This is a genomic window from Pantoea phytobeneficialis, from assembly GCF_009728735.1.
Taxonomy (GTDB): Bacteria; Pseudomonadota; Gammaproteobacteria; order Enterobacterales; family Enterobacteriaceae; genus Pantoea; species Pantoea phytobeneficialis.
This window is the reverse complement of sequence record NZ_CP024636.1, coordinates 639,686-844,847: the sequence shown is the minus strand read 5'-3', so window position 1 is coordinate 844,847 and position 205,162 is coordinate 639,686. Positions and strand designations below refer to the sequence as shown.

170 protein-coding genes, 3 tRNA genes, 2 pseudogenes, 1 riboswitch and 1 other annotated feature are annotated in these 205,162 nt (G+C 54.6%); of the genes and pseudogenes, 80 read left to right on the top strand and 95 right to left on the bottom strand.

Features of this window, described 5'->3' with window-relative positions; genetic code table 11:
- Positions 1-278 (top strand): transposase (locus CTZ24_RS03725; RefSeq protein WP_208723593.1); only part of this gene is annotated, 278 nt, incomplete at its 5' end.
- 33 nt (positions 279-311) lie between these two features.
- Here CTZ24_RS03725 and CTZ24_RS03720 read toward each other — a convergent pair.
- The 3 genes from CTZ24_RS03720 to hpt all read right to left on the bottom strand — a co-directional run bounded on the left by CTZ24_RS03720 (position 312) and on the right by hpt (position 2,740).
- Positions 312-1,082 carry an ABC transporter permease gene (locus CTZ24_RS03720; RefSeq protein WP_021184692.1) on the bottom strand — a complete coding sequence of 257 codons (771 nt, stop codon included), beginning with the start codon at positions 1,080-1,082 and terminating at the stop codon, positions 312-314.
- Positions 1,079-2,005, bottom strand: coding sequence for an ABC transporter ATP-binding protein (locus tag CTZ24_RS03715; RefSeq protein ID WP_013507912.1), 927 nt, complete (start codon positions 2,003-2,005; stop codon positions 1,079-1,081). Before CTZ24_RS03715 ends, CTZ24_RS03720 begins: the two co-directional genes overlap by 4 nt.
- Before the next feature lie 198 nt (positions 2,006-2,203).
- Positions 2,204-2,740 carry a hypoxanthine phosphoribosyltransferase gene (gene hpt, locus CTZ24_RS03710; RefSeq protein ID WP_021184693.1) on the bottom strand — a complete coding sequence of 179 codons (537 nt, stop codon included), beginning with the start codon at positions 2,738-2,740 and terminating at the stop codon, positions 2,204-2,206.
- A gap of 155 nt (positions 2,741-2,895) precedes the next feature.
- Here hpt and CTZ24_RS03705 point away from each other — a divergent pair, with 155 nt between their 5' ends.
- On the top strand, positions 2,896-4,176 hold the full coding sequence (locus tag CTZ24_RS03705) for a cystathionine gamma-synthase family protein (RefSeq protein ID WP_208724809.1): 1,281 nt from the start codon (positions 2,896-2,898) through the stop codon (positions 4,174-4,176).
- On the opposite strand, the gene cueO is transcribed toward CTZ24_RS03705, so the two are convergent.
- Positions 4,173-5,786 (bottom strand): multicopper oxidase CueO, encoded by a 1,614-nt coding sequence (gene cueO / locus CTZ24_RS03700; RefSeq protein ID WP_208724808.1) that lies wholly within the window; start codon positions 5,784-5,786, stop codon positions 4,173-4,175. The genes CTZ24_RS03705 and cueO overlap by 4 nt on opposite strands.
- Positions 5,787-5,961: 175 nt before the next feature.
- Here cueO and CTZ24_RS03695 point away from each other — a divergent pair, with 175 nt between their 5' ends.
- The 4 genes from CTZ24_RS03695 to CTZ24_RS03680 all read left to right on the top strand — a co-directional run bounded on the left by CTZ24_RS03695 (position 5,962) and on the right by CTZ24_RS03680 (position 9,725).
- On the top strand, positions 5,962-6,309 hold the full coding sequence (locus CTZ24_RS03695; protein WP_013507908.1) for a YacC family pilotin-like protein: 348 nt from the start codon (positions 5,962-5,964) through the stop codon (positions 6,307-6,309).
- Between the two features lie 109 nt (positions 6,310-6,418).
- Positions 6,419-7,282: a polyamine aminopropyltransferase gene (speE, locus tag CTZ24_RS03690; protein WP_208724807.1), complete on the top strand. Its 864-nt coding sequence runs from the start codon at positions 6,419-6,421 to the stop codon at positions 7,280-7,282.
- 28 nt (positions 7,283-7,310) lie between these two features.
- Positions 7,311-8,126 carry an adenosylmethionine decarboxylase gene (speD, locus tag CTZ24_RS03685; RefSeq protein WP_021184698.1) on the top strand — a complete coding sequence of 272 codons (816 nt, stop codon included), beginning with the start codon at positions 7,311-7,313 and terminating at the stop codon, positions 8,124-8,126.
- 282 nt (positions 8,127-8,408) lie between these two features.
- Positions 8,409-9,725, top strand: coding sequence for a ferredoxin reductase family protein (locus CTZ24_RS03680; RefSeq protein WP_208724806.1), 1,317 nt, complete (start codon positions 8,409-8,411; stop codon positions 9,723-9,725).
- A gap of 264 nt (positions 9,726-9,989) precedes the next feature.
- Here CTZ24_RS03680 and CTZ24_RS03675 read toward each other — a convergent pair whose 3' ends face one another.
- From CTZ24_RS03675 to dtnK, 3 genes are read right to left on the bottom strand one after another with little or no spacing between them, the layout of a single operon-like run.
- Positions 9,990-10,751 (bottom strand): DeoR/GlpR family DNA-binding transcription regulator, encoded by a 762-nt coding sequence (locus tag CTZ24_RS03675; RefSeq protein WP_021184700.1) that lies wholly within the window; start codon positions 10,749-10,751, stop codon positions 9,990-9,992.
- 6 nt (positions 10,752-10,757) lie between these two features.
- On the bottom strand, positions 10,758-11,738 hold the full coding sequence (locus CTZ24_RS03670) for a D-threonate 4-phosphate dehydrogenase (RefSeq protein WP_021184701.1): 981 nt from the start codon (positions 11,736-11,738) through the stop codon (positions 10,758-10,760).
- Positions 11,731-13,002: a D-threonate kinase gene (gene dtnK / locus CTZ24_RS03665; protein WP_208724805.1), complete on the bottom strand. Its 1,272-nt coding sequence runs from the start codon at positions 13,000-13,002 to the stop codon at positions 11,731-11,733. Before dtnK ends, CTZ24_RS03670 begins: the two co-directional genes overlap by 8 nt.
- A gap of 192 nt (positions 13,003-13,194) precedes the next feature.
- Between dtnK and CTZ24_RS03660 the strand changes: the two genes are divergently transcribed.
- The 7 genes from CTZ24_RS03660 (at position 13,195) to CTZ24_RS03630 (ending at position 21,454) form a co-directional block, all read left to right on the top strand.
- Positions 13,195-14,343, top strand: a complete 1,149-nt coding sequence (locus CTZ24_RS03660) for an iron-containing alcohol dehydrogenase (protein WP_021184703.1) — start codon at positions 13,195-13,197, stop codon at positions 14,341-14,343.
- Positions 14,344-14,360: 17 nt separating this feature from the next.
- Complete coding sequence (locus tag CTZ24_RS03655; protein WP_208724804.1) at positions 14,361-15,245, top strand: dihydrodipicolinate synthase family protein; 885 nt, start codon at positions 14,361-14,363, stop codon at positions 15,243-15,245.
- A 60-nt stretch (positions 15,246-15,305) separates the two neighbouring features.
- Complete coding sequence (locus CTZ24_RS03650) at positions 15,306-16,259, top strand: phosphoglycerate dehydrogenase (RefSeq protein ID WP_208724803.1); 954 nt, start codon at positions 15,306-15,308, stop codon at positions 16,257-16,259.
- 29 nt (positions 16,260-16,288) lie between these two features.
- Positions 16,289-17,608 (top strand): MFS transporter, encoded by a 1,320-nt coding sequence (locus CTZ24_RS03645; protein WP_021184706.1) that lies wholly within the window; start codon positions 16,289-16,291, stop codon positions 17,606-17,608.
- A 73-nt stretch (positions 17,609-17,681) separates the two neighbouring features.
- Positions 17,682-19,013: an MFS transporter gene (locus CTZ24_RS03640; RefSeq protein ID WP_208725489.1), complete on the top strand. Its 1,332-nt coding sequence runs from the start codon at positions 17,682-17,684 to the stop codon at positions 19,011-19,013.
- Positions 19,010-20,053, top strand: coding sequence for a cyclase family protein (locus CTZ24_RS03635; RefSeq protein ID WP_208724802.1), 1,044 nt, complete (start codon positions 19,010-19,012; stop codon positions 20,051-20,053). The genes CTZ24_RS03640 and CTZ24_RS03635 overlap by 4 nt, the downstream gene beginning before the upstream one ends.
- Positions 20,054-20,470: 417 nt before the next feature.
- Positions 20,471-21,454, top strand: a complete 984-nt coding sequence (locus CTZ24_RS03630) for a hypothetical protein (RefSeq protein ID WP_208724801.1) — start codon at positions 20,471-20,473, stop codon at positions 21,452-21,454.
- Positions 21,455-21,554: 100 nt separating this feature from the next.
- On the opposite strand, the gene yacL is transcribed toward CTZ24_RS03630, so the two are convergent.
- The 3 genes from yacL to CTZ24_RS03615 all read right to left on the bottom strand — a co-directional run bounded on the left by yacL (position 21,555) and on the right by CTZ24_RS03615 (position 26,025).
- Positions 21,555-21,917 carry a protein YacL gene (gene yacL, locus CTZ24_RS03625; RefSeq protein ID WP_021184709.1) on the bottom strand — a complete coding sequence of 121 codons (363 nt, stop codon included), beginning with the start codon at positions 21,915-21,917 and terminating at the stop codon, positions 21,555-21,557.
- A gap of 173 nt (positions 21,918-22,090) precedes the next feature.
- Positions 22,091-24,688: a bifunctional aconitate hydratase 2/2-methylisocitrate dehydratase gene (gene acnB, locus CTZ24_RS03620; protein ID WP_208724800.1), complete on the bottom strand. Its 2,598-nt coding sequence runs from the start codon at positions 24,686-24,688 to the stop codon at positions 22,091-22,093.
- A 341-nt stretch (positions 24,689-25,029) separates the two neighbouring features.
- Positions 25,030-26,025: an aldo/keto reductase gene (locus CTZ24_RS03615; RefSeq protein ID WP_208724799.1), complete on the bottom strand. Its 996-nt coding sequence runs from the start codon at positions 26,023-26,025 to the stop codon at positions 25,030-25,032.
- Positions 26,026-26,123: 98 nt separating this feature from the next.
- Between CTZ24_RS03615 and CTZ24_RS03610 the strand changes: the two genes are divergently transcribed.
- Positions 26,124-27,020, top strand: coding sequence for a LysR family transcriptional regulator (locus CTZ24_RS03610; RefSeq protein WP_208724798.1), 897 nt, complete (start codon positions 26,124-26,126; stop codon positions 27,018-27,020).
- Between the two features lie 84 nt (positions 27,021-27,104).
- On the opposite strand, the gene lpdA is transcribed toward CTZ24_RS03610, so the two are convergent.
- The 4 genes from lpdA to pdhR form a co-directional block, all read right to left on the bottom strand.
- Positions 27,105-28,529: a dihydrolipoyl dehydrogenase gene (lpdA, locus tag CTZ24_RS03605; RefSeq protein ID WP_036626678.1), complete on the bottom strand. Its 1,425-nt coding sequence runs from the start codon at positions 28,527-28,529 to the stop codon at positions 27,105-27,107.
- 174 nt (positions 28,530-28,703) lie between these two features.
- On the bottom strand, positions 28,704-30,593 hold the full coding sequence (aceF, locus tag CTZ24_RS03600; RefSeq protein ID WP_208724797.1) for a pyruvate dehydrogenase complex dihydrolipoyllysine-residue acetyltransferase: 1,890 nt from the start codon (positions 30,591-30,593) through the stop codon (positions 28,704-28,706).
- A gap of 14 nt (positions 30,594-30,607) precedes the next feature.
- Entirely contained in the window at positions 30,608-33,274 is a 2,667-nt protein-coding gene (gene aceE / locus CTZ24_RS03595) for a pyruvate dehydrogenase (acetyl-transferring), homodimeric type (RefSeq protein WP_208724796.1), read from the bottom strand.
- Positions 33,275-33,401: 127 nt separating this feature from the next.
- Positions 33,402-34,166, bottom strand: a complete 765-nt coding sequence (pdhR, locus tag CTZ24_RS03590; protein ID WP_021184716.1) for a pyruvate dehydrogenase complex transcriptional repressor PdhR — start codon at positions 34,164-34,166, stop codon at positions 33,402-33,404.
- Positions 34,167-34,670: 504 nt separating this feature from the next.
- Between pdhR and aroP the strand changes: the two genes are divergently transcribed.
- From aroP to CTZ24_RS03575, 3 genes are all read left to right on the top strand, one after another.
- Positions 34,671-36,026 carry an aromatic amino acid transporter AroP gene (gene aroP / locus CTZ24_RS03585; protein ID WP_208724795.1) on the top strand — a complete coding sequence of 452 codons (1,356 nt, stop codon included), beginning with the start codon at positions 34,671-34,673 and terminating at the stop codon, positions 36,024-36,026.
- A 172-nt stretch (positions 36,027-36,198) separates the two neighbouring features.
- Complete coding sequence (locus CTZ24_RS03580; RefSeq protein ID WP_208724794.1) at positions 36,199-37,611, top strand: glycoside-pentoside-hexuronide (GPH):cation symporter; 1,413 nt, start codon at positions 36,199-36,201, stop codon at positions 37,609-37,611.
- On the top strand, positions 37,608-38,567 hold the full coding sequence (locus CTZ24_RS03575) for a glycoside hydrolase family 43 protein (RefSeq protein ID WP_208724793.1): 960 nt from the start codon (positions 37,608-37,610) through the stop codon (positions 38,565-38,567). The genes CTZ24_RS03580 and CTZ24_RS03575 overlap by 4 nt, the downstream gene beginning before the upstream one ends.
- Here the strand turns inward: CTZ24_RS03575 and ampE are convergent.
- Both ampE and ampD read right to left on the bottom strand, forming a co-directional pair.
- On the bottom strand, positions 38,549-39,403 hold the full coding sequence (gene ampE, locus CTZ24_RS03570; RefSeq protein ID WP_021184720.1) for a beta-lactamase regulator AmpE: 855 nt from the start codon (positions 39,401-39,403) through the stop codon (positions 38,549-38,551). The genes CTZ24_RS03575 and ampE overlap by 19 nt on opposite strands.
- 16 nt (positions 39,404-39,419) lie before the next feature.
- Complete coding sequence (gene ampD / locus CTZ24_RS03565) at positions 39,420-39,971, bottom strand: 1,6-anhydro-N-acetylmuramyl-L-alanine amidase AmpD (RefSeq protein WP_208724792.1); 552 nt, start codon at positions 39,969-39,971, stop codon at positions 39,420-39,422.
- A 182-nt stretch (positions 39,972-40,153) separates the two neighbouring features.
- Between ampD and nadC the strand changes: the two genes are divergently transcribed.
- The 4 genes from nadC (at position 40,154) to hofC (ending at position 44,247) form a co-directional block, all read left to right on the top strand.
- Positions 40,154-41,050, top strand: a complete 897-nt coding sequence (nadC, locus tag CTZ24_RS03560) for a carboxylating nicotinate-nucleotide diphosphorylase (protein WP_208724791.1) — start codon at positions 40,154-40,156, stop codon at positions 41,048-41,050.
- 174 nt (positions 41,051-41,224) lie between these two features.
- Positions 41,225-41,680: a prepilin peptidase-dependent pilin gene (gene ppdD, locus CTZ24_RS03555; RefSeq protein ID WP_021184723.1), complete on the top strand. Its 456-nt coding sequence runs from the start codon at positions 41,225-41,227 to the stop codon at positions 41,678-41,680.
- Positions 41,667-43,055, top strand: coding sequence for a type II secretion system protein GspE (gspE, locus tag CTZ24_RS03550; protein WP_208724790.1), 1,389 nt, complete (start codon positions 41,667-41,669; stop codon positions 43,053-43,055). The genes ppdD and gspE overlap by 14 nt, the downstream gene beginning before the upstream one ends.
- Entirely contained in the window at positions 43,048-44,247 is a 1,200-nt protein-coding gene (hofC, locus tag CTZ24_RS03545) for a protein transport protein HofC (protein WP_208724789.1), read from the top strand. Before gspE ends, hofC begins: the two co-directional genes overlap by 8 nt.
- A 98-nt stretch (positions 44,248-44,345) precedes the next feature.
- Here hofC and CTZ24_RS03540 read toward each other — a convergent pair whose 3' ends face one another.
- On the bottom strand, positions 44,346-45,386 hold the full coding sequence (locus tag CTZ24_RS03540) for a GMP reductase (RefSeq protein ID WP_208724788.1): 1,041 nt from the start codon (positions 45,384-45,386) through the stop codon (positions 44,346-44,348).
- Positions 45,387-45,615: 229 nt separating this feature from the next.
- Here CTZ24_RS03540 and coaE point away from each other — a divergent pair, with 229 nt between their 5' ends.
- From coaE to yacG, 3 genes are read left to right on the top strand one after another with little or no spacing between them, the layout of a single operon-like run.
- Complete coding sequence (gene coaE / locus CTZ24_RS03535; RefSeq protein WP_208724787.1) at positions 45,616-46,224, top strand: dephospho-CoA kinase; 609 nt, start codon at positions 45,616-45,618, stop codon at positions 46,222-46,224.
- Between the two features lie 4 nt (positions 46,225-46,228).
- Entirely contained in the window at positions 46,229-46,972 is a 744-nt protein-coding gene (gene zapD, locus CTZ24_RS03530) for a cell division protein ZapD (RefSeq protein ID WP_208724786.1), read from the top strand.
- A gap of 8 nt (positions 46,973-46,980) precedes the next feature.
- Complete coding sequence (gene yacG, locus CTZ24_RS03525; protein ID WP_021184729.1) at positions 46,981-47,178, top strand: DNA gyrase inhibitor YacG; 198 nt, start codon at positions 46,981-46,983, stop codon at positions 47,176-47,178.
- 24 nt (positions 47,179-47,202) lie between these two features.
- On the opposite strand, the gene mutT is transcribed toward yacG, so the two are convergent.
- From mutT to ilvI, 22 genes are all read right to left on the bottom strand, one after another.
- Positions 47,203-47,598, bottom strand: coding sequence for an 8-oxo-dGTP diphosphatase MutT (gene mutT, locus CTZ24_RS03520; RefSeq protein WP_021184730.1), 396 nt, complete (start codon positions 47,596-47,598; stop codon positions 47,203-47,205).
- 97 nt (positions 47,599-47,695) lie between these two features.
- Positions 47,696-50,401, bottom strand: coding sequence for a preprotein translocase subunit SecA (gene secA / locus CTZ24_RS03515; protein WP_208724785.1), 2,706 nt, complete (start codon positions 50,399-50,401; stop codon positions 47,696-47,698).
- 69 nt (positions 50,402-50,470) lie between these two features.
- Positions 50,471-50,977 (bottom strand): secA translation cis-regulator SecM, encoded by a 507-nt coding sequence (gene secM / locus CTZ24_RS03510; RefSeq protein ID WP_208724784.1) that lies wholly within the window; start codon positions 50,975-50,977, stop codon positions 50,471-50,473.
- Positions 50,978-51,244: 267 nt separating this feature from the next.
- On the bottom strand, positions 51,245-52,162 hold the full coding sequence (gene lpxC / locus CTZ24_RS03505) for a UDP-3-O-acyl-N-acetylglucosamine deacetylase (protein WP_021184733.1): 918 nt from the start codon (positions 52,160-52,162) through the stop codon (positions 51,245-51,247).
- A gap of 101 nt (positions 52,163-52,263) precedes the next feature.
- Positions 52,264-53,418 (bottom strand): cell division protein FtsZ, encoded by a 1,155-nt coding sequence (gene ftsZ, locus CTZ24_RS03500; protein ID WP_021184734.1) that lies wholly within the window; start codon positions 53,416-53,418, stop codon positions 52,264-52,266.
- A 71-nt stretch (positions 53,419-53,489) separates the two neighbouring features.
- Positions 53,490-54,746: a cell division protein FtsA gene (ftsA, locus tag CTZ24_RS03495; protein WP_013507861.1), complete on the bottom strand. Its 1,257-nt coding sequence runs from the start codon at positions 54,744-54,746 to the stop codon at positions 53,490-53,492.
- A complete protein-coding gene (ftsQ, locus tag CTZ24_RS03490; RefSeq protein WP_021184735.1) occupies positions 54,743-55,582 on the bottom strand; it encodes a cell division protein FtsQ in 840 nt (279 codons plus the stop codon). The genes ftsA and ftsQ overlap by 4 nt, the downstream gene beginning before the upstream one ends.
- Position 55,583: 1 nt before the next feature.
- Positions 55,584-56,504: a D-alanine--D-alanine ligase gene (locus CTZ24_RS03485; RefSeq protein WP_208724783.1), complete on the bottom strand. Its 921-nt coding sequence runs from the start codon at positions 56,502-56,504 to the stop codon at positions 55,584-55,586.
- Positions 56,497-57,972, bottom strand: coding sequence for a UDP-N-acetylmuramate--L-alanine ligase (murC, locus tag CTZ24_RS03480; RefSeq protein WP_208724782.1), 1,476 nt, complete (start codon positions 57,970-57,972; stop codon positions 56,497-56,499). Before murC ends, CTZ24_RS03485 begins: the two co-directional genes overlap by 8 nt.
- A gap of 70 nt (positions 57,973-58,042) precedes the next feature.
- Complete coding sequence (gene murG / locus CTZ24_RS03475; protein WP_208724781.1) at positions 58,043-59,101, bottom strand: undecaprenyldiphospho-muramoylpentapeptide beta-N-acetylglucosaminyltransferase; 1,059 nt, start codon at positions 59,099-59,101, stop codon at positions 58,043-58,045.
- The gene (gene ftsW, locus CTZ24_RS03470) at positions 59,098-60,312 is read right to left on the bottom strand and encodes a cell division protein FtsW (protein ID WP_021184739.1); all 1,215 of its coding nucleotides are present in this window, start codon (positions 60,310-60,312) and stop codon (positions 59,098-59,100) included. Before ftsW ends, murG begins: the two co-directional genes overlap by 4 nt.
- Positions 60,312-61,628, bottom strand: coding sequence for a UDP-N-acetylmuramoyl-L-alanine--D-glutamate ligase (gene murD / locus CTZ24_RS03465; protein ID WP_208724780.1), 1,317 nt, complete (start codon positions 61,626-61,628; stop codon positions 60,312-60,314). The genes ftsW and murD overlap by 1 nt, the downstream gene beginning before the upstream one ends.
- 2 nt (positions 61,629-61,630) lie before the next feature.
- Entirely contained in the window at positions 61,631-62,713 is a 1,083-nt protein-coding gene (gene mraY / locus CTZ24_RS03460) for a phospho-N-acetylmuramoyl-pentapeptide-transferase (RefSeq protein ID WP_013507854.1), read from the bottom strand.
- The gene (murF, locus tag CTZ24_RS03455) at positions 62,707-64,068 is read right to left on the bottom strand and encodes a UDP-N-acetylmuramoyl-tripeptide--D-alanyl-D-alanine ligase (RefSeq protein WP_208724779.1); all 1,362 of its coding nucleotides are present in this window, start codon (positions 64,066-64,068) and stop codon (positions 62,707-62,709) included. The genes mraY and murF overlap by 7 nt, the downstream gene beginning before the upstream one ends.
- On the bottom strand, positions 64,065-65,552 hold the full coding sequence (gene murE / locus CTZ24_RS03450) for a UDP-N-acetylmuramoyl-L-alanyl-D-glutamate--2,6-diaminopimelate ligase (RefSeq protein WP_021184742.1): 1,488 nt from the start codon (positions 65,550-65,552) through the stop codon (positions 64,065-64,067). The genes murF and murE overlap by 4 nt, the downstream gene beginning before the upstream one ends.
- Positions 65,539-67,305: a peptidoglycan glycosyltransferase FtsI gene (locus tag CTZ24_RS03445; protein WP_208724778.1), complete on the bottom strand. Its 1,767-nt coding sequence runs from the start codon at positions 67,303-67,305 to the stop codon at positions 65,539-65,541. Before CTZ24_RS03445 ends, murE begins: the two co-directional genes overlap by 14 nt.
- Before the next feature lie 16 nt (positions 67,306-67,321).
- Positions 67,322-67,642, bottom strand: a complete 321-nt coding sequence (gene ftsL, locus CTZ24_RS03440) for a cell division protein FtsL (protein WP_021184744.1) — start codon at positions 67,640-67,642, stop codon at positions 67,322-67,324.
- A complete protein-coding gene (gene rsmH / locus CTZ24_RS03435) occupies positions 67,639-68,580 on the bottom strand; it encodes a 16S rRNA (cytosine(1402)-N(4))-methyltransferase RsmH (RefSeq protein WP_208724777.1) in 942 nt (313 codons plus the stop codon). Before rsmH ends, ftsL begins: the two co-directional genes overlap by 4 nt.
- A gap of 2 nt (positions 68,581-68,582) precedes the next feature.
- A complete protein-coding gene (mraZ, locus tag CTZ24_RS03430) occupies positions 68,583-69,041 on the bottom strand; it encodes a division/cell wall cluster transcriptional repressor MraZ (RefSeq protein WP_021184747.1) in 459 nt (152 codons plus the stop codon).
- Between the two features lie 493 nt (positions 69,042-69,534).
- Positions 69,535-70,545, bottom strand: a complete 1,011-nt coding sequence (cra, locus tag CTZ24_RS03425) for a catabolite repressor/activator (RefSeq protein ID WP_021184748.1) — start codon at positions 70,543-70,545, stop codon at positions 69,535-69,537.
- Between the two features lie 196 nt (positions 70,546-70,741).
- On the bottom strand, positions 70,742-71,233 hold the full coding sequence (ilvN, locus tag CTZ24_RS03420) for an acetolactate synthase small subunit (protein ID WP_021184749.1): 492 nt from the start codon (positions 71,231-71,233) through the stop codon (positions 70,742-70,744).
- 2 nt (positions 71,234-71,235) lie between these two features.
- Positions 71,236-72,960: an acetolactate synthase 3 large subunit gene (gene ilvI, locus CTZ24_RS03415; protein WP_021184750.1), complete on the bottom strand. Its 1,725-nt coding sequence runs from the start codon at positions 72,958-72,960 to the stop codon at positions 71,236-71,238.
- 915 nt (positions 72,961-73,875) lie between these two features.
- On the opposite strand from ilvI, the gene leuA reads away from it, so the two are divergent.
- From leuA to leuD, 4 genes are read left to right on the top strand one after another with little or no spacing between them, the layout of a single operon-like run.
- Positions 73,876-75,438, top strand: a complete 1,563-nt coding sequence (gene leuA, locus CTZ24_RS03405; protein WP_021184752.1) for a 2-isopropylmalate synthase — start codon at positions 73,876-73,878, stop codon at positions 75,436-75,438.
- A gap of 2 nt (positions 75,439-75,440) precedes the next feature.
- Positions 75,441-76,532, top strand: coding sequence for a 3-isopropylmalate dehydrogenase (leuB, locus tag CTZ24_RS03400; protein ID WP_021184753.1), 1,092 nt, complete (start codon positions 75,441-75,443; stop codon positions 76,530-76,532).
- 4 nt (positions 76,533-76,536) lie between these two features.
- On the top strand, positions 76,537-77,943 hold the full coding sequence (gene leuC, locus CTZ24_RS03395; RefSeq protein WP_021184754.1) for a 3-isopropylmalate dehydratase large subunit: 1,407 nt from the start codon (positions 76,537-76,539) through the stop codon (positions 77,941-77,943).
- A gap of 3 nt (positions 77,944-77,946) precedes the next feature.
- The gene (gene leuD / locus CTZ24_RS03390; protein WP_021184755.1) at positions 77,947-78,552 is read left to right on the top strand and encodes a 3-isopropylmalate dehydratase small subunit; all 606 of its coding nucleotides are present in this window, start codon (positions 77,947-77,949) and stop codon (positions 78,550-78,552) included.
- Positions 78,553-78,608: 56 nt separating this feature from the next.
- Here leuD and CTZ24_RS03385 read toward each other — a convergent pair whose 3' ends face one another.
- A complete protein-coding gene (locus CTZ24_RS03385; protein WP_208724776.1) occupies positions 78,609-79,787 on the bottom strand; it encodes an MFS transporter in 1,179 nt (392 codons plus the stop codon).
- Positions 79,788-80,041: 254 nt separating this feature from the next.
- Between CTZ24_RS03385 and sgrR the strand changes: the two genes are divergently transcribed.
- The 4 genes from sgrR (at position 80,042) to thiQ (ending at position 85,141) form a co-directional block, all read left to right on the top strand.
- Positions 80,042-81,703 carry an HTH-type transcriptional regulator SgrR gene (gene sgrR, locus CTZ24_RS03380; protein ID WP_208724775.1) on the top strand — a complete coding sequence of 554 codons (1,662 nt, stop codon included), beginning with the start codon at positions 80,042-80,044 and terminating at the stop codon, positions 81,701-81,703.
- Positions 81,704-81,738: 35 nt separating this feature from the next.
- Positions 81,739-81,836: riboswitch (TPP riboswitch) on the top strand.
- A gap of 47 nt (positions 81,837-81,883) precedes the next feature.
- The gene (gene thiB, locus CTZ24_RS03375; RefSeq protein WP_208724774.1) at positions 81,884-82,870 is read left to right on the top strand and encodes a thiamine ABC transporter substrate binding subunit; all 987 of its coding nucleotides are present in this window, start codon (positions 81,884-81,886) and stop codon (positions 82,868-82,870) included.
- Positions 82,846-84,456, top strand: coding sequence for a thiamine/thiamine pyrophosphate ABC transporter permease ThiP (thiP, locus tag CTZ24_RS03370; RefSeq protein ID WP_208724773.1), 1,611 nt, complete (start codon positions 82,846-82,848; stop codon positions 84,454-84,456). The genes thiB and thiP overlap by 25 nt, the downstream gene beginning before the upstream one ends.
- Positions 84,440-85,141, top strand: a complete 702-nt coding sequence (gene thiQ, locus CTZ24_RS03365; RefSeq protein WP_208724772.1) for a thiamine ABC transporter ATP-binding protein ThiQ — start codon at positions 84,440-84,442, stop codon at positions 85,139-85,141. The genes thiP and thiQ overlap by 17 nt, the downstream gene beginning before the upstream one ends.
- Here the strand turns inward: thiQ and CTZ24_RS03360 are convergent.
- Positions 85,138-85,902: a DedA family protein gene (locus CTZ24_RS03360; RefSeq protein WP_021184761.1), complete on the bottom strand. Its 765-nt coding sequence runs from the start codon at positions 85,900-85,902 to the stop codon at positions 85,138-85,140. The genes thiQ and CTZ24_RS03360 overlap by 4 nt on opposite strands.
- Before the next feature lie 167 nt (positions 85,903-86,069).
- Here CTZ24_RS03360 and polB point away from each other — a divergent pair, with 167 nt between their 5' ends.
- The 3 genes from polB (at position 86,070) to rluA (ending at position 92,182) form a co-directional block, all read left to right on the top strand.
- Positions 86,070-88,430 carry a DNA polymerase II gene (gene polB, locus CTZ24_RS03355; protein WP_208724771.1) on the top strand — a complete coding sequence of 787 codons (2,361 nt, stop codon included), beginning with the start codon at positions 86,070-86,072 and terminating at the stop codon, positions 88,428-88,430.
- 154 nt (positions 88,431-88,584) lie between these two features.
- Positions 88,585-91,491: an RNA polymerase-associated protein RapA gene (rapA, locus tag CTZ24_RS03350; protein ID WP_208724770.1), complete on the top strand. Its 2,907-nt coding sequence runs from the start codon at positions 88,585-88,587 to the stop codon at positions 91,489-91,491.
- A 37-nt stretch (positions 91,492-91,528) separates the two neighbouring features.
- Positions 91,529-92,182 carry a bifunctional tRNA pseudouridine(32) synthase/23S rRNA pseudouridine(746) synthase RluA gene (gene rluA, locus CTZ24_RS03345; protein ID WP_021184764.1) on the top strand — a complete coding sequence of 218 codons (654 nt, stop codon included), beginning with the start codon at positions 91,529-91,531 and terminating at the stop codon, positions 92,180-92,182.
- Between the two features lie 91 nt (positions 92,183-92,273).
- On the opposite strand, the gene djlA is transcribed toward rluA, so the two are convergent.
- A complete protein-coding gene (gene djlA / locus CTZ24_RS03340) occupies positions 92,274-93,089 on the bottom strand; it encodes a co-chaperone DjlA (RefSeq protein WP_208724769.1) in 816 nt (271 codons plus the stop codon).
- A 182-nt stretch (positions 93,090-93,271) separates the two neighbouring features.
- On the opposite strand from djlA, the gene lptD reads away from it, so the two are divergent.
- The 6 genes from lptD to apaH are packed head-to-tail and all read left to right on the top strand — an operon-like array spanning position 93,272 to position 100,096.
- Positions 93,272-95,644 (top strand): LPS assembly protein LptD, encoded by a 2,373-nt coding sequence (lptD, locus tag CTZ24_RS03335; RefSeq protein WP_244634019.1) that lies wholly within the window; start codon positions 93,272-93,274, stop codon positions 95,642-95,644.
- Between the two features lie 54 nt (positions 95,645-95,698).
- Positions 95,699-96,994 (top strand): peptidylprolyl isomerase SurA, encoded by a 1,296-nt coding sequence (gene surA, locus CTZ24_RS03330; RefSeq protein ID WP_021184767.1) that lies wholly within the window; start codon positions 95,699-95,701, stop codon positions 96,992-96,994.
- Positions 96,984-97,976, top strand: coding sequence for a 4-hydroxythreonine-4-phosphate dehydrogenase PdxA (gene pdxA, locus CTZ24_RS03325; RefSeq protein WP_208724767.1), 993 nt, complete (start codon positions 96,984-96,986; stop codon positions 97,974-97,976). The genes surA and pdxA overlap by 11 nt, the downstream gene beginning before the upstream one ends.
- Entirely contained in the window at positions 97,969-98,793 is an 825-nt protein-coding gene (gene rsmA, locus CTZ24_RS03320; protein WP_021184769.1) for a 16S rRNA (adenine(1518)-N(6)/adenine(1519)-N(6))-dimethyltransferase RsmA, read from the top strand. Before pdxA ends, rsmA begins: the two co-directional genes overlap by 8 nt.
- A 4-nt stretch (positions 98,794-98,797) precedes the next feature.
- On the top strand, positions 98,798-99,175 hold the full coding sequence (apaG, locus tag CTZ24_RS03315) for a Co2+/Mg2+ efflux facilitator ApaG/CorD (RefSeq protein WP_021184770.1): 378 nt from the start codon (positions 98,798-98,800) through the stop codon (positions 99,173-99,175).
- Between the two features lie 51 nt (positions 99,176-99,226).
- Positions 99,227-100,096, top strand: a complete 870-nt coding sequence (gene apaH / locus CTZ24_RS03310; RefSeq protein WP_021184771.1) for a bis(5'-nucleosyl)-tetraphosphatase (symmetrical) ApaH — start codon at positions 99,227-99,229, stop codon at positions 100,094-100,096.
- Between the two features lie 96 nt (positions 100,097-100,192).
- On the opposite strand, the gene folA is transcribed toward apaH, so the two are convergent.
- From folA to ribF, 10 genes are all read right to left on the bottom strand, one after another.
- Positions 100,193-100,675: a type 3 dihydrofolate reductase gene (gene folA, locus CTZ24_RS03305; protein WP_021184772.1), complete on the bottom strand. Its 483-nt coding sequence runs from the start codon at positions 100,673-100,675 to the stop codon at positions 100,193-100,195.
- A gap of 287 nt (positions 100,676-100,962) precedes the next feature.
- Positions 100,963-102,105 (bottom strand): porin, encoded by a 1,143-nt coding sequence (locus tag CTZ24_RS03300; protein WP_021184773.1) that lies wholly within the window; start codon positions 102,103-102,105, stop codon positions 100,963-100,965.
- A 235-nt stretch (positions 102,106-102,340) separates the two neighbouring features.
- Positions 102,341-105,565: a carbamoyl-phosphate synthase large subunit gene (carB, locus tag CTZ24_RS03295; protein ID WP_021184774.1), complete on the bottom strand. Its 3,225-nt coding sequence runs from the start codon at positions 105,563-105,565 to the stop codon at positions 102,341-102,343.
- Positions 105,566-105,578: 13 nt separating this feature from the next.
- Positions 105,579-106,727, bottom strand: coding sequence for a glutamine-hydrolyzing carbamoyl-phosphate synthase small subunit (carA, locus tag CTZ24_RS03290; RefSeq protein ID WP_036626638.1), 1,149 nt, complete (start codon positions 106,725-106,727; stop codon positions 105,579-105,581).
- 470 nt (positions 106,728-107,197) lie between these two features.
- Positions 107,198-108,013: a 4-hydroxy-tetrahydrodipicolinate reductase gene (dapB, locus tag CTZ24_RS03285; protein WP_021184776.1), complete on the bottom strand. Its 816-nt coding sequence runs from the start codon at positions 108,011-108,013 to the stop codon at positions 107,198-107,200.
- Between the two features lie 246 nt (positions 108,014-108,259).
- Positions 108,260-109,213, bottom strand: a complete 954-nt coding sequence (ispH, locus tag CTZ24_RS03280; RefSeq protein ID WP_013507818.1) for a 4-hydroxy-3-methylbut-2-enyl diphosphate reductase — start codon at positions 109,211-109,213, stop codon at positions 108,260-108,262.
- Complete coding sequence (gene fkpB / locus CTZ24_RS03275; RefSeq protein WP_021184777.1) at positions 109,194-109,664, bottom strand: FKBP-type peptidyl-prolyl cis-trans isomerase; 471 nt, start codon at positions 109,662-109,664, stop codon at positions 109,194-109,196. The genes ispH and fkpB overlap by 20 nt, the downstream gene beginning before the upstream one ends.
- 9 nt (positions 109,665-109,673) lie before the next feature.
- The gene (gene lspA, locus CTZ24_RS03270; RefSeq protein WP_036626641.1) at positions 109,674-110,174 is read right to left on the bottom strand and encodes a signal peptidase II; all 501 of its coding nucleotides are present in this window, start codon (positions 110,172-110,174) and stop codon (positions 109,674-109,676) included.
- A complete protein-coding gene (gene ileS, locus CTZ24_RS03265; protein WP_208724766.1) occupies positions 110,174-112,993 on the bottom strand; it encodes an isoleucine--tRNA ligase in 2,820 nt (939 codons plus the stop codon). Before ileS ends, lspA begins: the two co-directional genes overlap by 1 nt.
- Positions 112,994-113,020: 27 nt before the next feature.
- On the bottom strand, positions 113,021-113,959 hold the full coding sequence (gene ribF, locus CTZ24_RS03260; protein WP_208724765.1) for a bifunctional riboflavin kinase/FAD synthetase: 939 nt from the start codon (positions 113,957-113,959) through the stop codon (positions 113,021-113,023).
- Positions 113,960-114,277: 318 nt separating this feature from the next.
- Between ribF and rpsT the strand changes: the two genes are divergently transcribed.
- Positions 114,278-114,541: a 30S ribosomal protein S20 gene (gene rpsT / locus CTZ24_RS03255; RefSeq protein ID WP_013507813.1), complete on the top strand. Its 264-nt coding sequence runs from the start codon at positions 114,278-114,280 to the stop codon at positions 114,539-114,541.
- Positions 114,542-114,592: 51 nt separating this feature from the next.
- On the opposite strand, the gene nhaR is transcribed toward rpsT, so the two are convergent.
- The 4 genes from nhaR to dnaK all read right to left on the bottom strand — a co-directional run bounded on the left by nhaR (position 114,593) and on the right by dnaK (position 120,020).
- The gene (gene nhaR, locus CTZ24_RS03250; protein ID WP_208724764.1) at positions 114,593-115,495 is read right to left on the bottom strand and encodes a transcriptional activator NhaR; all 903 of its coding nucleotides are present in this window, start codon (positions 115,493-115,495) and stop codon (positions 114,593-114,595) included.
- Between the two features lie 22 nt (positions 115,496-115,517).
- Positions 115,518-116,690, bottom strand: a complete 1,173-nt coding sequence (gene nhaA, locus CTZ24_RS03245) for a Na+/H+ antiporter NhaA (protein WP_208724763.1) — start codon at positions 116,688-116,690, stop codon at positions 115,518-115,520.
- Between the two features lie 176 nt (positions 116,691-116,866).
- Positions 116,867-118,009, bottom strand: coding sequence for a molecular chaperone DnaJ (gene dnaJ / locus CTZ24_RS03240; protein WP_013507810.1), 1,143 nt, complete (start codon positions 118,007-118,009; stop codon positions 116,867-116,869).
- Between the two features lie 100 nt (positions 118,010-118,109).
- Positions 118,110-120,020 carry a molecular chaperone DnaK gene (gene dnaK, locus CTZ24_RS03235; protein WP_013507809.1) on the bottom strand — a complete coding sequence of 637 codons (1,911 nt, stop codon included), beginning with the start codon at positions 120,018-120,020 and terminating at the stop codon, positions 118,110-118,112.
- A 292-nt stretch (positions 120,021-120,312) separates the two neighbouring features.
- Here dnaK and satP point away from each other — a divergent pair, with 292 nt between their 5' ends.
- Complete coding sequence (gene satP, locus CTZ24_RS03230) at positions 120,313-120,879, top strand: acetate uptake transporter (RefSeq protein WP_021184783.1); 567 nt, start codon at positions 120,313-120,315, stop codon at positions 120,877-120,879.
- A 36-nt stretch (positions 120,880-120,915) separates the two neighbouring features.
- On the opposite strand, the gene CTZ24_RS03225 is transcribed toward satP, so the two are convergent.
- The 3 genes from CTZ24_RS03225 to tal form a co-directional block, all read right to left on the bottom strand.
- A complete protein-coding gene (locus CTZ24_RS03225) occupies positions 120,916-122,226 on the bottom strand; it encodes an MFS transporter (protein WP_208724762.1) in 1,311 nt (436 codons plus the stop codon).
- Between the two features lie 111 nt (positions 122,227-122,337).
- Positions 122,338-122,925 (bottom strand): molybdopterin adenylyltransferase, encoded by a 588-nt coding sequence (mog, locus tag CTZ24_RS03220; RefSeq protein WP_036626658.1) that lies wholly within the window; start codon positions 122,923-122,925, stop codon positions 122,338-122,340.
- 108 nt (positions 122,926-123,033) lie between these two features.
- On the bottom strand, positions 123,034-123,987 hold the full coding sequence (gene tal / locus CTZ24_RS03215; RefSeq protein ID WP_013507805.1) for a transaldolase: 954 nt from the start codon (positions 123,985-123,987) through the stop codon (positions 123,034-123,036).
- A gap of 213 nt (positions 123,988-124,200) precedes the next feature.
- Here tal and yaaA point away from each other — a divergent pair, with 213 nt between their 5' ends.
- Positions 124,201-124,977 (top strand): peroxide stress protein YaaA, encoded by a 777-nt coding sequence (gene yaaA, locus CTZ24_RS03210; RefSeq protein WP_208724761.1) that lies wholly within the window; start codon positions 124,201-124,203, stop codon positions 124,975-124,977.
- A gap of 117 nt (positions 124,978-125,094) precedes the next feature.
- Here the strand turns inward: yaaA and thrC are convergent, their stop codons facing one another.
- The 5 genes and pseudogenes from thrC to CTZ24_RS03185 all read right to left on the bottom strand — a co-directional run bounded on the left by thrC (position 125,095) and on the right by CTZ24_RS03185 (position 130,822).
- Positions 125,095-126,378, bottom strand: coding sequence for a threonine synthase (gene thrC / locus CTZ24_RS03205; RefSeq protein WP_208724760.1), 1,284 nt, complete (start codon positions 126,376-126,378; stop codon positions 125,095-125,097).
- A gap of 3 nt (positions 126,379-126,381) precedes the next feature.
- On the bottom strand, positions 126,382-127,311 hold the full coding sequence (gene thrB, locus CTZ24_RS03200) for a homoserine kinase (protein WP_208725488.1): 930 nt from the start codon (positions 127,309-127,311) through the stop codon (positions 126,382-126,384).
- A 2-nt stretch (positions 127,312-127,313) separates the two neighbouring features.
- Complete coding sequence (gene thrA, locus CTZ24_RS03195) at positions 127,314-129,776, bottom strand: bifunctional aspartate kinase/homoserine dehydrogenase I (protein ID WP_021184789.1); 2,463 nt, start codon at positions 129,774-129,776, stop codon at positions 127,314-127,316.
- A 26-nt stretch (positions 129,777-129,802) separates the two neighbouring features.
- Positions 129,803-129,924, bottom strand: a sequence feature (Thr leader region).
- Positions 129,860-129,931: a thr operon leader peptide gene (gene thrL, locus CTZ24_RS03190; protein ID WP_071783593.1), complete on the bottom strand. Its 72-nt coding sequence runs from the start codon at positions 129,929-129,931 to the stop codon at positions 129,860-129,862. It overlaps the preceding feature by 65 nt.
- A gap of 185 nt (positions 129,932-130,116) precedes the next feature.
- Positions 130,117-130,822 (bottom strand): annotated as a pseudogene (locus CTZ24_RS03185) (tRNA/rRNA methyltransferase).
- A gap of 609 nt (positions 130,823-131,431) precedes the next feature.
- On the opposite strand from CTZ24_RS03185, the gene arcA reads away from it, so the two are divergent.
- Complete coding sequence (gene arcA / locus CTZ24_RS03180) at positions 131,432-132,148, top strand: two-component system response regulator ArcA (RefSeq protein ID WP_013507799.1); 717 nt, start codon at positions 131,432-131,434, stop codon at positions 132,146-132,148.
- A 66-nt stretch (positions 132,149-132,214) separates the two neighbouring features.
- Here the strand turns inward: arcA and creA are convergent, their stop codons facing one another.
- Positions 132,215-132,688: a protein CreA gene (creA, locus tag CTZ24_RS03175; protein WP_013507798.1), complete on the bottom strand. Its 474-nt coding sequence runs from the start codon at positions 132,686-132,688 to the stop codon at positions 132,215-132,217.
- Between the two features lie 195 nt (positions 132,689-132,883).
- Between creA and robA the strand changes: the two genes are divergently transcribed.
- On the top strand, positions 132,884-133,765 hold the full coding sequence (gene robA / locus CTZ24_RS03170; RefSeq protein WP_208724758.1) for an MDR efflux pump AcrAB transcriptional activator RobA: 882 nt from the start codon (positions 132,884-132,886) through the stop codon (positions 133,763-133,765).
- 42 nt (positions 133,766-133,807) lie between these two features.
- On the opposite strand, the gene gpmB is transcribed toward robA, so the two are convergent.
- The gene (gene gpmB, locus CTZ24_RS03165; protein WP_208724757.1) at positions 133,808-134,455 is read right to left on the bottom strand and encodes a 2,3-diphosphoglycerate-dependent phosphoglycerate mutase GpmB; all 648 of its coding nucleotides are present in this window, start codon (positions 134,453-134,455) and stop codon (positions 133,808-133,810) included.
- 51 nt (positions 134,456-134,506) lie between these two features.
- Here gpmB and yjjX point away from each other — a divergent pair, with 51 nt between their 5' ends.
- Positions 134,507-135,025 (top strand): inosine/xanthosine triphosphatase, encoded by a 519-nt coding sequence (gene yjjX, locus CTZ24_RS03160; protein WP_021184794.1) that lies wholly within the window; start codon positions 134,507-134,509, stop codon positions 135,023-135,025.
- Here yjjX and trpR read toward each other — a convergent pair whose 3' ends face one another.
- The gene (trpR, locus tag CTZ24_RS03155) at positions 135,026-135,334 is read right to left on the bottom strand and encodes a trp operon repressor (protein WP_013507794.1); all 309 of its coding nucleotides are present in this window, start codon (positions 135,332-135,334) and stop codon (positions 135,026-135,028) included.
- A 44-nt stretch (positions 135,335-135,378) separates the two neighbouring features.
- A complete protein-coding gene (gene sltY / locus CTZ24_RS03150) occupies positions 135,379-137,298 on the bottom strand; it encodes a murein transglycosylase (protein ID WP_208725487.1) in 1,920 nt (639 codons plus the stop codon).
- 259 nt (positions 137,299-137,557) lie between these two features.
- Between sltY and atzF the strand changes: the two genes are divergently transcribed.
- The 9 genes from atzF (at position 137,558) to deoR (ending at position 150,138) form a co-directional block, all read left to right on the top strand.
- Positions 137,558-139,354, top strand: a complete 1,797-nt coding sequence (gene atzF, locus CTZ24_RS03145) for an allophanate hydrolase (RefSeq protein WP_208724756.1) — start codon at positions 137,558-137,560, stop codon at positions 139,352-139,354.
- Positions 139,355-139,356: 2 nt separating this feature from the next.
- A complete protein-coding gene (gene uca, locus CTZ24_RS03140) occupies positions 139,357-142,974 on the top strand; it encodes an urea carboxylase (RefSeq protein ID WP_208724755.1) in 3,618 nt (1,205 codons plus the stop codon).
- 9 nt (positions 142,975-142,983) lie between these two features.
- Positions 142,984-143,685 carry a GntR family transcriptional regulator gene (locus CTZ24_RS03135; RefSeq protein ID WP_021184798.1) on the top strand — a complete coding sequence of 234 codons (702 nt, stop codon included), beginning with the start codon at positions 142,984-142,986 and terminating at the stop codon, positions 143,683-143,685.
- Between the two features lie 30 nt (positions 143,686-143,715).
- Complete coding sequence (urtA, locus tag CTZ24_RS03130; protein WP_021184799.1) at positions 143,716-144,984, top strand: urea ABC transporter substrate-binding protein; 1,269 nt, start codon at positions 143,716-143,718, stop codon at positions 144,982-144,984.
- 213 nt (positions 144,985-145,197) lie between these two features.
- The gene (urtB, locus tag CTZ24_RS03125) at positions 145,198-146,763 is read left to right on the top strand and encodes an urea ABC transporter permease subunit UrtB (RefSeq protein WP_208724754.1); all 1,566 of its coding nucleotides are present in this window, start codon (positions 145,198-145,200) and stop codon (positions 146,761-146,763) included.
- Positions 146,763-147,839 (top strand): urea ABC transporter permease subunit UrtC, encoded by a 1,077-nt coding sequence (gene urtC / locus CTZ24_RS03120; protein ID WP_208724753.1) that lies wholly within the window; start codon positions 146,763-146,765, stop codon positions 147,837-147,839. Before urtB ends, urtC begins: the two co-directional genes overlap by 1 nt.
- Entirely contained in the window at positions 147,832-148,623 is a 792-nt protein-coding gene (gene urtD, locus CTZ24_RS03115) for an urea ABC transporter ATP-binding protein UrtD (RefSeq protein ID WP_021184802.1), read from the top strand. The genes urtC and urtD overlap by 8 nt, the downstream gene beginning before the upstream one ends.
- Before the next feature lies 1 nt (position 148,624).
- Complete coding sequence (gene urtE, locus CTZ24_RS03110) at positions 148,625-149,323, top strand: urea ABC transporter ATP-binding subunit UrtE (protein ID WP_021184803.1); 699 nt, start codon at positions 148,625-148,627, stop codon at positions 149,321-149,323.
- 50 nt (positions 149,324-149,373) lie between these two features.
- Complete coding sequence (deoR, locus tag CTZ24_RS03105; protein ID WP_021184804.1) at positions 149,374-150,138, top strand: DNA-binding transcriptional repressor DeoR; 765 nt, start codon at positions 149,374-149,376, stop codon at positions 150,136-150,138.
- On the opposite strand, the gene CTZ24_RS03100 is transcribed toward deoR, so the two are convergent.
- Positions 150,135-151,082, bottom strand: a complete 948-nt coding sequence (locus CTZ24_RS03100; RefSeq protein ID WP_208724752.1) for a 2-hydroxyacid dehydrogenase — start codon at positions 151,080-151,082, stop codon at positions 150,135-150,137. The two genes, deoR and CTZ24_RS03100, sit on opposite strands and share 4 nt — an antisense overlap.
- A 186-nt stretch (positions 151,083-151,268) precedes the next feature.
- Here CTZ24_RS03100 and ettA point away from each other — a divergent pair, with 186 nt between their 5' ends.
- The 3 genes from ettA to CTZ24_RS03085 all read left to right on the top strand — a co-directional run bounded on the left by ettA (position 151,269) and on the right by CTZ24_RS03085 (position 156,683).
- Positions 151,269-152,936, top strand: a complete 1,668-nt coding sequence (gene ettA / locus CTZ24_RS03095; protein WP_071783592.1) for an energy-dependent translational throttle protein EttA — start codon at positions 151,269-151,271, stop codon at positions 152,934-152,936.
- 1,313 nt (positions 152,937-154,249) lie between these two features.
- Positions 154,250-155,404, top strand: a complete 1,155-nt coding sequence (locus CTZ24_RS03090; protein WP_208724751.1) for a mandelate racemase/muconate lactonizing enzyme family protein — start codon at positions 154,250-154,252, stop codon at positions 155,402-155,404.
- On the top strand, positions 155,397-156,683 hold the full coding sequence (locus tag CTZ24_RS03085; protein WP_021185819.1) for an MFS transporter: 1,287 nt from the start codon (positions 155,397-155,399) through the stop codon (positions 156,681-156,683). Before CTZ24_RS03090 ends, CTZ24_RS03085 begins: the two co-directional genes overlap by 8 nt.
- A gap of 79 nt (positions 156,684-156,762) precedes the next feature.
- On the opposite strand, the gene nadR is transcribed toward CTZ24_RS03085, so the two are convergent.
- From nadR to serB, 3 genes are all read right to left on the bottom strand, one after another.
- The gene (nadR, locus tag CTZ24_RS03080) at positions 156,763-158,001 is read right to left on the bottom strand and encodes a multifunctional transcriptional regulator/nicotinamide-nucleotide adenylyltransferase/ribosylnicotinamide kinase NadR (RefSeq protein WP_021185818.1); all 1,239 of its coding nucleotides are present in this window, start codon (positions 157,999-158,001) and stop codon (positions 156,763-156,765) included.
- Between the two features lie 102 nt (positions 158,002-158,103).
- Complete coding sequence (radA, locus tag CTZ24_RS03075; RefSeq protein ID WP_013507777.1) at positions 158,104-159,486, bottom strand: DNA repair protein RadA; 1,383 nt, start codon at positions 159,484-159,486, stop codon at positions 158,104-158,106.
- Positions 159,487-159,499: 13 nt separating this feature from the next.
- Complete coding sequence (gene serB, locus CTZ24_RS03070; protein WP_021185816.1) at positions 159,500-160,477, bottom strand: phosphoserine phosphatase; 978 nt, start codon at positions 160,475-160,477, stop codon at positions 159,500-159,502.
- Between the two features lie 107 nt (positions 160,478-160,584).
- Here serB and CTZ24_RS03065 point away from each other — a divergent pair, with 107 nt between their 5' ends.
- Positions 160,585-161,238, top strand: a complete 654-nt coding sequence (locus tag CTZ24_RS03065; protein ID WP_208724750.1) for a YtjB family periplasmic protein — start codon at positions 160,585-160,587, stop codon at positions 161,236-161,238.
- Between the two features lie 76 nt (positions 161,239-161,314).
- On the opposite strand, the gene yjjJ is transcribed toward CTZ24_RS03065, so the two are convergent.
- The 4 genes from yjjJ to CTZ24_RS03045 all read right to left on the bottom strand — a co-directional run bounded on the left by yjjJ (position 161,315) and on the right by CTZ24_RS03045 (position 164,275).
- Entirely contained in the window at positions 161,315-162,643 is a 1,329-nt protein-coding gene (gene yjjJ, locus CTZ24_RS03060; RefSeq protein ID WP_208724749.1) for a type II toxin-antitoxin system HipA family toxin YjjJ, read from the bottom strand.
- 105 nt (positions 162,644-162,748) lie between these two features.
- On the bottom strand, positions 162,749-163,432 hold the full coding sequence (yjjG, locus tag CTZ24_RS03055) for a pyrimidine 5'-nucleotidase (RefSeq protein WP_021185813.1): 684 nt from the start codon (positions 163,430-163,432) through the stop codon (positions 162,749-162,751).
- A 20-nt stretch (positions 163,433-163,452) separates the two neighbouring features.
- Positions 163,453-163,893 carry a ribosomal protein S18-alanine N-acetyltransferase gene (gene rimI, locus CTZ24_RS03050; protein ID WP_208724748.1) on the bottom strand — a complete coding sequence of 147 codons (441 nt, stop codon included), beginning with the start codon at positions 163,891-163,893 and terminating at the stop codon, positions 163,453-163,455.
- Positions 163,865-164,275, bottom strand: coding sequence for a DNA polymerase III subunit psi (locus CTZ24_RS03045; RefSeq protein WP_208724747.1), 411 nt, complete (start codon positions 164,273-164,275; stop codon positions 163,865-163,867). The genes rimI and CTZ24_RS03045 overlap by 29 nt, the downstream gene beginning before the upstream one ends.
- Positions 164,276-164,381: 106 nt before the next feature.
- On the opposite strand from CTZ24_RS03045, the gene rsmC reads away from it, so the two are divergent.
- The 4 genes from rsmC to CTZ24_RS03025 all read left to right on the top strand — a co-directional run bounded on the left by rsmC (position 164,382) and on the right by CTZ24_RS03025 (position 165,877).
- Positions 164,382-165,413, top strand: coding sequence for a 16S rRNA (guanine(1207)-N(2))-methyltransferase RsmC (gene rsmC / locus CTZ24_RS03040; RefSeq protein WP_208724746.1), 1,032 nt, complete (start codon positions 164,382-164,384; stop codon positions 165,411-165,413).
- A gap of 142 nt (positions 165,414-165,555) precedes the next feature.
- Positions 165,556-165,642, top strand: a tRNA-Leu gene (locus CTZ24_RS03035).
- A gap of 32 nt (positions 165,643-165,674) precedes the next feature.
- A tRNA-Leu gene (locus CTZ24_RS03030) sits at positions 165,675-165,761 on the top strand.
- Positions 165,762-165,790: 29 nt separating this feature from the next.
- A tRNA-Leu gene (locus CTZ24_RS03025) sits at positions 165,791-165,877 on the top strand.
- 84 nt (positions 165,878-165,961) lie between these two features.
- Here the strand turns inward: CTZ24_RS03025 and CTZ24_RS03020 are convergent.
- The gene (locus tag CTZ24_RS03020) at positions 165,962-166,246 is read right to left on the bottom strand and encodes a DUF1435 domain-containing protein (protein WP_208724745.1); all 285 of its coding nucleotides are present in this window, start codon (positions 166,244-166,246) and stop codon (positions 165,962-165,964) included.
- A gap of 232 nt (positions 166,247-166,478) precedes the next feature.
- Here CTZ24_RS03020 and CTZ24_RS03015 point away from each other — a divergent pair, with 232 nt between their 5' ends.
- The 3 genes from CTZ24_RS03015 (at position 166,479) to CTZ24_RS03005 (ending at position 169,028) form a co-directional block, all read left to right on the top strand.
- Positions 166,479-167,573, top strand: a complete 1,095-nt coding sequence (locus tag CTZ24_RS03015) for a diguanylate cyclase (protein ID WP_021185810.1) — start codon at positions 166,479-166,481, stop codon at positions 167,571-167,573.
- Positions 167,574-167,686: 113 nt separating this feature from the next.
- Positions 167,687-168,490, top strand: a complete 804-nt coding sequence (gene fhuF, locus CTZ24_RS03010; RefSeq protein WP_208724744.1) for a siderophore-iron reductase FhuF — start codon at positions 167,687-167,689, stop codon at positions 168,488-168,490.
- 85 nt (positions 168,491-168,575) lie between these two features.
- Positions 168,576-169,028, top strand: a complete 453-nt coding sequence (locus tag CTZ24_RS03005; protein WP_021185808.1) for a YbaK/EbsC family protein — start codon at positions 168,576-168,578, stop codon at positions 169,026-169,028.
- Here the strand turns inward: CTZ24_RS03005 and CTZ24_RS03000 are convergent.
- The 4 genes from CTZ24_RS03000 to CTZ24_RS02985 form a co-directional block, all read right to left on the bottom strand.
- On the bottom strand, positions 169,025-170,245 hold the full coding sequence (locus CTZ24_RS03000) for an MFS transporter (protein ID WP_021185807.1): 1,221 nt from the start codon (positions 170,243-170,245) through the stop codon (positions 169,025-169,027). The genes CTZ24_RS03005 and CTZ24_RS03000 overlap by 4 nt on opposite strands.
- Before the next feature lie 217 nt (positions 170,246-170,462).
- A complete protein-coding gene (locus CTZ24_RS02995; RefSeq protein ID WP_036627489.1) occupies positions 170,463-171,446 on the bottom strand; it encodes a nucleoside hydrolase in 984 nt (327 codons plus the stop codon).
- An 8-nt stretch (positions 171,447-171,454) separates the two neighbouring features.
- Entirely contained in the window at positions 171,455-172,477 is a 1,023-nt protein-coding gene (locus CTZ24_RS02990) for a LacI family DNA-binding transcriptional regulator (RefSeq protein ID WP_208724743.1), read from the bottom strand.
- A 53-nt stretch (positions 172,478-172,530) separates the two neighbouring features.
- The gene (locus CTZ24_RS02985) at positions 172,531-173,925 is read right to left on the bottom strand and encodes an MFS transporter (protein ID WP_208724742.1); all 1,395 of its coding nucleotides are present in this window, start codon (positions 173,923-173,925) and stop codon (positions 172,531-172,533) included.
- Between the two features lie 584 nt (positions 173,926-174,509).
- Here CTZ24_RS02985 and CTZ24_RS02980 point away from each other — a divergent pair.
- Entirely contained in the window at positions 174,510-175,064 is a 555-nt protein-coding gene (locus tag CTZ24_RS02980) for a histidine phosphatase family protein (RefSeq protein WP_021185803.1), read from the top strand.
- Here the strand turns inward: CTZ24_RS02980 and CTZ24_RS02975 are convergent.
- The gene (locus CTZ24_RS02975) at positions 175,057-176,007 is read right to left on the bottom strand and encodes a beta-propeller fold lactonase family protein (protein WP_208724741.1); all 951 of its coding nucleotides are present in this window, start codon (positions 176,005-176,007) and stop codon (positions 175,057-175,059) included. The genes CTZ24_RS02980 and CTZ24_RS02975 overlap by 8 nt on opposite strands.
- A gap of 401 nt (positions 176,008-176,408) precedes the next feature.
- Here CTZ24_RS02975 and CTZ24_RS02970 point away from each other — a divergent pair, with 401 nt between their 5' ends.
- Positions 176,409-177,428 carry a glycosyltransferase family 32 protein gene (locus CTZ24_RS02970; RefSeq protein ID WP_208724740.1) on the top strand — a complete coding sequence of 340 codons (1,020 nt, stop codon included), beginning with the start codon at positions 176,409-176,411 and terminating at the stop codon, positions 177,426-177,428.
- On the opposite strand, the gene CTZ24_RS02965 is transcribed toward CTZ24_RS02970, so the two are convergent.
- Positions 177,402-178,325 (bottom strand): LysR family transcriptional regulator, encoded by a 924-nt coding sequence (locus CTZ24_RS02965; RefSeq protein ID WP_021185800.1) that lies wholly within the window; start codon positions 178,323-178,325, stop codon positions 177,402-177,404. The genes CTZ24_RS02970 and CTZ24_RS02965 overlap by 27 nt on opposite strands.
- 120 nt (positions 178,326-178,445) lie before the next feature.
- Here CTZ24_RS02965 and CTZ24_RS02960 point away from each other — a divergent pair, with 120 nt between their 5' ends.
- From CTZ24_RS02960 to CTZ24_RS02945, 4 genes are all read left to right on the top strand, one after another.
- On the top strand, positions 178,446-178,835 hold the full coding sequence (locus tag CTZ24_RS02960; protein ID WP_021185799.1) for a tautomerase family protein: 390 nt from the start codon (positions 178,446-178,448) through the stop codon (positions 178,833-178,835).
- Positions 178,836-179,050: 215 nt separating this feature from the next.
- Positions 179,051-181,348 (top strand): phosphatidylglycerol--membrane-oligosaccharide glycerophosphotransferase, encoded by a 2,298-nt coding sequence (gene opgB, locus CTZ24_RS02955; RefSeq protein WP_208724739.1) that lies wholly within the window; start codon positions 179,051-179,053, stop codon positions 181,346-181,348.
- Between the two features lie 292 nt (positions 181,349-181,640).
- Complete coding sequence (locus CTZ24_RS02950; RefSeq protein ID WP_021185797.1) at positions 181,641-183,242, top strand: APC family permease; 1,602 nt, start codon at positions 181,641-181,643, stop codon at positions 183,240-183,242.
- Positions 183,243-183,415: 173 nt separating this feature from the next.
- The gene (locus CTZ24_RS02945; protein ID WP_208724738.1) at positions 183,416-183,886 is read left to right on the top strand and encodes a hypothetical protein; all 471 of its coding nucleotides are present in this window, start codon (positions 183,416-183,418) and stop codon (positions 183,884-183,886) included.
- Here the strand turns inward: CTZ24_RS02945 and CTZ24_RS02940 are convergent.
- Positions 183,883-184,593: a GNAT family N-acetyltransferase gene (locus CTZ24_RS02940; RefSeq protein ID WP_208724737.1), complete on the bottom strand. Its 711-nt coding sequence runs from the start codon at positions 184,591-184,593 to the stop codon at positions 183,883-183,885. The genes CTZ24_RS02945 and CTZ24_RS02940 overlap by 4 nt on opposite strands.
- Positions 184,594-184,696: 103 nt before the next feature.
- Between CTZ24_RS02940 and pdxR the strand changes: the two genes are divergently transcribed.
- Entirely contained in the window at positions 184,697-186,145 is a 1,449-nt protein-coding gene (gene pdxR, locus CTZ24_RS02935) for a MocR-like pyridoxine biosynthesis transcription factor PdxR (protein ID WP_208724736.1), read from the top strand.
- On the opposite strand, the gene CTZ24_RS02930 is transcribed toward pdxR, so the two are convergent.
- The 4 genes from CTZ24_RS02930 to CTZ24_RS02915 form a co-directional block, all read right to left on the bottom strand.
- The gene (locus tag CTZ24_RS02930) at positions 186,142-186,588 is read right to left on the bottom strand and encodes an RcnB family protein (protein WP_036627485.1); all 447 of its coding nucleotides are present in this window, start codon (positions 186,586-186,588) and stop codon (positions 186,142-186,144) included. The genes pdxR and CTZ24_RS02930 overlap by 4 nt on opposite strands.
- 166 nt (positions 186,589-186,754) lie before the next feature.
- A complete protein-coding gene (locus tag CTZ24_RS02925; RefSeq protein ID WP_208724735.1) occupies positions 186,755-187,936 on the bottom strand; it encodes a serine hydrolase domain-containing protein in 1,182 nt (393 codons plus the stop codon).
- A gap of 144 nt (positions 187,937-188,080) precedes the next feature.
- Positions 188,081-188,863 (bottom strand): MetQ/NlpA family ABC transporter substrate-binding protein, encoded by a 783-nt coding sequence (locus CTZ24_RS02920; protein WP_021185790.1) that lies wholly within the window; start codon positions 188,861-188,863, stop codon positions 188,081-188,083.
- Positions 188,864-188,877: 14 nt separating this feature from the next.
- Positions 188,878-189,897 (bottom strand): isopenicillin N synthase family dioxygenase, encoded by a 1,020-nt coding sequence (locus CTZ24_RS02915; protein ID WP_208724734.1) that lies wholly within the window; start codon positions 189,895-189,897, stop codon positions 188,878-188,880.
- A gap of 233 nt (positions 189,898-190,130) precedes the next feature.
- On the opposite strand from CTZ24_RS02915, the gene CTZ24_RS02910 reads away from it, so the two are divergent.
- A complete protein-coding gene (locus CTZ24_RS02910) occupies positions 190,131-190,805 on the top strand; it encodes a YecA/YgfB family protein (RefSeq protein ID WP_208724733.1) in 675 nt (224 codons plus the stop codon).
- 46 nt (positions 190,806-190,851) lie between these two features.
- Here the strand turns inward: CTZ24_RS02910 and CTZ24_RS02905 are convergent, their stop codons facing one another.
- Positions 190,852-191,901: a DUF1176 domain-containing protein gene (locus CTZ24_RS02905; RefSeq protein ID WP_208724732.1), complete on the bottom strand. Its 1,050-nt coding sequence runs from the start codon at positions 191,899-191,901 to the stop codon at positions 190,852-190,854.
- 228 nt (positions 191,902-192,129) lie between these two features.
- Between CTZ24_RS02905 and CTZ24_RS02900 the strand changes: the two genes are divergently transcribed.
- Positions 192,130-195,363: a DEAD/DEAH box helicase gene (locus CTZ24_RS02900; RefSeq protein WP_208724731.1), complete on the top strand. Its 3,234-nt coding sequence runs from the start codon at positions 192,130-192,132 to the stop codon at positions 195,361-195,363.
- On the opposite strand, the gene CTZ24_RS02895 is transcribed toward CTZ24_RS02900, so the two are convergent.
- On the bottom strand, positions 195,347-196,237 hold the full coding sequence (locus tag CTZ24_RS02895) for a LysR family transcriptional regulator (RefSeq protein ID WP_208724730.1): 891 nt from the start codon (positions 196,235-196,237) through the stop codon (positions 195,347-195,349). The genes CTZ24_RS02900 and CTZ24_RS02895 overlap by 17 nt on opposite strands.
- A 90-nt stretch (positions 196,238-196,327) precedes the next feature.
- Here CTZ24_RS02895 and CTZ24_RS02890 point away from each other — a divergent pair, with 90 nt between their 5' ends.
- Positions 196,328-197,107: an NAD(P)H-dependent oxidoreductase gene (locus CTZ24_RS02890; RefSeq protein ID WP_208724729.1), complete on the top strand. Its 780-nt coding sequence runs from the start codon at positions 196,328-196,330 to the stop codon at positions 197,105-197,107.
- Here CTZ24_RS02890 and CTZ24_RS02885 read toward each other — a convergent pair whose 3' ends face one another.
- From CTZ24_RS02885 to CTZ24_RS02865, 5 genes are all read right to left on the bottom strand, one after another.
- Positions 197,108-197,437 carry a DUF1493 family protein gene (locus CTZ24_RS02885; protein WP_208724728.1) on the bottom strand — a complete coding sequence of 110 codons (330 nt, stop codon included), beginning with the start codon at positions 197,435-197,437 and terminating at the stop codon, positions 197,108-197,110.
- A 107-nt stretch (positions 197,438-197,544) separates the two neighbouring features.
- Complete coding sequence (locus CTZ24_RS02880) at positions 197,545-198,414, bottom strand: AraC family transcriptional regulator (RefSeq protein ID WP_208724727.1); 870 nt, start codon at positions 198,412-198,414, stop codon at positions 197,545-197,547.
- Positions 198,415-198,484: 70 nt separating this feature from the next.
- The gene (locus CTZ24_RS02875) at positions 198,485-199,441 is read right to left on the bottom strand and encodes a nickel/cobalt transporter (protein WP_208724726.1); all 957 of its coding nucleotides are present in this window, start codon (positions 199,439-199,441) and stop codon (positions 198,485-198,487) included.
- Positions 199,442-199,809: 368 nt separating this feature from the next.
- A complete protein-coding gene (locus tag CTZ24_RS02870) occupies positions 199,810-200,277 on the bottom strand; it encodes a hypothetical protein (RefSeq protein ID WP_208724725.1) in 468 nt (155 codons plus the stop codon).
- Between the two features lie 2 nt (positions 200,278-200,279).
- Complete coding sequence (locus CTZ24_RS02865; RefSeq protein ID WP_208724724.1) at positions 200,280-201,002, bottom strand: hypothetical protein; 723 nt, start codon at positions 201,000-201,002, stop codon at positions 200,280-200,282.
- Between the two features lie 917 nt (positions 201,003-201,919).
- Here CTZ24_RS02865 and CTZ24_RS02860 point away from each other — a divergent pair.
- The 3 genes and pseudogenes from CTZ24_RS02860 to CTZ24_RS26675 form a co-directional block, all read left to right on the top strand.
- Complete coding sequence (locus CTZ24_RS02860; RefSeq protein WP_244634017.1) at positions 201,920-204,406, top strand: BsuBI/PstI family type II restriction endonuclease; 2,487 nt, start codon at positions 201,920-201,922, stop codon at positions 204,404-204,406.
- A gap of 357 nt (positions 204,407-204,763) precedes the next feature.
- Positions 204,764-204,867, top strand: a pseudogene (locus tag CTZ24_RS02855) (ogr/Delta-like zinc finger family protein); the annotation flags it as partial.
- An 89-nt stretch (positions 204,868-204,956) separates the two neighbouring features.
- The coding region (locus CTZ24_RS26675) for a transposase (protein WP_208723780.1) at positions 204,957-205,162 on the top strand (206 nt) is incomplete at its 3' end.

The window sequence follows — 205,162 nt, the reverse complement described above, 5'->3', positions numbered from 1 at the left end:
GTGTGGTACCGGTGGAAAAAACGTCCGGGAGCTCAGTCAGGGGGCGTGCGCGGATGTCAAAAACAGGCCCGGCAGACGTAAGGGCGAAACTGTATATGGCGGCGATCGTAGCGATCAGGTGGAATGCCCCGGCGAAGGCGCTGTACCAGAGGCTAATCGCGAAGGGCAAAGCCAGCAAGGCCGCGCTTGGAGCGGTGATGCGCAAGCTGGTTCATCAGTGCTTCGGGGTGCTGAAAACGCGGATGAAGTGGGATGAAAATTACGCAGCTACCGCTTGACGTTCAAGACGGTAGCTACGTCACAGTTCTGCCTTAGCTTCGCAGTCCCCGCCCACGCTGAATCAACACATACACCAGCGCGTAAAACACCACGATAAACGCCACCAGCACTGACAGGGTCAGCTCCAGCGGTACATCATGGATGCCAAGGAAACCGTAGCGGAAGCCACTGATCATATACACGATCGGATTCAGCTTAGACACCGCCTGCCAGAATGGCGGCAGCAGCGCCAGCGAATAGAACACCCCACCAAGATAGGTCAACGGCGTCAACACGAAGGTCGGAATCAGGCTGATATCGTCAAAGGTGCGGGCAAATACCGCGTTCAGCAAACCGGCCAGCGAGAACAGAATCGCCGTCAGCAGTAGCGTAACCGCCACCATCGTCCACGAATAGACCTGGAAAGGCACGAAAAACAACGATATCGCTGTCACCAGGATCCCGACACAGACACCACGCGCCACACCACCACCGACATACCCGGCGATGATAATGTGCGTCGGCACCGGTGCCACCAGCAGTTCTTCAATGTTGCGCTGAAACTTGGCGCTGAAAAACGAGGAGGCCACGTTAGCGTAGGCGTTGGTGATTACCGCCATCATGATCAGACCCGGCACGATAAATTGCATGTAACTAAAACCATGCATATCACCGATGCGCGATCCAATCAGGTTGCCGAAGATGATGAAATACAGCGTCATGGTGATCACCGGCGGCACCAGCGTCTGAATCCAGATGCGGGCAAAACGGTTGATCTCTTTGGTCCAGATGCTCTTGAGCGCCACCCAATATAAATGCGTCATGCTTTGGCTCCTGTTTTTCCCTGCACCAGGCTGACAAACAGCTCCTCAAGGCGGTTAGCTTTGTTTCGCATACTCAATACCTGAACACCCTGCGCGCTGAGCTGACTGAAAACGCTGTTCAGCCCCTGCTCACGCATCACCTCAACTTCCAGCGTCGAGGTATCGACGAGACGATACTGGAAACCTTCCAACTTCGGCAGCGGACTGCGCGGCGCTAAATCGAGGATAAAGGTTTCGGATTGCAGCTTAGAGAGCAAACCTTTCATCGAGGTGTTTTCCACCAGCTCACCGCTCTGGATAATGCCGATATTACGGCACAGCATTTCCGCCTCTTCCAGGTAATGGGTGGTCAGAATGATGGTGGTGCCCTGCGCATTCAGCTCCTTCAGGAACACCCACATGGAGCGACGCAGTTCGATATCGACACCCGCAGTTGGCTCATCGAGGATCAGCAGCTTGGGTTCGTGCATCAGCGCGCGGGCAATCATCAGGCGGCGTTTCATCCCGCCAGACAACATACGCGCACGTTCGTTGCGCTTGCCCCACAGATCGAGTTGTTTCAGGTATTTTTCGGCGCGGATATTCGCTTCACGACGTTCCACACCGTAATAACCGGCCTGATTAACCACAATCTGTAATACGGTTTCAAACGGGTTGAAGTTAAATTCCTGCGGCACCAGTCCCAGCTGGCGCTTGGCATTGACCACATCCTTTTCCAGGTCATAGCCGAACACCCGCACGCTGCCGCCAGATTTATTCACCAGCGAGCTGATAATGCCGATGGTAGTGGACTTACCGGCACCGTTCGGCCCCAGTAAGGCATAAAAATCACCTGCTTCCACGCTGAGATCGATCCCTTTCAGCGCCTGTACGCCGCCGGGATAGGTCTTGGTCAGCCCGGAAAGTTCCAGTGCATAAGTCATTGCGAATCCATACCTTGTTGTAATCAGAAATGAGTGACCAGGTGATAAAAGTCGTGAATTTAAAGGAGTTTAGCAGAGATTATGTTACCACTCAGCGCAGCGCGGGGGAAACGCGTGCAGCGCCACCTGTCAGCCACTGGCCGACGGGTGGCGCATCTTATCGCAGGCGGGAAAGGTTAGCCTTGGAAGATTGTGCGGTTACTCGTCGAGCAGCACCACTTTGCCGATGTACGGCAGATGACGATAGCGCTGGGCGTAGTCGATACCAAAACCCACCACAAATTCGTCCGGGATGGCGAAGCCAACATATTCAACGGTGACATCCACTTCACGACGTTCCGGCTTGTCCAGCAGGGTACAAATCGCCAGCGAGTGCGGCTCACGCAGACGCAGGATCTCGCGCACTTTGCTCAGGGTGTTGCCGGAATCGATGATGTCTTCGACGATCAGCACGTCTTTACCGCGAATATCTTCATCGAGATCTTTCAGGATCTTCACATCACGGGTACTGGACATGCCGCTGCCGTAGCTGGAGGCGGTCATAAAGTCGACTTCGTGCGGCACCTCAATGGTGCGGCACAGATCGGCCATAAACATAAAGGAACCGCGTAACAGCCCGACCAGCACCATTTCACGGCCGCTGTTACGGTAATGGTCGCTAATCTGTTTGCCCAGCTCGGCAATACGGGTTGCGATCTCCTGCTCAGAGATCATCACGTCGACGGTGTGTTTCATTGCATTCAGCCCGGTTAGGTGTCTTAAGAAAGCCACGCAGTCTATCATAGTCCAATTAAGCGCTGACGCCGCGCACACAACGCAAACGTTACCGTGGCGAAAAATATTGCTCTGACGTTAACTGTATAAAAAGCACCCAGCCAACCGGAGACGTTATGACCTCTTCATCCAGCAAAAAATCGCCGCCTGATACCTCTTCGCTCCATCCCGAAACACAAATGCTGAATTACGGTTACGATCCACGCCTGTCGGAAGGGGCAGTTAAGCCACCGGTATTCCTCACCTCCACCTTTGTGTTTAACAGCGCCGAAGAAGGGAAGGATTTTTTTGATTTCGTCGCCGGTCGCCGGGAACCGCCCGAGGGCCAAAGCGGCGGACTGGTCTATTCACGCTTTAATCATCCCAATAGCGAAATTGTTGAAGATCGGCTGGCAATTTACGAAGGGGCAGAACGCGCCGCCCTGTTCTCTTCCGGCATGGCGGCGATTGCCACCACCTTGCTAACCTTTGCCCGGCCAGGTGAGGTGATTTTGCATTCACAGCCGCTGTACGGCGGCACCGAAACCCTGCTCAGCAAGACGCTACATAATCTCGAAATTAAAGCCGTTGGTTTCAGCGATGGCACCGATGAAGAGAAAGTCCACGAAGCCGCTAAACTGGCCTGGCAACGTGGACGCGTGGCGTTGATTTTGATTGAAACCCCCGCCAACCCCACCAACAGTCTGGTGGATATTGAATTGATGGTGGAAGTCGCCGAGGTGATTGCTCAGCACCAGGGTTCCCGCCCGATTATTGCCTGTGATAACACCCTGCTCGGCCCGATTTTTCAGCGCCCGCTGGAACAGGGTGCTGACCTGTCGCTCTATTCCCTGACCAAATATGTCGGCGGCCACTCTGACCTGATTGCCGGTGCGGTACTGGGTAGAAAAGCGTTGATTGATCAGGTACGGTCGCTGCGCAGCGCCATTGGTACCCAGCTTGACCCTCACTCCAGTTGGATGATTGGCCGTTCGCTGGAAACATTGTCGTTGCGGATGGAGAAAGCCGCGCACAACGCAGCGTTAGTGGCGGCGTTTCTGCGCGATCAACCGCAGGTGGAGAAGTTGTACTGGCTCCCCTTCCTCGATAAAAACAGCAGCGCCGGGGAAACCTATCGTCGTCAGTGCTTTGGCGCAGGTTCCACCTTCTCTTTTGATATTCGCGGCGGTCAGCCTGCCGCTTTCCGTTTCCTCAACGCCCTGAAGTTGTTCAAACTGGCGGTGAGCCTCGGCGGCACCGAATCACTCGCCAGCCATCCGGCCAGCACCACCCATTCCGGTGTCGCCGCCGAAGTACGTCAGCGTATTGGTATCACTGACGCCACCGTGCGATTATCCATCGGCATCGAACATGCCGATGATTTAATTGAAGATATCCGGCAGGCGTTAGCCAGTTAAGTCACGGTAAAGCCCAGCATCATGCCGGTGTCTTCATGTTCCAGCAGGTGACAGTGCGCCATGTAGGCATGTTCAGCGCTGGCAACATAGTTGAAGCGCACCAACACCTCACTGCGCCAGCCATCGACGCTGACCATATCTTTCCAGCCCTGGCGGTGTGGAGCCGGCGGCTTGCCATTTTCTGACAGAATACGGAACTGGGTGCCGTGGATATGGAACGGGTGCAGCATGCTGTCGCCTTCGCCGGAGATGGTCCATTTCTCCATGCTGCCAAGTTTCGCACCGAACATCGGCTTCGCCATATCAAAGGCAACGCCATTGATTTTGTTCCCATTATGAAAATCGTAACCCGGCGCAGCCTTAGCATGGCCGCTGTGATCCATCGCCATGTTGCCGTGATCCATCTGCATGCCGCCCATGTCCATCTTCATGTCCATCGGCTTTTTGTCGGCTGGCATGGCCATGCCGTGATGATTACCCATCGCTTTTGCCCCGTAGCGATCCATCAACGCCTGCATCCCCTGGCTGTCGAGTTGCGGGTCCATCATCAGTTGCAACCAACGGGTTTGCAGCCCCTCAGTCGCGGGTACTGGCGGCAGATCCACCAGCTTATCTGGCAACGCGCCGCTCGCCATGACACGCAGCGGCAGGATGTTCACCAACGGCAGCGGCTGATCGAACGGGGCCAGCATCATACCCATCTGTGTCACCGGCAGCGTCACCATATCAAAGGCGTTGCCGTCGGAAGTATCGACCATCACTTCAAAACGTTCGCCTGGCAGTAGCGGCAGACTCTCCACCTTCACCGGTTCCGCCAGCAAACCACCGTCGCTGCCAATCACATATAACGGACGTTTATCGCTGGTGGCGATATGCAGTGAACGGGCGTTACATCCATTCAGCAGACGCAGGCGCAACCAGCCGCGAGGCACCGCATGTTGTGGATATTGCGCGCCGTTGGTCAGCATCATATCGCCGAACCAACCCACTGCCGCGCGCATAATATCCAGTTGATATTCGATGCGGCTGCCATCTTTCGTTAGCTGCTTGTCCTGGAAAATCAGGGGGACATCGTCAACGCCCCACTGGATGGGCAGGCGCAATTTGCCGGATGCGTCATCCTGAAGCAGCACCAGTCCAGCCAGCCCCTGAGCGACCTGATGGCCGGTTTTGCCATGCTGATGGGGATGAAACCAGCAGGTCGCTGCGGGTTGATCCGGAGTAAAACTCACCTGCCGGGTTGCTCCGGGCGCGATGACCGCCTGAGGCCCCCCATCCACCGCACCGGGTACTTCCAGCCCGTGCCAGTGGACGGTCGTCGCTTCCGGCAGACGGTTATGGATATTGACGTTCACCGGTTTACCGCGCTGCAAGGCAATGGCGGGGCCGAGCAGGCTACTGTTGTAACCCCAGGTCGGCACCGCTTTGCCGTTCCACTGGCTGGTGCCTGCCTGAGCGATAAGGTTATAGGTGCCGTGCGCATCCGCTTCCAGCAGCGCGGGGATCGGCAATAAAGGGCGCGTGGCGGCCATCAATGAGCGGCTCCACAGGGGCAGGGCACCTGCCGCGCTGAGAGCAGCAGTCAGCTTCAGAAAATGACGACGTTGCATATTCATATCCTTATTGTGCATAAGGCCTCAGCGTAAACCTTGCCCCTGCGGGAGGGTCAAGCCCTGCTGTATAATGCAGCGAAAAAATTGCGAAGTGCGGCACGACGGCAAATTTATCGGAATCCTGCCAGTATCTGTGCTAACGTCAGTTTATTGTCCCTTGTTGAGAATGATTATGACGAAAAGCATCAAGATCCTGCTGCTGGCGGGACTCCTTGGCTTCTCCTCCACCAGCTTTGCCCTGAGCGAATCCGAAGCGGAAGATCTGGCTGATCTCACCGCAGTATTTGTTTATCTGAAGAATGATTGCGGCTATCAGGACTTACCCGATGCGCAGATTCGCAAAGCACTGGTGTTCTTCGCCCAGCAAAACCGCTGGGATCTGAGCAACTACAGTACCTTCAACATGAAAGCGCTCGGCGAAGACAGCTACAAAGATTTGAGCGGCATCGCCATCACCAATGACAAAAAATGTAAGTCACTGGCACGCGACTCGTTAAGCCTGCTCGCCTACGTGAAATAACCCGCCGCCCCGCTCTGCTGCTGAACATTTGACCGTGCAACCACGGTCATAATTCGCTATGATTTGCCGCCCATTTTCATGGCGATGTCATCACAGGAGAGCCTCAATCATGGCCCAAAATGAAATGTGGTATGAAACCCTTCATGCCGGTTTCGGACAGTATTTCACGGTGGATAAGGAACTTTACCGCGAGAAAACTGCGCACCAGGATTTAGTCATCTTTGAAAATGCGGCTTTCGGTCGCGTTATGGCGCTGGACGGCGTGGTACAAACCACCGAGCGCGATGAATTTATCTATCATGAAATGATGACCCATGTGCCGATTCTGGCGCACGGGGCGGCAAAGCGTGTGCTGATTATCGGCGGTGGCGACGGTGCCATGCTGCGCGAAGTATCACGCCATGCCAGCATTGAACAGATCACCATGGTGGAGATCGATGCCGGGGTGGTGAACTTCTGCAAACAGTATCTGCCCAACCACAGCGCGGGTGCCTATGACGATGCGCGTTTGCAGCTGGTGATTGATGATGGCGTCAATTTCGTCAACCAGACGCCGGAGAAATTCGATGTGATCATCTCTGACTGCACCGACCCGATCGGTCCGGGAGAGAGCCTGTTCACCTCAGAATTTTATGCCGGCTGCAAAAACGCCCTCAACCTGGGCGGTATTTTTGTCGCACAGAACGGCGTCTGCTTTTTACAGCAAGACGAGGCGATTAACAGCCATCGCAAACTCAGCCACTACTTTTCCGATGTCAGCTTTTACCAGGCAGCGATTCCGACCTATTACGGTGGCATCATGACCTTTGCCTGGGCTAGCGACAATCCGGCGCTACGTCAACTTGATAGCGCCACCTTGCAGTCGCGTTTTGCGGCCGCTGGCCTGCACTGCCGTTACTACAATCCGGCAATCCACACTGGCAGCTTTGCCCTGCCGCAATATCTGCTGAATGCCCTGTCAGACGTGCGCTGACCGGATATTTATAAGGGGGTGAACGAAATTGCAAAAGCTAAAACTACATGGCTTCAATAACCTGACAAAGAGCCTGAGTTTTTGTATTTACGATATTTGCTATGCAAATACTGAAGCCGAGCGTGATGGTTACATCGCCTATATTGATGAGCAATACAACGCCAACCGTCTGACGGAAATTCTGACGGAGACCTGCTCGATCATCGGTGCCAACGTGCTCAACATCGCACGCCAGGACTATGAACCACAGGGAGCAAGCGTGACCATTCTGGTCAGCGAGGAGCCGATCGATCCGAAAGACATCGATAACTCAGAACATCCCGGCCCGCTGCCCAACTCCGTCGTCGCGCACCTCGATAAAAGCCATATTTGCGTGCATACCTATCCGGAAAGCCATCCGGAAGGCGGATTATGCACCTTCCGCGCCGATATTGAAGTCTCGACCTGCGGCGTGATTTCACCGTTGAAAGCGTTGAATTACCTGATTCACCAGTTGGAATCTGACATCGTCACCATTGACTATCGCGTGCGCGGTTTTACCCGTGATGTGAATGGCGTGAAGCACTTTATCGACCATGCGATCAACTCGATTCAGAACTTTATGTCGGATGATATGAAGTCGATGTATGACATGCTGGATGTGAACGTTTATCAGGAAAATATCTTTCACACCAAAATGTTGCTGAAAGAGTTCGATCTGAAGCATTACCTGTTCAACACCAAACCGGAAGATCTCAGCCCGGAAGAACACCAGCGCATTACCGGCTTGCTGTGGAAAGAGATGCGGGAGATCTACTATGGCCGCAATATTCCGTCTGTGGGCCTGAAACCCGGAGCGTTCTGATACGGTTCACGAAAGTGATCCAGCCAATTCTTTATGGCGGGCAACAACCCGCCACCTCCTGGATGCCGCGAAAATTTATCAATAAATTCATTATTCAGATGCACTTTAATACCACCCATTAATAAACACACGCCCGTGTGGTATCAGTTATTATTTGGTATAAACAGAAATGTTCGTCTACGCTTCGTATGTACAATAGATTGACCATTATTTCACCAACATAAGGCTGATGGCAGAATAAATGATTTATAATCCGTAATAACTCTGCACGGGGTTGTGGACATGAACATTTTCACACGAAATACTCTCTGGGTATTGTTCTATCTATTTTTCACTGCCGGTCCGTTATTTGTTCTTCTGATAGGTCCACTCCCCCCCTCCAGGGATTTTTGGACAGAATTCTCTGCTGCGGCAGGCTATGCTGGCCTGGCCATTTTAGGATTGCAGGTTGGTCTTACCGCCCGCTTTCGTGCGGTGACAAGCCCGTGGGGCGAAGATACTATTTATCATTTCCATAAACAAATGTCTTTTATAGCCCTGGTCCTGATTATTGCCCATCCTGTCATCCTTTTTATTTTGCGACCAGAAAGACTGGCACTACTTAATTTCATTGAAGCACCGTGGCGGGCACGCTTTGCGGCAATATCTACCTATTCTCTTATTGCCTTAATGGTGATGGCAATGTGGCGTGTGAAACTAAAAATTAGCTACGAAGTCTGGCACTATACTCATATTATTTTGGCAGTTTTAGTTATTGGCGCGGGGCTACTTCATACGGTTGCCTGGGGGTTCTATTTAGATGCGCCCTTAAAACGTGCCTTGTGGACAGGATTAGCCATACTCTGGTGCTGCCTGCTGATTTATACACGCATCGTCCGTCCTTTCCTGATGTTGCGAAAACCCTACCAGGTCATTGCAACGCGCCATGAACGAGGAGGCAGTACCACGCTGGTGATGCAACCTGTTGGTCATGCAGGGTTTCCATTTGTCCCCGGTCAATTTGGCTGGCTGAATGTCTGGGGAAGTCCTTTCAAATTGACGTCTCATCCCTTCTCTTTTTCATCCAGCGCGGAAATGGCGAAAGAGACGATTGAAATGACCATACAAGATGCTGGCGATTACACCCGAAAGATCAGAAATGTGACGGCGGGTAAGCGTGTTTATATTGATGGTCCCTATGGCGCATTCACTGTGGGTAATCCGGCGGATATGCATGTGTTAATTGCCGGGGGGATTGGTATTACCCCGATGATGAGTATCATCCGAACTTTTGCCGATCTCGGTGATAAACGTCCGATAATACTAATCTATGGTAATAAAAATTGGGATGGCATTACTTTTAGAGAAGAACTGGAAGCCTTGTCAGACAGAATTAATCTACAGGTCATACATGTTCTTGAACAACCCCCGAAAGACTGGACGGGAGAAACGGGTATCATTAGCAGTGAACTGATACAACGTTATATTCCAGCGCCATATGAACAACATGAATACTTTATCTGTGGCCCAAACAGAATGATGGATGAGATTGAAAAAACGCTGGCAGCTTTACAGGTTCCGTTAGCGAAATATCACTCAGAACGCTATCACTTTGTATAAAGAGGCGAAAATGCGTAAATTATTTGCCGATCTTCTGGTTTTTATCACGGCAGTGATAATACTGGCATTGATAATATTCTTTGCATACAGCAGAGTCTATTTTTGATCCGGTTCCTGAAATAATAACCACTCATCGCCGGTAGAATTAACATCATGCCAAACTGAATTCAGAAAAGAGTACGTGGAATGGCATCATCGTGCTCAAGAGCGAGTCGGCGCATTTGCGCCTGAACTCTTGAGCCACGACAGGGTGAGGATATCGATTTATTCTGTCAGTTGCAGCGCAATTCCACGTTCCCGCAGATTGCGACACACTTCGTCATCCAGGCGCGCATCGGTCACGATATCGGTCAGACTCTCAATGGGTGCGGCACAGAACAGTGACCATGAACCGTATTTGCTGCTGTCGGCCAGCAGAATCCGGCGACGCGCATTCGCCAGCAAATCCATCTTCAGCCCGGCCTTCTCTTCGGTTGGCGTAGTTATGCCGCGTTCGATACTCCACGAGTTACAGCTGACAAAGGCAACATCCGGGTTGATGCTACGCAGCAGGCGGCGACCATGTTCACCGATGCATGACTGGCTGGAATCATCGATCCGCCCGCCAATGATGGTGACTTCAATCTGTTTGAATTCAGACAAAAACAGCGCGATGTGCAGGTCGGCAGTGATCACCCGCAGCGGTAAATGGGTCAGTTGACGCGCCAGCTCCAGCATGGTGGTGCCAGCATCCAGTACCACCGCATCTCCGGACTGTACAAAACCGGCAGCAAAATGAGCGATCGCCTGTTTTTCCGCCAGGTTACGCTGCATCTTTTCCAGAGTGGTTGGCTGGGCGGGGATAAAGCGATTAAGGGTAACGCCGCCGTGACTACGGCTAATCACGCCTTCTTTATCCAGCTTGATCAGATCGCGGCGAATAGTGGCCGGTGAGGCAGAAATAGCGCTCACCAGCTGTTCAACAGTAACCAGATTATGGCTTTTCAGATAGTCCATAATCTGGTCGAGGCGACTTTGTCCCTTCATATTTCCCTATGCAAGTTGCATCGCGAGTTTGATGGAGATCGCCATGCTCGCAGAGTTCGCCTTACCTGTCCAGGCGATATCAAAGGCGGTGCCGTGGTCCGCAGAAGTACGGATAAACGGCAAACCGGCTGTAATATTGACGCCATCATAAAAACCAAGCAATTTCAGCGGGATATGCCCCTGATCGTGGTACATCGCCACCACCATATCATACTGGCCTTGCTGGCATTGCAGGAACACCGTATCCGGTGGGCACGGGCCATAAACATCGATGCCTTTTTCCTTCATCGCTTTGATGGCCGGTGCCACGGTAGTGATCTCTTCATCACCAAACAAACCATTCTCACCGGCATGCGGGTTAACCCCGGCAACCGCAATACGCGGTTTGTCGAATCCGACACGGCGCAGGAAAGTATCTGCCATGCCGATCACCGTCTCAATACGCGGACGATTGAGGGTGTCGAGGAATTTACGCAGCGCGATATGCGTCGTGACGTGAATCACCTTCAGATGATCGGTGTACAGTACCATCGCGTAATCTTTGGTGTTGGTCAGTTGCGCCAGCAGTTCGGTGTGGCCGGGATAGATATGACCCGCCGAATGCAGGGCTTCTTTGTTCAGCGGCGCAGTCGCAATCGCCTGCACTTCCCCAGCCAGAGCCAGTTCGGTGGCACGTTTCACGCAGCGCCATGCCAGATCGCCCGCTTCTTTCTGCACCACACCGGGTTGCAGCGCTTCCGGGTTCGCCAGCGGCTCGTCAATCACGTTGATGATACCCGGCGCAAAATGCGCGTCTTTTACCTGGTCCAGCACGCGCAGCTCAGCCTGCGGCGTAATGTTCAATCCCATCACCCGACGCAGCGTTGCGGCACAGCCCACCACCACCGCCGGAACACCGGCCAGCTCGCCTTCCGCCAGCGCTTTAATGATGATCTCCGGGCTGATGCCCGCCGGATCGCCCATGGTCACCGCAATAATTTTATTCACTCGACATCTCCTCAATAAAACGAATGGCTTCTACCAGGGTGTTTTCGTCGCCAAAGCCACCCGCTTTGGTCATCACCGGCAGGTGTAAATCACTATTAAGCAGAACCCCGTGCGGCACACAGCCCGCCACCAGACCCTGAATTTGAAAACCGCTGGCCCCCAACGCCTGTGCCACGGCAATCGCCACATCCCCACCGGAGAGATACAGCCCGGCAGGCTGGACGTTGCGGCACACTGCTTCGGTCAGTTGGGCCAAAAACTGGCAGATACGCTCGCCCAGTTGCTGGCGGGAAACCTGTTGCTGCTGGCACAGCCTGTCAATCTCATGACGCTGTGCGGCATGTTGGGTGGTGCGCACCACGCAGTGTTCACCCATGCGCAATGCCTGCTCCATCGCCTGCTGCCAGTTGCTGGCCTGCGGCCATGCTGGCTGGGCAAACAACTGACGGATATCAATATCGATAATGCGAATCGCCCGCTGGCTATTGAGACGATCAATCTGCTGTTGGGCAATGGCGCTCATCGAACCCACCACCGCCAGCACCGGCCGCGCCTCTCGGCCTGCCAGATACTCACCCAGCGCGTCACCCAGACCAGATGCCCCGGCCAACAGCGGACGCGTTGACAGCACAGCTGCCGCCTGCATCAAAACGCGTAAATCGGCGTCCTGCTCAATATCAATCACCACCAGCCCCTGCTTCCCTGCCAGCACCTGCGCCAGCTTGCCGCTGCGTAGCGTGTCGATATTGATCACTTCACCTGGCAAATCGCTCTGCATCTGCAAGCGCATCAGCACATTGCTGCTGGTAACGGGCGTTTTCGGGTCGCTGGCAAATTCGGTGTCAGTCAGGCGCTGCTGATTGATCCACACCTCGCCCCCTCGCGTGGTGCGCCCCAGCTTTGGTACCGCAGGCACGACCAGTGCCAGCGCTTTGCCACTGGCCGCCATCGCTGCGGCAATTTCCGCACCGGGGTTGCCACGTAACGTGGAATCCATCTTCTTAAACAACCAGCCATCCCGCGCAATCGCCTGATGCTGCTGTACCGCGCGTTCAGTGCGTTGCGCGGCCTCGGTGGCACTTACTGCCCGGCTGTCGGTGCTAATCACCAGTACATCGGCGGCATTGGCATCATGCGGCGTATCGCTATTAAACAGCACATGCACGCGCGCCCCTGCCCGGGCCAGACCGCTTCCGGCATCGTTAGCGCCGGTAAAATCATCGGCAATCACCAGAACCGGCGTTTTCCAAGGTTGTGAACGCATCCTCTCTCCTGTAACGGGCAGCTTGCCGTGTTGATATTGATTATATTCAATCATGATTGATTATATGTGAGCAAGATCAAATTAATTGAAATCAATATGCCCTATAAATTCAGGCACAGTTAGTGACAGATATCGCAGACTGATGAGCAAAACCAATCAATCAGCGCGATAACATCGGGAAAAGGGTACGAAATGAATATCAACAGCACCGTGATTAGCGGCTATCAGGCACTCAATGACCTCAGCTACCTGCTGAAAGGTCGGCAGAAAGCGCTGCTGGTCACTGATAAGAATATAGAGGGCATCCCGGCAGTCCAGACGTTGATTGCCCAACTGAAGCAGCACATTGCCAGCCTCAGTGTGGTCAACAGCGTGCCGCCAGAACCCAGCCAGCATGATGTGGCGGCGATTGTTGCTGCCCTGCCGACGACCGATGTCGATCTGGTGATTGGTGTAGGCGGCGGTAGCGTACTGGACGTTGCCAAACTGCTCTCTATTCTGTGCGTGAAAGGCGCGCCTACCCTTGAGGCCCTGCTGGCCGGGGAAAAACCGCTAACCCGCACCACTTCGCTGCTGATCCCGACCACAGCAGGCACCGGTTCAGAAGCCACGCCGAACGCCATCCTGGCGATCCCGGAGAAAGAAACCAAAGTCGGCATTATTACCCCGGTGATGCTGCCGGACTATGTCGCGCTGGTGCCGGAGCTGACCACCAGCATGCCGCCACACATCGCCTCTTCTACCGGCATTGATGCACTGTGCCACCTGATTGAGTGCTTCACCGCCACGGTCGCCAACCCGGTGAGTGATAACTACGCGATGATTGGCATGAAAAAGCTGTTTGCCAGCCTGGAAACCGCCGTTGCCGAGCCGGGTAATCTTGAAGCGCGTCTGAATATGCTGTGGGCGTCATATTACGGCGGCGCATCGATTGCCCACGCCGGTACGCATCTGGTGCACGCGATGTCTTATCCGCTGGGCGGCAAATATCACATTCCGCACGGCGTGGCGAACGCCATCCTGTTGGCACCCTGTATGCGTTTCGTACGCCCGGCAGCAGTGAGTAAATTTGCTCAGGCTTATGACCTGCTGCCTGATGCCGACCAGACTCTGGATGAAGAAGCGAAATCGCACGCGCTGGTTGAGTACTTCGCCGCGCTGGTACAGCGCCTGAAACTGCCTGCCAGCCTGGAAGAGCTGGGTATCGGCCCGGATCACCTGCCCTATCTGGTGGAAGCCGCGCTCGACGTGCAACGCCTGATGAAGAATGTACCGATGAAAGTGAGCGCCGATGACGTGCGAAACGTCTACCTGACGCTGTTTCCGGCATTGAATCACTAAGGACTATCGAGGAAATCATGAGCAACAAAATTCAGGGCGTACTGACCGCCATTGTCACCACCTTCGACCGCGACGGTGCCTTTAACCCTGCCACACAACGTGAGCAGGTGAAGCGTCAACTGAGCGCCGGTAACGGTATTTTCTGCGGCGGCACCAACGGTGAATTCTTCGTGCTGAATGAGCAGGAGAAACTGGCGGTCACTGAAACCTGCGTGGATGAAGTGAACGGCAGCGCGCCCGTAGTGGCACATATTGGCGAGATCTCCACCCGTGAAACCATCCGTCTCGGTAAGCAGATTGAGAAACTGGGTGTTGATGCGGTATCGGTGATCACCCCGTACTTCGTGCCGTTGAAGCAGAATGAGTTGATTTACCACTATCAGACGGTGGCGGATGCGCTGAACGTGCCGCTGTTCCTCTACAACATCCCGGCGCGTACCGGCAATACCTTGCAACCGGAAACCGTGCGCACGCTGGCGTCACATCCCAACATCATCGGTATCAAGGACAGCGCGGGCAGCTACGAAAGCCTGAGCGGTTTCCTGCAAGCCGCCAAAGGTATCGATAATTTTGACGTGCTGAATGGCCCGGACTCGCTGATTCATCAGGGTTTTGTTGATGGCTGCTCAGCCTGCATCTCCGGCCTTGCCAACGTGGCACCGAAAGAGATCAACGCCATCTGGGCACGCTTCCACGCCGGCGATATCGAAGGTTCGCGCCTGGCACAGGAAAACGTCACCGGCTTACGCACCGACCTGTACAGCGTCGGCTTCTCACCGGCAGCGGTGAAAAAGGCGGTTTCTCTGCTCGGTTATAACGTCGGTGACAGCCGCTATGCGGTGCGTTTCACTGCCGAAGAAGAGCAGAAGATCCGTCAGATCGTGAACCAGTATTTGCAGTAATGGCCGTCAGGGCAGCGTGTGCTGCCCTTGCCTGTTCCACTTTTTACACCGGGAAGCGTTATGAAAGTCATCTGTACCTCACCATCATTCGCTAAATATGACGCAACGCCAATCACCACGTTGCAACAGCAGGGTTTTGAACTGATCACCCTGCCCGCCGATGCCCCGCTCAGCGCGCTGGAGCCGCATCTGCCCGACACCGTGGCGATGATTGTCGCCTTTACCGACGTCAATGAAGAACTATTGAGCAAAGCGCCACAGCTGAAGATTGTCTGTAAGCACGGCGTTGGCGTCGACAACATCAATCTGGAAGCCACCCGCGCACGCGGTATTTACGTGACCAACGTGCCGGATGCCAACAAGCATGCCGTGGCTGACTTCGCTTTTGCTTTGATCCTCAACAGCGCCCGTCAGGTCACCCAAGCGGCGGTGGAAACCCGTGCCGGCAACTGGCCGCGTATTTTTGCCACCGACGTTTACGGCAAAACGCTTGGCATCGTTGGGCTGGGCAACATTGGTAAGCAGGTCGCACTGCGCGCCAAAGGCTTCAACATGCGCGTGATCGCCTTCGATTTCTACCCGGATGAGAAATTCGCTGCGGAACATGGCATCGAATTCGTCAGCATGGATCAACTGACCGAAGCGAGTGACTTCATCACCCTGCATACCCCGCTGACCAATGAAACGCGCAACCTGTTTGATGCAGCTCGTATCAAACGGATGAAGAAAAGCGCGTTCCTGATCAATGTATCGCGCGGTGGCGTGGTGAATGAACAGGATCTGTTCCAGGCGTTGCAGGACAACGTGATCGCCGGAGCGGCTGCGGATGTCTTTGAGCAGGAACCTCTGGCCGGACATCCGCTGTTCACCCTGAGCAACTTTATTCCGACCTCACATATTGCGGGCTACACCGACGGGGCAATCAGCGCCATTGGCGAACGTTGCGTGACGCAAATTGTGCAGTGCATTAAACAGGGCGAACGCCCGGTTAACGTGATGAACGGGCTGGCCTGAGGGCCGCCCCCCTGAATCGAGTGATTATTATGAATACACCCTCACGCTCGACCCGTATTCGCTGGTGGATAGCTGGCCTGATGTGGCTGGCTGTCGCCATTAACTATATTGACCGTACTGTACTCTCTGCTGCTGCCCCGCATCTGATCAAAGAACTGGAAATCAATCCAGAGATGATGGGCGTAATCATGGCCGCGTTTTTCTGGTCGTACGCACTACTGCAAATTCCGGCTGGCTGGTTTGCTGACCGTTTCGGTCAGAAAAAAGGGCTGGGGATTGCCGTTGGCTGGTGGTCAATCGCCACTATGGCAATGGGCCTGGCAACGGGCTTTAAATCGCTACTGGCGCTGCGTCTGGCGCTGGGTGTCGGTGAAGCGGCGGCCTACCCGAGCAACGCCGGGATCGCAGCCCGCTGGTTCCCGGACCGCGAACGCGCCACCGTCTCTGGCTTGTTTGACAGCGCCTCCAAATTTGGTGGTGCTATCGCCATGCCGCTGATTGTATGGATGATCGCCATGTTTGACTGGCGCATCACCTTCCTCGCCATCGGTGCGGTCGGTCTGTTCTGGGTAATTGCCTGGTACTTTATCTATGCCGAGAACCCGGAAGATCATAAGTCGATCAGCCGCGATGAAGTGCACCTGATCCGTGATGGCCAGGCTAACAAGCACGGTGATAAAAGCGTGCTGCCGATGAAGTGGTACAAGCTGCTGCGCTATCGCAATATCTGGGCAATGTGCATTGGCTTCTTCACCATCAACTACACCTCCTATTTCTTTATCACCTGGCTGCCGACCTACCTGGTGAAAGATAAAGGCATGGACTTCCTGAAAATGGGGATGGTGGCAGCACTGCCGTTGATTTGCGGCATGGTGATTGAAGTGCTGGCTGGTTGGGCATCCGACCGGATGGTGCACAACAAAGTCCTGTCGCTGACCGCGACGCGTAAACTGTTCCTGACCATTGGCCTGGTGATGGCGCTGTGCATCGGTTTTGCACCCTTCACTGACTCGGTATTTATGACAGTGCTGCTGCTGTGCATCGCCAAATCGGGTACGACCGTAGCGGCTTCCCAGGTGTGGGCGTTGCCGGGTGACGTGGCACCGAAAAACAGCGTGTCAATTGTCGCCGGATTGCAGAATACCGTTTCCAATATGGGCGGGGCGGTTGGCCCGATCATTACCGGCGCTATCGTGGGTGCCACCGGCCATTTCACCTGGGCGCTGGTGTTCTCTGCCGTACTGGTGGTGATTGGCATCCTTAATTACCTGTTCCTGATGGGCAAAGTAGAACCTATCGTGGATGAGGAACAGGTTCATCATTCACAAACCCTGACCAGCGGCGCGTAAGCGCCCTGACCCGCCGCATCGTCCTGATGCGGCGTTCCCTACAACTCACTATAAAAAACAATTGGAGGCGATGATGTCGCTGAATTCCAATGGAGCATCTGCTGCTGTTTCGGCAAGAAAAGGGAAATTTCGTTTCATCATTCTGACGGTGCTGTCTGTCGGCATCGCCATCAACTACATCGACCGCGCCGCAATGAGCGTCGCCATCCCGTTTATGAGCCAGGAGTTACACTTCTCGCCCACCGACAGCGGGTTGCTGCTCTCCGCCTTCTTCTGGAGTTATGTCCTGTTCCAGTTACCAGGCGGTTGGCTGGTGGATAAACTCGGCCCACGCATCACTTTCGCCCTCAGTAGCCTCGGCTGGGGACTGGCTACCGCGGCCTGCGGCCTCGCCAGCAGCATCGCTGCGCTGGTGGGTTTCCGTTTTGTCCTCGGTGCGGTCGAAGCCCCCAGCTATCCCGCCAGTTCCTCGACCGTGACACGCTGGTTCCCGCGCCAGGAACGCAGCTTCGCCGCCGCCACCTTTAACAACGGCAGCAAAATTGGCGGCACCCTGGCGATTCCAATCATCTCGTTTTTGATTGCGCTGGTTGGCTGGCGTATGACCTTTGTCATCTCCGGCCTGGTGGCGGTGGTCTGGGCGCTGGCATGGTATCTGTGGTATCGCGATCCGCGCGAACACAAGGCCGTCTCCGCAGAAGAAGTGGCGTTTATTGAGGCCAATCAGGACCCGCAAAACGGCGAACCGATGAGCGTACGTCAGTTGCTGGCGCAGCGCACCGTGCAGGCGATGATGGCGGGTTTCTTCTGCATCAACTTCGTTTCCTATTTCTTCTTCACCTGGTTCCCAACCTATCTGGTGGAAACCTTCCATCTTTCGCTGATGAAGTTCGGCCTGCTGGGGATGCTGCCGGGTATCGCTGCGATTGTCGGTGGCTGGTGTGGCGGTTTGCTGTCGGATTCGTTGGTGCGCCGAGGTTATTCACTCAGCGTGGCGCGCAAAATCCCGCTGGTCGGTGGGATGCTTGGCAGCGCGACTATCGGCCTGGCGGCCTTTTCCCCGACGGTAGGTCTGGCGCTGTCTGCGCTGTGCTTCGCTAACTTTGCCGCAACCTTTGCTTCGGCGGCTTTGTGGGCGCTGCCGTCAGACGTGGCACCCAACCGCGCCAATGTCGCCACCATTGGGGGTATCCAGAATATGGCGGCCAACCTTGCTGGCATCATTTCGCCGATTCTGATCGGTGTGATCATGCAGTTCACCCATTCGTTTGTGATTCCGCTGGAAATCGCTGGCGTCATCGGTGTGGTCGGCGCGCTGGTGTATGCCTTCTGGCTGCCGCGCGTGCAGCCGATGGGTGTGGCCGAGAACGCTGCGCCGGATGGCGCGTTGAGGAGAGAAGTATGAATAGCCGTTGGAAACAACGCCCGCCCCACTCCACCTGGGGTGATTTTGGCCCCGATGACCAGTTAGGTCGCCTCAATCTACTCACGCCACAAAAAGTGCGGGAAGGTGTGGCGGAAGTGCAGACCGGAGAAACCTTTTGCCTGAGTTTGCCGCTCGATTTACCGGGCGGCACGGCGATGAACCCACGTCGTCCACCGCCGCAGCTCAACGCCACACGGCGCGGCGAGCACGCCAATATGACCTATCCGCTGTCGCGTGATAATCCACAGTTGAGTGATGTGATTTGCGACGACACCGTGACGCTGGCGCTGCAATATTCCACCCAGTGGGACAGCCTTGCACACATGGGACAATGGTTTGACGTGAACGCGAACGGCGAGCCAGAAATGGTGTTCTACAACGGCTATAAAGCGAATGTCGATATCGTCGGCGAAACCGACTACCGCGCCGGGTGTGGCTGCCACCACGGTAGCCATCTGGGAGCCAAAGCGCTGGGCATCGAAAATATGGCGCAGCGCGGTATTCAGGGACGGGCGGTGATGATCGATATCAAGCGCCACTTTGGCACCGAGCGTTTTGCCTTTGGCTATACCCATCTGCAACAGATTTTGCAGGCTGACGGTATTGAAGTGCGCCCTGGCGATCTGGTGTGTTTCCGTACCGGCATGGATGAAGCGATTCTTGCCATGCAAGGCGAGCCAGATATGACTTTCCTTAACAGCCACTTTGCCGGGCTGGACGGCAGCGATGCGCAATTGCGGCAGTGGATTGTAGAAAGCGGTGTTGTGGCGCTGATTGCCGACAATCCGGCGGTGGAGATGCTACCGGCACGACCGTTGAACGATGATTTTTATCCGTCGCACCCACTGCATGATCTCTGCTTGTTCCGGCTGGGGGTATATCTCGGCGAGCTGTGGCTATTGAGTCCGCTGGCAGACTGGCTGGCGCATCATCAGCGGCACGCATTTCTGCTGACGGCCCCGCCGCTGCGGCTACCTGGCGCAGTGGGATCGCCAGCTACGCCGGTTGCGACGGTTTAATCCATACGCGAAGCGGTGCAATATATCGCACCGCTCCTGCCGTTATTATGGGGATTCTCCCAAGGTTGATGTCAAACGGGGATAAAAACACTTGATAGCTGCGCTGAAAAAAGAAGGTAGTTTGTGACCGTAATCATAAATTTAAACCCCCCAGCATAAGATAAGAATATCCCCCTTAACATTAGCTCGATATAATTACTTGAATGAGAAATCTCTGGCGAGGATAAAGAAATATCTTCATCCCCTCAACCTCACCTTATACACCCTGATAAAAACAGAACTTATTCGATTTATTTAATCTTTTTTACACGAACAACATTTAAGCTTAAGCATTATCGGTTACCCTAAAATGGATTTGTACCCCAGATGTTTTTAGTTATGCATTATGGAAGAAAAAAATAAACAGGAGTTAGTTAAATGAAGAAATCAAAAATTGCTTTAGCGTTAACCGGCATGTTGCTGATGCCATCTGCCTTTGCGATCACCGCTTTTATTGAAAACCCGGACCATGTAAGGATTCAGATAGCCGATGGAGAATCCAACGGACAGGAAAGCACTTATTACTATAAATCAAAACCGTCAGAGAACCCATCAAAGCTGATTATTGATAACGGAAACATTTATAATGGCACCGTACTAAATGTTGGTTATGATGGTAAAACCGAATGTAACTACGCAATCATTTCCGGCATCAATAAAGGTTTTAAAATGCAAAGCTCTGGTGAGGGTTGCACCAACTCCTTTAGTAATTATAAGCCGATGAACTCCCCAGTGGTTACCATCATCAATAACTCATCGGAAGTTATTCATGGATTATTTACGATTAATGATGGTGTGATATCCACCTCGAAACTACCGGATATGACACCAAACCAGGCTGAACTCTATTCAGGTGATAGTGGTATCTGGAAAGAGCACAACGTTAAGTTTGGTGATAAAGTAAAAATGTCAGCATTTGTTAAATCTCTTAGTTATGAGGTTTCCTGCCCGACAATAGAAAATCTCACAGAAAATAAGGTATTCATCATTGAAGGAGATGGCTGGAAAACCTCCTGTAGACTCGAATCATTTACAAAAGGAATCGTATCGAAAGATAACCAAAGCAAGCTTGAAGCTAATGTAGCAGCAGAAAGAGGTTTCATAGTGAAGTATAAAGTACCGGAAGATGCATCAACCGACAGTTATTACGTCGTGGTACTGGATAAGGCACGGACCAAATATGCATCTTACGTGAAAGTTAAACCGGGTACTGAAGGTGATATTTCAGCTAAGGTTATTCAGTCTTGGTTCCCGAATGGTGGTGATTTCATTATTGGCCTTGCCAAAGAAGCGTCGGCACCAAATTCAGTAGCGTTAATCGGTGATACGATAGAAGTATCAACTTATGCACTAATGGATTAATTCTATCAATTCATAATCTCAGCAATATACGTAACAGCGTGATTTATCGCGCTGTTACGGTTATTGCCCAAAGAAGCGCGATAAATCGCGCCGCTACGAGTCACTTCCCGGCCAGAAACTGCCGATACGCGGTAATCACCGCCAGAAAATCCTCAACACCGCAGAACGCCAGGCTCTCTTCATCGTAGTAGGTCATGCCTTCTTCCAGGCCATCATCCTCTAACGCCAGCTGGTTAGCGCGAATCATCACCTCTTCTTCATCGAGCCACAGCGTATATTCATGCCCGACACGTTGCCACTGATGATGGGTGCCTTTCACCTGCTGCACGGCAGCTTCGACTTCATCCAGCAGGGTAAGATTCTCATCCACCTCTTCGTTGAACCAGTGCCCCACCGCTTCGTGGTCCATCGACATACGCACTTTGACCTTACCGGTCAGATCGCGCAAAAATTCATATTCCATGAGTTTTACCTCTTACTGATAGCGCGCCACGAGGCACTCCCTGAGAGCATTTTGTGCGCAACACGCTGAATAAAGTGGGATCGTGCTCGCATTATGCCAGGCCGCGCCAGAGGAAAAAAGCACACAAAAAAAGGGGGCGATTCTCATCGCCCCCTGATAACACCTTTTCCCAATTACAACGCGGTCTGGAAGATCACGTTGTCGGCTTTATCGGTGTACTGGTGCAGCTGATCAAAGTTGAGGTAGCGGTAAGTATCTGCCGCCGTTTTATCAACCTGAGTCATAAACTGTTGATACTCATCCGGCGTCGGCAGTTTACCCAGGAGCGAAGCGACTGCCGCCAACTCCGCAGAGGCCAGATAAACGTTCGCGCCCGTACCGAGACGGTTCGGGAAGTTACGGGTCGAGGTGGAAACCACCGTCGCACCGTCAGCCACACGCGCCTGGTTACCCATGCACAGCGAGCAACCTGGGATCTCGATACGCGCTCCGCTCTTACCGAACACGCTGTAGTAGCCCTCTTCGGTGAGCTGTGCCGCATCCATCTTGGTTGGCGGAGCCACCCACAGACGGGTCGGCAGCTGACCTTTGTGGCTATCCAGCAGCTTGCCCGCCGCACGGAAGTGGCCAATGTTGGTCATGCAAGAACCGATAAACACTTCATCGATCTTCTCGCCCTGCACGTCAGACAGCAGACGCGCATCATCCGGATCGTTCGGTGCACACAGAATTGGCTCTTTGATTTCCGCCAGATCGATGTCGATCACCGCCGCGTATTCCGCATCCGCATCGCCTTCCAGCAGTTGCGGATCGGCCAGCCATTTTTCCATGCCTTCGACGCGGCGCTCCAGCGTACGACGATCGCCGTAGCCTTCGGAGATCATCCACTTCAGCAGCACGATGTTCGAGTTGAGGTACTCGATAATCGGCTCTTTATCCAGCTTGATGGTACAACCAGCAGCAGAACGTTCAGCGGAGGCATCGGTCAGTTCAAACGCCTGCTCCACTTTCAGTTTTGGCAGACCTTCGATTTCCAGCACGCGGCCAGAGAAGATGTTTTTCTTGCCTTTCTTCTCAACGGTCAACAGACCCTGCTTGATGGCATACAGCGGGATAGCGTGCACCAGATCGCGCAGCGTGATACCCGGCTGCATTTCGCCTTTGAAACGCACCAGTACCGATTCAGGCATATCCAGCGGCATCACACCGGTTGCCGCAGCAAACGCCACCAGACCAGAACCGGCCGGGAACGAAATACCAATCGGGAAACGGGTATGCGAGTCACCACCGGTGCCCACGGTATCCGGCAGCAGCATACGGTTCAGCCAGCTGTGAATAACGCCGTCACCCGGACGCAGAGAAACGCCGCCGCGGTTCATGATGAAGTCCGGCAGGGTGTGGTGCGTGGTCACGTCTACCGGTTTCGGGTAAGCGGCAGTGTGACAGAAGGATTGCATCACCAGGTCAGCAGAGAAGCCGAGACACGCCAGGTCTTTCAGTTCATCACGGGTCATCGGACCGGTGGTGTCCTGAGAACCTACTGAAGTCATCTTCGGCTCGCAGTACGCGCCAGGACGGATACCTTCAACACCACAGGCACGGCCAACCATTTTCTGCGCCAGTGAGAAACCACGGGTGCTGGCAGCAACGTCTTTGGCTTGCAGGAACACATCGCTGTGCGGCAGACCCAGAGATTCACGGGCTTTGGCTGTCAGGCCACGACCGATAATCAGCGGAATACGGCCACCCGCGCGAACTTCATCCAGCAGGACTTCGGTTTTCAGCTCGAATTTTGCCAGCAGTTCGTCGGTGTCGTGATTACGCACTTCACCTTTATACGGGTAGACATCAATCACATCGCCCATATTCAGACGATCAACGTCCACTTCGATCGGCAGCGCGCCGGCATCTTCCATAGTGTTGAAGAAGATCGGCGCAATTTTGCCGCCAAGGCACAAACCGCCACCCTTCTTGTTCGGCACATACGGAATGTCTTCACCCATAAACCACAGCACCGAGTTGGTGGCTGACTTACGGGAAGAACCGGTTCCGACCACGTCGCCAACGTAGGTCAGCGGGAAACCTTTTTTCTGTAATGCTTCGATTTGTTTGATCGGACCAATGTTACCGGCATCATCGGGTTCGATGCCTTCACGGGCGTTCTTCAGCATCGCCAGTGCGTGCAGTGGAATATCCGGGCGAGACCATGCATCCGGTGCCGGAGAGAGGTCATCGGTGTTGGTTTCGCCGGTCACTTTGAACACGGTGGTGGTGATTTTTTCTGCCAGTTTAGGACGCTTCAGGAACCATTCTGCATCGGCCCAGGACTGGATGATTTTTTTCGCGTGTGGGTTACCCGCTTTGGCTTTCTCTTCGACATCGTAGAAGTTATCGAACATCAGCAGCGTGTGAGACAGGGCTTCTGCGGCAATCGTTGCCAGTGCTTCATCATCAAGCGATTCAATCAGCGCATGGATGTTGTAGCCACCTTGCATGGTGCCCAGCAGTTCGACTGCTTTTTCAGGAGTAACCAGAGGAGAGTGGGCTTCGCCCTTCGCGACAGCTGCCAGGAAACCGGCTTTTACATACGCCGCTTCATCAACACCCGGTGGGACACGATTGACCAACAGGTCAGTAAGGAATTCTTCTTCACCCGCTGGCGGGTTTTTCAGCAGTTCAACCAGCGCGGCCATTTGGGAAGCATCTAACGGCTTAGGTACGATTCCCTGGGCAGCACGCTCGGCAACGTGCTTACGGTATTCTTCTAGCACGACGTTCTCCTCGCTCTCATTGTATAGCTTTCCGGTGCACCCTTTAACGCAGTCCAACAGTAGGGTGAGGTGCCCGGTTCCGCGTCGGCCAGCATAGCAGCATTTCGGCTGATTGTTAATCTGTTTACAAAAAAGCAACATCCTTTCGTTAAGCAGCAGATTTCGCTGCACAGAGGACACATCACAAAAAAAGCAGGCAAACGTATTGCTCCGTAGCGGCGCGATTTATCACGCAATAACAGCAGCGATGCCGGGAAAACTCGCGCGGTAAATCGCGCCGCTACGAATGGTGCCTTAGCAGGCAGCAAGTGCCTGTTAAGTTGAGCATTTTTCAGGGCACCTTAACGATCAACCAGCACAAATTCTGTGGCGTTATAACGCTCACCCTGGATATGTTGCGGATCGAACAGCGTATCCAGGGTGCTGATATCGGCGCTGCGCAATGGCAGCGTGGCGGCGGCACAGTTTTGTTCCAGATGCACGATTTTGCTGGCGCCAGGAATCGGGACAATAAACTCCCCTTTTGCCAGCACCCAAGCCAGCGCCAGCTGTGCAGGCGCGGCATCATAACCTGTAGCCATCTCTGTCAACTGATTCACTAACTTCTGGTTATGCGCCTGAGCATCCTGCTGGAAGCGTGGCAGGTTACGCCGGAAATCATCCTCTGCCAGCGCTTCCCCCGCTGGGAATTGTCCTGTCAGGAACCCCCGACCTAATGGGCTGTAAGGCACAAAGCCTATATTCAGCTCGCGGCAGGTGGCGAGGATTTCTTGCTCCGGGTCACGCGTCCATAAGGAGTATTCACTTTGCAACGCCGAGATAGGGTGTACCGCATTGGCGCGCCGCAAGGTGGCGGAGGAGACTTCCGACAAGCCGAGGTATTTGACTTTACCTTCACGCACCAGATCGGCCATCACGCCCACCACGTCTTCAATCGGTACCGCGGGATCAAGACGATGTTGATAGAGAAGATCGATGCTCTCTACACCGAGACGTTGCAGCGAGCCTTCTACCGCACGGCGAATATGCGCCGGGTCGCTGTTCACGCCAGTAACGCGCTCCCAGCCTTCCCCCTGTTCGTTGATACGGAAACCAAATTTGGTGGCAATTTTAATGTCTTTGCGCCCTTGCAACGCTTTTGCCAGCAAGGTTTCATTGGTAAAAGGGCCATAAACCTCGGCGGTATCAAGAAAATTGACACCCAGTTCAAAGGCGCGAGCCAGGGTATTCAACGCTTGCTTCTCATCATTCTGGCCATAGGCAAATGACATGCCCATGCAGCCCAATCCCAATGCTGAAACCTGTAATCCCTGATTGCCTAATTGACGCTGTTGCATTGTTTCATCCTCGTTGCTGTCAGTGTTATTGTTATAACCCTCAACAATTGCAGCAACAATTGAGGCATTCTTGCCGATTTAGTGAGTAAAACTCAGTAATGAACCCTTATCGCGCCACGCTACAGGAACTGGAGATGTTTGCCGCTATCGCGCAGCATCTGAGCTTTCGCAAAGCCGCCAGTGAACGCAATATCACCCCCTCGGCGCTCAGCCATGCGATGCGTAATTTTGAAGAGCGCCTCGGAGTACGATTGTTGAATCGCACTACGCGCAAAGTGGCCCTGACCGAAGCCGGAGATCGTTTTCTCCAGCGTATTCAACCCGCATTGCAGGACCTGGCGCAGGCGGTTGATGAACTAAACGACTGGCGCAGCGACCCGCGCGGTAGCCTGCGTATCAGCATGCCACGTTCAGCAGAAGCGCTGTTTTTCCAGTCCCTGATCCTGCCGTTTATGCAGCGCTATCCAGACATCACTCTGGAGATCGACAGCAACGATACGCTGCTGGATATTGTGGCCGCCGGTTTCGATGCCGGCGTGCGCTATGGTGCGGTGCTGGCACAGGATATGGTGGCGGTCCCCTTCGGCATCCCAATGCGCGCATTGGCCGTTGCCACCCCCGAATTCATTGCACGCTATGGCGTGCCGGGCACCCCCGCTGAACTGCTGAATTTTTCCTGTATCGAACGCCGCTTTCCCAGTGGGCGTCGTTACCGTTGGGAGTTCTGGCAGGACGGACAAAAACAGGAAGTGGCGGTAAACGGTTCGTTAGTACTCGACAATAATGAACGTATTTTGCAAGCGGCACTGGCGGGAGCAGGTATTGCCTTTCTACATCAGGGGACGGTGATGGAGGCGATCCAGCGTGGTGATCTGGTGGAAATTTTATCTGATTTTACTCAGGTGGAAGAAGGGTTCTGGCTTTATTATCCAAGTCGTAAATATCTGTCTACGCCATTGCGTTATTTCATTGACTGGCTTAAGGAAAATCGGTAACGGATTATCAAAAAAGTCGCGCCGTTACGAAATATGCCAAAAAAAACGGCTCACTCAGGGAGCCGCTTTTTTATTTTTCAGCGCTTATTTCTTTTTCGCTTTCGCGTTCGGCAGGTCGGTGATGCTACCTTCGAACACTTCCGCTGCCAGGCCCACAGACTCGTGCAGCGTCGGGTGCGCATGGATGGTCAGCGCGATATCTTCGGCATCACAACCCATCTCAATCGCCAGACCGATTTCACCCAGCAGCTCGCCGCCGTTGGTGCCGACAATGGCGCCACCAATCACACGGTGCGTTTCTTTGTCGAAAATCAGTTTGGTCATACCGTCAGCACAGTCAGAGGCGATAGCTCGGCCTGAAGCAGCCCACGGGAAGGTGGAAACTTCGTAGCTGATGCCTTTCTCTTTCGCTTCTTTCTCGGTCAGACCTACCCATGCCACTTCTGGCTCGGTGTAAGCAATTGACGGAATCACTTTCGGGTCGAAGTAATGCTTCATACCGGCGATAACTTCAGCCGCAACGTGACCTTCGTGCACGCCTTTGTGCGCCAGCATCGGCTGACCAACGATGTCACCAATCGCATAGATGTGTGGCACGTTGGTGCGCATTTGTTTGTCGACGCGGATAAAACCACGATCGTCCACTTCTACGCCCGCTTTACCGGCATCCAGACCTTTACCATTCGGCACACGGCCAATCGCCACCAGCACGGCATCGTAACGCTGTGCTTCAGACGGCGCTTTTTTGCCTTCCATGGAAACGTAAATGCCATCTTCTTTCGCGACAACGGCGGTGACTTTAGTTTCCAGCATCAGGTTGAATTTCTTGCTGATGCGTTTGGTGAACACTTTCACCACGTCTTTATCGGCCGCCGGGATAACCTGGTCAAACATCTCAACCACGTCGATCTCTGAACCCAGCGCATGGTAAACGGTACCCATCTCCAGACCGATGATACCGCCACCCATAACCAGCAGACGCTTCGGTACTTCTTTCAGTTCCAGCGCATCTGTTGAATCCCACACGCGCGGATCTTCGTGCGGAATGAACGGCAGTTCAATCGGACGAGAACCGGCAGCGATGATAGCGTTGTCGAAGTTAATGGTGGTCGCCCCACCTTCACCTTCAACCACCAGGGTGTTAGCACCGGTGAATTTACCCAGACCGTTCACCACTTTGACTTTACGGCCTTTGGCCATACCCGCCAGGCCACCGGTCAGTTGTGTGATGACTTTCTCTTTCCAGGTACGAATTTTGTTGATGTCAGTTGAAGGCTGGCCAAACACGATACCGTGTTCTTCCAGTGCTTTCGCTTCTTCAATGACTTTCGCTACGTGCAGCAGCGCTTTTGACGGGATACAGCCAACGTTCAGACAGACACCACCGAGGGTGCTGTAGCGCTCTACCAGTACGGTTTCCAGACCTAAATCAGCGCAACGGAAGGCTGCAGAGTAACCTGCAGGACCTGCCCCAAGTACCACGACTTGAGTTTTAATCTCTGTACTCATCATGACCTCTTATTAGATTTCCGGCGGTCAGACGCGAACCTGTCCCAGGCTCTGGATGCCCTTATTCCACCGGCACATTTCACCGCAAGAGTTTACAGAATTGTTAATAAACTGCCAACCGCGGTGACTCTGAATGCGTACAACAAGGCCGGCATTCGCCGGCCTTGATTAACTTCACATCACCAGACGGCGAATGTCTGACAACATGTTGTTGATGATGGTGATAAAGCGCGCACCATCAGCACCGTCAATCACGCGGTGGTCGAAGGAAAGAGAGATTGGCATCATCAGACGCGGAGCAAACTCTTTACCATTCCATACCGGCTCCATCGCCGATTTGGAGACACCGAGGATAGCCACTTCCGGCGCGTTCACGATTGGCGCAAAGTGCGTGGTGCCCAGGCCACCCAGGCTGGAGATGGTGAAACATCCACCCTGCATATCGCCCGCAGTCAGCTTACCGTCACGCGCTTTTTTCGAGATCGCCATCAGTTCACGGGACAGCTCGGTGATGCCTTTTTTGTTCACATCTTTGAACACCGGAACCACCAGACCGTTTGGCGTATCCACGGCCACACCGATGTTGATGTATTTCTTCAGCGTCAGTTTCTGACCATCTTCGGACAGTGAGCTGTTGAAACGCGGCATCTGCTCCAGCGCAGCGGCAACGGCTTTCATGATAAACACCACCGGGGTGAATTTCACATCCAGTTTACGTTTCTCTGCTTCGCTGTTCTGCTGCTTACGGAACGCTTCCAGATCGGTGATATCGGTTTTGTCGAAGTGAGTCACATGCGGGATCATGACCCAGTTACGGCTCAGGTTAGCACCGGAGATTTTCTGGATACGACCCAGCTCGACTTCTTCGATTTCACCAAACTTGCTGAAGTCCACTTTCGGCCACGGCAACATGCCAGGCAGACCGCCGCCACTCGCCGCCGCAGCCGGAGCTGCTTCAGCGCGTTTCACCGCGTCTTTCACATACGCCTGAACGTCTTCTTTCAGGATGCGACCTTTACGGCCAGTACCTTTGACTTTCGCCAGGTTGACACCGAACTCGCGCGCCAGGCGACGAATCACCGGGGTAGCATGCACGTAAGCGTCGTTCTCAGCAAAATCACTCTTCGCCTCCGCTTTGGCGGCAGCGGGTGCCGGAGCGGCCTGAGCAGCAGGTGCCGGAGCAGCTTCCTGTTTCGCCGGTGCAGCAGCAGCAGGCGCAGCGCCTTCGACTTCAAACACCATGATCAGCGAACCCGTTTTCACTTTGTCACCGGTGGAAACTTTCAGCTCTTTCACGGTGCCCGCGAACGGCGCCGGGACTTCCATTGAGGCTTTATCGCCTTCAACCACAATCAGTGACTGCTCAGCGGTAACTTTGTCGCCCACTTTGACCAGCACTTCAGTGACTTCAACTTCATCACCACCGATATCCGGTACGTTGACATCTTTCGCGCCAGCAGCAGCGGCCGGTGCCGGGGCCGCAGCAGGTTGTGCCGCCGCCGCAGGGGCTGCCGGAGCAGCAGCGCCTTGCGCTTCGAATACCATGATAAGTGAACCGGTGTTCACTTTATCGCCGGTAGCAATTTTGATCTCTTTCACTACGCCCGCGAACGGTGCCGGGACTTCCATTGAGGCTTTGTCGCCTTCAACGGTGATCAGGGACTGCTCAGCCGCAACGGTGTCGCCCACTTTAACCAGAATCTCGGTGACTTCGACTTCATCACCACCGATATCCGGCACGTTGACGTCTTTGCTGACAGCAGCGGCAGCCGCAGGTGCCGGCGCGGCATCTGCTTTCTTCTCTTCTGCCGCCGGTGCAGCAGCCGCTGCGCCTTCTGCGTCAAAGATCATGATCAGTTTGCCGGTTTCGACTTTGTCGCCGGTGGCAATTTTGATCTCTTTGACTACGCCAGCCTGCGGTGATGGCACTTCCATCGAGGCTTTGTCGCCTTCCACGGTGATCAGTGACTGTTCGGCTTCAACCTTGTCACCTACCTTGACCAGGATCTCGGTGACTTCAACTTCATCTGCCCCGATATCCGGCACTTTAATTTCGATAGCCATTACTCTCTTACCTCTTAAGCCAGACGCGGGTTAACTTTATCGGCATCGATGTTGAATTTGGTGATCGCTTCCGCCACCACTTTCTTATCGATTTCGCCGCGTTTAGCCAGTTCACCCAGTGCTGCAACCACGACATACGATGCATCCACTTCGAAGTGGTGACGCAGGTTTTCACGGCTGTCTGAACGACCGAAGCCATCAGTACCCAGCACACGGTAATCGCTCGCCGGTACGTAGCTACGAACCTGTTCTGCGAACAGTTTCATGTAGTCAGTTGACGCAACGGCCGGCGCGTCATTCATCACCTGAGCGATGTAAGGCACACGCGGGGTTTCAGTCGGATGCAGCATGTTCCAGCGCTCGCAATCCTGACCATCACGCGCCAGTTCAGTGAACGAGGTCACGCTGTAGACGTCAGAACCGATACCGTAGTCTTTCGCCAGGATCTGAGCCGCTTCACGGACGTGACGCAGGATAGAACCAGAGCCAAGCAGCTGCACTTTACCTTTGCTACCTTCAACCGCTTCCAGCTTGTAGATACCCTTACGGATACCCTCTTCCGCACCCTGCGGCATCGCAGGCATGTGGTAGTTTTCGTTCAGCGTGGTGATGTAGTAGTAAATGTTTTCCTGCGCTTCGCCGTACATACGCACCAGACCATCATGCATGATGACAGCCACTTCGTAGGCATACGACGGATCGTAAGAGATACAGTTCGGGATAGTCAGCGACTGAATATGGCTGTGACCATCTTCATGCTGCAAGCCTTCACCGTTCAGGGTGGTACGACCGGAGGTGCCGCCGACGAGGAAGCCGCGCGCCTGTTGGTCGCCTGCCAGCCACATCAGATCACCAATACGCTGGAAGCCGAACATCGAGTAATAGATGTAGAACGGAATCATTGGCAGATTGTTGGTGCTGTAAGAGGTCGCCGCCGCCAGCCAGGATGAACCTGCGCCCAGCTCGTTGATCCCTTCCTGCAAAATCTGGCCTTTTTCATCTTCTTTATAGTAAGCAACCTGCTCACGGTCCTGCGGGGTGTACTGCTGGCCGTTTGGGCTGTAGATACCAATCTGACGGAACAGACCTTCCATACCAAAGGTACGGGCTTCGTCCGCGAGGATCGGCACCAGACGATCTTTGATCGACTTGTTCTTCAGCATCACGTTCAGCGCACGCACGAAAGCGATGGTGGTAGAGATCTCTTTGCTCTGCTCTTCCAGCAGCGCGCTGAACTCTTCCAGTGCCGGCATTTCCAGCTTCTCGGTGAAGTTTGGCTGGCGAGTCGGCAGGTAGCCGCCCAGCTTCTCACGCTGACCGTGCAGGTAGTTGTACTCTTCTGAGCCTTTTTCGAAGGTCACGTACGGCAGTTTTTCGATGTTTTCATCAGCTACCGGCACATTGAAGCGATCGCGGATGTAGCGAACGCCATCCATGTTCATCTTCTTCACCTGGTGAGCGATGTTTTTACCTTCGGCGGTGTCACCCATACCATAACCTTTGATGGTATGTGCCAGAATCAGCGTCGGCTGGCCTTTGGTGTCCTGCGCTTTTTTCAGTGCCGCGTAGATTTTCTTCGGATCGTGACCACCACGGTTCAGGGCGAAGATCTCTTCGTCTGACCAGTCTTTCACCAGCGCAGCAGTCTCCGGGTATTTACCGAAGAAGTGCTCACGCACGTAGGCACCGTCGCGTGATTTGAAGGTCTGATAGTCGCCGTCAACGGTTTCGTTCATCAGCTGGATCAGTTTACCGCTGGTATCTTTCTTCAGCAGCTCATCCCAACGTGCGCCCCAGATCACTTTGATCACGTTCCAGCCAGCACCGGCAAAGATGCCTTCCAGCTCGTTGATGATCTTACCGTTACCGGTGACCGGGCCATCCAGACGTTGCAGGTTACAGTTGATGATGAACACCAGGTTGTCCAGTTTTTCACGGACAGCAATGGTGATCGCACCTTTAGATTCCGGCTCATCCATCTCACCGTCACCCAGGAAGGCGTAAACGGTCTGAGCAGAGGTGTCTTTCAGACCACGATGATCCAGATATTTCAGGAATTTCGCCTGGTAGATCGCATTCAGTGGGCCAAGGCCCATGGATACGGTCGGGAACTGCCAGAATTCCGGCATCAGTTTCGGGTGCGGATAAGAAGAAAGACCGTTGCCATGCACTTCCTGACGGAAGTTGTTCATCTGCTCTTCGGTCAGACGGCCTTCAAGGAACGCACGAGAGTAGATACCCGGAGAGATATGGCCCTGGAAGTAGACCAGATCGCCGCCATCTTTCTCGCTACGCGCACGGAAGAAGTGGTTGAAACACACTTCATAGATAGTCGCGGAAGACTGGAAGGATGAGAGGTGACCACCCAGCTCCAGATCTTTCTTCGACGCACGCAGTACCGACATGATGGCGTTCCAGCGGATTGCGGAACGGATACGACGTTCAAGCGAGGTGTTGCCCGGATAGTCCGGTTCATCTTCAACGGCAATAGAGTTGATGTAGTTGCTCACGGCAGAAGAACCTGCTGCAACTTTTACGCCGCCCTTGCGTGCAGCACTTAATACCTGGTCAATCAGATACTGCGCGCGCTCAACACCTTCTTCACGGATGACCGATTCGATCGCCTGTAGCCAGTCACGAGTTTCGATCGGATCCACGTCATTGTGTAAACGTTCTGACATGGGGTGTATTCCTTATCTGTGTCTAATACGTTGAATTGTCAGGAGCCTGTCTGCTTGTGCTTTGCTTCAGTTCACAGCACAAGAAGACAGGCCCGTCGCTTTTTATCCGCACGTTCGTTGCCGCGCGTTATTCCTTACGTTGCTGTAAACGACGCAGGGAGCGTTCACGACGACTCTGCTCCCGACTTCTATCCAGCAAGATTTCCTCAATGAACGCCAGGTGACGGTGTGATGCCTCGCGTGCTTGTTCTGGCTCACGAGCCACAATCGCCTCAAAAATACTGGCGCGGTGACCGCTCACTTTCGCCAGCATTTCCCGGCGAGCGTAGAGCAATTCAAAATTCTGACGGACGTTTTGTTCCAGCATAGGGCCCATAGAACGCAGCAAATGCAAAAGCACCACATTATGGGCCGCTTCTGTGACAGCGATCTGATACTGCATCACGGCGTCGGCTTCAGCGTCGAGATCGCCGCTGTCCTGGGCCTGCTGGATTTGAACATGGCAGTCGCGAATGCGTTGCAGATCCTCATCCGTACCACGCAACGCCGCGTAATACGCAGCAATGCCTTCCAACGCGTGGCGGGTTTCCAGCAGGTCAAACTGAGATTCCGGATGTTGGGCAAGCAGGCTGACCAGCGGGTCGCTCAGGCTTTGCCAGAGATGCTTTTGAACGAAGGTGCCGCCACCCTGACGGCGCAGCAGCAACCCTTTCGCCTCAAGGCGCTGGATCGCTTCACGAAGAGAAGGACGTGATACATCGAATTGTTTGGCGAGTTCGCGCTCGGGTAGCAGCTTCTCTCCTGGCCGCAGAGTCCCTTCCATAATCAGGGATTCCAGCTGCTGCTCAATGGCATCGGAGAGCTTTGGTTGGCGAATCTTACTGTAAGCCATCGTCCCTTCTTATTGTGACTGACGTCCGGAGTAAATTGGTAATACCAATTGCCAAAAGTTGCCGGTAAAGTAACAAAGTATTCACCTTGTGTCTATATGGCAGCCGTCACACTTCAGGGGATTATCATTGGTTAAATGCGCTAAACGGCTGGGATAAAGACAGAAATAGAGCTGCGGGACGAATTGTTAACAGAATCCGCTTTTACCAAACCTTACACAGGCTTAGCGTATCCCTTCCACACTCACCATAAGGGAAAGCTATTCGTGTTTATTACCAATTCATGTCAGAAATACCGCGTCAGCGCGGCAGTGGATGCTGCTGCTTTTCCAGGCGTCTCTTAGCACAAAAAGCAAAAGCAGGTGCAAAGCGTCGCGCTTATCACTATTCTGGTCGCCAAGGTAGCTCACGTATGCACACAGCACGCCAGATACCGTAAATAAATGAGTACGTTATGTAAAAATAGCCTTACATTGGGCGAAAAATAACAACATCACGAGGTTCGTATGGAACAACAGCATGGCGACACGCTGCACCGCGGCTTGAAAAATCGCCATATTCAGCTGATTGCGCTGGGTGGTGCCGTAGGTACTGGTCTGTTTCTGGGTAGCGCTTCAGTCATCAAATCTGCCGGCCCGGCCGTTATTCTGGGCTATGCAATTGCCGGATTTATTGCCTTTCTGATTATGCGCCAATTGGGCGAAATGGTAGTGGAAGAGCCGGTTGCCGGTAGCTTCAGCCATTTTGCCTACAAATATTGGGGCAACTTCGCCGGTTTTGCCTCTGGCTGGAACTACTGGGTGTTGTATGTACTGGTTGCCATGGCCGAGTTAACCGCCGTGGGTAAATATATCCAGTTCTGGTGGCCCGACTTCCCCACCTGGGCAACCGCCGCCATCTTCTTTGTCGCGATTAACGCCATCAACCTGACCAACGTGAAAGTGTTTGGTGAGATGGAGTTCTGGTTTGCCATCATCAAAGTCGTTGCGGTCATCGGTATGATCCTGTTTGGCGGTTGGCTGCTGTTCAGCGGCAATGGCGGCCCGCAGGCGACCGTCAGCAACCTGTGGAACCAGGGTGGCTTCCTGCCGAATGGCTTTGGTGGGTTGGTGATGATGATGGCGATCATTATGTTCTCGTTTGGCGGTCTGGAGCTGGTGGGGATCACCGCTGCGGAAGCCGACAACCCGGAGCAAAGCATCCCTAAAGCGACCAACCAGGTGCTGTGGCGTATTCTGATTTTCTATATCGGCTCACTGGCGGTGCTGCTGTCGCTGCTGCCGTGGACTCGCGTCACCGCTGATACCAGCCCGTTTGTACTGATTTTCCACGAACTGGGTGATGCGCTGGTGGCGAATGCACTCAACGTGGTGATCCTGACGGCGGCACTGTCGGTGTATAACAGCTGCGTTTACTGTAACAGCCGCATGTTGTTCGGCCTGGCGCAGCAGGGCAATGCCCCGAAAGCCCTGTTGAAAGTCGATAAACGCGGTGTACCGGTGGCAACCATTCTGGTGTCTGCGGTAGCAACTGCCCTCTGCGTGCTGATTAACTACCTGATGCCTGGCGAAGCCTTCGGCCTGTTGATGTCCCTGGTGGTTTCGGCGCTGGTGATTAACTGGGCGATGATCAGCCTCGCTCACCTGAAATTCCGTAAGAAGAAAGACCAGCAGGGCGTTACCACGCGTTTCCGCGCCATCCTTTACCCGCTGGGTAACTGGATCTGCCTGGTGTTCCTCGCCGGTATTCTGGTGATTATGGCGATTACTCCCGGCATGGCGATTTCTGTCTGGCTGATTCCGGTTTGGCTGGTAGTACTGGCTATCGGCTACGCGATTAAAAACAAAGCGCAGCAAGCGTAAATCTGCCCACTCTGCCCGTCCTTGATCGGCGGGCAGAGATCTTCCTTCTTTAGATCTTCCTCACACTTTTTTCCGCCCAGGTGTTTTGTCCATCATCCTGACCAAATGGTCCCCGCCAGATTGCTGATTTTCCGCTAATAATTTTCCCACTGGTTATTACTGGAGAACAACAATGAAAGGAACCGCGCTCTCATTTCGGGAAAAGCTGGGATACGGCATGGGCGATGCCGGATGTAACATGATTGGCGGGGCCATCATGCTCTTCCTTAACTATTTCTATACCGATGTGTTTGGCCTCGCACCGGCGCTGGTCGGCACCTTATTGCTTTCCGTGCGGGTACTGGATGCGGTGACAGACCCGATTATGGGTGCCATTGCCGATCGCACGCAAAGCCGCTGGGGCCGTTTCCGCCCCTGGCTGCTGTGGATCTCCGTCCCTTATGTTCTGTTTAGCGTGTTGATGTTCACCACTCCGGACTGGAGCTATGAAAACAAGGTCATCTGGGCCTTTGTTACTTACTTTTTGATGTCATTAACCTACACCGCCATCAATATTCCTTACTGCTCGCTGGGTGGCGTCATCACGAATGATCCGGGTGAACGCGTCTCCTGCCAGTCATACCGTTTTGTCATGGTCGGGGTTGCCACATTGATTTTGTCCCTGTCGCTGTTGCCAATGGCCGAGTGGTTTGGCGGCGACAACAAAGCGCGTGGTTATCAGATGGCGATGAGCGTGCTGGCACTGATTGGCCTGGCGATGTTTCTGTTCTGCTTTGCCACAGTACGTGAGCGTATCCGCCCGGCGGTACCCACCAATGATGATTTGAAAAACGACCTGCGTGACGTGTGGAAAAATGACCAGTGGGTACGCATTCTGCTGCTGACATTCTGCAACGTCTGCCCGGGTTTTATCCGCATGGCCGCTACCATGTATTACGTCACCTGGGTAATGGGTCAGTCGACCCATTTTGCCACCTTATTTATCAGCCTGGGCGTCATTGGCATGATGCTGGGCAGCACGCTGGCAAAAGTGCTGACCGATCGCTGGTGCAAATTAAAAGTGTTTTTCTGGACGAACATCGCCCTGGCGCTGTTTTCCTCTGGTTTCTACTGGATCAACCCGCATGCCACTCTGAGCGTGGTGATCGCCTACTTCCTGCTGAATATCCTGCATCAAATTCCTTCACCGCTGCACTGGTCGCTGATGGCCGATGTTGATGATTATGGTGAGTGGAAAACCGGCAAACGCATTACCGGCATGAGCTTCTCTGGCAACCTGTTTTTCCTCAAAGTCGGTCTGGCCGTCGCCGGGGCGATGGTCGGTTTCCTGCTCTCCATCTATGGCTATGATGCCGGGGCGAAACAACAATCAGACCAGGCAATCAACGGCATTATGCTGCTATTCACCGTTATTCCTGGCGTTGGTTATCTGATCACCGCCGGTGTCGTCCGTCTGCTGAAAGTGGATCGAAAATTGATGCGTACCATTCAGGACGATCTGGCGTTGCGCCGCGCGAACTTTCGCGATCTGCAAACATCACGTCCCTCCTCTGCCGCCGTTATCGAACCCGGAGAAATTAAATGAGTCATTCCTGGCCTAATCCCTTTATCACGCAACGTGCTGATCCTTTTATTCTCCGTCATGACAACGGATATTACTTTGTCGCGTCAGTGCCTGAATATGATCGTCTGGAAATACGTTATGCAGCCACGCTGGCAGCACTGCCCGAGGCTGAACCGGTTGTGGTTTGGCACAAACCGGACACGGGACCGTTTAGTGCACTGATTTGGGCACCCGAGCTGCATCATATCAACGGCCAGTGGGTGATCTATTTTGCTGCTGCCCCCACGCGTGAAATTAAAGATGGCTTGTTCCAGCACCGCATGTACGCGTTGGTTTGTAGCGATGTTGACCCGCTGACCGGCCACTGGCAGCCGGTGCGTCGGGTGCATACGCCGTTAGACAGCTTCTCACTCGACGCTACGCATTTTGTTCATCAGGGAAGAAACTGGTATCTGTGGGCGCAGAAAGATCCCGCTATCCCAGGTAACTCGAATCTTTATCTCGCTGAATTGCTTAATCCCTGGACGCTGAAAGGCACGCCACAGATGCTGAGCCGCCCGGAGTATGAATGGGAATGCGCCGGATTTAGCGTGAACGAAGGTCCGGCGGTGATTCGTCATGGTAAGCGGTTGTTTGTCACCTACTCCGCCAGCGCGACGGATGAAAACTATTGTCTGGGAATTCTCAGCATTGATGCGGATGCCGACCCACTGCAAGCAGCCGCGTGGCAAAAATCAGCGCGCCCGGTCTTCAACACCAGTTGGGACAATCATCAATACGGACCAGGCCACAATAGCTTTACCGTCGACGAACAAGGGAAGGATGTACTGGTTTATCACGCGCGTAACTACACGGAAATTGAGGGCGATCCGTTATGGGATCCTAATCGCCATACGCGGTTGAAATACTTTGCCTGGCGTGAGGACGGCACACCGGATTTTGGTGTGCCGCCCGCCGATCACACCAGCGTACCGTAGATGGTCAACAGCGCTACCACCACCACCAGCACCAGGGAAATGCGTTTTGCCAGCGCAACAGCCACGCGCGGGGTTTCCACTTTATCAACATGGGGATCCCGCGCCAGGGAGAACTGCGCCAGACTGGTCAACACCTGATATTGCGAGCGATGCCAGTCAGTCAGCGAGGCGAACCAGGCGGGCAACGCTCGCTCACCATGCCCCAGTAACGCGTAGGCAACGCCTGCAAGACGTACCGGAATCCAGTCCAGCAGATGTAGAATGCGGTCAACACCTGATTGCGCGCGTTCCAGCGGAGTATGATGCTTTGCCAGCCAGCTTTGCCAGGCTCGCAGAAAGGCGTAGCCCACCAGCAGCACTGGCCCGTAAGGACCGCCCACCACGAACCAGAACAGCGGGGCCAGATAAAATCGGAAGTTAATCCAGATCAGCGCGTTCTGAAGCTCACGCAGAAATTCGCGCTCGCTGCACTCAACCGGCACCCCGTGAATCAGCGTCAGCTCTGCCGCCATCGCCTGATGCGCCGCCTGGTCATCGTGACTCGCCGCTTTCAGATAAGTGTGATAATGCAGGCGTACCGAACCTGCGCCAATACACAGCAATCCCACGACAATCCAGAACAACAGCTGCACCACACCAAAAAGCAACCCTTTCAGGCTCCAGACCAGCAGCCAGACAATCAGCATGGCGATAATTGTCATCACCAGAGTGCGAAGCAGCGAAAAATGCCGACGACCACGAAACAATGGCTCCAGCCGATGATCCAGCTGCCAGTGCTCACCCAGCTTAAACAATCGTTCCCAACCTAAAACCAATAACAAGCTAAACAACGTCATACCTGCTCCTGCTGATTCAGGGATTCTCCCGCTTTAAGGCATGTTTATAGCGTACCCAGTCAAATGCCGGTCCCGGATCGGTTTTACGTTCCGGCGCAATATCACTGTGTCCGGTGATACGTTCCGCTGTCAGCGGATAGTGTTGCATCAATAGCTCGGTTACCTGTGCCAGCGTCGCATACTGTGCATCGGTATAGGGCAGAATATCGGTGCCTTCCAGCTCTATCCCCATCGAAAAATCATTACAATTTTCCCGACCGTCAAACTGCGATGCCCCCGCATGCCAGGCTCGCTGGTCAAAGGAAACATACTGCACCAGTTCACCGTCGCGCCGGATCAGACAGTGCGCAGCCACACGTAAATGGGCAATATCGGCAAAATAAGGATGCGCATCCGCAGGCAGAGTCCCCGTGAACAGACGATCAATCCACGGGCCGCCAAATTCGCCGGGCGGCAAACTGATATTGTGAATAATCAGCACCGAAGGTATTTCATTTTCCGGCCGCTGATTGAAGTGCGGTGAAAGCACCTTACGCGCACTGCTAATCCAGCCATCTTCCAGTTTCATGCCGTTTTCCCTACGTTGAGGTCAGGCTGAGAATAACATGATTCTTTCCGGGAGCTTGTGAGTTAATGCGAAAGGCAGAGGAAGTTAAGGATACTAAACATTTCATCGCCATGAACTGGCATTGACGCAAAAATCAGGCTAAGGTGTGCGCTCATTCTCTCGTCATCTGGAGCAGAAATAGTATGGCATCGCGTCGTTACGATCCCGATCATCGTCGTCAGGCATTGATCAGGCGCATTGAGCAGGACATCCCGGAAGCCGTTGCCGCTGCACTTCGGGAAGACTTAGGCGGCGAAGTGAATGCCGATCGTGACATCACAGCGCTATTGCTCCCGGCAGACAAACAAGCCGAAGCCAAAATCATCACACGCGAAGCCGGTGTTTTCTGTGGTAAACGCTGGGTGGAAGAGGTCTTCATCCAACTGGGTAATAAAATCACCATCACCTGGCATGTTGAAGATGGGCAAACCCTGACCGCTGACCAGTTGTTGTTTGAACTCCAGGGTCCGGCACGTCTGCTGTTGACGGCGGAACGCACCGCGCTGAATTTTGTACAAACGCTCTCTGGTGTGGCAACCGAAGTCAGTCATTATGTGGCCTTGCTGGCAGGTAGCAATACGCAGTTACTGGATACACGAAAAACCTTACCGGGGCTGCGAACCGCCCTTAAATATGCCGTGCTCTGCGGGGGCGGTAGTAATCATCGTCTCGGTCTGTCTGACGCCTTTCTGATTAAAGAGAACCATATTATCGCCAGTGGCTCGGTGCGCCAGGCCGTGGAGAAAGCGTTGTGGCTGCACCCTGATGTGCCGGTCGAGGTCGAAGTTGAAACGCTGAATGAGCTGCGGGATGCGCTGGATGCGGGTGCCGACATCGTGATGCTCGATAACTTCAGTCTCGAGATGATGCGTGACGCTGTGGTGCTGACACAAAAGCGCGCATTACTCGAAGTGTCCGGCAACGTGACAGAAACGACACTGCCGCAAATTGCGCAAACCGGGGTGGATTATGTCTCGGTAGGAGCGTTAACCAAACACGTACGCGCACTTGATCTCTCCATGCGTTTTCGCGAAACCTGATAGTCCCGTCGCGGTGCGCTGCACCGCGAATCTGCGAGGTTGCTTCCAGTTCCCTGTTCAGCAGACTGCAAATGCGGATCTTTTCTGCGTAACGTTTCCAGCCGTTTGATTTCATCGCTTTTTCTTTCCTGCCCCCTTTTTTACCGTGACGGCTCCACAACAAGGAGCCTGCTTATGGAACGACAACGTGGTTTTACCCTCATCGAATTAATGATTGTGATCGGCATTGTGGCCATCCTTAGCGCAATCGGTGTTCCGGCTTATCAAAATTATCTACAACGCGCCGCTCTGACGGATATGTTACAGACGATGGTGCCTTACAAGACGGCGGTGGAACTTTGTGCCATTGAACGTGGTGGCCCTGCTCAATGCCAGGCAGGTGATCGGGGGATACCGGCAGCCAAAGGTTCGCGTTATGTCGCGACACTTGCCGTCATCAACGGTGTCATCACGCTGACCGGGCAGGAAAGCCTGTCAGGATTAACGGTGGAGATGCAACCGGTGTGGAACAGCACCGATGGCACGCTTGACTGGCAACGTAGCTGTAACAGCGACAACAGCACCCTGCGCGAAAACTGCCTGGAACAGTTCCGCTTTGCTGACAAAGGTGGACGTCATGGAGAAGCCTGATGACATGCTCAAGACGCTGTGTCGGCGTCATAACGCGATAATCCTGCATCATGATGACACTTTGCTGCGCGTGGCTGTGTCCGGTACACCTGAACCGGCGCTGCTGGAGGCACTGCAATTTGCCAGTCAGTGCAAAGTCGAGGTGGAGTGCTGGCCAGCCGCCCGAATCGAGCAGCAACTCCACGAGCCGGGGCGTTCTGAGGTGCCCAAAGAACAGGCTGCGGTGGAGTCTGCCATCAACGCAGTGGAGTATATTCTGCGCCAGGCATTACAACGTCGTGCATCCGATGTCCATTTTGAGCCACAGCATCACGCGTTGCGTGTTCGGCTGCGTATTGATGGTGTCCTGCACAAGCTGGCGCAATTACCCGATGCTCAACCCGCTGCGGTGCTGGCCCGGCTGAAAATTCTCGGCGGGCTGGATATTGCTGAACGACGATTGCCACAGGATGGGCAATTTACTCTGGAACTGGAAGGGAAGCAGGCCGCCTTTCGTCTCTCCACCTTACCCATCAGCCACGGAGAGAAAGCGGTTGTACGTTTAATGCAGAGCGAAAATAGCGCGATTGCGCTGGATAAACTCGGCATGCCGACCAGCCAGTTGCGTCAGTTCAGCACGGCACTGGCGAAACCACAGGGGTTGATTCTGGTAACCGGTCCAACCGGTAGCGGCAAAACCTTCACCCTTTACAGCGGATTGAGTGCACTCAATGTGCCGGAAAAAAACGTCTGTAGTGTTGAAGATCCGGTGGAAATTCCGCTTGAAGGTATCAACCAGACACAAATTCAGCCCCGCAGTGGGCTGGATTTTAATCTGGTGTTGCGCGCCTTATTGCGCCAGGACCCGGACATCATCATGGTGGGTGAAATACGTGATGCGGAGACGGCGGGGATTGCCGTCAAAGCCGCGCAAACCGGTCATCTGGTCCTCTCTACGCTGCATACCAACTCAACCGCTGAAACCCTGACGCGGCTACGGCAAATGGGGATCCCCGGCTATCTGCTAGGTCCGGCGCTGCAACTGATTGTTGCACAACGGCTGGTAAGACGCCTGTGTATACATTGCCGCCAACCGGGGCAGGCAATTGCTCACCTGCCCCCCGAATTATGGCCGGGAACGCTTCAGACCTGGCGGGCTCCGGGGTGCGACCACTGTTTTTCTGGCTACTATGGGCGGTTGGCACTTTTCGAACTCCTGCCCATGACCGCCAAATTGCAGAACGCCATCTCTGCTGATATGCCATTGGAGCATCTGCTCTCACTGGCAAATCAACAGGGAATGAAAACGCTGGTCGCCGCCGGACTGGAAGCGGTCAGTCGAGGGGAAACCTCACTGGAAGAGATGCAACGCGTGGTTGGATTGGGCAATGGCTAATCTCTATCATTTTCGCTGGCAGGCACTGGATAGCGCGGGTTTACTGCAAAACGGTGAATCATTAATCTCCACCCCGGATGCACTGCTGCACCAGTTGGCGGATCGTGGAATGATGGCCGTGAGTTGGAAACGGGGGAAGTGCTGGCGTGCGCGCGACTGGAAGTGGCAGCAAAAAAGCAACCTCATCCAACAACTTGCCACGCTGCTCAAGGCAGGACTTCCTCTGGCAGAAAGCCTGGCTCTGCTTGCCGAAGGACATCCCGATATTGGCTGGCGTACATTACTCAGAGGGTTGCAGCAACGGGTGCTTGCAGGAGTACCCTTTTCCCAGGCATTACGCGACTGGCCGCAAATTTTCCCGCCGTTGTTTCCGGCATTAATGCAGGTGGGAGAACTTACCGGGCAATTAGACGAATGTTGCCGCCAACTGGCGCAGCAGCAAACCGGCCAACAGCTTTTGCGTCAGAAAGTGGTCAAGGCACTGCGCTATCCATTGTTCATAATGTTGGTCGCGATAGCAGTGAGTGCTGGCATGCTGCTATTTGTCTTGCCGGAATTTGTCTCGGTGTACGCCAGCTTCGATGCACCACTCCCGGCACTCACTGCCGGTGTGATGGCATTATCAGCCTTGCTACAGGCGGTTGCTTTACCGTTACTGTTGACCTGCGGAGCCGTTGCCATTCTGGTTCAACAATTTTATCGACGCTCTCCCGGCTGGCAGCGTCAATGCCAGCTTTGGTTATTACGGCTGCCATTGCTGGCACCGCTATGGCGCGGCAGCCAACTCACGCAAATTTATGACATTCTTCAACTGACACAGCGGGCCGGCCTGACCTTACTGCAAAGTTTGCAAGCGGTTGAAGTCACACTGGCTGCCCGACTCTGGCGTGAGGCTATCGGGGAATTGCAGCAACATATTGCCGCTGGCGCACCCTTGCATCAGGCTCTGCTACAACATCAATTGTTCACTCCCCTGTGTGCCCAACTCATCAAAGTGGGTGAAGAGGTGGGTGCTTTAGATGTCATGCTGTCACGCCTGGCGGAATGGCATCGGCAGAATACGCTGAGCCGCGCAGAGTCTCTGGCCGCAGCACTTGAGCCCATGATGATGGTCGTTATTGGCGGCATCGTGGGGACACTGGTGATTGCGATGTATCTGCCGGTATTTGGCCTGGGTGATGCTATTCGCTGATGGGCGTGCATTTTTATTCGCAGCGGCTTGATTATTCGCGCAATTTTGTACACGAAGTCAGAAAAGGTCGCGCGATAAATCGCGCCGCTACCGTTGAATCAGCGAGTAAACACCCGATTTTCCTGTTCCGCCACCCGAATAAAAGTGGTGCGTTTGGTCAGCTCTTTGAGTCTTTCCGCCCCAACATAAGTACATGCCGATCGCAGGCCACCGAGGATATCTTTAATCGTGTCGTCAACCGGACCACGCAGCGGCAGCCGAACGGTTTTTCCCTCTGCCGCACGGTACTGCGCAACACCACCAACATGGCGCTTCATGGCTGATTCTGAACTCATGCCATAAAACAGCATAAATTGCTCACCCTGCTCCTCAACGATAGTGCCTTCACACTCATCATGTGCCGCCAGCATACCGCCAAGCATGACAAAATCGGCTCCGCCACCAAAGGCTTTGGCGATATCACCCGGTACGGCACAACCGCCATCACTGACGATCTGCCCCCCCAGCCCATGAGCAGCATCTGCACATTCAATCACGGCTGAAAGCTGCGGATAACCCACCCCAGTTTTCACGCGTGTGGTGCAGACTGAGCCGGGACCAATACCCACTTTTACGATATCCGCACCAGACAAAATCAGTTCTTCCACCATTTCCCCGGTGACCACATTACCGGCACAAATCGTTTTATCCGGGAAACTCTCGCGCGCACGTTGCAGGAACGCGACAAAGTGCTCGGAATAACCATTAGCAACATCGATGCAGATAAAGTTAAGTTGAGGTGAAAGCGCCAGAACGGCACTGAGTTTGCTGAAGTCTGCTTCTGACGTACCGGTAGACACCATTACATGCCCCAGCACAGATGTGGGCACGCGCTGAATAAACGCCTGCCAGTCTTCGACGCTGTAGTGTTTGTGCACGGCGGTCAGCACGCCAAATCCTGCCAGCGCTTCTGCCATAGTGAAAGTACCGACCGTATCCATATTAGCGGCGATAACCGGTACGCCAGTCCAGCTTAGAGCAGAGTGTTTAAAGGTAAAAGTACGCTCGAGTTCAACATCAGAACGGCTTTTGAGAGTGGAACGTTTAGGGCGGATCAGTACGTCTTTAAAGCCCAGTTTTACATCTTCTTCAATACGCATAACGGGTGTCCTGGTTAGTGGCATCGAACCTCAGTTCGGGTAGCGCTCACGGCTCCAGTGTCGTTATCATACGCGCCATTCGTTCTGCGACAAGACTGCGAATTTCACTTTATTTAAGCTACAATCCGTTAAATTTAGCTGAGAAAATCGATTGTGATCCTGCTCTCATCTTGCCTTAAGTTTTACGCAGGTTGTGGCAGCATGACGGTGCAGATTCCAGGAAAACGCTATGCCTTTTACCGTTGCGCTAACGGGTGGCATTGGCAGTGGTAAATCCACCATCGCCAATGCCTTCGCGGCGCTGGGTGCCGAGATCATCGACGCCGACTCCATTGCCAGAGAAGTAGTTGAACCGGGTACGCCAGCATTGCAGGCGATCGTTAAACGTCATGGCGAATCGATCCTGACGGCAGAAGGCACGCTTTATCGTGCACGGTTGCGCGAAATTATTTTTCAGCAGCCGCAGGAAAAAAACTGGCTGAACCAATTGTTGCATCCATTAATTAATGCGCGAACTCAGCAGTTAAAGGCACTCACTACCTCACCTTATGTGCTGTGGGTAGTGCCGTTGCTGGTGGAAAACGGCCTGCAACATCAGGCCAATCGCGTGCTGGTGGTGGATGTGGATGAGGCAACCCAATTGCAGCGTACGCAACAACGCGACGGGATATCCCTCGCGCAAGCCCAAAATATTCTTGCCGCGCAGGCCAGCCGACAACAGCGCCTGGCCGTCGCGGATGACATCATCGATAATAGCGGCACGCCTGATGATGCGCTGCCGCGTGTTGCTGAACTTCACCAGCGCTACTTGCGTCTGGCCGCAGCAGAACAGGATTAACACCATGAGTACAGTCGTTCTGTTTGAACATCCCCTGAATGAGAAAATGCGTACCTGGTTACGCGTCGAATTTCTGCTTAACCAATTGCACGAAACCATCCCCGTCTCCAGTTCCGTTTCCGCGCTGGGTGTCTTCCGCATTCTTGCCGATTTGCTGGACATCTTCGAACGGGGTGACATGCGCACTGAACTGCTGAAAGAACAGGAACGCCAGCAGCAAAAGTTGCGCGCCTGGCTCGATGTCCCGGGAGTGGATCTGCAACGAGTGCAGACGTTAAGTAAGCAGCTAAAACAGCAATCGAGTGAGCTGTTACAGGCACCACGTATGGGCCAGCAATTACGTGAAGATCGCCTGATCGGGCTGGTTCGTCAGCGCCTGAGCATTCCTGGTGGTTGCTGTAGTTTTGATTTGCCCGGCCTGCATATCTGGTTGCATCTCGAACAACCGATGCGTGATGCGCAAGTCAACGCCTGGCTGGAATCGCTTAATCCACTGCGTAACAGCCTTGCGATGATCCTTGATTTAGTTCGCCAATCGGGTGTGTTTCGCAATCAAACCAGCCTGAACGGGTTTTATCAGGATAACGCCGAAGGTGCTGATTTGTTGCGGTTGCAACTCACACTGGAAGATGCCTTATATCCGCAAGTCTCCGGCCATAAGAGCCGTTATGCCATTCGCTTCCTGCCGCTGGACAGTGAACGTGGTGAAGTACCCGAACGACTTAACTTTGAACTGGCCTGTTGTTAGAGGATGTTATGCAGGAAGAAATGATTGTTGTACCTTGCCCCAATTGCGGTAAAGACGTGATGTGGGACGAACTGAGTCCCTGGCGCCCATTTTGTAGCAAACGTTGCCAGCTGATTGATTTAGGCGAATGGGCAGCAGAAGAAAAACGTATTGCCAGCAGCGGTGATATGACCGACAGCGACGACTGGAGCGAAGAACAACAGTAACTATCAGGGGCCTGGCCCCTGATATCAGATTTCTCCCGCCACCAGGCGTGCAATCAATGCATGGTTTGCGGGTGGGAATTCTTCTGCAACCAAGGCTGTTTGCTCGACCCAGCGTTGCGGCTGCCCTTCCTTACCCCAGGGCTCGCCATGCCAACCTTCCACCAGAAAGAAGTGCAGCGTGACACGCAAATCTTCATAGCTGTGATCAGCCTGCCCAATTGGCTGAGCTGCCGTCACTTCAATCCCCGTCTCTTCCATTAGCTCACGCTTCAACGCCTGTTCAGCGGTTTCGTCCTGTTCGATTTTGCCGCCAGGAAACTCCCATTTGTTAGCCATGTGGGAACTTGCTGCACGTTGAGCAAGGAAGATCTGGTGACTGGCATTGCGAATGATGCCCACCGCGACTTGCAGGTGTTTCATAAGCTGAATTCCGCTAAAAGAATAAAATGAGTCGCTGATTCTAAAGCAGTCACCGTGAAAACGCATAAAAAAAGGAGCCAATCGGCTCCTTTCTTTATCAGGCCAGACGGCCGTGGCACTGCTTATATTTTTTACCTGAACCACATGGGCAAGGATCGTTACGACCGACCTTGCGTTCGCCGCCCTGCGCCGCCAGCGCGGCAGCCGCTGCGGTCTCATCATCAACATGACTCAACTGCTGCTGCTGTGCCAGACGCTCAGCTTCTTCACGACGCTGTTGCTCCATCGCTTCAACTTCTTCCGGCATACGCACCTGAACTTTGCTCAGGGTGCTGATCACTTCGTATTTCAGCGATTCCAGCATGGCGGCAAACATGGAGAAAGATTCGCGCTTGTATTCCTGCTTCGGATCTTTCTGCGCGTAACCACGCAGATGAATACCCTGACGCAGATAATCCATCGCAGCCAGATGCTCTTTCCACAGTGAGTCCAGCGTTTGCAGCATCACGCCTTTTTCAAAGTTACGCATCATTTCCACGCCCACCACTTCTTCTTTGGCAGCGTAGCTTTCTGTCGCATGCTTCATGATGCGCTCGCGCAGCGTCTCTTCATGCAGGTCAGGTTCTTTATCCAGCCATTCCGCAATCGGCAGATCCAGGTCGAAATCAGTACGCAGACGCTCTTCAAGGCCAGGCACATCCCACATTTCCTCCAGCGACTGCGGCGGAATATAGGTGTCGATGGTTGCTTTAAACACATCCTCACGGATGCTGTTGATGGTTTCTGATACGTCAGACACATCCAGCAGCTCGTTACGCTGGCTGTAGATCGCGCGGCGCTGATCGTTAGCAACATCATCATACTCAAGCAGCTGCTTACGGATGTCGAAGTTACGGCTTTCTACTTTACGCTGCGCATTGGCAATCGCTTTGGTTACCCACGGGTGTTCAATCGCTTCACCTGGCTTCATCCCCAGCTTACGCATCATGTTAGAGACACGATCCGAGGCGAAGATACGCATCAATGCATCTTCCATTGACAGGTAGAAACGTGAAGAACCGGCGTCACCCTGACGGCCCGCACGGCCACGCAGCTGGTTATCGATACGACGCGATTCATGGCGCTCAGTACCGATAATATGCAAACCACCGGCAGCCAGAACCGCTTCATGACGCTGCTGCCAGGCGGCTTTGATTTCTTCAATCTGTGCGTCGGTTGGCGCTTCCAGCTCCGCCACTTCTGCATGCCAGTTACCACCCAGCATAATGTCAGTACCACGACCCGCCATGTTTGTGGCGATGGTCACAGCACCAGGCTGACCAGCCTGTGCCACGATATCTGCTTCGCGGGCGTGGAATTTGGCGTTCAGTACGCTGTGTTTGATGCCGGCACGCGTCAGTTCGTTGGAGACCACTTCAGATTTTTCAATTGAAATGGTACCCACCAGTACCGGCTGCCCATTGGCAGTACAGGCACGAATATCTTCAATGATGGCATCAATCTTCTCTTTCTCGGTCATGTAGACCAGATCGGCCATATCTTTACGCACCATCGGACGGTTGGTTGGCACCACGATGGTATCGAGTTTGTAGATCGAGCTAAATTCAAAGGCTTCGGTATCCGCTGTACCGGTCATACCGGCCAGTTTTTCGTAGATACGGAAATAGTTCTGGAAGGTGATGGACGCCAGCGTCTGGTTTTCGTTCTGGATCTCCACGCCTTCTTTGGCTTCAACCGCCTGATGCAGACCATCAGACCAACGACGTCCCTGCATCGTACGACCGGTGTGTTCATCAACGATCACAACCTCGCCATCTTTAACGATGTAGTCAACGTCACGGGTGAACAACGCATGCGCACGCAGAGCCGCAGTGACATGGTGCATCAGCATAATGTTGGTCGGTGAATAGAGAGATTCACCCTCATCCATAATGTTCTGGCTAACCAGCAGTTCTTCGACTTTAACCAGACCGCGCTCAGTCATATGTGCCTGACGCGCTTTTTCATCCACCCAGAAGTCACCTTCGCCCTGGAAGGTATCGGAATCTTCTTTGTCCTGACGGATCAGGTGCGGGATGATTTTGTTGACCTTGATATACAGGTCAGAGCTGTCTTCAGCCGGGCCAGAGATGATCAGCGGCGTACGCGCTTCATCGATCAGGATGGAGTCGACCTCATCCACCAGCGCATAATGCAGTTTACGCTGCACGCGCTCTTCCGGGCTGAAAGCCATGTTGTCACGCAGATAGTCGAAACCATACTCGTTGTTGGTACCGTAGGTGATATCGGCAGCATAGGCAGCGCGTTTGGCAATTGACGGCATACCTGGCAGGTTGATACCCACGGTCAGACCAAGGAATTCAAACAGCGGACGGTTATTTTCGGCGTCACGTTGAGCAAGGTAATCGTTCACGGTTACGACGTGGACGCCTTTGCCACTCAGGGCATTCAGGTAAGCAGGCAGCGTAGCTGTCAGGGTTTTACCTTCACCGGTACGCATCTCAGCGATGCAACGTTCGTTGAGTACCATGCCGCCAATCAACTGCACGTCGAAATGGCGCATGCCAAACACACGCTTACTTGCCTCACGTACGGTGGCGAAGGCTTCCGGGATCAAGCTTTCCAGGCTTTCACCTTTTTCCAGACGCTCGCGGAATAAACCCGTTTTCGCTTTCAATTCGTCATCGGAGAGCTTTTCAAAATCCGGCTCCATCTTATTGATGACATCCACGACTTTGCGCATGCGGCGCAGAGTACGATCATTGCTACTACCAAAAACTTTAGTTAATAATTTGATTAACATGATAATTATTTTCTCAATTCAGTCGTGACACCACGAACTGCGCAATCTAAACAAAGTGAGTGAAAAAGGTTAGCAGTTGAGCAATGAAGGTCCGGCGCGAATGCCCTGAAGAGCAGACAACCAGAAAGCGGGGGTATTAATTTGCGGTTCTGAGACGCGAACGGCACGTTGCGGTTCGGCAACCATCTGTGGCATCGCCGGTGAAGTCAGCAATGCTTGTAATGAATCGATGAGCGCCAGCTTTTGTGCTGCCAGCGGAGCCACCTGATCGCTCTGCGCCTGCGCCGGTGGCGTCATGCTGAAAGAGAGATGGCGAATAACGGTGCGAATGGCATGTTGATGCCAGTAATCGACATTAAAACTTGGGCGGCGTGCCGTTTCCTGGAGACGGATCAGGTGGTCGAAACGGACGATATTACCGACAAACAGGCTGCTGACAGGCGTATCAGCGGAAGTAGGTTCGGAGGTTTGCGCACACGCGGGCAAGCCAAAACTGGCTGCAACCATCCCCAACAGGAGATGCGGCCAGAAGTAGCGTCTGCCAAATTGTCGCCAGCGTGAGAAAATCCCGATCACAACCCGTCCACAATGCTTCAGTAAAATAGTATTCCCGCCTGCGGCGGTACTTACCCTGCCAATTCAGGCGCCTGATAATAGCATTTATGTGTGGCTTCCACACCAGTGATTCAATGGTCGTCGGGCGAATTCACGCTTTTTCGTACAAGAACTAACCCGTGTTGGCAGTGAAATGCGAGTCGTTACGCAGAAAGGATAGAGAATAAAAAACGGCAGGTTCCACTGACCGGAGAGAGTGTCAGGGAGACCCGCCGTTTTATGTCTGACTTACGCCAGAACCAGATTGGGTGCTTTGAATGCCAGCGGCAGTTCAGCTTCGTCTTCGAAGGTTGCCCATTCCCAGGCTTCCTGCTTCGCCAGTACCGCTTGCAGCAGCTTGTTGTTCAATGCATGGCCTGATTTAAAGGCGGTAAACGCGCCAATAACGTTGTGGCCGCACATAAACAGGTCGCCGATCGCGTCCAGCATTTTGTGACGAACGAACTCATCCTCAAAGCGCAGACCTTCTTCGTTCAGTACGCGGAAATCATCGAGGCCAATCGCACAATCTAAACTACCGCCCAGGCACAGGCCTTTAGACTGCAGATATTCGATTTCACGCATAAAGCCGAAGGTACGCGCACGACTGATCTGGCGAACAAACGCCTCGGCCGAGAAGTTCAGCTGATAGCGCTGCGAACTTGAATCAATTGCCGGATGTTTGAAATCGATGGTGAAGTCGAGTGAGAAACCATTGTACGGTTTAATCTCTGCCCACTTGTCGCCATCTTCAACGCGCACCGCTTGCTTAACACGCACAAATTTCTTCGCGCTGTTCAGCTCTTCGATGCCCGCATCCATCAGCAGATAGATAAAAGGTGCAGCACTGCCGTCCATGATCGGGATTTCCGGCGCATCGACTTCAACAATGATGTTGTCGATACCCAGACCCGCCAGCGCGGCGTTCAGGTGTTCTACGGTCGAAATACGCACGCCTTCATCATTCACCAGGCAAGTACTCAGCATAGTGTCGCGCACGTATTTTGCATCAGCCGGGAAATCTACCGGTGGATTCAAGTCTGTGCGACGATAGATGACCCCGGTATTAGCCGACGCAGGGCGTAAGGTCAGCGTGACTTTTTTGCCGGTATGTAAACCGACGCCAGTCGCCTGAACAATACGTTTTAATGTCCTTTGTTTGATCATCGCATTATCTCGCAATATTACCCATCCGACCGCCAGTATAAATTACCGGCGGGCGAACACTTTAGCACAAAGAGCGGAGAATCCCAATTCTCGGGATATTCTTAGTCGGCCTGCTTACGCAGAAACGCCGGAATATCCAGATAGTCAGGCTCTTTGCTTGACGAAGCCGCCGGGTCGTTAACCACTTTCGCAGCAGGTTTTTGCTCCTGCGGCAGCGGCGCCATGCCATGCTGCTGGTAACGATGGTCCATCACTGGCTGGCTGGCCGGTTTGTTGGTCACCAGGGTGATTTCCGGACGCTTGTCCATACCGATACCGGTCGCGACCACGGTCACACGCAGTTCATCGTTCATCTCTGGATCCAGAGAAGTACCGATTACCACGGTAGCGTTGTCTGAAGCGAAGGCACGGATGGTGTTACCCACGGTTTCGAACTCGTCGAGACGCAGATCGAAGCCAGCGGTGATGTTAACCAGCACCCCACGCGCGCCAGACAGGTCGATATCTTCCAGCAGCGGGCTGGAGATCGCCATTTCGGCCGCTTCTTCCGCACGGTCTTCACCACATGCCACGCCAGAACCCATCATGGCGTAACCCATCTCTGACATCACCGTACGTACGTCGGCGAAGTCAACGTTCATCAGACCCGGACGGGTAATCAGCTCGGCGATACCCTGCACCGCACCTTTCAGTACGTCGTTAGCTGCACCGAAGGCATCCAGCAGAGAAATGCCACGACCCAGCACTTTCAGCAGCTTGTCGTTCGGAATCGTGATCAGTGAATCGACATGCTTCGACAGTTCAGCGATACCCTGCTCGGCAAAAGCCATGCGCTTTTTACCTTCGAAGTTGAAGGGCTTAGTCACCACCGCAACGGTCAGGATACCCAAATCTTTCGCGACTTCCGCAACCACCGGTGCCGCACCCGTACCGGTGCCGCCGCCCATGCCCGCCGCAATAAACACCATGTCTGCCCCATCCAGCGCAGAACGCAGTGCTTCGCGATCTTCTTCCGCTGAAGTGCGACCGACTTCCGGGTTTGCACCCGCACCCAGACCCTTGGTGATATTGGTCCCGATCTGGATAGTCTGGCCGACCGCCGTTTTACGTAACGCCTGCGCGTCGGTGTTCACAGCGAAGAATTCCACACCTTCGATACGCTCGCGTACCATGTGTTCTACGGCGTTGCCACCGCCACCGCCGACGCCGATGACTTTAATCACCGCGTCATTGGTCAATTCCATAGGTTCAAACATGATTTCTCTCCGTTATGTGCCTGTCGCCTGGAGATCATAAAAACTGCCAGCATGATCCCCTTTTACAAAAATTAAAACTCTTTCTTCAGCCAGCTGTTGATTCGTTTGAACCAGTTACCCACTGAAGCACGTTTTTCCGTTTCCGCATCACCATTCATATGTGACTCTTTGCCGTAATGCAGCAGACCAACTGCGGTTGAATAGTACGGCTCCTGCGCATAATCCGTCAGGCCGGTGATGTTCAGTGGCTGACCAATACGCACCTGCGTGTGAAAAACACGCTGGGCGCAGGCCGCCAGGCCTTCAATCTGCGCCGCGCCACCGGTCAGCACAATACCGGCTGCCAGATGGTGCTTCACGCCCTGCTGGCGCAGCTGTTCCTGCAATTGCAGAATCTCGTCATTCACCAGATTCAGCAGTTCGGTGTAACGCGGCTCAATCACTTCTGCCAGCGTCTGACGCTGCAAACTACGCGGTGGGCGTCCACCCACACTCGGGACTTCCACATTTTCGTCTTTACCGACGATGGAACCCAGCGCGCAGCCATGACGAACTTTAATCGCTTCAGCGTCCGTCGGCGGTGTACCAAAGGCGTAAGCGATATCGCTGGTCACCACGTTCCCGGCATACGGGATCACTTTGGTGTGACGCAGCGCGCCGCCGGTATACACCGCGATATCCATAGTACCGCCACCGATGTCGACCACGCACACGCCCAATTCGCGCTCATCTTCCGTCAACACCGAGAAGCTGGAAGCCAAACCGGCAAAAATCAGTTGGTCCACTTTCAGACCGCATCGTTCCACCGCTTTCACGATATTTTTCGCCATATCGTTGTGGCAGGTGATCAAATGAACTTTCGCCTGCATGCGCACACCGGACAGCCCAACCGGATTCTTAATGCCTTCCTGGTAGTCGATGGCATATTCCTGCGGAATCACATGCAGGATACGATGTTCATCACGAACGCGAACCGATTTAGCGGTATGCACCACGTTCTCTACATCATCCTGAGTGACTTCCTCTTCGGAAATCGGAACCATCCCGATTTCGTTCTGACAACTGATATGTTTGCCCGATAAAGCAAGGTAGACGGATGAAATCTGGCAATCTGCCATCAGTTCAGCCTGATCGATGGCGCGCTGCACGCATTTCACCACCGACTCAAGGTCATTCACGCCACCTTTGTCCATACCGCGAGACGGGCAGCTGCCCACCCCAATAATGTTGACCATACCATCGGGCAGAATTTCCCCAACCAGGGCGGCGACCTTCGCGGTGCCGATTTCAAGTCCTACTACCAGTTTTCTGTCCGTTGCCTTGATCATTGTTGTTTAGCCTGTGCCTGGTTCTGTTGCTGATTGACTTCCTGTGGCTCTAACGGTGCCGGTGTCCATCCTACGGCAGCACCCGAGTCATAGCGCAAATCGACATAGCTGATGCGCTTGTTACCGCTCTGGGCCTGCTGTTGCAGTTCCGGGTAGAGCTCAATAAAACGGTTCAGACGCTTCATGGTATCGCTGCGCCCCAACTCGATGCGCACATCATCGCTGGTCACCAGCTGCCACGAGCGCCGCGCCGTCATCGACGCGACCTTCAGGGTAAACTTGCTGGCCTTCAGTACATCACTCATGGTGTGATACCCGGCCAGCACCTCTTTCTCACTGCCTTCCGGCCCGTACAGCATTGGCATGGTTTCTTTACCAATGTGACTGGCCGGGATACTGAAGGAGACACCATCAGCGTCCACCATGTGCAGGTCATTCCAGCGAGCCACCGGAACATACTCCACCAGGTTAATCTTCAGCTCATCAGGCCACTGCTTACGCACGCTGACCTGTTTAATCCACGGCAAACGTTCAATTTGCTGCTGGATAATGTCGACATCCTGCGACATAAAGGTGCCCGGTGCGCCGAGTGACAAAATCGCCTGGCGAATGTCATCGTGCGTGGTGTAATGCGTTTCACCGGTCACCACCAGTTTCGATAATGGCAGGCGAGATGCATCGTTCATCCACTTCAACACCACCAGCCCGCCAGCCACCATAATGCCTAACACAATCAGCAGGAACACGATGCCGAAAAGCCGGGCACCGTTGCTACGCCCGGAGCGCGTGCGCTCCTGGGGTTCGCGGTTGCGTACGTTCAGCGCCGCCTGTGACATATCAGTCGGCCAACTCCAGAATACGGGCAACCAGCTGCGGGAAGCTGAGTCCCGCCTGCTTCGCTGCCATCGGCACCAGACTATGGCTGGTCATTCCTGGCGAAGTATTCACTTCCAGCAGCTGGAAATTATCCTCACCGTCGACCATCACATCCACTCGTCCCCAGCCGCTGCAACCTAATGCCCGCCAGGCCGCCAGTACCAACGACTGCAATTCTGCTTCACGCTCAACACTCAAGCCGCTCGGGCAGAAGTATTGAGTATCGTCAGAAATGTATTTTGCTTCATAGTCATAGAACTCACTGGCAGTTTGAATTTTGATGGATGGCAGAATCTGGTCGCCTAAAATGCCGACGGTGTATTCCGCACCACTCAAAAACGCTTCCACCAGCACGTCATCATCGTGACGAAACGCTTCTGCCAGCGCCGCCGGTAACGCATCACGCGTATTAACCCGGCTGATCCCCACGCTTGAACCTTCGCAGCTTGGTTTGACGAACACCGGTAAGCCCAGTGCATCAATATCGGCCAACGTCTGCGCATCCAGCCCGTTTTCCTGCTGCTGACGCGTCAGCCAGACAAATTTTCCAGCCGGCAATCCCCTGCCCTGCCACAGCAATTTGCTGCGCAGTTTATCCATGGTGATCGCCGAGGCCATAACACCGCTGCCGGTGTAGGGGATCTGCTGGAATTCCAGCACCGCCTGCAAAGTACCGTCTTCACCGCCACGACCATGCAGGGCAATGAAAGCTTTATCAAATCCTTGTTGTTTCAGGGTGAGAACTGAAACATCGCGCGTATCCACCGGATGCGCGTCAATACCCATCTCGCGCAATCCAGCCAGCACCGCGCTACCGGACATCAACGAAACTTCACGCTCCGCCGAGGTGCCGCCAAACAAAACCGCTACCTTCTCAGCCATTGCGCACCTCCGCCTTCACTGCGGGCTGTAAACGGATTTCCGCCAGCTTGCGCGCGATTTTGCCAATATTACCTGCGCCCTGAACAATCACCAGGTCGTTGCCACTCAACAGGGGTGCCAGCGTCTCTGGCAGCGCATCGTGTTCAGACACCAGAATCGGGTCAACTTTACCGCGACCACGAATCGCGCGGCACAGCGAACGGCTATCCGCTCCCGGAATCGCGGCTTCGCCCGCCGGATACACATCCAGCATCAGCAACACATCCACCTGTGACAACACGTTGGCAAAGTCGTCAAACAGATCGCGGGTGCGCGTGTAGCGATGCGGCTGAAATACCATCACCAATTTTTTCTCAGGCCAGCCAGCGCGCGCAGCTTTGATCGTCACATCCACCTCGGTGGGGTGATGACCATAATCGTCGACCAGCATCGCGCTACCCGGCGTACCGTTAACCGGGGCGGTATCAAACTCACCCAGCACATCAAAACGTCGGCCCGTGCCCTGGAAGCTTTCGAGCGCAGCCAGAATCGCGTTGTCGTCGATGCCTTCTTCGGTCGCTACCGCCACCGCAGCCGCTGCGTTGAGCGCGTTATGGCGACCCGGCGCATTCAGCGTCACATGCAGCACTGGCTTGTCGTGACGAATCAGGGTGAAGTGCCCCTGTGCACCACGCTGCTCATAATTTTCGATGCGCACATCAGCATCTTCGCTAAAACCGTAGGTGGTGAGTTGACGGCCGACGCGCGGGATCAAATCGCGGATCACCACATCATCGACACACATCACCGCACGGCCGTAGAACGGCAGGTTATGCAGGAAATTGATAAACGTCTGTTTCAGGTTCTCGAAATCGCCCTGATAGGTATCCATATGATCGGCTTCGATATTGGTGACAATCGCCACCATCGGTTGCAGATGCAAGAACGACGCATCGCTTTCATCCGCTTCAGCAATCAGATAACGACTGCTGCCCAGCCGTGCATGGGTACCTGCGGCTTTCACCAGGCCACCGTTGACGAAGGTCGGATCCAGGCCACCTTCGGCATAAATACTGGCTACCATCGCGGTAGTGGTGGTTTTGCCGTGCGTACCGGCAATCGCGATGCCGTGGCGGAAGCGCATCAGCTCCGCCAGCATCTCTGCGCGACGAATCACCGGGATACGCTGTTCACGCGCCGCCACCAGTTCCGGGTTGTCCTGCGCCACGGCAGTGGAGACCACCACCACACTCGCATCGGTCACGTTTTCCGGGCGATGATTGAAATAGATCGTTGCGCCCAGCGATGCCAGATGCTGCGTCACCGGGTTGGGTGCCAAATCGGAACCGCTAATATGATAACCTTCGTTCGCCAACACTTCGGCAATACCGCCCATGCCAGCACCGCCAATGCCGACAAAGTGGATGTGCCGGACGCGACGCATCTCGGGCACAATGGAACGCAGTTTTGCCAATTGTTGTGTATTCATCTGTCTCTGTTACCTGTGTTTTCCATTTGTACCTGAACCAGGTACGGGTCAATCTGACTGACCGATTAACTTACTTCGCGGCGCGCGCAACTTCCTGAGCAACCCGTTCAGTTGCATCGGGAATCGCCACCTGGCGGGCTTTTTCTGCCATCTCCAGCAAGGTAGCGCGATCCCAGTGGCGCAGCGTCTCCGCGACCACAGCTGCGGTGAACTGCGGCTGCTCAAAAATTTTGGCTGCGCCCGCCTGCTCCAGCGGCAACGCATTCCAGTACTGCTGACGATCTTTATGCATGAAAGGCACGAAAATCGCCGGTAAGCCTGCGGCGGCCACTTCACTGACGGTCAGCGCACCGGAACGGCACACCACCACATCAGCCCAGGCATAAGCAGCAGCCATGTCATCGATGAACTCGGTGACTTTATGCTGCGGCTGACCGGCATCGCGATACGCCTGTTGCACCGTCTCCAGCGCACCTTTGCCGGTCTGATGCCATAACGTGATGACATCACCCAGTTCAGCGGCAACCTGCGGCAGCGTCTGATTGAGGATACGCGCCCCCTGGCTGCCCCCTACGACCAGCACACGTACCGGACCGCTACGGCCAGTCAGGCGTTCAGCAGGTAACGGCAGTGCCAACACATCGGTACGTACCGGGTTTCCAACCACATCCGCATTGGGGAATGCGCCGGGAAAAGCCTGCATCACTTTGCTGGCGATCTTTGCCAGCCATTTGTTGGTCAGCCCGGCGATACCGTTCTGTTCATGCAGCACCACCGGGATACCGCAGCTCCATGCCGCCAGACCACCAGGGCCAGACACATAACCGCCCATACCCAATACCACATCTGGCTGCCAGTTCTTCATGATGCGGCGCGCCTGACGCCAGGCATTAAAGATGCGCAGCGGTGCCAGCAGTTGGGCTTTCATCCCTTTGCCACGTAATCCGCTGATGCGGATAAAATCAATCTCGATACCATGTTTTGGCACCAGATCGGCTTCCATGCGATCGGCGGTCCCCAGCCAGCGTACCTGCCAGCCCTGTTCCATCAGATGATGGGCGACAGCCAGACCAGGGAACACATGTCCACCGGTTCCACCTGCCATCACCATCAGTCGCTTCCCACTCATCGACCACCTCGGGTAAACGCCTGGGCTTTCGCCAGACGCGTTTCATAATCTATGCGCAACAAAAACACGATGGCCGTCGACATAATGATCAAACTGGAACCACCGTAACTAATTAGCGGTAACGTCAGACCTTTGGTCGGCAGCATACCGGCAGCCGCACCGACGTTAACCAATGCCTGGAAGCTGAACCATACGCCGATGGAACAGGCCAGAAAGCCGGAAAAACGTTGGTCGATCTCCAGCGCGCGACGGCCAATCGACATCGCGCGAAAAGCGACGAAGAATACCATCAACAGCGCCAAAACCACACCGGCATAACCCAATTCTTCACCGATGATGGAGAAGATAAAGTCGGTATGCGCTTCCGGCAGATACTCCAGTTTCTGCACCGAGTTGCCCAGCCCCTGCCCCCAGAACTCACCACGGCCAAACGCCATCAATGACTGGGTTAACTGGTAGCCGCTACCAAACGGATCTTCCCACGGGTTCCAGAAAGACGTCACACGACGCATACGATAGGGTTCCGCGATAATCAGCAGCACCACGGCGAAAATACCGGAACCGATGATTGCGAGGAACTGCCACAACTTCGCACCTGCCAGAAACAGCATCGCCAGCGTGGTGACAAACAGCACCACCACCGTTCCGAGGTCGGGCTGCGCCAGCAGTAACACCGCCAGCACCACCATCACGCCCATCGGTTTACAGAAGCCCCAGAAGTTGTTACGTACCTCTTCCACTTTGCGCACCAGATAGCTGGCGAGATAGCAGAACAGCGACAGCTTCGATAGCTCCGCAGGCTGAATACGCAGCGGTCCCAATGCAATCCAGCGCGATGCACCGTTGACCGAGCTACCCACCACCAGCACCACCAGCAGCATCACTACGGACACCACCAGCATGGCATTGCTGTAGCGTTGCCAAAAATCCATCGGCACGCGCAAAGTGACCAGCGCCATACCGAACGCCAGTGCGATATAAAAAGCATCACGCTTGGCAAAATAGAACGGGTCTTCATTCAAGCGCTGCCCCACCGGCATTGAGGCCGAGGTCACCATAATGAAGCCCACCAGGGCCAGACCAAACGTCAGCCACAGCAGCGTGCGGTCGTACAGCACCACCGGCGCATCTTCGTTTTCCCGCGCGCCCATCACCCAATCTTTCAGGCGCAGGGAGAGGAAGCTGGCTACACCGGCACCGGGAATGCGCATCAGCCTAACTCCTTCGCCAGTTGCGCGAACTGATCGCCACGCTGTTCAAAATTACGGAACTGATCGAGGCTGGCGCAGGCTGGTGACAGCAGCACCATATCGCCCGCTTTTGCCTGCTGCGCGATCTGTTCCATTGCCTGCTGCATGGTTTCAGTGCGGGTAGCCACGTCCGGCCGTAAGGCCGCCAGTGCATCGCCGTCACGGCCAAAGCAGAACAGTCGCACGTTGTCACCTTGCAGATAACGCGCCAACGGGCTGAAATCAGCGGATTTACCATCGCCGCCCAGCAATAGCCACAGCGTGCCTTTGACCTGCAAACCATTCAACGCGGCTTCAGTGCTGCCAACATTGGTGGCTTTGGAGTCGTTAATCCAACGAATACCGTGCGCTTCATGTGCCAGTTGGAAGCGATGCGGCAAGCCGGTAAAGGTGGTCAGCGCTTTCAGGCTGGAGGCTCGCGGGATATTCACCGCATCAGCCAGCGCCAGCGCCGCTAACGCATTGGTGAAGTTGTGTTGCCCCACCAACTTCATTTCGTCGGTGTTCAGCACCTTCTCACCTTTCACGCGCAGCCAGGTACTGCCCTGCTGCCGGTTGAGATGATAATCACCGATATCGATACCAAAGCTGACGCAGCGGGTATCGGCACCGCGTACCGGCATGGTCATGCCGTCATCGGCGTTAACCACACAAATCCGGGCGTTTTCGTAGATGCGCAGTTTGGCAGCGCGGTACTGCTGCATGCCCAACGGATAGCGATCCATATGATCTTCCGTCACGTTGAGGATGGTCGCCGCTGCCGCTTTCAAGCTGTAAGTGGTTTCCAGCTGGAAGCTGGAGAGTTCCAGCACGTACAGCTGAGCCGGGGATTTCAGCAGTGACAACGCCGGTAAACCGATATTGCCACCCACGCCCACCTGCCAGCCTGCGGCACGCGCCATTTCGCCCACCAGGGTGGTCACGGTGCTTTTACCGTTAGAGCCGGTAATCGCCACAATCGGTGCCTGCGCTTCACGACAGAACAGCTCGATATCACCCACGATTTCGATACCGGCATCTGCCGCTTCGCTCAACGCCGGGTGCGCAAGGGCAATACCTGGGCTGGCGATAATTAAATCGGCCGCCAGCAACCAGTCGTTGTTCAGTCCACCGACATAGCGCTCCACCTGTTCTGGCAGCTTATCCAGACCCGGCGGTGACACACGGGTGTCCATCACGCGGGGCGTTACGCCCTGCGCTAAAAAGAAATCAACACAGGAGAGGCCGGTCAGCCCCAACCCGATGATGACGACTTTTCTGCCCCGATAGTCAGCCATGATTAACGTACCTTCAGCGTTGCCAGGCCAATCAGCACCAGCATCAGCGAAATAATCCAGAAGCGCACGATCACGCGCGGCTCCGGCCAGCCTTTCAATTCATAGTGATGGTGAATCGGTGCCATGCGGAAAATGCGTTGTCCGCGCAGCTTGAACGACCCCACCTGGAGGATCACTGACAGCGTCTCTACCACGAACACGCCACCCATGATCACCAGCAAAAATTCCTGACGCAGCAACACCGCGATGGTACCGAGCGCGCCACCCAGCGCCAGCGAACCGACATCACCCATAAAAACTTGCGCCGGATAGGTGTTGAACCACAGGAAACCGAGGCCTGCACCGACAATCGCGGTACACACGATCACCAGTTCCCCCGCATGACGCAGATAAGGGATATGCAGATACTCAGCAAACTTCACGTTACCGGTCGCCCAGGCGACCAGCGCAAAGCCGGCAGCGACGAACACGGTCGGCATGATTGCCAAACCATCCAGACCGTCGGTCAGGTTGACGGCGTTCCCCGTCCCCACAATCACAAAGTAAGCCAGCAGAATGTAAAACAGCCCCAGCTGCGGCATGATGTCTTTGAAGAACGGCACCACCAGCTCTGTCGCCGGGGTGTCTTTACCCGCCAGGTAGAGCGCGAACGCCACACCGAGCGAAATCACCGACATCCAGAAGTATTTCCAGCGGGCGATTAACCCTTTGGTGTCTTTGCGTACCACTTTGCGGTAATCATCGACAAAGCCAATCACACCGAATCCAACCAGTACCACCAATACGCACCAGACATACGGGTTGGACGGATACGCCCACATCAACACCGATACAGTGATGGAAGTGAGAATCATCAGACCGCCCATTGTCGGGGTGCCGCGCTTACTGAAGTGCGACTCAGGGCCATCGTTACGTACCACCTGACCAATTTGCAGCTTTTGCAGCCAGGCAATCAGGCGTGGGCCCATCCACAGAGAGAGGAACAGAGCGGTCAGCAGGCTGACAATGGCGCGAAACGTCAAATAGGAAAAGACGTTAAAGCCTGAATAAAGTGCGACCAGATGCTCGGCCAGCCAAACTAACATGTTCCTTTCTCCTGTAAGCTCTGTACTACCTGCTCCATGGCGGCACTACGCGAACCTTTAATCAAAATCGTTAACTCCTGATGTTCGGACAATAACGTCCGTAAACGTTCAATCAGCGCGGCTTTGCTGGCGAAATGTTCGCCATTGCCACTGTTTTCACTGATCAACTGACTAAAGCGTCCGGTGCTCAGTACACAATCAATTCCAGCGGCTTTCGCCGCCTCGCCGACCTGACGGTGACAGGACTCCGTCTCATCACCAAGTTCCGCCATATCGCCGACCACCATGACGCGATAGCCCGGCATATCGCCCAGCACCTGCGCGGCAGCAGTCATCGATCCCACATTGGCGTTGTAGCTATCATCAATCAGCAGTTGATGCTCAGCCAGACGAACCGGGAAGAGGCGGCCTGGAACAGGCTGTAATTTCGTCAGACCTGCCTGAATTGCGCTGAGAGGTGCATCTACCGACAGTGCCAACGCGGCTGCGGCCAGGGCGTTGGCAATATTGTGGCGGCCCGGCAGCGGTAGCGTCACCGCGATATCACCGCGCGGGGTGTGCAGCGTGAATGCGGTGGCATCGGCGCGCAGTTGGATATCGCTGGCACCAAACTCCACCTCAGCTTGCGGTTGTGGTGAAAAACGCCACAAGGTTTTACCCGACAGCAACGGTTGCCAGTTCGCCAGATCATTGCTGTCGGCGTTGATAATGGCCGTGCCATGCTCTGGTAAGCCACCAAAAATCTCACCTTTGGCTTTGGCGACACCGGCAAGCGAACCGAAACCTTCCAGATGCGCTGCGGCAAGGTTATTCACCAGCGCCGTCTCCGGGCGTGTTAAATCGGTGGTATAGGCAATCTCGCCCTGGTGGTTCGCACCCAGCTCAATCACCGCGTAGTCATGGTCTTTGGTCAGACGCAGCAGCGTCATCGGCACGCCGAAGTCATTATTCAGGTTACCGGCGGTATACAGCGTCTCACCACACTCGCGCAGAATCGCTGCGGTCATCTCTTTAACCGAGGTTTTGCCGGACGAGCCGGTCAACGCGACCACACGGGCTTTTGCCTGTTGGCGCACCCAGGCAGCCAGTTGACCAAAAGCGATACGGGTGTCGGTCACCACGACCTGCGGTACCGCCACAGGCAAGTGCTTACTTACCAGCAACGCTTGCGCGCCACTGGCGATCGCATCGCCGACAAAGTCGTGTGCATCAAAGCGTTCACCCACCAGGGCGACAAACAGGCATCCTGCTGTCACTTTTCGGGTATCAGTGACCACGTCGTTGACGGTTGCATCGCTACCGTACAACGTACCGCCACTGACGTTCGCCAGTGTGTCGAGGGAAATCGGGATCATGCCATCACCCCCAGTAAACGGGCGACCGTGTCGCGGTCGGAATAGTCCAGGCGGCGATTGCCGACGATCTGATAATCTTCGTGCCCTTTACCTGCCACCAGCACGATATCCTCGGCTTTGGCTTGCATAATGGCGTTGGTGACCGCCTGCGCCCGCCCCGCTACCACGCGCGCGCGGCCAGGGTCGAGCAATCCGGTCAAGATGTCATTCACGATTGCCTGCGGATCTTCACTACGTGGGTTGTCATCGGTGATCACCACCACGTCAGCAAACTGTTCAGCAATCGCCCCCATCAGCGGGCGCTTGCCTTTATCGCGATCGCCACCACAACCAAACAGGCACCATAACTGACCTTTACAGTGCAGGCGCGCTGCTTCCAGCGCTTTCTCCAGCGCATCTGGCGTATGGGCGTAATCAACCACTACCGTAGGTTTTTCCGGCGCACTAAACACTTCCATGCGACCTGTGACCGGCAGTAACTGCGATGCGCTGCTGACCAGGGCATCCAGTGGGTATTCCAGCGACAGCAGCGTTGCCAAAGCCAGCAACAGGTTGCTAACGTTAAAAGCCCCCATCAGGCGGCTGTCAAACTCGCCATCACCCCAACTGGAGCTGAAGCGGATATGCGCCCCGCCATCGTGATAGTTTACGGCGGTGGCTTTCAGCCAGCGGCCATGACAACCGGGTTGCAGGTTATCCGCCATGGTGACGGCAACGGCATCCGGCAGGTTTGCCAGCCAACGACGTCCAACCTCGTCATCCGCGTTGATAATCGCCGCACCAACATGGTGTTCAGAGAACAACAACCATTTGGCCGCTTCGTAGCTTTGCATATCACCGTGATAATCGAGGTGATCGCGACTCAGATTGGTAAACACCGCAGCAGCAAACGGCAGAGCAGCAACACGATGCTGTACCAGGCCATGCGACGACACTTCCATCGCCGCCAGCGTTGCGCCCTGGCCTACCAGGTCGTGCAGGACATGCTGAACATCCACGGCGGAACCGGTGGTATTTTCCGTCGGTGCCAGTTGGCCATACAGACCATTACCCACCGTCCCCATCACCGCGCCCGTCTCGCCCAGCAGATTGGCCCACTGCGCGATCAATTGGGTGGTGGTGGTTTTGCCGTTGGTGCCGGTGACACCAATTAATTTCAGTTTTTCAGCAGGTTGCTGATAAAAGCGTCCAGCCAGTGCCGAGAGACGCTGCGGCAACTGCGCCAGATAGATAACCGGGACACCATGTATCTCGCGGATATCTCCATCGCTGGCTTCACCTTCGGCTTCGGCAATCACTGCCGCCACGCCCTGGGCAATAGCCTGCGGAATAAATCGACGTCCATCAGCATGATGGCCCGCCACGGCGATAAACAGATCGCCAGAAGCCGCAGAGCGGCTATCCAGTGTCATGTCACGGAGTGGACGCGCCGGCGCGCCCGGCACCCAAGGGGCCAGTAAGTCGCGCAGGTTACGATCTGTCACTTGATTCCTCACTCTGGCTCTTCACCAAATCGTTCTTATCATTTACCGGTAGCGCATCGGGTTCGATGTTCATGGTACGCAGTACGCCGCCCATGATGGCACCAAACACCGGTGCGGAGACCGCACCACCATAATATTTACCGGCCTGGGGATCGTTGATCACCACCACCAAAGCAAAACGAGGATGACTGGCAGGCGCTACGCCTGCGGTGTAAGCAATGTATTTATTGACGTAGCGTCCATCGGGACCGACTTTCTTCGCAGTACCGGTTTTGATCGCAATGCGATAGCCCTTGATGGCGGCCTTAACGCCACCGCCACCCGGCAGAGCAACGCTTTCCATCATATGCACCACGGTTTTCACCAGGTCTTCCGGGAAAACACGTTCACCGGCAACCGGTGGATCAACCTTGGTAATCGACAGCGGACGATAGACGCCATAGCTGCCAATGGTTGCGTAGACTCGCGCTAACTGTAACGGCGTTACCATTAGCCCGTAGCCGAAAGAGAAGGTGGCCCTCTCTATGTCAGACCACCGTTGTTTTTGAGGATATAAGCCACTGCTTTCTCCGACCAACCCCAAATTGGTCGCCTTACCCAGCCCAAAGCGCGCGTAAGTGTCTACGAGTGCTGAGGACGGCATCGCTAACGCCAGACGTGAAACCCCGACGTTACTCGACTTCTGTAGGACCCCGGTCAGGGTCAATTCGTTGTAGCGCGCCACATCTTTGATCTCATGACCATTGATACGATAAGGCACGGTATTCAGTACGCTGTTTTCTTTCACCACGCCGCGTTGCAGGGCAGTCATCACCACCATCGGCTTAACGGTGGAGCCAGGCTCGAAGATGTCGGTAATAGCGCGGTTACGCATCACATCTTTTGGCGTGTTGGCAAGGTTGTTCGGGTTATAGGCCGGGCTGTTAGCCATCGCCAGCACTTCACCGGTGTTAACGTCCACCAACACCGCAGAACCCGATTCGGCTTTGTTAAAGGCCACCGCGTTATTCAGTTCGCGATACACCAGCGCCTGCAAACGTTCATCAATGCTCAGCGTCAGGTTATGGGCAGCACGGCTATCCACCGAGGAGATATCTTCAATCACGCGACCGTAACGATCTTTACGCACCGTACGTTCGCCAGGTTCACCGGTCAGCCATTTGTCGAAGCTTTTTTCTGTGCCTTCAATGCCCTGACCGTCGATATTGGTAAAGCCAATCAGATGGGCAGTAACCTGACCAGCCGGATAGTAGCGGCGAGACTCTTCACGCAGATAGATACCGGGAAGCTTGAGTTTTTTGACATATTCGCCGATCGCCGGGTTCACCTGACGTGCCAGATAAACAAAACGCCCTTTCGGGTTGGCGTTGATGCGTGAGGCGAGTTGATCGAGCGGGATCGACAGCGCATCCGACAGCGCTTTCCAGCGGCTATCGACAGAAACGCCGCCGTGTTCATTCAGTTCTTTCGGATCGGCCCAGATGGCGTTCACCGGCACGCTGACCGCCAACGGACGCCCGGCGCGATCGCTGATCATGCCACGCGCGGTAGGGACTGCCTGCACACGCAGTGAACGCAAATCCCCTTCTTTCACCAGTTTGTCAGGATTAATCACCTGCAACCAGGCAACACGCGATAACAGGCCACCCAGCGCCAGTAAAATACAGCCGCACAGCAACGCAAAACGCCAGCTTACAAAGCTGGCCTTATCTTCCGGTTTTTTTAACTTCAGCGTTTTGCTTGCGCCGCTCATCAGGTTCTGAGATTCCTTATTGCTGCACCACAATGTTTTCCTGTGAAGGATCGACATGCTGCATTTGCAATTTCTCGGTTGCGATTCGTTCTACCCGGCTGTGATCGCCGAGTGCGTTCTCTTCCAGAATCAGGTTGCGCCACTCGATATCCAAGGCATCACGCTCCAGCACCAACTGTTCACGTTCTGCCGTCAGACGACGCGTCTTATGCGTGGTCGTGACCACCAGCATCGCGGAAATCAGGACCGCCACCAGCAACAGCACCGGAATCTTGCCAAAACGCAGCAGATCGCCACCAATGACACCGGGCAGGCTATGACGCTCGTTTCCGATCATGACGCTGTCCTTTCAGCAATACGCAGCACCGAACTGCGTGCGCGTGGGTTATCAGCGACTTCGGCATCGCCCGGCACCAGCTTGCCAAGCGTTTTCAGTTCCCGACCACCCAACGCCTTCAACTGCGTTTCGGTCATTGGGATACCTGCCGGTACTTGCGGACCACGACTCTGATCGCGCATAAAGCGTTTCACCAGGCGATCCTCCAGTGAGTGGAAGCTGATCACGGACAATCTGCCGCCAGGTGCCAGTACTGACAACGCCCCTTTCAGCGCGGTGTCGATCTCTTCCAGCTCACTGTTGATCCAGATACGAATCGCCTGAAAACTGCGGGTCGCCGGATGCTTGAATTTATCTTTTACCGGTGTTGCCGCAGCGATCACTTCAGCCAACTCTTTGGTGCGCGTCATCGGCTGCTCGCGGTTGCGCTCGACAATCGCCCGGGCAATGCGCTTGGCAAAACGTTCCTCACCGTAGGTCTTCAGCACAAAAGCGATATCGGCTTCTTCAGCGCTGAGTAACCATTCCGACGCTGACTGGCCACGCGTCGGGTCCATGCGCATGTCCAACGGCCCATCACGCATGAAAGAGAAACCACGTTCTGCGTCATCCAACTGCGGCGATGACACGCCTAAATCGAGTAAAACACCGTCGATCTTGCCGGTCAGCCCGCGCTCGGTTACGTATTCCGCCAGTGCCGAAAACGGCCCATGCACGATCGAGAAGCGCGGATCTTTTATCTCAGCGGCTGCGGCTATGGCTTGCGGATCGCGATCAATCGCCAGTAGCTGCCCGTTCGCGCCAAGTTGCGAAAGGATCAATCTGGAGTGACCACCGCGACCAAAAGTGCCGTCAATGTATATGCCGTCTTCCCTGATATTGAGAGCGTTTACCGCCTCATCCAGCAGCACTGTGGTGTGTTTGAAATTTTCCTGCATAGCTATAGCGACAAGTCCTGCAACCGCTCAGATAAAGGTTCCTGAGCTGACTGTTCTGCGTCAATATCATCCTTAACTTGTTGATACCAGGTCTGTTCATCCCACAGTTCAAACTTGTTGAACTGGCCGACCAGCATCACTTCTTTCGTCAGGCTCGCATGTTGGCGAAGGGTATTTGCCAACAACAAGCGGCCTGCATTATCCATCTGACACTCACTGGCATGCCCCAACAGCAGACGCTGCACGCGACGCTCGGCGGGGTTCATGCTGGATAAGCGAGACAGCTTTTTCTCAATGATTTCCCATTCGGGCAGGGTATAAAGCAGCAGGCAGGGCTGATGGAGGTCGATGGTGCAAACCATTTGACCCTGAGACTCTGCGATCAGCAATTCACGATAGCGTGTTGGTACGGCCAGCCGCCCTTTGCTGTCGAGATTGACTAACGTTGCCCCACGGAACATGCCAGCCTCACCCCTCAGATACCCTTTTTCACCACTTTATCCCACATTTTACCACGAAAAGAGTTTACGGAGCCGATGAAATCCTTGTCAAGCCGCAACGGCGAGTGAATATCACTCTTTACAGCGGGTGAAATAATTCAAAGAAGAGTGGAAGAAGACGATGAATGGCAAAATAAAAATTAACCTGATGAATAATGGAATAAAAATTTTCGCGTCATGAAAAATGGCGAAAAATAAAGCGCGTTGCCCCGTTAAGATAAATATCCCGCGTTATGCGACAGCGGCTGCATTTTAGGGGATTTCCGAAAAGAAGCCCAGCACCATCGCGACAGCTCTGCTACCCGCTGCTGCCGAAGATGTAAACAAATAAGAAAAGCCAGGCAGTTTAATTTGTTAGCAAATCAGGTGAAAATTTACGCTTTTTTACCTGAATGATGGCAGGGAAAATTAACCGGCTGGTTAATAAAGTGGGGCATCACGCCACCCCACCGATTCATTTTGTCCGACGGCTTAATTGACCACGGCGAAATAAATTACGTCGAATTCGGGTTAAACCCGGCTTCGGTTTTCGGGGTTCATCCAGTGACGCTAAAACAAGTTCAAGCACGCGTTCCGCAACATCACGATGACGCTGCCCTACGGCCAGTACCGGACACTCAAGGAAATCCAGCAATTCGTGGTCGCCAAAGGTGGCAATCGCCAGGTCGGTTGGCAGACGCCCGTCACGTTTCAGCGTCACATCCATCACCCCCTGTAACAGACCAAATGAGGTGGTGAACAACGCCTCTGGCATAGGATGATCTTCCAGATATTTCTCAAACAACGCCGCGGCAGCCGTGCGTTCAAAGCTATTGCAGTAGATATAATCGATTGGGCGCTCGTCGCCTTTCCACGCCTCACGGAAACCCATTTCGCGCAGGAAGCTCACCGACAGCTCCGGCAGCGCGCCAAGGAACAGGACGTTTTTCACCGGCAGCTGACGCAATTCAGCGGCCAGTTGCTGGGCATCATCCTGATCGGCACCGACCACGCTGGTAAAATGTTCACGATCCAGCGCACGGTCCAGCGCAATGATCGGCAGCGGATCGTTGATCCAGCGCTGATAAAACGGGTGTTCCGGCGGTAGTGAAGTAGAAACAATGATCGCATCAACCTGACGCTGCAAAAGATGTTCAATGCAGCGCATCTCGTTATCAGGCTGATCTTCAGAACAGGCGATCAGCAGCTGATATCCACGCTGCCGCGCCTGGCGTTCAAGGTAATTGGCAATGCGCGTATAGCTGGTGTTTTCCAGATCGGGGATCACCAGCCCAATGGAACGGGTACGCCCGGCGCGCAGGCCCGCCGCGACGGCATTCGGGTGATAATTGTACTCACGCACCACCGCCATCACTTTCTCGACGGTTTTGTCGCTGACACGATATTGCCGCGCTTTGCCATTGATCACATAGCTGGCCGTAGTGCGCGACACGCCAGCCAGGCGCGCGATTTCATCCAGTTTCACGATGACACCTTAATTCCTGATAAGCCCTGTGGCGAAAATGCCCGCAGAGTAGCTAAGGGTAAAACATTTGTAACATCTAACCGCAGAAAACTACGCTGAGCAACCGCTTTTATCCGTCAGCTTGTTCAAGCGCATAAAATAAAAAAACCCGGCATTACGCCGGGTTAGCATCGTGACTGTCTGTTACTGAAGGTGATTAACGCATGATGCGATCGCCGCGCGATACACCAACGATACCGGAACGCGCCACTTCAACAATTTCCGCTACGTCACGGACAGTGTTAAGAAACGCATCCAGCTTGTCGCTGGTGCCTGCCAGCTGAACCGTGTACAGCGTTGGCGTCACGTCGATGATCTGCCCACGGAAAATTTCCGCGCTGCGTTTCACTTCTTCGCGGCCATAGCCGGTCGCCTGGATTTTCACCAGCATGATTTCACGTTCAACGTAGGCACCCTGCCCCAGCTCGCTGACACGTAACACGTCAACTAACTTGTGCAGTTGTTTCTCAATCTGCTCCAGCACCTTTTCATCGCCGACGGTTTGAATCGTCATACGTGACAGGGTGGGATCGTCAGTTGGCGCTACCGTCAGGCTTTCAATGTTGTAGCCGCGTTGCGAAAACAGGCCAACCACGCGGGACAATGCGCCGGATTCGTTCTCCAGCAGTACCGATAAAATACGACGCATAATTATGTCCTCTCCGTTTTGCTCAACCACATCTCGTCCATACCGCCACCACGAATCTGCATCGGGTAAACGTGCTCGCTGCCATCAACCGTCACATCTACAAACACCAGTCGCCCTTTCGCCAGGGTTTCCAGTGCCTGGGTCAGCTTCTCTTCCAACTCGGCCGGATGCTGAATCGCGATACCAACGTGACCATAGGCTTCCGCCAGGCGTACGAAGTCCGGCAAGGACTCCATGTAAGATTGTGAATGGCGGCCAGAGTAGATCATGTCCTGCCACTGCTTCACCATGCCGAGGAAGCGGTTGTTGAGGTTCAGTACCAGCACCGGCAAATCATATTGCAGCGCGGTCGACAGTTCCTGAATGTTCATCTGGATACTGCCGTCACCGGTGACACAGATTACGGTTTCTTCCGGCAGCGCCATCTTCACACCCAACGCCGCAGGCAGGCCAAAGCCCATGGTGCCCAAACCACCGGAGTTGATCCAGCGACGGGGTTTGTCGAACTGATAATACAGCGCTGCGAACATCTGGTGCTGGCCCACGTCCGAGGTGACGTAAGCATCGCCTTTGGTCAAACGCCAGATGGTTTCGATCACTGCCTGCGGTTTGATTTTATCGCTGGTGCGATCAAATTCGAGGCATTTGCGACCACGCCAGCCATCAATGGTCTGCCACCAGTCGCGCAGGCTGTCGAGCTCCTGCTTCACCTCGGTCTGCGCCAGCAGTTCCAGCATCTGGGTCAGCGTCTGTTTCGCATCACCGACGATCGGAATGTCTGCGGCAACGGTCTTGGAAATCGAGGTTGGGTCAACGTCGATATGCATCACCGTGGCATTCGGGCAATACTTCGCCAGATTGTTGGTGGTACGGTCATCAAAACGCACGCCGATACCGAAAATCAGGTCAGCGTTATGCATGGTCATGTTGGCTTCATAAGTACCGTGCATACCCAGCATACCCACGCACTGACGATGCGTTCCAGGGAAAGCACCCAGCCCCATCAGTGAGGTCGTCACCGGGATGTTGAGCTTTTCCGCCAGTTGCAGCAATTCGGCTTCGCAACCCGAGGTAATAGCACCGCCACCGACATACATCACTGGCTTATGGGCCGCCAGCAGGGTTTGCAGCGCGCGCTTAATCTGCCCCTTATGACCCTGAATAGTTGGGTTATAAGAACGCATGCTGACCGACTCTGGCCAGACATAAGGCAGCTTATTCGCCGGGTTCAGGATATCTTTCGGCAGGTCAATCACCACCGGGCCCGGGCGGCCACTTTTTGCCAGCCAGAACGCTTTTTTGATGACGGTTGGGATCTCTTCGGTGCTTTTGACCAGGAAGCTGTGCTTCACCACCGGGCGGGAAATCCCCACCATGTCGCACTCCTGGAAGGCGTCATAGCCGATCAGTGACGACGGCACCTGACCCGACAGAACCACCATCGGAATCGAGTCCATATAAGCAGTGGCGATGCCGGTAATGGCATTGGTGGCGCCAGGACCGGAAGTCACCAGCACGACACCCACTTCGCCGGTAGCACGCGCCAGGCCGTCAGCCATGTGCACCGCGCCTTGTTCGTGGCGAACTAATACGTGGTCGATACCGCCGACCGTTTGCAGAGCGTCGTAAATATCGAGCACCGCTCCGCCCGGATAACCGAATACCTGCTTAACGCCCTGATCGATTAACGAACGGACGACCATTTCGGCTCCTGACAACATCTCCATTTTCTGCCTCCAGGCTTGAGGGACGGAATCCACGGACGTTCGCTTTCCAGCCGCGTCAGTGACATCCTGCCCCGGATTCGCCAATTAAGATCAAAACCTTATGTTTATGCTCAGAAGACGAAATTCATTTCCGCCTTCCAGGTACAGGGAATCTACTTGAGTTCATTCTTTTGAGAGTAGGTCGATTACCATAACCGCAGAAAACCCGGCAGGCAAACGTCCATCCCTCTCAGCTCCGCTTCTTTCCACCTCAAAGGCACTAAGGCGTGATAATTGCCCGCGAGGATTAAACTAATCCCAGCACAGAACAGCAGATGATAATGCTGGTTCGGTAATTATTTACAGCGAGTTATAAGAAATACACGATGCATATTTTGCAACATTCCAGCCCACAATCTTACCCGGCAATTAATTCCTGGCGTGATTATCTTTAAAATCCTTATCTGACGTGAGATTCGTCTAAACAACCGCTGCGCCATTGTTTTACCACCAGGCAAACAAACCCGATAAAATAAATTAAAATCAACAACTTAAAATAAATACTCATTTTTAAAACATTTTTGCAAGTGATCAAAATCGCCAGCGACGCGTTAATATTTGTTTTTCCTCTGAACAAGCGAATAATCCCAGCAGATCCACCTTGAGCACCTTGAGAAATAACCTTTCACTTATGGTTGACATCAGCGGCCTTTCTCAGTATCAATATGTGCAGCACTCAATTTACGAGGTTTGATCCATGTCCCGTTCTTTCCGTCTACTTGGTCTACTACTAATCGCATCCCCATTGCGCGGTAGACTCGTGGGCGGAATCAACAACTGATTCGAACCTGCAGAAAGTTTAAGAAAACCCGCGCCAATGCGCGGGTTTTTTTATGCTCGTAGCACCGGCGAAGTTAATGCATAAGGAAGATTACGATGAGCCAGCAAGTTATTATTTTCGATACCACTCTGCGCGATGGCGAGCAGGCGTTACAGGCCAGCCTGAGTGTTAAAGAAAAATTGCAGATTGCCCTGGCGCTGGAACGTATGGGCGTAGACGTAATGGAAGTCGGTTTCCCGGTCTCTTCTCCGGGCGACTTTGAATCCGTTCAGACCATTGCACGCACCATCAAGAACAGCCGCGTCTGTGGCCTGGCACGTTGCGTTGAGAAAGATATCGACGCCGCTTACGAATCTCTGCGCGTTGCAGAAGCGTTCCGTATCCATACCTTTATCGCCACCTCGCCGATGCATATCGCCACTAAGTTGCGCAGTACGCTGCCTGAGGTGATTGAGCGTGCGGTGCATATGATTAAGCGTGCGCGTAACTACACCAACGACGTGGAATTCTCCTGCGAAGACGGTGGCCGTACACCGATTGATGACCTGTGCCGCATGGTGGAAGCCGCGATTAATGCTGGCGCCACCACCATTAACATCCCGGACACCGTGGGTTACACCCTGCCGCACGAATACGCCAACATCATCAGCCAGCTGATCAATCGCGTGCCGAATATTGATAAAGCGATTCTGTCTGTGCATACCCACGATGACCTGGGCATGGCCACCGGCAACGCAATTGCAGCGGTGATGGCCGGTGCACGTCAGGTTGAGGGAACGCTGAACGGCCTGGGCGAACGTGCCGGTAACTGTGCACTGGAAGAGGTGATCATGGCGATCAAAACCCGCCAGCAGATCATGAACGTGCACACCAATATCAAACATCAGGAAATCTACCGCACCAGCCAGACCGTCAGCCAGATCTGCAACATGCCGATCCCGGCCAACAAAGCGGTGGTCGGTTCGAATGCCTTCGCCCACTCGTCCGGCATCCACCAGGATGGCGTGCTGAAAAACCGCGAAAACTACGAAATCCTGACGCCGGAATCGATCGGTCTGCATAAAATCCAGCTCAACCTGACCTCACGTTCAGGCCGTGCCGCGGTGAAACACCGTATGGAAGAGATGGGCTACAAAGAGACCGACTACAACCTGGATACCCTGTACGACGCCTTCCTGAAGCTGGCGGATAAGAAAGGTCAGGTGTTCGATTACGATCTGGAAGCGCTGGCCTTCATCAACAAACAGAATGAAGAACCGGAACATTTCCAGCTGAAAGAATTCAACGTGCAGACCGGCTCCAGCGTGACCGCCACTGCATCTGTTCAGCTGGGCTGTGGTGAAGAGATCAAATCTGACGCCGCCACCGGTAACGGTCCGGTCGACGCCGTCTATCAGGCGATTAACCGTATCACCGGCTTTGAAGCGGAGCTGGTGAACTACAAACTGACCGCCAAAGGCCACGGCGAGAACGCCCTGGGTCAGGTTGATATCGTGGTCAACTACAACGGTCGCAAATTCCACGGCGTGGGCCTGGCGACCGATATCGTCGAATCCTCCGCCAAAGCGATGGTCAACGCCCTGAACAATATCTGGCGTGCCAAACAGGTGGAAAAAGAATTGCAGCGCAAATTTAAAGAGCAAAAGGAAACGGTGTAACTATGACTAAGTCTTTTCATATCGCGGTAATGCCGGGCGACGGAATCGGCCCGGAAGTGATGGCGCAGGCCATGAAAGTTCTGGACGCGATTCGTGCGCGTTTCGACATGCGTATCACCACCAGCGAATATGATGTTGGCGGTATCGCCATCGATCGTCACGGCGAACCGCTGCCACCTGCCTCTGTTGCCGGTGCCGAGCAGGCCGATGCCATTCTGTTTGGTTCCGTGGGTGGTCCGAAGTGGGAACACCTGCCGCCCGCACAGCAACCGGAGCGTGGCGCACTGCTGCCACTGCGTAAACACTTTAAACTGTTCAGCAACCTGCGTCCGGCAGCGCTGTATAAAGGTCTGGAAGCCTTCTGCCCGTTGCGCAGCGACATCGCCGCGCGTGGCTTCGATATCCTGTGCGTACGTGAGCTGACTGGCGGTATCTACTTTGGTCAGCCGAAAGGCCGTGAAGGCAGCGGCCCACACGAACGCGCATTCGACACCGAGGTGTATCACCGTTTTGAGATCGAACGTATTGCCCGCATTGCGTTTGAATCTGCGCGCAAACGCCGCAACAAAGTGACCTCAATCGATAAAGCCAACGTGTTGCAGACCTCCGTGATGTGGCGTGAGATCGTCAACGAAGTGGCGAAAGATTACCCGGATGTGCAACTGAGCCATATGTACATCGACAACGCCACCATGCAGCTGATTAAAGACCCATCACAGTTCGACGTGCTGCTGTGTTCAAACCTGTTTGGCGACATTCTCTCTGATGAATGCGCGATGATTACCGGTTCAATGGGCATGCTGCCGTCAGCCAGCCTGAACGAAGAAGGTTTCGGCCTGTACGAGCCAGCGGGTGGTTCAGCCCCGGATATCGCGGGTCAGAATATTGCCAACCCGGTAGCTCAGATCCTCTCGTTGTCCCTGCTGCTGCGCTATAGCCTGAACGCCACTGAGGCTGCCGACAGCATTGAGCGCGCGATCAACCGTGCGCTGGAAGCGGGTCATCGCACCCGTGATTTGGCCGGTGACGGTCAGTCCGTGAGCACCGATGAAATGGGCAGCATCATTGCCCGCTTCATCACCGAGGAAAAATAAAAAAATGAAAAGCTTATACCAGAAGTTATTTGATGCACATGTCGTCCACGAAGCACCGAACGAAACCCCGTTACTGTACATCGATCGTCATTTGATCCATGAAGTCACGTCACCGCAGGCCTTTGATGGCCTGCGCGCTCACGGTCGCAAAGTCCGTCAGCCGTCGAAGACCTTCGCTACTATGGACCATAACGTCTCCACCCAGACCAAAGACATCAATGCGTCGGGCGAGATGGCACGTATTCAGATGCAGGAACTGATCAAGAACTGCGCTGAATTCGGTATCCAGTTGTATGACCTGAACCACCCATTCCAGGGCATCGTCCACGTCATCGGTCCGGAACAGGGTATGACCCTGCCGGGTATGACCATCGTCTGTGGTGATTCCCACACCGCGACTCACGGTGCTTTTGGTTCACTGGCGTTCGGTATCGGCACCTCTGAAGTGGAGCATGTGTTTGCCACCCAGACCCTGAAACAGGGCCGTGCCAAAACCATGAAGATTGAAGTGCTGGGTGAAGCCGCACCGGGCATCACCGCGAAAGATATCGTGTTGGCGATCATCGGTAAAACCGGCAGCGCCGGCGGCACCGGTCATGTGGTGGAGTTCTGTGGCCCGGCGATTGAAGCGCTGACCATGGAAGGCCGTATGACGCTGTGCAACATGGCAATTGAAATGGGTGCCAAAGCGGGCCTGGTCGCGCCGGATGACACCACCTTTAATTACCTGAAAGACAAACAATTCGCACCGAAGGGCGAGCAGTGGGAACAGGCTGTTGCCTACTGGCGCACCCTGAAATCCGACAGCGATGCGAAATTCGATACCGTGGTGACGCTGAACGCCGCCGATATCGCCCCGCAGGTGACCTGGGGCACCAACCCGGGCCAGGTGATGGCAGTTGACCAGGCAATCCCGAACCCGGCCTCATTCGCCGATCCGGTTGAACGCGCCTCTGCCGAAAAAGCGCTGGCCTACATGGATCTGCAACCGGGTATCAAACTGACCGACGTGGCGATCGATAAAGTGTTTATCGGTTCCTGCACCAACTCACGTATCGAAGACCTGCGTGCTGCTGCCGCGATCGCCAAAGGCCGCCATGTAGCGCCTGGTGTGGTTGCGATGGTGGTACCGGGTTCTGGTCCGGTAAAAGCGCAAGCGGAAGCGGAAGGTCTGGACAAGATTTTCCTCGAAGCCGGTTTTGAATGGCGTCTGCCAGGTTGTTCCATGTGCCTGGCGATGAACAATGACCGTCTGAATCCGGGTGAGCGCTGTGCTTCCACCAGTAACCGTAACTTTGAAGGTCGTCAGGGCCGTGGTGGACGTACCCACCTGGTCAGCCCGGCGATGGCCGCTGCGGCGGCGGTGACGGGCCGTTTTGCCGATATTCGTGAACTGACTCAGGGAGCTTAAGCCATGGCGAAGAAATTTACTCAGCACAGCGGAATCGTAGCCCCGCTGGATGCCGCGAATGTTGATACCGATGCCATCATTCCTAAGCAGTTCCTGCAAAAGGTAACTCGCACCGGCTTTGGTGCACACCTGTTCCACGACTGGCGTTTTGATGATGATGCAGGCACCGTACCGACCGCCAGCTTCGTGCTGAACAAGCCGGAATACAAAGGCACCAGCATTTTGCTGGCGCGTGAAAACTTTGGCTGTGGCTCCTCCCGTGAGCACGCACCCTGGGCACTGACCGATTTCGGTTTCCAGGTGGTGATTGCACCCAGCTTTGCGGATATCTTCTACGGTAACAGCTTCAACAACCAGTTGCTGCCGGTGAAGTTAAGCGATGAAGAAGTTGATGAGATGTTTAAGCTGGTCGCAAGCCATCCAGGCATCAGCTTTATCGTGGATCTGGAAGCCCAGACCGTGACTGCTGGCGACAAAACCTATAGCTTCGAAATCGACAGCTTCCGTCGCCACTGCATGATTAACGGACTCGACAGCATTGGCCTGACGCTGCAACACGAAGCGTCCATCGCCGACTACGAGACGAATCAGCCCGCGTTTTTACGTTAAAATAGCGCGATTAATCGTGCCGCTACAGCCGTAGCGGCGCGATTTATTGCGCGCAGTTACACATCCCGCACCCGCGAAGCCAGCCCCAACGCCAGCACTGCTAACCCTAGCGCCAGCCAGTACACCGACTCATGGCCGAACTGTTCACTCAGCGCCCCCTGAATCAAACCCGCCACAATCATTCCGGTAGAGATCGAGGTGGTAAACATGGTGGTAGCCGCGCCAGCACGTCCCGGCATCAGATCCTGGAACCACAACATACCGATTCCGGCAACAATCCCGATAAACGCAGCATTGAACAGCTGCAACACCATCAGCGCGGTACGTGACTGGAACAGACCCAGCCCGAGATAAAACACCATTGCGGCCACCAGCGCCACCTGCACCAGCCGACGTTTACCGAAGCGACGTGCATAATGCCCGGCCAGCAACATAATCGGGATCTCCAGCCCGGCCGCCGTTCCCATCAACAGGCCAGCCAGCTTTTCCGGCAAACCGAGCGTGGAGCTGATATAGAGCGGCATATCAATGATATACATCACGTTGCAGGTCCACATTATCACCGAGGCGATAAACAGCAGACGCACCTGGCTGTCTTTCCACGGACTCAGTTGTGTCAACACCTGCTCGGGAGACACGATCACACGCGGCACCGACGGCAGGGTGCGCCAGATCAGCAGCAGGCTTAACAAAAAGATCACCGCCGCCACGCAAAACAGCGTCACAAAGCCATAGTTCAATGCCAGCGCGAACGATAACGGCGGGCCGATCACCCACGCCAGCGACAACTGCGCACGCATGACCGAACTGAACATCACCACTTCGCGGGCGGAACGGTCAGCATACTCACGCGCCAACGCAAAAATTTGCGGCACTGCCACGCTGGCCAATGCCGACAGCAGCACGCCCAACGTAATCAACGTCAGATAATGACGGGTAAAGGCAAACAACAGCGAATTACACACCGCCATCAGGCAACAAAACATAATCAGGTGGCGGCGATCGCCGTGGTTGTCGGAACGTTTCGCCACCAGCAGGCTGATGACAATCCCGGCAATCGCGTTGACGGTAAAGAACAACCCAACCCAGAACGGCCTGACCTGCACTTCACGCGTCAGGAACAGGCTCAGCGTCGGTGCCTGCAAAGCACCGGCCACGCCAACCATAAAGGAGACGGCCATAAAAGCCAGATAAACCGGGTTGAGGAACGGCTTACGCGTTAACAGCGATTTCATGCAGAAATCCCTTTGCGGATTCAATCGGGGAAAAAAATGAGGGTAGAAGATTCCACAGCAAGACGAAAAAAGCCAGCAGAGAACACACTGCTGGCGGTGAAATTGCACCCTACTCAGAAAAGGTTCTACGTCGGCAGAACCGCTGGCAGAGCGCCATTCATGACTGAATGCCTCCCGCTCTTCCATTGGGGTCTACTATGCCTCTAATATAGGGCAAGAAAAACTGAGCGATTACGCGGCGGAGTTCCCCTTTTATGTCTTCTTCACGTCTACAACAGCAATTTATCCGCCTGTGGCAAAGCTGCCAGGGCCAGGATCAGGAAACCACCCTGAGCGAACTGGCGGAATTGCTGCACTGCTCGCGACGTCATATGCGCAACCTGTTGAATGCCATGCAGGATGCGGGTTGGTTAATCTGGCAGGCCGAAGCCGGACGGGGTAAACGTTCAACGCTGAGTTTTTGTTATACCGGGCTGGCATTGCAGCAGCAGCGCGCCGAAGATTTGCTGGAGCAGGATCGCATCGAACAACTGGTGCAATTGGTAGGCGACAAAAATCAGGTACGCCAAATGATTGCTTCTCACCTCGGCCGCAGCTTCCGCCAGGGTAAGCATATTCTGCGCGTCCTCTATTATCGCCCGCTTCCCAACCTGCTACCCGGTTCCCCGTTGCGTCGCTCCGAAACCCATTTAGCGCGGCAAATCTTCAGTGGTCTGACACGGATAAATGAGGAAAAGGGGGAAATTGAACCCGATATTGCCCATCACTGGCAACAAACATCGCTGCTGCACTGGCGCTTTTTCCTGCGACCCGCGATTCGTTTTCACCACGGTCGTGAACTGGAGATGGAGGATGTCATCAGCTCGTTGGATCGTCTGCGTACCCAACCGCTGTTCTCCCATATTGCCAAACTTCACTCCCCTGCCCCCTGGACGCTGGATATTCAACTGACTCAACCCGATAACTGGCTACCGTGGTTGCTTGGCAGCGTCAGCGCGATGATCTTGCCGCGCGAGTGGCAAACGGTTCGCGATTTCGCCCGTCAGCCGATTGGCACCGGCCCCTACAGCGTGGTGCGCAACCAGCAAAGCCAACTTAAAATTGCCGCTTTTGATGACTACTTCGGCTACCGCGCGTTGATTGATGATGTCTCAATCTGGGTATTACCGGAAATCAGCGACGAACTGGTGTATGCCGGAGTGAAGTTGCAGGGCGAAACCGCCGATGAAAAATCGGAGGAGAGCCGCCTGGAAGAGGGTTGCTATTTTCTGCTGTATGACCAACGTTCAGAGCAGGGACGCGATGCCCATTTCCGCCGCTGGGTCAGCTATCTGTTTAACCCTATCGCCCTGCTGAACAACGCCGGGGTAGGGTATCAACGCTACTGGTTCCCGGCCTATGGCTTGATTCCTCGCTGGCACCACCGCCGCGACTTAACCCCAGTCAGCAAACCACAGCATCTCACCCAACTGACCATCAGCTGGTACAGCCATCATGTTGAGCATGAAGGGATCGCCAATGCGCTGCGCCCACTGCTGGCGCAGCAGGGCGTAGAGTTAATCACCCGTGAACTGAGTTACGAAGCATGGTTTAACGGTGAAGGCGAAAGCGATATCTGGCTTGGCAGTGTCAACTTCACCCTGCCGCTGGATTACTCGCTGTTCGCTCAATTGTATGAGCTGCCGCTGATGCAGCAATGCATCCCAATAGACTGGCAAAGCGCGGCTGAACGCTGGCGCGAAAAAACGCTACCGCTGGCGGAATGGAGCAAGCAACTGGTGGACAGTGACTACCTGCATCCGCTGTTTCATCACTGGTTGCTGCTGGAAGGCCAGCGCAGTATGCGTGGTGTGCGCATGAATACCCTTGGCTGGTTTGACTTTAAATCCGCCTGGTTTGCCCCGCCGGAGCTGTGAACCTTTCGCCCTGAGCCGGAAATGACTAGAATGAGCCGTTCTCAACGGGGTGCCCTGCATTACAGGGGCTGAGAGAGACCCGTCGAACCTGATCCGGTTAATACCGGCGTAGGGATTTGAGATGCCTCACTGCTCAGATCCTTTGCGACTCAACCTTATCTTCTCCTCAAGGAGCGCAAAGTGTTTAAAAAAGTTCTGCCCGTGCTGCTGCTGATTTCTGCCCCGGCGCTGGCTGCCAAACCGGTACTGACCGTCTACACCTACGATTCATTCTCTGCCGATTGGGGACCCGGTCCGGCAGTAAAAAAAGCCTTTGAAGCCCAGTGCGGCTGTGAGCTGAAATATGTCGCGCTCGAAGATGGCGTGTCGCTGCTCAATCGTGTCCGTATGGAAGGCAAAAACAGCAAAGCGGATATCGTGCTGGGCCTCGATAACAATCTGGTGCAGGCGGCAGAAAAAACCGGCCTGTTTGCCAAAAGCCAGGTGGATACCGGCGCACTCCAACTGCCAGATGGCTGGCACAACGACACCTTTATCCCGTTCGACTATGGCTACTTCGCCTTCGTCTATGACAAAAATAAACTGAAGAACCCGCCCAAAAGCCTGAAAGAGTTGGTAGAAAGCCCTGAAAAATGGCGCGTGATCTATGAAGATCCACGTACCAGCACCCCCGGACTTGGCTTGCTGCTGTGGATGCAAAAGGTGTATGGCGACAAAGCACCGGAAGCCTGGCAAAAACTGGCGCAAAAAACCGTCACCGTCACCAAAGGCTGGAGTGAAGCTTATGGCCTGTTCCTGAAAGGTGAAGGCGATCTGGTGCTGAGTTACACCACCTCCCCGGCTTATCACATCATTGAAGAGAAGAAAGAAAACTACGCGGCAGCGCCGTTCAGCGAAGGCCATTACATGCAGGTTGAAGTGGCGGCACAGCTCGCCAGCAGCAAACAACCAAAACTGGCACAGCAATTTATGCAGTTTATGGTATCCCCGGCCTTCCAGCAGACCATCCCGACCGGCAACTGGATGTATCCGGTGATTAAAAGCGAGTTGCCTGCCGGTTATCAGACGCTAAACGTACCGCAAACGGCGCTGCAATATAGCCCGACTGAGGTTGCCGACCATCGCGCCGACTGGATAAGTGCATGGCAACGCGCCGTCAGCCGTTAATTCCCGGCTGGCTTCTGCCCGGCAGTTTCACCGCGCTCTTGTTATGCGCGGTGGCGCTGCTGGCGTTTGGTGCGCTGTTGATGTCAGCCCCCATCGGTGACTGGCGTGGCCTGCTCACCGATGACTATCTGCATCACGTACTGGCTTTCTCCTTCTGGCAGGCGTTACTGTCGGCGCTGTTCTCAGTCATCCCCGCGATCCCGCTGGCGCGCGCCCTGTACCGTCGACGTTTTCCCGGACGTAACCTGCTGTTACGCCTGTGCGCCATGACGCTGGTGCTACCGGTGCTGGTGGCAATATTCGGCCTGCTGAGCGTCTATGGTCGCAGCGGCTGGCTGGCCCAGCTGTGCAGCCTGGTAGGTATCGATTATCACTTCTCACCCTATGGGTTGCAGGGCATTCTGCTGGCACATGTGTTCTTCAATCTGCCGCTGGCCACGCGCATGCTGTTGCAGTCGCTGGAAAGCATCCCGGGCGAGCAACGTCAGCTGGCGGCGCAGCTCGGCCTGCGCAGTTGGAACCTGTTCCGCTTACTCGAATGGCCGTGGCTGCGGCGGCAGATTTTGCCCACCGCCGCGCTGATTTTTATGCTGTGCTTTGCCAGTTTTGCCACCGTGCTGGCACTGGGCGGTGGCCCGCAGGCCACCACGCTGGAGCTGGCAATTTTTCAGGCGCTGAGTTTTGACTACGATCCCGGTCGCGCGGCCCTGCTGGCGCTGCTGCAACTGGGCTGCTGCCTGCTGCTGGTGTTGCTGAGCCAGCGCTTCAGCCAAGCTATTCCGAGCGGAAGTCAGCAGATACGCGGCTGGCGCGATCCCCAGGATAGCTGGCGCGCGCGCCTCAGCGATGGCTTATTGATCGGTTTAGCCTTGTTGTTGTTGCTCCCGCCTTTGCTGGCGGTAGTGACTGATGGCCTGCGTGGCGGCGTCGCCGGGGCGATTCAACAACCGGCCTTGTGGCAGGCCACCTTTACCTCATTACGCATTGCCATCGGAGCAGGCGTGTTGTGTGTCATTCTTACCCTGATGCTGTTATGGAGCAGCCGTGAACTGCGCCTGCGTCATCACACTATCCCGGCGCAAGCAATGGAACTGAGTGGCATGTTGATTCTGGCAATGCCAGGCATCGTATTGGCGAGCGGTTTTTTCCTGCTGTTCAACGCCACCGTTGGCCTGCCGCAATCCGCCGACGGGCTGGTGATCTTCACGAACGCACTGATCGCCATCCCCTATGCCATGAAAGTGCTGGAGAACCCGATGCGCGATCTCAGCGCGCGTTACAATCAGTTATGCGCCTCGCTGGGTATGCAGGGGTTGAACCGCCTGCGCCTGCTTGAACTGCGCGCACTGAAACGTCCGATTGCCCAGGCGCTGGCCTTTGCCTGCGTGTTGTCGATTGGCGATTTTGGCGTGGTGGCATTGTTTGGCAGCGCGGATTTCCGCACGTTGCCATTCTATCTGTTCCAGCAAATTGGCGCCTATCGCGGCGAGGACGGCGCGGTCACCGCGTTGCTGTTGCTGCTGCTGTGCCTGCTCCTGTTTACCCTGATGGAAAAATTGCCAGGTCGTCATGCTGACACTGAATAACCTCACCTACCTGTACCAGCATCTGCCGATGCGCTTCCAGTTTAGTGCGCAAGCCGGCGAACGGCTGGCGATCCTGGGTCCGAGCGGAGCCGGGAAAAGTACCCTGCTTAGCCTGATTGGCGGCTTTTTGCCGGTCAGCAGCGGCAGTTTATGGTTGAACGGCGAAGAGCATACCGCCAGCGTCCCCGCCGCGCGCCCGGTGTCGATGTTATTCCAGGAGAACAACCTGTTTCCGCACCTGACGGTGCAGCAGAATCTGGGACTGGGGCTGCATCCGGGCTTAAAACTCACCGCTGACCAGAAACAGCAGGTGCTTGAGATCGCCGGGCAGACCGGGCTTCAGGAGATGCTACAGCGCCTGCCGGGACAGCTCTCCGGCGGGCAACGCCAACGCGTAGCGCTGGCGCGCTGTCTGCTGCGCAATCAGCCGATTCTATTGTTGGATGAACCTTTTTCTGCACTCGATCCGGCGTTGCGTCAGGAGATGCTGCAACTGGTGCATAGCGTCTGCGTCGCGCGTAACATCACGCTGCTGATGGTGTCGCATAGTCTGGAAGATGCGCGGCAAATCGCGTCGCGCAGTCTGGTGGTGGTTGATGGGCGGATTTACTGGGATGGCAGCACGGAAGACCTGCTCAATGGCAGAACCCCCGCCGCCGCCATTCTCGGCGTGGCACAACGTTAAGCGAAGAACACCTTCCACAGCAGATGACGGAACACCGGCATCATTGGGTGGAACTGGATAGCAATAAACGCTGCCACGCCGACCACTGCGGCCAACGGTGCCAGCCAGCGTAAACGCGCCGCCGGTAGATACGCCGTTGCCCAGTCGATATTTTTGCCACTGCGCCACCAACGCCAGCACAGCCAGAACCCCAGCCATACCAGCAACGCCACCAGCGCCAGCAGCCAGGTAAAGTGGCTGCCTTGTGCGGCCTGCGGCACATCAATCGCCACCCCGGCGAGGATACCGGGCATCAGATACAGCGGTGGCCAGAGGATGCAGCCAATAATGTTCGGTGGCAGGAATTTGCGCACCGGTAACTCCAGCATCCCAGCCGCCAGCGGAATCAAGGGACGCGTCGGGCCGACAAAGCGCCCAACCAGAATGGTAAACATGCTGTGCTGATGCAGCGCATGCTCGGTCTTATCCAGCAAACCACGATACTTCTGTAAATATTTCCAGCGATGCAGTGGCCCCTGGAATCTCCAGCCAATGCCATAGGAAACCCAGTCGCCAATCAGGCAACCGACCAGCCCGGCAGCCCAGGCCGGATAGAGACCAATCTGGCCGCTGCCGACCAGCGCGCCCAGACTTGCCATCAACACCGTGCCCGGCAGCAGCAATCCTACGAAGGCCAGCGACTCAAGAAACGTCACCAGCGCGACAGCAAACAATGCCCATTCCAGAGATTGCGTAAAAAGATGTTGTACCCAGGCTTCCATAAATATCCTCTGCGGAATATGAAGGCTGGATTGTCCAGAGCCAGCCGCGCAGCGTCAAGGCAAGATTTGTACACCAATGTTGACAAAGCGCTGACAATTTAAGCAAACCAAAGACACTGTATAAACATCCATGATACACTAAACGGGTTATCACACCCGGAGTTCCCGTGACCGATCCACGCGCAGGTTTTCTGCTTACCCGACACTGGCGAGACACCCCCACTGGCAGCGAAGTGGTGCTGTGGCTGGCTACCGACCGCGGCGCGCAGCGCTTAGTGTTGCCCGCTCAGGAGTCGGTGGCGTTTATTCCCACCGAATTTCAATCGCAGGTCGAAACGCTAATCCGCGACGAGCGCCACACGCGCATTCAGTCCCTGAAATTAAGAGATTTCCGTCGTCGTCCGGTGTTCGGCCTTTATTGTCGCAGCTATCGCCAACTGCAAAATCTGGAAAAACGCCTGCGGGACAATGGCATCCCGGTGTATGAAGCGGATATCCGCCCGCCGGAGCGCTATCTGATGGAACGCTTTATCACCGCGCCGGTGTGGTTCAGTGGCGACACGCGCGGTGACAGCGTAGTTAATGCGCGCCTTAAACCCCATCCCGACTATCGCCCAGAACTAAAATGGGTGTCGCTGGACATCGAAACCACCGAACATGGCGAACTCTACTGCATCGGGTTGGAAGGTTGTGGCCAGCGTCAGGTGTATATGCTCGGCCCGCCCAACGGCGATGCCAGCGCGCTTGATTTCGAACTGATTTACGTTGATAGCCGCCCGCAACTGCTGGAGCAACTTAATGCCTGGTTCGCCCGCCATGAACCTGATGTCATTATCGGCTGGAACCTGGTGCAATTCGACCTGCGCGTGTTGCAAAAACACGCCGATCGTTATGGCATTCCGCTGCGTCTGGGACGCCAGCAACAGCCGCTGGAGTGGCGCGAGCATGGTTTTAAACCCGGCGTCTTTTTTGCGCAGGCCACCGGGCGCCTGATTATTGACGGCATCGAGGCGTTAAAATCCGCCTTCTGGGATTTCCCCTCCTTCAGTCTGGAAGCCGTTTCGCAGGCGTTACTGGGTGAAGGCAAAGCCATTGATAATCCGTGGCAACGCATGGAAGAGATCAACTGGCGCTTCGCCAGCGATAAACCGGCGCTGGCGCGCTATAACCTGAAAGATTGCGAACTGGTGACGCGCATTTTCCATCATACCGCCATCATGCCGTTCCTGCTGGAACGCGCTACGGTGAATGGGCTGGCGGTCGATCGCCACGGCGGTTCAGTGGCGGCATTTGGTCATCTCTACATTCCACGTATGCATCGCGCCGGGTTTGTTGCGCCTAATCTCGGCGAAGTGACGCCGGAAGCCAGCCCCGGTGGTTACGTGATGGATTCGCGTCCCGGCCTGTACGATTCGGTGTTGGTGCTGGATTACAAAAGCCTCTATCCATCGATTATCCGTACTTTCCTGATTGATCCGGTGGGACTGGTGGAAGGGCTGGCGCATCCTGCTGATGCCGATTCAGTACCCGGTTTTCGCGGTGCACGCTTTTCCCGTGCCACCCACTGCCTGCCCGCGATCGTTGAGCAGATCTGGCAGGGACGTGAGCGGGCAAAACTCGACCACAACAAACCGCTGTCGCAGGCGTTGAAAATTATCATGAACGCTTTTTACGGCGTGCTCGGCACCAGCGCCTGTCGCTTTTTCGATCCCCGCCTTGCGTCCTCCATCACCCTACGCGGGCACGCTATCATGCAGCAAACGCGTGAACTGATTGAAGCCAAAGGCTATGACGTGATTTACGGCGACACCGATTCAACGTTTGTCTGGTTGAAGGGGGCGCACAGCGAAGAACAGGCGGCGGTAATTGGTCGTCAGTTGGCCGAACACGTCAATGGCTGGTGGCAGGAACATTTGCAGCAAACCTATGGCCTGAGCAGTGCGCTGGAGCTGGAGTACGAAAACCATTTCAGTCGTTTCTTAATGCCTACCATTCGCGGTGCGGAACAGGGCAGTAAAAAGCGCTATGCTGGTCTGATTCGCACCGACGACAGTGAACGGCTGGTGTTCAAAGGGCTTGAATCGGTACGCACCGACTGGACCCCCCTGGCGCAACAGTTCCAGCAAACCTTGTATGGTCGCATCTTTCGCGGTGAACCCTGGCAGGATTATATCCGGGATACCGTAGCACAATTGCTGGCAGGCGAACTTGATGATCAGCTGGTCTATAAAAAGCGCCTGCGCCGACCGCTCAAAGATTATGAGCGCAACGTGCCACCGCATGTTCGCGCCGCGCGCCTGGCGGATGAGGTCAACCGCAAACTGGGGCGGCCGTTGCAGTATCAGAACGGCGGCACCATTCGCTATGTCATCGCCACCGCAGGCCCGGAGCCTCTGGAAGCGCGCCATACGCCGCTCGACTATGATCACTATGTGACGAAGCAGTTGCAGCCCGTGGCGGAAGGCATTTTACCCTTCGTCGGCGATGATTTTGCTACACTGATTACCGGGCAGTTGGGGCTTTTTTGACAGGTGACGAATGCCCTGCCATCCAGTACCATAGCGCCCTTCCTGAATCTCACCGCATCCACACGCTGCCCAAACCCTTTCGTTTGGCGGTACGGTTTTGCCTGAGAGCAGGTGCACATCTTCATGACATGACAGAGAATCGAACAGGAATTATATGGTTTTTACACTGGGTCAACGCTGGATTAGTGATACGGAAAGTGAACTGGGACTGGGCACGGTAGTTGCGCTGGATACGCGCATGGTCACACTGATGTTCCCGGCAACCGGCGAAAACCGCCTCTATGCCCGTAATGATTCTCCTGTTACCCGCGTGATCTTCAATCCGGGTGATACCGTCACCAGCCATGAAGGCTGGCAGATGCGCGTCGATGACGTCCGTAACGAAAATGAGTTAATTACCTACATCGGCACACGTCTCGACACCGAAGAATCCAACGTGCTGATGCGCGAAGTGATGCTCGACAGCAAACTGGTGTTCAGCAAACCCCAGGATCGCCTGTTCGCCGGACAGTTGGATCGCATGGACAGGTTTGCGTTGCGCTTCCGCGCCCGTAAATATCAGAGCGAGCAGTACAACCTGCCGACCAGCGGTTTACGTGGTATGCGCACCAACCTGATCCCACATCAGCTGCACATTGCGCACGATGTTGGCCGTCGCCATGCACCGCGAGTGTTGCTGGCTGACGAAGTGGGTCTGGGTAAAACCATCGAAGCCGGGATGATCATCCAGCAACAGTTGCTGGCTGGACGTGCGGAGCGCGTGCTGATTGTGGTACCGGAAACCCTGCAACATCAGTGGCTGGTGGAGATGCTGCGCCGCTTCAATCTGCGCTTTGCGCTGTTTGATGATGACCGCTACACCGAAGCGCAGCACGACAGCGATAACCCATTTGATACCGAGCAGCTGATCATCTGCTCGCTCGATTTTGTCCGCCGTAATAAGCAGCGTCTGGAACTGCTGGCCGATGCTGCGTGGGATCTGCTGGTGGTTGATGAAGCACACCATCTGGCATGGAGTGAAGACGCACCGAGCCGTGAATATCAGGTCATTGAGCAGTTGGCGGAACAGACGCCTGGCGTACTGCTGCTGACCGCGACACCGGAACAGCTCGGTTTGGAGAGCCATTTCGCCCGTCTGCGCCTGCTCGATCCTAATCGCTTCCACGATTTCAGCCAGTTTGTAGCTGAACAGCAGCACTATCGCCCGGTAGCCGATGCGGTAAGCACCCTGCTGGCCGACAAAGCGATCTCCAAAGATGAAATGAACCTGATCAACGATCTGGTCGGTGAGCAGGACATCGAACCGCTGTTGCAGGTGGCAAACAGCGATCGCGAAGGCAAAGAAGATGCACGCAAAGAACTGATTTCTATGTTGATGGACCGTCACGGCACCAGCCGCGTGCTGTTCCGCAACACCCGTAACGGCGTGAAAGGTTTCCCGAAACGCGAACTGCATCAGATCCGCCTGCCGCTGCCGGCGCAGTACCAAACGGCAATTAAAGTCTCCGGCATTATGGGCGCACGTAAAAGCGCGGAAGAACGCGCCCGTGACATGCTGTACCCGGAGCAGATTTATCAGGAGTTTGAAGGTGACAGCGGCACCTGGTGGAACTTCGATCCGCGCGTTGAGTGGCTGATGGGCTACCTCACCAGCAACCGTAAAGAGAAAGTGCTGGTGATTTGTGCCAAAGCCGCCACCGCCCTGCAACTGGAACAGGTGCTGCGTGAGCGCGAAGGTATCCGCGCCGCCGTGTTCCACGAAGGTCTGTCAATCATCGAACGTGACCGCGCTGCGGCCTGGTTCGCCTCCGAAGAAGATGGCGCGCAGGTGCTGCTGTGTTCGGAAATCGGTTCTGAAGGCCGCAACTTCCAGTTCGCCAGCCGCCTGGTGATGTTTGATTTGCCGTTCAACCCGGACCTGCTGGAGCAACGAATTGGTCGTCTCGATCGTATCGGCCAGATGCACGATATTCAGATCCTGGTGCCGTGGCTGGAAAAAACCGCGCAGGCGGTGCTGTTGCGCTGGTATCACGAGGGTCTGGACGCGTTTGAGCACACCTGTCCAACTGGCCGCACCATTTACGACAGCGTCTACAGCCAGTTGATTGAATACCTTGCCGCGCCGGAAAATCCGCAGGGGCTGGATGAGTTCATCGTTGAGTGCCGCAAGCAGCATGACCAGTTGAAAGCCCAACTGGAACAGGGCCGCGACCGTCTGCTGGAGCAGAACTCAAATGGCGGTGAAGCAGCCCAGGCGTTGGCAGAAGCGATTGCCGAGCAGGATAACGACACCGGCCTGGTGAATTTCGCCCTCAACCTGTTTGATATCGTGGGTATCAACCAGGAGGATCGTAGCGATAACCTGATCGTGCTGACGCCGTCCGATCATATGCTGGTGCCGGATTTCCCCGGTCTGCCGGAGGATGGCTGCACCGTGACCTTTAACCGCAACCAGGCACTGTCACGCGAAGATACCCAGTTCATTACCTGGGAACACCCGCTGATCCGCAACGGTCTGGACCTGATCCTCTCCGGCGATACCGGCAGCTGTGCGCTGTCGCTGTTGAAAAACAAAGCGTTACCGGTTGGCACGCTGCTGGTAGAGATGATCTATGTGGTGGAAGCCCAGGCACCGAAGCATCTGCAACTGACCCGCTTCCTGCCGCCGACACCGGTGCGTTTGCTGATGGATCGCACCGGCAACAATCTGGCCGGAAAAGTGGAATTTGAGAGCTTTAACCGTCAGTTAAACGCCGTGAATCGCCATACCGGCAGCAAGCTGGTGAATGCCGTTCAACAGGATGTGCATCAGATTCTGACGCTGGCGGAGAGCGCAGTGGTGCCGGAAGCGCAAGCGATTATCGCGGCGGCAAAAGCCGAAGCCGATGAGAAGCTGAGCGCTGAGCTATCCCGTCTTGAGGCACTGCGCGCCGTCAACCCCAACATCCGTGATGACGAGGTTGAGGCGCTGGAAAGCAACCGTAACCAGGTGCTGGCAAGCCTCGGTGACGCGGGCTGGCGTCTGGATGCGCTGCGCCTGATCGTGGTGACGCATCAATAATTGACCGGGGCCGCAAGGCCCCCTTACGGAATGGCTGATGGAACCTTATAACCCGCCGCTTGAACCCTGGCTGCATATCCTTTATCAGGACGATCACATCATGGTGGTCAATAAGCCGAGCGGTTTGCTGTCGGTGCCGGGTCGCCTCGATGAGCACAAAGACAGTGTGATGACACGGATCCAGCGTGATTACCCGCAGGCTGAATCAGTGCATCGTCTGGATATGGCCACCAGCGGCGTTATTGTGGTGGCGTTGAATAAAGCGGCCGAGCGTGAGCTGAAGCGGCAATTCCGTGAACGCGAGCCTGCCAAACAATACGTGGCGCGCGTCTGGGGCCATCCGGCTGAAGAAAAAGGCTTAATTGATTTGCCGCTGATTTGCGACTGGCCAAACCGGCCAAAGCAGAAGGTGTGTTTTGAAACCGGCAAACCGGCGCAAACCGAGTATCAGGTGCTGGCATATGATGACGACAACAGCGCCAGGGTGCAGCTGAAGCCAATTACCGGACGTTCGCATCAGTTACGTGTGCATTTGTTGGCGCTGGGGCATCCGATTCTTGGTGATCGCTTTTACGCTTCGCCAGAAGCGCTGGCGATGGCATCGCGCCTGTTGTTACATGCGGAATCGCTGACCATAACCCACCCGGCGTTTGGCAACAGTATGACGTTTCGCCAGCCAGCAGATTTCTGACAACCGTAGCGGCGCGATTTATCGCGTGGGTTTGTGCCGCCATTGGGAAACGGCCGCGCGATAAATCGCGCCGCTACGCCGGAGCAAGGATTTATTTAAATCCTTTTTCCTTACGAATCAGATCGTAAGCCGCCTGAATTTCCTGCGCTTTCTGCTTCGCCATCTCCATCATTTGTGGCGGTAGCCCTTTCGCCACCAGCTTGTCAGGATGATGTTCCGCCATCAGCTTACGGTAGGCGCGCTTGATCGTGGTGCTGTCATCGCTGCTTTTCACCCCCAGCACGCTACAGGCATCTTCCAGCGTCGGGCCACGTTTAGCCTGCTGATACGCGCCGCCACCATACGATGAACCGCCACCACCAAATTGCTGGCCGCCTTCCATCATGCGCAGGAACTGGTCAAACTGCATTTTTGAGATGCCCAGCTCCTCGGCGATCACATACAACACCTGACGTTCGTTGGGATGCAGTGAACCATCAGCGAAGGCGGCCTGGATCTGAATTTCCAGAAACATCCGAATCAGATCAAAGCGACCAAAGCAGGCGCTGCGCAGCTCACGCAGTTTATTGCGTAACGGATAGTCGCCCTGCTTACCTTCACGGAAGGCTCGCTGTGCCGCAGTGCGCGCATCGCCATGCAACTGCATACGATCCATCAGTAAAGATGCAATCTGGATATCCGCCTCGGTCACGCGTCCTTTTGACTTGGTCAAATGGCCCATTACCTGAAAAGTGGTACTAAAAAACAGTGTCTGGCGGGTTTGGTTGTTAGCGAAATAGCCTTGTCCCTGAACGCTGCGCACCTTATCAAACATGTGACCAATGATCAGACCCAGTACAATGCCCCAAAAGCCCAGTCCGGAAAGTAAGCCCAGAGCCAGACCAATTACTTTTCCCCAGTAGCGCATAAACTCCTCAATTCGCCATGCTTGCGGCTGAAAATTGCATTATCATACCTGTCATTTATCTCAGCGCCTAACGGCAACGCGGACAGAAAAGGATTAACACTGGCGCATCGCCGGGCAGTAAGTTAGTCTCTGACCGGATTGTCGGCATGATGCCAGTTTTCATGGAATTATCGAAACCGCGTATGAAAAAACGTATACCTACCCTGCTGGCTACCATGATTGGTGCAGCGATATACAGTCAGCATTCCCTCGCCGACGACTTAATGTCGCAGTGTATGCTGGGCGTGCCGAGCTTTAACCGTCCGCTGGTTAATGGCGACACGAATTCGCTGCCCGTGACGATTCATTCTGACTCGTCCAAAGGCACCTATCCCAACGACGCGGTATTCACCGGTAACGTCGATGTGCAACAGGGAAACAGCCGCCTGACTGCCGATGAAGTGCAGTTGCATCAGCGTCAGCAGGAAGGGCAAACCGCGCCGGTTCGTACCGTCGATGCGCTGGGTAATGTGCACTATGACGACAATCAGGTCATCCTGAAAGGTCCGAAAGCCTGGTCGAATCTGAATACCAAAGATACCAACGTCTGGAACGGTAACTATCTGATGGTAGGCCGTCAGGGACGTGGTGATGCCGATCAGATGAAACTGCGTGGCAACAATCGTTATACCATCCTCGAAAACGGCAGCTTTACCTCCTGTTTGCCCGGTAGCAACAGCTGGAGTGTGGTGGGTACAGAAATCATTCAGGACCGCCAGGAGGAAGTGGCGGAGATCTGGAATGCGCGCTTTAAACTTGGCAATGTGCCGGTTTTCTATAGCCCCTACCTGCAACTGCCGATTGGCGATCGTCGCCGCTCTGGCTTCCTGATCCCGAATGCAAAATACAGCAGCACGAATGGTTTCGAGTTCATGCTGCCGTACTACTGGAACATCGCACCGCAGGCCGATGCCACCATTACGCCGCACTATATGAGCAATCGTGGCCTGCAATTGCAGAATGAATTCCGTTATCTGACCCAGTTTGGTGCGGGTTTGATGGAGCTGGATTATCTGCCATCCGATAATCAGTACGATAAAGACAAAGCGGTGCGTGGTATTGCGCAGGATGCCAGCTCCGATCGCTGGTTGTTCTACTGGCGCCACGCTGGGGTGTACGATCAGCACTGGCGTTTCAATGCCGACTATACCAAAGTCAGCGATCCCTATTACTTCAACGACTTAACGTCAAAGTATTACAGTTCGACTGATGGTTACGCCACGCAGAAATTCAGCGTTGGCTATGCCGATACCAACTGGGATGCCACACTCTCAACCAAAGATTTCCAGGTGTTTGGCACCACCAGCAACAGCAACGTCTATCGCGCGATGCCGCAGCTCGATCTGAATTACTATCAGAACGATATCGGGCCGTTTGATGGCCGTATTTTCGCGCAGGCGGTGAAGTTTACCAACGTAAATAGCCGGATGCCGGAAGCAACGCGTCTGCATATTGAACCGACGCTGGATCTGCCGCTGTCAAACGGCTGGGCCAGCCTGGATACCGAAGCCAAGTTCCTTGCTACCCATTATCAGCAGGATAGCCTCGATTATTACAACAGCTCAAGCTACACCCGGACCTCCAGCGGCCTGCTGAAAGACTCCGTTAACCGTACGCTGCCGCAGTTTAAGGTCGATGGTCGTCTGGTATTTGACCGCGATATGGATTGGGCTGAGGGCTATACCCAGACGCTGGAACCGCGTGTCCAGTATCTCTACATCCCGTACCGCGACCAGAGCGCTATCTATCCGTACGATTCAACATTGCTGCAAACTGACTATACCGGCTTGTTCCGTGACCGCACCTACAGCGGCCTCGATCGCATCGCCTCAGCCAATCAGGTCGCAACCGGTGTTACCACGCGAATTTATGATAACGATCTGGTTGAACGTTTTAACGTTTCTGTTGGTCAAATCTACTCGTTTACCCCATCGCGGACTGGCGTTGAGCAGATCGACGATGAAGATGACACCGGTAGCCTGATCTGGGCCGGTGACACTTACTGGAAAGTGAGCGATCGCTGGGCCGTGCGTGGCGGGCTGCAATATGATACCCGTCTCGATAACATCGCTCAGGGCAATGCGGTACTCGAGTATCGTCAGGATGCCGATCGTATGGTGCAGCTGAGTTATCGCTACAGCAGCCCGGAATACGTCGCACAAGCACTGAATGACTCCAGCCTGCTGACTAACCCGATCTACAAAAACGGGATCTCTCAGGTCGGAGCAACCGCCAGTTGGCCGATTGCTGACGCCTGGTCGCTGGTCGGTGCGTATTACTACGACACCCGCAACAGCAAACCGGCTGACCAGTTGGTGGGTCTGCAATACAGCTCCTGCTGCTATGCAATCCGTGTCGGTTACGAGCGCAAAATCAACGGTTGGGAAAACAACAATAGTAAGTATGACAACCAAATCTCATTCAACATTGAGCTGCGTGGCCTGAGCTCCAACTATGGCTTAGGCACCCATGACATGCTGCGTCAGGGCATCATCCCTTACCAGCAGGCTTTCTGATGTTGTGATGTTTGACAGGCTATCCCGCAGTGCGGAAACAACAATGGATAAAGTATGAAGAACTGGAGAATGCTGATTCTTGGTGTGGCGATTGCCGCTAACACTGCGTTCGCAGCCCCGCAAATGGTAGATAAAGTTGCCGCCGTCGTGAATAACGGCGTGGTGCTGGAAAGTGACGTTGATAGCATGCTGCGCACGGTGAAAGCACAGGCACAGCAGGCCCATCAGCAACTGCCTGATGACAATACCCTGCGTCATCAGATCCTTGAGCGCCAGATCATGGATAGCATTGTTTTACAGATGGGTGAAAAAGCAGGTTTGCAGATAAGCGATCAACAGCTGGATGAAGCTATCCAGAATATCGCCGGTCAGAACCATATGACCCTTGATCAACTGCGCAGCCGCATTGCCTACGACGGTATTAACTACAACGAATACCGTGCGCAGATCCGCAAAGAGATGATGATCTCTGAAGTGCGTAACAATGAAGTGCGCCGCCGCGTGACCATTCTGCCGCAGGAAGTGGATACCCTGGCGAAGCAGATTGGTTCGCAGAACACCCAGGGTACTGAGCTGAACGTCAGTCAGATCCTGCTGCCACTGCCGGAAAACCCGACCCAGCAGCAAGTTGACGATCAGGAAGCGCTGGCCCGTCAGTTAGTGGGTGAACTGAAAAAAGGGGCCGATTTTGGCAAGCTGGCTGTGACCTATTCTGCTGATCCGCAGGCGCTGAAAGGCGGCAACATGGGTTGGAGCAAAATTGAAGAACTGCCGACCCTGTTCTCCCAGGCGCTGGCCACCGCGCAGAAAGGCGATGTCGTCGGTCCGATCCGTTCAGGCGTGGGCTTCCATATCCTGAAAGTGAACGATCTGCGTGGTGAGAGCAAAAATATCTCCGTCACCGAAGTGCACGCACGTCATATCCTGCTGAAACCGTCGCCGATCCTCACTGACGATCAGGCACGCGCTAAGCTGGAAGAGATTGCTGCGGATATTCGCAGCGGGAAAATTACCTTTGCCGCCGCCGCTAAACAGTATTCAGACGATCCGGGGTCTGCGAATCAGGGCGGCGATCTGGGTTGGACCTCGCCGGAGGTGTTCGATCCTGCCTTCCGTGATGCGCTGATGCGCTTGCAGAAAGGCCAGACCAGCCAGCCGGTTCACTCCTCTTTCGGCTGGCATCTGATTCAGTTGCTGGATACCCGTCAGGTTGATAAGACGGATGCGGCGCAGAAAGAACGTGCCTATCGCTTGCTGTTTAACCGTAAATTCGCGGAAGAAGCACAGACCTGGATGCAGGAACAACGCGCCAGTGCTTACGTGAAAATTCTGGACAACAATGGTCAGTAATTATCGTGTAGTTATCACTCCCGGCGAACCCGCCGGGATTGGTCCTGACTTAACCGTTCAACTGGCCCAGCGTGACTGGCCGGTTGAGCTGGTGGTGTGCGCTGATGGTGAACTGCTGCGTCATCGCGCAGCTCAGCTTGGTTTACCGCTGACGCTGCGTGATTACCAGCCCGGTGTTGCGGCGCAACCGCAACAGGCTGGCTCGCTGACGTTGCTCCAGATTGATACTGCGCAAGCGGTCATACCGGGTGAACTGGCGGTGGCTAACAGCCACTACGTGCTGGAAACGCTGGCGCGCGCCTGTGATGGCTGCCTTAACGGTGAATTTGCCGCGCTGATTACCGGCCCGGTTCACAAAGGCGTGATCAATGATGCCGGCATCCCCTTTACCGGGCATACTGAGTTTTTCGCCGATCGCGCTGGCGGCGACCGCGTGGTCATGATGCTGGCTACCGAAGAGCTACGGGTAGCATTGGCTACGACCCATCTGCCACTTAAAGATGTGTCGGCGGCAATCACCCGTGACAGCCTGCATGAAGTGATCACCATTTTGCATCGTGATATGCAGCAAAAGTTCGGCCTGCCGAACCCTCATATTTTCGTCTGCGGCCTGAATCCGCACGCTGGCGAAAGCGGCCATATGGGCCGTGAAGAGATCGATACTATCATTCCGGCCCTGGACGAATTGCGTCAGCAGGGCATTCAGCTGACCGGTCCCCTGCCCGCTGATACCCTGTTCCAGCCCAAATACCTGCAACATGCAGATGCGGTGCTGGCGATGTATCACGACCAGGGCTTACCTGTACTAAAATTTCAGGGGTTTGGCCGGGCGGTGAATATCACGCTGGGCCTGCCCTTTATCCGTACCTCGGTTGACCACGGCACCGCGCTGGAACTGGCCGGTCTGGGTCAGGCGGAGCCGGGCAGCTTTATTACGGCGCTTAACCTCGCCATCACTATGATCAAGAGCAGTAATGAATAATCGCGTCCATCAGGGGCATTACGCCCGTAAACGTTTCGGGCAGAACTTCCTGAACGATCAGTATATTATCGACAGCATCGTCTCCGCTATTCATCCGCAGAAGGGTGAAGCCGTGGTGGAGATCGGTCCCGGCCTCGGCGCATTGACGGAGCCAGTGGGCGAGCGTCTGGATGCGCTGACCGTGGTAGAACTGGACCGCGACCTTGCCGCGCGTTTACAAACTCACCCGTTTCTTGGCCCCAAGCTGACCATCTTCCAGCAGGATGCAATGACCTTTGATTTCTCCGCATTGGCGCGTGAGAAAGGCCAGCCGCTGCGTGTGTTTGGTAACTTGCCGTACAATATCTCCACCCCGCTGATGTTCCACCTTTTCAGCTATACTGGTTCGATTAAAGACATGCACTTCATGCTGCAAAAAGAGGTGGTCAACCGTTTGGTGGCCGGACCGGGCAGTAAAGCCTACGGTCGACTCAGCGTGATGGCGCAATATTATTGTCAGGTGATTCCGGTGCTGGAAGTGCCGCCACAATCATTCACGCCACCGCCTAAAGTGGACTCCGCGGTGGTACGCCTGGTGCCTTATGCCCAGCCGCAACATCCGGTCAGCGATGTGCGTCTGTTAAGCCGCATCACAACCGAGGCGTTCGGCCAGCGCCGTAAAACGCTGCGTAATAGCCTCGGTCATCTGTTTGCTGCCGGCGCGCTGGATGAACTGAATATTGATGCCACCCTGCGTGCAGAGAACGTCACGGTAGCTCAGTATTGTCAGCTGGCCAACTGGCTTGGCAACCATCAGGCAGAGAATCCGGAGAACTGAGTGCATGAGTGAAATGGCCCGCGTCTGTATCCAGGTACAAAGCCTGTATGTGGAGTCGCAATCGTCGCCCGACGAGGAGCGCTACGTGTTTGCCTACACCATCACCATCCGCAATTTGGGGCGCAGCAGCGTCCAGCTGCGCGGTCGTTACTGGTTGATCACCAACGGTAACGGTCGCGAAACCGAAGTTCAGGGCGAAGGTGTGGTCGGTGAACAACCCCATATCGCACCCGGCAGCGAATTCCAATACACCAGCGGCGCGATCCTCGAAACGCCGATGGGCACCATGCAGGGCCACTACGTGATGATCGACGAAGAGGGAGAAGAGTTTTTTGTCGACATTCCTGTGTTCCGACTCGCGGTGCAAACCCACATCCACTAATCCTTCCTCGCCCGGCCTGTCCGGGCGATGCGTTTTAACCGGACTGATGTAATGAGTACATATCTGATTGGCGATGTTCACGGCTGTTATGATGAACTGCGTGCCCTCCTGGCACAGGTTAACTTCGATCCGCAGCAGGATGTCCTGTGGCTGACCGGCGACCTGGTGGCCCGTGGTCCCGGCTCGCTTGACGTGTTGCGCTACGTGAAGTCACTGGGAGACTGCGTACGATTGGTGTTGGGCAATCACGATCTTCATTTGCTGGCGGTATATGCCGGTATCAGCCGCAACAAACCCAAAGATCGCCTGACGCCGCTACTGGAAGCTGCCGATGCGGATGAACTGATTAACTGGCTGCGTCGTCAGCCGTTATTACAGGTGGATGAAGAAAAAAAACTGGTCATGGCTCATGCTGGCATCACACCGCAATGGGATCTCGACACGGCAAAACTTTGTGCGCGTGAAGTCGAAGCCGTGCTGTCCAGTGACAGCTATCCGCTCTTTCTCGACGCGATGTATGGCGATATGCCGAATAACTGGACGCCGGAACTCAGCGGTCTGGCGCGTTTGCGCTTCAGTACTAACGCGCTAACGCGGATGCGGTTCTGTTTCCCGAATGGTCAGTTGGATATGATCTGTAAAGAAACCCCGGAATCCGCTCCACCACCGCTGAAACCCTGGTTTATGATCCCGAGTCCGGTAGCGCATGATTACACGTTAATCTTCGGGCATTGGGCATCACTGGAAGGGAAAGGAACACCGGAGGGCATCATCGGGCTGGATACGGGTTGCTGCTGGGGTGGCACACTAACGATGCTGCATTGGGAAACACAACAATATTATGTCCAGCACTCCAACCGTGAGCAGGCGATGGCGCAGAGCGCACCCCACCCACATCCACCGCTCAGCCATCAGGAATGATAGGGCGCGTAGCGACGGAAAGTCCCGTGCGACCAGCCCCCTCATCCCGACCTTCTCCCGCAAGCGGGAGAAGGAGGTGTACAATATATCCGTTAATTAACGGCGGCGTTCGAGGATTTCGAAACAGTAGCTGTGCGAATTCTGCGCATCGGCGTCGTGGAATTCACTGAAGGTGGATTGCCACTCATCGGGCTCGTAGTCCGGGAATTGGGTGTCACCCTCAACTTCCGCATCGATATGGGTCAGATAGAGACGATCGGCACGCGGCAGCATCTGTTCGTAAATACGACCACCACCAATCACCATCACTTCTTCCGCATCACCCGCTGCATTCACCGCATCTTCCAGCGATGTCACCCAGGTCACGCCGTCATGGTCACCCGGTTTGCTGCTGACCACAATATTCAGACGGCCCGGTAACGGACGGCCAATCGATTCAAAGGTCAGACGCCCCATAATCACGGGCTTGTTCAGGGTATTACGTTTGAACCATGCCAGGTCGGCAGGCAGGTTCCAGGGCATGGCGTTTTCCATACCGATGATGCGATCCGCTGCCAGAGCTGCGATCAGACTAATCATGTTTAATGACCTACAGGAAAAAAATTGGCGCCATCATACGTAAAGGCGAAACTTTCGTCGATAGGAGGGACTCGCTATTTACGTAAAGCTCCTTTGCCACCACATTTTTGTTATTGGACAGAGTTTTACACCGCCTTTCTCAGCAATATCCGAGAGAGGCGCCATATTTTCGCGTGGAAACGGCACAAGGCAGCGTGAAAAGGGGATGTCGCCTGTACAGCCGTGTAAAGAAATGCGCACTGACTGACACAAATGAAAACGGCTCCCGCAGGAGCCGTGGATAGCGATTAGAAATCGTAGCGCAGACGCACCAGGTTAACGTTACCCAGTGATTTGTCGGTGCTGGAGGTAATCACGTATTCGTAATCAACACGGAAACCGTAGTCGAGCTGGAAGCTCACGCCCAGGCCGTTGTCGATACGTTTGTAGTTACGACCATTCAGGTATTCCAGACGGTCACCCATAAAGTACGGCTGGATGGATTTAACCGCATATTGACCAATCGGGAATTTGTAGCCAGCAAAGTATTCCAGGCCCCAGGCATCATCAGCAAAGTAGTTGTGTACCTGAGATGTTTTGGTAGACAGGAAATTCTGGTAGTAACCGCCACCGGCAGAGAGCGTCCAGTGACCCGGCGTCCAGCTCAGCGCTGTACCGTAGATATTCTGGTCATAGGTTTTGCTATCGCCAGTTGACGGCTGGTGGATATCAGCACGGGTGTAGTTCCACGCGGTACCCCACGCCAGATCTTTGGTGATGTGATAGTTCACACCCAGAGAGCCGCCGCCTTTACGTTTGTAACGCATCCCTTTACCTGGCAGATAGTCGTTATCTTCAAACAGGTAAGATGCATAGACATCAACGTCACCGAAGGTGTTTTTGTATTTCAGCTGCTTACGTGAACGGTAGGAACCATCGTAGTCGCCGTTGATACCGTTACCCGGTGCCTGGGCCAGCATGTCGTAGTCCCAGATATCGGTCTTCGCACCGACCACATCATAGTAAACGCTGTTTTGCTGACCGAAGTAGAGTTCACCGAGGGTCGCACTTTTGAAGCCGGTGTACAGTTGACGACGCGTGGTGTTGTTCGCGCCATCGGCATAGTGGTTATCCCAACCCCACCACGCCGGGAAGTTAACGCCCAGCTCGTAGTAACCTACCCAGCTTACGTCATCAAACAGGTAATAATTGGCGGTGAAGCGGAAACGTGAACCGCCGTCATAGCCATTACGCTTATAAGACTTGTCGTTCACGCCGTTCTGATGCATGAACTGCGGGCGGATACTACCGCCAACTTTAAAGTCGAGACGGCTCAGCGGATCGTTAGCCTGTGGGTCTGCTTTAAGAAGAGTAACTTCAGCCTGGCTGGCAAGGGGTGCCGCTGCGACCAGCGCAGCAATGGCGGTGAGAGTGAAAGCACGCATTTTCATTTTTTATAAATATCCCAGTTATGCTCGAAAAAATGAGCGATTAACATACTAAGGGGAGCAGCATCGCTTTATATTTATAAAATTGTGCTAATAATGATGTGAAAAATTAAATCCGCACTAAGCGCTAAAAACTAAGTCAAATCAATATGTTTCATATAAGTTAACTTATTAACCAGACAGATAAATAAAAAAACGGCCCCCTGAGGAGCCGTTGTTTATTATTTAATCAGAAGATTTAACCGGTAATTTGCTGATGCATTTCCTGCACAGAAATCACTTTTTCGGTTGGGTCCGCATTCAGTGCCATCGCCGTAGCGAAACCACCGTTCAGCGTGGTGTCGTAATGCACTTTATATTGCAGCGCACTGCGGCGAATCAGCTTGGAGTCCTCAATCGCCTGACGTCCTGCGGTGGTGTTGACGATGTAGGTGTATTCGCCGTTCTTCAGGCGGTCCTGAATGTGCGGGCGACCTTCATGCACTTTGTTCACCAGACGCGGATTGATACCGGCTTCACCCAACACCACGGCGGTGCCGTGGGTAGCATCCAGCTCAAAGCCAAACTTCTGCAACTTCGCCGCCAGGTCAACGATACGTTTCTTATCGCCTTCACGTACTGACAACAACGCACGACCTGATTTCTTCATGTTGCTCTGCGCACCCAACATCGCTTTCGCGAAGGCTTCCGCGAAGGTACGACCCACGCCCATCACCTCACCGGTAGAGCGCATTTCTGGTCCGAGAATCGGGTCAACACCCTGGAACTTGTTGAACGGCAGCACCACTTCTTTCACCGAGTAGTACGGCGGAATCACCTCTTTCGTGACGCCCTGCTCAGCCAGCGTTTTGCCTGCCATCACGCGCGCCGCCACTTTCGCCAACGGTACACCGGTCGCCTTGGAGACGAATGGCACGGTACGTGCCGCACGCGGGTTCACTTCAATCAGGTAGACTTCATTGTCTTTCACCGCGAACTGCACGTTCATCAGACCACGGACATTCAGTTCGAATGCCAGTTTTTCTACCTGCTGACGCATCACATCCTGAATCTCTGCATTCAGGGTGTAGGCTGGCAGAGAACACGCCGAGTCGCCGGAGTGAACACCCGCCTGCTCGATATGTTCCATGATGCCGCCAATCAGCACGCGCTCGCCGTCGCAAATCGCATCCACGTCCACTTCAACCGCGTCATCCAGGAAACGGTCCAGCAACACAGGCGCATCGTTGGAAACGGATACCGCCGTCTGGAAGTAGCGCTTCAGGTCGATTTCGTCGTAAACGATTTCCATCGCACGACCACCCAATACGTAAGACGGACGCACCACCAGCGGATAACCGATACCTACCGCTTTCTCCACCGCCTGCTCCAGCGTGGTCACGGTGGCGTTAGCCGGTTGTTTCAGGTTCAGACGTTCAACCGCCTGCTGGAAACGCTCACGGTCTTCGGCACGGTCAATCGCATCCGGGCTGGTACCGATAACCGGTACACCGGCGGCTTCCAACGCGCGCGCCAGTTTCAGCGGAGTCTGGCCGCCGTACTGCACGATGACGCCTTTTGGCTGTTCAATACGCACGATTTCCAGCACGTCTTCCAGCGTAACTGGCTCGAAGTAAAGACGGTCGGAGGTGTCGTAGTCGGTAGAGACGGTTTCCGGGTTACAGTTAACCATGATGGTCTCGAAACCATCTTCGCGCAGCGCCAATGCGGCGTGAACGCAGCAGTAGTCAAACTCGATACCCTGTCCGATACGGTTTGGACCGCCACCCAGTACCATGATCTTATCGCGGTCCTGGTTTGGATTAGCCTCGCACTCTTCTTCATAGGTTGAGTACATATACGCGGTGTCGGTCGCGAACTCTGCCGCACAGGTATCAACGCGTTTGTAGACCGGATGCAGGTTGAACTGCTGACGCAGTTTGCGGATTTCACCTTCAGCCACGCCAGCCAGCGTTGCCAGACGCGCATCCGCAAAACCTTTACGCTTCAGGTTACGCAGGAAGGCAAAGTCCAGCGCCTTCACGCCTTCACGCGCCACTTGTTCTTCCAGGCGCACCAGTTCTTCAATCTGTACCAGGAACCAGCGGTCGATGTTGGTCAGATTGAACACGCCATCAACTGACATGCCAGCACGGAAAGCATCGGCGATGTACCAGATACGGTCAGAGCCAGCATCTTTCAGTTCGCGGCGAATGCGGGTCAGCGCTTCGGCGTCGTCCAGATTCACTTTCGGGTCAAAACCATTGGCACCCACTTCCAGGCCGCGCAGCGCTTTCTGCATCGATTCCTGGAAAGTACGGCCAATCGCCATCACTTCGCCGACAGATTTCATCTGCGTGGTCAGGCGATCGTTAGCACCGGCGAATTTCTCGAAGTTGAAACGTGGAATCTTGGTCACAACGTAGTCGATAGACGGCTCGAACGATGCCGGGGTACGACCACCCGTGATATCGTTCATCAGTTCGTCGAGGGTGAAGCCCACCGCCAGTTTCGCCGCCACTTTAGCAATCGGGAAACCGGTGGCTTTAGAGGCCAACGCTGAAGAACGTGATACACGCGGGTTCATCTCGATAACGATCAGACGACCATCTTTCGGATTCACCGAGAACTGCACGTTGGAACCGCCCGTCTCAACCCCGATTTCACGCAGTACCGCCAGTGAGGCGTTACGCATGATTTGATACTCTTTATCGGTCAGGGTTTGCGCCGGGGCCACGGTGATGGAGTCACCGGTGTGGATACCCATCGCATCGAAGTTTTCGATCGAGCAGACGATGATGCAGTTGTCGTTTTTATCACGCACCACTTCCATCTCGTACTCTTTCCAGCCAATCAGCGACTCGTCAATCAGCAGCTCATTGGTCGGCGACAGGTCCAGACCGCGTTCACAAATCTCTTCAAACTCTTCGCGGTTATAGGCGATGCCGCCACCGGTGCCGCCCATGGTAAAGGAAGGACGGATGATGCACGGGAAGCCAACATCTTCAGCCACCGCCAGCGCCTCTTCCATGGTATGCGCGATACCGGAACGTGCGGTGTCCAGACCGATGCTTTTCATCGCCACGTCAAAACGGCGACGGTCTTCAGCTTTATCGATCGCGTCGGCAGTCGCACCAATCATGGTCACGCCGAATTCTTCCAGCACGCCCTGACGCTCCAGCTCCAGTGCGCAGTTCAGCGCCGTCTGGCCGCCCATAGTAGGCAGCACGGCATCCGGGCGCTCTTTTTCAATGATTTTACGCACCACTTCCCAGTGGATTGGCTCGATGTAGGTTGCATCAGCCATCTCCGGGTCAGTCATGATGGTGGCCGGGTTCGAGTTCACCAGAATGACGCGGTAGCCCTCTTCACGCAGCGCTTTACACGCCTGCGCACCCGAGTAGTCAAATTCACATGCCTGGCCGATAACGATCGGACCTGCGCCAAGGATCAGGATGGATTTTATGTCTGTACGTTTTGGCATCGTTAGCTCCTGATTACTTCGCGTTAGAACGGTAGGCTTCAATCAGTTCGATAAAGTGATCGAACAGCGGCGCCGCATCGTGCGGGCCTGGGCTGGCTTCCGGATGTCCCTGGAAGCTGAAAGCCGGTTTATCGGTACGGTGAATGCCCTGCACGGTCTGGTCGAACAGCGAAACATGGGTCACGCGTAAATTTGCCGGTAAGTTGCTGTCATCAACGGCGAAACCGTGGTTCTGTGCGGTGATCATCACGGTGTTGTTGTCGAGATCTTTTACCGGATGGTTGCCGCCATGATGGCCCAGCTTCATTTTGATGGTTTTCGCACCGCTTGCCAGCGCCAGCAGCTGATGACCCAGGCAGATACCGAATACCGGGATATCGGTATTAAGGAAAGACTGAATCGCGCTGATGGCATAATCGCACGGCTCCGGGTCGCCAGGGCCGTTGGAGAGGAAAATACCATCCGGGTTCAACTTCAGAACGTCTTCAGCAGACGTCTGCGCCGGCACCACCGTCAGGCGACAGCCACGGTCTACCAGCATACGCAGGATATTGCGCTTGGCACCAAAATCGTAGGCAACTACATGGAATGGCAGCTCTGCCGCTGACTTCTGCTCCGGCAGATCGTCTTTCAGCGTCCAGCTACCTTGCTGCCACGGATAGGTTTCCGCCGTCGTCACTTCTTTTGCCAGGTCCATGCCTTTCAGGCCCGGGAAGGCTTGTGCCTTCTGCAATGCCAGAGCGGCGTCTGGATTGTCACCGGCGATGATACAGCCGTTCTGTGCCCCTTTTTCACGCAGCAGACGCGTCAGCTTACGGGTATCGATATCGGCAATGGCGACGATGTTGTTGCGCTGCAAATAGGCTGACAAGCTCTCTTCACTACGGAAGTTGCTGGTAATCAGCGGCAGGTCGCGGATAACAAGGCCCTGAGCATGAATTTGGCTGGACTCTGCGTCGGCGGCATTAGCGCCAACATTGCCGATATGGGGATAAGTGAGGGTGACGATCTGGCGGGAATAGGAGGGATCAGTGAGGATTTCTTGATAACCGGTCATTGACGTATTGAAAACGACCTCCCCCACTGCCGATCCCGTTGCCCCGATGGCCCGACCGTGGAATTGGGTTCCGTCTTCCAGAACCAAGAGCGCTGACTTAATCAAAACATCCTCCAGGGAATAAACAGTCACAATATTTGCATATTAATTCAAAATACTGTCCTGAATCAATGCAAAAACCGCCTGACCGGTCGATTTTTGGCAAATTGCGCGCATTCTAATGATCGACCCGCACCTTGTCTACCCTGAGACGTTATTTTTTTGTTTTTTTCGGGCAACTGAATGTTAAAAGCAACAGAAACCGACAAAAGAGCGAGACAACCTGGAAAAATAAACGGTTGCGAGGCGGAAATAATCTGAAAGTCGTGCTACCGGGATGATAATTTTGACCAAATGGTCAAAAATGACGTTTTTAAGGATGAAAAACGATCATAAACAACGAAAAACAGGAGACTTAGCATTAAAAAATAACGAAAACCATTTTTTACAGACAAAATAAAGGGCAATAATATTATTGCCCTATTCAATCAATGTCTTACCGATTGAAATAACCACATCACGATGGTTCACAACACTCACAACATCGATAAATCCAGCACATCACGCATGTCATAAAGGCCAGATTTCTTGTCTTTAAGCCAATAAGCGGCTTTTACGGCTCCATTTGCAAAGGTCATGCGGCTGGAAGCCTTGTGGGTAATCTCAACGCGCTCCCCGATATCTGCAAACATCGCGGTATGTTCACCGACGATATCACCGGCGCGAACGGTAGCGAAACCGATGGTTTGCGCTTTACGCTCACCGGTATGGCCTTCACGCGCGTAGACGGCGTGCTCGTCCAGTTTCCAGTCCATTGCTTCAGCAATGGCTTCACCCATCGCCAGCGCTGTGCCTGATGGTGCATCAACTTTATGACGGTGATGCGCTTCTACGATTTCAATATCGGCATAATCGCCCATCACTTTTGCGGCTTGTTTCAGCAGTTCCAGCACCAGGTTCACACCAACGCTGAAGTTGGCCGCAAACACGATGCCAATCTCTTCTGCCGCGGCACGAATCGCCGCTTTACCTGCCTCATCAAAACCGGTGGTACCAATCACCATCGCTTTTTGGTGCTGGCGGCAAAAAGCCAGGTATTCCAGCGTACCTTCCGGGCGAGTGAAGTCGATCAACACGTCGAAGTCGTTGACCACCTGCTGCAAATCCGCAGTGATGATCACCCCGGTCTTGCCAATACCTGCCAACTCACCGGCGTCACTACCGATCAATGACGAACCGGCACGCGCCAGCGCAGCACCTAGCACGACGCCTTCCGCCTGCTGCGCGGCCTGAATCAAATTGCGTCCCATGCGACCCGGCGCACCAACAATAGCAATGCGGATTTCACTCATATTTATTCATTCCTGATACAAATCTATGCATGCAAAGCGCAAACAGGTTAACGGTCAGATAACAGTCACGCCACAATAAAAAAGGGATAATAAGAATTTTATGCCAGCCGCGTCAGATTATCAGTAAAAGCAATCTCACCAGGTGGAAATCGGCTTGCGCGGGTTGGTGTAGCGGCCCGATTTATCGCGCGTCTTTTTGCCTGGTCGAAAAAAGCGCGATAAATCGCCGCCGCTACGGGGAAGGGGTTACTGCACGTTGCGCACTTCTACACGCAATTCTTTCGGTACTTCAAACACGATGTTTTCTTCGCGGCCAATCAGCTCAATCGCTGCTTCACCACCCAGATCGCGCAGGCGCTGAATCACCTGCTGCACCAGAACATCCGGCGCGGAAGCCCCAGCGGTCACACCTATGGTGGTCACGCCCTTTACCCACTCTTCCTGAATATCATCGGCAGAGTCGATCAGCTTCGCCAGCTTACCGGCGCGCTGTGCCAGTTCCGCCAGACGATTGGAGTTGGAGGAGTTTTTCGAACCGACCACCAGCACCACTTCTGCATCACGCGCCAGCACACGCACCGCTTCCTGGCGGTTAGTGGTGGCATAGCAGATATCATCTTTGCGTGGCCCGATGATCGCCGGGAAGCGCTGACGCAGCGCGTCAATCACGTCCGACGTATCATCAACGGACAACGTCGTCTGGGTCATAAAGCACAGGTTGCTTTCATCTTTGACCTGCAATTTGAACACGTCTTCCGGTGATTCCACCAGATACATGCCGCCGTTGGGGTTGCTGTATTGCCCCATCGTGCCTTCCACTTCCGGATGGCCTGCATGTCCAATCAGAATGGCTTCGACGCCTTTACGGCTGGCGCGCGCCACTTCCATATGCACTTTGGTCACCAACGGACAGGTGGCATCAAACAGCATGGTCAGATTACGCGCCTTCGCCTCAGCACGTACCGCCTGAGATACCCCATGCGCGGAGAAGATCAGGATAGCGTCATCCGGCACTTCGCTGATCTCTTCGATAAAGATGGCACCGCGTTCGCGCAGGCTGCTTACCACATAGCGGTTATGTACCACTTCATGACGTACATAGATTGGCGCGCCGTACATCTCCAGCGCGCGCTCAACGATGCTAATGGCGCGATCCACGCCCGCACAGAAACCACGCGGGTTAGCTAACAGGATTTGCATCGCTTGCCTCCAGGACCGGATCAATCTCCAACACTTCAATCTCAAACTGAATGCGCTGACCCGCCAGCGGGTGATTGAAGTCTACGGTGATGGAATCACCGGAGACTTCACGGATCACCCCCGGCATTTCGCTGCCGCCCATGCCGCTGAACAGCATGATGGCACCGACTTCCGGCTCGCCTGCATCGATAAAATCACGACGCGAAAAGTATTGGATCAGGTCCGGACTGATGCCACCAAAGGCATCTTCCGGTGCCAGGGTAAAGCTGTGCTTGTCGCCCACTTTACGTCCCAGCAACTCCTGCTCCAGCGCCGCCGACAGGCTGCCATCACCGAGACGAAACAGCGCGGGTTTGCCATTGGCGCGCGTCGATTCCGCTGTCGAACCATCTTCCAGCTTCAGCGTAAAATGCACCAGCAACGCGCTATCGCGCTGTACAGAGTCTGTCATCATTTACCCTTAATCTTTAACCTGTTTGCCTTTTGGGCTTAAGAAGCCCTCCAGCACCACCAACGCGGCACCGATACAGATGCCGCAGTCAGCGATATTAAAGGTCGCGAAATGCCAGTCACCGATATAGAAGTCGATAAAATCGACCACAAAACCGTGATATGCGCGATCAAACAGGTTACCTAATGCCCCGCCGATAATCAGCGCATAGGCAATGTTGGTTAATTTGTTACGAGCCGGGTTGCGATACATCATCACCAGCAACGACACCACAATCGCGATGGCGATACCGGCAAAGAACCAGCGCTGCCAACCGCCTTTATCCGCCAGGAAACTGAACGCCGCGCCATAGTTGTGCGCGTAGAACAGATTCAGGAACGGCATCAGCGGTCGCGTTTCGTGCAGCATCATGTTGTTCATGACCCACTGCTTACTGGCGAAATCGACCACAATCACCACCAGCACCAGCCACAGCCAGCGCAATCCGGTTGAGAAAATCGCTTTACTCATCAGGCAAACTTACGCTCTTCGCCGTTACCGGCTACGTTGGTATAACAACGTCCGCAGACCGCCGCATGTTCCGGGTTCTGACCGACGTCGGTAGTGTAATGCCAGCAGCGCGGACATTTCTCGCCTTCTGCTTTATGCAGCGCGATTTTCAGACCTTTCAGCAATTCGCTCTGCTGCGCTTCATCACTCGCGGTGGCGTAATCTGCCACGGTCGCGCCGGAAGTCAGCAGGACAAAGCGCAGTTCGTTACCCAGCGCCTGCAATTTCGCCGCCAGCTCTGCATCTGCGTATAACGTCACCGTTGCTTCCAGCGCACCACCGATACGTTTGTCGCTACGCGCCTGCTCAATCACCTTGTTGACTTCGCCGCGCACTTTCAGCAGCTCAGCCCAGTAGGCATCGTTGAGGGTTTCATCATCAGCCAGACCAAACAGACCGTCGTACCACTCTTCGGTGAAGACGTATTGCGCACGATCGCCCGGCAGGTAGCCCCAAATTTCGTCAGCGGTGAAAGACATGATCGGTGCCATCCAGCGCACCAGCGCTTCCACGATATGCCACAGTGCCGTCTGGCAGCTGCGACGCGCCAGGCTGTCGCCTTTAGCGGTGTACTGACGGTCTTTGATGATGTCGAGATAGAACGACCCCATCTCAATTGAGCAGAACTGCATCAGACGCTGGATCACTTCATGGAAATCGTAATTGGCGTATGACGCGACGATATCTTTCTGCGCGTCCAGCGCACGGCCAACGGCCCAACGATCCAACACTACCATCTCTTCCGGGCTGACTTTATCGGTCGCCGGATTAAAGCCGTTCAGGTTCGCCAGCAGGAAGCGCGCAGTGTTACGGATACGACGATAGGCATCTGCGGAACGCTTCAGAATTTCATCGGACACCGCCATTTCGCCAGAGTAGTCGGTTGATGCCACCCACAGACGCAGAATGTCAGCACCCAGCTTATCCATCACGTCCTGCGGTGCCACGGTGTTGCCGATAGATTTCGACATCTTGCGGCCCTGACCATCCACGGTGAAACCGTGCGTCAGTACCTGGCGGTACGGTGCTTTGCCCTTCATCGCCGTGGAGATCATCAGTGAAGACATAAACCAGCCGCGATGCTGATCCGAGCCTTCCAGATACATATCCGGGCTATGGCCTTCAAATTCCGGGCGCGCATCAACGACGGCATAGCTGGTTGACCCTGAATCGAACCAGACATCCAGCGTATCCGGCACTTTGGTGTAGTTGTCGGCGTCATCGCCCATCAGATCGCGCGGGTCCAGATCCCACCACGCCTGAATTCCGTCCTGCTCGACACGCTGCGCCACTTTTTCCATCAGCTCCAGCGTATCCGGGTGCAGCTGCTCGGTTTCGTTGTGCACGAACAGCGCCATCGGCACACCCCAGGTGCGCTGACGGGAGATACACCAGTCCGGGCGGTTGGCGACCATCGCTTCGATACGCGCCTGGCCCCAATCCGGGATCCACTGCACGCCTTTGATCTCTTTCAGCGACTGCGCACGCAGACCTTTCTGATCCATGCTGATAAACCACTGTGGGGTGGCACGGAAGATGATCGGCGTTTTATGACGCCAGCAGTGCGGGTAGCTGTGCAGCAGTTTTTCCACATGCAGCAGCGCGCCTTTCTCTTTCAGCAGCTCAACGATCATATCGTTGGCTTTAAACACGTTAACGCCATCCAGCGTCGGATAGGTACCTGGCAGGTAGGTGCCATCCGGGCCAACCGGGTTAGCCGTTTCGATACCGTATTTCTGACCGATAACGTAGTCGTCCGGACCGTGGCCAGGCGCGGTATGCACTGCACCCGTACCCGCTTCAAGGGTGACGTGCTCGCCCAGCACCACTTTCGACTGGATCTGCTCCAGGAACGGATGCTGGAATAGTTGCAGCTCAAGCGCCGCGCCTTTGCATTCGCCCAGCACACGCCAGTCGCTGATACCCGCGCGTTTCATCACGCTTTCCACCAGATCTTTGGCAAGGATCAGGCTGCGGCCTTCGATCTGCAACAGTTGGTAGTCGAATTCCGGGTGCAACGAGATGGCACGGTTAGCGGGCATGGTCCACGGGGTAGTGGTCCAGATCACCAGAGAAACCGGGCCTTCAGAAGCAGATACGCCAAATTTGGCGCGCACCGCATCGGCATCTAACGCGTTAAACATCACATCGATGGAGGGGGAGGTTTTGTCGTAATATTCGACTTCCGCTTCCGCCAGTGCTGAGCGGCAGTCCAGACACCAGTGCACCGGCTTCGCGCCCTTGTGCAGGTGGCCGTTGCCGATGATTTTACCCAGCGCACGGATGATGTTGGCTTCGGTCTGGAAATTCATGGTCAGGTAGGGACGATCCCAGTCGCCCAGCACGCCAAGACGGATAAAGTCTTTTTTCTGCCCTTCCACCTGCTCCGCCGCGTACTTGCGACAAGCTTCGCGGAATTCAGCCGCGCTGACTTTCTCGCCCGGCTTACCAATCATCTGCTCAACTTTGTGTTCAATCGGCAGACCGTGGCAGTCCCAGCCCGGAACGTAAGGCGAATCAAAGCCCGCCATGCCTTTCGATTTAACGATAATGTCTTTCAGAATCTTGTTAACGGAGTGACCAATATGAATGCTGCCGTTCGCGTAGGGAGGGCCATCGTGCAGAATAAAGGTTTTTTTCCCTTTTTTGGCTTCGCGGATGATGCCGTACAGGTTGTCATCATACCAACGTTGCAGCATTCCCGGTTCGCGTTTGGCCAGATCGCCACGCATCGGGAACCCCGTTTCCGGCAAATTCAGGGTAGATTTATAGTCACTCATCAGATTCTCGGTTCCGTATTTCGGTCATTAAACCGGTGTTTTTAGCCCAAAAAATTGTCGGGCCGTCACCACATCTTTCGCTATTTGTTCTTTCAACGCGTCCAGCGAGGCGAAACGCTGTTCGTCGCGAATCTTCTGTTTCAGTACCACATCAATGTGGCGTCCATAGAGATTCATATGTGTGTCAAGCAGGTGAACTTCAAGCTGCTGACGCAGACCTTTTACCGTCGGACGCGTACCAATGTTGGCAACGCCGGGGATCGGGTGTTCACCCAGGCCCAGTACTTCAACCGCAAATACGCCTTTCACCGGCGTTACTGTGCGGCGTAAAGGGAGATTGGCGGTGGGAAAACCAATGGTACGGCCCAGGGCATCACCATGCACCACGCGGCCTGAAATGCTGAAGGGATGGCCTAACAACGCCTGCGCCTGGAAAAAATCATCCTGCGCCAGCGCCTGACGCACCGCAGTACTGCTGATGCGTTTGCCGCCATCACAAAATGTCTGGGTGCTGATGACATCAAAGTCATATTCCACACCGGCTTTCTGTAATAACAGGAAATCCCCCTGGCGACCAGCACCAAAGCGGAAATCATCACCAACAGCGAGAAATTTAACGTTCAGTTTCTCCACCAGCAGTTCAGAGATGAAAACCTGTGCTGAATGGGCAGCAAAACGACGATCGAAACGAACACATAACACCGCATCGACGCCGGCCTGCTTAAGATACCTCAGCTTTTCACGCAGACGCATCAGACGAGCCGGGGCTTTATCGCCCGCAAACAGCTCCAGCGGCTGCGGTTCGAACAGCATCACGATCACCGGCAGCTGACGCTTACGTCCCTCTTCGACCAGCTCCGCCATCAATGCCTGATGGCCACGATGAAAACCGTCAAAATTACCAATGGTCAGGACGCAGCCGCGATGCTGCTGAGTGAGATTGTAAATACCGCGGATAAACTTCATGGCTGACTCAAACCGGTGGAAATCGGCGGATTATACCCTCGAATAGCGTTCAGGTTAACCCGTCTGCGTGCCTTTCCTGCTTCTGTTGCCGCTTATTCCGCGTGCAGGCAGTAGCTTAGCGGCGATCTGAAGAATTTTGTTGTGAAATACTGTATTCAGCGCGGTGTTGCTGGTAGAATCTTGCGCCATCAATTACGTAACCGGGTGTCGTTTGTAAAACGGCGCTTATTTGCACAAATCCATTGACAAAAGAAGGCACAAAAGGCATAGTCCTCGGCCTTTGATTTGTCCATATAGAACACATTTGGGAGTTGGACCTTGGCTAATATCAAATCAGCTAAGAAACGCGCCGTAACATCTGAGAAACGTCGCAAGCATAACGCGAGCAACCGTTCTATGATGCGTACTTTCATCAAGAAAGTATACGCGGCTATCGCAACAGGCGACAAAGCTGCTGCGCAGAACGCATTCAACGAAATGCAACCGATCGTGGACCGTCAGGCTGCTAAAGGTCTGATCCACAAAAACAAAGCTGCACGTCATAAAGCAAACCTGACTGCACAGATCAACAAACTGGCTTAATCGCCTGTCTGTTAATCGCTTTGTGAAAGAACCGGCGTTAAGCCGGTTTTTTTATGCCTGCGATTTGCCGCTAAACAACGCGCTGAAGTCGCGATGGCAGATGCGTTGTACCGCCGGATGCTGGATCATGCGCTCGGCAAAAATCACATGATACTCCTCCATCACCACATCCAGACGACCAATTTCCTGAATAGCCTCATCGCGGTAGACCGCTTCACCATACAACGTGGGGGCCACGAAAATCGCGTTGTGCTGCGCACCAAACGCTTTCATCAGCGCCGCATCATCAAATTCACCCAGAATTTCGACCTGTAATCCCTGGCTGTGAATCCAGTTGAGTAGCTTACGTCCCAACATCGAACGACGACCGGGGATCAGCAAACGCCGCTGTTCAAGGCTGGCGGGAAAAGTCTGTTCCGGCCACGGGGCATAACACCAGAAGCTCACCGGGCATTCCCCCAGCTTCACCGAAAACAACCCCTCCTGCTGCGTTGAATCAATCGGGCAGTCCGAGACAATCATATCCAGCTTATGCTGGCTTAATTGCTCCAGCAGCATCTCATGTGTCGATTCAAAGCAGCGCAGATGAATCTTCTCATCCGCGACCACTGCCGCCTCCAGCACCTGACTCACCAGTTGCTTGGAGAGCGCATCCGCAATACCCACATCAAACAGCAGGTTTGACTCTTTGCGATAGTTGACGATATCGAGCATCTCCTGGCTGAGCATAAACATTCGGTCGGCATAGCGGAACACCAGTTGCCCCAGCTCCGTCGGCACCAGACCGCGGCCCTGCCGACGAAACAATTTGCCTTGCAGACGCTCCTCCAGCGCCTTGATCTGCCCGGTGATGGTTTGTGGCGTGAGGAACAGTGCCTCTGCCGCTCCGACAATCGATCCCTCACGGCACACATGCCAGAAGTAATACAGATGGTTGTAGTTGATATGTGACATCTGGCTACCGCCTTGTATTGGGTTACGCCGCCTGACGCGGCAGACGCCGCCACAGCAGCAAGTAACCGACCACCGCCGAGATTATCGAACCCAGTAAAATGCCCAACTTCGCCAGCGTAATCAGCTCAGGCGCGGCTTCACCGTATGCCAGCGAGGCGATAAAGATCGACATGGTAAAGCCAATGCCACACAACACGCCGACAGCCGCGATATCACGTAGCGAGGTGTTATCCGGCAATTTTGCCAACCCGGTTTTAACGCTGAGCCAGCAGAATAAGGTAATGCCGAGCGGTTTACCGACAAACAGGCCGAGCATGATGCCAAGCGGCAGCAACGAGAACAGGCTGCCTGGTGTCACCCCGGCCAGCGATACCCCTGCGTTAGCAAAGGCAAACAACGGCAGAATCAGCCAGCGTACCCACGGATGCAGCGCGTGTTCCAGGTGGATTGCCGGGGAGTGACCATTTTTCTTCTCCAGTGGGATCAGGAAGCCCACCACCACGCCCGCCAGCGTGGCATGCACACCGGATTTCAATACCGCCGTCCACAACACCAGCCCAACCAGCAGATAGAGGCCGGTATTACGTACGTTCAGCAAATTCATGATGCCGAGCACCGCAATCGCGCCAGCCGCTACCCCCAACGATACCATCGACAGATCGCTGGTGTAGAACAGCGCAATAATCACGATAGCGCCCAGATCGTCAATGATCGCCAGCGCCATGAGGAAGATCTTCAACGCTGGCGGCACACGGCTACCCAGCAGCGCCAGAATACCCAGGGCAAAAGCGATATCGGTCGCCGTCGGGATCGCCCAACCGCTGCGCGTGGCCGCATCCCCGGCGTTAAACAACAGGAACAGCAGTCCCGGTACCAGCATGCCGCCAACGGCAGCAATCAACGGGAAAATCGCCTGGTCGCGGCGTGCCAGTGCCCCCATGACCATTTCGCGCTTCACTTCCAGACCGACCATCAGGAAGAACACCGCCATCAGCGCATCGTTGATCCACAGCAACAGGTTTTTACTGATATCCAGTGAGCCAAAACGAAACTCCACCGGGATTTCAAGCAGGTCAAGATAGCCCTGCTGGGTGCTGGCGCTGTTGGCCAGCAACATGGCAATGGCTGCGGCGATGATGAGCACCACCCCGCTGGTGGCGTCACTATTCAGGAGTTTTTTCAATCGGATATTCACGTCCAGGTTCCTTGTCGCAGAGCGAATAATGAAAAGGCGGTTAGCTTAGCGACAATATTAGATCGAAAAAAACAGATTATTTATTAGGTCGGGTTCGAAAAAACCGAATGATCGTGGCGATCAGGAAATAAAAAAGCCAGCGACGCAGCGCTGGCTTTCAGGTAAGTCGCGCAGACTTAGCGGGTTAAATCATCAAAAAACTTCTTCACGCCATCGAAGAAACTCTTCGAACGCGGGCTGTTTTTCTCACCGGTTGGGCCGCCAAAACTCTCTTCCAGTTCACGCAACAGCGCTTTCTGTTTGTCGTTCAGGCTAACCGGGGTTTCCACCACCACGCGGCACAGCAGATCGCCCACGGCACCACCACGCACTGATTTCACGCCTTTACCACGCATGCGGAACAGCTTGCCGGTTTGCGTTTCTGACGGTACTTTCAGCTTCACACGACCATCCAGAGTCGGCACTTCAATCTCGCCACCCAGTGCAGCCATCGCAAAGTTGATCGGTACTTCACAGTACAGGTTGTTATCTTCACGCTCGAAGATCGGGTGTTTTTTCACTGACACCTGAACGTACAGATCGCCCGCCGGTGCGCCATGCTCGCCCGCTTCCCCTTCGCCGCTCAGACGGATACGATCGCCGGTATCAACACCTGCCGGGATTTTCACTGACAAGGTTTTCGAGCGTTCAACACGACCGTGGCCATGACAGGCGTTGCACGGATCTTTGATCACCGAGCCACGGCCATGACAGGTCGGACACGCCTGCTGTACGGTAAAGAAGCCCTGACGCATCTGCACCTGGCCTGCACCATGACAGGTTGGACAGGTTTGCGGTTGAGTCCCGGCTTTCGCCCCGCTGCCGTGGCAAACATCACACTCTTCCAGGGTTGGAATGCGGATCTCTTTGGTCACGCCGCGTACCGCTTCTTCCAGCGTCAGGTCCATGTTGTAGCGTAAATCGGCGCCACGGGCAGCGCGCTGACGGCGACCACCACCAAAGATATCGCCAAATACGTCGCCAAAGATATCGCTGAAGTCAGCACCGCCACCGAAGCCGCCGCCGCCAAATCCACCGCCACCCATGCCGCCCTGTTCGAAGGCCGCATGACCGTACTGATCGTAGGCCGCACGCTTCTGCGCGTCGGTCAGAATTTCGTAGGCTTCTTTAACCTCTTTGAATTTCGCTTCGGCTTCTTTATCGCCCGGGTTACGGTCCGGGTGATATTTCATCGCCAGGCGCTTATACGCCTTTTTGATTTCGCGCTCATCTGCCGATTTAGAGACGCCTAAGATCTCGTAAAAATCACTCTTCGCCATCTTCTGCCCTTAACATGATCGCACGGGCGTGGAGAGATCTCCTACGCCCGTGCTGGTTTCAACGGCTGTCAGGCCAGCCGTCGCGCCCGGTCAGGGGCAATTATTTTTTATCTTTAACTTCTTCGAATTCAGCGTCGACAACGTCGTCATCTTTCTTCGCGGAAGCGTCGCCAGCGTCTGCTGCGCCAGCCTGAGCCTGCTGCTGTGCCATTTCCATCAGCTTGCTGGAAACCTGCATCAGAGCCTGCATCTTCGCTTCGATGTCAGCTTTGTCTTCGCCTTTCAGCGCAGTGTTCAGATCGTTCAGCGCAGATTCAATCGGGGCTTTGTCATCGGCAGACAGTTTGTCACCCGCTTCATCCAGCTGTTTACGGGTGCTGTGCGCAATCTGGTCGCCCTGGTTACGCGTCTGCACCAGCTCTTCAAATTTACGGTCGGCTTCGGCGTTCGCTTCAGCGTCACGTACCATTTTCGCGATCTCTTCTTCGTTCAGACCAGAAGACGCTTTGATGGTGATCTTCTGCTCTTTACCGCTGTTTTTGTCTTTCGCTGATACGTGCAGGATACCGTCCGCATCGATGTCGAAAGTCACTTCAATCTGCGGCATACCGCGCGGTGCAGGCTGGATACCGTCGAGGTTAAACTGGCCCAGTGATTTGTTATCGCTGGCACGTTTACGCTCACCCTGCAACACATGAATGGTCACGGCAGACTGGTTATCTTCAGCAGTTGAGAACACCTGGCTGTGTTTGGTCGGGATGGTGGTGTTCTTGCTGATCAGCGAAGTCATCACGCTACCCATAGTTTCGATACCCAGTGACAGCGGGGTTACGTCGAGCAGCAGGACGTCTTTCACGTCACCACCCAGCACGCCACCCTGTACCGCAGCACCTACGGCAACGGCTTCATCCGGGTTCACGTCTTTACGCGGCTCTTTGCCAAAGAATTCTGTCACTTTAGCCTGAACCAGCGGCATACGGGTCTGACCACCGACGAGGATCACGTCGTTGATGTCAGAAACCGACAGGCCAGCATCTTGCAGAGCGACTTTCAGCGGCTCGATAGAACGCGCAACCAGATCTTCGACCAGCGATTCCAGCTTCGCACGGGTCACTTTGATGTTCAGGTGCTTAGGACCGGTCGCATCAGCAGTGATGTACGGCAGGTTAACGTCAGTCTGCTGAGCAGAAGACAGCTCGATTTTCGCTTTCTCAGCCGCTTCTTTCAGACGCTGCATCGCCAGCGGATCGTTGTGCAGATCGATGCCCTGATCTTTCTTGAACTCCGCAACGAGGTAGTTGATCAGACGGCTGTCGAAGTCTTCACCACCCAGGTGGGTATCACCATTGGTTGCCAGAACTTCAAAGGTTTTCTCGCCATCAACTTCATCGATTTCGATGATAGAGATATCGAAGGTACCGCCGCCCAGGTCGTATACCGCGATGGTGCGGTTGCCCTGACCTTTGTCGAGGCCGTAAGCCAGCGCCGCCGCAGTCGGTTCGTTAATAATACGTTTCACTTCCAGACCCGCGATACGGCCGGCATCTTTGGTTGCCTGACGCTGTGCATCGTTGAAGTACGCCGGTACGGTGATAACCGCTTCAGTCACTGGCTCACCGAGGAAATCTTCCGCGGTTTTCTTCATTTTTTTCAGCACTTCAGCAGAGATCTGCGGCGGAGCCATTTTCTGGCCTTTCACTTCCAGCCAGGCATCACCGTTGTCTGCTGCGGCGATTTTGTACGGCATGATTTTGATATCACGCTGCACTTCTTCGTCCTGGAAACGACGGCCGATCAGGCGCTTAATCGCGAACAGGGTGTTCTGCGGGTTAGTCACCGCCTGACGTTTAGCCGGTTGACCGACCAGAGTTTCGCCATCCTGTGTATAAGCAATAATTGAAGGCGTGGTACGATCACCTTCGGCATTTTCCAGCACGCGTGCTTTGGTGCCGTCCATAATCGCAACACAAGAGTTGGTTGTACCCAGGTCAATACCAATAATCTTACCCATCTAAACGTCTCCCACTTAAATTCTTTGCCAAATTGGGTTGTGAAGCAGAGATGCGGGCATGTTTCGCCGCTTTCAACTGCCTGAGCAGGCTTTTTTTCCTGCACCACAACTCTCGATGACAACTAGATGGGGCCGCTTCGAAGCGCATCAAGGGTTAAAACTAAAAAAATTTTAATTATCTCTCCCCACTCAGATCAAAGATGCCGGGTAGCTGGCTGATTATTATGCTGCGCCCCGTCTGACTAACGGGATAAGACAACATTCAGATATTAATAATTACCTTTGAGGAACTATGCGTAACATCACTCTGGCGAACCCTGCGCCACTGGGCTTAATGGGCTTTGGTATGACCACCATTCTGCTCAATCTGCACAACACCGGACTCTTCGCGATGGATACCATCATCCTGGCGATGGGCATTTTTTATGGCGGCCTCGCGCAAATTTTTGCCGGCCTGCTGGAATTTAAGAAAGGTAACACCTTCGGCCTGACGGCATTTGCCTCTTACGGCAGCTTCTGGCTGACGCTGGTCGCGATTCTGCTGCTGCCGAAAATGGGGCTGTCGGAAGCCGCTGACAGTCATTTCCTCGGGGCTTACCTTGGCCTATGGGGCGTGTTCACGCTGTTTTTATTCTTTGGCACCCTCACCGGCCCGACTATGCTGCAATTTGTGTTTGCCAGCCTGACGGTGCTGTTTGCCTTGTTGGCGATTGGGCATCTGCTGGATAACGCGCTGCTGGTGCGCATTGCCGGTTGGGTTGGTCTGATCTGTGGTGGTAGCGCCATCTATCTGGCGATGGGTGAAGTGCTGAATGAACAATGGGGCCGCACCGTGCTGCCGATTGGTCAACCACGCTGAATCGCAACGCGGAGCCTGGAGGCTCCGCGTAATCATTTATGAAGAATGAATGGATGTCTCAAACTGCACGCTTTCCTGCCGGTTATCACGTAACAGCCACACCCCTACTGCAAATCCAATTACCGCCAACGCCAACACGTACCATGCCGGTGCCATCGGTGTCAGACGCATAATCAAGGTCACGCTAATCGGCGTCAGGCCGCCAAAAATGGCGTAGGCGACGTTATAGGAGAAGGAGATACCGGTGAAGCGCACCGCTGCCGGGAAGGACCGAACCATCACAAACGGTACAACCCCCACCACGCCAACGCTCAACCCCGCCAGACCATACCAGACAAACAACATCTCCGGCGCACTTCCTAATTGATGGAAGAAGTTCCAGCTACCGATCGCCAACAGCAACGAACCGATCATCAAGGTGCGCGCCGCTCCGATACGGTCCACCAGCCAACCCGCAATCACGCAGCCAAACAGCAACATCACCGTAGCCAGGCTATTGGCCTGTAAGCTCAGCGCCGCCGGAATCGCGTGTTGTTTTTGCATCAGCGTCGGAGCCATCAGAATCACTACTACGATGCAGGCGGAGAGCAACCAGGTCAGCAGCATGGAAATCACGATGCCGCGTTTGTGTTGGGCCAGAATAGTTTGCAATGGCAGCTTATCCGCCAGCGCCTTGCGCTGCTGCATTTGCTGAAACACTGGCGTTTCATGCAGCCAGCGGCGCAAATACATCGCCAGCAAACCAAACACGCCACCGAGAAAGAACGGGATACGCCAGCCATGCGCGGCAATTGCCGTCGGAGAGAGCGAAGTATTGATGATGGTTGCCACCAGCGAACCGAGCAAAATCCCGGCGGTTAAACCGGCGGTTAAGGTGCCACAGGCAAAACCCACGCGTTTTTCTGGCACATGCTCCGCGACAAACACCCATGCGCCCGGCACTTCGCCACCAATCGCGGCCCCCTGTAACACGCGCAACAGCAGCATCAACAGCGGAGCAGCGATACCAATGCTGTCGTAAGTCGGCAACGCCCCCATTGCCAACGTCGGCAGAGCCATCAGCAGGATACTCAGACTAAACATCTTCTTACGGCCAACTTTGTCACCAAAGTGCGCCATGATGATGCCACCAAGCGGGCGCGCCAGATAACCTGCGGCAAAGATGGCAAAGGTCTGCACCTGACGCAGCCATTCCGGCATATCTGCCGGGAAGAAGAGTTGGCCGATCACCGCAGCAAAGAACACAAAGATGATGAAGTCGTAAAATTCCAGCGCCCCGCCAAGGGCGGCCAGCGACAGGGTTTTATAATCCTGTCGGTTGAGGGGACGAGTTGCGAGCGAATCCATAACGTAGCGGTATCCAGAGGCAAAAAATCTAGTTGTAAAGTTAGGCTTACTATACCGTCAATTTTTTGCCACACCAGTACGTCTGAATTTTATGCCTGAAAACGGCGATATTCAGACGTTTGTCTCACGCCTCGCGCTTTTTGGCCGAAATGCTGCTACCACTACCGGATCAGTCTCGACATAAGGCCCGTCAAGCAACTGTAAACAATACGGTACAGCCGCGAAGATACCCGGCACTTTCACCACGCCGTCATCTCCTTTCAGTCCTTCCAGCGTTTCTTTGATCGATTTCGGTTGCCCCGGCAAATTGAGGATCAGCGACTGCTTACGGATCACCCCCACCTGGCGTGACAGGATCGCCGTCGGGACAAATTGCAGGCTGATCTGGCGCATCTGCTCGCCAAAACCCGGCATCTCACGATCGGCAACCGCAAGGGTCGCATCAGGTGTCACATCACGGCGCGCGGGTCCCGTACCGCCCGTGGTCAGTACCAGATGGCAGAACAATTCATCCACCAGCTCGCAAATCGCCTGTTCGATCATCGGTTGTTCATCCGGCACCAGCCGGGTTTCGATCTCAAAGGGCGTCGTTAATGCGCTGCCAAGCCAGCTTTCCAGCGCCGGAATGCCCTGATCCTGATAAATGCCGTTCGCCGCGCGATCGGAAACAGAAATTAATCCAATACGTAATGTATCCATAGAGTTATCGCTGTGGTGCATGAGGGGGATAAAAAGAAGAATAATACAAAGCAAAAGGGAGAGAAAAGCTTAAAACCGTGGCGGGCAGTGCCGCCACGGTGTCATCACTTACAGCAGTTCAGCGATCATCTTCTCAAGTTTGCCCTGGTCGATGGCAAAGTTGCGGATGCCTTCCGCCAGTTTGGTGACGGCCATCGGGTCCTGGTTGTGCTGCCACAGGAACTCGGCTTCGGTCATTTTCGCCGGACGCGCTTTCACTTCGCCGCTGTAGCTCAGTTTACGCTCAACAGCGCCTTCGCTCTCAGCCAGCTCTTTCAGCAGGTTCGGGGAGATGGTCAGACGGTCGCAACCGGCCAGCTCGATGATTTCACCGACGTTACGGAAGCTGGCACCCATTACCACGGTTTCATAACCGTGTTGCTTGTAATAGTTGTAGATCTCAGAAACAGAAACCACGCCCGGATCTTCGTGCGCTGCGTACTCTTTCTTGTCGGTGTTCGCTTTGTACCAGTCGAGGATACGACCTACGAACGGAGAGATCAGGAACACGCCCGCTTCAGCACAAGCACGCGCCTGAGCGAAGGAGAACAGCAGGGTCAGGTTACAGTTGATACCTTCTTTTTCCAGCTGCTCAGCGGCACGGATACCCTGCCAGGTTGAAGCCAGTTTGATCAGGATGCGATCGTTGCTGATACCTGCATCGTTGTACAGTTTGATCAGGCTACGCGCTTTGGCGATGCTCGCTTCGGTGTCATAAGACAGACGCGCATCGACTTCAGTCGAGATACGACCCGGGATCAGTTTGAGAATTTCCAGACCAATGTTGACGGCCAGCTTGTCAGAAACCAGCTGTAACTGCTCTTCTTTGTTGCTGCTCTGCTGACGTGCCCAGCTAATGGCTTCGTCAATCAGTTTACGGTATTCAGGAATTTGAGCGGCATTGAGGATCAAAGAAGGGTTGGTGGTGGCATCTTGCGGTTGATACAGCTTCATTGCCGCGATATCACCGGTGTCGGCGACCACAGTAGTCAGCTGACGCAAGGAAGTAAGTTTGTCCGTCATGGTTCTCTTTTCTCTTAGGTTGACTGTCAGGGTGAAAAAGGCTGTTGCGATAATATCACGCGGTAACCACGGTGCAAGGTCGCGGCGTGCCCTTTCCGATAGCACGGACAAATGGGAACGATTTGCCGATCCGTCACGCTTTTTTGCTACACTCGCCGAACAAATTTTCCGTTAATACCCTGATAAACCTGCGGGTCAACCGAGGATAACACGATGCTGATGGTCATCTCGCCAGCCAAGACGCTGGATTATGAAAGCCCGCTTGCGACGCAAACCTTCACTCAACCAGCGCTGTTAGAAAAGTCACAACAGCTGATTGATGTCGCCCGTGATTTGTCACCGGCGCAAATCGCCTCGCTGATGGGCATCAGCGACAAACTGGCCCATCTGAACGCAGAACGTTTTAACGAATGGCAGCCCCCCTTCACGCTGGAGAATGCGCGTCAGGCGATTCTGGCGTTCAAAGGGGATGTCTACACCGGTTTGCAGGCTGAAACCTTTAGCGAAAAAGATTTTGCTTTCGCCCAGCAGCATCTGCGTATGCTGTCGGGTTTGTATGGTTTGCTGCGCCCGCTCGACTTAATGCAGCCCTACCGGCTGGAAATGGGGATCAAACTGACGAACCCGGCGGCGAAAGATCTCTATGGTTTCTGGGGTGATTTGCTGACGGAAAGGCTGAATGCGGCGCTGGCGGAACAAGGCGATGACGTGTTGATTAACCTGGCGTCAGATGAATATTTCAAAGCTATCAAGCCGAAAAAACTGGCCGGGCGACTGATTAAGCCGGTGTTCCTGGATGAGAAGAACGGCAAGTTTAAGGTGATCAGCTTCTACGCCAAGAAAGCGCGTGGCCTGATGAGCCGTTATGTGATTCAGCACCGCCTGACCAAACCGGAGCAATTGAAGAAATTCGATGTGGATGGTTATTTTTTTGCTGCGGCTGAAAGCAGCGAAAACGAGCTGGTGTTTAAACGCCACGAGCAGCAATAACCCGTAACGGCGCGATTTATCGCGCGGTTTTTTCCGACACCGTGCACGGAATTGCGCGATAAATCGCGCCGCTACGACAGATAAAAGAATGGCTGGCATTTGCCAGCCATTCTTATGTTATTTCAGCAAGAACGCGCGCAGCGCGGCGAAATCTGCTTTCAAATTATGCGACAGCAGCGGCAGGTCGGCACGCTCAGCCAGTGCTTCCGGCAGCGGCAGCGTCTGCTCCAGAATCGCTTCCACGCTCTCCTTGAACTTCGCCGGATGCGCAGTGCCAAGGAACAGGCCGTACTCACCTTCCTGCAACTGATCGCGCAGCAGACGATAAGCAATCGCCGCATGCGGTTCAGACAGATAACCGATTTCTGCCAGCTCACGCATGGTCGCTTTGGTGGTTTCGTCGCTCACCGCACCATAGGCCAGATCGCCCAGACGCCAGGTTTTGCGGCGGAACAACTCTTCCACGCGCGGCCAGTTGTTCGGCTGGCTCACATCCATAGCGTTGGACAGCGTGGCAACGGTGGCATGCGGCGTCCATTCGCCATTGGCGAGGAAGCGCGGCACAGTATCGTTGGCATTGGTGGCAGCGATAAAGCGTTTGATCGGCAGACCGAGTGATTTCGCCAGCAGGCCTGCGGTCAGGTCACCAAAGTTACCACTTGGCACCGACACCACCAGCTGATTGCGTTTTTCCTGCGGCAGTTGCGCCACAGCTTCAAAGTAGTAGCAAATCTGCGCCAGCAGACGGCTGATGTTGATGGAGTTGGCTGAGTTCAGGCCGATCGCCTTTTTCAGTTCTTCATCATCAAAGGCTTGTTTCACCAGCGCCTGGCAGGCATCGAAATCGCCGTCGATGGCGATGGTTTCGATGTTCCCCCCCAGGGTGCAGAACAATTTTTCCTGCAACGGGCTGATTTTGCCCTGCGGATAGAGGATCACCACGCGCACGTTTTCCATGCCGTAAAACGCATGGGCTACTGCTGCGCCGGTATCGCCAGACGTGGCGGTCAGAATGGTGATTTTTTCATCGGCACCGCTGACATACGAAAGCATCTGCGCCATAAAACGGCCGCCGAAGTCTTTGAACGCCAGCGTCGGGCCATGAAACAGTTCGAGGCAGGCGACATCGTCGCTCACTTTTGCCACCGGGGCCGGGAACGCAAACGCGTTTTTCACGCGCTCAGCCAACTGATGTGCGGCAATTTCGTCACCGATGTAAGCCGAGAGGATTTTGCTGCTGCGGGTAACAAAATCCATCTCCAGCATCGCATCGATGTCGGTCAGTTCAAATTCCGGCAGTTCGAGCGGAAAAAACAGCCCCTGCTGCGAGCCAAGGCCCTGCTTCACGGCCTGAGCGAAGCTCACCTGCTCGTTATGATCCTTAAGGTTGTAGAGTTTCATGCGTTATCCCAATTTACGTGCGCCAGCCGTATCAAGACGGCAGATATGGACGAAACCTTCTTCATTTTGCAGATAGTGCTGGCTCAGCCAGTCTGCCATCCGCTGTGCCGTTGCCATCTCGTTGCAAACGGCGAAAAGTGTCGGGCCGGAACCCGAAATACCGCAGGCCAGCGCGCCAATATCGGCTGCTGCCTGGCGTGCTTCCGCAAAGCCCGGCAGCAGTTTGGTGCGATACGGCTCCGCCACCACATCCTGCATCAGCTTCGCGGCCAGTTCTGGCTGCTGAGTATGACAGGCATGGATGAAACCGCCCAGTAAACGACCGTGTTTGATGATGTCCTGTTTACGATACTGCGCCGGTAGAATCGCACGCGCTTCAGCGGTGGAGACTTTGATGCCCGGATAGGCCATCACCCACAGCCACTCGTCAAACGACGGCACTGACTGGCTGATAATGCCGTTCTCTTCAATCATCAACTGCACGCCGCCGAGGAAGCACGGCGCAACGTTGTCGTAATGCACGCTACCGGAGATACGTCCTTCCAGCTCGCCCATCAATGCCAGCAGTTCGGTGTCATTCAACGGTTTGCCGCAAAATTCGTTCATCGCCATCAGGCCAGCCACGACCGAGCAGGCGCTGGAGCCAAGACCCGAGCCGATCGGCATGTTTTTTTCCAGCGTCATCGCCACCGGCACATCTTTACCAATCGCTTCACAAAAACGCTGCCAGCACTGATAAACAATGTTTTCCTGTGGATTGTCCGGCAGTTTGCTGACGAAGCGCCCTTTGTTTACCAGGCTAAAGCGGTCGGCCGCCTCGACCGACACACAATCACCCAGCAGGGTGCCATCCACCGGCGAAACCGCCGCGCCAAGCACATCAAAGCCGACGCTGACGTTACCTATCGAGGCCGGTGCATAAATTTTTACCATCATCAAACTCCCAACTTCCACGACAGCGTGCGCAGCAGATCGGCAAACACACCGGCTGCGGTCACATCATTCCCGGCACCGTATCCACGCAGAACCAGCGGGATCGGCTGATAATAACGGCTATAGAACGCCAGGGCGTTTTCGCCATTTTTGACTTTAAACAGCGGATCGTTACTGTCCACTGCATCAATTTTCACTTTGCAAGCACCACCCTCTTCGATGGCACCGACGAAGCGTAACACTTTACCTTCATCACGCGCTTTGGCAACGCGCGCCGCAAAGGCGTTGTCCAGTTCCGGCAAACGCTGCATGAATTGCTCAACGTCAGCAATCTCCGTCAGACTGGCAGGCAGCAGCGGTTCGATCTCGATATCGCTCAGCTCCAGTTGATGTCCCGCTTCACGCGCCAGAATCAGCAGCTTACGCGCCACATCGGTGCCCGACAGGTCATCACGCGGATCCGGTTCGGTGAAGCCCATGTCTCGCGCCATTTTGGTCGCTTCAGACAGGGAAACGCCCTCATCCAGCTTGCCGAAAATAAACGACAGCGAGCCGGAAAGAATACCGGAGAATTTGATCAGCTCATCACCGGCATTCAGCAGATTTTGCAGGTTCTCGATCACCGGCAAACCCGCCCCCACGTTGGTGTCATACAGGAACTTACGGCGCGATTTCTCCGCTGCCGCACGCATCTGCTGGTAATAATTCCATGAAGAGGTGTTGGCCTTTTTGTTCGGCGTCACGACATGGAAACCATCCGCGAGGAAATCCGCGTACTGATCGGCCACCGCCTGGCTCGAAGTACAATCGACAATCACCGGGTTCAGCAGGTGATACTCTTTCACCAGACGGATCAGACGACCAAGATTGAACGGTTCTTTGGCTTCCGCCAGCGCCCCTTTCCAGTTACTGAGATCGATGCCGTGCACGTTGGTCAGCAACGCGCGCGAGTTAGCGATGCCACACACCCGCAAATCGATATGCTTTTGCTTCAGCCACGCCTGCTGACGATGTAGCTGCTCCAGCAACGCCGCGCCGACGCCGCCGACACCGACCACGAACACTTCAATCACCTGATCGGTGGCAAACAGCATCTGGTGCACCACACGCACGCCAGTAGTGACTTCATCGTTGCTCACCACGGCAGAGATGGAACGCTCCGAGGAACCCTGGGCAATGGCCACGATATTGATATTGGCTCGCGCCAGCGCGGAGAAGAACTTGGCAGAGATGCCACGCAGGGTACGCATGCCGTCACCGACCACCGAGATAATCGCCAGTTGCTCGACCACTTCCAGCGGGTCCAGCAAGCCGTCTTTCAATTCGAGGTAGAATTCATCTTCCAGCACGCGGCGCGCGCGCGCCAGCTCGTTCTGCGGCACGCAGAAGCTGATGCTGTACTCGGAAGAGGATTGGGTAATCAACACCACCGAGATACCGGTGCGCGACATCGCAGCAAACACGCGTGCCGCCATGCCAACCATGCCTTTCATCCCCGGTCCGGAGACGTTAAACATCGCCATGTTGTTGAGATTAGTGATGCCTTTTACCGGGTTTTCATCATGCTCACCTTCGCCACCAATTAAGGTGCCGGGTGCTTGCGGGTTAGCGGTGTTTTTAATCAGGCAGGGAATCTGGAACTGGGCAATCGGGGCGATGGTGCGGGGGTGCAGCACTTTGGCACCAAAGTACGACAGCTCCATTGCCTCCTGATAGGACATGGACTTCAGCAGGCGCGCATCCGGCACCTGACGCGGGTCACAGGTATAGACGCCATCGACGTCAGTCCAGATTTCACAACAGTCAGCACGCAGACAGGCCGCCAGTACCGCTGCCGAATAGTCAGAACCGTTACGGCCCAGCACCACCAGTTCGCCACGCTCGTTTCCGGCGGTGAAACCGGCCATCAGGATCATATGATCGGCAGGGATCTGGCTGGCGGCGATACGGCGGGTGGATTCATTGATATCCACGGTAGATTCAAGGTAGTGGCCGACGGCCAGCAGTTTTTCCACCGGGTCGATGACCGTCACTTTGTAGCCGCGCGCCTGGAGCAGCGCTTCCATAATGGCGATGGACAGCTTCTCACCCCGGCAGATGATGGCAGCATTGACCGCATCCGGGCACTGTCCCAGCAGGCTGATGCCATGCAGCACCTGCTTAAGTTGAGCAAATTCGAGGTCAACGCGAGTCTTCAATCCATCATAATCGAAGCCCGGCTGTGCATCGGCCAACCCCTGCAACAGCTCGGCAAAAATACGTTCGGCATCGCTGATATTCGGCAACGCATCCTGCCCGCTAATGGTTTTCTCAATCATCGCCACCAGATGATTGGTAATTTTCGCTGGCGCAGAGAGTACGGTTGCAACCTGTCCCTGTTGCGCATTGCTTTCCAGAATGTCTGCCACGCGGAGAAAACGTTCCGCATTGGCTACCGAGGTCCCGCCGAATTTCAGCACTCGCATGGTTAAAGCTCTCCTGAATTTATGCCGAAAAAAAAGCCCGCACTGGTTAGGTGCGGGCTTCTTTTTTGTTTTTCCTGTATGCGTCAGCCCGCACCGTTACCTGTGGTAATGGTGGTGGTAATAATAATGGTGGTGTTCAGGCTGTTTGTACGCATTGAGATTTTTTTCTGTCTGTCTTGATTGTCCGTCTGCCTTCCAGAATTAAAGCAAAGCGCACGTTAAGTCAACGAATTTGTCCTAAGCCGGATTTTTCGCCACTACGCAGTGCTGCGCTTTGCCCGGAAAATGCCATCGGGATCGTTCAGCAAATAGCCACAACCCCCGATCTGTCACTGCAAAGTCAGGATTTACCCGAGTTATTATCTATAAGTTTTTTTTTCTACGTCGTGCAGCAGACGGTGCAGCATGGCGCTGTCACGTTGTTCCAGCAAACCGATACGTTGATCGATCCAGTCCACCATCTTGGCATCGTCGTCCACTGCCAGACGAACCAACAATTGCTGGAAACGCACCCGCAACGCCTGCAACTGCTGCGCATCCGCCATCGCTGCGGGCTGGGCCGCCACCTGATTCAGCGCAGAAAGTTGGTAGCAATACACCATCACTGCCTGACCGAGATTGAGCGAGGGATAGTCGTTTGCCATCGGAATGCCGGTGAGCAGGTCTACCTGTTCCAGCTCCTCATTGGTCAATCCGCTATCCTCGCGGCCAAACACCAGCGCTATCCGGCTCAGCCACTGGCGTTTCTCCTGCAAAATGGTTTCCACTTGTGCGGGTGTGGCGTAGTAACGGAACTTCGCCCGGCTGCGCGCCGTGGTCGCGACAGAGAAGTCCACGTCCTGAAGTGCGTCACTAAGCGTGTCATAAGTTTTTACGCTATCAAGGATTTCGCCTGCGCCGTGCGCCACGCGTCGGGCCGCCGGATCCTGCCAGGCATCGCTGGCGACAATACGCAACTCGCTAAAACCCATGGTTTTCATGGCACGGGCGGCGGCACCGATATTTTCTGGTCGGGCGGGAGAGACAAGAATGAGGGGGAAATGCATGATTTTTCCATCGAACTGTTAACAACTCAGCGTATGTTGGCATGCACACCGGAAAATACCAACCATGCGGATATAAGAAAATAAGATGTTAAGGATGTTAAAACAGAATAAAACCGCGAGGTAGCATAAATTAACGTATTAAAGCTAAATTTCCGTGCCATTTTATTATAAAAGCATTAGATATCATCTTATTGAAATATAATTTCCGGCAAGTTTTTGTTTTGCTATTATGCAGCCGGAATGTAGCAAAAATGCTGCTTTTTGTGAGCTAAGCTGGCATTCCTGGAGAAGTTTTTCATAAAAGTGTTAACGTGCTACACTTGCATTTGATATAAGTCAACGAAGCGTTGTTTTTATGCTTATCGGTTGTTGTTGGTGCTGTTAGGTTGCTGTTAATACGGTTAGGATAAGCGCCAGTCCGATACCCACGGGGCACGCAAATATTCATCCTGACTGGCTGAGCTAACACTGAAGTTGACGTAGATGGATGGTGTATTCCGAAGATTATTTCGTACACCGGTTGCGAACGGCATGCTGTTACGATTAACAGTAAGTGCAACCGCCGTACGCCCTGTTTTCGATTTGTTGGCAAATTTTAGGTAGCGAAACATGCAGACCCCGCACATTCTTATCGTTGAAGACGAACTGGTCACGCGTAACACCCTCAAAAGCATTTTTGAGGCTGAAGGTTACATGGTCTATGAAGCCACCGACGGCGCCGAAATGCATCAGGTTCTGACGGAAAACGACGTCAATCTGGTGATTATGGACATCAACCTGCCGGGCAAAAACGGCTTGTTGCTGGCGCGTGAACTGCGTGAGCAGGCGAACGTAGCGCTGATGTTCCTCACCGGCCGTGATAATGAAGTGGACAAAATCCTTGGTCTGGAAATTGGCGCGGATGATTACATCACCAAGCCATTTAATCCGCGTGAGCTGACCATCCGTGCGCGTAACCTGTTGTCGCGTACCATGAATCTGGCGATGCCCAATGAGGAGCGTCGTCAGGTGGAAAGCTATCGTTTCAACGGTTGGGAGCTGGATATCAACAGCCGCTCACTGATCAGCCCGAACGGCGAGCAGTACAAGCTGCCGCGCAGTGAATTCCGCGCCATGCTGCACTTCTGCGAAAACCCAGGCAAAATTCAGACCCGTGCTGACCTGCTGAAAAAGATGACCGGTCGCGAGCTGAAGCCGCATGACCGCACCGTGGATGTCACCATCCGCCGTATCCGTAAGCATTTCGAATCTACGCCGGATACCCCAGAAATCATCGCCACCATTCATGGCGAAGGTTATCGCTTCTGCGGTGAGTTGCAGGACTAATCTGCACATATCTGTTCTGTAGCGGCGCGATAAATCGCGCCGCTACGAATAGGTGCCAGCCTGTTGTTAATGCCAGGGCATAATCGGCACAGCGCTCAGCGCGTTTTTTGGCGAGCCTTCCACCACTTTATCTGAGTAGGCCAGGTAGACCAGCGCGTTGCGCTTTTGATCATAAAAGCGTACAACCTGTAGCTTCTTAAAAACCAGCGATGTGCGCTTCTGGAACACCACATCCCCCTGCGCTTTACCTTGCGCAATTTTATCGCTCAGCGTAACCGGCCCTACCTGCTGGCAGGAAATCGCCGCATCGGAAGTGTCCTCGGCCAGACCTAATCCGCCTTTGATCCCACCGGTTTTCGCCCGGCTGATATAACAGGTTACATTTTTTACATCGGGGTCATCAAAGGCTTCCACCACGATCTTATGATCGGGGCCAAACATCTTGAAAACCGTGTCAACTGAGCCGATCTCCTCTGCCTGGAGGGATCCCGCGAAGGCATATGTTGCCAGGGTGACTATAAGAAGGCGAGCTATTGTCATGGAGTTACCATTGCAAACGGAATAGATGAGAATGTAATGTACTGGCAATCGATAACAGAACCAAACCAAATGGGTAACAACCCGCATTGATGTAGCACAGTCGACTTACAAAACCGCCCTCTCGCCTTTTTGCATTTCGTGCTATTATTCGACGACTTCATAAGTTGCGCCACCAGAGAGTTATGAGGATGTTTTATGGACCAAGCCGGTATCATTCGCGATTTGCTTGTCTGGCTGGAGAGCCATCTGGATCAACCCCTTTCACTGGATAATGTCGCCCTGAAAGCGGGCTATTCCAAATGGCATCTGCAGCGCATGTTTAAGGACGTGACAGGCCACGCGATCGGCGCTTATATCCGCGCTCGCCGGCTGTCTAAGGCCGCGGTGGCGTTACGCCTCACCAGCCGCCCGATACTCGACATCGCCCTGCAATACCGTTTCGATTCCCAGCAGACCTTTACCCGTGCGTTCAAAAAGCAGTTTAATCAGACGCCCGCCTGGTATCGTCGTTCGTCAGACTGGAACTCCTTCGGTATCCGCCCGCCGATTCGTCTGGAAGATAACCACATGCCTGAGCCGCAGTTTGTCACGCTGCCGGAAACGGTGTTGGTGGGTCAAACCCAAAGCTACAGCTGCACGCTGGAGCAGATCTCCAGCTATCGCGACGAAATGCGTGTGCATTTCTGGAAACAGTTCCTGCTGGAAACCGATACCGTGCCGCCGGTGCTGTATGGCTTGCATCAGGTACGCGCCAGCCATGAAAAGGATGATGAGCAGGAGATTCTCTACACCACCGCGGTGCCTGCCGATCAACTGGCAAAAAGCATGCAATCCAATCAGAGTGTGATTCTGGAAGCGGGTGATTATGTGCAGTTCACCTATAACGGACCGCGTACCGCGTTGCAGGAATTTATTCTGCTGCTGTACGGGACTTGCATGCCCACGCTGGGCCTGGTACGTCGTCAGGGGCAAGATATCGAACGTTTCTTCACCCACGGTGGCAAGAAGCGTAGTGAGCCACCTACCGAGATTCGCTGCGAGTATCTGATTCCGATCCGTCCGATGCAGGAACGCTAACAGCAAAATGCCGTCGTCATGACGGCATTTTCATATTGCGCTTCAGCGTTGCAATTCATCCAGCGCTGGTGCATCAAGATGTGACACATCCCCGGCCGTCTCCACCACCCAACCTGCTGCCAGCCAGGCGCTCTGCTGATGGTCAACGCGAGAGATGGAGCAGTTACGCAGACGCAAACGGCGTTCGGCATGTGCCGGTAAACCAAGAATGGTACTGACCAGCACGCCAAGTGCCATACCGTGGCTGACAATCAGCGGACGACTGCCTGCCGGTAATCCGAGACAATCATTTAACGCCGCGTGCATCCGCGCCGCCATCTCCGCCATCGACTCACCGCCAGGAATGCGACCGTTTTCGGTGCCATCCACCAGAGTTTTCCGCCAGCTCTCTTCTTCCGCCGTCAACCCTTCGATTGGGCGCTGTTCCAGCACCCCCATATTGAGTTCGCGCAGGCGCGCATCAAGCGTTACCCCACAACCGCAGGCATCCGCGATAATTTCCGCAGTGCGACGAGTACGTCCTAAATCGCTGGCAATCACATGGGTAATCCCCAGCGATTTAACGCGCTCACCCACCTGATGGGCTTGTTGCTCACCTTTTTCCGTCAGCGGACTGTCGGACTGCCCCTGAATGCGTCGGGCCGCATTCCAAACCGTTTCACCGTGACGAACAAGATAGACCTGTAGCATGCTTAATTTCCGTTATACTGCGACAAATTTGCCTTGAGGGTTCAAACAATTATGTACCATGTTGTCGCAGCCACCATCAATCCGGCAAAAATCCGCGCGATTGCACAAGCGTTCAACGACGTTTTCGGCGAAGGATCCTGCCATATTGAAGGGGTCGAGGTCGAGAGCGGCGTTGCAGCCCAGCCGCTGACGGATGTCGAAACGCGAACTGGCGCACGTCAGCGTGTTGCCAACGCACGCGCCAAAAAAGCGGATGCGGACTTTTGGGTGGCCATTGAAGCCGGAATTGAAGGCGACAGCGCCTTCGCGTGGATGGTGGTGGAAAATGCGCAGCAGCGCGGTGAATCACGCTCCGCCAGCTTTACGCTGCCAGCAGTAGTGATGGCAGGTTTGAGCGCCGGTCATGAGCTGGGTGATGAAATGGCGCGCTTAACCGGCGTGGAAAATATCAAACAGAAAGGCGGGGCGATTGGTGCCTTTACCCACGGGCTGCTGACGCGTTCCAGCGTCTACCATCAGGCGCTGATTCTGGCGCTTTGCCCGTTCACCCATCCGTTGTACCAACAGTGATCAGGCGCGTCCCAGACGCGCTTCCAGCCAACGTTTCAGCTCCGGCGGAGCTTCTTTCAGGCTGTTGGAGCCACGGGTGATGGTGGCAATGCCAACGCCCAGCTCATTCTTCAGCTCACGCTGGCTCATCTCTCCGTTCATCAACTCTTCAATGATGCGCAGACGCGTGCCAAAAGATTCCCGCTCATCCGGGGTCATCATCAATTGCAGCAACGGTAAGGCGACGCCATCGGCGAAGGCATTTTGCATCAGGTCAACAAAACGCAGCCAGTTATCTTCAACAGGCTGGGAAGAAAGGGGTTGGCTCATGAAGGGCTTCCGTACTCATTAACGAGTACGGAAGCATAGCACAGTCAGTAGCGGCGATTCCACTCGCTATCTGCCAGAATCTTATCGGGTTGTCCCATGAAGTAACGATAGTAGGCATCATACGCCAGCACGTTCTTCACGTAGCCACGGGTTTCCGAGAAGGGAATGGTTTCAATAAACGCCACCGCATCCAGACGCCCACCACTGTTGTTCAGCCAGCTACGCACTCGCGACGGTCCGGCGTTGTAAGCTGCCGAGGCAAAGATACGGTTCTGCTCAAACTGCTGATAGACATAATCCAGATATTGCGTACCAATCTGGATATTGGTTTGTGGATCAAGCAATTGGCCGCTGTTCACATAACCGGGAATGTTATACATCTTCACGGTATGCGTGGCGGTCGCGGGCATCACCTGCATCAGCCCACTGGCCCCCACCGGCGAACGCGCTTTCGGGTTCCACGCACTCTCCTGACGCGAAATCGCCATGGCATAACTTTGCGGAATCGCTTTGCCGCTGGTGTATTGCTGATACAGATTGCGCCATGCCAGCGGGAAGCGTTCTTTCAGGCTGTCCCACATTTTGGCGGTAATGGTGGCCTGCACGCTCAGATCCCACCAGTCCTGCTCATTGGCGTAGCGCGCCAGCATCTGCTGCTGCTCACGGGTTTTGCTGGAAATCAGGTTAGCCCATTCGCTGCGCGCCAGGTTATCCAGCCCCCAGTACATCAGCTCGCGCACCCGTGCCAGCTCCGCCCCCTGCACCAGATTGCTCTCCGGTGCCGGAGCCGGATTCACCTGCAACGGGTAGTCGACGCCCAACCGCTGGGCCGCCACCATCGGATAGAAACCCCGTCCCTGCATCAACTTGCGCAGGATTTCGTCGGCTTCATCTTTACGTCCCTGCTCAATCAGCAGATCGGCCTGCCAGTATTGCCACTCATCTTTCTCTTTGGCCTCTACCGGCAGGCGAGCAATCCAGGTATTCAGTCCACGCCGGTCGTTATTACCCAGCGCCAGTCGCACCCGGCGCTCAATCAACGTGGTGGATTCGCTGTTCATCACCACGTTATCGCGCCAGCGCGCCTGCTCAGAAGTCACATCGTTGCCCATGAGACGCCACGCGACGATCTCTTTCAGCGCCTGCTCATCTGCCGGTCCCATCTTCTGCGACTGCACCAGTCCCGGAATCATCAGGCGCGCATTTTCTGCGTCCTGCCGTGCCACACGGGCGAAAGCAAAGTTGGTGGCCTGGCGGGTAAAATCCGTCGGCCCAACGCTGCTGGCAAAGCTGGTGACGGTTTGCGGGTTCTGCTGCAACGTCATCACTGCCGTGGCGATGGTTTGATAATCCGCTGGCAACATCTTCGCCAGATAATTGACCAGGCTATCGTTACCCTCTTTCATCGCCAGGCGAATACGCTCAAGGATGGTGATCGGCGAGAGTTGCCCGGCAGATTGCCACACTGAGAACAACTGGTCGCAATCATTAGGCAGCGATGTCCCGCGCAGCCAGATATCTTTCGCGCCATCAAATGCCACCTGCTGCTGGCCGGTGGCCCACTTGGCGTAATACCAGTTACAACGCGCCTGTACCGGTTGCGGTGCTTCCGGGCTGAAATTCAGCAATTCCTGCCATGCCTGACGGTGTGCCAGCACATTGACAAAACGGGTGGAGAGCGCACGCGCAGGCGGTAACGTCGGGTATTGTTGAATAAAATTCTTCACCGCCAGCGGCGTTTCCTGATCGAGATCCTGCGCCAGCATACGGTATTGCAGATAAGGATAGAGCGGGTAATCCTGTAGCGTTGGCATCAACTGTGCCACGGTGTCCATCTGCTTGTTATCCCAGGCTTGTTTTATCTGGGCATAACGCTGTCGTTGCTGGTCTAGCGAATCGGCCCACACGCTGCTGGCCGCACTGACCAGGCAGATCCCTATAATCCAGTTACGCCACTTATCCACTTCACTCTCCTCTTTGTGCTGCGATCCAGCTGCATGCCAGACTTTCTTCATGCTAACCAGGCCAACACGCTCTTGCCATGTTCTTCATAAAATTTACGATCACGCACCGCTATCGACCAGATGCTGCGCCGCCATTGTGCACTTATTCATCACAAAAACTTATCGTACTGGAACTAATTTCGCATAATCATTCTGTTACAAATATGGCACGGCCTTTGCTCTGTTGAATTCCATCTTGTATACCAGTTGGAATTCACTCATGGCATCGACTTTTGGCTACACGCTTCAGGATTGGCAACAGCGTTACCAACAGGAACCGCAGCAGATCACCGCCCTGCTGGAAGCACACCTCGCAGCTATCGATAACCAGGATAATGCGTGGTTGTATCTCGCCACCCCGGCACAACTTCAGGCACAAATTGAACCGCTGTTAGCCAGCTATCTGCGCAACCCGGCGGCACTGCCGTTGTTTGGCGTACCTTTTGCCGTCAAAGACAATATCGATGTCGCGGGCTGGCCGACGACCGCCGCTTGCCCGGCGCTGACTTATACCGCCAGCGCAGATGCCTTTGTCGTCGCCCAACTGAAAGCCGCCGGCGCGGTGGTCATTGGCAAAACCAACCTCGACCAATATGCCACCGGTCTGGTCGGCACCCGTTCCCCTTATGGTGCGGTGCGTAATACCTTTAATGCCGACTACGTCAGCGGCGGCTCCAGTTCCGGCTCGGCGTCGGTACTGGCACGCGGTCTGGTAGGCTTCTCGCTCGGCACCGATACCGCCGGTTCCGGTCGCGTACCGGCTGGCTTCAATAATGTGGTGGGCCTGAAACCGACCAAAGGCTGGTTCTCGGCCAGTGGTTTGCTGCCCGCCTGCCGCCTGAACGACACCATTTCAGTATTTGCCTTGACGGTGGAAGATGCCTTTGCCGTCGCCAGCGCCGCTGGCGGTTATGACGCGGCCGATGCCTATTCGCGCAGCAATCCGCATACTGCGCCCGCCAGCATCAAGGCACACCCCGACTTTGCCATTCCGGCCAACCCGGAATTCTTTGATGACAAGCAAGCAGAAGCCGCCTGGGACAGTGCACTGGAACGCCTGCTCGCCAGCGGTGCTACGCTGCACCCCATCGACTTTACCCCATTCCAGCAACTGGCCGAGCAGCTGTACTACGGCCCGTGGGTAACGGAGCGCACCGTGGCGGTGGGCGAGATGATCAACCGCCCGGAAGAGATGGACCCGGTGGTCTATGGCATCGTGAAAAGCGGTCTGGATTACAGCGCGGTCGATGCCTTCAAAGCCGAATATCTGCGCGCGGAACTGACGCGCCAAATTCAGCAAACGCTGGCGCAGTTCGATGCGCTGGTGGTGCCGACCTCCCCCACCATCCACACCGTTGAAGAGATGAAGCAGGAGCCGGTGCGCTACAACTCGCAGTTCGGCACCTACACCAACTTCACCAATCTGGCCGACCTCAGCGCGCTGGCGCTACCGGCACCGTTCCGTGCCGATGGCCTGCCGGCGGGCATCACCCTGATCGCCCCCGCCTGGCATGATCGTGCCCTGGTGGAATTCGGCCTGCGCTGGCAGCAGCAGTTGGCATTGCCGCTCGGTGCCACCGGCAAAGCGCAGCCGACGCAGCATCGCGCACTGCCGCCTTCCGCCGATCATGTGCGCGTCGCAGTCGTGGGTGCTCACCTCACCGGTATGCCGCTCAACTTCCAACTCACCACCCGCCAGGCGGTGTTGGTGGAGGAAACCACCACCGCCAGCCATTACCGCCTGTTTGCGCTGCTGGATGGGCCGATCAAAAAACCGGGCCTGCTGCGCGATGAACAAGGGGCAGCGATCACCGTCGAGCTGTGGGATATCCCGCTGGCACGCTTTGGCGAGTTTGTGGCGGAAATCCCGCCGCCGCTGGGAATTGGCTCGCTGACGCTGGCCGATGGCCGGGTGGTGAAAGGTTTCATCTGTGAACCGATGGTGCTGAAACAGGCACTGGAGATCACCGAATTTGGCGGCTGGCGCAACTGGCTGACATCCCTGGGGAGTAAATAATCATGTTCAGTACCGTTCTGATTGCTAACCGTGGCGAAATTGCCTGCCGCGCTATCCGCACCCTGAAACGTCTTGGCGTGAAAAGTGTGGCGGTATATTCCGACGCTGACCGCAACGCACGCCATGTGAAAGAGGCTGATGTGGCGATTGCCCTTGGCGGCGACAAAGCCAGCGACAGCTACCTGAGAATCGAAAAAATCCTTGCTGCCGCTAAAGAAACCGGCGCAGAAGCCATCTGGCCGGGCTACGGTTTCCTTTCTGAGAGCCTGCCGTTTGCCGCCGCCTGCGAAGAAGCCGGTATCGCCTTTGTTGGCCCAACCGCGCAGCAGATTGGCGAGTTTGGCCTCAAGCACCGCGCCCGAGAACTGGCAGCCAGTGCTGGCGTGCCGATGACGCCGGGCACCGCGTTGCTGACCTCGCTGGAAGAAGCCCTGAGCGCTGCCGATCGCATCGGTTATCCGGTGATGCTGAAAAGCACCGCCGGTGGTGGTGGTATCGGCCTGACGCGTTGCGCCGACGCCGATGCGCTGCGCAACGCCTGGGAGAGCGTGCGTCGTCTCGGCGAACAATTTTTCAGTGACGCAGGCGTGTTTCTTGAGCGCTGCATCGATCGCGCCCGCCATGTTGAAGTACAGATTTTTGGCGACGGCAGCGGCAAAGTAATTGCTCTGGGCGAACGCGACTGCTCGCTGCAACGTCGTAATCAGAAAGTGGTGGAAGAAACTCCAGCGCCAAACCTACCGCAGGCCACGCGTGAAGCGCTGCTGGCCTCAGCGGTGCGTCTCGGCGAGCTGGTCAGCTACCGTAGCGCAGGCACCGTGGAATATATCTACGACGCCGAACAGGACGCGTTCTATTTCCTCGAAGTCAACACCCGCCTCCAGGTAGAACATCCGGTCACCGAGTGCGTCACCGGTCTTGATCTGGTGGAGTGCATGTTGCAAGTGGCGGCGGGCGACAGCCTCGACTGGGCGCGAATGCAGCAGGCACCGCAAGGCGCCTCCATTGAAGTGCGCCTGTACGCGGAAGATCCGCTGAAAAACTTCCAGCCCAGCCCTGGCGTGCTGACCGGCGTCAGCTTCCCGGACGATGTGCGCGTTGATGGCTGGATCGATACCGGCACCGAAGTCTCCGCGTATTACGATCCGATGGTCGCCAAGCTGATCGTCCATGCCGACACCCGTGATGCCGCGCTGGCGAAAATACAGCAAGCGCTGGGGGCCACCCAACTGCACGGTATCGCCAGTAACCTGGATTATCTGCGTCAGATCGTTGCCACCGAGGCGTTCCGCAGCGGCAAGGTCTGGACACGTTACCTCGACAGCTTCACCCCGGCGGCCAGCGTGATTGAAGTGCTGCAACCCGGCACCTTCAGCAGCATTCAGGATTTTCCGGGTCGCCTCGGCTATTGGGATATCGGCGTGCCGCCATCTGGCCCGATGGATGATTTTGCCTTCCGTCTTGCCAACCGCATTGTTGGCAACCACGAAGCCGCTGCCGGTCTGGAATTCACCCTGCAAGGCCCGACGCTGCGTTTTCACAGCGACGCGCTGATTGCCCTGACCGGTGCCGATTGCCCGGCCGATCTCGACGGTGAGCCGGTTAGCTACTGGCAACCGGTCAAGGTCACGGCAGGACAGACACTGACACTGGGCCGCGCCCACAGCGGTTGTCGCACTTATCTGGCCGTGCGTAACGGTTTTGATGTGCCGGAGTATCTCGGCAGCCGTTCAACCTTCTCACTCGGCCAGTTTGGCGGCCATGCCGGACGTACGCTACGCGTCGCCGATATGCTGCCGATCTCCCAACCTCTGCTTGCGGCCTGCACCACGCCTGCGCCAGTCAGCGAACCCCAGGCGCTCGATCACGCTCTGGTGCCGCACTACGGCAGCGAATGGCGTATCGGCGTACTCTACGGACCGCACGGCGCACCGGATTTCTTCACCCAGGCCGCTATCGATGAATTCTTCGCCAGCGACTGGCAGGTACATTACAACTCCAACCGTCTTGGTGTGCGTCTGGTAGGTCCGAAACCGAGCTGGACGCGTGCCAACGGTGGCGAAGCCGGGTTGCATCCTTCCAACGTGCACGACTGTGAATATGCCATCGGCGCGGTGAACTTCACCGGTGACTTCCCGGTGATCCTTACCCATGACGGCCCAAGCCTCGGCGGCTTCGTCTGCCCGGTCACCATCGCCAAAGCCGAGCTGTGGAAAGTTGGTCAGGTGAAGCCGGGTGATCGTATCCGATTCCACCCCATCAGCGCCGACGAAGCGGTGGCGCTGGAGAAAGCCCAGGCCCATAGCGTCGCGACCCTGCGTTCTGCCCATGCACCTGCGTTTGACGTACCGTCACTGGCGGCCAGCGACATCGGCTCGGCGACGCTGCTGGCGGCATTACCCGCCACCACCAGCACCCCGGCAGTGGTATATCGCCAGGCCGGTGATAAATACGTGCTGATTGAGTACGGCGACAACGTGCTGGATCTGGCACTGCGCCTGCGCGTGCATCTGTTGATGCAAGCACTGCGGGATCGCGCCGTGCCTGGTGTGGAAGAGTTGTCACCCGGCGTGCGTTCGTTGCAGGTGCGCTACGACAGCCTGATCCTCAGCCAGCCGCAACTGATGGCGTTGCTGCTGGAACTGGAAGCCGGACTGGGTGATGTCAGCCAGTTGAAAGTACCGTCGCGCATTGTCTGGATGCCGATGGCATTTGAAGATAGCGCCACGCTCGGCGCGGTGGAACGCTACAAAGAAACCGTGCGCGCCACTGCCCCGTGGCTGCCGAACAACGTCGACTTTATTCAGCGTATTAATGGCCTGGAGAGCCGTGAAGCGGTGCGCGATACCATTTTCGATGCCAGCTACCTGATCCTCGGTCTGGGCGATGTCTATCTCGGCGCGCCCTGCGCGGTGCCGGTCGATCCGCGTCATCGCCTGCTGAGTTCCAAATATAGCCCGGCGCGTACCTTCACCGCTGAAGGCACCGTAGGCATTGGCGGCATGTACATGTGTATCTACGGCATGGACTCCCCCGGTGGCTACCAGTTGGTCGGCCGCACGCTGCCCATCTGGAATAAATTCCTGAAAAACGATCAGTTCGCGGCCGACGAACCCTGGCTGCTGCACTTCTTCGATCAGGTGCGTTTCTACCCGGTAAGCGAAGCAGAACTGACACAGTTACGCGACGACTTCCGCGAAGGTCGCGCACGTATCCGCATCGAGGAGACGCTGTTCGACTTCGCCGCCCATCAGCAATTCCTGGTTGAGCACGCCGACTCGATCGCTGAGTTCCGTGCCCGCCAGGCCGCCGCCTTTGAACAGGAAGTGACGCTGTGGGCGCAGGAGGAGCAGAACGCACCGCTGACCAGTGAAGAGACGCTGGTGGTGGCGGAAGAGGACGACTCCGCACTGGCGGTGAGCGCCGATATGAACGGCAACATCTGGAAAGTGCTGGTGCAGCCGGGTGATGAAGTGGCCGCCGGTCAGACGCTGATCATCGTCGAGGCGATGAAAATGGAGCTGGCTATTGTCGCACCCGAGGCGGGTCGCGTGAAACGTATCGCCTGCCAGGCGGGGCGTCCGGTGAGTCCGGGCGACACCCTGCTGTGGCTGGAATAAGGAATGCCCATGAGTACCAGCCCGCAACGCAGCAAAGGCCGTCCGGAAGCGCTGGCAGAGAAAGTCTACCAGGCGCTGAAGAACGATATTTTCGAGTTTCGCCTGATGCCCGGCGACCGCTTTAGCGAAAGCGAAATCGCCGAACGGATGGAGGTCAGCCGCACGCCGGTGCGTCAGGCGCTTTTCTGGCTGGAGCGGGAAGGTTATGTCGAGGTGTGGTTCCGCAGCGGCTGGCAGGTTAAGCCGTTCAACTTTGAATACTTCGAGGAGCTATACGATTTCCGCACCGTGCTGGAACGCGAAGCGGTGCGCCGTCTCTGCTCGCTGCCGCCGTTGCAGTGCGCGGAAACCCTGACCGAGCTGAAAATTTTCTGGATCGATAACCCGCGTCTGGAAGATGGCAAAACCGTGTCACTGCACGACGAAGCCTTTCATATGGCGCTGGTCAGCGCCACTGGCAACCGGGAAATGGCCCGTGTGCACGCCGAACTGACCGAAAAAATTCGCATCATCCGTCGTCTCGACTTCACGCGCGACGACCGGGTCGATGCCACGTACCGCGAGCACGCTCAGATTTTACGGGCGATATTTCAGCAACATACCGAGGAGGCACAGCGCATTCTGACCGACCATATCGCCGTCAGCAAAGCAGAGGTCAGAAAAATCACTTTACACATGTTACAGCAGGCCCGGCTTCAACCCATTGAATAACAACACATTACACATTTAGGGGTTTAAACGATGAAAAGACGTTCGTTGCTTAAGGCTTTCGCTCTCTCCGCTACCGTTGTCAGCATGGGCTTTGCCTTTGGTGCCCAGGCTGCCGATACCATCAAAGTGGGGATTATGCACTCGCTCTCCGGCACCATGGCCATTTCGGAGACACCGCTGAAAGATGTTGCGCTGATGACCATTGATGAAATTAACGCCAAAGGTGGCGTGCTGGGCAAAAAGCTGGAACCGGTGGTAGTTGACCCGGCCTCCAACTGGCCGCTGTTTGCCGAGAAAGCCCGTCAGCTGCTGACGCAGGACAAAGTCGCGGTGGTGTTTGGCTGCTGGACCTCGGTATCGCGTAAATCGGTGCTGCCGGTGTTTGAAGAGTTGAACGGCCTGCTGTTCTATCCGGTGCAATACGAAGGGGAAGAGATGTCGCCGAACGTGTTCTACACCGGTGCGGCACCGAACCAACAGGCGATTCCGGCGGTGGAATATCTGATGAGCGAAGACGGCGGCAGCGCTAAACGCTTCTTCCTGCTGGGCACCGACTACGTCTACCCGCGCACCACCAACAAGATCCTGCGCGCCTTCCTGCATTCGAAAGGGGTACAGGACAAAGATATCCAGGAAGTGTATACGCCGTTTGGTTACAGCGATTACCAGACCATCGTCTCCAACATTAAGAAATTCTCTGCGGGTGGCAAAACTGCGGTGATCTCCACCATCAACGGCGACTCCAACGTGCCGTTCTACAAAGAGCTGGCGAACCAGGGCATCAAAGCCACCGATATTCCGGTGATCGCCTTCTCGGTGGGCGAGGAAGAACTGCGCGGTATCGATACCAAACCGCTGGTGGGTCAGTTAGCGGCGTGGAACTACTTTGAGTCAGTCGATAACCCGACCAACGCGAAGTTTGTCGCCGATTACAAAGCCTATGCCAAAGCGCATAACCTGCCGAACGCCAACACCGTAGTGACCAACGACCCGATGGAAGCGACCTATGTCGGCATCCATATGTGGGCGCAGGCGGTAGAGAAAGCCGGTACCACCGATGTGGATAAAGTACGTGCCGCCATGGCCGGACAAACCTTTAAAGCGCCGGACGGTTTCACCCTGACCATGGACAAAACCAACCACCATCTGCATAAGCCGGTGATGATCGGTGAAGTCGAAGAGAACGGTCAGTTCAACGTGGTGTGGCAGACCGACAAACCGGTTCGCGCCCAGCCGTGGAGCCCGTATATCGCCGGTAACGATAAGAAGCCTGATTATCCGGTGAAATCAACGCAGTAAGGTGCGGCCTGGGCCCTCACCCTAACCCTCTCCCGCAAGCGGGAGAGGGGACAGATCGAGTTCACAAACCTCCCTCTCCCTTAGGGAGAGGGGACAGATCGAGCAAGCGTTTGCATGTAGCACACCTCCCTCTCCCTTATGGGAGAGGGCCGGGGTGAGGGTAACAGCACGCACCTTCCCCCCATTACCCACCCCAACCACAGGGCCAGAACCATGACAATTCGCCGCTATCTCTGCTGTCTGCTGTTGCTCCTGCCCTGGCTGGCCCAGGCGGGCGATGGCGCAGATTTCGCTGCCGCCAGTCGTACGCAGCAGGCCACGCTGCTCCAGCAATGGGCCGCCGCGCCACAGGCCAGTCGCCTGCCGCTGCTGGAGGCACTGCGCAATGAAACCGTGGTCATTGATGAACACAAACAACCGTTCAGTAAACAGGACGATAAATTCCAGCCGCTCGACAGCGCACAACAGCCGAGTGGCGAAACCAAAAAACTCTTTATGAACAACCGGCTGCGCGTGTTGATCGCCAGTGCGCTCGCCGCACATCAGCTGGTCAGTGCCGACCCCGCCATTCGCCTGCGCGCCGCGCAGCAACTGCAAAACGACGGCGCTGCCGACCAATTACCGCTGATTGAACAACGTCTCGTCAGCGAAAAAGACAGCAAGGTGCACGCCACCCTGGCGATGGCTGCCGCCAACCTGCAACTCACCAGCCCCGATGCGCAGGTACGCCTGAAAGCGGTAAAACTGTTGGGAGAATCCAGCGATCCTAATATGCAGGCCAGCCTGCAACAGCTGACGCAAGCGGCGAACGAACCCGATGCGCAGGTACGGGCCGCCGCCAGCGACAGCCTGCAACAAATCAAGCATCGCCTGATGTGGGGCGACCTGCTCGGCCAGGCCTTTACCGGCCTGTCGCTCGGTTCGATCCTGCTGCTGGCGGCGCTCGGCCTGGCGATCACTTATGGCCTGCTCGGCGTGATCAATATGGCGCACGGTGAAATGCTGATGCTGGGTGCTTACGCCACCTGGCTGGTACAAAGCCTGTTTCAGCAGTTCGCGCCGCAATGGCTGGCGTGGTATCCGCTGCTGGCGCTGCCAGTCGCCTTCCTGGCCACCGCTGTGATGGGGATGGTGCTGGAACGTACCATTATCCGTCATCTGTACGGTCGCCCGCTGGAAACCCTGCTCGCCACCTGGGGCATCAGCCTGATGTTGATTCAACTGGTGCGGATGCTGTTCGGCGCGCAGAACCTGGAAGTCGCCAACCCGGACTGGCTCTCCGGCGGGATGCAGCTGCTGCCAAACCTGGTGCTGCCGTATAACCGTATCGCGGTCATCGTGTTCGTGTTCGCCGTGCTGGGTTTGACCTGGCTGCTGCTGAACAAAACCCGCCTCGGCCTCAGCGTGCGTGCCGTGACGCAAAACCGGGCGATGGCAGATTGCTGCGGCGTTCCTACCGGGCGCATCGATATGCTGGCGTTTGGCCTGGGTTCCGGTATCGCCGGGCTGGGCGGCGTGGCGTTGTCGCAACTGGGTAACGTCGGCCCTGAACTCGGTCAGGGTTACATTATCGACTCCTTCCTCGTGGTGGTGCTGGGTGGCGTCGGCCAGTTGGCAGGCACCGTGGTGGCCGCGTTCGGGCTGGGCATTCTCAACAAGGTGCTGGAACCGCAGATTGGTGCGGTGCTCGGTAAGATCCTGATTCTGGTGTTGATCGTTCTGTTTATTCAGAAACGTCCCCAGGGCCTGTTTGCCTTTAAAGGGAGGGTGATTGACTGATGAGCCAGCCACTGACCTTAACCGCCGCGCGCAAAGCGCCGCGTCTGACCCTCAGCCTGGGCGTGCTTATCGCGCTGCTGCTGTTGATCATGCCGTTCTTTGCGCTGCTGCCCGCCAGCCATCCGCTGGCGCTCTCGACCTATACGCTGACGCTGGTCGGCAAGATCCTCTGCTATGCCATTGTCGCGGTGGCGCTTGACCTGGTGTGGGGTTATGCCGGGCTGCTGTCGCTCGGCCACGGCCTGTTTTTCGCCCTCGGCGGTTATGCGATGGGGATGTATTTGATGCGTCAGGCGTCCGGCGATGGCCTGCCTGCGTTTATGTCGTTCCTGTCGTGGAATGAATTGCCGTGGTTCTGGGCCGGGACACAACACTTCGCCTGGGCACTATGCCTGATCGTGCTGGTGCCAGGCCTGTTGGCGCTGGTGTTCGGTTTCTTCGCCTTCCGCTCGAAGATCAAAGGTGTCTATTTCTCGATCATGACGCAGGCGCTGACCTACGCAGGCATGCTGCTGTTTTTCCGCAACGAAACCGGCTTTGGCGGCAACAACGGCTTCACCGGCTTCACCACCCTGCTCGGCTTTAACGTCACCGCCACCGGTACGCGCATCGGATTGTTTGTCGCCACCGTGTTGTTGTTGCTGGCCAGCATCGGCGTCGGTTTTGCCCTGGCGCGCAGCAAGTTTGGTCGGGTGCTGACGGCGGTGCGCGATGCAGAAAACCGCCTGATGTTCATCGGCTACGATCCGCGTGGTTTTAAGTTGTTCGTCTGGACCCTCTCCGCCGTGCTGTGTGGGCTGGCGGGTGCGCTCTACGTCCCGCAGGTCGGCATCATCAACCCAAGCGAAATGTCCCCCACCAACTCCATCGAAGCCGCTATCTGGGTGGCGCTGGGTGGGCGTGGCACCCTGATTGGTCCCTTGCTCGGCGCGGCGATTGTCAACGGCGCGAAAAGCTGGTTCACCGTCGCCTTCCCGGAGTACTGGCTGTTCTTCCTGGGACTGATGTTTATCCTCGTTACGCTGTTCCTGCCGCGTGGCGTGATTGGCCTGCTGCGCCGGAGGAAAGATGACTGAACAACTGTTTACCCAACCGCATCCGGCGGATCGCCATCGCGATCAACGTGATCCGGTGCTGCTGCTGGAAAATATTAATGTGTCGTTTGACGGTTTTCGCGCGCTGACCGACCTGTCGTTACAGATCGGCGTTGGCGAATTGCGTTGCGTCATCGGCCCTAACGGCGCGGGTAAAACCACGCTGATGGATGTGATCACCGGTAAAACACGACCCGATAATGGACGAGTGATTTACGATCAGGACACCGACCTGACCGCCCTGTCTCCGGTGGAGATCGCCCGCGCCGGGATTGGCCGTAAATTTCAGAAGCCGACAGTATTTGAAGCGCTGACGGTGTTCGAAAATCTCGAGATCGCCCTAAAAAATGACAAATCGGTGTGGGCCAGCCTGCGCGCCCGTCTCAACGGTGAGCAGCAGGATCGCATCGACGAGGTGCTGAAGCTGCTGCGTTTGGGCGGCGAACGTCAGCGCAAAGCCGGTCTGCTGTCACACGGACAAAAACAGTTTCTGGAGATTGGCATGTTGCTGGTGCAGGACCCGCACCTGTTGTTGCTGGATGAACCGGCAGCGGGCATGACCGATGCGGAAACCGAGTACACCGCAGAATTGTTCCGCAGCCTCGCCGGTCAGCATTCGTTGATGGTGGTGGAACACGATATGGGGTTTGTCGAAACCATTGCCGACCATGTGACGGTATTGCATCAGGGCCAGGTGTTGGCCGAGGGATCGTTGCGCGAAGTACAGGCCGACGATCGGGTAATCGACGTTTATCTGGGGCGCTGAGATGTTACAGGTATCGGATCTGAATCAATATTATGGCGGCAGCCACATTCTGCGCGGCTTGTCGTTTGAAACCAAACCCGGCGAAATCACCTGCCTGCTGGGACGTAACGGCGTAGGCAAAACCACGCTGCTGAAGTGCCTGATGGGATTGATACCAGCTAAGTCCGGCGAGATCCGCTGGCAAGATAAGGTGATCAACCAGCGCAAACCGCATCAGCGGGTGCAATCTGGCATCGCCTACGTTCCCCAGGGACGGGAAATTTTTCCGCGTCTGACGGTAGAAGAGAATCTGTTAATGGGACTGGCGCGCTTCTCAGGTGCACAGGCCAAAGCGGTGCCGGAGGAGATTTATCAATTGTTCCCGGTACTGAAGGAGATGAAAGCGCGACGCGGCGGCGATCTTTCCGGAGGACAGCAGCAACAATTGGCGATTGGCCGCGCCCTCGCCGCCAAACCACAACTGCTGATCCTTGATGAACCCACCGAAGGGATCCAGCCGTCGGTGATCAAAGAGATCGGCGCGGTGATCCGTCAGTTGGCACAACGCGGTGATATGGCGATCCTGCTGGTGGAGCAATTTTACGACTTCGCCGCTGAGCTGGCCGACAACTACCTCGTCATGTCACGCGGTGAAATCGTGCAGCGTGGCCGTGGGGAAACAATGGAAGCGGATGGGGTGCGTGGACTGGTGGCGATCTGAGGTGATTTCTGGTTAACATGGCGCATGTTTTTTCCAGGAAAAACCGAGAGATGGAAACCCGCCGCTTTGATCGTATCACCCGCCTGGCGCTGGCGCTGAAACGCACCGATAAACTGCATCTGAAGGAAGCGGCACAGCTGCTGGGCGTGTCCGAGATGACCATCCGCCGCGATCTGACCGAACCGGCAAACGGCGTGGTGCTGCTGGGCGGCTACATCATGCGCGATCCGCGTCAGAACATCGCGCATTACTTTGTCAGCGACCAGCAAAATCTCAACGTCAGCAAAAAACAGCAGCTGGCACAGCATGCGGCGGCCCTGATTGAGGCCAACGACACGGTTTTTTTTGACTGTGGCACCACGCTGCCGCTGGTGATTGATGCCATTGATGACGAGCTGCCATTCACCGCCATTTGCAGCGCCATCAATACCTTTCTGGCGTTGAAAGAGAAGCCTAACTGCCGGGTGATTTTATCGGGTGGGGAGTTTCATGCCGACAACGCGGTATTCACGCCACTGGAACAAGTGACGGTACTGGACGCGCTTTGTCCGACCAAGGCCTTTATCTCTGCCGCCGGAATGGATGTACGTCAGGGTGCCACCTGCTACAACCTGAATGAGTTACCGATTAAACATCTGGCGTTGCAACGGGCGCAGACATGTATCGTGGTGGGCGACAGCAGCAAATATGGCAAGGTGCTGCCCGCCCGGATCGGCGATTTCTCGTTATTCGATATTCTGCTGAGCGACAGCCCGCCGCCACCTGCGTTGTTGAAGGTGATGCAGGTGGCCGGGGTTAAGCTGTGCTGCGGTTAGGCCCAGCGATCAATCACCGCCTCGCCGTCACGCAGACGGCGCAGGTTATCGCACACGCCTTTGATATTCCCTGCCAGCGAGATATCGGTGACGCCGCCAATATGCGGTGTGGCAATCACGTTATGCTGAAACACCGCATCGTTGGGATCAGGCGGCTCCTGCCAGAACACATCTAAACCGGCACCGGCCAGCGTTTGATTCTCTAGCGCGGAGAGAAACGCCGCTTTGTCGATCAGCCCGCCACGCCCAAGGTTTACCAGGAAAGCGGTGGACTTCATCTGCGCCAGTGCCGCCGCATCAATAATCTGATGGGTTTCCGCGCTGTGCGGCAGACTTAACACCACAAAATCAGACTCGGCCAAAAGTTGCGGCAACTGGCTGATACTGCCTACCCAGTCGAGCTGATGCTCACGGGCAAAGGCTTCATCCGCTTCCCGTTTCACACCAATCATCCGCATACCAAAAGGCGCGAGGCGTTTTGCCAGCGCTTTACCGATACCGCCCAACCCGACCAGGCCGACGGTTTTGCCCATCAACCCCATGCCGATCGGCTGTCCGAGCAACTGCTGCGCCAGGCACTGCGCGATTTCCTGCTGACGGCGCGCCAGGCCGATCATCATCCAGATACCCAGCTCTGCGACAGAATCGGCGTTGCCGGAGTGATCAGAGGGGACATTCGCCACCATGATGCCGGCCTTCTTGGCCGCAGCGATATCAACGCCTTCCAGCCCGACGCCTGCCTGCTGAATCAGCTTCAGGCGATCAGCCGTCGCCAGTAGCCGCGCATCGACCCGGCACATACCGGGCACCAATGCATCAAACCCGGCGAGGCTCTCGGCCGCATGACCCGCTGACGCAACAAACTCCACATCGGGTAACATCTGACGAATCGACGGGATTAAACCGCCCCAGGCCTGTTCATCCGCAGCAATCAGCACTCTCATCGCACCTCCTCCCGTTTTAAGGCAAAAAGCCAGCATAGTCCGATGGCTGAGTGAGAATCAAACAGTTATCCGTTTATCGCGCCAGCTCCAGAAGTTTCCCCGCTGTGTCGCTGTGATTGGATCGGGAAAACGGCTAAACTTCAGCATCTGACGTCCACCTCCACAGACCAAGAGGCTCATTACAACGTGGCTCAATTCGTCTATAGCATGCATCGCGTCGGCAAAGTGGTTCCGCCGAAGCGTCATATTCTGAAGAATATCTCTCTCAGCTTTTTCCCTGGAGCCAAAATTGGTGTCCTCGGCCTGAACGGTGCGGGTAAATCAACCCTGCTGCGTATCATGGCGGGCATCGATAAAGATATCGAAGGGGAAGCCCGCCCACAGCCGGGTATCAAAGTCGGCTATCTGCCGCAGGAACCGCAACTCAACCCGGAACACACCGTGCGTGAATCCGTAGAAGAAGCGGTGTCTGAAGTGGTCGGTGCGCTGAAGCGCCTCGACGAAGTTTATGCGCTGTACGCTGACCCGGATGCCGATTTCGACAAACTGGCCGCTGAGCAGGGCCGTCTGGAAGAAGTGATCCAGGCCCATGATGGTCACAACCTGGAAACCCAGCTGAACCGTGCGGCGGATGCCATGCGTCTGCCAGAGTGGGATGCCAAAATCGCTAACCTGTCCGGTGGTGAACGCCGCCGCGTTGCGCTGTGCCGTCTGCTGCTGGAAAAGCCAGACATGCTGCTGCTCGACGAACCCACCAACCACCTGGATGCAGAATCCGTGGCCTGGCTGGAGCGTTTCCTGCACGACTTCGAAGGTACTGTCGTGGCGATCACCCACGACCGCTACTTCCTCGATAACGTGGCGGGCTGGATTCTGGAACTGGACCGTGGCGAGGGTATTCCGTGGGAAGGTAACTACTCTTCCTGGCTGGAGCAGAAAGATCAGCGTCTGGCGCAGGAAGCCTCTGCCGAAGCGGCACGTCGCAAGTCCATTGAGAAAGAGCTGGAATGGGTGCGTCAGGGCGCGAAAGGCCGTCAGTCGAAGGGCAAAGCCCGTCTGGCTCGCTTCGAAGAACTGAACAGCACCGAATACCAGAAACGTAACGAAACCAACGAACTGTTTATTCCGCCAGGCGCACGCCTCGGTGACAAAGTGTTGGAAGTCGCTAACCTGCGTAAATCCTACGGCGATCGCGTGCTGATTGACGATCTCTCCTTCTCGCTGCCGAAAGGCGCGATTGTCGGGATTATCGGACCGAACGGCGCGGGTAAATCTACCCTGTTCCGTATGATGTCCGGTCAGGAGCAGCCGGACTCAGGCACCATCGAGCTGGGCGAAACCGTGAAACTGGCGTCCGTCGATCAGTTCCGTGATGCGATGGATAACAGCAAAACCGTGTGGGAAGAAGTTTCCGGCGGTCAGGACATCATGCGTATCGGCAACACCGAAATGCCAAGCCGCGCTTACGTTGGTCGCTTTAACTTCAAAGGCACCGACCAGGGCAAACGCGTGGGCGAGCTGTCTGGTGGTGAGCGTGGTCGTCTGCACCTGGCGAAACTGTTGCAGGTCGGCGGCAACCTGTTGCTGCTCGATGAACCGACCAACGACCTCGACATCGAAACCCTGCGCGCCCTGGAAAACGCCCTGCTGGAATTCCCTGGCTGTGCGATGGTTATCTCGCATGACCGTTGGTTCCTTGACCGTATCGCTACCCACATCATCGATTACCAGGATGAGGGTAAAGTGGAGTTCTTTGAAGGTAACTTCACCGAATACGAAGAGTACAAAAAACGCACCCTCGGCGCAGAAGCGCTGGAGCCGAAGCGTATCAAGTACAAGCGTATGGCGAAGTAATTGCGCTAACGCGATAATAAAAGGCGCCTTAACCGGCGCTTTTTTTTGCGCGATAAATCCTGAAACGGCTCGCGCGATAAATCGCGCCGCTACAGATATTTGCCCATCCCGTAGCCGCGCGATTTATCGCGCAGTGATGATATTTGCCCAACCCGTAGCGGCACGATTTATCGTGCAGTGATGATATTTGCCCAACCCGTAGCGGCACGACTTATCGTGCAGTGATGATATTTGCCCAACCCGTAGCGGCACGATTTATCGTGCAGTGATGATATTTGCCCAACCCGTAGCGGCACGATTTATCGTGCAGTGATGATATTTGCCCATCCCGTAGCCGCGCGATTTATCGTGCAGTGATGATATTTGCCCAACCCGTAGCGGCACGATTTATCGTGCAGTGATGATATTTGCCCAACCCGTAGCGGCACGATTTATCGCGCAGTGATGATATTTGCCCAACCCGTAGCGGCACGATTTATCGCGCAGTGATGATATTTGCCCAACCCGTAGCGGCACGATTTATCGTGCAGTGATGATATTTGCCCAACCCGTAGCGGCACGATTTATCGTGCAGTGATGATATTTGCCCAACCCGTAGCGGCACGATTTATCGTGCAGTGATGATATTTACCCAACCCGTAGCGGCACGATTTATCGTGCAGTGATGATATTTGCCCAACCCGTAGCGGCACGATTTATCGTGCAGTGATGATATTTGCCCAACCCGTAGCGGCACGATTTATCGTGCAGTGATGATATTTGCCCATCCCGTAGCGGCACGATTTATCGTGCAGTGATGATATTTGCCCATCCCGTAGCGGCACGATTTATCGTGCAGTGATGATATTTGCCCAACCCGTAGCGGCACGATTTATCGTGCAGTGATGATATTTGCCCAACCCGTAGCGGCACGATTTATCGTGCAGTGATGATATTTGCCCAACCCGTAGCGGCACGATTTATCGTGCAGTGATGATATTTGCCCATCCCGTAGCCGCGCGATTTATCGTGCAGTGATGATATTTGCCCAACCCGTAGCGGCACGATTTATCGTGCAGTGATGATATTTACCCAACCCGTAGCGGCACGATTTATCGTGCAGTTATGATATTTCCATCATATTTGTGATCCCCTGCACCACGCGCCGTTAATCAGCACAAAAACCCGCCTGAATCCGCTTTCACTCCTGGGCTGTTGCCCGATGTTCCCGTTTTGCCTGCTTTTTATACTCGCTATTGACCCGATGTATCCCTATCCGTCCCGGCATTTTTCATAACTACTCACGCCGGGCGCACCCTTTTGAGGTCTATGGCATGAAGATATCTACGATTGAAGTGATGCGCATCGCGATCCCCTTTGATGCTCATCGACGTCCACCAGCGGAGCAAGAAACCACGTTTAACGCGGCCTCGCCGTCGTTGAGCCGGATGGAAACCCTGCTGGTTAAAGTCACCAGCGACAACGGACTGGTGGGTTGGGGAGAAGCCTTCGGGCATCTGGCTAACCCGGTCACGGAGCAGGCACTGTGCAGCCTGGTCGCCCCCTTTTTCCTGCAACAGCCACTCCCCGACAGCGAACCGGCAATCGCGTCATTAATGCAGAACGCCGAGCAGGCTCTGCATGCGTTTGGCCGCAGTGGCCCGGTGCGCTACGCCCTTTCCGCTCTTGATATCGCCTTGTGGGATTTGCTCGGCCAGCAGCACCAGCAACCGCTGTGGCAACTATTGGGAGCAACGCGTCATCAGATCGAGCGCTATGCCAGCCTGGTAAGCTACGCCAATGATCCCGAAGAAGTCGCCACCCAGGTGCAGCGCGCTTATCAGCAGGGATTCCGCACCATGAAGCTGCATGAAACAGCCAGCCCCGCTATCGCTGCTGCCCGTGCTGCACTACCTGCTGACGCGCAGTTAATGGTGGACGTTAACTGTCCGTGGACGCGTGCGCAGGCGAGCCAGCACGCTTTTGAACTGCGTGCGCTGGAGCTGGGCTGGCTGGAGGAGCCGATCTGGCCACCGGATGATTTTGACGGTCTGGCGCAGTTGCGTCGCGTCGGTGTACCGCTGGCCGCCGGTGAAAACGTCGATGGTGATTTCGGTTTCGTCAATCTGCTGGAAAGTGGCGCGGTCGATGTGGTGCAACCCAGCGTCACCAAAGTCGGCGGTATCACCGCCGCCCTGCATGTCTTCGACCTGGCGCAGCAATATCGCGTACGCGTGGTGCCGCACTGCTTCTATTACGGCGCAGGGATGCTGGCTACCGCTCATCTGGTCGCGTTGCTGCCAGACAGCGTCAAAATGGAGATCCCGTGGATCGACTTCGCCGTCGATCTTTACCCCGATCTGCCCCACGACGTGCACTTTACCCTGAGCGATCGTCCTGGCCTCGGTTATCAGCCCGACGAGCAGGTGTTACGCGAGTATCGGATAACCCATCAACGGGTGGATCAACAGGGAGTGCATCATGTTTAAAAATTATCGTGTGGTCATTGCCCTGCTGCTGTTCTGCGCCGGGATGCTCAACTATCTCGATCGCGCCGCACTGTCGGTCATGGCGCCACTGGTGAAAAAAGATCTCGGCATTGATGATGCACAGATGGGCATCCTGTTTAGCTGCTTCTTTATTGGTTATTGCCTGTTTTGTTTTCTTGGCGGCTGGGGGGCTGACCGCTTTGGCCCACGTCGTGTCTATGCCTGGGCGGCTTCGATCTGGTCGCTGTTTTGCGGTGCCACCGCGCTGGTCACTGGCTTCGGTCATCTGTTGATTGTGCGTATGCTGTTTGGTATCGGCGAGGGGCCGATGGGTACCACCACCAACAAATCGATTGCTAACTGGTTCCCGCGTCAGGAAGTTGGCCGGGCAGTCGGTTTTACCAATGCCGGACAGCCGCTGGGTGCAGCCATTGCCGCACCGATTGTTGGTCTGGTTGGGCTGAATTTTGGCTGGCGTATTGCTTTCATCGTGATTGCCGCGCTGGGCTTTATCTGGGTCGCCAGTTGGCTGCTGCTGTTCCGTGATAAGCCAGAGCAGCATCCGCGCGTCAGCCGCGAGGAAAGTCAGCTGATTATGCAGCAACGTCCGGCCAGCCAGAGCGCCAGCACCCCGCAGCAGGATCAGCACTCGCTGTGGCGCTACGTCTTCTCACTGCCGGTGTTAGGCGTCGCCAGCGCCTTCTTCTGCTTCAACTACATCCAGTATTTCTTCCTCTCCTGGCTACCGAGTTACCTGACCGACTTCCAGCATCTGGATATCAAAAGCATGAGCATCATCGGTATTCTGCCGTGGCTCGGTGCCACCGTTGGTTTTCTCGGTGGTGGCGTGGTGTGCGACATGCTGTTTCGCCGCACGCAGAATTTCCTGCTGTCTCGTAAGCTGGTGATTTTTGTCGGACTGGCCGTCGCCGCGTTATGCGTGCTGCTGACCGCCTGGAGCCAGAGCCTGGCTGCGGCCGTCACCCTGATTACCCTGGCGAGCGTGTTTGCTTATATGACGCCGCAAGCCTGCTGGTCATTGTTGCAGGATATCGTTCCGGCAGGACGAATTGGTACGGCAGGCGGGTTTGTTCATCTGCTGGCGAATCTGGCGGGCATTCTGTCACCGGGGATTACTGGCTTCCTTATCCAGTACGGCGGCGGCTATCACACCGCCTTTGTGTTGGCGAGCGTACTGGCTTTGACGGGAATGCTATTGCTGGCGCTGCTGGTACGGCAGAAAGGGGTTAATACGCTGCGCGCACTGGCGTCGCATTAAGGCGGAAATACGTAGCGGCGTGATTTACACGCGCCAAAAACATTGCGCGATAAATCGCGCCGCTACGCCAGAGGCATGTTTAACGGGGGACGCCGTTCCCCAGCATCTGTTTAACCAACTCGACACAGCGCAGGAAGCGCGTGTCGTAGTCGTCCTCTTTCACATGGACGAAGTCGATATTGTTCTCACGCAGCATGGTGATCAGCAACGACTGAAACTCGCGTCGATCCACTGAACTGCCCAGGCTACGCAACCCATCCGCCACCCACGGCACGTTATTCTCCAGCAGAATCACCAGGTCGAAGCGGTATTCATCAATCAGCGCCTGCACAAACGGATGTTCGCGCCCCTCATACTTGAGGCAAAACGCCTGGGTGGTGATGAAATCGGTATCGATAAAGGCCACTTTGTTGGCGTACTTGACGGCAAAATCGATGTACTGCGCCTGACCAAGGGCGATTTTGTCATAGTCCGAATATTGCAGCGCGATCTCGTCACCACCAAGGTGGGAGAACACATAATCGCGGCCATATTCCCACGCGCTGGTGGTATTGAAGATGTTCGCCAGCTTATTGACCAGCGTCGATTTTCCGCTCGACTCACCGCCAAGGATCGCCACGGTGCGCACAAAGAACGGCTTGACCTCAGTCGGAATATATTCCCAATAGCGAAACGGATCCTGGCGAATCTGCGCGCCGCTGATGCTCATAAAGGATCGATTGGGATCGAGCACCACCGCTTCAATACCGAGGTGCTGCTGATACATCGGCGCATCCGGTGCTTCGCTGGTGTAGACGCAATCCGCTTCAATGCCCTGCTGCGCCAGAAACGCTTTAACGCCTTCACTCCACACATCCCAGCCGTGCGGATAAGGCTCGATGCCTTCTTCGTTGAAGGAGTGAATACGGATGTTTTTCTGGTATTTGAAGGTTTGCAGCAGCCAGCGCAGGCGATCGCTGACCGTCGGCTGCTGCGACATGGCGCTGTTTTCAAATAATTCGCGATCGCGCGGATCGTCATGTCCCATGATGATATGCAGTTCATCAACCTGGCTACAGGCGCGCTGGATCAGATAAATATGACCGGTGTGCAGCGGGTAGAACTTACCGAATATCACGCCGACGGTCTTCTCGCGACGCGGAAACTCCAGACCGAGAAAGCGATGTAACGCTTCCAGTTTAGCGGCGCTGGGGCTTTTGATTTTGGCATTCAGCAACTGGCTTAAATAGCCTTTGGTCATCCCGCTGGCATCCGCCACCTGTTGCAGCGTATGGCCCTGCTGGCGAATGGCGGTTTTCAGGTAGTCAAATGATGACATGATGTGCCTCCTGCATGGAAAGTGCGGCTGGTTGCCCTCACCCCGGCCCTCTCCCACAAGACGGGAGAGGAAGGTGTGCAAAATGTTAGTCAGGCTGAGGCATTACAGCTCGTCCAGAATCGCCAGCGCATCCGCCAGCTTCTTCGCGCTGTAAACCTTCATCCCCTCAATCGGTTTCTTCGGTGCATTGCCTGCGGGCACTATCGCGCGCTTGAAACCATGCTTGGCGGCTTCGGAAATACGTTCCTGACCACTGGGCACCGGGCGAATTTCACCGGCCAACCCGACTTCGCCGAAAATCACCAGATCCTGTGGCAGAGGACGATCGCGCAAGCTGGAGACCATCGCCAGCAGCAACGCGAGGTCGGCACTGGTTTCCGTGACTTTTACGCCACCCACCACGTTGACGAACACGTCCTGATCCGCCATCTGTAATCCTCCGTGACGATGCAGCACCGCCAACAGGATCGCCAGGCGATTCTGCTCCAGCCCCACCGCCACGCGACGTGGATTGCCCATCATGGAGTGGTCCACCAGCGCCTGAATCTCCACCAGCAGCGGGCGTGTACCTTCCCACACCACCATCACCGAGCTGCCCGAGGTGATTTCATCACCGCGAGACAGAAAGATGGCCGAGGGATTGCTGACTTCACGCATCCCCTGCTCGGTCATAGCGAACACCCCTAATTCGTTCACCGCGCCAAAACGGTTTTTGTGGCTGCGCAGGGTACGGAAACGTGAATCGGCGTCACCATCCAGCAACACGGAACAGTCGATGCAATGCTCCAGCACTTTTGGACCAGCCAGTGAGCCATCTTTGGTGACATGTCCCACCATCACAATCGCCACGCCACGCGTTTTTGCGAAACGCGTCAGATAAGCGGCAGTTTCACGCACCTGCGCTACGCTACCCGGCGAAGATTGGATCTCCGCCATATGCATCACCTGGATCGAGTCGATCACCATCAGTTTCGGTTGTTCCTGCTCGGCGATCAGGCAGATCTGCTCGATGCTGGTTTCCGACAGCATATTCAGATTTTCGGTGGGTAATCCCAGACGATGGGCGCGCATGGCCACCTGTTGCAGCGATTCTTCGCCAGTGACGTACAGGGTTTTCATCCCCTCCGCCAGCTTACACATCACCTGCAACAGCAGCGTTGATTTCCCGGCACCGGGGTTGCCGCCAATCAGAATCGCGCTGCCCGGCACCACGCCGCCGCCGAGCACACGGTCAAACTCTTTAAAACTGGTGGAGAAACGCGGCAGGGCCTCAAGGCTGATCTCCGACAGCTTCTGCACCCGGCTGGTACCGGCGCTTCCGGCGTAACCACTCAGGCGCTCGTTGCGCGCAGCGGCTGGCGAGGCGGCAATGCGCACCTCGGTGATGGTATTCCAGGCATGGCAGGCGCTGCATTGCCCCTGCCAGCGCGGATAGTCAGCTCCGCATTCATTACAAACGAAAGCGCGTTTTGCCGCTTTGGCCAAATCCGTTCCTTAATTAACGTTCTTCGTGAATCAGGCTGCCGCTCAGGATGCAGAACACCCCCATCAGGTCAGCGTGACGGATAATGACCTCCGTCTGCTCATTCACTTTGGGTTTAGCATGATAGGCGATACCCAGACCGGCGGTTTTAATCATCGGCAGGTCATTGGCTCCGTCGCCAATCGCCACGGTCTGCTCCGGGGCAATGGCAAAACGCTGCGCCAGGTTATTCAGGGTATCGGCTTTAAATTGTGCATCGACAATCTGGCCCAGCACCTGGCCGGTCAGTTTGCCGTCGCGGATTTCCAGTTCGTTAGCCACGGCCGCTGCCAGATGCAAGGTGTCGCGCAGATAGTCAGCGTAATAGGTAAAGCCGCCAGAGGCGATCGCCACCTGCCAACCCAGCGCCTGTAATTTCTGCACCAGCGTGGTCAGGCCCGGCATCAAAGGCAGCGTATCACGCACCTGCTTCAGGATATTGGCATCGGCACCGGCCAGCGTGCCGACTCGTTCGCGCAGGCTGGCTTTGAAATCCAGTTCGCCACGCATCGCGCGTTCGGTCACTTCCGCCACGCGTTCGCCGCTGCCCGCCAGTTTGGCGATTTCATCAATACATTCGATCTGAATCGCCGTGGAGTCCATATCCATCACCAGCAAACCCGGGGTTTTCAGGTGGGGAATTTTGCCAAGCGGTGCCACATCAAAACCGGCATCATGCGCCAGTTTGGTCGCTCGCGGCGTCAGAGAGCCAGCCAGACGAATCACCTGGTACTCATCAACATTCCAGGCGCTGACGATCACCATCGCTGCGCCCAGCTGATGCTGATAGTCAGTCAGCTTTTGTTTATCAAGCCCGCGCCCATACAGCAGCCAGCCAGTCCGACCAGCACGGTAATCCAGCGGCATCACTTCATCACCGCTGAGGGAAAGGGGTAGACCCGGCCAAAGGGATACATCGGCGGGCAGATCGCACCAGGTAAGACGATTTGGCATTACAGCTCCTGTAGGGACAACAAAACCACGCAAGAGGCTACCTTGTCTGCGCGGGTTCTGGCAACATAATTGCCAGCCTTTCTGCTGTTATGTCACACGGGTTTCTGATGGTTAAAACCGCACTGAAATTTCGCCTGCACCGCACGGTGATTGTTCTTATCTCGCTGGCCCTGTTAGTGGTGCTGATGCAGGGAGCATCCTGGTTTAGTCTCGGGCACCAAATGGCGCGCTCCGAACAGGTGGAGGAGCTGGCCCGCACCCTGACCAAACAGGTGGCATTCAGCCTGCAACCCTTGATGGATAACAGCGACGATAATCGCACGCAAATTGAAGCGGTGCTGAATCAGCTCACGGAGAACAGCCGCATCCTGGATGCCTCTGTCTATGCTGATGATGGCAGCCTGGTGGCGCACAGCGGCGAAAGCATCGATGTGCGCGACCGCCTCGCCCTCGATGGCAAGCGCGCCGGTAGCTATTTCAATCATCAGATTGTGCAGCCGCTCAATGGTAAAGACGGCCCGCTGGGTTTTCTGCGTATCACGCTGGACACCCACGTACTGGTCACCGAATCGCGCCAGGTAGATAACACCACCAACATTCTGCGTCTGATGATGCTGCTGGCGCTGGCGATTGGCATCATCCTGACCCGTACCCTGCTGCGCGACCGCCGCACCCGCTGGCAGCAGTCGCCGTTCCTGCTCACCGCCAGTACACCGGTGAAAGAGGATAAAGAAGAAGAGGCGGAAAACGGTAAACCGTAGCGGCGCGATTTATCGCGCATTTCCGTGTACGCTGTCGGTAAAACCCGCGCGATAAATCGCGCCGCTACAGCGTATTTCATTTCTCCGTCATCTTTTCCAGCGTCAGGTCCAGCGCAGCCAGTTGCTGCTGTGCCTGGCGCGCAATCAACCGGAACCCTTCACTAAACGCCCCTTCTGCTGCAATGGTCTGCCAATAGCTTTTCGCCATTGCGCTGGCCGTCCGCCACACCTCACCGGAAAGCGAAAAGTCGAGGGTTAAATTCACCTCGTCACGCATATGACCGAGCGAGTTCGGTGCCAACGCCATCGGTAGCATGTCGTAGGCCGGGGTCAGTTGCAGTTGTTCCCCGTCGGTAAAAAACGACAGGTTCCCGGCGTGCATATCGCTGTTGGCGATCAGGCGACCAAAGGCCCATTGCAGCGTCCCACGCTGCTTTGATGCTTCATCCAGCCGTTGCTGGCGCGCCAGTTCGCGCAACGCATCCGGCCAGTGCTGCTGTCGCCCCAAAAATTCCGCGCTAACCGCTTCCAGCGAACACATCCCACGCCGTCCTCGTTCGCCTTCACGATCGAAGCGCTCAACTTCGAGGAACAACTGGCCGCCTTGTTCAATAATCTGGCTACGTGCTGCCGCCAGCCCTGTCTCGGCCAATTGTCGTAGTGCCAGATGTTCCGCCCGCAGTAAATCACGCCAGCGCTGGCTGTTTTCGCTCTGACGCGGCACCGTGAATTTGACCAGGCAGTGATGTTCGCCGTGGGCGGTTTCGGCATAACACAGGAACTTTGGCTGCTCACCCGCCGCCGATGACCCCACCTCATCACCGTTCAGCACCTGTTGTGCCAGTTGCGGATAGCGCATAATTTTTTGCCCGGCGCTCAGCAGCACGGGGGCAGATTGCTGCAACCAGCGCTGATACGCCGTCGCACCGAGCAGGCAGTTGCCCGGCATGTCCATGCCCGTTACCGTCAATGCCATCAGGCACTGCTCATCGCTCCAGACACGGAGATCCTCGGTTAACCCTAGTGCATGCGCATTCTCTCTTCCCCACAGCCGTCCGAGGAACCCCTGGGGACGCATATCGCTGAGGAACCACGGCAATCCATCGTAGAACGTCCCGTTCTCCTGTTCATCCAGATGCAAACAACTGCCCTGCGGCCAGGTACGTACCAGCCAGCCTGCTTGTACCGTCTGACCCGACGGCAGCACCCGATAAAGAGGAAAACGGCTTTCACCGCGCAACGGGCGCAGCAGAGCATAGCGCGTGGCGCGGGCTTTGCCCCAACGCACGACCTGATCCTGTTGACGTAACTGGCGCGAAAGCGTCGCCTGGCTGATGCCAAGACGGCGCAACAGCTCTGCCGCACCTAATGGGCCATCCAACAGCTGTGTCGTGATATCCGCCATCGCGCCCTCGTTGATGAATAGATTTATGAATAGATTCTAGCATGAAAAAAGGCCCGCTCAGCGGGCCTTCAGACGCATAATCATCTCAATGATGAATAGATACTTTTAACGCTGCGTCAGTAAGTTTTCCAACTCAGACAGCGAGGTGACCTGCCAGTCCGGGATGATGTGCTCAGGCAACGGGCGCGTACCGTGATCGAACCAGCAGGTTTTCAATCCGGCATTGATGCCGCCGAGGATATCCGATTCCGGCGTATCCCCCACCATCAATACCCGTTCACGCGCCGGGTTGCCGAGCAGCGCCAGCGTGTGATCAAAGATGGCACGATCGGGCTTGGGTACGCCGACCTGCTCCGAAATCACCAGCGCATCAAAATAATCACGGAAGCCGGTACGTTCGAGACGCGCCTGCTGCAACGCGGTAAAGCCGTTGGTAATGATGGCGATCTTCACCTTGCCGTGCAGCGCGTCAAGCAAACGGGCCGCCCCCGGCAAAGGCAGGCAGATTTCCGCCATTGCGTTCAGAAAGCCGCTGTTGAGCACTTCCGGGGCCACGCTGAGTTTTTCGCCCCAACCGGTGAAGCGGCGTGTCTGTAGTTGCAACGCCGAAATCGCTCCGTTCTGATAATCGACCCACAGCGGTTTGTTGATCGCCTGGTAATCGGCGTAATCCTGATCGGTGAATTGCACGTCATAACCGGCAAACATTCGTTGCAAACCGGCATAGGCGTCGAAGTGAAATAGCGTGTCATCCGCATCAAAAATAATGCAGTCCCAGTCGTTTAACATAGATCTCCTCAGCCAAAACGCTACAGCGTCAATGCCATGATAATGGCGTCTTCTCTTCCGCTGGCAGTGGGGTAGTAATTGGGGCGGCGGCTTACCTGGTGAAACTCCAGCTGTTCATACAGCGCTATCGCCGCCAGATTGGAGGCACGAACTTCCAGCCACAGCGTCATGACCTCGCACTTCTCCAGTTCAGCAATCAGATGCTGCAATAACTGGCGGGCATAGCCACGGCGTTGAAAATCAGGATCGACAGCGATATTGAACAGCGAAGCTTCATCCAGCACCACCTGGGTGATGGCAAAACCGACCAGACGGCCTTCCGCCTCAATGCGAAAATTTAAAAAACGTTCCCCCTGATTGCTGGCAAACGTCTGTTCGCTCCAGGGAAACGCATGGCTGCGGCGCTCAATCGCCAGCAGCTGTGGTTGGTCTTCAGGGGTGACTAAAGAGATGGCTGTCATGGTTACACATCTGTTGCCAGAGGGCGCGTTTCGCCGCACCGCTACTGATTAATTCATTGAAAGCGGCGGTCGCAAAAGTGACGCCATTAAAAGGATGCGAGCTATCGACACCCAGCAACCAGCCCGCACAATCCACCTGTTCCGGTAGCATCTGGAGCTGTTCTGGCGTGAGCGTCATTACCTGCGCGGGTTGCAGGTTTAAGGTACGCAGCACATCGCGAACTAACGGCTCATGCAACGCCGGGGCGTGTTCCGCCACCAAGACCAGACGAGTCTCTGGCGTAAGCCGAACGGCAATCTCTCCCTGCAACACGCGTGGACGCCGCAGTTGATACTGCGTAATCCCCATTTGCTGTAAAAGCCAGTCGCGCCTTGATGTCATGCTATTACCCGTTGTGCTGCCAGAATGCGACGCTATGCTAGCAAACCCATCGAACATGCGCCAACAAAGCACTATAATCCCCGCTCTGATTTAACAGGAGCCATCCATGTCTGCTTTTACCCCGGCCAGTGAAGTGATTCTGCGCCACAGTGATGAATTTACCGCCCGCCATGTTTTGTTTGCTGGCGATTTGCAGGATGACCTGCCCGCTCAGCTGGAAACCGCGTCAACACGCGTGCATACCCAACAATATCATCACTGGCAGAACCTTAGCCGCCGCCTCGCGGAGCGCGCGGTCTATGGCCTGGTCGCAAGTGCGGCGGATGTGGCAGGCTGCGATACCCTGGTTTACTTCTGGCCGAAGAATAAACCGGAAGCGCAGTTCCAACTGCAAAACCTGCTCTCGCTGATGCCGGTTGGTAGCGATATTTTTGTCGTAGGCGAAAACCGTAGCGGTGTCCGTAGCGCGGAAGGCATGGTGGAGTCGTGGGCCAAACTGGAAAAGATCGACAGCGCACGTCGCTGTGGCCTGTACCACGGGCAACTGGAACAGCAGCCCATCTTCGATGCCGACGCCTTCAACGACAGTTATATGCTGGATGGCCTGACCATTCACACCCAGCCTGGCGTATTCAGCCGTGACGGCCTTGATGCCGGAAGCGCGCTGCTGCTCTCGACGCTGACGCCGCACACCAAAGGTAAGGTGCTGGATATTGGCTGTGGCAGTGGCGTACTGGCAACCGTGCTGGCGCAACATTCGCCGAAAGTCCGTCTGTGGCTGTGTGATGTGCATGCCGCCGCAGTAGCAGCGAGTAAAGCCACGCTGGCGGCTAATGGCCTTGAAGGTGAAGTCTTTGCCAGCAACGTCTTCTCCGATGTCACCGGTCGTTTTGACCTGATCATCTCCAACCCGCCGTTCCATGATGGCCTGCAAACCAGCCTCGATGCGGCACATACGCTGATTCGTGGCGCGGCAAAACATCTCAACAGTGGCGGCGAACTGCGTATCGTCGCCAACGCCTTCCTGCCCTATCCGCAGGTGCTGGATGAGACTTTCGGAAACCATGAAGTGCTGGCGCAAACCGGACGCTTTAAAGTTTACCGTGCGGTTTACGGCCGCGGCGCGAAAGCACGTTAATTCAGCGATGTTGCTGACGCGGCGGCAGAAACGTTGCTTTTTCCAGCAATCGTTTCACCGCCGCGAAATATGTGTTGACGCATTGAGTAAAATCTCTAAAATGCGCCTCCGTGGTTAGCAATACTTAAGGTATTGCAGGTACGCGAAGGTGGCGGAATTGGTAGACGCGCTAGCTTCAGGTGTTAGTGTCCTTACGGACGTGAGGGTTCAAGTCCCTCTCTTCGCACCAAAAACCACGTAGTTCATATCGCACTGCACAATGCGAAGGTGGCGGAATTGGTAGACGCGCTAGCTTCAGGTGTTAGTGTTCTTACGGACGTGAGGGTTCAAGTCCCTCTCTTCGCACCAATGCGGTGATATGAACAGACAACTACGATGCGAAGGTGGCGGAATTGGTAGACGCGCTAGCTTCAGGTGTTAGTGTCCTTACGGACGTGAGGGTTCAAGTCCCTCTCTTCGCACCAACGTTGTCATCCTTCCCGGTTATCTCATCCATCATGTTTACAGCTTCTGCTCACGCTTATGCGTGATTTTGTCATTTCTGTCGTTCAGATCAGATGAAAATTCACTGACACCGCCGCTAATCCGCCCGCCAGCGCCAGGCAGGAAGGCAACAGCAGGTAATGACGCAGACGATGATGAAACAACATCACTATTGTCAGCAACAACGCCACAATCATCACCAACCGCCACTGGCTGAAACTGGGTTCCCATAGTGCGAAGACCGGCATCGCCGCACAGGGCAACAGCACACCCCAGCCGCTATCCAGGCGTTTACCCATAATCCAGCTCACACCCCATAAGCCGCAGGCAGCCAATATCGCCATGATCATCGCGCAACCCTCAAATGATAAGTATTCGTATTATCATATGATAATATTTCTCATTGTGCAGCGGATTTTTTTTATCGAAAAAGCCCTGCGGATGACAGTACTACTGGAAAATGCTAAATTGCCGCCGATAACTATTTTGATAACACAGCAATAATGTGCTCATTACCCTGGCAGGGAGAATATTCCGGTCGGGTAGCGCTTTGATATTTCAGGGCTGTTACGAGTAATAATAATGAAATTACAATCTTACGATGAATTGAAACACAGCAAATATCGGCTCTCACTGATGCTTTTTCTGTTTTTGAATGTCGCTGTTTCACTATTTTCTTTGTTACCATTTTTAGGGGAGGCATCCAGCATCCACTCACTGCCAGCAGTACTGGTGGCAGGCTTTAGCATCTCTTTACTTACACTTTGTTTAATCAGCCCAAAACTAAAATTACCGCTATTAAATCCTGTGGCATTGTTATTTGGTGCATTATGGGCATGGCACATAAACCACAAATACCATCTGGTTTTCTATTTTGATGGTAGTTTTTTAATAATCAGTCTGTTGAGCGTATTTTTTGTCAGTGCCATTGCGCTAAGTGATTATTTAGTTGCTTTCTGTTTACACATCACGCCGCCGGTATTCACTGTTTTACTGCTGGATGATGGCCAGCATTTAATGATGATTTTGTTTACCATCACCTTGCCGTTGATTGGTTTTTCATTACACCATCTGATGCGTCGCCGCTTCGATCATTTCACCCGCCGTCTGGTGCGGCAGCTATATGAAGAGAAAGAGAGTTTCAGCGACTTAAGCATGCTGGACCCGTTAACCGGTTTGTATAACCGCCGGGGGCTGAAAAACCGTCTGGATACCATTCTGGAAAATCACGCAGGCAGCCACTTCGTCTTACTGCTGGATATCGACCATTTCAAGGCCTACAACGACAACTACGGCCATGCGATGGGCGATCAGGCATTGGCACGGGTTTCGGTCGCCATTCGCGATGCCGTACGCTCGCGCGATGTGGTGACACGGTACGGCGGTGAAGAGTTTCTGGTACTGATGACGAACGTTAACGCCTCAATTGCCATGAAACTGGCCGAGCGCATTCGCCAGTACGTGGTCGATCTGGAAATTCCCCATCGCTTTAATGAGAAGGTTTCGACCCACGTCACCATCAGTGCAGGTATCGCCCCGATTTTTGATGATGATTTTGATCAGGCGGTCGCGAATGCTGACCGTGCCCTGTATGTGGCGAAAAATCAGGGACGTAATACCATCCTGGCGTGGGATGATTTACCCAAAGCGCCGCTGGATACCAAAGATCTCGCCTGAAACGTTGGATTCACGGGTGCCATGACGGTGAATCCAACGCCGGGTTGTCTTGTGAGCTGAAGCGGGAACGATTATCATTTGTTTTTCGCTTCCCGTTTTCATTCAGGACCGGCATGGCTACTATCACCCGTCAGGATCATCGCTTCAGCGAACATCCACTGATCTTTATCCAAAGCGACCGCACGCTGGCGAGCGCACTGGAAGATCTGATGCGTGAACAGCGCAGCTACATGCTGGAAACAATACACCTCGGCCAGCCTGCGCCATCAGGCACCTTAACACTTACCGAATGGTCCCAACCCCAGCATTACCGCCGCCTCACCCAGCGCTACAGCGATTATTTGTATCGCAATCATCCTGATGTCCCGCATGAGGCGAAGCCCCTCCAGTCGCTCTGGGCGCAATGGTACTTCGGCCTGTTGCTGTCACCGTTGATGCTGGCACTGCTGCTGGAACCACGCGCGCTTAACTGCGCTCCCCATCTGATTCACGTTGAATTCCATGAAAATGGCCATCCCTGCGCTTTCTGGATTGATGTGCAGGAGGATGAGGATGCTCGTTACCTCAACGCACAGCAGCGTCTCGATCGCCTGATCCAGTACTACCTGATTCCAGCCGTAAATGGCATGGCGCAGCACGGTGATATCAACGCCAAACTGATCTGGAACAACATGGGATTCTCCTTCTGGTGGTTCCTTGGAGAGTTAAAAACGCTGTTGCCCGCAGATGTGGTGTCACAGCTGGAGCAGGCGTTGTTCTTCAGCCGTACCCTGCTGGATGGCAGCGATAACCCGCTTTACCGCACTATGATCCCACGCAATGGCGTGATGGAACGACGTAGTTGCTGCCAGCGTTACCGCATTCCCGACGTTGAACGCTGTGGTAACTGCACATTAACAGCGGTGTGTGCTCAGTAAATTCTGTTACAGATTCTCCTGCATTCTCGTTTACAGTTGAGAGGGCTTATGGCAGTTTTAGCGCTTGATTTTGCCGGAGAAAAAAATGAGCCTGGAGTCGGTACGGCACTTCTTTGCCGAACATGCACCGGATGTCGATATCATCGAGATGCCGGACGCTGAACTGGCCCTACGCCTGCATGACGTGGAGCCAGGACAACTCGCTAAAACCCTGTCTTTTAAAGTAAAAGATAAAATCGTGCTGATTGTCACGCGCGGTGATGCGCGTCTTGATAATGACAAATTAAAAGCGACACTTGGCAGGAAAGTACGTATGTTGTGCGTCGATGAGGTGGTGAATTTGACAGGCCATCCCGCCCGCGCAGTCAGCCCATTCGGCCTGGAAAATCCGCTGACCGTTTATTGCGATGTCTCATTGCGTAGCTACGATGAGGTGCTGCCTGCGGCGGGTTCAATTTACAATGCGGTGCGCATTTCGCCGCAGCGTATGGCGGATCTCACTGCGGCAAAATGGATTGACGTCTGCGAGTCGTTTTAATGCGACTCGCGCGCCACGGCACCGGATATTTCAATGCCACGCGTTTCCCGTCCAAATGCGACAAACACGCATATCAACACCGCCACCGTCCCGGCAACAATCGCCATCCCTAAGCCATAGTTACCGCCGTGTGCCTCCGCAATACGCGATTGTAAGGTGGCGTTAACCGAGGCAATCAGGTTCCCCAACTGGTACACAAACCCCGGCAGCACCGCACGCGCATTGGCAGGCACCAGCTCGGTGAGATAGGTCGGTACCACACCCCATGCGCCCTGCACCATAAACTGCATCAGAAACGCACCGATGCCAATCATCCAGGAACCGCTGGAAAACGCCCACAACGGCAGCACCGGCAGCGCCAGAAACGACGCCAGCATAATGGCTTTCTTACGCCCGATACGCTCCGACAGCGAACCGAAAAAGATACCGCCCAGCATCGCCGCGATATTGTAGCTAATCGCAATAATGCTTACGGTGTGCGGATCAAACTGGTGTTGTACCTTCAGGAAGGTGGGATAGAGATCCTGGGTACCGTGGCTGAAGAAGTTGAAGCAGGCCATCAACAGCACCATGTAAATACAGATTTTCCAGTGCTGGCGAATAATCGGCAGCAAGGCGGTACTCTCTTTACGCTGTCGCGCCGCCAGCCACACCGGGGATTCCGGCACCTTGAAATAGATAAAGGGCAGCAACAAAATCGGCAGCGCACCAATCATAAACATTCCGCGCCAGCCCACGCTCTCGAAGAACAAACCGAAGATGATCGACGCCAGCAGGTAGCCACAGGGATAACCCGCCTGGAAAATTCCGGACATCAAACCCCGCGAACGATCCGGGATGGTTTCCATCGCCAGCGACGAGGCCACGCCCCAGATGCCCCCCATTGCCACGCCGTAAATCACGCGGAACGTCAGGAAAGCAGCAAAGTTCGGTGACCAGGCTGACAGCAGCTCAAACAGCGAGAACAACACAATATTGAGCATCAGAATCGGGCGACGCCCATATTTTTCCGCGAGACGACCAAACAGCAGCGCACCAATTGGCCGCACTGCCAGCGTGAGCATAATCGCGATAGAAACATCAGAAACGCTGGTGTGGAAATACTGGGCAAGATCGCTGAGTACAAACACCAGAATAAAAAAGTCGAACGCATCCAGCGTCCAGCTGGCGAAACTGGCAAAAGCCACATTTCGCTGCGTCGCAGTCCAGTTAAACATAGGGGGTATCCTGTCTGACAGCGCCCGGATCGTTGGCCGGACATTATTGTGAACGTTACCGTGCGAATGATTGCATCGGTTACTATTTTGTTAACTATTTGTATATAGCATGTCAGAAAGGCAGGCTGTGACGCGGAATTGTCAGCGAGTGCGTCCCGGTGTAAGGAAGCATGTCAGGTGAAATACGGTCATCGCCAGCGCGATGACCGGGCTTTTTTTAGTTGTTCAGGCCGTTAAATGCCTGCTCGATGATGTCCAGCAACAAGGGGTTATCGACGCTGTGCAGGACATGTACCAGCGCGCCGGCATCGTGCGGAATGCCCACATCCAGACGCAGCGGCGTGCGATAACGCCAACTTTTACCCCGCGTGGCACCAGGCCGTAATTCCACATCGACATGATAATCCATGCCGTCGGCGACACGTTGATTCAACAGCCAGGCGACCACCAAAGCATCGTGGATCCAACAGCCCGGCAAATGGCGGGTACGGATGGAGTAATCAATCCACGGTCGCAGCGTTTCCCGGACAAACTGGGTGAGTGTATGTTGATGGTGGGTAAGACGGCTGAGATCCTGATGCGTCAGCAACGTTTGCGTGGTGACATCCATTGGCACCAGCGTCACCGTCGCCCCGCTGTGCAGCACCTGATGCGCCGCTTCCGGGTCGAGGCCAAAATTGGTGTCTTTGATATAATCGTCCAGCGCAAATACGCCGCCCATGATGACAATCTCCGCCACCGCTTCCGCCATCTGCGGATAACGTTGTAGCGCCTGTGCCACATTGGTAAGTGGACCGATCGCCACCAGGGTAAACTCGCCCGGATTGTCACAAATCAGCTGGCCCATCACGCCTGCGGCATCATTGCCATCGGCTGGCAACAGCTGTGGCTGACGTACGCCGCGCCACAGTTCGGCCAGTTTTTTGTCCTCGACACCATCAAGACGCGCGCGCCACGGTGCCGGGTCTTCGCGTAATGCCTGCTGGGCACCCTGCACCACCGGAATATTCAGGCCCAGTCGCTGCAACAGATCCTTCACCACCTGGGTTCCCACCGCACAAGGGGTATTACCGGTGACGGTGGTAATCAATTCCACTGACAAAGCAGGTGACGCCAGCGCTAAGGCTAAAGCCAACCCATCGTCGGTGTTTGCACCGGCAATGCCATTCCCCGGATCACAATCAATAATCAATCTTTTCATGGTGTTATTTATTTTCGGCTGGTTAGTTGGCAACCACAGGACTCACCGATCTCCAGATGGTGAGGAAATTCCGCCAGCTCCGCCTCGCCATCCCAGTTTTTTAGCATGGCAATTGCGCGCTGCGCCATTTCACGCAGCGGCTGGCGTACTGTTGTCAGCGTCGGCACATGAAAGGCCGACTGCTCAGTACCGTTAAAACAGACCAACGCAACATCGTGCGGCACGCGTAAGCCAGATTCAGCAAAGGCACGAATGCAGCCAATCGCCTGCCCTTCATTGCTGGCAAAAAGCGCACGCGGCACCCGGTTGCTGTTCATCATCCGCCATGCGGCATCGTAGCCGCCCTGTCGCGTATAACTGGTGGGGAAGATCAACGCCTCATCCACCTGCAAGCCATACTCGGCCTGCGCATCACGCCAGCCCTGAATACGATCCTGCGTATTCAACATTTCCAGTGGACCACTGATCATCCCAACCTGCTGATAACCGTGACTGAGCAGATGCGCTGTCACCTGACGTGCCGCTTCGCGCTCATTCACCCGCAGCATGCTGACGCCGGGTTGTGGCTCAACGCGATCGAGCATGACAAACGGTGTCCCACTGGCTTTGATCACATCGATATAAGGGTGGCGATCGACGCTGTTATAAAACAGGCCGTCGACCTGACGATTCAGCAGTCCCTGAATCAACTCCAGCTCGCGCTGACGATCATCACCAGCATCGCCCAGCAACATGACGTGCCCGTGGTTTAGCGACTCCTGTAACAACAGATGCGCCATCGATGCGACAAACGGGTTGGCAATATTGGGCACAATCAAGCCAAAGGTTTTGGTGCTGCCCGATGCCAGCGCACGCGCCACGGCATTTGGCCGGTAGCCGGTTTGTTTGATCGCCTCCAGCACCCGCTGACGTGTAGCTTCTGCCACCGGGCGAGGTCCGTTGTTGATGACGTAACTCACCACCGCCACAGAGGTGCCTGCGGCTTTGGCGACGTCACTACGCGTGACATTTCCGGACGACGATTTAGCCAATACTTTTACCTCGAATTCTGTTCCTGGCACCCAACCGTAGCGGCAGATGCACGTCAGATCGCATCATCCGGCAGATTGAGGTCACGCCCGCGCGTCTCCGGTGCCACAAAGGTGGTCAGAAACCCAATGGTTGCCATGGCGCTAAAGTAGATAGCAATCGCCCACCAGTGGCCGGTAAACGACAGCAGCGCCGCAGCCACCAATGGCGCAGTACCTCCTGAAAGGATAGACCCCAGCTCTTTTGCCACCGCCATTTTGGTGTAACGATGCTTCACACCGAACAACTCAACGCCCCACGCCGCCTGTACGCCAAAGATACCGAGTGACGCCAGCGCCATCCCCACCACCATCACTGGAATAACAATGGCCGGGTCACGGCTATCGAGCAGGTGGAACGCAGGCCAGGCGTAGAACATCAGCAACAGACAGAAACCACGGTAGGTAATGCGGCGGCCAAAGCGGTCAGAGAGCCAGCCGGCCAAAGGAATGATCAGGAAACCCAGAATCGAGGCGATAAAAACCGCAGTGGTGGGCACCGATTTGTCCACCATCAGCACTTTCGCCACATAACCCACGATAAAACCTTGCGCCAGATACGATGGTCCATTTTCGCCAATACGCAGGCCAACCATGGTCCAGAAGGCACGGCTACGCTGCCAGAAACTGCGGGTATCGGTGGGTGCGGCATGGATGGCGAGGCTCGCGTCACGTTCCGCTTTCAGCTCCGCCTGCTGGCGTTCGAATACCGGGGTTTCGCGCAGATGGCGACGAAGCCACAACGCCACCAGCGCAATCAGCACGCTACTGAGGAACGGAATGCGCCAGCCCCAGGCAAGCAGGCTTTGCTGGTCCATCTGCACCACCGCCAGCCAGACCAGTGACGCGATCAGCGTACCGCTGTTGGAACCGAGCGCAATCACCGACGAGACCAGGCCACGACGTTGCACCGGTGCATACTCGCCCAGCATCACCGTACCGCCAGACAACTCAGCCCCCGCCCCTAACCCCTGGGTAAAGCGCAACAGGACCAGGCAGGCGGGTGCCCACAAACCAATGCTGGCGTAGGAGGGGATTAAACCAATCAGCGTGGTAGAGGCACCCATCAAAATGATGGTGGTGATCATCACCACCTTGCGGCCTTTACGATCGCCAATCCAGCCGAACAGGAGCGCGCCAATCGGACGGGCAATAAACCCTACCGACCAGGTGGCAAAACTGGAGAGCAGCGCCATCGTCGGACTGGCTTCGGGGAAGAATACATCGCCAAAAATGATGCCGGCAGCAAGGCCATAGAGCGCGAAATCCGCATACTCCATTGCCGTACCCAACCAGCAGGATAAGGTGGCGCGCCAGAAATCTTTGCGGCCAGAGGAAGTTTCGAGCCGCGCATCGGCGGCCGAAGAAGAAGACAGTGCGCGTTGTTGCGAAACGGAGTGATGTACCGTCATAACCATTTCCCTGATAGATGAGGATCGAGCAAACGCCCTTCCGTGGTCTGGTTCCCTTGCAACAAGCGGAACGCCCCGGTGGCGACGTTTAGTGGGCAAACCTGGATGCAAGGTCAATAAAGGATTCCCTGGTGTTGGAATTCTCTGATTTGCCAGACTTCGCCGATGTTTTTTTCACCGATCGCATTAACAAGGCAAATGTAACTTCGTCATCTCAAGGCCAACTTCGTCTTTGGCACCGTGAGCTATCACTGTGTAATCAGTCTATCTACGCGCGTAGATAAATCAAGTGATTTCAGTAAAAACAATTAATTTATCTTTACTATTTCTCAGGGATTATCGATAAAAATGGCGTCAATTCATGACATTACAATGCAATGCGAGCGCGCAAAAAAACGTCAAAAATGCACCAGACTGACGATTTCTGCTTATCATTAGCAAAGTGGCGATTGAACCTGCATCGCGCCACTTGTCGCATAATTCAGTTAAGTTTTGATGACAGATGAGAATTTGTCTGAAATCTTGCCACTCTCCCAGGTTGCCAACCGGCTGCATTACACTGGAGAAATTCATTGCGAGGCGTTATGACCATCATTCTTATGCGACATGGCAAACCCAACCATCCGGTGAGCGGGCGCTTTACGGCGCGAGCGCTGGCTGACTGGTGTGAAGGTTACGACCAGGCGGATATCTGTGATTCACCACCACCTCGCAGCATGGCGATCGCCAGCCAGGCCAGTGTCATCGCCTCCAGCCCGTTACCGCGTGCCCGATCCTCACTGACACGCCTGGGGCTACAGCCACATGCAGTGGATGAAGTCTTCAGCGAAGTGGCAATGCCGCTCTTGCCCTACGCAAGGCTACATTTGCCGCTCAATGTCTGGTTGGCGCTGCTGCGCCTGTTGTGGCTATGTGGCTATTCCGGGCATGTGGAATCGGTGCAGCATGCGCGCCAGCGCGCCCAACAGGCTGCCGACAAACTGATTTTGCTATCAAACCGTGGCACCGTGCTGCTGGTTGGCCACGGCATTATGAACAAACTGATTGCACGCGAACTGCGCAAGCGCGGCTGGCAGGCAGAAAAACACGCCAGCAGCCGCCACTGGAGTAGCGCCATTTATCATCGCCCCTTTATTTGAGGGTGAAATAACTCAGCACCTCACAACCCGTCCCAACCTGCGGCGTGGCAACCACCCTCAACTGCGCCAAATCGATCACGCTCAATGACCCCTCGCCTTCATTGGCAATCAACAACGTGCGTTTGTCATCACTGAAACAGCCATCCATCGGTTTATCACCCACGGCGATATCACCCAAGGGATTGAGAAGATCGTCGAACAGCGTAATCACTGCCTCATGATCGCCAATCGCCACCAGACGCTCGCCGTCAGCGCTGAAACGAACGACCTGACAAGGTTGCTGATGACCCGCTAAACGTAACCGCTGGCGAATGCGATGACTCTGACGATCCACCACATAAAGTAAGGGGGCATCGGCCGCGCTGGCGACCAGATAAGGATGTTTTGGCGAGGCGGCGATACCGGCAATCGGTCCTGGCATCAGAATGGTGTCGATAACCCGCCCTTCAGCCTCACAAAGATCAACCACCGTAATGCTGGCATCTTCTTCGTTTTCAGTGAACAACTTGCGCCCACTGGGTGACAGTGCCAGCCGGTGGGCGTTATGTGACGGCAGGGGAATGGTTTTCTCCAGCCGATCGGTAAGCGGATCAATCACCGCCACGGTGGCGCTGTTTTCGCAGCAGAGATACACTTTACCGTCGCGCCCCAGTTGCCCGCTGTGTGGCGCCTGCAAGGGCGTAACATCGATAAAACCACTGATCACCCGCTGACGCAGATTAATCACCGCGATTTTGTGGCCCGGATGGGGATTATCGCCGTGGATGCCATCACCATAAATCGGGACATAGGCTTTCTCCCACTGCGACAGCATCAACAACTCATGTGGCCGGGGTGGAAAGGCATTCAGTTCCTGTTGCACTGCAAAAGTGTCCGGGTTGAGAAACAACACGCGATTGCCCTGTTTATCGACTGCCAGTAATCCGCGGTTATCAGGCTGCATAGCGTCTCCTTTTTTAACAACGTCCTTTAAGCGTAGCTAACGCGGATCAGCGTTGGGTAGGCCAGTGAAAAATCCAGTACGGTTAACCCATCATTTGACTCACGTTTTTTAATCCTGCCCGCATCAAACCACAGCGAAATTCTATTTTATTAGGAATAGTCTTATCCATACTTAATTAAACAAACACCGATTACCAAAATTATTTAATGATAATTTTAACTTGAGTGGCTCATTCATTTTCCGGTTTATCTGAAAGATAAAGAAAATGATGGTCTCGCGCGCAGGAATGTTTTATTAAGCAAGGGTAGTCTTTTACACACAGCCGTGAGGAAACAAGAGCGCGCCCACGCGCCAGCATCAGGGAATCCCCAACCGCGATAATCACAATAATCAGGTGCACCATGACAAAAAAACGCCTCCAAACTGCCCGTATGCTGTGGCACAACTGGCAGAAAATTGCTTTTACCGGCCAGATGTTACTGCAAAAAAAGCAGCAAAATAGCCTTGTCGCTCCGGAATACGATCCGAGCGAAGAGGATAACGTGGTGTTGATTTCTGCCGAAAAAGAGTTGGCAGATATCCCTAAAATAGTCTGGATGTATTGGGACGATGAATATTTACCGAAATCAATGGCGTTAAATATTCAAAAAATCCGCCAGGATAATCCCGATCATCAGGTGCATTTGTTAAATCGTCAGACGGTAAAAGAAGTCTTGCCCGATTTTATCTTCACTTCACCAGAATTAACGCTGAAACAAAAAAGTGATGCCATTCGGTTGGAATTATTATTACGCTACGGCGGCATCGCCATTGATTGCAGCACTCTGCTGTTTGAAGATCTCGCCTGGGTACATCGTGTGCATCAGGAACGTCCTATGGATGTGATTGGTTTTTATTGCGAAGTCTCAACCATGAATTACCTGTCGCCGGTGATGGAAAACTGGTTTCTCGCCGCCAGCCCCAATAATCCTTTTATCCGCGAATGGCAGAAGCAGTACGCGCCGATTAAACATCTTGGGGCGCAACGTTTCTTCAGTGAATTGAATAAGCGCGATGATTTTACCCTGCTGGCGCAAAAAATTGCCGAGCCAGAGCAGCAACTTTGCTCCCTGGCGCAACAGGCGGCGATGCGTGAATATCGCCGGGCGAATATCTATCTGCGCAAGGGCGAAGCGAATGCCTACTTTTATCAACGCCTGAGCGGCTGGAATAGCGCGGCGTTTGCTAAATCGGTGTTATTTCAGCAGCGCCCGCACACCCCGCCACCGGTGATTAAATTAAGCGGTAATGAACGTCAGCATCTCGACTTCAACCTGCGCCTTGGCAACTACAATCGCACCAGCCTGCTGGGACAAATGATGCAACCCCATGCACCGGTTGCGCTGGTGTCGCCCTCAGCCATCAACAAAGCGCGCGCGTAGCCAGTGAATAAAGGTGGTGACCGCCCGTGGCACCTGGGCCGCATAAGGGCGCACCACCCATAAACGATCGGCGAAGGCGTCCACCGACTGCCATTGCGGTAAAACCCGTTGTAACGTACCCGCCGCCAGCGCCGCGCTGGCGCTGAAATCTGGCAGCATAGCAATGCCCAGCCCCTGCAACGCCGCATCGCGAATCGATTCGCTATTGTTGGTGGCAAAATTCCCCTGGATTCTGACCAGCACCGTTTCGCTGGCGTCGTTCAGTTGACGGAAACGCCACTGTGGTGACTCCAGCCCGCGCGGATAGTACAGGCAATTATGCTGCTGCAATGCCTGTGGGGTTTGTGGTGTACCCTGCTCCGCCAGGTAAGCGGGGGACGCCACCAATAAGGTCTGGGTTTCACACAGCGGCAATGCGACATGCGTTTCCGGCAACTGCTGGCTGTGACGAATCGCCAAATCAAAACCCTCACTGCCGAGCGAGACTAAGCGGTCGGTCACATCCAGTTGGATACGCACCTGCGGATATTCACGCAAAAAATCGCCGATAATCGGCACCAATTGCTGCCGGGCAAAGGCTACGGGGGCGCTGACACGAACCATGCCGCGTACCGGGCCCGCCTCATCACGCACGCTGAAAAAACTCTGCTCAATACGCGCAAAGGGATCTCGCAGCTCATCCACCAGCTTTTCTCCGGCAGATGTCAGGCGTACGCTGCGGGTGGTGCGTTGCACCAGCGCGACGCCCGCCATCTCTTCCAGCTCTTTAATCTTTTGACTCATCGCCGCCTTACTGACGTCCAGCCGTTCAGCCGCACGGGTAAAGCTCCCCAACTCAGCCAGTACGGTCAGCCAGTGCAGGTGCACCCAAAGTGCATCGGTTTTAATCTCTTTCATGATGATTGTTCAAAATAATAAATAATCATTTCAGGCAGCGCGCTTTTTCTTTGCAACGGTACACGGCAGCATAGCACCACATCCTACTCTTTCCATGTGAGCAAAAACGAGGGTTTATTTATGCCGTTACTGCAATTTGACGTGATTCAGGGCCGTTCTGAATCAGAATTACGTACTCTGCTGGATGCGGCTCATCGCGCCGTTCTGACTGCTTTTAAAGTCCCACCCCGCGATCGTTATCAGATTGTTCACGAAAACAAAAGATACCAGATGGTTTTTCAGGATACCGGCCTCGGTTTTGAGCGCAGTGACAATCTGGTGATGGTACGGGTCTACACCAGCCCGAGAAGTGAAGAACAGAAAACGCTCTTCATGGCAGAGTTAGCACGCGAGTTACAGGAAAACTGTGGCGTGCAGGGCAATGACCTGATGATCAGTTTTATTACCAATAATAAAGGTGACTGGAGCTTTGCCGATGGCGAAGCGCAGTACCTGACCGGCAAACTCTGATCCTCTTCTCTTCCCCCTTATCTGGCAGCGATCTTTGATTGCTGCCAGTGCAAACCATAGCCTGCCTAAACCCGCTTTAAACAAAGTCAAATCAGCCGCACAAATCTGACTGGTCGTGTTGCAGACATGTGACAGCCAATATAGATTGACGCAAAAACCCCCAAAGAGGGTGGTTACGCACGGATTGCGTATTCAATCAGCCTGAGGATCCGACCTTGTCCGAAGTATTATCGGTTGTACTTTTTTTAGCTGCGATTGCAGTCTATTCCCACAAAGCCGGACGTAATAAGTTCTGGTTTGGTGTGATTTTGCTTCTTCTTACCCTGTTCATCGTGCTCAACATCACGCTGTTTGCCAGCAACTATTTTACTGGCGACGGGATTAATGACGCGGTGCTCTATACCCTGACTAACAGCCTGACCGGTGCGGGCGTCAGCAAATACGTGGTGCCGGCGATCGGTATCATCATTGCCTTATTTCTCCTGTTCTGTCTGCTCACATGGCTGCTACGTCGTCGCAAACAGAAACACCATCTTGGCTGGAGTCTGTTGGCTATTGCCTGTGCTGCGGGCTCAGTGCAAACCACTCCGGCATTTCGTCAGGTGAAGGATTTAATTGCTTCCCATAATCGACTGGCGGATTCCGATTTCGAGACTTACTACAAGACGCCAAAATCGGTGATTAGCGAGCCAAAGCTCAACCTGGTCTATATCTATGGCGAAAGTCTGGAGCGAACCTACTTTAACGAAAAAACGTTCCCCGGCCTGGCACCCGAGCTGAGTCGTGAAAAAGATCAAAGCCTGGATTTCAGCAACACCGAACAACTGCCCGGCACGGATTACACCATCGCCGGTATGGTCGGCTCACAATGTGGGATTCCGCTGTTTGCTCCGTTCCAGGACAATGCGTCGGCCGCACTGTCCAGCTTCTTCCCACAAAATATCTGTCTCGGCGATATCCTGAAGAATTCCGGCTACGAGAACTGGTTTATTCAGGGTGCCGACCTGCGCTTTGCCGGTAAAGATACCTTCCTGAAATCGCATGGTTTTGACCCGGCACATATGTACGGTGCGCAGGAACTGAAAGATCGCGTGGCTGACCCTGACTATCGCAACAACTGGGGTTATTACGATGATACCGTGATGGATGAAGTGTTTAAGAAGTATGAGGAACTGTCGCGGCAGCAGAAACGCTTTGCGCTCTTTACCCTCACCGTCGATACCCACCACCCGGACGGTTTTATTTCCCGTACCTGCCAACATAAAAGCTACAGCTATGATGGCAAACCAAATCAGTCATTCAGTGCGGTGGCCTGCTCTCAGGAACATGTGGCGCGACTGATTGAACGTATTAAAGCCTCGCCGTGGTTTAAAAACACCATCATTGTGGTGACGTCCGATCACCTGGCGATGAATAACACCGCGCATCAATATCTGATCCAGCAACCACGCCATGACCTGTTTATGGTGATCCGTGGCGATCAGCCTGAAGCGAAGGTGCTGGATGGCAAGCGCAGCACGCTGGATAACGGTGCCACCGTGTTGGATATTCTCGGTGGCGATAAAGCCATTGGCCTTGGCCGCAGCGGCCTCAGTTCCCCTTCGCTTTCCGCGCAGTTTGATAACATGACGCAGAAGGTGTTGTCATGGAAACCGGATATCATCCAGCTGTGGAATTTCCCCAGCAAGCTCGATGCCTTCACCATCGACCAGCAGAAGAACACTTTCAGCTTCTCAGGTACCACCTTCAAGCTGCCGATTCTGTTCCGCGTGGGCGATAAACGCGTGGAACCGCTGCCAGAAGGTGAGTATTCCGCGCCGCTGCGTTATCAGCTGGCAGACTTTACCGCTGCGGAGAAGTTCGTCTGGGTGGATCGCTGCTTTAAGATGGCGCGCCTGTGGCAGCCTGATCTGGCACTTTCCAGCGACCTCTGTCTCGCAATGGGGCAGATGGGCGGTCAGCCAACGGTTACGCGTATTGATAAACCGGTGTGGAAGGGAAAAGCGATCTTCCCGCTAACCACCCTCAGCGATGCGCAATATCAGCACAATGAGCAGCAGATCCGTATTGAAGACAACGCCATTCGCTATAGCGCTGACAGCTTTATGCTCAACGTGCCCGGTGCACCGCAAAGCGTGAAAAGCTTCACCGGCATTTCGCGCCCGGAGCTGTGGGGACGTTGGTCCAACGCCAATCTGGCACCGGAAGTGAACATCGAATATGTCGATCCGCTGCCGGGAAGTTTTGATGTGGTGATCACCGCCCGTGCATTTGGCCCCAATGCGCATCGGCCAATTCCGGTTCGCGTTGGCGATCAGCAGCAGGAATTAACCTTGGGTGACGATGTATCGACCACCACGCTGCATTTCACCAATCCCGGCGGCAGCCATAATTTAATTATTGCCCCGCCGGAACCCCAGCTCTCCAATGTGGGAAATATCATCGGCCAGGACCCCCGTAAATTAGGTATTGGCATGGTGGATATTAAAATTATTCCACAACCGCAGGGTTAACGGGAATTATGTCATTCCTGTTGCAGGGATGACATAATGTTTCAACTACATGCATAATGTATATTTCGGATCATCGCGGTGCGTCCTGCACCGCGAATCCATAGGTTCAGATAGTTCCCGAATATATTGAATCCCCTATTTCCATGTCAGGCATTTACCTGAACCGCCCATTCTCCAGGTGATGCCAGAATATTTATTTCATCGCTAAACCTTCACATCCGTAAAATATTACTGGCACGCAATATGCTTTATTCCCCTCTCACAACATCTAATAATCAGACAGGGGCATGTTATGGCGTCAAGTGGGCTAAAACAGAAATTAGGGCTGGTCGATCTGTCGTTACTTGGCATTGGATCGATGATTGGGTCGGGCTGGTTATATGCCGCACTCAATAGTTCCGGCTATGCGGGCAGCCATACTGGCTGGGCGTGGGTATTAGGGGCAGTGATCGTGCTGCTGATTGGCCTGGTGTATGCCGAGCTTTCATCGGCGCTGCCGCGCGCGGGCGGCTTTGTGCGCTACCCCAACTATTCACACGGCAATATCGTCGGTTTTGTTATTGGCGTGAGTTCACTGCTCGCCTACACCAGCACGGCCGGGGTGGAGGTTGAAGCCGTGCGTCAGTACGCCATTTATTGGTGGCCAGCGCTGGGACATGCTGATGGCAGCCCGACCGGACTGGGTTTTGCCGTGCAGATTGGGCTGCTGGTGGTGTTTTTCCTGCTTAACTACTGGAGCGTCAGTTTCTTTGGCCGCGTTAACACCATTGTCACCACCTTTAAATTTATCGTGCCGCTGCTGACCATTGTCACCCTGCTGCTCTACTTCCATGCGCCAAATCTTGAGGTGCCACCGGCACCTCCGGGCGGAGCTCATGGCGTGTTCAGTTCACTGACCGGCGCAGGGATCGTGTTTGCCTACCTCGGTTTTCGTCAGGCGGTGGATTTTGCCAGCGAAGCCAAAAACCCACAGCGCAACGTGCCGCTGGCGATTGGTATCGCTATCGCCGTCAGTTTCGTTATTTATCTGGCACTGCAATACGCCTTTATGGGTGCAGTGCCGACAGATTTACTGTCGCAACACGGCTGGGCTGGTCTGAAGCAGGTATTCCAGTCACCCTATGCTGACCTGGCACGCAGCCTTGGTCTTACCTGGTTAATTAACCTGATCTTGATCGACGCCGTCATTTCACCGGCCGGGACCGGTAACATCTATCTGGCTGGGGCCGCACGCGTACTTTTCGCGTGGGCGCGCAACGGCCATCTGTTCAAGGTGTTTGGTGAAGTGGATGCGAAATCCGGTGTGCCTCGTGGCGCATTGTGGCTGTCATTGCTGCTGGCGATCGTCTGGACGCTGCCATCAGAGTTTCAGGTATGGGGTGGCTTGATTGGTGCAGTAACCTCCGCAACGGTGTTTACCTATATGCCCGGTCCAATTACCCTGGGCGCGTTCCGTAACCACTTGCCAGATATGCAGCGCCCGTTCCGTTTACCGATTGCCGCGATCCTCAGCCCTCTGGCCTTTGTTGCCAGTACTCTGCTGATCTACTGGAGTGGCTGGTCAGTGAATGAGATCCTCATCCCGATCCTGATCGTCGCCTGGATTGGCTATGCCATTTTTGGCAAGAAAAACAGCCAGTTCCGTCAGGATTTGCAGTGCGCATGGTGGCTACTGGCCTACTACATCGCCGTTATGGTGATTTCCATGCTCGGCACCTACGGCGGCAGCGGTGTGATTGGTGCACCACTGGATATGATCCTCGCCATCGTTGCTTCACTGGTCTGCTACTTTTGGGGCGTAAAAGCCAGCCTGTCCGTTCCCGCCATCACCGATGAAGAGGATGAAACCCCAACTTCCGGCAAAAAAATTAGCGGTAAATACGCACATAATTAATCCCCCACCCGCCTGTGCCACGGCACAGGCGGCCTGCCCCTGAAAATCTCGTTACTCGTTGTCCTAATTGATTTTTTTCGAGATAGCGCGCAAAATACATACTGTCACATGGCGCAACTATCACATCCCAGACAGGTTTCTCCCCAGGAGAAAACCATTCAGGGAGAACAGGGATGATACTGACGATGATGAATACCCATAAAGCGTACAAATCGTTGCAGCAGGCAGGTGTGGACGAACGCCAGGCAGAAGTGCTGGTCGAGATCTTCGCCGAAATGCAGCAGGAACATTCACTGACCAAAGCCGATTTATCCCAGGCGATGGAGGGAGTGGTAAAAGGACAACAGGCTCTACAAACACGCGTTGACCGCCTTGAAGATCGGATTGACCAGTTTGAAAAGAACGTGAATGAGCGCTTTGAACACGTTGATAAGCGTTTTGCACAAGTTGATCAACGTTTCGACCGGGTTGATAAGCGCTTCGAAAAACTTGAAGCGCGTTTTGATCACACGGATTCCCGTATCAGTGGCATGAATCTCGACATTGTCGGGATGAAGAAAGAGCTGCAATGGCTGAAGCGGGTCATGATGGCAGCAACCTGCGCCATCGTGCTTGCCGCCAGCAAATATATCTTTCTCACTTAACCCTGACGCAGCGCTTCCAGTCGGTAGCGCTGCCTTCCCCCGGCGTCGAAGTTATCCGCTGACAACCAGCGTTCAAAGCCCAGTTTTACCTGCGGCCATTCGCTATCAATAATCGAAAACCAGCAGGTATCACGGCTGCGGCCTTTGTAGACAATGGCCTGACGGAAAATCCCTTCCAACTGGAACCCCAGTCGCAGTGCCGCATTACGTGATGGCTGATTGCAGCTGTCACATTTCCACTCGTAGCGGCGGTAGCCAAGTTGTTCGAAGGCATAGCGCATCAGGAGATAATGGGCCTCGGTTGCCATGCGCGTTTGCTTTAAAAGCGGAGAAAACGCCACATGTCCAATCTCCATCACGCCATGCGTAGGTTCGATGCGCATCAACGCCAGCGTTCCGACAGCACGCCGGCTTTCTTTATCAATCACCGCGAAATGCATGGGATCGTGCCCATTCTCAATCTGCCGCGCATACGCCAGATAGGCCGCTTCATCATTGAAGGGTTGCGCAAACATATAGGTCCAGTCCCGGCCATCTTCCGCCAGCGCATAGGCAGCATAGAGTTCGCGACCATGACGTTCGGCACTGAGCGGTTCGAGGAAGCAATAGTCGCCGGTAAAGGGGATAAATTCCGGTCGTGGACGCGATTGCCAGTCGGGTAATGCAAACCCCACGGGTTGCCCCCAGGTATTGGTGTTCTGAGACATCGTGTTTCCCTGCCGTTGGATTGGGTAGAGGTAATTTGCCACTTTGCTGGCCCTGTAAAAAGCGCCACAATCATGATTATTGTTAGATCCACGCGAGCACGGCATGAACGACTTCGACCTCAGCACCCTGCTAACGGCACCGCTGGCAAACCATCACCCTTTGACGCTACAGCAGCAGTTGTTCCAGCGTATCCGGCAGGCGATTCTGGCTGGCAAACTCCCCGCAGGCACCCGACTGCCCGCCACGCGCCAGTTGGCACTTGAACTTCAGGTTTCGCGTAATACGGTGATCGCCGTCTGGACACAGCTACAGGCAGAAGGTTTTCTGGTGAGCGATCGCCAGGGTAGCCGCGTCACGCCGGTTGCACAGCTCCCCGCCCCTGCTGCTATGGCAGAACATGACAGCGAGCCACGGCTGGCAACTCGCGTGGCCCAGTTAAATTCATCACACCGTCCGTTCAGTCAGGAAATGGCGCTGAGGCCAGGCGTGCCAGCGCTGTCGCACTTTCCACTCGCCCAGTGGCGACGCGCATTTAATCGCGTGATGCAACATCAGCCCCACCAGTTGCTGGGCTATGGCGATCCGCTTGGGGAAGGTGCATTACGTGAAGCCTTGGCCCAACATCTTGCTCTGGCACGCGGGGTACGCTGCACCCCGGAGCAAATTGTCATCACCGAAGGCGCACAACAGGCGCTGTCATTATGTGTGTTGCTCCTCAGCAATCCGGGTGACATCGGTTGGGTGGAAGAACCGGGCTATCGCGGGGCGAAAGCCGCGATGCGCACAGGAGACCTGCACATCGAGCCTATCGCTGTAGACACTCACGGGCTGGCACCGCAGCCGCAAGACTGGCAACAACGTCCACCAAGGTTGATTTACACCACACCGACCCATCAGTATCCCACTGGCGTGGTGATGAGTGCGCCACGCCGTCTGGCGTTACTGGCGGCGGCGCGGGAGCATCAGGCGTGGATTATTGAAGATGACTACGACAGTGATTTTCGTTACAGCGGCGAACCCATCGCGGCAATGCAGGGGATGGCGCAGCACGCCCCGGTGATTTACGTGGGTTCATTCAGCAAAACCCTGTTTCCTGCATTGCGTCTGGGTTTTATGGTGTTGCCGCCCCAGTTGTTACCGCGTCTGCGCCCGGCACTGCATGAAGTGCTGCGCGGCGGTAATCGCCTGGAGCAGCAGGCGCTGGCGGCTTTTCTCCGCAATGGCGATTTCAGTCGTCATCTGAGCAAAATGCGTCGCCTGTACCGACAACGTCAGACCGCATTGCGCAACGCACTCATCCAACAATTGGGTGAAAAGGTTTCATTGCTCGGTGGGGAATGTGGCATGCATTTGGTATTACAGCTCCCACCCGCAATACAGGATATCGCGTTGGCAGACCAACTGATTCAGTCAGGTTGCGCGCCCGGCGCACTGTCAGGGTTTTATCTGGGAGAGCACAAACAACAAGGACTGGTGCTGGGATACGGTAATACCAGCACCAGTCAAATCAGCAATGCGGTGGCGCAGTTGGCGCGCCTGATTAATCGCTAACCTTTAAAGAAGATGTCACCGGATTTCGCCATCACGATTTTACCGGTGTCATTGGTGATCAGGATGTAGTTAGCGTTGATATATGCCCAATGGGTATCTTCCTGCGGTGCTGGCAGGTGACGCGGCTGCCATTCGCTAATGATGTAGGATTTACCGCGATACTCATCCGGCACCACATCGCCGACTTTATATTCTTTGTAATCAATCACGATAGTGGTGAGATCGTAGTTGTTCGGTGCGACAGGCTGTGCGGCGTTATCCTGCGGTTGCGCCGGGGTTGCCACTACCGGTGCCTGGGCCTGTGCGTCTGGCGCGGTTTGCTCAACCTGCGGCGGCGGTGGCACGTTATCAGTTTGCTCGCCTTCGGCCAGCGCGGCGGGCGTCAGGGTTAACGAGCCCAGAAAAAGTCCTGCAGAAAGAAGTACGGCGTGAGTCCTGCGCATGGTGATGTCCACTCTGGTTAATTATTCAATGTTCAATTTACTGACAATTGCGGCACGCAGAAGGTTCCCCGGTGCGCTTTGCACCGCGTCCTGCGCGTCAAATTTCGCCGGACAGCATACAACAGCCGCCACGCAATTCTGCAAGGCTTAATTGCAAGCAACCGTGTTACTGCCGCACCCAATCCCTCAATAACGCAATGCCAAGGTAATTACTCCAGTTAAACGCATTTTGCAGCACCACGATGGCATTGCCGTTGGCCTGATCAAACCCGATAAAGCTGGAGTAACCGCCAATATAGCCTACCTGCCAGGTAATGCGCTGATCGCCGTAGCTGTCGGTAACCCAGGCAATATTTTGTGACTGATTTCCGTGCTGCTGATAGCCCTGCCCGACCTGGGCAAAAGCCTGATTAATGGCCTCATCAGGCGTGGCGCTGAGATGCGCACCGAGATAGCGGATGAGATCCCGCGCGTTGCTGTACAGGCTCGCCGCGGCCACCATATTGTGACGAAATTGCCAGTCAGGTGTCAGTTGACCTCGCGGAATCAACTTTGGCTGATCGCCAGCATGGCCCAGTGCACGGTAAGGGAAATTGCGTAGATGAGAGGCAGCAAAGCTGGTGCTGGTCATGCCCAGTGGAATAAATAAATGATGTTGGGCCAGGACTTCGATGCTCTGATGAAAGTGATATTGCAGGATATAGCCAAGCAGGGCGTAACCCAGGTTGGAATATTGTGCCTGTGGATTGCCTGGTGCACGGAAATCCGCCAGATAGTCCAGCACCTCATCGCTATCTAAATTGCCGTAAAAATTCTCGCCGCTGGAGAGGTAGCGCATGAATTTGATAAACATCGACAAATCCATGTCCTGACGTGGCAGGCCTGAGGTGTGCGTCACCAGTTGTAGCAAGGTTATGCGCCTGGCATCAGCGCTGAGTGGCACAGACGTGGGCAGCAACGTCGCCAGGGTATCCGTCCAGTGCAGCTCGCCACGATTGACTAACTGGATAATCACCTCTGCGGTGATCCCTTTGCTCAGCGATCCCAGGGCAAACAAGGTATCCGGTGTGATGGGATAACGATGCACAGCATCAGTGACGCCATAGCTGTAAAACTGGGGTTCACCACGCTGATGAATAATGGCGATGCTGATGCCGGAGACCTGCTTTTGCTGCATGTAATGCCGCACCATGTCATCGACATTATCCTCGAATGACGCATGCGAAAGGTAAATATTGTCACTGACCGGGGCCGATGTCTGCGAGAGCGTGCCACAGCTACTGAGCAAAAAAACCGCCGTTGCTACCGTTAACAGACGCAAGCAACAGGTGACGATGCCATGTTGCATCACAAAACCCCGGATGTCAGAAAGGAACCACAGCTGATTTAAGTTAAATCAATAAATTAGAACAAAACAGACCGTGAAATATCCGGCGAAATATAACACAGATAGAGGGGAACACCACCCGTCAGATACAGGTGGTGGCAGGAATTATTGGTGCACCGGGATCACCGAACCTTTGTACTGCTGGTTAATAAATTCAGCAGTTTGCTTTGACTCAAGATCTTTCGCCAGTTCCAGAATACGTGGGTCGTGTGCCAGCTTCGGTGTTGTTACCAACACATTGGCATACGGGTTGTCTTTCGCCTGCTCCAGTCCCAGCGCATCCTTTGACGGTACCAGACCTGCCTGCAACGCATAGTTACCGTTAATAATCGCCAGCGTGGCATCATCCAGCGCGCGAGGCAGTTGCGGTGCTTCGATTTCAATAATTTTCAACTGATGTGGGTTATCGCTGATATCCGCAGTGGTGACCAACGAACCGGCACTGCCACTTTTCAGTTTGATTAACCCGTTAGCCTGCAACAGATACAACGCACGACTCAAATTGGTCACGTTATTGGGTACCGCTACCTGCGCCCCCTGAGGCACATCTTTCAAGGATTTGATTTTGTGCGAATAAATCCCCAATGGCTCGATATGGACCGTTGCCACCACGGCGAACTTCTCGCCCAGCGCCTTTTCCTGGTCACGCAGGTACGGCACATGTTGGAAATAGTTAGCATCAACATCCCCCCGCGCCAGCAGCTCGTTGGCATTCAGGTTGCCGTTCAGTTCAATCACCTGCAAATCGAGCTTTTTATCGGTTTGCTTGATTTGATTGAGAATTTCGCTGTGCGGTACCGGATCGGCAGCCACACGCAGTGCGGCCGCGGAAGCGTAACTGCTCGCCAGAGAAAATAAAGCCAGTGCTGCTATCACTTTTTTGTCCATGAGTTTCCCTTTTCTTATGATTTAACGGTATTGAGTGCATCGGTGTAATAACGCAGAGCCACGTCACGATGGGATCGCAAACGTCCTTTCAGGTAATTCCAGCCAACGTCACGAATCAGTGGATTTGCCGGATCGCTGGTTGGCCCGGCCGCCTCTGCCGCCAGTGATGCCGGCAATTGATAGAGCGGCACTTGTGCGTCCAGTTGCGCGCCAAGAAAAAAGGCGATGGAAATGCGTTCTTTACGTGCCGGGGGAGAAACCACACGATGCACGGTGGCACGTAAATAGCCATTGGTCGCCAGCTCCAACAATTCGCCAATATTCACCACGAAAGCACCAGGTTTCGGTAACGCATCAACCCAATTGCCCGGCGTGACCTCTACCTGCAATCCCCGCTGTTCGTCCTGCAACAAAAAGGTGAGAAAGCCGGAATCCTTATGCGCCCCGACACCCTGCTGGCTCTCATGTGCCGCCTGGCCAGGGTAGCGAATCAGCTTCACATGTTCGTTTGGATGGGTGCCGTAGAGGGCATCGAAGGCATTAGCAGGCAGAGACAGCGAGCGGGCAAATGCACGCAGCAGACGCAGCGCCACACCGGTCATCTCCTGCTGCCATGCATGGATCACCGGACGCAACTGCGGCAATGCCTCCGGCCACAGATTGGGTCCCTGCAATCGCTTCCATGCCGGATCGCCAGGTTGTAGCGTTAACGCGACACGCTCGGCACCGATATCAAACTGTTCACGCTGGTCACGTTGCTCGCGGGTATATTCCACCCCGGCACGGTTGTAACCGCGAAAATGGGGTGAATGGATCATCGACACCCGTTGTTTTTCCGCCTCTGGCAGGGCGAAGAAAGCGCGGGTGATGCTCTGCACATTTTGCAGCAGCTGCGCATTGACGCCGTGATTCACCAGGTAAAAGAAACCGACATCGCGTGCCGTTTCGCGTAACTCAGTGAGATGTTCTGCCTGCGCAGCGCCGGGTAACTCCAGCAGCCCTAAGTCCAGTACCGGCAAAGTGCCAACACTCATGATATTTGCGTCCTTAATGCAGCAAGTTCAGTGTTTACGCTGACATTGGTCGCGAATCAGAGCCAATAATGTTGCGAAATATGTTATGGGAAATGATTTTTAGGAAAGGTTCAGCAATGGATAGCTGAAAAGTGGCAATTGATGGCTGAATCCCTCCGCTTCCCGCTATAATCGCGCGTTATCGACGTCGGGCAACGTGCCCGTCAATGAGCAGCGATCGCAGGAGATACCGTATGAACCACGGCCCGTTAACCGAAAAAGAGCTGAACTGGCTTGAAGAGATGCTGGAGAAATACGGCACTGAGCACTCCGTGGTGGATGTTGCTGAACTGGATGGCATGCTGACTGCGCTGCTTTCCGGCCCCAATGATATCGAGCCAAGCGCATGGCTGGTGGCGATGTGGGGCGGCCAGAAATACATTCCGAAGTGGTCGAGCGAACGTGAAATGGATCGCTTTATGACCCTGACCTTCCAGCATATGAACGATATCGCCGAGCGCCTGAGCGAGTTCCCGGACCAGTTTGATCCGCTGTTCGGCACTCGTGAGATGGAAGGTCAGGAGTTTACCGTGGTGGAAGAGTGGTGCTTTGGCTATATGCGCGGCGTGGCACAGGATGACTGGTCAGCCCTGCCGGAAGCCCAGCAACCGGCACTCGACGCCATTGCCTTACACGGCAGCGAAGAAAATTTTGCCCAACTGGACGGCTTCACCCCGGAACAGTTTGAAGCCAGTATCGCAGCGATTCGACCGGCGGCCTTGCAGCTACATGATTACTGGCAGGAGCAGCGCCTGTCACAGCCTGAACCAGCCCCCCAGGTGCCCTATTTTGCCGGTGAGAAGATTGGACGTAACGATCCCTGTCCGTGCGGCAGTGGCAAAAAATATAAGCAGTGCTGCATGAAATAATACCTGGCGTCGCGGCGCGATTTATCGCGCATCAGGCAAAACCATCTCATCGCGCTGGCTTCACATTGGTCACCAGCGTGGGCAATTGCCAGGGGCCACCTGCCCGGATAGCACGACACATGCCCGTGGTGGCCTCGCTGGTTTGCTGGAAGTCTTTGCCATCCCACACCCATGCGGCAGTACTCCAGCAATCACCGATGCCCCGCCCCTTCTGCGCCAGCGAAATCACGCCGTCGTGGTAGTCAGAGGCGGAATCGGTAATCAGTTCGGGTTTTTGCTGTAATCGCTTGTCCATCAACCAAAAGCCATAGCCTTCGTTGTAGGCACCGCGCCAGCACAGTGCGGAGATCAGCACATGCGTTTTATCCACGGGCGTCAGGGTGATTGGCTCAGCCCCCTCTTCTGGCTGGTCATCGGACGGTTGCAAATTATCGCAGCTGTCATCATCGGTAAGAGACTCAATCAATTGCGGTTTAACCGATGACAACTCCTGGGCAGTGAGCGCGCGCGGCTGGGCTTGCATCACTTTAACCTGCTGAATGACTGGCGCAGCAACCGCGACCAACACGCTACTTTCCGGCTTATCGCCTTTTCTGACCAGCGCCCCTGGCGTGCCGGGACGCCCCTGCGCATCATCCATTTTTAGCAAGGTCGCAAAGGCGCCATTATCCGACAGTTCAAACGGTTCTTCACCACCACGAAACTCGACCGTGCCATTGCCTTTCACTGCGCGGATCACCGCCTGTGTCTGGGCCTCCGTTAAACGCCATTCGTCGTTATCGGCTTTCTGCAACTCACCCAGTGAGTTGTCATCGATCCATAACGACAGCATCGCCACGGGTTTCGGCTCATCCTCCATTGCATCTGCCAGCACTACCTCGCCACTTACCGGGGTATTTGCCCCGGCCTGGCGTGTCAGCAGTACCGAACCACCCGCCCCCTCTTCGGTGCTGTAGCCTGCCGCCCGACAGGTCAGGGTGTTATCACACGCCAGCTCCCAGTCTTTATGGCTGAAGGAAATACCGCTGTCATCAGCCAACAGCGGCGCGGCCATGCTGGCAAACAGCGCGATCGCCAGCAGGTTTCGGGATGTCATACCATCTCTCCATAATGATAAAGGTGGATAGTGTGCGCAGTTTTTCAGGCCGGGAGAAGTGAATTTTTAGCGATATAAGATGGGTCCAATCATAGCCATGAGAACGACTTCGAATTTCCGACTAAATCCGCAGAAAATTAAGCAACGTTGCTAATCATTGAACAAGTATCATTCAACGCAGTAGTATGTCCAAAACTGCGTACTTTTCCATAAGGACTGCAACTTAACATGGACAGCCATAACTCAAATTCCGCAACGCACCAGGCCATTCATATTCTCGAGTATTGGCACAAAATTGAATTCTTCGAATCGACAGATATTAAAGATCTTGAAGATAATGCCGATGGCGTGTTGCAAATTGAGATGGAAGCCCTGCAATCGCTGACTATCCTCCCGTGGATCAATCCTGAGCAAGTGAGGCGGGCTGGCCACCGCTACTCTCCCACTAAAAAATATCGCTATGAGCTTTTTTTCGGTATTTTTGATCGTCAGGAAATATTCCAACAAGCACAGCAATCCTTTCCGACAATCAGCGATATTGATGTTGAAAAGATTGGCGATGACGGGCGTACTTGCTCGATAAAATGTGTGGTTGATCCGCATGGCGTTATAGACAGCGATAGCTTTGAATTTTCTACCGTGACCTGGGCATTAGGACAATTAAAAAAAGGCAGCCTGGATAATCTGCGGTTTGAAAACTATGAACTGAGCACGAAAAAACTTCACGACCGCTTTAAAAGTATTATTACCGTTGCGAATAATATTAAGCAGCAACACAACTTACCTAAAGTTCTGACGACCTTTGAGATTATCGAGTTTTTGCAGGCAATGGCCGAGTGGACATCTTTCCAGCCGCAAATCCAGGTTCCTGCATTATTTATTAAATTAAGAGAAGTGAGGAATCAGCAACAACCTGGGGAAACAATCGATCCCCGACGCCTACCGGAACTGAGCCAAATAACGCAACAAGCCCTGATAACTGGCAGTCATCATGCCTTATCCGCAGCAGATCGCTCAGGTGACATCAGCATTCTGAACAGTTTTTATCTGCGTGATATTGAGCAGGCGATGACATATATCCGCCAGCATGGGCTGGATGCGGCCTCACCTCTGGGTCGCTATCTGACGGGAGATCGCCAGCGAAAAGCGGATTTGCTGTTACCGGAAGGGCGAGCGCTGCTGGTTGATCATCTCCGGTTAAATAAACTGCCTCCCGGACGCTGGTTGTCCGATGCTCAACACAATATGAGTCTGATGCAGCAATTTGCCATTAATACGCTTGCAGATGAACTGACGGAGACCGGGCTTTTTTCCGTTAATGGGCCGCCGGGCACCGGGAAAACCACTTTATTACGTGATGTGATTGCCAATAATCTGGTGAAACGCGCTGGCATGCTGGCGAATCTCCACCAGGTTGAAGATGCCTTTTCCTGTAGCATCCCGTTAAGAGTAAATAATGAAACCCGCATGATTCCCTGCCTGCGTGATGAACTTACCGGCTTCGAGATGGTGGTGGTTTCAAGTAACAATACCGCGGTAGAAAATATCTCACGCGAGTTGCCACAAATTAAAAGCCTCGGCGATGACTGGAAAGAGGTTGATTATTTAAAACCCTCAGCACGTAAAGTTGCAGCAACCTCGCGCCATCTCACTCCAGGCGAAAAGCAACAAGGCAAAACATTTGCCATTGATCCGCTGTCAGCGGAAGAAGATTGCTGGGGACTTATCGCGGTCGCGTTGGGGAAACAGAAAAATCGCGAACAATTTAAGGAGCGGGCTTTTACTCAGAGCCATAAATCCGCCATTGCCCCGGCGCCAGCAGATGAATATCGCAATCTTTTCTCTGCCATCAATGGTGCCAATATAACAACCTTCGCAGAAGCGAAGCTCGCCTTTAAGCATGCCGAAAAGCACTATCAGGATATTTTGCGCGATCTTCAGTTGCTTGAAACACAAAATGATCGGCGCAACGCCCACCAGCAACAGCTGCGCAAGCGGGAAAAATTAAACCTGCGTCTTTACCAACTTCAGGCCGTCATCGCTAAACGCGCTTTACGTATTCCTGGCTGGTGGACATTACGTATTGAAAAAATTTGTCGGGAAAAAGCCATTTGTGCGGGATTACATCGTCGCCTGGTCGCCACGCAGGCAACGCTAAATCTTGAAGAACAACGGGCAAAACAGCTGCTTGCAGAACTGGAAGCCGCGCAGCAGCATTGCGACGAGCTAGAGCGGCAGTACCCGGATGTGATGTTTGCTGGCGCGGATACCGATATCGAAGCGGAACAGGTGCAGCGCAGCGCGTTTGGTCAGGGTGCAGTGTTAAATGCCGCGCGCAGCCAGCTGATGGCATGCGCACTGGACCTGCATCAGGCCTGGCTGAAAGCGTCTTACCGTAAGTGCAATTTAAAAGAGGTTTTGTTCTCGTTAAGTGATGCAATCAATGGCAGCATCACCGATCGACGAGCAAGCCTGGCGCTCTGGCAGCTGTTATTTATGATTGTGCCGGTGGTGTCATCTACCTTTGCTTCGGTCCATCGACAGTTTAAACATTTCAGCTTTGCAGAGATTGGCTGGCTATTTATTGATGAAGCAGGACAGGCTACGCCACAACAGGCTGCTGGTGCGCTGTGGCGAGCCAGACGGGCCGTGGTGGTTGGCGATCCACTGCAAATCGAGCCCGTGTTTACTATCCCGCCGGCATTTGTCGAAACCCTCGCCGAACGCGCCTTTGGTGCTGAATGGCTAGAATGGTCGCCAACCACCCAATCGGTGCAAAATCTGGCTGACCGCGTCAACCCTTATGGTACTGCGCAAATCGCGAAGAATAACTGGCTTGGCAGCCCGTTACGTGTCCATCGACGTTGCGATGAACCGATGTTTAGCATTGCGAATACCATTGCGTATAACAACAAAATGCTGCATGGCCGCGATCAACGCTGGCCCAGGGACAGTAGCGTTTGGGGAGCCAGTCGCTGGCTGGACATTGGCGGCGAGGTTCAGGGAAAACACTATGTGCCTGCCCAGGGACAGCGGGTGCTGCAAATGGTGACATCATGGTTAGACGCTCATGACAATCTGCCGGATGTGTATGTCATTTCGCCTTTCCGCCAGGTCAAAAACCAATTGAAGTCGTTGCTCCGTACCGAACTTGGTCACGTAGAAGGGATTAAACGCTGGTTAGATGACCGGGTGGGAACGGTACATACCTTCCAGGGGAAAGAAGAGAAAAATGTGATTATCGTGCTCGGACTGGATACCCGTACCCGGGGAGCCGCTAAATGGGCTTCCGCCAAACCTAACCTGCTTAATGTCGCGGTGACCCGCGCACAAAAACGCGTCTATATCATTGGCAGCAAAAACATTTGGGCGAGCTGTCCCGGATTTCAGGTTGCCGACGAGAAATTAGGCGCAATGGCAGCCAAAAATCCGCCAGTGTACGAAGTTACACTGCGGCCATAATCTGTTGCCTTAACCACTGATGGGCCGGATCGCGCTGCATACGTTCGTGCCACATCATTAAAATATCAAACCCCGGCACATCAAGCGGCGGCTCGATAACCTGCAATTGCGTTGAGCGGCGTACCAGCCGCTCCGGCAGCACCGCGACCATGTCGCTGCTCGCCAGCACCTCCAGCATAAAAAGAAAATGTGGCACCGATAACACCACGCGCCGCGCGCGTCCGATCCTGGCCAGCGCGCTGTCGGTAGCGGCGCTGAATCCACCACCGTCCGGCGAGACGATGAGATGTTCCAGCTGACAGAACGTATCCAGCGTCAGGCCCGGATGTAAATGCGGATGACCAATACGTCCGGCCAGCATGTAACGCTCACTGAACAATTTGCGCTGATGCAACGTCTCAGGCGCGCGATCGCCAGTATGGAAAATCAAATCCAGTTCGGCTTTCTCCAGTTGCTGCGCCACCAGCGGCGGATTAAGACCAAACACCGCCACACGGCAATCCGGTGCTGCGACCCGCAACGTCCCGATCACCGGCAGCATGATCGCCGAGGACATGTAATCGGTGGCGGCGATACGCCAGGTCAGGTTTGCCTTATCAGGTTCAAAAGCCTGCGGAGGGGCAATCGCCCGTTGCAGCGACTCCAGCGCCAGCCGTAGCGGCTCGCGCAGCGCTTCCGCCCGTGACGTCGGCAACATACCACGCGGTCCAGGCAGCAACAGCGGATCGTTAAAGATGCTGCGCAGCCGCGCCAGTTGCGCACTCACCGAGGGTTGCGACAGATTGAGGCGCTGTGCCGCTCGCGTCACATTCAGTTCGGCCAGCAGCACATCGAGTGTGAGGAGTAGATTTAAATCCAGCGCTCCGATATTCACCGTGTCTATACCTGAGATATCAGTAATTGATTTCTACTATATCCAGCCATGACGTAGCCTGCATCCACTTTGTTCTCACAGGATTACACCATGAATGTATTGATTGTCTTCGCTCACCCGGAAGCCCATTCACTGAACGGATCGTTAAAAGATTTCAGTGTACAGCAGCTAAAAAACGCCGGGCATCAGGTGCAGGTGTCAGATCTCTATGCCATGAACTGGAAAGCGCAACTGGATGCTGCGGATACGCAGGCTCCGCTGGTGGGCGAGTATTTTCACGCTTCGCTGGATTCCCGGTTCGCCTATGAACATCAGCAACAGGCGGCGGATATCACCGCAGAACAGGAAAAATTGCGCTGGGCCGATGCGGTGATTTTCCAGTTCCCACTGTGGTGGTTCTCCATGCCCGCCATCATGAAAGGCTGGTTTGACCGCGTCTATGCCTGTGGCTTCGCTTATGGCGTGGGTGAACATAACGAAAGCCGCTGGGGAGAACGCTACGGTGAAGGTAACCTGGCGGGTAAACGGGCGATGCTGGTGGTCACCACTGGCGGCTGGGAATCACATTACAGCCCGCGTGGCATCAATGGTCCCATCGACGATCTGTTGTTCCCCATCCAGCATGGCATGTTGTTCTATCCGGGCTTTAGCGTGCTGCCACCGGTGGTGTTGTATCAGGTGCAGAAAGCGGCGGACGCGCGTTTCGCCAGCTGGTGCGATACGCTGGCTACCCGACTGGATACCTTAGCGACCTGCGAACCGATTGCGTTTCGGCGGCAAAATGGTGGTGATTATGTCATCCCGGCGCTGACGCTCAGGGAGGACATTGCGCCAGGGCAAAGCGGCTTTGGCGTGCATCAGAAACGCTAATTATTCATACAACCAGCGCCCGGCCTTAGCCGATTCAATCAACATACCCAACGTGAAATCCGGCACCACCGGTACCTGGCGTTTGTTGAAAGGATTGAGGATCGCGCCCAGCGATGGTTCAGGAGGATAGTAGGCCGCGATAGAAAAGGTACCGCGCGCCACGTTGAACTCGGAGAAAAACTCCTCCATCAGCGCGGCCGCTTCATCGGCGTCAAAATTGAGATCGCTATCGATATCAATCTGCGGCGACAGCGTTTTTTGCTTAAACAGATAAACGCCATCATAACGACGGACAAGTTCATAGATGCGCTGCTCGATATCACCTGACATATCGTCTCTCTCTTGCACGATTCTGATGGGTCGGGCGGCTATTCTGCCACGATATGGGCGCGCTGTGTCGAGAAACTCCCGCCAGCAAACGCTGTCGGGAGTTTCTGCTATTTCAATGGCAGATAGATGTCAGTGATCAGTTGGTGTTCCGGCACATCGTGAATAAAGTTCTGATAATGAAAGAACAGTGGAAAATCTCGCAGCTCCTCACCGTTGGCTGGCAGCCAGTCGCTATAAAGCCTGCGCGCGCTTGCGGCAATGGCATCGTGCGAACCATGATGACGCAACAGCGCACAGCGACCGGCGGGGATAAGCGCATTGACCACACCAAACGCATTGTCTTCCGGGATTGGGGCTGTTATCGAGCCGCAGATATCAAAGCTGAATATCTCTGCGGGGGTGCTGGCCGGGTCATGGTGGGCAATGCCAAATGTCTGGCTGCTGACAATCGGTGATAAGCCGGTGGTTTTGCGCCAGGTGATAAAACGCGCCGCCGTCTCCATAATGCGTTCGGGCTGGCCGTAATGTGACAACATCGCCACCTGGGTGGCGGGAAAATTGATGATAGTGACCGGCATCGTTTCTCTCCGTTTGGTCTGTAACTGCGGCATACGCTGGTGCCAACTGACCCAGGCGGGCTGCTGACGAAATTCACTCGGCGTCATCGCAAAAATCTGCTTGAACGCACGACTGAACGACTCCGCATGCTGAAAGCCTGCATCCAGCGCAATATCGATAATCTTCTCGGACGGATTGAATGCCAGCCGGTATGACGCACGTTTCAGACGCATCAACTGAATGTAGCGCCCCGGCGCGACACCGCAGTAACCGGTAAATTGCCGGTGGAAATGGTAGGGCGAAAAATGGGCGACTTCGCTCAGTTGTTCCAGCAGCAGCGGATCGTCAAGGTGTTGATCGATATAATCAAACACCTTGTTAAAGCGCTGATGGTAAACCTCAGTTTTGTTGACGGGCATGGCATTCTCCTTGCCATTAACTATGCCTGAGCGGTGGCGCGTTTGGCCTGACGGATCTTGCTGAGTTTGGCTAGCACCCGGCGGCGATATAATCCCCGTTGGCGCTGACCGGGATAACGGTGAGGAACAGCACGGTGGCAAAAAGGATGATAATCACACCGCCCGCGATCCGTACCGCCGGAATCAACCAGCGATAGTTTTCGTTGTCACGACTGAAGAAGGTCACGGTACGATGGCGCGCATAACGCACCGCCAGCGACAACCCCAGGATGGACAGTGCCGTCCCCAATGACATCGTCATCACAGCGGCGATCCCCCAACTGACAATCCCCAGCGTATTGGAAAACAGCAGAATCATAATCGCACCGCTGCATGGCCGCGCACCAATCGCCAGCACCACGCCGAGGCGGGTTTTCCAGTCTGCGTGGGTTAAATCCGCGCCGACACCGTGATGCCCACAACCGCATTGTTCCGGGTGCTGATGCAGCGGTTTGATCGTACTGATGGCTATTTTTCGTGGTCGCTGCTGGTACAACGTCTGCCAGATAACAAACGCACCAAACGCGCCAATCAGCAGCGCGCTGACTTTTTCCACATACCAACGGCTGGTACTGAGATCGCCAGCCGCCAGGTTAAAACCGACTGCCAGGATATAGACAAACAAAATGGCACAGATGCCCTGCATCAGGCTGCCAAGAAACGGCACCACGCGCGCCGCCAGCTGGCTTTCTTTGTTGGTGCTGAGATAGGTGGTGACGATAAATTTGCCATGCCCCGGCCCGATAGCGTGCAGTACGCCGTAAATAAATGCGCCGCCTAACAACCATATCCCACCGGTGTAGTCGTGGCTGTTGAGTTGCAGCAGGTACGTCACCAGCCTGCGGTGCAGCGAGATTTGCGTGGCGAGACTCCATTGCAGGAATGCGGGCCAGTGGGTGTAGAGCGTGGTGGTGATCAGCAGCAATGTCAGGGTGAGGAGTGCTGCGATGGGGATGCGCCAGTCACGGGTGAGGGAGCGAGTTAGCATGCGGTGGCCTGGGTGGTGGGTTTAGGGGATATGGTGGGAATGCTAGTGGGTGTTTGGGGGGAATGCTACGACATTCGGTTGAATGGATTTCAGACACAAAAAAAGCCGCTCTTAAGCGACTTAATTTCTTCATCATGGTGCGAAGGCCGGACTCGAAACTACATTTAACTCGTTAATTTTAAACAAAAAATAAATTAACAAATATTATTATGCCCCTTTTTGTGCCCCCAAATGATTTTGCATATAAGGCTGAGACTACTCGATAAAGTTGCTTTTTAACCTACCTCATAGACGCCCTAACTAATAGCCAGTTTGGTTCCGTATGACGGCACCGAACCCAACATCCAGCGATGTTGGCATTCTCGTTTTCATTTAACACTTTCCGAAATAGGGTCTGTCGAAAAAGTCATATAGGTTTTTAATCCAGAAGGACGTTTCACGCCGCGCGGATCAGACAGGAAAGGAATGCGCAAATGCGGTGATCTGGAAATTTTTACGGTCCATCTGACATCATCTATGAACTGAAAATGAACACTCTCTTTATCTGCGGAGGCATTTTCAAATGTACCCGAAGCGTATTCTCCGCCAAGATGGGCAATCTCAATAACGCACTGCTCACGGCTTATCAGGGTAATTGTCAGCGATTCTTCGAACAGAACGTCATCGGTGGTAAAGATCAAATAGCGATCCTCATCAACCCTGAAAGCCGCTTCCAGTAGCTTTCCGGGCACCACTATGCCGGATGGTTTACCGTCAAAATAAACCTCTGAACGCGCCTGCGAAAACTCGGTTTGCCCGGAAAGTTCGACCAGGGATAATGTGCTGAGCTGTTGCATGATTACCTCCAAAAATATCCCATTTCCCATGCAGCAAGTGCACCACCGATAAATCCACCGATGAGAACACAAACAGGTGCTCCCGGACCACACACCAGCCCCGCCACCATGCCTCCTGCGGCTCCACCTGCAATACCAGCACCATTGATAGCCAGCTGGCGTCCAGTTTCTGCGACCTTATTATCAGAGGTATAAATTTCGTAGAGGGACACGGCAATTGAAAGGACCACAAGCCCCTTCCCTATCCGGGAGAGCTTGAGCATTCTCAGATTAACCTGTGGATTTGATTTACCCGCAGATTCAACAATGCTGGCATAGACCTGATTTTTCTGAGCCTGGGAAAGCGTATTGAAATTAGTACGTGGCCCGAACAGGGAAATGGCTTTCTTAGCCACTAATTCATTGAGCGTTTTCCCCGAAGACTTCATCTGCTGAGCCATGGCCCGTCCGAGCGGGGTACTACGCGTTCTGACCAGATCCATGATCAGATTGCGTGTTTCCTGCGCCTGCTGCGCTGCCTGTTCCCAGCTAATAAGACCAATGTTTGCTCTTGAGCGGAGATCTTCAGCCATCTCTTTAATGCGTTTCGAATACTCCAGACGCAAACGGGGATCAATTAGCAGGCGTGCAGCGGCTGCTGATATGTCTCCCTGAAGCGCATTCACGGCAGATTCAAACTGCTCACGTCCCTGGCTGTTTACTGAGTTTAAAAGGGAAGTATCCATTTTCGGTTCCTTATCTCATGCCTGGAAAGACTCTAGCAAAACATAGGGAAAATAAAAAAAGAAGTATTAAAAATAGTTAGTAATTAACCCAGAAAAATCGGCAGCCTGTTGCAATCAAGCAGGAGAAGACAGGGAAATTTCACGAGGTCACTATTACTCCGGCTATGCATTCTATTGTGGTGGCGCCGGGAAGAAGCCAAAGACTGCCCTTAATTAGGATCATACATATTCAGCATGTCCGATCTGAGGATGAAGGGTCAGTAAGTTTCACAAAACGCGGTTTTGACTTAGTACGGAAGGTCCAGACGCCATGCAGGTTCCAAGATGTGGGGGCCATACTCCACGCAAAAGCAAGGGTCGGATCTTATTCGAGAACGTCACACCACTGGAACACATCACAAAACTGTCGGTGCAAGCAAACCAGGCCTAAACACTGTTCTATACCGGGTTAACGCAGGAGACTGCTGACACAGTATCAAAAGAGCTTTCTCTCAGGGGAGGAATGGTAAAGATGAAAAAACGTACAGCAACAGTTTTAACTGTATTGTCCCTGCTTGCTTCCCTATCATTGGCGTCACACGCAGGCCGCATCAAGACGCAACTCACTAACCAAGAGTAGATAGCCAACGGCAAAACGCTTTGCCAATATGAGAATTCCATTTACTCATTCAGCTATGTCACACAAAGCAAGTATTCTCCCCTCTTTGTTAAAATCTTCGACATAGAGGACTCAGACTAATGGAGAAAGTTGCCCCACTTGTCAGTGTGATGAACCGTTACGTTCACGCTATACCTTTTTCCCCTAGCCATTTGTAGTAATATTGTCCCCTTGTGACGCGTTTCTGATTCTTGGGATCAACTTTGATGAAAAAGAACAAAACGCAGTTTTGATTTTTTAGCGACTGAGTGGAAATACGATGCGTCTTTTGGAATTGGCTGAACAGAATAGAAAAGAAGCGAATAAGCTACTCAACCCAAAGACCAAATCAGCACTAGGCCAATTTATGACTCCAGGCCCGATTTGTCTGTTCATGGCAAGTCTGTTCGACAACATCGAAAGTGACGTTAAGTTACTTGATCCTGGATGTGGAGTGGGATCACTTTCGGCTGCATTCGTAGATCGAGCTTTGTCCTTGGGAGTTGAAAAAATAGAGCTCGATGTCTATGACATTGAAGAGGTGATGCTGCCATTTTTGGATAAAACACTAAAATCATGTGCAAATGAGTTTGGGGAAAAATTTTCACATAAAATCAACACCAAGGACTACATAATTGAAACAAGCCTGCGCATAAAAAACCTTTTCGACCCGGAAGAGATTGAAACGTACAGTCATGTAATCATGAATCCCCCATACAAAAAAATTCTATCCTCCAGCCCTCACAGAATCTCCATGAGCAACGCAGGAATAGAAACCGTCAATTTATATTCGGGGTTTGTTGCTTTAGCGTTAAAACAGTTGAAATCAGGTGGGGAATTAGTAGCAATCATTCCTCGTTCTTTCTGTAATGGCCCGTACTATCAACCTTTCCGGGAACAATTACTTTCTGAAACATCCATCAAGAAAATTCACATTTTTGACTCTCGAAAGACTGCTTTTGCAGAAGATGAGGTTCTTCAAGAAAATATTATCATTCACTGCATCAAAGGTGTATCTCAAGGCGAAGTTACGATCACCTCAAGTCCAACATCTGATTTTCATCTTGATGAAGAAACCGGGCAAATAACAGCTACCGACATGACACAGCGTCAGGTTTCGATCGACAAAATAGTAAACTCTACGGATAAACAGAAGTTCATACATATCGCAGCAAGCCCGCGTGAACAGGACATTGTTGAAAGATTGTCCCCATTCACATCAACATTAGACGATCTAAAAATTCAGGTCAGTACAGGACCTGTCGTTAACTTTCGACTTCGAGACGACTTGCGCGAAACTTTAGATGCAGAATCCGTTCCGCTTCTTTTCCCTCAGCATTTAAACGGGAAAGTTCATTGGCCCCTCGACGGAAAAAAGCCAAATGCTATAAGGGTTTCAGATTCATCACGCCCATGGCTTTGGAAAAATGAGGGCTACTTTCTGATCATTAAAAGATTTAGCAGTAAAGAAGAAAAACGTCGAATCGTAGCAACTTTGTATGACTCATCTCTTCCAGGTGATTTAATCGGTTTTGAAAATAAAACCAATGTATTTCATATTAAAAAAGTTGGTATGGACGCAGATCTTGCCCGTGGGCTTTATGTTTATTTGAACTGCACTTTGTTGGACAAATATTATCGCCAATTTGGTGGGCACACTCAAATAAATGCCTCAGACCTAAGGTCGATCCACTATCCGCCACTGGAAATTTTGCGGAAAATAGGCAGTGAGTTAGACAGTGAAGTACTTAGTCAGAACCAAATAGATGAAATAATAAATAGGGAATTAGATCTGATGACAGAAGGAAAAACGACTGATCCACTAAAAGCTCAAGAAAAAATTGAACAATCTCTTGAGATATTACGTTTGTTGGGGATGCCACGCCCTCAGATAAATGAACGTTCAGCACTGACCTTACTCGCGCTTCTTGACCTTCACCCTGATGGATGTTGGTCAAAAATACAACGGCCAATGATAGGTGTCACTCCGATCATGGATTGGTGTAGGGACGTATACGGTAAAGAATATGCCCCTAATACTCGTGAAACATTCCGCCGACAAACACTCCATCAATTTTGTGATGGTGGAGTTGCTTTATACAACCCTGATGAACCCAACCGGGCGGTTAATTCTCCCAAAGCCTGCTACCAAATAGCACCTGAATTGCATTCCGTGCTGCTAACGTATGGTACTCCTGAATGGGATGAGTCACTCAAAGGGCATATGGGAAACATATCCACCTTGGTTGAACAGTATGCAATGGCAAGAAAAATGGAAATGATCCCTTTGAAGCTGAACGACGGAACGGATCTCACCTTAAGCCCTGGTGCCCACAGTCAGTTAATCAAGGATATCATTGTTGAGTTTGGTCCTCGCTTCGCCCCAGAAGCCGAAGTGATATATATCGGCGACACTGGAGCGAAAGAAGATCATTTCCGCAAGGAACGGCTTGCTGAGCTGGGAGTAACAGTTAACCGCAAAGGAAAACTGCCAGATGTTGTTCTCTATTGGGAAGAACGTAATTGGTTACTGCTAATCGAGTCAGTCACCTCTCATGGACCAGTTGACGGAAAACGCCATGGTGAATTAGCAAAATTATTTGCGAATGCAAAACCCGGATTGGTTTATGTTACGGCGTTTCCTGACCGTAAAGTAATGGCTAAATACCTTATGGATCTATCGTGGGAAACAGAAGTTTGGGTTGCAGATGCACCTACTCATATGATCCATCTGAATGGTGATCGATTCCTCGGTCCACATACTTGAAGTAAAAAGAGCAAGAATTGATGGAACCTAGCACTGGCTCCATTTTTTTAAATTTGCAAATTGCAATGCGTCCAATCACAGCAGTGCAAAATAGTATGGCAGGAGAAGGGGCATGCCAGCCCCTTTGTATTTAGCTGAACTCAGATAAATTTCCTAGCCTCTGCGACCATTGTCAACTCCACCGCCTCGGCCTTCTTCTATTCCAGCCAGACTTCCCATTCAGATGTTGCCAGAAACCTACGAGCGTGGTTCTTACGGTTGTCGCGTTTAGTTACAAGGGCAGCTACAAGTCCGCACAACACCTGCGCCTTCAGCAGCACCTCAGCAGACTGACGGAGAGCGCATAATGGCCCTGAACGCACCAGTGCCTATGAAGCCCCGTTGTGAAGCACACCTGGTATCAGTGCCGGAATCTGGAATGCTCCTGCACGTTCATTGCGCTGGAGAGCGTTGAGCGGATAGATTAGCCCCTTAGATCACCAGACACTTCGCCTCTCTTAAAATAAGAGGTAGTCTTGGAACTATGTTTAACACCAGTCAGAATAATAAGATGGTTGAAGTGTTATCAGGACCTGAGCGACGTCGGCGTCGTACTCCGCAGGAAAAAATTGCCATTATTCAGCAGACTATGGAACCGGGCATGACCGTGTCTCACGTCGCACGACTGCACGGTATCAATGCTAATCAGATCTTCAAGTGGCGCAGGCAATATGAAGACGGCTCACTGACCGCCGTGACCTCAGGCGGAGAAGTCGT

Bases quoted from the DNA above. Each gene is read 5' to 3' on its own strand.
- CTZ24_RS03720 (WP_021184692.1), bottom strand. From the start codon at position 1,082: ATGACGCATTTATATTGGGTGGCGCTCAAGAGCATCTGGACCAAAGAG.
- CTZ24_RS03715 (WP_013507912.1), bottom strand. From the start codon at position 2,005: ATGACTTATGCACTGGAACTTTCCGGGCTGACCAAGACCTATCCCGGC.
- hpt (WP_021184693.1), bottom strand. From the start codon at position 2,740: ATGAAACACACCGTCGACGTGATGATCTCTGAGCAGGAGATCGCAACC.
- CTZ24_RS03705 (WP_208724809.1), top strand. From the start codon at position 2,896: ATGACCTCTTCATCCAGCAAAAAATCGCCGCCTGATACCTCTTCGCTC.
- cueO (WP_208724808.1), bottom strand. From the start codon at position 5,786: ATGCAACGTCGTCATTTTCTGAAGCTGACTGCTGCTCTCAGCGCGGCA.
- CTZ24_RS03695 (WP_013507908.1), top strand. From the start codon at position 5,962: ATGACGAAAAGCATCAAGATCCTGCTGCTGGCGGGACTCCTTGGCTTC.
- speE (WP_208724807.1), top strand. From the start codon at position 6,419: ATGGCCCAAAATGAAATGTGGTATGAAACCCTTCATGCCGGTTTCGGA.
- CTZ24_RS03680 (WP_208724806.1), top strand. From the start codon at position 8,409: ATGAACATTTTCACACGAAATACTCTCTGGGTATTGTTCTATCTATTT.
- CTZ24_RS03675 (WP_021184700.1), bottom strand. From the start codon at position 10,751: ATGAAGGGACAAAGTCGCCTCGACCAGATTATGGACTATCTGAAAAGC.
- dtnK (WP_208724805.1), bottom strand. From the start codon at position 13,002: ATGCGTTCACAACCTTGGAAAACGCCGGTTCTGGTGATTGCCGATGAT.
- CTZ24_RS03660 (WP_021184703.1), top strand. From the start codon at position 13,195: ATGAATATCAACAGCACCGTGATTAGCGGCTATCAGGCACTCAATGAC.
- CTZ24_RS03655 (WP_208724804.1), top strand. From the start codon at position 14,361: ATGAGCAACAAAATTCAGGGCGTACTGACCGCCATTGTCACCACCTTC.
- CTZ24_RS03650 (WP_208724803.1), top strand. From the start codon at position 15,306: ATGAAAGTCATCTGTACCTCACCATCATTCGCTAAATATGACGCAACG.
- CTZ24_RS03645 (WP_021184706.1), top strand. From the start codon at position 16,289: ATGAATACACCCTCACGCTCGACCCGTATTCGCTGGTGGATAGCTGGC.
- CTZ24_RS03640 (WP_208725489.1), top strand. From the start codon at position 17,682: ATGTCGCTGAATTCCAATGGAGCATCTGCTGCTGTTTCGGCAAGAAAA.
- CTZ24_RS03635 (WP_208724802.1), top strand. From the start codon at position 19,010: ATGAATAGCCGTTGGAAACAACGCCCGCCCCACTCCACCTGGGGTGAT.
- CTZ24_RS03630 (WP_208724801.1), top strand. From the start codon at position 20,471: ATGAAGAAATCAAAAATTGCTTTAGCGTTAACCGGCATGTTGCTGATG.
- yacL (WP_021184709.1), bottom strand. From the start codon at position 21,917: ATGGAATATGAATTTTTGCGCGATCTGACCGGTAAGGTCAAAGTGCGT.
- CTZ24_RS03615 (WP_208724799.1), bottom strand. From the start codon at position 26,025: ATGCAACAGCGTCAATTAGGCAATCAGGGATTACAGGTTTCAGCATTG.
- CTZ24_RS03610 (WP_208724798.1), top strand. From the start codon at position 26,124: ATGAACCCTTATCGCGCCACGCTACAGGAACTGGAGATGTTTGCCGCT.
- lpdA (WP_036626678.1), bottom strand. From the start codon at position 28,529: ATGAGTACAGAGATTAAAACTCAAGTCGTGGTACTTGGGGCAGGTCCT.
- aceF (WP_208724797.1), bottom strand. From the start codon at position 30,593: ATGGCTATCGAAATTAAAGTGCCGGATATCGGGGCAGATGAAGTTGAA.
- aceE (WP_208724796.1), bottom strand. From the start codon at position 33,274: ATGTCAGAACGTTTACACAATGACGTGGATCCGATCGAAACTCGTGAC.
- pdhR (WP_021184716.1), bottom strand. From the start codon at position 34,166: ATGGCTTACAGTAAGATTCGCCAACCAAAGCTCTCCGATGCCATTGAG.
- aroP (WP_208724795.1), top strand. From the start codon at position 34,671: ATGGAACAACAGCATGGCGACACGCTGCACCGCGGCTTGAAAAATCGC.
- CTZ24_RS03580 (WP_208724794.1), top strand. From the start codon at position 36,199: ATGAAAGGAACCGCGCTCTCATTTCGGGAAAAGCTGGGATACGGCATG.
- CTZ24_RS03575 (WP_208724793.1), top strand. From the start codon at position 37,608: ATGAGTCATTCCTGGCCTAATCCCTTTATCACGCAACGTGCTGATCCT.
- ampE (WP_021184720.1), bottom strand. From the start codon at position 39,403: ATGACGTTGTTTAGCTTGTTATTGGTTTTAGGTTGGGAACGATTGTTT.
- ampD (WP_208724792.1), bottom strand. From the start codon at position 39,971: ATGAAACTGGAAGATGGCTGGATTAGCAGTGCGCGTAAGGTGCTTTCA.
- nadC (WP_208724791.1), top strand. From the start codon at position 40,154: ATGGCATCGCGTCGTTACGATCCCGATCATCGTCGTCAGGCATTGATC.
- ppdD (WP_021184723.1), top strand. From the start codon at position 41,225: ATGGAACGACAACGTGGTTTTACCCTCATCGAATTAATGATTGTGATC.
- gspE (WP_208724790.1), top strand. From the start codon at position 41,667: ATGGAGAAGCCTGATGACATGCTCAAGACGCTGTGTCGGCGTCATAAC.
- hofC (WP_208724789.1), top strand. From the start codon at position 43,048: ATGGCTAATCTCTATCATTTTCGCTGGCAGGCACTGGATAGCGCGGGT.
- CTZ24_RS03540 (WP_208724788.1), bottom strand. From the start codon at position 45,386: ATGCGTATTGAAGAAGATGTAAAACTGGGCTTTAAAGACGTACTGATC.
- coaE (WP_208724787.1), top strand. From the start codon at position 45,616: ATGCCTTTTACCGTTGCGCTAACGGGTGGCATTGGCAGTGGTAAATCC.
- zapD (WP_208724786.1), top strand. From the start codon at position 46,229: ATGAGTACAGTCGTTCTGTTTGAACATCCCCTGAATGAGAAAATGCGT.
- yacG (WP_021184729.1), top strand. From the start codon at position 46,981: ATGCAGGAAGAAATGATTGTTGTACCTTGCCCCAATTGCGGTAAAGAC.
- mutT (WP_021184730.1), bottom strand. From the start codon at position 47,598: ATGAAACACCTGCAAGTCGCGGTGGGCATCATTCGCAATGCCAGTCAC.
- secA (WP_208724785.1), bottom strand. From the start codon at position 50,401: ATGTTAATCAAATTATTAACTAAAGTTTTTGGTAGTAGCAATGATCGT.
- lpxC (WP_021184733.1), bottom strand. From the start codon at position 52,162: ATGATCAAACAAAGGACATTAAAACGTATTGTTCAGGCGACTGGCGTC.
- ftsZ (WP_021184734.1), bottom strand. From the start codon at position 53,418: ATGTTTGAACCTATGGAATTGACCAATGACGCGGTGATTAAAGTCATC.
- ftsA (WP_013507861.1), bottom strand. From the start codon at position 54,746: ATGATCAAGGCAACGGACAGAAAACTGGTAGTAGGACTTGAAATCGGC.
- ftsQ (WP_021184735.1), bottom strand. From the start codon at position 55,582: ATGTCACAGGCGGCGCTGAACGTACGCAACCGCGAACCCCAGGAGCGC.
- CTZ24_RS03485 (WP_208724783.1), bottom strand. From the start codon at position 56,504: ATGGCTGAGAAGGTAGCGGTTTTGTTTGGCGGCACCTCGGCGGAGCGT.
- murC (WP_208724782.1), bottom strand. From the start codon at position 57,972: ATGAATACACAACAATTGGCAAAACTGCGTTCCATTGTGCCCGAGATG.
- murG (WP_208724781.1), bottom strand. From the start codon at position 59,101: ATGAGTGGGAAGCGACTGATGGTGATGGCAGGTGGAACCGGTGGACAT.
- ftsW (WP_021184739.1), bottom strand. From the start codon at position 60,312: ATGCGCATTCCCGGTGCCGGTGTAGCCAGCTTCCTCTCCCTGCGCCTG.
- murD (WP_208724780.1), bottom strand. From the start codon at position 61,628: ATGGCTGACTATCGGGGCAGAAAAGTCGTCATCATCGGGTTGGGGCTG.
- mraY (WP_013507854.1), bottom strand. From the start codon at position 62,713: ATGTTAGTTTGGCTGGCCGAGCATCTGGTCGCACTTTATTCAGGCTTT.
- murF (WP_208724779.1), bottom strand. From the start codon at position 64,068: ATGATCCCGATTTCCCTCGACACACTGGCGAACGTCAGTGGCGGTACG.
- CTZ24_RS03445 (WP_208724778.1), bottom strand. From the start codon at position 67,305: ATGAGCGGCGCAAGCAAAACGCTGAAGTTAAAAAAACCGGAAGATAAG.
- ftsL (WP_021184744.1), bottom strand. From the start codon at position 67,642: ATGATCGGAAACGAGCGTCATAGCCTGCCCGGTGTCATTGGTGGCGAT.
- rsmH (WP_208724777.1), bottom strand. From the start codon at position 68,580: ATGCAGGAAAATTTCAAACACACCACAGTGCTGCTGGATGAGGCGGTA.
- mraZ (WP_021184747.1), bottom strand. From the start codon at position 69,041: ATGTTCCGTGGGGCAACGTTAGTCAATCTCGACAGCAAAGGGCGGCTG.
- ilvN (WP_021184749.1), bottom strand. From the start codon at position 71,233: ATGCGTCGTATTTTATCGGTACTGCTGGAGAACGAATCCGGCGCATTG.
- ilvI (WP_021184750.1), bottom strand. From the start codon at position 72,960: ATGGAGATGTTGTCAGGAGCCGAAATGGTCGTCCGTTCGTTAATCGAT.
- leuA (WP_021184752.1), top strand. From the start codon at position 73,876: ATGAGCCAGCAAGTTATTATTTTCGATACCACTCTGCGCGATGGCGAG.
- leuB (WP_021184753.1), top strand. From the start codon at position 75,441: ATGACTAAGTCTTTTCATATCGCGGTAATGCCGGGCGACGGAATCGGC.
- leuC (WP_021184754.1), top strand. From the start codon at position 76,537: ATGAAAAGCTTATACCAGAAGTTATTTGATGCACATGTCGTCCACGAA.
- leuD (WP_021184755.1), top strand. From the start codon at position 77,947: ATGGCGAAGAAATTTACTCAGCACAGCGGAATCGTAGCCCCGCTGGAT.
- CTZ24_RS03385 (WP_208724776.1), bottom strand. From the start codon at position 79,787: ATGAAATCGCTGTTAACGCGTAAGCCGTTCCTCAACCCGGTTTATCTG.
- sgrR (WP_208724775.1), top strand. From the start codon at position 80,042: ATGTCTTCTTCACGTCTACAACAGCAATTTATCCGCCTGTGGCAAAGC.
- thiP (WP_208724773.1), top strand. From the start codon at position 82,846: ATGGCAACGCGCCGTCAGCCGTTAATTCCCGGCTGGCTTCTGCCCGGC.
- thiQ (WP_208724772.1), top strand. From the start codon at position 84,440: ATGCTGACACTGAATAACCTCACCTACCTGTACCAGCATCTGCCGATG.
- CTZ24_RS03360 (WP_021184761.1), bottom strand. From the start codon at position 85,902: ATGGAAGCCTGGGTACAACATCTTTTTACGCAATCTCTGGAATGGGCA.
- rapA (WP_208724770.1), top strand. From the start codon at position 88,585: ATGGTTTTTACACTGGGTCAACGCTGGATTAGTGATACGGAAAGTGAA.
- rluA (WP_021184764.1), top strand. From the start codon at position 91,529: ATGGAACCTTATAACCCGCCGCTTGAACCCTGGCTGCATATCCTTTAT.
- djlA (WP_208724769.1), bottom strand. From the start codon at position 93,089: ATGCGCTACTGGGGAAAAGTAATTGGTCTGGCTCTGGGCTTACTTTCC.
- lptD (WP_244634019.1), top strand. From the start codon at position 93,272: ATGAAAAAACGTATACCTACCCTGCTGGCTACCATGATTGGTGCAGCG.
- surA (WP_021184767.1), top strand. From the start codon at position 95,699: ATGAAGAACTGGAGAATGCTGATTCTTGGTGTGGCGATTGCCGCTAAC.
- pdxA (WP_208724767.1), top strand. From the start codon at position 96,984: ATGGTCAGTAATTATCGTGTAGTTATCACTCCCGGCGAACCCGCCGGG.
- rsmA (WP_021184769.1), top strand. From the start codon at position 97,969: ATGAATAATCGCGTCCATCAGGGGCATTACGCCCGTAAACGTTTCGGG.
- apaG (WP_021184770.1), top strand. From the start codon at position 98,798: ATGAGTGAAATGGCCCGCGTCTGTATCCAGGTACAAAGCCTGTATGTG.
- apaH (WP_021184771.1), top strand. From the start codon at position 99,227: ATGAGTACATATCTGATTGGCGATGTTCACGGCTGTTATGATGAACTG.
- folA (WP_021184772.1), bottom strand. From the start codon at position 100,675: ATGATTAGTCTGATCGCAGCTCTGGCAGCGGATCGCATCATCGGTATG.
- CTZ24_RS03300 (WP_021184773.1), bottom strand. From the start codon at position 102,105: ATGAAAATGCGTGCTTTCACTCTCACCGCCATTGCTGCGCTGGTCGCA.
- carB (WP_021184774.1), bottom strand. From the start codon at position 105,565: ATGCCAAAACGTACAGACATAAAATCCATCCTGATCCTTGGCGCAGGT.
- dapB (WP_021184776.1), bottom strand. From the start codon at position 108,013: ATGAGTGAAATCCGCATTGCTATTGTTGGTGCGCCGGGTCGCATGGGA.
- ispH (WP_013507818.1), bottom strand. From the start codon at position 109,213: ATGCAAATCCTGTTAGCTAACCCGCGTGGTTTCTGTGCGGGCGTGGAT.
- fkpB (WP_021184777.1), bottom strand. From the start codon at position 109,664: ATGACAGACTCTGTACAGCGCGATAGCGCGTTGCTGGTGCATTTTACG.
- lspA (WP_036626641.1), bottom strand. From the start codon at position 110,174: ATGAGTAAAGCGATTTTCTCAACCGGATTGCGCTGGCTGTGGCTGGTG.
- ileS (WP_208724766.1), bottom strand. From the start codon at position 112,993: ATGAGTGACTATAAATCTACCCTGAATTTGCCGGAAACGGGGTTCCCG.
- ribF (WP_208724765.1), bottom strand. From the start codon at position 113,959: ATGAAGTTTATCCGCGGTATTTACAATCTCACTCAGCAGCATCGCGGC.
- nhaR (WP_208724764.1), bottom strand. From the start codon at position 115,495: ATGTCACATATCAACTACAACCATCTGTATTACTTCTGGCATGTGTGC.
- dnaJ (WP_013507810.1), bottom strand. From the start codon at position 118,009: ATGGCGAAGAGTGATTTTTACGAGATCTTAGGCGTCTCTAAATCGGCA.
- dnaK (WP_013507809.1), bottom strand. From the start codon at position 120,020: ATGGGTAAGATTATTGGTATTGACCTGGGTACAACCAACTCTTGTGTT.
- satP (WP_021184783.1), top strand. From the start codon at position 120,313: ATGCGTAACATCACTCTGGCGAACCCTGCGCCACTGGGCTTAATGGGC.
- CTZ24_RS03225 (WP_208724762.1), bottom strand. From the start codon at position 122,226: ATGGATTCGCTCGCAACTCGTCCCCTCAACCGACAGGATTATAAAACC.
- mog (WP_036626658.1), bottom strand. From the start codon at position 122,925: ATGGATACATTACGTATTGGATTAATTTCTGTTTCCGATCGCGCGGCG.
- tal (WP_013507805.1), bottom strand. From the start codon at position 123,987: ATGACGGACAAACTTACTTCCTTGCGTCAGCTGACTACTGTGGTCGCC.
- yaaA (WP_208724761.1), top strand. From the start codon at position 124,201: ATGCTGATGGTCATCTCGCCAGCCAAGACGCTGGATTATGAAAGCCCG.
- thrC (WP_208724760.1), bottom strand. From the start codon at position 126,378: ATGAAACTCTACAACCTTAAGGATCATAACGAGCAGGTGAGCTTCGCT.
- thrB (WP_208725488.1), bottom strand. From the start codon at position 127,311: ATGGTAAAAATTTATGCACCGGCCTCGATAGGTAACGTCAGCGTCGGC.
- thrA (WP_021184789.1), bottom strand. From the start codon at position 129,776: ATGCGAGTGCTGAAATTCGGCGGGACCTCGGTAGCCAATGCGGAACGT.
- arcA (WP_013507799.1), top strand. From the start codon at position 131,432: ATGCAGACCCCGCACATTCTTATCGTTGAAGACGAACTGGTCACGCGT.
- creA (WP_013507798.1), bottom strand. From the start codon at position 132,688: ATGACAATAGCTCGCCTTCTTATAGTCACCCTGGCAACATATGCCTTC.
- robA (WP_208724758.1), top strand. From the start codon at position 132,884: ATGGACCAAGCCGGTATCATTCGCGATTTGCTTGTCTGGCTGGAGAGC.
- gpmB (WP_208724757.1), bottom strand. From the start codon at position 134,455: ATGCTACAGGTCTATCTTGTTCGTCACGGTGAAACGGTTTGGAATGCG.
- yjjX (WP_021184794.1), top strand. From the start codon at position 134,507: ATGTACCATGTTGTCGCAGCCACCATCAATCCGGCAAAAATCCGCGCG.
- trpR (WP_013507794.1), bottom strand. From the start codon at position 135,334: ATGAGCCAACCCCTTTCTTCCCAGCCTGTTGAAGATAACTGGCTGCGT.
- atzF (WP_208724756.1), top strand. From the start codon at position 137,558: ATGGCATCGACTTTTGGCTACACGCTTCAGGATTGGCAACAGCGTTAC.
- uca (WP_208724755.1), top strand. From the start codon at position 139,357: ATGTTCAGTACCGTTCTGATTGCTAACCGTGGCGAAATTGCCTGCCGC.
- CTZ24_RS03135 (WP_021184798.1), top strand. From the start codon at position 142,984: ATGAGTACCAGCCCGCAACGCAGCAAAGGCCGTCCGGAAGCGCTGGCA.
- urtA (WP_021184799.1), top strand. From the start codon at position 143,716: ATGAAAAGACGTTCGTTGCTTAAGGCTTTCGCTCTCTCCGCTACCGTT.
- urtB (WP_208724754.1), top strand. From the start codon at position 145,198: ATGACAATTCGCCGCTATCTCTGCTGTCTGCTGTTGCTCCTGCCCTGG.
- urtC (WP_208724753.1), top strand. From the start codon at position 146,763: ATGAGCCAGCCACTGACCTTAACCGCCGCGCGCAAAGCGCCGCGTCTG.
- urtD (WP_021184802.1), top strand. From the start codon at position 147,832: ATGACTGAACAACTGTTTACCCAACCGCATCCGGCGGATCGCCATCGC.
- urtE (WP_021184803.1), top strand. From the start codon at position 148,625: ATGTTACAGGTATCGGATCTGAATCAATATTATGGCGGCAGCCACATT.
- deoR (WP_021184804.1), top strand. From the start codon at position 149,374: ATGGAAACCCGCCGCTTTGATCGTATCACCCGCCTGGCGCTGGCGCTG.
- CTZ24_RS03100 (WP_208724752.1), bottom strand. From the start codon at position 151,082: ATGAGAGTGCTGATTGCTGCGGATGAACAGGCCTGGGGCGGTTTAATC.
- CTZ24_RS03090 (WP_208724751.1), top strand. From the start codon at position 154,250: ATGAAGATATCTACGATTGAAGTGATGCGCATCGCGATCCCCTTTGAT.
- CTZ24_RS03085 (WP_021185819.1), top strand. From the start codon at position 155,397: ATGTTTAAAAATTATCGTGTGGTCATTGCCCTGCTGCTGTTCTGCGCC.
- nadR (WP_021185818.1), bottom strand. From the start codon at position 158,001: ATGTCATCATTTGACTACCTGAAAACCGCCATTCGCCAGCAGGGCCAT.
- serB (WP_021185816.1), bottom strand. From the start codon at position 160,477: ATGCCAAATCGTCTTACCTGGTGCGATCTGCCCGCCGATGTATCCCTT.
- CTZ24_RS03065 (WP_208724750.1), top strand. From the start codon at position 160,585: ATGGTTAAAACCGCACTGAAATTTCGCCTGCACCGCACGGTGATTGTT.
- yjjJ (WP_208724749.1), bottom strand. From the start codon at position 162,643: ATGGCGGATATCACGACACAGCTGTTGGATGGCCCATTAGGTGCGGCA.
- yjjG (WP_021185813.1), bottom strand. From the start codon at position 163,432: ATGTTAAACGACTGGGACTGCATTATTTTTGATGCGGATGACACGCTA.
- rimI (WP_208724748.1), bottom strand. From the start codon at position 163,893: ATGACAGCCATCTCTTTAGTCACCCCTGAAGACCAACCACAGCTGCTG.
- CTZ24_RS03045 (WP_208724747.1), bottom strand. From the start codon at position 164,275: ATGACATCAAGGCGCGACTGGCTTTTACAGCAAATGGGGATTACGCAG.
- rsmC (WP_208724746.1), top strand. From the start codon at position 164,382: ATGTCTGCTTTTACCCCGGCCAGTGAAGTGATTCTGCGCCACAGTGAT.
- CTZ24_RS03020 (WP_208724745.1), bottom strand. From the start codon at position 166,246: ATGATCATGGCGATATTGGCTGCCTGCGGCTTATGGGGTGTGAGCTGG.
- CTZ24_RS03015 (WP_021185810.1), top strand. From the start codon at position 166,479: ATGAAATTACAATCTTACGATGAATTGAAACACAGCAAATATCGGCTC.
- fhuF (WP_208724744.1), top strand. From the start codon at position 167,687: ATGGCTACTATCACCCGTCAGGATCATCGCTTCAGCGAACATCCACTG.
- CTZ24_RS03005 (WP_021185808.1), top strand. From the start codon at position 168,576: ATGAGCCTGGAGTCGGTACGGCACTTCTTTGCCGAACATGCACCGGAT.
- CTZ24_RS03000 (WP_021185807.1), bottom strand. From the start codon at position 170,245: ATGTTTAACTGGACTGCGACGCAGCGAAATGTGGCTTTTGCCAGTTTC.
- CTZ24_RS02995 (WP_036627489.1), bottom strand. From the start codon at position 171,446: ATGAAAAGATTGATTATTGATTGTGATCCGGGGAATGGCATTGCCGGT.
- CTZ24_RS02985 (WP_208724742.1), bottom strand. From the start codon at position 173,925: ATGACGGTACATCACTCCGTTTCGCAACAACGCGCACTGTCTTCTTCT.
- CTZ24_RS02980 (WP_021185803.1), top strand. From the start codon at position 174,510: ATGACCATCATTCTTATGCGACATGGCAAACCCAACCATCCGGTGAGC.
- CTZ24_RS02975 (WP_208724741.1), bottom strand. From the start codon at position 176,007: ATGCAGCCTGATAACCGCGGATTACTGGCAGTCGATAAACAGGGCAAT.
- CTZ24_RS02970 (WP_208724740.1), top strand. From the start codon at position 176,409: ATGACAAAAAAACGCCTCCAAACTGCCCGTATGCTGTGGCACAACTGG.
- CTZ24_RS02965 (WP_021185800.1), bottom strand. From the start codon at position 178,325: ATGAAAGAGATTAAAACCGATGCACTTTGGGTGCACCTGCACTGGCTG.
- CTZ24_RS02960 (WP_021185799.1), top strand. From the start codon at position 178,446: ATGCCGTTACTGCAATTTGACGTGATTCAGGGCCGTTCTGAATCAGAA.
- CTZ24_RS02950 (WP_021185797.1), top strand. From the start codon at position 181,641: ATGGCGTCAAGTGGGCTAAAACAGAAATTAGGGCTGGTCGATCTGTCG.
- CTZ24_RS02945 (WP_208724738.1), top strand. From the start codon at position 183,416: ATGATACTGACGATGATGAATACCCATAAAGCGTACAAATCGTTGCAG.
- CTZ24_RS02940 (WP_208724737.1), bottom strand. From the start codon at position 184,593: ATGTCTCAGAACACCAATACCTGGGGGCAACCCGTGGGGTTTGCATTA.
- pdxR (WP_208724736.1), top strand. From the start codon at position 184,697: ATGAACGACTTCGACCTCAGCACCCTGCTAACGGCACCGCTGGCAAAC.
- CTZ24_RS02930 (WP_036627485.1), bottom strand. From the start codon at position 186,588: ATGCGCAGGACTCACGCCGTACTTCTTTCTGCAGGACTTTTTCTGGGC.
- CTZ24_RS02925 (WP_208724735.1), bottom strand. From the start codon at position 187,936: ATGCAACATGGCATCGTCACCTGTTGCTTGCGTCTGTTAACGGTAGCA.
- CTZ24_RS02920 (WP_021185790.1), bottom strand. From the start codon at position 188,863: ATGGACAAAAAAGTGATAGCAGCACTGGCTTTATTTTCTCTGGCGAGC.
- CTZ24_RS02915 (WP_208724734.1), bottom strand. From the start codon at position 189,897: ATGAGTGTTGGCACTTTGCCGGTACTGGACTTAGGGCTGCTGGAGTTA.
- CTZ24_RS02910 (WP_208724733.1), top strand. From the start codon at position 190,131: ATGAACCACGGCCCGTTAACCGAAAAAGAGCTGAACTGGCTTGAAGAG.
- CTZ24_RS02905 (WP_208724732.1), bottom strand. From the start codon at position 191,901: ATGACATCCCGAAACCTGCTGGCGATCGCGCTGTTTGCCAGCATGGCC.
- CTZ24_RS02900 (WP_208724731.1), top strand. From the start codon at position 192,130: ATGGACAGCCATAACTCAAATTCCGCAACGCACCAGGCCATTCATATT.
- CTZ24_RS02890 (WP_208724729.1), top strand. From the start codon at position 196,328: ATGAATGTATTGATTGTCTTCGCTCACCCGGAAGCCCATTCACTGAAC.
- CTZ24_RS02885 (WP_208724728.1), bottom strand. From the start codon at position 197,437: ATGTCAGGTGATATCGAGCAGCGCATCTATGAACTTGTCCGTCGTTAT.
- CTZ24_RS02880 (WP_208724727.1), bottom strand. From the start codon at position 198,414: ATGCCCGTCAACAAAACTGAGGTTTACCATCAGCGCTTTAACAAGGTG.
- CTZ24_RS02875 (WP_208724726.1), bottom strand. From the start codon at position 199,441: ATGCTAACTCGCTCCCTCACCCGTGACTGGCGCATCCCCATCGCAGCA.
- CTZ24_RS02870 (WP_208724725.1), bottom strand. From the start codon at position 200,277: ATGCAACAGCTCAGCACATTATCCCTGGTCGAACTTTCCGGGCAAACC.
- CTZ24_RS02865 (WP_208724724.1), bottom strand. From the start codon at position 201,002: ATGGATACTTCCCTTTTAAACTCAGTAAACAGCCAGGGACGTGAGCAG.
- CTZ24_RS02860 (WP_244634017.1), top strand. From the start codon at position 201,920: ATGCGTCTTTTGGAATTGGCTGAACAGAATAGAAAAGAAGCGAATAAG.